This is a genomic window from Bradyrhizobium sp. LM2.9, assembly GCF_054056555.1.
This window is the reverse complement of the sequence record NZ_JBSRYJ010000002.1, coordinates 1,435,225-1,661,494: the sequence shown is the minus strand read 5'-3', so window position 1 is coordinate 1,661,494 and position 226,270 is coordinate 1,435,225. Positions and strand designations below refer to the sequence as shown.

Here is a 226,270-nt window from a genome sequence, read left to right as displayed (position 1 = left end):
CAACGATCAGATCAACGCGGCGCGCGAGGTGACCAAGAGCAACACCTCGACGGCAGACACCTTCCGCACACCCGAACTCGGCTTTCTCGGCTATATGCAGGGCAACAAGCCGTACTTCTATCGTCAATCGACGCGCCGGCACACGGCGGACTCCGAATTTGACGTTTCTAACCTCGATGTCCTGCCGCAAGTCGACATTGTCTACGGCTACGCCAACATGAACCGGCTCGCGATCGACGCTTTTGTCGCTGCCGGGGCGAAGGGGATCGTGCATGCTGGCGTCGGTGATGGCAGCCTTGCCCGGCCCGCGGTCGAGCCAGCTCTCGATGACGCCCACAAGAAGGGGGTCGCGATCGTTCGCAGCAGCCGTGTCGGGAACGGCATCGTCGCGCGCAATGGGGAAGCCAAGGACGACGAACACGACTTCATCGTCTCGGATACGCTTAATCCTCAGAAGGCGCGTATTTTGCTGATGCTGGCGCTGACCAAGACGACCGACAGCAAGGAGATCCAGCGGATGTTCTACACTTATTAGATCATCCGCTGTCGCCCTACTCCCGCTTGAAGCGATAATCGAACGCTCCACCGAGCGGCTTGATCAGCCCCACCGTCGGCGTCGGGAAATGCACCGGCAGGATCAGCGTGTCGGTATCGGCAACGGAGGCGAAAAACTTCCGCCGTGACACCGCTGATTGCCTGGCATCCCAATCCGGCTTCGCCGACCAGTCCGGCTCGCGGCACTGAATCTGGTGATGCATGAGATCGCCGGCGACCACCGCCCGCTGGCCCTTTGAGAAAATGTTCACGCAGCAATGACAGGGCGAATGCCCCGGCGTCGGCGTCAGCGTGACGGTGTCGTCTAACGCGTAATCATCATCGACCAATAGCGCCTGCCCGGCTTCGACGATCGGCAGGCAATTGTCGCGAAACACGGTGCCGGGCGGATTGCTGCCCTTGGCATGCTCCGCCTCCCATGCCGCATACTCACCCTTGTGGAAGACGTATTTCGCATTCGGAAACGTCGGCACCCAGCGCCCGTCGCGCAAGCTCGTATTCCAGCCGGTGTGGTCGATGTGAAGATGCGTGCAGAAGACGTAGTCGATCTGCTCGAAGCCGATGCCAAGCGCGAACAATTCGTTGCGCCAGCGCTCCTTGCCGGGAAAATCGAACGGCGGCGGATGACCCTTGTCCTCGCCGGTGCAGGTGTCGACCAGGATGGTGTAGCGTGGCGTGCGCACCACAAAGGTCTGATAGGTGATCACCATCATGCCGCGCGCGGCGTCGAACACCTCAGGCTCCATCGTCGGCAGATGGCGCTTGAACACGCCCTCGTCATAGGCCGGGAAAAAATCCTGCGGCCGCCGCCACGGCCCTTCCCGTTCGATCACCGCATCGATGGTGATGTCGCCGATCCGGAGTTGCTTCATGGTTGTTTCGCTCCCCTTTTTGGAAGGAGCGTAGCGGGCGGCAGCAACGCGTCAAGGCGCGTAGCGGAATGCTAGCTCCGCAGCCCCGGCGCTTCCTGCCCCGTGCGCGCGACGTATTCGGTGTAGCCGCCGCCAAACTGGTGGATGCCCTCCGGTGTCAGCTCCAGCACGCGGTTCGACAGAACGCTGAGAAAATGCCGGTCATGCGAGACGAACAGCATGGTGCCCTCGAAATCCGACAGCGCCGTGATCAGCATTTCCTTGGTGGCGAGATCGAGATGGTTGGTCGGCTCGTCCAGCACCAGAAAATTCGGCGGATCGAACAGCATCTTGGCCATCACCAGACGTGCCTTCTCGCCGCCTGACAACACGCGGCAGCGCTTCTCGACGTCGTCGCCGGAGAAGCCGAAACAGCCGGCGAGCGCGCGCAATGATCCCTGCCCCGCGGTCGGAAACTGTTCCTCCAGCGACTGGAACACGGTGTGCTCGCCGTCGAGCAGGTCCATGGCGTGCTGGGCAAAATAGCCCATCTTGACGCTGCCGCCCACCGCCACGGTGCCCTTATCGGGCTCGCTCGCGCCGGCGATCAACTTGAGCAGCGTCGACTTGCCGGCGCCGTTGACGCCCATCACGCACCAGCGCTCGCGGCGGCGGATCATGAAATCGAGGCCGTCATAGATGCGCTTGCTGCCATAGCCCTTGTAGACGTTCTTCAACGCCACGACGTCCTCGCCCGAGCGCGGCGCGGGCAGAAAATCGAACGCCACGGTCTGGCGGCGGCGCGGCGGCTCGACCCGCTCGATCTTGTCGAGCTTCTTCACCCGGCTCTGCACCTGAGCGGCATGAGACGCGCGCGCCTTGAAGCGCTCGATGAACTTGATCTCCTTGGCGAGCATCGCCTGCTGGCGTTCGAACTGCGCCTGCTGCTGCTTCTCGTTCAGCGCCCGCTGCTGCTCGTAGAACTCGTAATCGCCGGCGTAGGTCGTCAGCGAGCCGCTATCGATCTCGACCACTTTCGAAATCACGCGGTTGATGAACTCGCGGTCATGCGAGGTCATCAACAGCGTGCCTTCGTAATCGTGCAGGAATTTTTCCAGCCAGATCAGGCTTTCGAGATCGAGATGATTGCTCGGCTCGTCGAGCAGCATGACATCGGGACGCATCAAGAGAATGCGGGCGAGCGCCACGCGCATCTTCCAGCCGCCGGAGAGCTTGCCGACGTCGCCGTCCATCATCTCCTGGCTGAAGCCGAGGCCGGACAGCGCCTCGCGCGCGCGGCCGTCGAGCGCGTAGCCGTCGAGCTCCTCGAACGCGTGCTGCACCTCGCCGTAACGCGCGATGATCTCGTCCATCTGGTCGGCTTTGTCGGGATCGGCCATCGCCGTCTCGAGCTCGCGCAGCTCGGCGGCCACCGCACTCACCGGTCCTGCCCCGTCCATGACCTCGGCCACGGCGCTGCGACCGGCCATCTCGCCGACGTCCTGGTTGAAATAGCCGATGGTGATGCCGCGATCGGTCGAGACCTGCCCCTCGTCGGGCAGTTCCTCGCCGGCGATCATCCGGAATAGCGTGGTCTTGCCGGCGCCGTTCGGGCCGACAAGGCCGATCTTCTCGCCCTTATTGAGGGCGGCAGAAGCTTCGATGAACAGGATCTGGTGGCCGGCTTGCTTGCTGACGTTGTCGAGGCGGATCATGGGGTCTTTTTGGGGGATTGTTGCGTTGCAGCGTCATAGGCCATGCCGGCCGCCAGGGGAAGCCCGGCCGGGCCCGGATTCCGCCTTCGCCGGCCCCCAAACTCGCGCAATTCGACAAAGAATCAGGGGTTGGGCTTAGGGCTTGTAGACCTCCACGGTCTGCATCATGCCCATCTCCTCATGGTTCATCATGTGGCAGTGGAGCATATAGACACCGGTGAAATCGATGAAGCGCGAGCGGAACACGACCTCGCCGCCCTTGCGCTCCACGATCACGGAATCCCGCCATTCCGGCACGGCCAGCGCCTTGCCGTTGACCGACACCACCTGGAACGGATTGGTATGGATGTGAAAGACGTGGTCGTCATGCTCATGCGTGTTGACGATGGTCCACTCCTCGACCGCGCCCAACTTGACCCGCTGATCGATGCGGCCGGGATCGAACTTTTTGCCGTCGACGAAGAACTCGAACTCCTGCCAATGGCCGGCCGCATCGGCCTCAGGCGCGGTTGCCGACAAAGTCACCTTGCGACGGTTGGTAATCTCGGAATCCTTGATCGTGGCGAGCGGCGCCGGCGGCAGGGCGCGCGGCAGCTTCATGTCCATCGGCGCGCCAGCCACGACGACCCGCGCCAGCGGCCCGACCGGCGAAGGATGCCCCTGGTCGTAGGGCGCGGCGTTGAAGGCGTAGGTGCCGGGGCCGCCTGCCTTCACCAGAATGTCCGCGCGCTGGCCGGGCGCGATCAGGACCTGCTTGAGCGACTGCATGGCGCCGAGCTGGATGCCGTCATAGGCGATCGCATGCAGATCGTGCTTTTCCAGGTCGAGCAGCATGTCGTCCTGATAGGCGGCGTTGAGGATGCGCCAGCGCTGCACCTCACCCGGACGCATCTCGATCGCCGGCCGCCGTTGTCCGTTGATCGCCAGAAAGCGCGTCGCGGTCTCCGGAAACAGCGTCTCGAAATTTTCGACCATGCCCTTGGCGTCGTAGACCACCTGGGTCAGCACCAGCAGCCGCTCGCGCGCGGCCGTGATCTCCGGCACACCGGCGAAATCGCCCTCGATGACGACGGCGCCCACCATGCCGCTGGACATCTGGATATCGGCGCTGCCGTGGTGATGCGGGTGATACCAATAGGTGCCGCTGGTGTGGTCGGCCGGCAGCGAGATCTCGATGTTGTAGCTGTGACCCGGCGCCATCGAGCGCATGACATTGTCCGCAATCCCGCTCGGACTCGCATGCGCGCCGTGGAAATGGAAATTGGTGTTGTTGAACTGGTGCGGATGGCTGATGTCCGCGGGCAACCCATCGCGGTTCGGCGGCAGGTCGTTGATCATCTTGATCCGCAGCGTCTCGCCGGGCTTCATCCGCAAGGTCGGACCGGGACTGCCGCCGTCGTACGACCTGACATAGAGCTTGACGCCGCCGATCTGGCGATAGGCGTAGCCGACGCGCAATGTGGTGCTGAGCACGCCATTGGCGGATCTGCGCACCTCGGGCTCGACCAGCGGCTGGTCCATGGCCGGAGCCGGCGTTTCCGGCACCATGCCCATGGTCGGCGACATGTCTGCGGCGTGCGAGGCGCCCGCATGGTCGTGCATGGCATGCTGGGCCTTCGCTGCCCCCGCGACCAGGGACAAGGCGCCTGCCTTGAGACCGTAATCGAGCAATTGGCGCCGCGAGAAGTTCGTCGTTTCCGCCCTGACGCGCGAGACGTCGTTCGAATCGTGCTGCATTTGCGCTTCGCCCCCGTTGCCAATCCGTCTTCAGTTTGATTCGATCCTAAAGCAAGCGCGAAACGACAATTCCATCCGGCAAGCATACCGCATTCACCGGTTGTAAACCCCCAGACCCTTTCTATCGTCGTATGACGAATCATGACGGATTCGAGCTAGCATTGACGCGTACTCTCCGGGCGTCGATGCCGCCAGCATCATGATATTCTCGAAACCTTGTACAAGGATCTGATCATGGGGCCTTCGCGACGCGAGTTCGTGAAGTGGTTATCGGCGGGAGGCATTTCGGTCAGCCTGTCGCATCTTGCCTCGGCGGCAGGAGCTCCCTTCGCAGCCCAGGAGACGCTGCCTGGACGCGGCAAGTTCAATCCCGCGACAACGGGCGCCGGCCGTGTCGACGGGGTCGCCAAGGTCACCGGCGCAAAGCTTTACGCCTCCGACTTCCGCGCCAATGATCTGCCGGGCTGGCCGCAGGCCACCTCGCACGCGATCCTGGTCCGCGCCAATGACGCCACGCATGTCTATACCGGCATGGACCTCGGCCGCCTCGGCGGCGCGCTCAAGCCGTCGGTGGTCGTGACGGCCGCCGATCTCGACTGGATCGGGACGCAGGTGCCGGAATTCTATGCGGGCGACCTGTTCTGTCCGATCGGCAAGACGCCGCTCTATCTCGGCCAGCCGGTCGCGCTTTTGATCTTCGAAAAGTTCGACGCCTTCGACCAGGCGCGTCTCGCCCTGCGCGACGGCACTTTTGTTCAATTCGGCGAGGAGACCGGGCCTGTCGTCGTCCCGGATTACGGGGCCTTCCGCTTCACCCGCGTGGCAGGTCCCTCGCCTGACAAACCGGATGTCTATTCGCCGCTCCAGGCCGGCTGGGTCTCGCCGAAGAAAGTGCAGAGCGCGGCGCTGCCGGTGTGGTCGCCGCTCGCCAAGGAAATGCCGGCGGATTACGCCAAGGCGGCGAAATATGGCGAGCAGATCCGTGCCGAGCTTGCAGCGGATGACGCCTCCATGCTGGTGCTCGACCGCGAGTTCGAGACGCAATCGGTCGACCCGATGTTCCTCGAGCCCGAATGCGGGCTCGCCTGGTACAACGGCAAGGGCGGCGACCTCGAACTGCTGCTTGGCGTCCAGTCGCCCTACGAGGCGGCGGAGTCGATCGCGCATCTGTTGGGCAAGGCCCACGCGCCCTACAAGCCGGCGCACATCAACGCGCAGTTCGCCCATGTCGGCGGCGGTTTTGGTGGCCGCGATCACACACCTTTCATTCTCTATGTTGCGCTCGCGGCGGTCTGCTTTCCCGGCAAGCCGGTGCGGCTGGCGCATGACCGCTACCAACAGTTTCAGGCCGGCATCAAGCGCCACGCGATCAAGATGCGCTCGCGCATCGGCATTGATCGCGCGACCGGCAAGATCAAGGCGTTTGCCGCCGACCACGTGCTCGACGGCGGCGGGCTCGCCCATTTCTCGGCCAGCGTCGCCGTCGTCGCGGCCACTGGCGCAATCGGCATCTACGACATTCCGAAGGTCGACGTCAGGACCGTCGCCGTGCACTCGCGCGGCGTGAGCGCGGGCTCGATGCGCGGCTACGGCATACTGCAAGCCATGACGGCGCTGGAGGTCCTGATCGACGAGGCGGCGGTCCGAGCTCAAGCGCGATCCGATCGAATTCCGGCGGCGCAATGCGCTGCCCCAGAACGGCCGGACCATGACGGGCAATCCCTACATCGTCTCGGTTCGCACGCCCGAAATCCTCGACAAGCTCGAGAAGCACCCGATCTGGCAGCAGCGGGCACAGTTCAAACAGACATCGTCGGATCGGCTGGTCGGCACCGGCGTCGCCTGCGTGACGAAAGACTATGGCTCCGGCGCGGACGGCTCGCTCGGGCGCGTGGAGCTTGCCCCCGACGGCAGGATCGTCATCTATTGCGATCATGTCGAGATGGGCAACGGCATCGGGACGGCGCTGGCCAACCGGGTCGCCAGCCATCTCGGCGCCATCGCCGACGAGGTCTCGGTCGCCCGCGTCGACAGCTATGACGTGCTCGGGCTGGTCACATCAGGCGATCCCTCCACCATCGACCAGAAGACCCAGGATGCCGCGGAGAAAAATCCGCGCTGGGTGCCCGCGATCAGCTCGCCGACAAGCTCCTCGATTGGCGCGCATGTCGGCACGCATTCCGCCGCGGAAGCCGCCCGCGTCATCTTCCGCTTCGGCCTGTGGCCCGCGGCGCTTGAGCTGTGGCGCATCGCAAGGACTGATCCGCGGGCGCGGCAATGGGCCGCCGCAAGCTGGCAGAACGGCCAGCTCACGATGCCGGGCCTCGGGCCGCTGGCCCTCCCTGCGCTCGCCGCAACTGCGCATGCGCGCGGCTTCGTCACCGGTGCGGTTGCGCACAGTTTCTCCCGCTGGGCGTGGTCGCGGGCACGCTTTCCGCTGTCCGGCGAGCAATACCGCGCCGACATCGACGCGCTCGCGATCCGCCGCGCCAATGGCAAGTTCGAGCGGATCAACCGCGTCAGCGTCAAGTTTCCGCCGACCGACAACAACCGGATCGGCACCGCCTACACCTCGATGTGCGGCACGGTCGTCCGCGTCGAGATCGAGCGCGCAACCGGCGCGCTTCGCATCGCCAAGGCCTATAGCGTGTTCGAATGCGGCACCGCGCTGGTGCCCGAGGTGGTGATGGGTCAGGCCCAGGGCGGCTTCGCCATGGGCGTCGGCTACGCGCTGCTCGAAACCCTGCCCCCGTTCGAGGGCGGTCCCGGCAACGGCGAATGGAATCTCGGGCGCTATCTGGTCGCACGCGGATCCGACCTGCCGCTCCGCGATCTCGAGATCGAGATGCTGAAGCCGCAGACAACAGACGAAGCACCGAAGGGCATAGCGGAGGTCGTGATGATCCCGATCGTGCCGGCGCTGATCAACGCCATCCATGACGCCACCGGCCACCGCTTCCGCGCGCTGCCGGTCACAGCAAACCTCTTGAAGGGAGTGCTCGCGTGACCACCCTCAGCCTCACCATCAACGGCCGGAAGCACGGCCCGATGGACGTCCGCGACGACCTCTCGATGAACGATTTTTTGCGCGAGATGCTCGGGATGACCGGGACAAAGTTCGGCTGCGGGGCTGCGCAGTGCCTGAGCTGCGCCATCATCGTCGACGCGCCCGACGGCACCAGCACCACCAGCCCCACCTGCGTCGCGCCAGCCGTGTCCTTTGACGGCAAATCGATCCGCACGGTCGAGGGCCACGCCCAAGGCGGCCAGCTCTCGGTGCTGCAACAGGCCTTCATCGATCATTTCGCTTTTCAATGCGGTTATTGCACCGCCGGCTTCCTCAATGAGGGCCAGGTCTTGCTGGAGCGCCTGTCGCGGACACCGGTCGCGCGCGAGGCGCTGGAGCAGACCATCGCAGACGCGCTCGACGGCCATCTCTGCCGTTGCACCGGCTACATCAAATATCACGCGGCGGTGCGCGACGTGATCCTTGCCGATTCAAACCGCTACCTCGTGGCCGCCAAGTGACACGCGCCATGATCTCCGACGCGCGGTTCAAGCTGATTGCCATGGTCGCGGCACTCGCCGGCAGTCTCAGTGCGGGCTACGCCGCCTCGGAAAGCGCGGGCCATGCGCTGGCCGCGCCGGAAAGCTTCGCCGGCATCACTGAGACCGAGAAGCGATCGGCTGCGATCTTCACCGAGCTCGGCAACGTGCTGACGCATCCGCGCTGCACCAATTGCCATCCGGCCGGCGACAGGCCGCACCAGGGCGACAATGCCCGCCTGCATCAGCCGCCGGTCACACGCGGCGCCGACGGCCTTGGGCTCGACGCGATGCGCTGCAACACCTGCCACCAGAAGGCCAATTTCGAGCCCGGCCGCATGCCCGGCCATCCCGACTGGCATCTTGCTCCGCGGGAAATGGCCTGGGAGGGCAAGACCATCGGCGAGATCTGCGAGCAGATCAGCGATCCCGCGCGCAATGGCGGGCGCAAGGTGGAAGACCTGATCGACCATATCGGCAAGGACACCCTCGTCGGCTGGGCCTGGAAGCCCGGCTTCGGCCGCTCGCCCGTGCCGGGCACGCAGGAGCAGGCAGGCGCGCTGGTGGAGGCCTGGGTGAAGACCGGAGCGGCGTGTCCCGCGCCGTGACGCGAAGACGAGCACTCATCAACTCAATGTCGGCTTCCGAGCGTGAAGCGGCCTACTTCGCAGCCTAAGGCCTAAAACTTGGATCAATATTGGTCGTCCCGGCTCGCGACTTATCGATCAATTGGGCAACTTGTTCTCGGCTCTCTAGCCGCAACTTCGTACCTGGGAAATCGTTGAACAGCTTAGAGTGACCCGCAAACGACGAAGGTATCTGCCGAGTCCAGTAGGCCCCCGCCCACTTCATCAGTTCGGCGGCGTCATGATTTGTTGCTCCTCGCCGCAGACCGCGAGCCAGCAGACCGGCGCGGCAAAGGCTCCAGGGAAAATCCAACCAAATGAGAGCGGTTGCTTTGGGAAGGGCGACTTCCGCAAGCCATCCGAATGCACCTTCGATGATCCAGCGCGGCTGACCTGAAATATCGAGAACCATCTTTCGCGCGACGGCTTCATTTCGCTTTGAGCCAAAGCCATCGTCTTCCCAGTGCAACAGATCAAGATCAATCGCCGGGATATCGGCGAGAATCGCAATGGCTTCGGCCAACGTGCTTTTGCCTGAGCCGCTGTTTCCAATAATTACCGTACGTTCGATCAGAGGTTCAGGCATTCAACTTGCAGATGGTAGTTCAGCCTCATTGCCGGATAATATTTCGGTCGCTCATTGTCGACATGACCTAGGGTCTGTTGGGATTCAGGATTCTCATCGGGGCTTGGTTGTGATTCAAGCTTGGGATGGACCGATTCGTTTTGACTGACGCCCAATGGGCGAAGATGGAGCCGCATTGTCTTGGCAAGCCGGGAGATCCGGGCCGCAGCGGCAAGGACAACCGACTGTTTGTCGAGGCCGTTCTGTGGATCGCCCGAACCGGCAGTCCCTGGCGGGATCTGCCGGCGATGTTCGGCCACTGGAATAGCACATTCACGCGCTTTCGCGACTGGGTGAAGGCGGATGTCTGGAAGCGGCTGTTCGAGGCCATCTCCGACGATCCCGACATGGAATACGCCATGGTCGACGCCACCATCGTCAAGGTCCACCGCCACGGTCAGGGCGCAAAAGGGGGACGCAAAGCCAGGCGATCGGCCGCTCGAAAGGCGGCATGACCACCAAAATTCTGGCGCTCACCGATGCGCTCGGCAATCTCGTGCGCTTCGTGCTCCTGCCGGGACAGCGTTTCGATACGGTGGGCGTGCCGCCGCTCATCGAGGGATTGGCCTTCAACGCGCTGATCGCTGATAAGGCCTTCGATAGCAACGCCATCATCGCCGAACTCGAAGCGCGTGGCGCCAAAGTCGTCATCTCCCAGCATCCGCGCCGTGCACAGCCTCTCGCCATCGACAAGGAGATGTACAAATGGCGGCATCTCATCGAGAACTTCTTCGGCAAGCTCAAGGAATTCAAGCGCATCGCAATGCGCGCCGACAAGACCGACCAGAGCTTCACTTCAATGATCTATCTGGCCGCGGCCGCGATAAACTCCAGATGAATCCCAACAGACCCTAGTGAAGCCGCAAGGGCGCGCGATGTCCGTTGCGGGTCACAAGCGCCTCTGGGCTCCACGCCGCGCGACTTCGCTCGACTCCCCACTCCAGACCTGCCGCTGCACTGCGCCAACCGACGCGATGGGCCAATAGCAGAAGTGGTCACCGGGATGATTCCATTGAATCTTATCCTGCTCGCTGCAGCGGCGGTCGCTCCCACTTGCCTTCCACCGCTGCTTCTTTCGGCCAATAGAGGCGCATGATCATGGAGAACGGCCCCTTGGGGGCAGGCAGCCAGTTGGCTTCCTTTTCCTTACCCGGGGTTTCGTTCTGGATAATCAGCGTCAGCCCGCCATCGGCATCGCGCTTGAGCTGCGGCAGCATCGGTGAATTGATCAGATAGCGGTCGATTGGGTTGGCCACCAGCAGACTCTGCGGCTCATCATACATGGTCAGCGACCAGAACGCATTGACGGGCGGCAACTGGCCCGGCGCAAAGCGCATGGTGTTAACGGCTGGTGCCGTCCAGCTTCTGCTTCGTCGCATCCACGTAATAAGCGGGATACATCGCCTCCTGCTTCGAATTGCCGTAGATGCCGAGCACGGCGGCACCCATCCGGTAGAGGTAGTTGTTCTTCAGATACTGCCGCGTGCCGAAGACGTCGCCGGAGGCCAGCTTTCTCTCTTCAAAATCTTTCTTCAGGCCGGCGAAGGCAACCCAGGCATCGGCCATCCCCTGCTCGATGGCCGTCTTCATCTCGGGCGAGAGCTTGCTCGCGTCGAAGGTCTTGCCCGCGCCGACGCCGATCCTGGCGAAGCGCGCCATCAGCGCTTTCTCGGATGGGACCGTTGGGCAGAATTGCAGGACGAAGTTCAGGATGTTGAAGAACTGGAGTGAGGTCTCCTCCTCTGCAGGTGTCAGCGGTTTGATGAAATCAACGGCCGGGGCGGCGATGGGTGCAGGCTGGCCCAGAAACGCAGATAGCGGCTGTACCTTGTAGCCGGCCTGGACCTTCTTCACATTGTCGATGTCCTCAGGCTTGAAGAGCTGCGTGCGATAGGTGGGGATCGCCAATTCCGTCTCGCAACGAAACACCTTTTTGATGCCCTTCGGCGTTGCGCCTTTCCAGCCGGGCCCAGCGAGCAGGAAGCTGCCGCCTCCGTTGCCGGTCGCGCGTGTGCCGATGTAGTCAAAGTTGAAGGTGTAGTAATCGATCAGCTGGACGCTGAAATAGCGCTCCTTTTCGATCGCCGGCACCGTGAGCACGAGAGGTTCGGAGCGCAGGTCCGCGCCGATGAATGAGTAAGGCGTATCCGAGTTGGGTGTCTGAATCGCCTTGTCCGCGGGTGTAAAGACACGCGCGCTGTTCCATATCTGGTTAAAGGGCCCCTTGTATTCCGGGTTCGTCTTATCCATCCAATATGCATGCTGGATGCGGTAATTGTCCACGATCGGGAAGCCGTAGATATAAGCCTCCTTCGCAATGGCGCGGGCTTCTGCCGGACTGATGCCGGCCTGGGCGCGGGCTGCCGAGGAATGGAGTGCAGGGAGGACAGCAATCCCGCCGACAAAGCCTCTGCGTGTGATGCCCTTCATGTCTAAACCTCTCCGCTTCGTTCGAGTCGAACTGCCATGTCAGGTACGAATCTATGAGACCTTCTTGATGTTGGGCGGTTGCCATGCGCCTGTGCCCGGCGGCAGGATCGAGGGTGCTTCGGTCTTCGGCCAATAGAGCCGCATGACGAGGTAGATGTCCCCGTTCGGTGCAGGCAACCAATTGGATTCTTTGTCGGCGCCCGGTGATTTGTTCTGAATGTAGAGCGTCAACGAGCCGTCGGCGTTCATCTTCATGCCCGGCAGCATCGGCGAATTGATCAGGTAGCGGTTGATCGGGTTTTCGATCAGCAACTGCGTCTTGCCGTCGTACATGGTGACAGACCAAAAGGCGTCCACCGGCGGGAATTGTCCGGCAGGAAAAGTGAGGGTGTATCGGTGCTTCGAGCCGTCGAGGACCTCGCCATCAGCAAGCGTCTTCGTCATTGGATAAACGGCCTCGACCGCGTCGTTGCCATAGATGCCGCCCTTGGCTGCGGCAGCACGCTTCAGCCAATCGCCATTGTAGAACTGCCGGTCCCCGAATAATGATCCGATTTTCCATCCATTGACGTCTTTCTGTCCGCTGGCCAGATACTTTTCAACCTTCTCTTCGCCGTCTTTCATCCCCAGCCCGATTTCAAGCTTGTGCGTGATCGGAAGATTCTTGAATTCGAAGGTCTTGCCTGCACCGACGCCAATGCGCGCAAGCTTGGCGCGAATTTCCTTTTCCTCTGGTCCGGCTGGCGCGAACTGCAAGGCGAAGTCGAGATACTCGAAGAAGTTCTTCTTCACTAACTCCGCATTGGCCTTGGGAAAGTCGATCGCGGGCGCAGCGGGCGGTGCCGGCTGGTTGAGATAGGCCGACAAGGGTTGCGCCTTGTAGCCGGCCTGGACCTTCTCAACGTTCGGCATGTCTGCAGCATTGAAAAGTTGCGTGCGGTAGGCAACGGCCGAAAACTGCGTTGAGGACTGGAAGACCTTTTTGATGCCGGGCGGCGTGGCGCCCTGCCAATCGGGACCGACAACCATATAGTCACCGGCCTCGCTGCCGGTTGCGCGGCTACCGACATATCCGTAATTGAACGTATTGCCGTCGCACAGCATCACCGAATAATAGCGGCTCTTCTCGACAGCCGGCACTGAGAGAACGATCGGTTCGGCACGCAGATCGGTCCACAAGATCGAATATGGCGTGTCGCTATTGGGGGTTATGACGGCCGTGTCTTTGTAGGTGAAGACCCTCGCCTCGTTATTGATCTGATTGAACGGCGCCTTGAATTGTCCCGAATTCCTGTCCACCGCATACTCGTCCATCACCGCGTAGTTCATGACGATGGGCAGCCCGTAGATGAAACCTTCCTCGGCGATGGCCTTTGCCTCACGGATATCCGGCCATTGCGCCTGTGCAACTTTGGGCGACAATGCACATATCGATCCCAATAAAGCAGCGGCCAGCGCTCTCGCTCGAATAGTCATGTGAATCTCCCATACCGACACGCACGCAAAAATAGTGCAGCGATGATTATTCTCGGAATAGCTTTGGCGGTCTATGCGAAAACGGCAACTTGCCGCAAGGCATTGTGGTTGCTGGATTAAAACGTGAACTGAAAAGCACTTTCCCAATACTGCCCCGCAAATTCGTTCTGAAAAGGCCGCTTTGAGTCAATCGCGTCGGTTCGCCCCTGGGGCGATGACTTCCGGTCTGACTGGGCAAGCGGACAGGGTCAGATCGGACCGGCACGTCTCGAACGGGCCCACTTGCCGAGCTCGCCGTGAGTGGCACGTCAGGCCGCTTTATCCTCTCAAGCGGGACCATCCCAGATCTTTGGATAACCGTCCTAGGCCCGCCGCATCAGCTTGAGCGAGGCCGCCAGCCGTAGGCTGCGCTTGCCGGCGAGCGCGATGCCTTCGAGCTCGCCGCTGTTGGCCGTGCAGGTGCCGGAGAAGCCGATCCCGACCTCGTAGCCGCCGAACACGGGGTTTTCGCCTTTCGCCGGCGTATGCTCCTGGTTGAGCATCTCGCCCTTCCAGCGGCCGTCCGCCGAGGAATAGGAGCCGAGATAGTAGAAGAACGCATCTCCGCCCAGGATGCGTCCGTCGATCAGCAGCATCACGCCGGAGAGTCCGGCATCGACACCGTCGAGCGCGCGCAGGCCGATGCCGTAGAGCCCGTTGGCGATGCCACCCACTCCGATCGTGCCGCGTGGCGGCAGCGCTCCATCGTCGAGCCGCGTCAGATTGGCCCAGAAATGCCCCCCCGGCATGGTGTCCGCGCTGCCCGCTAGACGAATCTGGTCGCCGATTAATCGCCCGCGTGCGCCGATCGAGGCGACATCCGCGCCCATCAGCGGCTTGTGGTGAGGATCGTCATTATGCCGTTCGGTGATCACTTCGGCTACGATCTCGCCGTTGTCGCACTCCTGATACGTTCCAAGGTGCGCGAACGCCGAATTGCCGCCCAGCATCTTGCCGTCATGCAAGCACATGATGCTGCGGCCGAACGCATCGTGGATGCCGTATTCAACCTTGTAAAGTCCGTCCAGCAACGCAATTGACCTGTAAAATAAAATGGAATAGCGGGCTAACTAGCACCGCCGCCGCACCAAGGCCATCCGGCTTTTCCGCGCAGGGCCATTCGCGGAGCCACGCTTGCCATGATGCCATCATGCCCCTGTTTTGCCCGACGGAGCAAGTTGCTTTCGCTAAATCCGCAATGAGCGATTTCACCCAAAAGGGTGATTTCAGCAGCCAAGTGATTTCAACGACTTGGCTACTGTGCATGGGGTTGTTTTTCGACTTTTTTGTTGCGGCCGGCGCTGGACGGCCCTCCTCATGCGTCAGTGACGCTTGAAATACTGCACCTCGCGCTCGTGCTTTTCGGCCGCAGCTCTGCGTCTGAATGTGCCGAGGTTGCGGCGCTTGCCGGTCTTGGGATTCACCTTGCGTGAATAGAGGCGGTATTCGCCGGATGCCAGTTTGCGGATCATAGTTGCACTCCGTTCTGTCTCGCCATCAACAGTGTACGGACGAGCCAGGTTCCGTCACGCTTGCCTGCCAACGGCCGAAAGACCGCTTCCCTCCGGCGACGCTCAGAAGCACAGCGTGGTCACGAGCTTGCCCTGCTTGTCCTTGATCGCATAGGGACAGCGCAGCCGCTCCAGCGCCTGCTTGGCATCCTCGTCGCCGAGCGCTGCGGCGCGCTCGTAATAGGATTTCGCGGCGTCCTTGTCCTTTGGCCCGCCGCGGCCTTCCTGCGCGAAGGCGCCCATCCGCTCCAGCGCGCCGGGATGGTTTTGCGCCGCCGCCTTCTCGAACAGCGCGCGCGCCGCGGCGTCGTCCTTCGCGCCGCCTGTACCTTCGGAAAGCATCACACCGAGCTGGTACTGCGCCTCCGCATTGGTCTCAGCGGCCTTGCCGAGCAATGCGCGCGCCTGTGCGGGATCGGCCGGCGCGGCACCGCCGGTGCCGCCGAGCGCGGCGAGATTGCTGACGCCGCGGGGATTGCCGGCCTGCGCCGCCTTCTCGAACAATTTGCGCGCCTGCGCTTCATCCCTGGCGACACCGGAGCCGGTGCCGTAGGCCACACCGAGCTCGACCATTGCCGCACTCGATCCCTTGTCGGCAGCCTTGCGCCAGGCAGCCATCGCTTCGGCCGTCTGCCGGTTGGCCGCATAGGCGCGGCCGAGCGCGAACATCGCGCGCCGCGATGACGACGCAGCCTGCTTGCAGAACTTGATCGCGGTGGCGACGTCGGCGGCTGCAATCTCGGTCACGCCCCTGACATCTGCCGGCTTGTCGGGATCGCTGGGCTCGGCGGCGACCCGGTCGCACAGGACGAGATCGGCCGATTGCGCATGCGCCGACAACGGCACCGCAAGCGTGAGGAGGATGACAACGAGGAAGGTCCGCATGGACACTACGTTGGGTCCCCGCCCCGGCAAGTTCAAGGCTCGAGTCCCGATTGGCGCAGCACGGGGACGACCTCGGGCGACGCCAGGTAGCGCAGCAGCCGGTCCGCTGCGTCGGCTTGCTTTGCGCTGGCCATGCGGCCGGCGGAGAACACGGCCGGCGTTTGCAGGTCGTGCGGGATCGGGCCGATCACCTCGATGCCTTCGACCTGCTTCAGCTCGCTGATCTGCTGCACGGCGAGGTCTGCTTCGCCGCTCGCGAGCCGCTCCGCGGTAAAGCCTTGCTCGACGATAGCAGCCTTGGCGCTGATCTCTGCCGCGATCCCCATCCGCACGATCAACTGCGCGAAATAAACCCCGCTCGCACCCAGCCGCGAATAGGCGACGGACCGCGCCGCGAGCAGCGTCTTGCGCAATGTGGCTTCGCTGGAGATGGTGAGATGTACTTGCCCTGCCCGCACCGCGATGCCGACAAAGGAGCGCGCCAGGTCGGCCGCGCTTTCGGCGACCACGCGGCCCTCGCCGATCATCTCGTCGAGCCCCTCACGGGTGAGGATCACGAGGTCGGCGGCCTCGCCGTCGCGCAGCCGCTTCAGCAAGGCCAGGGTCGGCGCGAAGTCGGCATCCACATGGATGCCTGTCGCGTCTTCGAAGGCGGAGGACAGGCTGCGCATCGCGCCCATCAGGCCGAGCGTCGAGAGCATGCGAATGTTTTCCATGAGCGATTCCTGTAGCGATCAGGCGCGGTGCATCAGCTTGAGGGCGGCGGTCAGGCGCAGGCTGCGCTTGCCGGCGAGCGCCGTCGCCTCCAGCACCGCCTGCTCGGCGTCATAGGTGCCGGAGAAGCCGATGCCGACCTCGTGGCCGCCGAAGATCGGATCGTCCTTGGCCGGCGTGTGCTCCTGATTGAGGATCTGGCCCTTCCAGCGCCCGTTGGCGGCGGTGTAGCTGCCGAGGTAGTAGAACGAGGCATCGCCCCCGAGGATGCGGCCCTTGTTGAGCAGCATCACGCCAGTGAGACCGCCGTCGACGCCGTCGAGTAGGCGCAGATGCACGGAGTAGAGCCCGTCGGCGATGCCGGCTTCGCCGACGCCGCCGGCAATCGGCACCTCGTCTTCGGTGATCGGCGTCATCAACGACTGGAAGGGCACGCCAGGCAGCTCTTTCAGCTCGCCCTTGAAACGATAGAGATCGCCGTCGGCCCAGCCCTTGGCCAGCAAGGTCGCATCGTCGGTACCCGCCATGGCGCGGTAGCTCGGATCGGGGTTGTGGCGAACGGTGCTGATCACGACCTCGACGCCGCCTTCGGTCTTGGCGTAGGTGCCGATATGGGCGAACGCCGAATTGCCGCCCAGCATCTTGCCGTTGCTGGCATGCATTACACTTCGGCCGACCCCGTCGCCGAGCTGAAATCTCACCTTGTAGAAGCCTTCAAACACCAGCCGTCCCCGGCCCTGCGCGCATCCAGACGCACTCTATCCCGCTTTCGGCGGCGATGGACAAATTTCGCGCGATCGAGGTCCGAGGGGCCTCCGCAACGACTGTCATCAGGATGCAAAAATCCGCCGGAGTCTTTCGACTTCCGGCGGATCAAAGTCCAACCCGGGCCAGTCCCCCAGCCCGGGCCGGGAGGATCTTAGGCCGCGGCCTTCTTGTCGGCCGGCACGGACGCGATCGTCTTCAGGATCTGCGAAGCGATCTGGTATGGGTCGCCTTGCGAGTTCGGACGGCGGTCTTCCAGATAGCCCTTGTAGCCGTTGTTGGCGAAGGAGTGCGGAACGCGGATCGAGGCACCGCGATCGGCAATGCCGTAGCTGAACTTGTTCCACGGCGCGGTCTCGTGCTTGCCGGTCAGACGCTTGTCGTTGTCCGGGCCGTAGACGGCGATATGGTCCATGATGTTCTTGTCGAAGGCCGCCATCAGCGCCTCGAAGTACTCCTTGCCGCCGACCGTACGCATATACTCGGTGGAGAAGTTGGCGTGCATGCCGGAGCCGTTCCAGTCGGTGTCGCCGAGCGGCTTGCAGTGGAATTCGATGTCGATGCCGTAGCTCTCGGTGAGACGCAGCAACAGGTAGCGAGCCATCCACATTTCGTCAGCGGCCTTCTTGGAGCCCTTGCCGAAGATCTGGAATTCCCACTGGCCCTTCGCAACTTCCGCGTTGATGCCTTCGTGATTGATGCCTGCCGCGAGGCAGAGGTTGAGATGCTCTTCGACGATCTTGCGCGCGACGCCGCCGACGTTCGCGTAGCCGACGCCGGTGTAGTACGGACCCTGCGGCGCGGGATAGCCCGAGGCCGGGAAGCCGAGCGGACGGCCGTCCTTGTAGAAGAAGTATTCCTGCTCGAAGCCAAACCAGGCGCCGGAATCGTCGAGAATGGTCGCGCGCTTGTTGGTGGAGTGCGGGGTCTTGCCATCGGGCATCATGACTTCGCACATCACGAGCGCGCCGTTCTCACGCGCGGCGTCGGGATACACGGCGACCGGCTTCAGCACGCAATCGGAGCTGTGGCCCTCGGCCTGCTGGGTGGAGGAGCCATCGAAGCCCCAGAGCGGAAGCTGCTCGAGCGTGGGGAACGACGAAAATTCCTTGATCTGAGTTTTGCCGCGCAAGTTCGGAGTCGGCGAATATCCGTCGAGCCAGATGTACTCGAGCTTGTACTTGGTCATTGAGCCTCTCTGTAGATGATGCGAAAGGTGGGGGCCGTAGGCCCCCGCACGATTGTTTACCCGGCCACCATCGGCCGACCCTTCACAAGCATTTAACGTGCCAAAAGGCCGCAGTGCGGGAGGTTTTCCACCGCTACCGGCCTGCCCTCGCTCGAGGCAGATCGACCACCGCGGCGTGCGTCATAGCGGCGCACCTTTGCGTGAAGCTGCACCGCAAAAATCCCGCTGAAAACGCCTGATTCTGGAGCAGGCGAACGCGTGCCGGAGGTTGCCGATGAAACGCGCATCAGCGTCCAGCAATTTTCGCAAAGGCGCTGGCCCCGGCCCGCAACCTTTGGAATGGCCAACGCGTTGGTCACGGCCATGGTGCCTTGGGGGATGCAGAAGGCTTCTTGCCTACAAAATGGGCTGCAACTGATTTCCTTTTCAGCACTTTGCATTTCAGGATGCGCGGCCGATATGGGGAATCCAGTAACCACAATCGAACGAGTCGGGCGCACCATGGAGGCGATCGCCTGGGCCGGAGGAGAAATCGAAATGATGAACAATGGTCTGAGTCACGGATCTGCAACGATCTACCAATTCCCTGTCGGGGGCCGCGCGGCGCTCGCAGGACGCCGCTACGGTGAAACCGGCCTTGCCGATCACGTCTCTCTCCCCGTGAACGAGACGATCTGCAGCGGCAACTGGTATCATCAGGACGCGATCGACGAAGCCAAGCCGAAATGGGATCGCTAATGCCTGTGGTCGGTTTGTTATCGCCGCGCTCTCTTGGGCGACCGGCGGCAGTTTGAAAAAGGGTCGAAACAACGATGTTTTGGCCCTTTTTGATTCCTGCGGGATTGCCGCCGTTCAGATCCCCGCACAAGCCGTGACCGGCCGCTTCAGATGCCTGACGGTGGTGCTCCCGGTCTTGCCGATCACAAGCGTGATCTCCGCCCCCGAATAGCGCGCGCCGGAAACCGTCAGCCGCTTGGCGAGCGTGACCGGCTCGCCGTCGATCTGGAGGAAGGCGCGCTTGTCCTCGTCATAAAACCCAACGATGAACTGCGTACCATCGGCGCAGCGATAGCTCCGGAACGTCTGCGCATCGGCCTGCCGTGCACCGATAATTCCGCCCGCCAGCATGGCGACCGCCAAAAGAATGGCCTTGTGCCGGCCCATGATCGCCCCCTGTAATAGATCTCAAGGACGCCCGTCGCGCGTCCATGGAACCATAACCCAAGCTGATCTCATGCAAGACTCCTCTTTACAAGACTCCTCTTTACAAGTTGCTCCCGCTCGCCACCTCGCCCTGCAAGGCGCCAGCAATTTTCGCGACCTCGGCGGCTATCCGACCGCAGATGGCCGTACCACGCGCTGGCGGCACATCTTCCGTTCCAACCATCTCGGCCAGCTCACCGTCGCGGATATCGAGATCGTCCGTGCGCTCGGCGTGCGCAGCGCGTTCGACTTTCGCGGTGTCGAGGAGCGGACGGCGGGCGTCTGTGTGGTGAACGAGATCGCCGTGCATTCACTGCCGATCGAGCCGACGGTCGTGGCCGCATTGCGCGCCGAACTCGCCCGGGGCTCGCTGACCGCACCGGTCGCGCTCGAACTCATGCGCGAATCCTATCGCAACTATGTCCGCCACAACACGGCCAGTTTCCGCAACCTGTTCGGTTATCTGCTGGAGGACCGCGCCCCGCTCGTCATTCACTGCACCGCCGGCAAGGATCGCACCGGCTTTGCCAGCGCGCTCATCCTGCATGCGCTCGGCGTCGCCGACGAGGTCATTGCCGAGGACTACCTGCTGACCAACCAGCACTACAAGCGCGATGCGACGGCCGCTACCGATCTGCCCGAGGACGTCCGCAATGCCATCGGTAACGTCGATGCCTCGTATCTTGCCGCGGCTTTCGAAGCCGTCGGCAAGGAATATGGCGATCTCGAAACCTACTTGCGCGACGGCCTCAAGCTCGGCACACCGGAGCAGACCGCGCTGAAGGCGCGTTATCTGCAATCGTAAGCGGCCGTAAATCTCAATCGGCCGCGCCGGGAGAACGACGATGCAAGGCCAGGTTCTGATCGTGACCGGAGCACGCGGCGCACTTGGAAAAGTCGTCGCCGAGGCCGCGCAGTCGCGCGGCGCGCGAGTCGCCGGCATCGACCATGCGCCATCGCAAATCTCCGCGACGCCTGAGCGCATTGAGATCGGCGGCGTCGATCTGTCCGACGCGGCGCAGGCGAAGACGGCGGTCGATGCGGCCGCGAAGCACTTCGGCAAGCTCGATGGGTTGATCAACATCGCCGGCGGATTCGCCTTCGAGACCATCGGCGACGGCGATATCAAGACATGGCAGCACATGCATGCGCTCAACGTGCTGACGGCGCTCAACGCCTCGCACGCGGCGCTGCGGCATCTGGCCGCCTCCAATGCCGGTCGCATCGTCAATGTCGGCGCCATGGGCGCGCTTCAGGCCGGCTCGGGCATGGGCCCCTATGCGGCGTCGAAAGCCGGCGTCCATCGCCTCACCGAGGCGCTTGCGAGCGAGTGGAAAGGCAAGGTCACGGTGAACGCAGTGCTCCCTTCGATCATCGATACCAAGGCCAACCGCACCGACATGCCGAAAGCGGACTTCGCCAAATGGGTGACGCCCCAGGAGCTCGCGGAGGTCATCCTGTTCCTCGCCAGCGACGCCGCAAGCGGCGTTACCGGCGCGCTGATCCCGGTGGGCGGGCGGGTTTAGTCGCATACCGGCTTGATTGTCTCTGCCCCTGCTCTGATTCAATCGGGACCAGGAAAGCTCTACACTGCCCGCAACTGATTCTCCGATCGGACGTGCCGTGGAAACCACGCTCTATCTGCCTGTCAAACGCTTCCTCGAAGAGCTGGGCTTCACGGTCAAGGGCGAGATCGTCGGCTGCGATCTCGTGGGCCTCAGCGCCGGCGATCCGCCTGTCGTAGTGATCGGCGAGCTCAAGCTCGCCTTCAATCTCGAGCTGATTCTTCAGGCGGTCGACCGCGCACCCGCCGGCGACGAGGTCTGGATCGCCGCAAAGATGTCAGCGCGCGGCAAGGGACGCGAGACTGACGCGCGCTATCGCAATCTCTGCCGCCGTCTCGGCTTCGGTATGCTCGGGGTGACCGACCGCGGCCAGGTCGAGGTGCTGGTGAAGCCGCCGACGGCAGCTCCGCGCCGCGAGCCGAAGGTCCGTTCGCACCTGGTCGCAGAGCATCAGCGCCGCCAGGGCGATCCTGTGCTGGGCGGCAGCACCCGCGCGCCGATCATGACGGCCTATCGGCAGCAGGCTCTCGCCTGCGCCTCGGAGCTTGCGGGCGGCCCGCGGCGCGTGGTCGAATTGCGCCAACGCTGTCCCGATGCCGGCAAGATCATGCTTAACAATGTGTATGGCTGGTTCGAACGCACGGAGCGGGGAATCTACGGGCTGACCGAGGCCGGACGCGCGGCGCTGAAGCGCTGGCCGCAACAGCGGGCTGAGGTTGTTGAGGGTGTCGCGTCACCGCCCTGACACCCAACCGGTGCATAGCTGAGCTGCCACATGAAATTCATATTGCAATGCAACATGGACGGCACTAGGTATCCCGGCATCGAAACGAGGCCGTTATGAACACAGACTGGAATACCAAATATGGCACGCGGCGCGTGCGCCACGATCCGCCGACCCTGGACGAGGCGATCTTCGCCGCCGTCGGCATCACCGACGATCAGGAGCAGCAGGCCGAGATCGCCGCAGCCCTGATGGGCATGCCGCTCGATGTCGTCCAGGCCGAGGTCAAGAAGCAGGTTCGCACCAACAGCCGCATCACCTCGACCCGCGTGATCGCCGGGCGAACAGGGCGCCCAGCGCTCGGTGGTGGTCGAACGCCGCGTCGTGCGCCGCTTCGGCAACGACAAGCGCACCGGCACCTGAGCGCTCAGTTCTCTGTTTCCAATACGAAAGCGGACCAGTTTTGCCGGTCCGCTTTTTTGATTCCAGTCGGCTGTTTCAGGTCAGGCGGCGCGATTGCCATAGATGCTGGAGATGATCTTCCAGCAGGTCGAGTTGAAGCTGAGCAGAGCGCGGCCGGCCGTGAATGGCGAGGCGGCGAGATCGGCGAGTTCGTCCTCAGGTGCCCTGGCGAGATCGATCGTCCCGGTCGATTCGCCATGACGGAATTGCAGATGCGCCCCGAACTTCCTGGCGAGCGCCCGCATCGCGTGATTCTCGGCGCCCGTGGTGATGCGCAGGCGCTTGTAGCCTTTCCAGCGCGCTTCCGCGATCAGGCGGCTGAACAGCACGGTGCCGACATTCTGGCGCCGCGCTGAGGCCTCCACGCTGAAGGCGACCTCGGGCAGTGAATCGTCCTCAGGCGGATGCAGCTCGGCTGCACCGCGGACCACGCCGTCGACGATGTAAGCGACGATCACAGTGCCGTCCTCGGCACAGCGGGCGGCGTAACGCTCGATAAAACTGTCGTCGAGAAAACCGTTGAAACGGTCGTGCCGGCTTCCGGCATCGAGCCTCAGCAGGTGATCGCGCAAAAGCGGCAATTCTTCCTGTTGGCTCAAGGTCCGCACATAGCCCTGAACGGACTTCGTGCGGTTGGTTTCTTCAAGTGCGAAATCTGCTTCGAGTGACAAGTCTAAACTCCTCTTGGTGTCCCTCGAGGAGGCGTTCGAATCCCTAGACCTCCAATATTGTGCATCGCAACAAGCCTTTCAAGATGGGAACCTGCCCAAGTTTCGGGCATCGCAGACGACCAATTCGTTAACAAAATCAACCGCCGTATTCATACGAGGACCAGCTGGGTCTGGGTCACCACCGCGACCAGCTTGCCGTCCTCGGTCTCCAGCCGGATGGTCCAGACCTGGGTCCGCCGGCCCCGGTGGATCGGGGTAGCGGTTGCGACGATCGTGGTTCCCTCCTTGGCTCCGCCGATGAAATTGGTCTTGCTCTCGAGTGTAGTCGTGCCCTTGGCGTCCTCCGGCAGGTTGATCACGGTCGCCGCAGCGCCAACGGAATCGGCCAGCGCCATCACTGCGCCGCCGTGGATGGTGTGGTGGAGGGTGCAGAGATCCGGCCTGACCATCATCCGCGCCACCACGCGATCTTTCCCGGCCTCGACGAACTCGACGCCCTTAAGCTCGGCGAACGGCATCTTCATCGCTTTAAGTTTCTCGAGCGGCGTCATCGGATCTCCTCCCAATTCATTGTTGCCTCAGCGTGAATTGCTTCGCGCGGCAAAGCAATGACGTCCGAGGTAATAGCCGCCGTGACATTGGACGAAGCGTTTGCGCTTATGGTGCCGCCATGCGCCACTTCACGGCAGCCCCTTCTCAAGTCACCGCATTCACGACCTGATACTCCGGCCGCCGCCACACCTCGCCCGCGATCACCTCCTCGATGATCTCGGCTGCCTTCATGACCTCGGCCTCGCCGATATACAGCGGCGTGATGCCGAACCTCATGATGTCAGGCGCGCGGAAATCGCCGATGACGCCGCGGGCGATGAGGGCCTGCATCGCGGCATGGCCGCCCTCGAAGGCGAACGAGACTTGCGAGCCGCGGCGCTCATGGGCGCGCGGGGTAACGAGCGTCAGCTGCGGGCAGCGGCGCTCGACTTCGCTGATGAGGAGATCGCCGAGCGCCAGCGAGCGGGCCCGGACCTCCGCGATATCGACCCTGTCCCAGATATCGAGCGAGGTCTCCAGCGCCGCCATCGCCAGCACTGGAGGTGTCCCGACGCGCATGCGCTCGACGCCGCCCGCAGCTGCATAGGCCAATTCGAACGCGAACGGCTTTGCGTGGCCCATCCACCCCGACAAAGCGGCGCGCACGCTGTCGGCGTGGCGCGGCGCGACGTAGAGGAAGGCCGGCGCGCCGGGGCCGGCGTTGATGTATTTGTAGGTGCACCCGGCGGCGAAATCGGCGCCGGTGCCAGCAAGGTCAACCGGCAGTGCGCCGGCCGAATGCGCGAGGTCCCAGACCGAGACAATGCCGAGCGCATGCGCTCTTGCAGTCAGCTTCGCCATGTCGTGGCGTCGTCCGGTGCGGTAATCGACCTCGGTGATGTAGAGCACCGCGATCTCCTCCGACAACGAAGCCACGATCTCCTCTGGCGCCACCAGGCGCAATTGATGGCCACGGCCGAGCGTCGCGATCAGGCCTTCGGCCATGTAGAGGTCGGTCGGGAAATTGCCGGCGTCTGACAGGACGACCTTGCGCGACGCGTTCATGTCGAGCGCGGCCGCGAGCGCTTGATAGAGTTTCAGCGACAGAGTATCGCCCACCATCACTGAGCCGGCTTCCGCACCGATCAGTCGTGCGATGCGATCGCCGACATGGCGCGGCTGGGCATACCAGCCCGCGCTGTTCCAGGCGCGGATCAACTGGTCACCCCACTCGGCGGTGATGACGCGGCTGACGCGCTCGGCCACGCCAAGCGGCAACGCGCCGAGCGAATTGCCGTCGAGATAGATTACACCATCGGGCAAATGGAACAGCGCTTTGGTGTCGTCGTAGACGCGAAGCTTGGTCATGAAAATCTCTACAGGATCGTGCGCACGCGCCAGAGTTCAGGGAACAGCTCCACCTCCAGCATGCGCTTGAGATAGCTGACGCCGCCGGTGCCGCCGGTGCCGCGCTTGAAGCCGATGACGCGCTCGACCGTCGTCACATGGTTGAAACGCCAGCGCCGGAAATAATCCTCGAAATCGACCAGCTTTTCGGCGACCTCGTAGAGCATCCAATGCGTTTCCGGCGCCTCGTAGACGATACGCCAGGCCTGCAGAACGCTTTCATTGAAGCTATGGGTCTCGCGAACATCGCGCGCCAGCACGGCCGCAGGCATTTTAAGCCCGTTGCGGTCGGCGAGCCGCAGCACCTCGTCATAGAGGCTTGGCGTCGCCAGCTCGGCTTCGAGCAGCTGCGTGGTTTCCACATCGTGCGCGTGCGGCTTGAGCATGGCGTGGTTGCGGTTGCCGAGCAGGAATTCGATCAGCCGGTATTGCCGCGACTGGAAGCCTGAGGACTGGCCAAGCTGCGAGCGGAAGCGCGTGTACTCGCTGGGCGTCATGGTGCGCAGCACGTCCCAGGCATTGTTGAGCTGTTCAAAGATGCGCGACATCCGTGCCAGCATCTTCATCGCGGGAGCGACCTCGTCCTTTCCGATCGCGCGGCGTGCGGCGCTGAGCTCGTGGATTGCGAGCCGCATCCAGAGTTCGGTGGTCTGATGCTGGATGATGAACAGCATCTCGTCATGCGCTTCCGAGAGCGGATGCTGCGCGCCGAGAATCGCATCCAGCGCCAGATAATTGCCGTAAGACATGCGCCGGGCAAAATCGGTTTCGGCGCCGTCGCTTGCGGGATCGTAGTCGCTGGACGTCATGACAGGCCCTTTCGATCGATCTTCCAGGCCTCGTCAGTCGAGGCCGATCAGGCGTGCGGTGATTGGCGATGACGGGTCCTTGAGGGCGTCGATCACGGTGAAATGGTTCAGCCCGGGATCGACAACGAGACGCGTCGACACGTCGAATCCAGTCCAGACATTGGCCATCAGATCGGACTGGCGAATGAATTCGGGGCGCTCGTTGCCGCCGACCCAGGCGGTCACGGGCGAATGCCCGCGCGGCAGATGCAGCGCCGCGCTTTCCAGCGTCGCCTCCTCCATCGTCATGCCAAGCGTTTCGTTCATCCTGGTCTTGAGCAGCGGACGCAGATCATGCAGCCCGCTGATCGAGAGCGTGCCGACGATGCGGTTGAAGACGGCGGGCTCAAGCCGGCTATCATTGCACAGCATGCGCGTGACGAGATGCCCGCCGGCGGAGTGGCCGGCGAGCCGGATCGGGCCTGCGACGAGCGAAGCCGCCTTGGAGATGGCGGCGGTGATCTCGGCGGTGATGTCTGAGATGCGCGCGGATGGCGCGAGCGTGTAGCTCGGCAATGCCACCGTCCAGCCGTGATGGCGCGCGCCTTCGGCGAGATCAGTCCATGTCGATTTGTCGAAGCGCATCCAGTAGCCGCCGTGGACGAACACGACGAGGCCCTTGCTGTCGCCGTCGGGCAGGATCAGGTCGAGGCGTTGGCGCTCAGCCGGACCATAGGCGATGTCAGCGTGAAAATCTTTCAGCCCGGCGCGATAAGCCGCCGCCCGCTCCGTCCATTGCGCCGGCATCTTGTCCGAGCCCGGGATATGGGCCGAATTGGCATAAGCATCATCCCAATCGCGCATTGCTGCTTCCTCGGCGAACTCAAGGCCTTGTCGACCTGGCACCAGTCTGCCACCGGCGCGGGCGGCATCCTAGTCTTTAGTTTAAGCTTAAAGTATCTTGGAAAGCCGGTGGATCGTGGCAGCCCCCGTCAATGCGAGCGCAGCGAAGCAACCCAGTCTGCCTCCGCGGTGTCTGGATTGCTTGTCGCAAGGGCTCCTCGCAATGACGGCGGAAAGAGAGCCTACCCCTTCTCCACCCCGCACCAATCTGCGATGAACAGTGCCATTGCCTTGGTCGTCTTCTTCAGCGAGTCCAGATCGACGAATTCATTGAAGCCGTGCATCTCGCCGCCGCTCGCGCCGAAGCAGAGGCTTGGGATACCGTGATTGAGGCCATAGAAGCGGGTGTCGGTGAGCGCGGTGAAGACGAGGTCTTCGACCTCGCCGCCATAGACGGTGTTGAAGGCCTTGCCGAACGCCGCCTCGGGCGCGGCGGCGTCAGTCAGTTCATACCCCTCCGACAAGAATCCCGACCATTCGATCTCCGGCGGATTGTTGGCGAGAAAGCGGTGGTTGCGCGCGGCAGCAGCAACGCAGGCCATGATCTCCTTCTGGTGATCGGCGATCGACCAGCCCGGCAACACTGCAATGCGGCAATCGACGTCGCACCAGGCCGGCACGCTGGAAGCCCAGTCGCCGCCCTTGATGATGCCGGGGTTGAAGTTGATCGGATGGTTCAGCGTCTTGAAGTGCCGATCGGCTTTCGCACGCTCGTTCCACTCGACCTCGAGCTTTTGCAGCGACTGGATCAAATGATAGGCAGCCATGATTGCGTTCGCGCCGGAGCCGGCGAAGGCAACGTGGGTCGGATGGCCCTTCACGCGCAGACGAAACCAGATCACGCCGACCTGCGAGCGCACCATCTTGCCGCCGGTCGGCTCAGGGATGAAGCAGGCGTCCGCACGATAGCCGCGCTGAAGCGTCGAGAGCGCACCGACGCCGGTGCTCTCCTCCTCGATCACGGACTGGAAATGAATCCGCGCCGTCGGCTTGAGGCCCGCGACCTTGATCGCATCGAGCGCCGAGAGCGCTGCGATGGTGCCCGACTTCATGTCGCAGGCACCGCGGCCGAACATCTTGCCGTCCTTGATGACGGGCGAGAACGGCGGGGTGTCCCACAGTTCCAGCGGCCCCGCGGGCACGACGTCGCAGTGGCCCTGCAGGATCAGCGATTTGCCGCCATTCGTTTGCGGACGATAGGTCCCGACCACCGAGCGCGCCTTCGAGAAGTCATGCTCGATGGGCCCGAAGCCGCGCATATCCTTGAGGTCGTCGACATTGATGTGCCAGTCGTCGACCTCGTAGCCGCGCTCGCGCAGGAGGTCGCCGATCATGTCCTGGCACGGTCCCTCCGCCCCGCGGGTCGAGGGGATCGAGACGAAATCGCTTGTGGTCGCAAGCTGGGCTTCGAGGCCGGCGTCGACGGCGTCAAGAATCCTCTGCTGCGTTTCGGCATTCATCGGGCAACTCCAATTGGGCATTCAGATCATCGATGGAGCGCAAGCTAGCCGATTTCAGCCGTTCGGGTACTCTGCAAAATAGGCATCCCGCAATGCATCTTCGAGCAGCCGGCCCTCGGAATAGCCATTCAGTGTCGCCGGCCGGCTCACGCCGTCGAGCAGCCGCGGGCAAGGTTCCGGCGCGCCGAGCACGGTGCGCACCGGAATGCGTTCGGCATAGATCGGCAATTCGTAGTCCTCGTCATCGTCGGCAACACCCTTGGCACGGACCTTCGCGGAGGCTTCCTCGATCTCCATCGCGATGAAGGAGGTCGCCTTGATCTCCTGCGTGTTGCTCACCCGCAGGCTCGCGGTTCGATCCGGGAAGAAGCGGTCGACCATGGCGATCACCGCGCGCTCTTTCTCCTCTGGATCGGTGACGAGATAGGCGGTGCCGAACGCCATCACGGCGCGGTAGTCGGCCGAGTGATTGAACCCGCAGCGCGCCAGCACCAGGCTGTCGAGATGGGCGACCGTCAGGCACACGCGTTCGCCCTTGGTCTGGTTGCGCAGCATGCGGCTGGCGCTCGATCCGTGCCAGTACAGCTTGGTCCGTTCGCGCCAGAAGAAAGTGGGCGTGCAATAGGGTTGGCCGTCGATCGCGTAAGAGACATGGCAGAGCATCGAGGAATCCAGGATGCGATGAACGGTATCGTGATCGTAGAAGCCGCGGTCGTGACGGCGCTTCACCTGGTTGCGCGCGGACGTCGGATAGGAATTTTGGCTCTCGGTCTGGCTCACGGCCGCTCCTGTCGGACTGGAAACAATTCCAGAGCAGTTGTAGCCACAGATTTGGTCTGCGATAGTGCCAATTCTATGCAAAAAATTCCGACCAATTCTTTCCCTTCGCCGGCCAAGGCCGAGCTGCCGCTCGACCTCACCGGTCCGCACATCACGGCCGCCGCCTCGTCGGCGCACCGGCTGTATCAGGCACTGTGCGAGATGATCGTCGGCGGCCTGGTGAAACCCGGCGAGCCGCTGCCGCCGTCGCGCACGCTGGCCAAACAGACCGGCTTTCGGCGCAACGCCGTCGTCACCGCCTATGAGCGCCTGATCGCCGACGGCTTTGCCGACGCCACCGTCGGCTCCGGCACGTTCGTCGCCGCGCGTATCCCCGCGCGCGCGGCCGAGCCGAAGCGGCCGAAGATCATCGTCGAAACGCCGGGGCAAGGCGCGTTTTCGCTCGGCTGCACCCATATCGACGCGCGAGCCGTGCAGCGTTTCCGCGCCTTCATCGGCCGGCGCATGCGCGCCTTTGGCGCGGAGCATCTGCATTATGGCGATCCTCGTGGAAGCCGCGAGTTGCGTGCCGCCATCGCCGATCATCTTTTGTCGGCGCGTGGCCTGCGCTGCGATCCTGATCAGATCATGCTGACGTCAGGCACGCTGCATGCGCTGCGTATCGTGCTGAGCGCGATCCTGAAGCCGAACGACCAGGTTTGGTGCGAAGACCCCGGCTACCCGGCTGCGCGGAAAACCATCGCGCATTGCGGCTATCGCGCCGTGCCCGTTCCCGTCGACGCGCACGGCATGCGTGTCGCCAGGGGCCGCAATGCGGCGCGGTCCGCGCGCGCAGCCTATGTGACGCCGTCGCACCAGTTTCCGCTGGGCGTGCAGATGTCGATGCCGCGGCGGCTCGAGCTGCTGGACTGGGCGAAGCAGGCTGGCGCCTTCGTGCTGGAGGACGATTACGACAGTGAGTTCCGTTATGACGGCGCGCCGCTGATGTCGCTTGCCGGCATCGATCACCTCCAGCGCGTGATCTACATGGGCACGTTCGCCAAGACGCTGTTTCCGGGCCTGCGCATCGGCTATTGCGCCCTGCCCGAGCGCCTGATCGCGGACGTCACCGCCGCGCGGGCCGCGCTCGACCGGTTTCCCGGCACGCTGATGGAGGGCGCGGTGGCCGACATGCTCAACTCCGGCGCGTTTGCCGCGAACCTGAAGCGGGTGCGCAAGCTGTACCGCGAGGCGCGTGACGCGCTGGCCGAGACCCTGGAAGCCGCATCCGACGGCGTGCTGTCGGTGCCGGTCCCGTCACAGGGCCTGCATCTCGTCGCCCGGTTCGATCCCTCGGTGGACCTGCCCGTTGCGGCAGAAGCCAAGCAGGCCGCCGGCGCCGAAGGCTGGCTATTGGCCGACACCTATTCACGGGCACGTCCCCTGCCCGGTTTCGTGCTGGGATTTTCGGGCCACGCGATTCCGAAGCTGGTGGCATCCGCCGAGCGGCTCGCGCGGGAATCGCGCGCGGCCTTGCGTGCGAGGAGCAAGCCCGCCCGGCGGGCATGACGAACGTTCACTATGAGAATCGGCTGCCGCTCCCTACATTGCGGCATTGATGCCGGGACCTCACGCCATGCTGCTGCGCCGTGCGACTTGCCTCTCGCTCCTGATCTCCAGCGCACTCGCCGCGACGGCGCACGCAGGCACGATCGGACGCGAGCAGGACATCGTCGATCTCAAGCTCGGCCAGCGCGTTCAGGTGGATGACGGAACCTGCCCCGCCGGACAGATCAAGGAAGTGCGCGGCGCCAGGATGACTGAGAAGGGCGTGGCGCGGACCAGCGTCTGCGTGCCGCGACACGGTCCAAGATCGAGATGACGGCTACGACTTGGCCGGATCGAACATGCATTGCAGGGTCGGCTTGGCGATTTTGGTGAAGGTCGGCCCGATCTCGCCTTGCTTGGACGTCGGCACCCAATCGGTCTCGATCGTCGGCACGCCGGTCTCGCTGATGCCGCGCAGCAGCGCCTCGCGCAAATCCCGATCCTCGACGACCGCGGCGGCATGGTCGTGCAGGCAGCCGCAGACTTCCGCCGGATGTTCCCAGCGCCCGAGCATGCGCGGCGCACACTGACGCATGAATTCGGTGCGGGGATCCGGCAGCCTCGCGGGCGAACGCACCTGGGCCTGGGCGGCACTGATCGTCAGAACAGATATGAACGCCGCAGCGCCGAAACGAACAAGCATGATGGCCTTTATCGGCTGTTTTTTTGTTGTTGGCGATCAGAAGCGCGCGGCGACCACGATCGGCTGCGGCGCAGTGGTCGTGATTGGCGAGCCGCTGTACCGGAAGGTGCCGACACCCGGGAGATTGCCGTCCGGCGAGCCTGCGAACGAGGAGCCGGCGAGCACGAAACCGAAAGCAAGGATGAGGCTGAGCGTGCGCATGGACTTGTCTCCGAATTCGGTGGCCGGCGGTGAGCCGTCGTCGTTGTGAGGTTGATAACCATGGGCGGTTTCGCGTGTGATGCGCCAAAGGCCGAAAATGGTTTCATCTCCGTGAGAATTGTTTCGTCCCGCTCGGGGCGACGACACATTCGACGGAAAATCTCAATCTTTTCAAATGGGTCGTGCCGCTGCCCAATGTCGTTGGCAGGTTCCGTGCGAGCTCGGACGTACGCCGGACGATAGACGCCGTCATGGTCCCGCCTCACACGCTTCACATGCATTTTACATTTTTCTGCTGAAGAGAAGCCGAACGAAGGCTGGGCCCTGTTGAACCGGGGGCGCTTCGGCTGCGACCCAAGCCATCGAAACCTGGAGTCCGGATCACCGGGCGCGTTCATTTGAGGAATGGCCATCATGATGGCGCAAGATCGCGCAACGCCGCGCGATGCGGACCTACGGACAGACCGCGGAGATCAACGACCCGTTCGCAGCGGCGCCACCTCGTCCGGCGAAATGGTGCTGCAATCGAGCCGTGGCTTTGAGGCCGTGCCACAGATGTTCGTGCGGCTGACCGGCTCGCATCTTGCAAAACCCCGCGCCAGCCGCGCAGGCGTCACTGAGTGAACGCAAACGTCACTGAGTGAACGCAAGCGCGTCACTGAGTGAAGAACTCGCCGCACTTCTGGACGTTTGTGTCCGCCGGCCCCCATGGCATGATCGGCACGGTCGAGGTCGAGTTCTTCGGCGAACCCTCGATCAGCCTGTCCGAATAAACCATGTAGACCAGCACGTTGCGCTTGGCGTCGCAGCCGCGAACGATCTGCATCTTCTTGAAGAAGAGCGAGCGGCGCTGGCGGAACATGTCGTCGCCCTGCTCCATCTTGTTCTTGAACTTGATCGGGCCGACCTGACGGCAGGCGAGCGAGATGTCCGAAACCTCCTCGGCAAGGCCCAACCAGCCCTTGAAGCCGCCCTTCTCCGGTATCGTGAAATGACAGGCCACGCCCTCGACCTCAGGATCGTCCAAGCCGTAGGTCGCGAGCTTGTCGTTCGGGCTCATCCATTTGAACACGGTCGAGCGGCGGAAGATCAGATCGGGCTCGTCCGCGGCGGAGGCGGACGTAGCCGACCAGGTGAGCGCCAGGAGGAATAAAGCGAGGCCTTTCAAGCGGATGCCGGAAAGACCGGGGAAACGAGATGACATGAAGCTCTCCGGTAACAAGTCCCTGCAATGTAGGCATATGGCGGCCGATCAGGAAGACGGCCCGCAATCCGACACGCCCGCCGTTTACCGCTCCGTGAGGCTTTCTTGTTACGGTTTGGACAAAAGTAGCTGATGGCAGAACTGCCGTGCTGGTGAACGCGTATCCCCTCTGAGAGACTAACATCTGATTTGGATTGTGGATTGGAAGATGAATAGCGTGAAAGGGTCCGATTTTTCTGCCAAACCGACGCGGCTTTGGCAGGTCGCCATTTTGACGGCGGCGGGTGCGATCGGTACGGCAAGCCAGGCAGACGCAGCGTTTTATTACTGGACGGATTATTCCGACGGGTTCTACGGGCGCCAGGAGCGCCATTCCGAAGTCCCGCGCCAGAAGCCACAGAAGCGCGGCGCGGCCGGCAAGAAAGGCGTCGTTGCCGAGAAAGAAGCCGGCACGAAACCGCAAGGTCCTCTCGTCATCGTCGTCTCGATCGACCGGCAGAGGGTCACGGTCTACGACACCAACGGCGTGTTCGCGGAATCTCCGGTGTCGACGGGCATGAAGGGCCATTCGACGCCGATGGGTGTGTTCAGTGTCATCCAGAAGCATAAATTCCACCACTCCAACATCTATAGCGGCGCGCCGATGCCGTACATGCAGCGGGTCACGTGGTCCGGCATCGCCATGCATGCCGGCGTGCTGCCGGGCTATCCGGCCTCCCATGGCTGCATCCGCATGCCGATGGCGTTCGCGGTGAAGATGTGGAACTGGACCAGGATGGGCGCGCGCGTGATCGTTTCGCCCCGCCAGATATCGCCGCAGAACTTCTCACATCCGCTGCTCGCCTCCGTGCGCGTGCCGCCGCAACCCGCGGCCAGCCTGGAGCCGCAGACCAATGCCGGCGACAAGGCCGACAAGGACGCGGCCAATACCTGGGCCGCCGAAGCCAAGCCGGCTGAAACGAAGACCGCCAGCGCCGACGGCGCGCTCGAGCTGCGCTCGTCGGTAGGCCACACCGTAATGTCGGACGTGACCACCGGCACTGCGCCGACCCGCGGCGAAGCCGCGGCATCGACCCAGACCGAGCCGACGGCAAAGCCTGAGACCAAGACCGCTGAGGCATCTGACGCGGCCAAGCCACAGGAACCCGCAAGCACCGAAGCGAAGCCTGTCGAAGCCGCGGAGGCGCTCAAAGAAACGACCAAAGAAACGACCAAGGCTTCGGCGGCTGCGGGAGACAAGATAGAGGCTGCCAAGTCTGACGCCGCAAAGTCTGACACCGCAAAGTCCGAGCCCGCGAAGACGTCCGATGCACCAGCCACCGCGCCGGCACAGGCCGCCATGCCTGACGTCAAGAAGGACGAAGCCCGCGCCGCCGATCCGGCGCCGGCCGCAAAGCCGGAAGCGCCCAAGCGCGCCGGCCAGATCGCTGTCTTCATCAGCCGCAAGGATTCCAAGCTCTACGTGCGGCAGAACTTTGCGCCGCTATTCGAGGTGCCCGTCACGATCGCAGCGAGCGATCGGCCGCTCGGCACGCATGTCTTCACCGCCGAAGTCGACAAAGCCGATGCCAATGCGCTGCATTGGTCGGTGGTGTCCTTGCCAGTGTCCGTCCGCTCTGCCGCGCGCGAAGATGACGGCCGCGCGACACGCCGCCAGAGTGGTGCCGCCGTCATCCCCGTCGCCATCAAGCCGGTGGTGACACCGGACAGCCCGGCCGAGGCGCTCGACCGCGTCTCGATCCCTGCCGACACCATGGTCAAGATCAACGAGATGCTGACATCGGGCGGATCGATCATCATCTCCGATCAGGGCATCAACCAGGGCGAGACCGGCGAAGGCACCGACTTCATCGTGCGACTCTACTGAGCAGTTCGCCGCGTCAGATCGCGTCAGATAACGTGGTGTTGAGCAGGCTGATCGCCGCGGCGGAGTAAGGTGAGTCCCGGATCAGGTCGGGGGACGCCGCCATGCTGAACCGCAGGACCATGCTCGCCGCGCTTCTGACGACGGCCGCATCCGCAACTCGCGCATTGGCCAACGGCGGCATGAGCCGTATACCGGCCTACGCCTTTTCCTTCCCTGCATTGTCAGGCGACGACATCCGCCTTGCGGCTTTCACCGGCAAGCCGCTGCTGGTGGTCAACACCGCCTCGCTCTGCGGTTACACGCCGCAATATGCCGGCCTGCAAGAAATCTGGAGCGAGTTTCGCGAACGCGGGCTCACCGTGATCGGCGTTCCCTCCAACGATTTTGGCGGACAGGAGCCCGGCGGCATCAGCGAGATCTCGGAGACCGCGCACCACCAATATGGCGTTACCTTCCCGATTGCGGCCAAGGCCGTCGTGGTCGGTGCGAAGGCGCATCCGTTCTACAAATGGGCGGCAGAGGCGCGGCCAAAGGAGGTCCCGAAATGGAACTTCCACAAATATCTGATCGGCCGTGACGGCTACATCGCCGACGTCTTTGCATCCACGGTCGAGCCGGCCGACACGCGGATCAAGACGGCAATCGCCAAGACGCTGGCCGACAGCTGACGGGCCGCAGCCCAATCCGGTTGGGCACAATTGTGGTGAGGCGCCAAACAGCCGTTGCAATGGCGAGGGCCCACCATCTAGGCTAGGATTGTTTGGGGCAGGATGGTTTTGCCGGAAGCGAAAAGCCACGGCAGAACAACGGGATCAATCTCGAGGACAACACCATGCGTGTGGCAGCAGGACTGATTTTGGCAAGCGCGATGTCAGTTGCGTTGACAGGCGCGGCTTGGTCGCAGACCCCCGCGGCAAAACCTGCAGCCGCTACCCAGGCGGCACCCGCCGCAGTGCCCGCTCCAGCACCTGCTGCTCCCGCGGCTGCAGCCGCCGCACCGGCGCAACCGGCCTTCCCACCGCCGCCGAAGCAAGCGCCGCAGCCTGCCCGTGCCGCCTGCAACACGCCCGGCGCACTCGGCGTCGCCCGCACCGTCGAGATCGACACCACGGGTGGCCCCGGCTTTGGCTTCGAGCATTTCAAGGAGCTCGACTTCCTGCGCGACAAGGAGGTGGTGCTGACCTTCGACGACGGTCCATGGCCGAAGAACACACCCGCGGTGCTGAAGGCGCTCGCCGACGAATGCACCACCGGCATCTTCTTCTCGATCGGCAAGCACGCGACCTATGAGCCGGAGATCCTGAAGCAGGTCTACGCGGCCGGCCACACCGTGGGCACCCACACCTGGTCGCACGCCAACCTCAACAACAAGAAGCTCAGCGAGCAGCAGCGCAAGGAAGAGATCGAGAAGGGTCTTTCCGCGGTGAAATGGGCGCTCGGCGGCATCTCGCCCTCGCCGTTCTTCCGCTTCCCGGCGCTCCAGCACCCGCCGGAGATGGTCACCTATCTCGGCAACCGCAACGTCGCGATCTTCTCCTGCGACATCGACTCCTTCGACTTCAAGGCCTCGAAGCCCGAGAAGGTGATCGAGACCGTGATGAAGAAGCTCGACAGCAAGGGCAAGGGCATCATCTTGATGCACGACTTCCAGAAGCATACGGCGGAGGCCCTGCCCGAGTTGCTCAAGCGCCTGAAGGCGGGCGGCTACAAGGTGGTGGCGATGCGCGCCAAGTTCCCCGCCTCGTCGCTGCCCGAATACGATCAGGAGCTGCTCAAGGACGTCAAGCTGCCGACAGTCAGCACCCGGCCGGTCAACAGCGTCGTCACGACAGTTTCCGAATAGCCGGCAATTGTCTTTCCGCTTCGAAGGCTACGTCATCGTCTCCGCGGACGGCATGCTCGCCGATCCGGCGCACGTCATGCCAGACAGCCTGAAGTTCGAAGGCGACAAGCTGTTCTTCGAACAGGCGCTCGATCGCGCCGCGCTGGTCGTGCACGGCCGGCACTCCCACGAGCAGCAGCCGAATTCACCCAAGCGCAAGCGCCTGATCCTGACCCGCAAGATCAAGGCTCTGACCGTCGATCCCGAGATGCCGAACGCGACATTGTGGAATCCGGATCATGCGCGCTTCGAGGAGGCCTGCGCCTTCGCCGATGTCGCCTCCGGCACCATCGCGATCATCGGCGGCCCCGTCGTGTTCGACATGTTCATGGACCGCTACGACACGTTCTGGCTGTCGGAAGCCCCCCATCTGCGGCTGCCCGGCGGCGAAGGCTGTTTTGTGGATGTACCGGCGCGGACGCCGCACGAGGTGCTTGCGTCACACGGGATGAAGCCGGGCACGCCGTATCTGCTCGATGCGGCGCATGACGTAACCGTCACGCCGTGGCGTAGGACGTAGGTGGTTTAGCCTCACACGTCCCCGTAGGCCGCCTCGGCCGGACGCGTGGCGCGGCCGTAGCCCATGATCATGAACAGCGCGCCGATGATGGAGAGGTTCTTGAGCGCGTCAACCAGCATCTTGGCGTTCTCGGGCGCCGCCTGGTTCCAGAAGTCGTAGAACAGGAAGGTCGCGACCGCGACATAGATGATCATCAGCATCGCGAAGAAGCGCGCACCGAAATTCAGCGCGATCATCACCCCCCCGATGATCTCGAGCACGCCGACCGCGATCGCCAGCAGTTGCGGCGTGGACATGGCCGTCGCCGTCTCGATCTGCTTGGCGTAAGGCGCGATCATCTCGGGCACCACGACCTTGGCGGTGATGAAATCAACCGTCGCCTGCATGGCAAACAGTCTTGCCGCGCCCGTGTAGATGAACAGCACGGCGAACAGGATTCGCCCGAAAGTCACGAACGCTGGCATGATCGGCCTCTTGGCTCAGGCTTTCTGAAATCGCAACCTTGACGAAAGCACCGAGCGATTATGAAGAGTCATTCGCCGGTTTACAAACGGGGAAATCGCTAACTGCAAGTAATTCAAAAATAGCCCCGCGCACGAACTTCCCCTCATCCGGCGCTTCGCGCCACCTTCTCCCACAACAAGGGGAGAAGGGATTGCACCTCCGGCGGCGCTTCAGTTCGCCTCAGGTAAACAACGTCGGCTGCTGCCGGGCCGCGCGCTCCTGCGCTTCGACCACGGCCACCGCGGTCATGTTGAGGATGCCACGTGCCGTCACCGACGGGGTGAGGATGTGGGCCGGGCGCGCCGGGCCGATCAGGATCGGGCCGACGGGGAGCGCGTCCGCCAGCGACTTGATCATCTGATAGGCGACGTTGGCGGTGTCGAGGCTCGGCATCATCATGATGTTGGCCTCACCCTCGAGCTTGGAGTGCGGCAGCACCATTTTTCGCGCCGCGGCTGAGAGGGCGGTGTCGCCCTGCATCTCGCCGTCGGCCTCGATCTCCGGGTGCTTCTCCTTCAGGAGCTGGGTTGCCCGGCGCATCTTGCGCGAGGAGTCCGTGTCGTAGCTGCCGAAATCCGAATGCGACACAAAGGCGATCTTCGGCTTGATGTTGAAGCGCTGGACGTGAACCGCCGCGAGCGAAGCGATCTCGGCGAGCTCCTCGGCGCTCGGATTGGGCCGCACCTGGGTGTCGGCGATGAAGAAGGCGCCCTTGCTCGTGATCAGCAGCGCCAGCGCCGCATAGTCGCTGATCCCCGGGCAGAACCCGACGATCTCGCGGACATGGCGCAGATGGCTCATGTAGCGGCCCTCGACGCCGCAGAGCATGGCGTCGGCCTCTCCGCGCACGACCGCGAGCGCGGCGATGACGGTGTTGTTGGTGCGCACCACCGTGCGCGCCGCATCCGGCGTGACGCCGCAGCGGCCGGCGACCTCGACATAGGACTGCACGTAGGAGCGGTAGCGCGGATCGTCCTCGGGATTGATGAGGTCGAAGTCCTTGCCGGCCTTGATCGAGAGGCCGAAGCGCTTGATGCGCGCCTCGACCACCGACGGACGTCCGACCAGGATCGGCGTCGCCAGTTTCTCTTCCAGCACCACTTGCGTGGCGCGCAGCACGCGCTCGTCCTCGCCTTCGGCGTAAATCACGCGCACCGGCTGGGTCTTGGCCTTGGCGAACATCGGCTTCATGACGAGGCCGGAGCGGAAGGCGAAGCGCTCGAGCAGCGCGGTGTATTCGTCGAAATTCGTGATGGGCCGGGTCGCAACGCCCGATTCTATCGCCGCTTTCGCTACCGCCGGCGCGATGCGCAGGATCAATCGGGGATCAAACGGGCTCGGGATCAGCGAGCCCGGTCCGAAACCCTGCGTTTCGCCGGTGTCAAAGCCTTGCGCGACCGCATCGGACGGCGCCTCGCGCGCGAGCTGTGCGATCGCCTCCACGGCGGCGTGCTTCATCTCCTCGTTGATCGCGGTGGCGCCGACGTCGAGCGCGCCGCGGAAGATGAAGGGAAAGCACAGGACGTTGTTGACCTGGTTCGGATAGTCCGAGCGCCCGGTGCAGATCATGGCGTCAGGGCGCGCCTTGCGCGCCTCTTCCGGCATGATCTCCGGCGTCGGGTTCGCGAGCGCCATGATCAGGGGCTTGTCGCCCATCGCCTTGGCCATCTCGGGCTTGAGCACGCCCGGTGCCGACAGGCCGATGAAGATGTCGGCGCCGCCGATCACGTCGGCCAGCGTGCGCTTGTCGGTCTTCTGCGCATAGACCGCCTTCCAGCGGTCCATCGTGGTGTTGCGGCCCTCGTGCACGAGGCCGTCGATGTCGCAGACCCAGATGTTCTTGCGCTGCGCGCCCATCGACACCAGCAGGTTCAGCGTCGCGATCGCGGCGGCCCCTGCCCCCGACGCCACGATCTTGACGTCGGACAGCTTCTTGCCGTTCAGCCTGAGACCATTGGTGATGGCGGCGGCAACGATGATCGCGGTGCCGTGCTGGTCGTCATGGAAGACCGGGATCTTCATGCGCTCCTTGAGCTGCGCCTCGATCTCGAAGCACTCCGGTCCGCGGATGTCCTCGAGATTGATGCCGCCGAAGGTCGGCTCGAGCGCGGCCACGGTCTCGACCACGCGATCGATAGTGTCGGCGGCGATCTCGATGTCGAACACGTCGATGCCGGCGAATTTCTTGAACAGGACCGCCTTGCCCTCCATCACCGGCTTCGAGGCCAGCGGGCCGATATTGCCGAGACCAAGCACGGCGGTGCCGTTCGAGACCACGGCGACCAGATTGGAGCGGATCGTCAGCGTCGCCGCTTCCGCCGGGTTCTTGGCGATCTCCATGCAGGCGGCGGCGACGCCTGGAGAATAGGCAAGCGCGAGGTCGCGCTGGTTGGCGAGCGGCTTGCTCGCCTGGATCTCGAGCTTTCCGCTGGGCGCGGCAGACGGTGATAGGCCAGCGCCGCCTGGTGGAGATCATCGGAATAAGACGACATGCGGTGTCTCGCCTCGCGTTACCGGCCTCAAACTACGTTGTCCTGACCGGCCCGCCTTCGGGTGGTATTTCCGGGTCATGGAAACGGGATGAAGCACGGCGGGCGCCCCGGTGGCAACATCCGATTGCGGCCCCATCAACAGGGCGCGCGGTCAAATATCTAGATGATCGGCTCGATCCCGAGCAAGGTACATGCGGTCGCCAAGATGGTCATCCCCACCGATCCATCCGACCCGAAGCAGATTACATTGATGCTCAGCGGGATCGACAAGCTCGCGATCGACCTCGATCTCGGCGCGGCGTGGACAGAACAGTCCAACAGCTTCGTTCTGACGGCCGCGACCCTCGACATCCGGATCGCAAAAGTGCAATTGCGTATCGCGCTCAGCAACGTACCACGCGAAGTGTTTTCGACCGATCCCGCCCAACTGATGGGTCAAGCGGCCCGGATTGAGGCTGTCGCGCTCGAGTTCTCAGTGCGCGACAATGGTTTCGTCGATTCCGCGGTGACGCAGAATGCACGGGGGCGAAATGTCAGCCGCGACGCCGCACGCCAGACACTCGTCGACAGCGTCAAAGCCTACCGAGCAGATATCGCCGCCGCCAATCCGGAGGCAGGCACGGCAGTGGATGCGGTCGCAAGCTTCATCGAAACGCCGGGCCAGACGCTCGTCGTCAAAGTCACGCCGCGCGCGAAGGTGCCGCTGATGCAATTGATGCAGCTCTTCAATGCCGACCCGGAGGGCACGCTGGCGCAGTTCAATATCGAGGCGTCGACGGGGCTGTAGGGAAACGAGGCGCAGCTCTCTCGGCGTCATTGCGGAGACAGCCTCACTTCTGCGGCAGGCTCACCTTCACATGCAGATCGCGGAGCTGCTTGGTGCTGGCGTCCGACGGCGCGCCCATCAGCAAATCCATGGCCTGCTGGTTCATCGGGAACAGCGAGATCTCGCGCAGATTGTTGGTGCCGCACAAGAGCATCACGATGCGGTCAACGCCCGCGGCCATGCCGCCATGCGGCGGCGCGCCGTACTGGAAAGCGCGGTACATGCCGCCGAAGCGATCGACCACTTCCTGCTCGCCATAGCCGGCGATCTCGAACGCCTTCACCATGGCTTCCGGCACGTGGTTGCGGATGCCGCCCGAGGCAATCTCGTACCCGTTGCAGGTGATGTCGTACTGGAACGCCTTGATGGTCAGCGGATCCTGCGACTTCAACGTTTCCAAGCCGCCCTGCGGCATCGAGAACGGGTTGTGCGAGAAGTCGACCTTCTTGTCCTCCTCGTTGTACTCGTACATCGGGAAGTCGACGATCCAGGCCAGTTCGAACCGCTCCTTGTCGGTGAGGTTCAATTCCTCGCCGACCTTGTTGCGGGCCAGCCCTGAAAACTTCCAGAACTTGTCGGGATCGCCGGCGACGAAGAAGGCGGCATCGCCCTCCTTGGTGCCGATCTGCGCGCGGATCGCAGCAGTGCGCTCGGGCCCGATGTTGTTCGCGAGCGGACCGGCACCCTCGCCGCCCTCGCGCCACATGATGTAGCCGAGGCCCGGCTGGCCTTCGCCCTGCGCCCATGAATTCATGCGGTCGCAGAAGGCACGGCTGCCGCCGCCCGGCGCGGGCATCGCCCAGACCTGATTCTTGGGGTCTTCGAGCATGCGCGCAAACACCTTGAAACCCGAGCCGCGAAAATGCTCGGAGACGTCCTGCATCTCGATGGGGTTGCGCAGGTCCGGCTTGTCGCTGCCGTACTTTCGCAGCGACTCGGCGAACGGAATCCGACGCCAGTTCTTGCTCACCGGCTTGCCCTTGGCGAACTCCTCGAACACGCCGGTGATGACAGGCTCCATCACCGCGAAGACGTCTTCCTGCGTGACAAAGCTCATCTCGACGTCGAGCTGGTAGAACTCGCCGGGCAGACGGTCGGCACGCGGGTCCTCGTCGCGGAAACAGGGCGCGATCTGGAAGTAGCGGTCGAAGCCCGACATCATCAAGAGCTGCTTGTACTGCTGCGGCGCCTGCGGCAGCGCGTAGAATTTTCCCGGATGGATGCGCGAGGGCACCAGGAAGTCGCGCGCGCCTTCCGGCGAGGACGCGGTCAGGATCGGGGTGTTGAACTCGAAGAAGCCTTGCCCCTCCATGCGCCGGCGCATCGACTTGATGATCTCGACGCGCGTCATGATGTTCTGATGCAGCTTCTCGCGGCGCAAATCGAGGAAGCGGTACTTCAGGCGGATGTCTTCGGGATATTCCTGCTCGCCGAACACCGGCAGCGGCAGGTCGCCGGCCGGGCCCAGAACTTCGATCTCGCTGACATAGATCTCGATCTTGCCGGTCGGCAGATCGTCATTGTCGGTGCCTTCGGGGCGACGACGGGCCTTGCCGTCCATCCGTACCACGAATTCCGAGCGCAGCTTTTCAGCCTGCGAGAACGCCGGCGAGTCCGGGTCGACCACGCATTGGGTCAGGCCGTAATGGTCGCGCAGGTCGATGAACAGCACGCCGCCATGGTCGCGAACGCGATGGACCCAGCCTGAAAGGCGGACCGTCTCGCCGATGTTATTCTCGCGGAGCGCGCCGCATGTATGTGACCGGTAGCGATGCATGGTCGTCCCAAAATCAATGTCGGAGGATCGAATCGGACCTGCCGAAAACGGCCGGTCCAAAGTTGCGGCAGGGTTTACCCGACGAGGCCCAAGGCGGCAACCAAGGGAACGCCCTGTTTTCGGCTGGAAGTGCCCATTTCTGGCCAATCTGGGCTCAAGCCTTTGCCATCAGGCGTTCCACGCCTATCTTGAGGCCATGACGGTTCATTTCCCCTTCCAGAACTCCTATTCGACGCTGCCGGACAGCTTCTTCGCCCGGGTCGCACCGACGCCGGTGGCAGCGCCCCGGCTGATCAAGCTGAACCGGCCGCTGGCGCTCCAGCTCGGACTCGACCCTGATGTCTTGGAGACGCCGGAGGGCGCCGAGATCCTGGCCGGCAAGACGGTTCCCGCAGGCGCCGATCCCATCGCCATGGCCTATGCCGGCCACCAGTTCGGGCAATTCGTCCCACAGCTCGGCGACGGCCGGGCGGTCCTGCTCGGCGAGGTCATCGACAAAGACGGCATCCGCCGCGACATCCAGCTCAAGGGCTCGGGCCCCACCCCGTTTTCCCGCCGCGGCGATGGCCGCGCCGCGCTCGGGCCGGTGCTGCGCGAATACATCGTCAGCGAGGCGATGTTCGCGCTGGGCATTCCGACCACCCGCTCGCTCGCCGCCGTCGTCACCGGCGAGCACGTCATTCGCGAGACCGCGCTGCCCGGCGCGGTGCTGACCCGCGTGGCCTCGAGCCACATCCGCGTCGGCACCTTCCAGTTCTTTGCCGTCCGCCGCGATACCGACGCGATCCGCCAGCTCGCCGACCACGTCCTCGCCAGGCACTATCCGGAGCTGCTTGGCGTCGATAGGCCCTACCACGCGCTGCTCGCCGGTGTCGTCGCGCGCCAGGCCGACCTCGTCGCGCGCTGGCTGCTGGTCGGCTTCATCCACGGCGTGATGAACACCGACAACAGCTCCGTCTCCGGCGAGACCATCGATTACGGTCCGTGCGCCTTCATGGACGCCTATAATCCCGCGCAGGTGTTTTCCTCGATCGACGAGATGGGCCGCTATGCCTATGCCAACCAGCCGCGCATCGCGTTGTGGAATCTGACCCGACTGGCCGAATGCCTGTTGCCGCTGTTTGGTGAAGAGCAGGAAAAGGCGATCGAGCAGGCGCAGGAGATCCTTGGCGCATTTCCGGACACCTTCAGCAAAGCCTATCAGGCAGGCCTGCGCCGGAAGATCGGGCTATTCACCGAGCGCGACGGCGACGAGGCGCTGATCCAGGACCTGCTGGATGCGATGGCGAAGAACCAGGCTGATTTCACCCTCACCTTCCGCAAGCTGGGCGACGCCGCAGGCAGTCTCGTTGCGGATGCCGCGCGCGCACAGTTCACGGACCCCACAGCCTTCGACGAGTGGGCCAGGCGCTGGCACGAGCGCACGGCTCTGGAGCCGCAGTCTGCAACCGAGCGGCAAGCCGCCATGCACGCCGTCAACCCGATGTTCATTCCCCGCAACCACCGCGTCGAAGCCGTGATCCAGGCGGCGGTGAATGATGACTACGCGCCGTTCGAGGAATTGGTGAAGGTGCTGGCCAAGCCCTACGAGGACCAGCCCGAGTACGCGGCCTACGCCGATCCGCCGCTGCCGGACCAACGGGTGTTGCAGACGTTCTGCGGGACGTGAGGACGTTCAATTCGTAGGGTGGATCAGATTAGCCGAAGGCGTAACCTATGATGCGGGGGCGTGTCCGGCCGTGGCTGTTTCCAAACAGACCGGCCTCTACGCGAGATCATGCCTTCAGGCAGGCTGAGGCTCGACGATCTCGAGCCGATCGCCGATGCCGCCGCGGTCGTGACGTGATCGTGGGCCTCAAATCCCGTTAACCCCGCGTCCACCATCCGGCCCGGCCCGCCGCCGGTAACCACGAGAATTAACAGACCCTCAATTCGCCCCGGACAAGTTTAGCAATGTTTCCGAGGGGTTTTGCCATGGATCTGTTGGTTTTCGAGTTCCTGGGACTGGCGCTGGTCGCCATGTGCGTGGTCGTGGTGGCACTGCCTTGCGCCCGAAAACCCTCGCGGCGGGTCCGCTACGAATAGGATTATCGTCGGAAAATGCGATTCCGGCCCAAATGCAAGGCTCGAATTCGCTTAGAGCCCCTTGACATCACAGCGCTTTCGGCAGAACGGCTGATGGACTTGTCATGGGCCGTTCATGGATTTGATTACCACCACCGCTGACCTTGCGGCTGCCTGCAGCCGGCTGGCCAAGCACCCCGTCATAACAGTCGATACCGAGTTCCTGCGCGAGACCACCTATTACCCGCTGCTGTGCGTGGTGCAGATGGCCAGCGCCGAGGAAGCGATCGTCATCGACACCCTGGCCGAGGGCATCGACCTCAAGCCGTTCTTCGAGCTGATGGCCAACGAGGGCGTGCTGAAGGTGTTCCACGCCGCCCGCCAGGACATCGAGATCATCTGGCACCAGGCCAACATCATTCCGCACCCGGTGTTCGACACCCAGGTCGCGGCCATGGTGCTCGGCTACGGCGACAGCATCGCCTACGACGCGCTGGTCGAGAAGGTCGCCGGCCACCGGCCCGACAAGACCCACCGCTTTACCGACTGGTCGCGCCGGCCGCTGACCAAGGAGCAGATGCATTACGCCGTGTCCGACGTCACGCATCTGCGTGACGTGTTCGCCGCGCTCGATGCCGATCTGAAGAAGCGCCGCCGCAGCGAGTGGGTCTCCATCGAGATGGAGGTCCTGACCTCGCCGAAGACCTACGACTTCCACCCCGAACGCGCCTGGGAACGGCTCAAGACGCGGGTGCGCAAGCCCAAGGACCTTGCGGTCCTGATGGAGGTCGCCGCCTGGCGCGAGCAGGAGGCGCAGAGCCGCGACGTGCCGCGCGGCCGCGTGCTGCGCGACGAGGCCGTCAGCGACATCGCGACCCACGCGCCGAACACGATCGAAAAGCTCGCAAACTTGCGCTCCGTGCCGAAGGGTTTCGAGAAATCAAAATGGGGCGCGGACATCGTCGCCGCGGTCGAGCGCGGGCTGGCGCGGGATCCCGCCACGCTGCCGAAGCTGGAGAAGCCGCGCAACAATAACAATGGCGCCGCGATCGTGGAGCTATTGAAGGTGCTGCTGCGGATGACCGCGGAGCGCCATGCGGTCGCCAGCAAGGTGATTGCGACCGTCGACGATCTCGAGGAGATCGCGGCCAGCGACGAGGCCGACGTGCCGGCGCTACGCGGCTGGCGCCGCGAACTGTTCGGCGAAGCCGCACTGAAACTGAAGCGCGGCGAGCTGGCGCTGGCGGTCGAGAAAGGCCGCGTGATCGGGGGTTCAGCGGGCGGAATAGGCAAGTCGCTAACTGCGAACGCGAAAACAGTATTGCACCGTCATCCTGAGGTGCGAGGCGCGCGGTGCGAAGCATCGCACGGGGAGCCTCGAAGGATGCACGGCCCCGCTGCCGCAGTCGGGCCGTCGCCCTTCGAGGCTCGCCAAAGGGGCGAGCACCTCCAGCGACAACGGCTTCGCCGTTGCGCGGGGGTGACGGTGTCAGACCGAACGCCGTGCGAAGCGAGAGCCTACGCCGGCGTCAGTTTCGCCACTTCCGGCTTCATGTCATCCAGCACGCCTGAGATCGCCGCGATCAGCTCGTCGATCTGGGCCTTGGTGACGATCAGCGGCGGGCAGATGGCGATGGCGTCCAGCATGTTACGCGAAATGACGCCGCGCTCTTGCAGCATGCGGCTGGCCATGCCGCCAACGGCGCCGGGCGTCGCCGCTGCGGTCTTGCGCCCCTTATCCAGTACCAATTCGATCGCAGCGATCATGCCGACGCCGCGGACCTCGCCGACCAGCGGATGGCTGGCGAGTTCACGCAGCTTGGCTTGCATGTAGCCGCCGAGCTCGGCGGCATGGGCGACCAGGCCGCGCTCCTCGATGATCTTCAGATTCTCCAGCGCAATCGCCGAGCCGACCGGATGACCGCCCGCGGTAAAGCCGTGGCCGAGCACGCCGATCTTGTTGCTCTCGTCCGCGATCGGCTCGAACATGCGCTCGTTCAGCAGAATCGCCGACAGCGGGAAATAGCTCGAGGTGATCTGCTTGGAGACCACGATCGCGTCAGGCTTGATGCCATAGGTCTCGCAGCCGAACATCTTGCCGGTGCGGCCAAAACCGCAGATCACCTCGTCGGCGACCAGCAGGATGTCGTACTTGTTCAAAACCTTCTGGATCTTGTCCCAATAGGTCGCCGGCGGCACGATGACGCCGCCCGCCCCCATCACCGGCTCGCCGAAGAAGGCCGCGATCGTGTCCGGGCCTTCCTTCTGGATCAGCGCATCGAGCTCCTCGGCCCGCCGTGTCGCGAAGGCTTCCTCGCTCTCGCCGGGCGCGCCGTCCTTGTAGAAATGCGGCGAGCCCGTGTGCAGGATGTTTGGCAGCGGCAGGTCGAATGAGCGGTGGTTGTTCGGCAGCCCGGTCAGGCTGGCGGACGCGATGGTGACGCCGTGATAGGCGCGCATCCGGCTTATCACCTTCTTGCGCTGTGGCTGGCCAAGCGCGTTGGAGCGGTAGGCGATCAGCTTCAGGACAGTGTCGTTCGCCTCCGAGCCGGAATTGGTGAAGAACACCTTGCTCATGGGCACCGGCGCTAGCGCCACCAGCTTCTCGGCGAGATCGATCGAGGGCCCGTGCGATTTGGCGGAGAACGTATGGTAGAACGGCAGCGCCAGCATCTGCTTGTGCGCGGCCTCGACCAGCCGCCTCTCGTTGAAGCCGAGCCCGACGCTCCACAGGCCTGCCATCGCCTCGAAATAGCGCTTGCCCGACGCGTCGAACACGTAAGGACCCTCGCCGCGTTCGATCACAAGGGGACCGGCCTGCTGATGGGCGCGCGCGTTGGTGTAGGAATGAAGCTGGTAGGCCACATCCCGGGCCTCTTGCGAATTGGGCAGCATGGACATTTGCGAGAATCCTTGAAAGCGTCACGTCGCCGGCGCGGCCAGGGTCATCACCCGATGATCCAGTTACTTGGCTATTGCGGCAACGCAAAACTTGCAACGCCAATTCGTCGGCGGCAAGCGCTCAGCAGCGTTGCACAAAGCCGCACATCGGGCAGCTGCACGGGGCAGCTCTCACGCCGCGCCGTCGTCATTCCGATCGCCATCGGCGGCAGTGGCTTCCCGCACTTCCATCAGCGCCATCGAGAGCAGATACACCGTCGTGGACAGACCAAGACGGCGCGCCGCCTCGGCGGCATGCGACAGGTCGCTTGCCAGCTCCTTGAGCTGATCTCCCCGTGACAATGTCCCACTCCATCCGCCGATCGCGGCCGCCTACACCGCAACGGCGCCGCTGGCTCTGATCAGTTCGGCGCTGGACTGGATTGTAGCAAAATTTCCGATCACATTCACTACCGCATGCTTGTAGGTGGCGGCGTCGCCAGTTCCCGGCTGCCGGCAGGCCACCGCATCGGCGGCCACCTGGTAGCGATGGCTGCGGTGAAACCCGTCGACAGCGGTGGCCAGGATGGTTTCGTCCAGGGAAAAGCCTGCGAGCACGCAACGCACATTGCGGATATTGGACATGTAGTCCACGAACCGCGACGAACTGTAGGCCGACGGCAGCGGGTGCTCGAACGTCATTTCTCCCGGCCGCGGCTTCGCGTCCACGATCCAATCGGTCAGCCTGGATGCCGGATTGAACCAGGCTGCCTGAGCGATGCGCTTCAAATGCATCACCGGCCAGAGATTGCCGCGCCACACCGTCAGCAGTTCCAGGCAGCGCGCCGTCGCAACCTCGCCGTCGAGGATAACGTGGCGACGTCCAGGGGTCAGATATTCGACCTGGAGATCCGCGGAGACCAGGATTGGCGGATCGTCGGTGATGGAAGCCAGCATGATCTTGCGCGCAGCTGCACTGGTTCAACGGCCAGCGAGCGCGACGTCCCGCAGCGGCGACGTCACGGCTCGTCCAGCCGAGGCGTCGAGCACGCCCGGCCGGTCCCAATCGCCCTCGGGACGGATGATCACATAGGGATCGCTGTCCAGCGTAATCGCGTCCGGACCCGGTTCGATCTCCAGCAGCATCTCCGTGTAGGAGAAGTCGGAGAAGGTGACCTTGCGATTGTGGCCGAGCGGCTTGGCGCCGAAATGGGCCCAGAAATCGACCAGGCGGTCCTGCGCCTGGCCGTAGATCTTGCGAAAGCCCTTGCGCTTCACATAGTCGACGCTCGCCTGCACCAGTTTGAACGAGACGCGCGAGCGCCGATATTGATGCCGCACCGCAAGCCGTTCCACCTTGGCGAAATCGCCGAAGAACCGCACCCGCAGACAGCCGGCAGGCTCGTTGCCGACATAGCCGATGAAATGCGCGGCGACCATGTCGTTGCCGTCGAACTCCTCATCGAACGGGCAATCCTGCTCGGCGAGATAGACGGCTGAGCGGATCGAGGTGACCAGCATGAGATCGCTGAGATCGCGTGCGAGGCGAATGGTGATGGCGCGGGAGTCGGGCTTCGCGAGAGGAATCCTAGTACCGTGCATCTGCAAAACTCCTTGCTTGGATGACCGCGCCGGGCATGCGCATGGGTTGTCGATGCCAGGGGCGCTCGTAGCACCAGAGGTCGGGTTGGAAGCTCGGAACAGGCTCGAAGCCGGTCGCCTTCATGATGTCGCGTCCGGCCACGGTTGACGGCTGCGCATAGCAATCCGCGTTACGAAACCTTAGCTGTCTTAGATGAGCCGCGGCCTTGCCGAGACCGGCGACGCCGCGCCCTGTCGCCGCGATCGCCCAGATGTAGATGGCAGAAACGTCCTCCTTCGCAGAAGCGAGATGGCGCGTTTCCGGCGCGGTGAGACAGATCTCGTCGAGCAGCAGCGCATCGTGGCCGCGTTCGTTCAGAAACAGGAAGGCCATGCCGCCGACGAGGTTGCCCTTCCGGCTGAAAGTCAGGATGCTCTCGGGATCGAAGGTGAAGTATCTTGCAAGCTCAGCCGTCCCGATCCGAACGCCCGGCACCAGCCGGTGCGCCATCTGCGAAAGCGCGGCAATTTCGGAAAATTGGGCGCAACGGACCTCGACATCCGGACTGAGCGGCAGCGCGTCGAAATCATGCCTTGCGGCAAACGAGCCCCTTTCCATACCCATGTCACCCCTTTATCGTCCGCGGCTTTCGTGCCCCGCTATCGCGAAGAGCTTAGCGGCTGGGGATCAGGAGTATGCAGCAGTTATTGCACCGGGGTGCTGCTATGATGCAGCACCGTGAAGAAGCCCTGGATGCGTCCTGGGACGATTTGAAATTATTTTTAGCTTGCGCAAAATATAAAAGCTTCCGCAACGCCGCTGAGGAGCTCGGGCTCACCTCCACCACCCTGATGCGCAGGATCGACCGGCTCGAAGAGAGCATCGACTGCAAGCTGTTCCTGCGCGACCAGAGCGGGCTCACGCTCAGCGACGAAGGCAGCGCCATGATCGCCGACGTGGCACTGATGGAGCGTCATGCTTTCAACGTCCTCCGGCGTGCCTCGCGATCGTCGAACGACATGTCAGGCACCGTGCGCGTCGCGGTGACGGAAGGCCCCGGCAATTTCTGGATCCTGCCGCGACTGATCGACTTCCAGAAGACCTATCGCAAGATCACCGTCGACCTGCGCTGCGCGATGGAGCAGGCCGACGTCGCGCGGCTCGAATCCGATATCGCGATCCAGCTCGAGCCGCCGACCAATCCGGATCTGATCATCGCCAAGCTCGGCCGTCTGCACATCTATCCGTTCGTCTCCAAGGAGTACGAAAACCTCTACGGCGTCCCGGCGGGCCTGGCCGAGCTGAAGAACCACCGCATCATCAAGCAGAACGCGCCGCAGGTCGATGACGGCGCCTACGCCCGCGTGCTCGGACTGAAGTCGCTCGAGGGCATCGTCGGGATCAAGACCAACTCGTCGGTCGGCGTGCTCTATGCAGTGGAGCGCGGCGCCGGCATCGGGTTCCTGCCGACGGTCTCGATCGCGCTCGGCGCCCCGCTCGTTGCCGTCGATCTCGGCGTCAGCCACCACGCCGATCTCTGGCTCACCTATCACAAGGAGTTCCGCACCTCCGAGCGCCACAAGATCGTGGTCGACTGGCTGAAGAAAATCTTCGATCCCAAGATGCATCCCTGTTTCCGCGACGAGTTCATCCACCCGAACGCGCTGGTGCCGATGATGACGGCCGCGCGCGAAGGCTTTGGATTGACGGGATATATCGCGGCAACGCCGACCTGAAGCTTGGGCATGACCTTTTCAAACAACCGCTCCGCACTTTTCCGGATCATGCTCTGGGCGGATGCAGGCAGGCTGCTTCGCCTCACCACCGATATTCGAAGCCGAGCGTGCCCTGGTGCGACGTCAGCTCGTTGCGGAACTTGCCGTCGTAATTGATGTAGAGCCGCGCAGTGTTGGTCAGGCTGAGCGAGGCCGAGGCGCCGGCATCCATGCCGTAGCGGCTCTCGCCGATGCCGGGCACGACAATGCTCTGGGTCCCGAGGCTCACCTGCACCGATCCCAGGTTCTGATAAAAATTGTCGACGAACTTGCCGTAGGCGGACAGGTCCAGGATCTTCTGCTCGAAGATGAAGTAGCGCCCGATCTCGGCCCCGATCATGACGCGCGCGCGTGAGAGCGCCGTCGAGCCGACATTGAGGGGATCGAGGCCGCCGGCCTCCTGGAACGCGGCGCTGGTGGCGCGGACATATTCCAGCGCCCCCTTGGGCACGATGCGCATCTGGTCCTGAGTCCAGTAGTAGCTGATCTCGGTCAGCGCGCCGTCGATTGCGGCGCCATAACCCGCGGTCGCAAAACCCAGGCCGGTATCCCGGCCGGAACGGACCTTGCCGAAACCGTGCACCACCGCGAAAGCCCAGGTCCATGGGCCCTTGTCGACGGAGCCGTTGAAGCCGAGCTGCGTCAGGTCCAGTGTCGCGGACTGAAGCGCGAGCGGCACGTCGATGTCGGTGTGGCTCTGGTCGACGGAGAAGCCGATATTGACACCCGGCGCGAGCCGCGCGCCAAAGCCCGCGACACCGCCAACCGTCTTGCGCTTGTCGCCGACGAAATCGCCCTGTGCATCGGTCCGGACCGAGATGCCGTAGCCCTCGAACCAGGCGCGGTAGCGCGGATCCTCCGTGGCCGTCGACGCGCCGCCGCCGCCCTGATTGGTCCGAAACGCCCGGTTGACGCCGCCAGATGCCTGGTTGCCGAGCCGCTCCAGGAAATTCGAGCCGAGATCGAGCGCGCTGTTGCCGGCCGACTGGTCGTAATTGGTCGAGGTCGGCATAGGAACCGGAGTCGGTGACGGCAATGGGGTTGGGGTCGGCGTGGGCGTCGGACTTTGCGCCAAGCCGGGCGTCGCGGCCAACATCATCACGACGAACGTACAGGCCATGGCGATCGCCGTCGCAATCCGGCGGAAGCGATCCAGTCCGATCGTCTGCCGTGTCCTGGAGAGCTGCGAGGTGCAGCACATGACGACCTTCCCGAAGCGAGTGGCGGAGCGCTGGAATGCAACACAAGCTGCGGCGCGTGCGGCGATTTGTTCCGAACTGTCACGGAGGGTCAACGGGTTGGCACGCTATGGCCGAGGCTATTGCCCGGGATTGTGGTTCCACGGCCACAGGTCGCAAATTGCAATCCTGTTCGCCCGGCCCTGGCCTGAAATTCGCGCACGGCTTGCTAACGCGCGATTTTCATGTTGCAATATCGGACACAATCGGAATTGGCGCTCGGCTGTGCGTTTCGCGACATTGAGATTCAAGACTCGAACAGACTTCCGGAAGCCCGTTTGTGGCGTGGCACGCGAAAAAAGCGGCCGCGTCTTTTTTGTATCTAGCGGAGGAGACTGAGGATGCCGCAAAAGGGCACCGTCAAATGGTTCAACCCGACCAAGGGCTATGGGTTCATCAAGCCGAACGGCAGCGACAAGGACGTGTTCGTCCATATCTCCGCCGTCGAGCGTGCGGGACTTTCCACCCTCAACGAAAACCAAGCGGTTGAATACGACCTCGTGGAGAACCGCGGCAAAGCATCCGCGGAGAACCTCAAGGTTTCCTGATTTCTCTCGATTTTGCGCGAGAGATCATGACGTTGCCCCCGGCTCCGCCGGGGGTTTTTATTTATGACGACGAAACGCGACAGCGCTTCAATTCGCCACCGGCGCAATCAAAAAATTCTCCGACGGCCCGCCGCCCGCCGTCTTGCAGACGTCGCCCTCGATCCGGATCTTGCCGGCCGCGAGCAGCCGCAGCGCCTCAGGATAGATGCGGTGCTCGATCTCAAGGATGCGCTCCGACAGCGTGGCCCCGGTATCGTGGTCGCTCACAGGCACCGCGCCCTGCATCACGATGGGACCGGCGTCGGTCTCGGGGATCACGAAGTGCACCGTCGCACCAGACAGCTTGACGCCGGCGCGCAAGGCCTGGCCGTGCGGGTCGAGACCGGGGAACGACGGCAGCAGCGAGGGATGGATGTTCAGCATCCGCCCGTACCAGGCCTTGGTGAATTCGGCCGTGAACAGGCGCATGAAGCCGCCGAGACAGATCAGCTCGATGCCGTGCTGATCGAGCGCTGCCTGCAGCACCTTCTCGAAGCCGGCGCGGTCCTTGCCGAACGGCTTGCTTTCGATCACCAGCGTCTTCACGCCGCGCGCTTTGGCTGTTTCCAGCCCCAGCGCATCGGCCTTGTTCGAGATGACCAGGGAAATCTCCGCCGGAAAATCCGGTGCAGCCGCGCCCTTGATCAGCGCGGCCATGTTGGAGCCGCGCCCCGATATCAGGATGGCAACGCGGCGCTTCATCACAGCGCCAGGTCGAGGTGGCCGTTATAGACGACGCGGTGCTCGCCTTCGGCCGGGATCACGGTGCCGAGCTGTGCCACGGTCTCACCAGCCTCAGTGAAGACCTGCATGACCTCGTTCACCTTGTCCGGCTCGACGATCGCGATCATGCCGATCCCGCAATTGAAGGTCCGCAGCATTTCGAGCTCGGCGATGCCGGCTTGAGCTGCCAGCCATCTGAACACCGGCAGCACCGGAAGGCGCGCCAGGTCGATACCGACGCCGAGATGGTTCGGCAGCACGCGCGGAATGTTGTCCGTGAAGCCGCCGCCGGTGATATGGGCAAGCCCCTTCACCGCACCGGTCTCGCGGATCGCGCGCAGGCAGGATTTGACGTAGAGCCGCGTCGGCGTCAGCAACGCGCCGCCGAGCGTCATGACGGGCGAGAACGGCGCCTGCGCCTCGAAGCCGAGGCCGGATTGTTCCACAATTTTGCGCACCAGCGAGAAACCGTTGGAGTGCACGCCCGACGAGGCGAGCCCGATCACGGCATCGCCGGCGGCGATGTCCTTGCGCGGCAACAGCGTGCCACGCTCCGCGGCGCCGACGGCAAAGCCGCCGAGATCGTAATCGCCGTCCTTGTAGAGGCCGGGCATCTCGGCCGTCTCGCCGCCGATCAGGGCGCAACCGGATTCGCGGCAGCCTTCGGCGACACCGGCGACGATCGAGGCGGTCGCCTCCGGATCGAGCTTGCCGCAGGCAAAATAATCCAGGAAGAACAGCGGCTCGGCGCCCTGCACCACAAGGTCGTTGACGCTCATGGCGACAAGGTCGATGCCGATCCCGCCATGCAGGCCGGTCTCGATCGCGATCTTGACCTTGGTGCCGACCCCGTCGGTCGCGGCCACCAGGATGGGGTCCTTGAAGCCGGCCGCCTTGAGGTCGAACAGGCCGCCGAATCCGCCGATTTCGGCGTCGGCGCCGGGCCGAGCGGTGGCGCGCACCATCGGCTTGATCAGGTCGACCAGGCGGTTGCCCGCGTCGATATCGACGCCTGAATCGGCGTAAGTGAGGCCGTTTTTGCGGTCGGTCATGCCCGATTTCCAGTGGGTTTGCGGCTGGTTACGTCGAATTCCGGGGACGCGCAATGGCTCGCATGGCGCGCCTTCGTATACTATGTAGAGATATCAACCGGTTCAGCCTCTAAGGGCCGGATTCGAGGTCAGACCGGGTGCCGGGAAGCGCTTTCGTGAGTATTCCGAATATCATTACCCTGGGCCGCATCATGCTGGTCCCGATCATCGTCTGGGCCATCGTGTCGAGCCAAATGGAGGTGGCGTTCGCCGTCTTCCTGATCGCGGGTATCAGCGACGCGGTCGACGGCTTCCTTGCCAAGCGCTTCAACATGACGAGCGAGCTCGGCGCCTTGCTCGACCCGCTCGCCGACAAGGCGCTGCTGGTCTCGATCTACATGGCCCTGGGCATCTGGGGTGCGATTCCGCGCTGGATCGTCATCCTGGTGGTCTCGCGCGACATCATGATCGTCGCCGCCGTGATCGTTTCGTGGCTGTTCGACCGCCCTGTCGAGATGAAGCCCTCGAGGGTATCCAAGCTCAACACTGTGGCCCAGGTGGCATTCGCGGCGCTGGTGCTGGCCGCCCTCGCCTTCGGCTTCAAGCCCGGTCCTTATGATATAATCCTGATGGGCCTCGTCACGGTCTTCACGCTCTCCTCGGTGTCGCTCTATCTCGTCGAGTGGTTGCGGCACATGAGTACGATCGAAGCCAAGTAGTACTTATCAAGTAGCACTATCGAGGCCAAATGAGTTGGGATGCGGCCCCGCAAAAGGCCAACTCCGCTCGATTAAGTCGCATCTCCTCAAACGAAGCCGGCACGCCGGCACGGAGCAAAGCAAGCGTGCCAGGCCGCGTTCATCCCCGACAATTGGCGTTTTCGCTTCCGCATGCGGAGAGCCTGAGCCGGGACAATTTCCTCGAAGGCCCCGCCAACGCCGCCGGTGTTGCCCTCATCGACGCCTGGCCGGAATGGCCGAACCGGATCATGTGGCTGGCCGGCCCGGAAGGGAGCGGCAAGAGCCATCTCGCCGCGATCTGGTCCGAGGCTTCGGGCGCCCGTTCGACCACCGCCAATGCGCTGACCGCCGAAGCCGTCCCGGGTGCGCTCGTCACCGGCGCGCTGGTGGTCGAGGATCCCAAGGTCAGGGAATTTGACGAGCGCGCCTTGTTCCATCTGATGAACCTGGCCCGCGAGGACGACGCCTACGTCCTCTTCACCGGGCGCCAGATGCCGGCATCGCTCAAGATCGAGCTGCCCGACCTGCGCTCGCGGCTGCGCGCCGTGCCTGTCATCGCGCTGCTGCCGCCTGACGACCAGCTCTTCCGCGGCCTGATCGTCAAATTCTGCGCCGACCGCCAGCTCGCCGTGGACGAGAGCGTGGTCAGCTACCTCGCTACCCGCCTGGAGCGGTCCTCGGCCGCCGCCCGGCAGGCCGTGGAGCTGCTGGACAGCGAGGCCCTGCGCCTCGGCCGTCCCGTCACCCGGGCCCTGGCCGCCGAGCTCTTGCGGGATGTCTGACCAAGGCGGCTTGACGCGGCCCGGCAGCGGAACATCAATGTCATCGAAACGTCATCGCTCTAACACATGCTCCCGACGGTTTTGCGCATAAGCCGCAAATTTGGGCGAACTGGATGGATCGATTTCTAATGGACTCTGCGCAAGCTGTTGAAATTAAAGAAAAAGATCCGGAAGCCGAGGGCCATCCGGCGATCGCATCCAGCCCCGAGCGGTTCATCAATCGCGAGCTCTCCTGGCTGCACTTCAACCGCCGCGTCCTGGAGGAATCGGTCAATGCCAGCCACCCCATGCTGGAGCGGGTGCGATTCCTGTCGATTTCAGCGAATAATCTCGACGAGTTCTTCATGGTCCGCGTCGCCGGCATCAAGGCCCAGGTGCGCGAGGGCATTGCCGAACGCAGCCCCGACGGCCTGACGCCGTCCGAGCAGCTCGCGCTTATCAACCGGACCGTCTCGCAACTGGCCTCCGACCAGCAGGCGATCTGGCGCGACCTGCGCGGCACGTTGGCCAACGAGGGCATCGTTCTGGTCGAGGGCAAGGAGGTCACCAAGGCGGAGCGAACCTGGGTCGAGGACTACTTCCTCAGCAATGTGTTTCCGCTGCTGACACCGCTCGCGATCGACCCGGCCCACCCCTTCCCGTTCATTCCGAGCCTCGGCTTCACCATCGCGCTCCAGCTCACGCGCGCCGCCGACGGCAAGCAGATGAACGCGCTGATCCGCATGCCCGGCAAGATCGACCGCTTCATCCGCCTACCGGCTGACGGCAAGGTCGTCCGGCTGATCTCGCTGGAGCAGGCCACCGCGCTGTTCATCAACCGCCTGTTCCCCGGCTACAATCTTCAAGGCCAGGGCGCTTTCCGCATCATCCGCGACTCCGAGCTCGAGATCGAGGAAGAGGCCGAGGATCTCGTCCGCCTATTCGAGACCGCGCTGAAGCGCCGCCGCCGCGGGTCGGTGATCCGGCTCGAGATCGACGCCAAGATGCCGGAGCAGCTGCGCAGCTTCGTGCAGCATGCGCTATCGGCCGCCGACGACGAGGTGTTGCTGGTCGACGGCGTACTGGCCATGAACGAGCTCTCGCAGCTCACCCGCCTCGACCGGCCCGATCTCGAATTCACCCCTTACGTCCCGCGCCATCCCGAGCGCGTGCGCGAGCACGGCGGCGACATCTTCGCGGCGATCCGGCAGAAGGACCTCGTCGTCCATCATCCCTACGAATCCTTCGACGTGGTGGTGCAGTTTCTCCAGCAGGCGACGCGCGACCCCGACGTCGTCGCCATCAAGCAGACGCTCTACCGCACCTCCAGCAACTCGCCGATCGTGCGCGCGCTTGTGGAAGCCGCCGAAGCCGGCAAATCCGTCACCGCGCTGATCGAGCTGAAGGCGCGCTTCGACGAAGAGGCCAACATCCGCTGGGCGCGCGATCTCGAACGCGCCGGCGTCCAGGTCGTCTATGGCTTCCTCGAACTGAAGACGCACGCGAAGCTGTCGATGGTGGTGCGCCGCGAGGGCGGCAGCCTGACAACCTACGTCCACACCGGCACCGGCAATTACCACCCGGTGACCGCGCGCATCTACACCGACCTCTCCTACTTCACCTCGGAGCCGACCATCGGCCGCGACGCTGCGCGCGTGTTCAACTTCATCACCGGCTATGCGGCGCCGAGCGATCTGGAAAAGATGGCGGTGTCGCCGCTGACCTTGCGCAAACGCATCATCGAGCACATCCAGGGCGAGACCGCGCACACGCGGCACGGCCGGCCCGGTGCGGTCTGGATGAAGATGAACGCGCTGGTCGACCCCGACATCATCGACGCACTCTACGAGGCCTCACAGGCGGGCGTGCAGGTCGAGCTCGTGGTGCGCGGCATCTGTTGCCTGCGGCCCGGCATCCCCGGCCTGTCGGAGAACATCCGCGTCAAGTCGATCATCGGACGCTTCCTGGAACACGGCCGAATCTACTGCTTCGGCATGGGCCAGGGCCTGCCGAGCGCGAAAGCGGCTGTGTATATCTCCTCGGCCGACATGATGCCGCGCAACCTCGACCGCCGCGTCGAGGTGCTGTGTCCGCTGCAAAATCCCACGGTGCATCAGCAGGTTCTCGAACAGATCATGGTCGCGAATCTCAAGGACAACGAGCAGAGCTGGCAGTTGTTGCCGGACGGGTCCTCAACGCGTATGAAGACCGCGAAGGGCGAGGAGCCTTTCAACGCTCACAACTACTTCATGACAAATCCGAGTCTGTCTGGCCGTGGTAAGTCGCTCAAGGAATCCTCGCCGCGCCGCCTCACGCGCCGTAATGAACGTCATCAATCCTGATCCCGGATCTCTGACGTGAAGCGGCCGCGCAAGCGCGGCTCGAGCGTCGCGGTCATCGATATCGGCTCCAACTCGGTCCGCCTCGTCGTGTACGAGGGACTGGCGCGGAGCCTCATTCCGATCTTCAACGAGAAGACGCTGTGCGGCCTCGGGCGCGAGGTGCAGAGCACGGGCCTGCTCGCACCCGACGCCGTCGAAAAGGCGCTGACCTCGCTCAAGCGATTCCGTGCGCTGTGCCGGGTGATGCAGGTCGGACGGGTGTTTGCGATTGCGACCGCCGCCTGCCGCGATGCCTCCAACGGCCCCGACTTCATCGCCAAAGCCGAGCGCATCTGCGCCGTGAAGATCGAGATCCTGTCGGGCCCGCGCGAGGCGCGGTTGTCGGCGCTGGGCGTGATCTCCGGCATCCATCACCCCGACGGCATCGTCGGCGATCTCGGCGGCGGTTCGCTCGAACTGATCGACGTGCGCAAGAACAGCGTGCGCAGCGGCGTGACGCTGCCGCTCGGCGGCCTCGCGCTGCAGGATCTCGCGCATAAATCTCTCAAACGCGCCGACCGCATCGTCCGCGAGGCGCTCGACGGGGTGCCGCAACTCAAGGCAGGTAGCGGCCGGAGCTTCTACGCGGTCGGCGGCACCTGGCGCGCGCTCGCGCGCATCCACATCATCCAGAGCGGCTATCCGCTCCAGGTGATGCACGGCTATTCGATTTCGGCTGCCGAGGCGCTCGACTTCTCGCGTCGTCTGCGTCGTCTTGCGGCTGTCGACATGCTCGCCGACATCGAGATCGTCGCGGATGCGCGTCGCCCTCTCCTGACCTATGCAGCGCTGGTGCTCGAGCACATCATCCGCGTGGCGAAGCCGAAGACGATCGTGTTCTCGACCTTCGGCGTGCGCGAGGGCCTGCTGCACGAGAAGCTGTCGGAAACCGAGCGCAACAAGGACGGGCTGATTTGCGCGGCGGAGGAGCTGAACCAGCTGCTGTCGCGTTCGGCGAAGCACGCCCGCGAGCTGATTGCCTGGACCGACCGCCTCGCACGCGTGGTGAAGCTGCACGAGACCGAGGAGGACCGCCGCCTGCGCCACGCCGCGTGCCTGCTGTCCGACATCGGCTGGCGCGTGCATCCCGATCATCGCGGCGAGCAGACGCTGAGCCTGGTCGTCAACGGCAATTTCGGCGCCATCACCCACACCGAACGCGCGTTCGTCGGCCTGTCCGTGTTCTATCGCTACGCCGGCCTGAGTGAAGAGAACCAGCCGCCCGTCGCCATGCAGGAGTTGCTGACGGCGGCGCAGCTTGAACGCGCCCGCCTGCTGGGCGCGGCCTTCCGCGTCGCGCATCTGATCTCGGCGGCGCGTCCGGGCGTCTTGCCCGCGACGCATTTCCGCAGCGTGGGCCGCAAGCTGTTGCTGGTGTTCGAGCATCGCCTTGGCGATCTCGTCGCGGACCGCGTCGGCAGCCGCTTCCGCGCGCTCGCTCGGCTGATCAACCGCGCCGGCTCGATCGTCCGGCGCTAGAGAATTACTCAGCCGAAGCCTTTTACTCAGCCGATGCCTTGGCTACTCCGCCGAAGCCTTGGCGTGGCGCTCGGAGGACTCCAGCGCGGCCGCGCTGAGGCTGCGTCGGCGCCAGATGGTGCCGACGACCAGCACGACGACGACGCCGAGGATCGCGCAAAAATATTCGCCGCCCCCGCCACCATGGGCGAACTGCGGCGGGATGCGCAACGCGCCGAGCATGTTGTCCAGCGAGGCGCCGAACGGACCGTCGAACAGCGTGTGCAGCCGCGGCGCAATGGCGGGATCGGTGGCAATCACTTCGCCTGCGATCCAGCCGAGCAGCGCCGCGCCGGCCCACACCAGAACCGGCAGCTTTGTAAGCAGCGCCATGATCAGCGCCGCACCGGCGACGATCAGCGGCACGCTGATGGCAAGACCGAGCACCAGCAAGGGCACGCTGCCATTGGCGGCGGCGGCCACCGCAATGACGTTGTCCAGACTCATGACGATGTCGGCGACGACGACGATCTGCACGGCCTGCCACAGATGCGACGCCGACTCGACGCCGTCCTCGTCCTCTTGTTCCGGCACCAGCAGTTTGGCCGCAATCACGATCAGCGCGAGACCGCCGACGAGCTTGAGGTACGGCAGCTCCATCAGGCTCGCGACGATGCCCGTGAAGATGATCCGCAGCAGCACCGCTGCGCCGGCACCGAAGATCATGCCCCAGAGCCGATGCCGCGGCTTGAGGCCGCGGCAGGCGAGCGCGATCACCAGCGCATTGTCGCCGGACAAAAGGATGTTGATCCAGATGATCTTGCCGACCGCAACCCAGAAGGTCGGTTCGGCCATCTCGTTGCGAAACTGGGTGAAGAATGCCCCGATCGTAGCGGGATCGAAGATCTGCCAGAGCCAGTTCACACTACGTCCTTTCGCCGTGTCTCTTTAACTTATCGGCTGAGCGATCAGCCGACGATCTCGTTGCCCGAGAAGAACTGCGCGATTTCGATCGCGGCGGTCTCCGGCGCATCCGAACCGTGCGCAGAATTTTCGCCGATCGACTTTGCGTAGAGCTTGCGGATGGTGCCGTCGGCCGCCTTGGACGGATCGGTCGCACCCATCGCATCGCGGTACCTGGCGACGGCGCCCTCGCCTTCCAGCACCTGGACCACCACCGGGCCCGAGGTCATGAATTCCACGAGCTCACCGAAGAACGGCCGCGCCTTGTGGACCGCATAGAACGTCTCGGCCTGTTCCTTGGTCATGCGGATGCGCTTCTGCGCGACGATGCGCAGGCCCGCCTTCTCGATCACGGCGTTAACCGCACCGGTCAGGTTACGCGCGGTGGCGTCGGGCTTGATGATCGAGAAAGTGCGTTCGATGGCCATAATCTTGTCCTTGGGGAAGAATGCGGTGGTTCGGAGTTGCCGGGCTTATATCGGCGCCTTCGCCGGACGGCAAGCGACCGCCCGAATGTCTCACAGGCGCTTCGCCGCAGGAGCGAACGGCCGATTCCAGCATGGCTTACAACAATTTCACCCAGATGAACCCAATCTGAAGCCCCCGTCAGGATTCGGTTCAGCTTCGCCGGCGTAACGTCAGGTCTATCGAAACCGAAACCTGATGATCAGGCAGACCGTTTCGGCGGCCTTTCCATCGACGCGATAGCCCCGCGCCGGCAGTTTTGAGGAGATCACCATGTTGAGGAAACTTTCGCTTGCCGCTGTTGCCGCGGTCGCGCTGGGTGCCGCGCTGGCGCCGACCTCCGCGTCCGCTCACTGGCATGGCGGCTGGGGCAATGGCGGCGGCGGTGGCTGGCATCACGGCTGGGGTGGACCGCGCTTCTATGCCGGCGGCCCCGTCTCCTACGGTTATGGCGGCGGCTGCTATGTGCGGCGGCTGGTCCCGACTCCCTGGGGCCCCCGCTGGCGCCTGACCAATCGCTGCTACTGAGCCCGACAGCACCTTCCCAAAAGGGTACCTAAGCCCCCAGGTACCTTTCAAGCGAAGCCCCGGCGTTCCCCTGCGCCGGGGCTTTGTATTCGGGTTGGGGCATTGCGCCGCTTCATACAATTTTTGCTAGAATGACGGGCAATCTCCGCGAGTGGCGAAACCATTTGGGGGCCAAGGACTTGATACCGTGTCGCTTCTTTGAAAACACGGAACCCTGCGATGGCCGGCCTTTCTGCCAATGACGGCGAACAAATCGATCGGCGCACCAGCCGCTCGATCTCCGATGCCGTGGGCGAACGGCTCCGGCAGAGCCTGCGCCCCGAAGCCAGGCTCCCGACGCACCTCGAGCAGCTCCTCAACGAGCTGAAGCAGCGCGAGCGCGATTCGCACTGACTTCAACCTCACGGAAAAACGGGTTGCGTTTGATCCCGGCTGCGGTGACAAGGCCGCATGCTTGCTATCACCGACCTCTCCATCCGCCTCGCCGGACGCCTTCTGATTGACCAGAGTTCCGTGCAGATCACGCCCGGATCCCGCGTCGGCATGGTCGGTCGCAACGGCACCGGCAAATCGACCCTGTTCAAGGTGATCCGCGGCGAGCTCGCGGCCGAGCACGGCACGGTCACATTGCCGCCCCGCTGGCGCGTCGGCAGCCTCGCGCAGGAAGCCCCGAACGGCCCCGAAAGCCTGATCTCCGTGGTGCTCAAGGCCGACCTCGAACGCGACGCTTTGCTTACCGAGGCCGAGAGCGCGACCGACCCGCACCGGATCGCCGAGATTCAGACCCGGCTGGTGGACATCGACGCGCATTCCGCCCCGTCGCGCGCGGCCGCGATCCTCTCCGGCCTGGGCTTCTCGGCCACCGACCAGCTCCGCCCCTGCGCCGAATTCTCCGGCGGCTGGCGCATGCGCGTTGCGCTCGCCGCAACGCTGTTCGCCGCTCCCGACCTGTTGCTGCTCGACGAGCCCACCAACTATCTCGACCTCGAAGGCACGCTGTGGCTGGAGGATCACCTCGCGCATTATCCGCGCACAGTGATCGTGATCAGCCATGACCGCGATCTCCTCGAAAGCTCGGTCGACCAGATCCTGCATCTGGAGCGCAGCAAGCTCACGCTTTACAAAGGCACCTACTCCTCCTTCGAGGAGCAGCGCGCCATGCGCGAGATGCTCGATGCCAAACAGGTCAAGCGCCAGGAAGCCGAACGCGCGCGCCTGCAAGCCTTCGTCGATCGCTTCAAGGCCAAGGCCTCGAAAGCCCGGCAGGCCCAATCACGCGTCAAAATGCTGGAGCGGCTGAAGCCGATCACGGCGCTGGTCACCCAGGATGTGCGCGAGATCAGCTTTCCGGCGCCCGAGAAAATCCTGTCGCCGCCGATCATCGCCGTCGACAACGCCGCGGTCGGCTACGATCCGGCAACGCCGGTGCTGGGCCGCGTCACCTTGCGGATCGACAATGACGACCGCATTGCGCTGCTCGGCTCCAACGGCAACGGCAAGTCGACACTGGTCAAACTGCTCGCCGGCCGCCTCGCGCCATTCTCGGGCAAGGTGACGCGCGCGGACAAGCTGTCGATCGCCTATTTCGCGCAGCACCAGCTCGACGAATTGAACGAGGACGGCTCCGCCTATGACCACATCCGCAAGCTGATGGGCGGCGAAGCGCCCGAGGCCAAGGTGCGCGCCCGCGCCGGCGCGATCGGTTTTTCCGGCAAGGCGGCCGACACCAAGGTTGGAAAACTGTCGGGCGGCGAGAAGGCGCGGCTTCTGCTGGGACTCGCGACCTTCTTCGGCCCCAACATGATCATCCTGGATGAGCCGACCAACCATCTCGACATCGACAGCCGCGCCGCGCTCGCCGAAGCCATCAACGAATTCCCCGGCGCCGTTATCATGGTCTCGCACGATCGCTATCTGATCGAGGCCTGCGCCGACCGGCTCTGGATCGTCGCCGACCGCACCGTGACCAATTACGACGGCGACCTCGACGAATATCGCCGCCTGGTGCTGTCCGCGCGCAACGGCGAGCCCGCCCCGCGCGAGCGCAGCGCGGCAAGCGAGAAGCCGCAGCGTCCGAGGTCGGACAACCGCGGCCCGCTGAAGAAGCGCATCGCGGAAGCCGAGTCCGAGATCGCCCGCGTCAGCGAGATCATCACCAAGATCGACACGGCGCTCGCGCTCCCCGACATCTTCACCCGCGATCCCAAGCAGGCCGCGCAACTATCAAAGGCACGCGCCAACGCCGCCGACGCGCTGGCGCGCGCCGAGGAGCAGTGGCTGGAGGCGAGCACGCAGTTTGACGAGGCGGCGGGGTAACGTCTTCGCCTACCCGCGCTTGCAGGAAATGGCTCAGTCGGCAAACTGGCCGGTTGCCGTGATCATGGGCGCCCAGCGGTCGTCGGCAGCGGGGTCGGAACTACCGCTCCCGCATGATGTCGTGCCGGTAGCGCTGCAGCGGCGACAACAAATAGCTCAGGATGGTGCGCGAGCCGGTTCTGATCTCCACCGTCACCGCCATGCCCGGCGCCAGGCTGACGAGGCGGTCGTCCACCTGCATCTGCGTGCGATCCAGCGAGATGCGTGCGCTGTAGCTCAGCTCCTGCCCGTTGGGCTCACTGCTGTCGCGCGGCGTCCCGAGCGGGCGGTCGCTTCCGCGCTCCAGCGGACGGTCGTGAATGATGGCATCATGCGAGACGCTCAGCACCCGGCCTTCCAACAAGCCGTAGCGGGTGAAGTTGAAGGTGTCGATCTTGACGGCAGCGCCCTGCCCGGCCTCGACAAAGCCGATATCGCGGTTGGAGATCATCGCCTCGATCTCGAGCCGCGTATCTGATGGCACGATCACCAGCAGCGATTGCGCGGGCGTGACCACGCCGCCGACGGTGTGGATCGCAAGCTGCTGCACGACGCCGTCGACCGGCGACGTCAGTTGCTGAAGCCTCGTCCTCTGCTGCGCCTTGATCAGATCGCGCGCGACGCCGTTGGCTTTCTGCTCGCTCTTGGCGAGTTCGTCGGACAGGTTCTTCCTGTACTCGGCCACGGCCTGGTTATGGGTTTCCCGGATCGCGGCAACGGCGGACTCGGCCTCCTTCAAGCGGCTGCTTTGGACGCGGAGCTCCTCCTGCTGCTCGATCTGGAGCTGAAGGGTCTCGTAGTAGGTCAGCTTCGAGCCGATCTCCTTCTCCATCAGCGTCTTGCGGATCTCGACACGTTGCTGCGTAACGGGGAGCAGCGAGTCGAGCTTATGAATCGTGGCCGCGATCGTCTGATGCTCGGCGTCCTTCTGCGCCTCCTGGCGCGCAAGCGCCGCGAGCTTGGCCCTGTTCTCGCTGACCTGATTGGCGAGAAGCTGCCGCTGCGTCGCGATCAGCATCGGATCGGCGTCCGCGGGCGGGGTCAGATCGGCAGAAGCCTCCTCGCCAGCTGTCAGCGCGGCGCGAAGGCGCGCGATATTGAGCCGTTCAGCCATGAGATCGTCATGAAGACGATCGCGCTCCGCGGCGTTGACGGTCGGATCAAGCTCGATCAGCAAATCGCCTGATTTGACCGCCTGCCCATCCTGCACGTGGATGGCCCGTACCACGCCGGTCTCGAACGGTTGCACCACCTTGCTTCGCCCGCTCGAAACGACCTTCCCGGTTGCGGAAGCGACAATGTCGATCGTGCCCCATGCCGACCATGCGAGCACCGCACAGACAAGCAGCATCAGGGCCATGCCGATGGCGCGGCCGGTTGGCGACGGCGGTGTTTCGGTGATCTCCAACGCCGCCGGCAGGAAGGCGATTTCCTCGGCGCGTCGCTCTTTCGCTTTCCGGAAAGGAACCACCGTCTGCTGCGGCCGAGCAACCGGCACCGCGCTAGCCGACCTCATAGATCCCTCCCTGAAGACGATGCAGCGCCGCGTAACGGCCGCCGGTCTTGATCAAGCCGTCATGCGTGCCGTCCTCGACCAGCCGGCCTCGCTCCAGCGTGAAGATGCGGTCGGCGCCGCGGACGGTGGACAGGCGGTGGGCGATGATCAGGACCGTGCGGCCGCTGGCGATCTCCTTCATGTTGTCGTGGATGATCCGCTCGCTCTCATAGTCGAGCGCGCTGGTCGCCTCGTCGAAGATCAGGATACGCGGATTGGTCACCAGCGCGCGGGCGATCGCGATGCGCTGGCGCTGTCCGCCGGAGAGCGTCGAGCCGCGCTCGCCGACCACCGTGTCGTAGCCCTCAGGAAGCTCTAGAATGAAGTCATGCGCGCCCGCAAGCTTTGCAGCGTCCATGATGCGCGTCATCGGCAGGGTCGGATCGGCCAGCGCGATATTGTCGCGCACCGAGCGGTTGAACAGCATGTTGTCCTGGAGCACCACGCCGATCTGCCGACGCAGCCAGGCCGGGTCGGTCATCACCAGATCCATGCCGTCGATCAGCACGCGGCCGCCTTGCGGCACATAGAGCCGCTGCACCAGTTTTGCAAACGTGCTCTTGCCCGAGCCCGATGATCCCACGATGCCGACGGTTTGGCCTGCCGGAATATCGAACGAGACGTCGTGCAAGATTTCCGGCCCGTCGAGCCTGTACCGAAAGCCCACGTGCTCGAACCTGATATTGCCCCGGAGCGGCGGCAGCCCCGCGCGTGCCGCGGAGTGAGCCGGCTCCGCCGCGCTGTTGAGAATATCGCCGAGCCGCGCGATCGACAGCCGCGCCTGATGAAAATCCTGCCAGACCTGGGCCAGCCGCAGCACCGGGGCCGAAACTCTCCCTGCGAAAATGTTGAAGGCCACGAGCTCACCGACCGTCAATGCGTCCCCGATCACGAGTCGCGCGCCGACATAGAGGATGGCGGCAGTGACGATCTTGCTGACGAATTGCACCAGCTGGCTCGCCGTGTTGCCGAGGCTGGTGACACCAAAACTCGCGGAGACATAGCCGGCGAGTTGCTCTTCCCAGCGGCGCTGCATCTGCGGTTCGACCGCCATTGCCTTCAGCGTTTCGATGCCGCTGACGCTCTCGACCAGGAACGCCTGGTTCTCGGCGCCGCGGCGGAATTTCTCGTCCAGCCTGCGGCGGAACAGCGGCGTCGCCACCGCCGAAATCGCGATGTAGAACGGGAACGATGCCAGCACGATGCAGCTCATCAACGGCGAATAGGCGAACATCACCGCCAGGAACACCGAGGTGAAGAACAGGTCGATGAGAAGCGTCAGCGAGGAGCTGGTGATGAAATTGCGGATGTTCTCGAGCTCGCGGACACGGGCCACGGAATCGCCGACGCGCCGGGCCTGAAACCAGGCCATCGGCAGCGCCAGCAGATGGTGGAACAGGCGCGCGCCGAGCTCGACGTCGATGCGGTTGGTCGTATGCGAGAACAGATAGTTGCGCAGGATTCCGAGCACGGTGTCGAACAGGGAGACGACCACGAGGCCAATGACGAGAACGTCGAGCGTGGACAGCGAACGGTGAACCAGTACCTTGTCGATCACGACCTGGAAGAACAGCGGTGAGACCAATGCAAAGAGCTGGAGGAAGAACGAGGCAGCCACCACCTCGCCGAGCAGTCGCCGGTATTTGCCGATCGCGCCGATGAACCAGGTGATGTCGAAGTGGCGCCCGAGGTCGGATAGCCCGGCGCGCCGCGCCATCAGGATCAACCCGCCGTCCCAGTTCGCGCACAGCTCGTCGCGCTCCATCAATACAGGCCGCTGCACCCCCGGCGACTGCACCAGCACCTTGTCGGGGGAAGCTTTGGCGATGACCATGAAGCTACCGTCACGCAGCATCGCAATCGCAGGCAGCGGGCTGTCCGGCAAACGGCTCCACTGCGTTCGATAGGTTCGTGCTTTCAGTCCGAGAGACCTGGCGCAGCGGACGATGTCCGCTGCGCCGAAGACTGCCGCTCCGGTCCGGTGCCTGAGCTGGTCGCGATCGGCCGCAACGCCCTTCAAATGCAGAAGCGTCAGCAGAGCTTCGAGCCCCGTATCGGCCACGCCAGCGTTCGTCGTCATGAGCGTTCTCCAGGCCGCAGCGGCTAACGTCAGGCGTGCTGCGGCGGAGCGAGCGTCTGGTTTTGGCCAGCGTGCGGATCGGGCAACGGCATCTCGCCGTGGCCGTCACCTGCCGGGACGAAGCTGGCCGCCATGGCCTGGTTGAGCAGCATCGCGGCCGCCATCGCCGCCCCCCGCCCTGAATGACGACGTTGTTTCCGCTGCCGCCATCGAGAACGTCGAAGCCCCCGCCACCGATCAGCACGTCGTCACCCGCGCCGCCCGTAAGCGTGTCGTTGCCTGGGCTGCCGATCAGGATGTCGTCGCCATTGCCGCCGTTGGCAACGAGCTGGATGCCGCCGTGCAAACCGGATGCCGTGATGACGTCGTCCCCATCGAGGCCGTTGATGACGATCCTGTCGCCGGCGCCGGCATCGGTGATGTTGATGTCCTGGCCAAGCCCCGAGACCGTGATGATGCCGTCGTGCTCGGTCACCGTGATGACATCGTTGCCGCCGGTCGCGTTGATGGTCACCGTATCGGCGGCGCCGTCATTGGCGCCGAGGTCGAGATTGACCTCGTTCACGCCGGTCCCGGAGAGGTCATTGACGGTGATGTTGTCGGCACCGCCGAGGGCTTTGAAGTCGACATGTTCGACGCCGTTCAGGTCCATCGCGATGGCGGCAACGTCGCGCGTGAACAGCACCCGGCCACCGTTGGCCGAGATGTTGATGTTCTCGTTGATGTTGGCGCCGTTGAACGCCAGCGTGTCGGTGCCGTTGCCGCCTTCGACGGTGTCGCTGCCGTCGCCGGGATTCCAGACGAAGGTGTCGTCACCCGCGCCAAGACTGGGCACGTCGTTGCCGCGTCCGCCATTGACGATATCATTGCCGGCGCTGCCGGTGATGGTGTCGTTGCCATCGCCGCCGTTGATGTTGAGGCTGAACAGCTGTCCCGCCCTGATCGCGGAAGCATTGATGACGTCGTTGCCGCCTCCGCCGTTGACACTGAACACGTCACCGGAATCCGCGTGCGCGATCGTCACCTGCGCCGCGAGGCCGTTGACCACGATCGATCCGCCGCTGGTGGCCACCGTGATATGATCATCACCGGCGCTGCCGTTCACGGTCACGCGGTCCGCCGCACCGTCGCCACCCTGGCTGCCGGGGCCGGCACTGAGGTCGACGGCAACCTGGGCGATTCCTGTCCCGGTCAGATCGTTGACGGTGATGTTGTCGGCGCCGCCGGCCGCCGCGATCTGCACGCGCTCGATACCGTCGAGATCCATGACGATGGCGGCGACGTCGCGGGTGAGCAGCGCATGGCCGCCGTTTGCCGAGATCGACATGTTCTCGGCGACATTCGAGCCGTTGAACACCAGCGTGTCCGTTCCCGCGTCACCGAAGACGGTGTCGCTGCCGTCGCCGGGATTCCACGTGAAGATGTCGTCGCCCGCGCCGAGGAGAGCCACGTCGTTGCCGCGGCCGCCGGTGACGTTGTCGTTGCCATCGCCCCCGATCAGGGTGTCGGCCCCCTGACTGCCGGTGATGGTGTCGTTGCCCGCGCCGCCGTCGATGGTCAGCCCGATCGCCGCCGCGAGCAGGGATGCATCAATGACATCGTTGCCGCCGAGCGCCTGGATCACCAGCCGGTCGTTGGCAGCCTCTGCATTTGCGATCGTCACGACCTCCGGCATCCCCGTGACGGTTACCGTTGTGCCCGTGGCTGTGACTTCGATGTGCTGATTGCCGCCGGTGCCGCTGACGGTCACCGTATCAGCCGCACCGTCGCCTTGCGTCCCTCCGGGCGTAGCTCCGAGATCGACTAGGACCTGCTTGACGCCGGTGCCGGTGAGATCGCCGACAAGGATGTTGTCAGCGCCGCCGCGCGCATCGAATTCGATCTGCTCGATGCTGTTGAGGTCCATCGTGATGTTGGCAACGTCGCGGGTGAAGCGCACCCGGCCGCCATTGGCCGATATGTTGATGGTCTCGTTGATATTGGCACCGTTGAACAACAACTTGTCGTTGCCCGATCCGCCCTCGACCGTGTCGCTGCCGTCGCCGGGATTCCAGATGAAGGTATCGTCGCCCGATCCAAGCTCGGCAACGTCGTTGCCGCGTCCGCCATTGACGATGTCGTCGCCGCTACCGCCGATCAGGAGATCGTTGCCGTCGCCGCCGGTAATCCTGTCGTTGCCGGCGCCGCCATCGAGCGTCAGCGAAATCAGGCTGCCGAGCCCGTTGCCCGCGGTGATGACATCGTCGCCGCCGCCGGCGTGCAGGACGAGATTCTCCGTCGTGCCGATGTCGAGCGAAAATGGCGCCGCGCCCGTCCCGTCGAACCGCACCCGCGTGCCGTTCGCCGTGATCGTGAACGTCTCGTCGCCGTTGCTTCCGTTGACCTTAGCCGTATCATTGCCCTCACCGCCCTCGAACAGGTTGGTGCCGCCACCTGGATTCCAGATCATGAGATCGTCGCCGGTCTCGCCAAACAACTGGTTGTCGCCGCTGCCGCCGTCCAGCGTGTCGTTACCCGCGCCGCCGAACAGCAGATCGTTGCCGCCGCCGCCGTTGATCACATCGTTGCCGCCCTGACCAAACAGAAGGTCGGCCCCCGAGCCGCCCGTGATCCTGTCATTGCCGTCACCGCCGAAAATGTGCACCGCGGGCATCGGGCCATGGCATTCGTTGACGGTGATCGTGTCGTCGCCGCCTTGACCGAAGATGTCGATCTCGCTGGTGTTGGCGACGGTGGGGGCGCCACCGATTGGCGTCACAGACCCGTTATTGATGAGAATGCGGCCTGCGTTATTGCGGCTGATCACGACGCCGTTATTGGCGCTATCGCCGAAAATGGTGAGTTGGCCCGTAACCGGGGAAAAAACAGAGGTAGTAGACATTCAAAATGATCCTTCGGTCGATCTAGCCCCACCCCTCCACGTAACAGCCGCGAACATGACATTCTTGAACCGTTGCTTGAGACGCGCGTGATTATTCTGGAGATTTCGTCCAGATTTGCTTCGGGGCAGTTTTCGACAGCGGATGCGAAGGCTCTCTCATCACGAATGGCCTGATCACGGATCACGCGTAACGACCCCGTGATTTTCAAACGCGCGCGGAAGAACCGCGGCTCGAGACAAGCGCGCAGTTTGACTTGGGTGGATGTCGGTTGCGGCAAGGGCGCGTTCACTGAGCTCCTTGTTGCGAAGTCCGCCCCTTCGTCCGTTTGCGCGATCGATCCGTCCGACGGACAGATTGCGACTGCACGCCGGAAATTATCAGCAAAGCAGGTCGAGTTTTCGATTGGCGATGCGATGGCACTTCCCTACGACGTCAACCGCTTCGACGTCGCGGTGATGGCGCTGGTGCTGTTCTTCGTCCCGGACGCGCACAAAGGTGCCTCGGAAATGGTCCGCATGGTCGCATCCTACACCTGGGATATCTTGCGGAGTGGCTCGCCCACGCAGCCCTTATGGGAGGAGATGGACGCTCTCGGCAAACCTGCACAGCGCCCACCGAGTGCGGATGTATCACGATACGAGGCGCTCAAGGCGCTTTGGGCGAAGCTCGGCATCCGCGATGTCGAAACTCGCGAACTGGTCGTCGAGCGAACGTTTGCGAATTTTCGATGACTACTGGCTGTCGATGGTCGTCAGCAGCCCGGCCGGCGTATTGGGAAGGCTGTCGGAGACAGGGAGCGCGGAACTCAAACGCCGGCTACAGGCAAGATTGCCGGCGAGCGCGAACGGAGAGATCACCGTTCACGCCTCGGCCACCGCAATCAAGGGATGCAAAGCCGCTTGACGATGCGGACGAGCATGGGCGGCTGATCGCATCGACAGCCGCAACCAGCTTCGGGGCAGAAGGCCGACCCGTGTTACGCCGCCGATTTCTTCTTCGGCTTCGGCTTGGCAGCCTTCGGCACAACCGGTGCCTCCGGCGTGCCCTCGATCGAGGACAGGCGGCCGGCCGTGAAGGTGTAGATGCCCGCGCGCGGACCGGTCGTCCACGTCACGACCGCGACGCGCCTGCCGGCGGCATCAGCGGAGAGGTTGACGTTCGAGGGCGCGCCGATGCCTCGCACCACGTCGCATTCGGTGTGGCCGAGCGCAACGGTGCCCCCCATGGGCGCCGGCGCCGTCGTGGACGCATTGGCATCAGCCGGCCCGGGCTGCGGCGCCATGCCGGCACAGCCTCCGTCTGCACTGACCAGATCCTCGGCCCCAACCGCCCTGTTGGGGGTCAGCGGCGGCGACTCAATCGAGATGTTCCGGATGAACATGCGGCTGGGCGTGTTGAACCACTGGGCGTCCCTGGAGAACACATCGGTCCCAGAGCAGCCCGCGACCAGCGGGGCTACGGCAGCCAACGCAACTATGAGCGAGCCGGGAAGCTTTTGATGTCGCACGATAAACTAAATTCCCCGTGTGAAGGATCGACCCTAAGCGTTTGTCCCAACATCACTTTGCGGCACGAAGGTGACCAAAGCCATCATCGTCCGAAAAGTGCAAATTATCATTAATTGCGCGCGACCGCTAATTTCGCTTCTGCCACCGGCCCCGTTCGTCGGCCTGCCAATAGGTGACATCAAATCCCCGCGCCTTGCAATCCGTCCAGGCGCTGCGGGCAAATGCAAGCGCGTCCGGATCGTCGCCGTTGAACAGCAGCACCATGCGCTCATAGCCCTGGGCGTCCTGCGGCAGCGCGGCGTTGTCGACGAGGAAGCGGACATTGGCGCCGTTCGGATTGTCCTCCTCGACCGCCAGCACGATCGGCTGATCGGCGGCGTCGCTCACCCGCCATGTCGCGTGCGGCAAGAAGGAATCGTCGCGGTAGGTCCACAAGTGCGCGTCGAGCGCATCCGCGCGCTCCGGCGAATTCGACTGCACCACGACGCGCCAGCCGCGCTCAAGCGATTTCTCGAGAAGCGGCGGCAACACGTTCTCCACCGTCATGTTTTGCAGATGATAGAACAGCACTTCAGTCATCTTGGGTCATTTCCGCTCGTAATGGTCGGCGACCAGACGGTCGAGCAGACGGACGCCATAGCCGCTTCCCCAGCTCTGGTTGATGTCGGTTTTCGGCGCGCCCATGGCGGTGCCGGCGATGTCGAGATGCGCCCAGGGCGTGCCGTCGACAAAACGCTGGAGGAACTGCGCCGCGGTGATCGAGCCGCCGTGGCGGCCGCCGGTGTTCTTCATGTCGGCGAACTGGGAATCAATCAGCTTGTCGTATTCGGGGCCGAGCGGCAGGCGCCAGACCTTTTCGCCGCTCTCGATGCCGGCCGCCAGCAGCCGCTCGGCAAGCTCGTCATTGTTGGAGAACATGCCGGCATGGTCGGTGCCGAGCGCGACCACGATCGCACCGGTCAGCGTCGCCAGATCCACCATGAATTTCGGCTTGGTTTTCTTGGCGACGTACCAGAGCACATCGGCAAGCACCAGGCGGCCTTCCGCGTCGGTGTTGATGATCTCGATGGTCTGGCCCGACATCGAGGTGACGATGTCGCCCGGGCGTTGGGCGTTGCCATCGGGCATGTTCTCGACGAGGCCGATGGCGCCGACGACGTTGACCTTGGCCTTGCGTGCCGCGAGCGCATGCATCAGGCCGACGACGCAGGCCGCGCCTCCCATATCGCCCTTCATGTCCTCCATGCTGCCGGCCGGCTTGATCGAAATGCCGCCGGTGTCGAAAGCAGACGCCCTTGCCGACGAAGGCAACCGGTGCCTCACCCTTCTTGCCGCCGTCCCAGCGCATGATCACGGTCCGGCTCGGCCGCGACGAGCCCTGGCCGACGCCGAGCAGCGCGCCCATGCCGAGCTTGTCCATCGCCTTGACGTCGAGCACCTCGATCTTGACGCCGAGCTTGCGGAGCAAGCCTGCGCGGCGCGCGAACTCCTCGGGAAAAAGCACGTTCGGCGGCTCGTTGACGAGGTCGCGCGCAATGATCACGCCGTCCACGATCGCACCGGCCGATGCAAACGCCTTCTTCGCGGCGGCGGCATCGCCAACGGCAAGCGAGATGTCGGCGCTGGAGCCGTCCTCCTCGCCTTCCTTCTTCTTGGTCTTGTAGCGGTCGAACTTATAGCTGCGCAGCCGCAGGCCCGAGGCGATCGCAACCGCCTGCTCGCTCGTCATGGCGCCATTGGGCAGTTCCGCCATGATGGTCATGGCCGCGGCTCCGGCGGGAAGCTTGCTCGCCGCCACGCCGCCGAATTTGAGGAAGTCGTTCGCCTTCAGGCCGGCCGCCTTGCCGGCACCGATCACGATCAGGCGGGTGGCCTTCACCCCCTCCGGCGCCAGGATGTCCAGCGCGGCGCCGCTTTTGCCTTTGAAGGCGGCGGCGGAGGCGGCCCGCTTCACGAGTTCGATGGCCCCGCCGAGCGCCTTGACGGTCGCCGGGCCGAGCTTCAGACCGTCGTCGCAGAACACGACCACAATGCCACGGACGGCGGTAGACAACGGGACAATGCCGACCTTGATGGCATCGGACATAGGTAACTCCTCCAAAACATGGGGCTTTTTGCCGATCGGCGGTCCCGGCCACGGGCCGGAGCTGAACGGCGATTCACTGAGTCTGCCGTACTATGGGCTAGGGGCCCGGCAGATGCCAAGCACCCCCGTGGCCGCGAGGCCACAACGAGGGAAATGTTAACCATATGTTGAGGGTGCCACGGGGCGGCCATTTTGTTGAACGGATCAAAGGGATGGTAGTGAGAGAGTAAGCTGCTGGAAGAGACGGTTGGCCGACCTTGGGGATCCCCTCGCGGGGATGGGTTGGACAGCCGAAATTACGGCCGACGTTGGGGACTTGGTGGGATTCGTGCGGTAGCGCATGGGGTCAATCGACAGGTATATCTTCCGCACGACGCTCGCGTCGTTTGCGCTGGTCCTGGTCAGCCTGACGGGCGTGATCTGGATTACGCAGGCGTTGCGCGGCATCGACCTGATGACGAGCCAGGGTCAGACCATCCTGACCTTCCTCGGCATCACCAGCCTCGTCGTGCCCGCGCTGGTCCTGATCATCTCGCCGATCGCGCTGATGATCGCGATCTCGCATACGCTGAACAAGCTCGCGACCGATTCCGAGATCATCGTGATGAATGCCGCCGGCTTCTCGCCGTTCCGGCTGTTCTATCCGTTCTTCTACGCCACCTGCGTGGTGGCGCTGCTGGTCGCCTTCATCGCGGCCTATCTCGCCCCCGACGGCATGCGGCGGATCAAGCAGTGGGACGCCGAGATCACTGCCGACGTGCTCACAAACATCCTCCAGCCTGGCCGCTTCGCCCAGCTCGACAAGAACCTGACGATCCGGATTCGCGAACGTCAGCCCGGCGGCATCCTCGCCGGCATCTTCATCGACGACCGCCGCGATCCGAACGAGCGCGTCTCGATCGTCGCCGAGCACGGCGAAGTCGTGAAGAACGACACCGGATCGTTCCTGGTGCTGGAGACCGGCAATCTCCAGCGCTTCGAGGCTGGCAAGCGCGATCCCGCGCTGGTGGCGTTCGGCCGCTACGGCTTCGACATGTCGAAGTTCTCGGGCCAGGGCCGCGACGTCGCCCTCGGCATCCGCGAGCGTTATCTCTGGGAGCTGCTCTCGCCGTCAGAAGACGACCCCGTCTACAAGCAGATTCCCGGCCAGTTCCGCTCGGCCTTGCATGACAGCCTGTTGGCGCCGATCTATCCGTTCGCCTTTGCCGTGCTGACCTTTGCGTTCCTGGGGGCGCCACGCACCACCCGCCAGAGCCGCAATTTCTCGATCGGCTCCTCGATCCTCGCCGTGTTCGGCCTGCGCATGGCCGGCTTCGCCTGCTCGGTGGTGGCCGTGAAATCGCCGGGCGCGGTGCTGGTCCAATATGCGATGGTCTTTGGTGCCATCGGCATCGGGCTGGCGATCATCATCGGCGGCCTCGTGGTCGAACCGCCGCCGCGCCTCATGGAGGCCATCAACAGGTCGAACGCGCGCATCGCGCGGCTGTTCGGACGGCCGGCTACCGCATGAGCATGCTCACCAACACACTCGGGCGCTATTTCGCCGGCCGTTTCGTGGTCGCAGCGCTCGGCGTGTTCGCCAGCATTTTCCTGCTGCTGGTGCTGGTCGACTACATCGAGATGGTGCGCAAGACCTCGGGCCTTGCATCCGCCTCCGCGGTCATGGTGGCCGAGACCTCGCTGTTCCGCGTGCCGCAACTGTTGGAGAAGCTGACGCCGTTCTGCATGCTGATCGGCGCCATGACCTGCTATCTCGCCCTCTCCCGCCGGCTCGAGCTCGTGGTCGCGCGCGCCGCCGGCGTCTCCGCATGGCAATTCATCTCGCCGGCGCTCGGCAGTGCGCTGCTGATCGGAGTGATCGCCACCGTCGCCTACAATCCGATGTCGGCCAATCTGCGCGAACTCTCCAAGCGCATGGAAGCCGAGCTGTTCGGCTCTGCGCCCGGCGGCGGCATTCAGGACGCCTCCGGTTTCTGGCTCAATCAGGTCACCAATGACGGCCAGACCATCATCAACGCGGCGCGCAGCGAGCAGCAGGGAGTCCGGCTCACGGGGCTCACGCTGTTCCGGTTCGACACGGAGCAGCACTTCAAGGAACGCGTCGAGGCGCGCGAGGCCACACTCGAGAGCGGCCGTTGGCTGTTCAAGGGTGTCCGCCGCTTCTCGCTGGATTCGCCGCCGATCGACCAGGCCAGCCTGGAGATTCCGACGACGCTGACCGAGGCACAGGTCCGCAACAGTTTTTCCACACCCGAGACTGTGTCCTTTTGGCAACTACCGAGCTACATCCGTTCCTCCGAAAGCTCGGGCTTCGCGACAGCCGGATACCGACTCCAGTATCAGAAGCTTCTGGCGCAGCCGTTTTTGCTTGCAGCAATGGTGATGCTAGCGGCCTCCGTGTCGTTGCGCTTCTTCCGGATGGGCGGCGTACAGAAGATGGTTTTGAGTGGCGTGGGCGCAGGCTTTCTGCTCTACGTTTTGTCGAAAGTGACTGAAGATTTGAGCAAGGCTGAGTTGATGCATCCGATCGCTGCGGCGTGGTTGCCCGTGGTGGTGGGCGGCCTCACCGGCTTTTTGGCCTTGCTGTATCAGGAGGACGGATAGTGACGGCCGTCCACCAAGGACCCGTGTCTCGTTGGACGCGGCGCACATTGGTGCGCGCGAACGGGTTCGGCTTGTCCATTCGCAGGTTCCTGCTTGCTTTCGCCGCCGTGGCATCGCTCGGTGGCCTGGTCGACGTTGCCGTCGTGGCGCCGGCCTCCGCCCAGGGCTTCACCTACAATCCGCTGCCGCCGCGTCCGAAGCCGCCGAAGGTCGCCAACGACAACCAGATGCTGGTTCAGGCGACCGAGGTCGACTACGACTACAACAATTCGCGCGTCTCCGCGGTCGGTAACGTCCAGCTGTTCTATAACGGCACCAGCGTCGAGGCCGACAAGGTCATCTACGACCAGAAGACCAAGCGGCTCCATGCCGAAGGCAACATCCGCATGACGGATGCCGACGGCAAGATCACCTATGCCGAGATCCTGGATCTCTCCGACGATTACCGTGACGGTTTCGTCGATTCGTTGCGCGTGGACACGGCCGACCAGACCCGCATGGCGGCGAGCCGCTCCGATCGCTCCAGCGGCAACTACACGGTGTTCGAGAACGGCGTCTACACCGCCTGCGCGCCGTGCAAGGACGATCCGAAGAAGCCGCCGCTGTGGCAGGTCAAGGGTGCGCGCATCATCCACGACCAGCAGGAGAAGATGCTGTATTTCGAGACGGCGCAGCTCGAATTCTTCGGCGTGCCGATCGCCTATATGCCCTATTTCTCGACGCCCGACCCGACCGTGAAGCGCAAGTCCGGCTTCCTGATGCCGGGCTTCACGTCGAACACGCCGTTCGGCTACGGCGTCGAGGTTCCGTTCTACTGGGCGATCGCGCCCGACATGGACGCGACCTTCAACCCGCGCATCACGTCCAAGCAGGGCGTGCTATTCCAGGCCGAGTTCCGCCAGCGCCTGATGGACGGCGCCTATCAGATCCGCGTCTACGGCATCGACCAGCTCGATCCGAGCGCGCTCGCCGGCCAGCCCGGCGACAAGCAGTTCCGCGGCGCCGTCGACACCAAGGGTCAGTTCGCGCTGAACGACAAGTGGGTCTGGGGCTGGGACGGCGTCCTCATGTCCGACTATTACTTCTTCTCGGACTACCGGTTGTCGCAATATCGCGATCCGTTGGGCTCGTTCCTTTATCTGCCGACGGATGCGCTCTCGCAGCTTTATCTGACCGGTGTCGGCAATCGCAGCTTCTTCGACGCGCGCACGATGTACTGGCTGAGTTACTCGGGCAACCAGAGCCAGGTGCCGGTCGTCTACCCCGTGATCGATTACTCGAACGTGCTGAACTATCCGGTGTTCGGCGGCGAGTTCAGCTACAAGACAAATTTCGTGAACCTGTCGCGTGACACCGCGGTGTTCGATCCGATCACGACGCTCGCCAACACCAACAGCCTGTGCACGACGACGTCGGCCGATCCGCTCGCGCGCACGCCGTCGCAGTGTCTGCTACGCGGCTTCCCGGGCACCTACACCCGCCTGACGGCCGAAGCGCAGTGGCGCAAGTCCTACACCGATCCGTTCGGTGAAATCTGGACTCCGTTCGCCATTCTCCGCGCCGACGCGATCAACTCCTCGGTCTCGAACCAGCCGGGCGTGTCGAACTATCTTCCCGTCGGCGACACCCAGGCATTCCGCCTGATGCCGACTGTCGGTCTCGAATACCGCTACCCGTTCATCAACATTCAGCCTTGGGGCTCGACCACCATCGAACCGATCGCGCAGGTCATCATCCGGCCGAACGAGACCTATGCCGGCAAGCTCCCCAACGAGGACGCCCAGAGCATGGTGTTCGACGCCTCGAACCTGTTTAGCGTCGACAAGTTCTCCGGCTATGACCGCGTCGAGGGCGGCGGCCGCGCCAATGTCGGCGTGCAGTCCACCACGCAGTTCGACAAGGGCGGCGCCGTCAAGGTGCTGTTCGGCCAGTCCTACCAGCTGTTCGGCATGAACTCCTTCGCAGTCCAGGACTCCATCAATACCGGCGTGGATTCCGGCCTGCAAAGGCCGCGCTCCGACTATGTGGCGAGCGCCGCCTACTCGCCCAACAGCACCTATACGTTCAGCGTCCGCTCCCGCATGGACGAGCAGACCTGGAACGTCCAGCGCTTCGAGGCGGAAGGCCGCGCCAACTTCAATCGCTGGTCGATCAGCATGCTGTACGGCAATTACGCGGCGCAGCCGGAACTCGGCTATCTGACCCGCCGCGAGGGCATCCTGACGTCGGGCTCGATCAAGGTCGCGGCCAATTGGGTGGTCACGGGCTCGGCGCGCTGGGACCTGGAGGCCAACAAGATCAACCAGTATGTGCTCGGTGCCGGCTATGTCGACGATTGTTTTGTGCTCGGCTTGAACTACGTAACTGCGTATAGCTATTCCGCGGGCTCGACGCCGCCCGTGCTGAACCACGCGATCATGTTCCAGATCGGCCTGCGCACGCTGGCGAATACATCGACGGCCAGCAGTTCCGGCGGCGGCCTCCAGTGAACGGTTTGAAGTGACGGCCGCGTGTTCCCGATCGCAGGATCACCGCGGCTGACATGCGAGCGACAAATATGACGATGCCATTGCCTGTCTTCCGCCTCCTCCTGGTCCTCGCCGCCCTGCTTTTGGCCGGCACGCCCTCGCGCGCGCAGAACATCGTCGTGATGGTCAACGGCGATCCGATCACCGACTTCGACATCGAGCAGCGCTCCAAGCTCGACCAGCTGACGACGCAGAAGATGCCGGCCCGTCAGGACGTCATCAACGAGCTGATCGACGACCGGGTGAAGCTGAAGGAAGGCAAGAAATACGGCGTCGATCCCGGCGTCTCCGACATCAACCAGTCCTACGAGGGCATGGCGCAGCGCATGCGCATCTCGCCGGACCAGCTCACCAAATCGCTCGAAATCAAGGGCGTCCGCCCCGAAACCCTGAAGACCCGCATGAAGGCCGAGATGGTCTGGACAAGCCTCGTGCGCGGCCGCTTCAAGGAGAAGCTGATGGTCGGCGAGAAGGACGTCGCGCAGGCCGTGCAGGCCCAGACCGGCGACAAGCTTCAGATCGAGGGCACCGAATACAAGATGCAGCCGATCGTGCTGATCGTGCCGCGCGGCTCGTCGCCGGCGTTCCTGGAGACGCGGCACAAGGAAGCCGAGCAATATCGCTCGCGCGTCGGAAGCTGCGAAGAAGCCAATTCCTTGTTCCGTTCCACGCCGAACGCCACCATCCGCGACACCGTCACCAAGACCACGGCGGAGCTGCCCGAGGCGCTGCGCAAGGTGCTCGACGACACGCCGATCGGCCACCTGACCGCGCCCGAGGCGACCAAGGCGGGCATCGAGATGGTGGTGCTGTGCTCGCGCAAGCCGACCATGATCGACACGCCGAAGAAGCGCGAGGTCCGCGAGAAGATGTATCAGGAGAAGTACGAGAAGACCCAGAAGACCTATCTCGATGACCTCCGCAGGGCCGCAATGATCGAATATCGCAACCGCTGATGGCCAGGCAGCCAGCCAAGCCCCTCGCCCTGACGCTGGGAGAGCCTGCCGGCATCGGCCCCGACATCGCCATCGCAGCCTGGCTCAAGCGCCGCGAACTGGACCTGCCCGCCTTCTATCTGCTCGGCGACGAGGCGCTGATCGCCCGCCGCGCCGAGGCGCTCGGCGCCGACGTCAGGATCGCCTCGGTGAGCGCCAGCGGGGCCTTATCCGTCTTCGCCGAGGCCCTGCCCGTGGTTGCGACCGGCGAGCCCGCGAGCGCTGAGCCCGGCAAGCCCGACGCATCGAGCGCCCCGGCCGCGCTCGCCTCGATCCGCCAGGCGGTCACTGACGTCCGCGAGGGTCGCGCCGGCGCCGTCGTCACCAACCCGATCGCCAAGAGCGTGCTCTACCGCGCCGGCTTCCGCCATCCCGGCCACACCGAATTCCTCGCCGAACTCGCCGCGGAAGACGGCCGCGTGCCGCAGCCGGTGATGATGCTGTGGTCGCCGCGGCTCGCCGTGGTGCCCGTGACCATCCACGTCTCCTTGCGCGATGCGCTGGCCCAGCTCACCAGCGAGCTGATCGTCTCGACCGTGCGCATCGTCGCAACCGAACTGAAATCCCGCTTCGGTATCTCGAATCCGCGCATCGCGATCTCCGGCCTCAATCCGCATGCGGGCGAGGACGGTTCGCTCGGCCACGAGGAGCAGACCGTGATCGCGCCGGCGCTCAAGGCGTTGCGCAGCGAGGGCATCGAGGCGAAGGGACCGCTTCCTGCCGACACCATGTTTCACGAAGCCGCGCGAAACAGCTATGACTGCGCCGTCTGCATGTACCACGACCAGGCGCTGATCCCGATCAAGACGGTGGCATTCGACGACGCGGTCAACGTCACGCTCGGCCTGCCCTTCATCCGCACCTCGCCCGACCACGGCACCGCCTTCGACATCGCCGGCACCGGCAAAGCCAATCCGGCAAGCCTGATCGCGGCGTTGAGGCTTGCGAGTCGGATGGCGGCTGCGAAAATCCGATGAGCGCGATCGACGACCTCCCGCCGCTTCGCGAGGTCATTCGCCAGCACGATTTGTCGGCACGCAAATCGCTCGGCCAGAATTTCCTCCTCGACCTCAATCTCACCGCGCGCATCGCCCGTGCGGCGGCTCCGCTCGAGGACTCCACCATCGTCGAGATCGGTCCCGGCCCGGGCGGACTGACGCGCGCGCTGCTCGCGCTCGGCGCCAGACGCGTCATCGCCATCGAGCATGACGAGCGTGCGATTCCTGCCTTGCAGGATATTTCCGCGCGCTATCCCGGCCGTCTGGAGATCGTGCATGGCGACGCCACAACCTTCGACCCGCGCCCGCTGCTATCAGGCGAACGAGCAAAGATCGTCGCCAACCTGCCCTACAACATCGCGACCCACCTTCTGATCGGCTGGCTCACCACCGAGCCCTGGCCGCCCTGGTACGACATGATGGTCTTGATGTTCCAGCGCGAGGTCGGCGAACGCATCGTGGCGCGCGAGGACGAAGAGGCTTTTGGCCGGCTCGGCGTGCTCGCCAACTGGCGCTGCGAGACCAAGATCCTGTTCGACATCGCGCCGTCCGCCTTCGTGCCGCCGCCGAAGGTTCACGTCTTCGGTCGTGCGGCTGACACCGCGCGAACAGCCTCTCGCCTGCGACCGCAAGCTGCTCGAACAGGTCGCGGCCGCCGCCTTCGGCCAGCGCCGCAAGATGCTGCGCCAGAGCCTGAAGTCGCTCGGCGCCGATCCCGCGCGGCTCGCCGCAGCGGCCGGCGTCGATGCGACGCGGCGCGCGGAGACCATTCCGATTTCCGGCTTTGTTGCCATGGCGCGTGAATTGGCGGATATACGAAACGAAAACTAAGATAGAAATTCCGGAGGAAGAAATATGGCGTTGATGCGTCGGCAGTCCCTGGTCAAGTTCGATGCGCCGCTGTGCGAGACCATCGTTGACACGCCAAAGCCGACAGGGCGCGAGGTGCTGGTGCGCATCGAGCGCTGCGGCCTCTGCCACTCCGATCTGCACATCCAGGACGGTTATGCCGATCTCGGCGGCGGCAAGAAGCTCGATACCACGCGCGGCATGACGCTGCCCTTCACGCTCGGCCACGAGATCGCCGGCGTGGTCGACGAAGTTGGTCCGGAGGTAGCGACCGGCCTCCTAGGTCACAAGAAAGCGGTGTTTCCGTGGATCGGCTGCGGCCAGTGCCGCGACTGCGCCAATGGCGACGAGAACCTCTGCGCCAAGCAACGCTTTCTCGGCGTCTCCATCGACGGTGGCTTCGCCACCCACGTGCTGGTGCCCGACGCGAAATATCTGCTCGACTATGACCCCCTGCCCGTCAACCAGGCTGCGACCCTGATGTGCTCCGGCGTCACCGCCTACGGTGCGCTCAAGCGCCTGGTCGACCGTCCGCGCCAGCGCAACCTCCTGCTGATCGGCCTCGGCGGTGTCGGCATGATGGGCCTTTCCTTTGCGGAGGCCATGTTCAAGCAGCCGATCTCGGTCGCGGACCTCAGCAGCGCCGCGCGCGAGACCGCGCTGAAGAACGGCGCGGCGGTGGCTTACGATCCGGCCGAGCCCGACGTGGTCAAGCGCATCCTCAAGGAGACCGAGGGCGGCTTCGACGAGATCGTCGATTTCGCCGGCAACGAGAAGTCGATGGCCTTCGCGGTCGCCGTCGCCGCGCGCGGCGGCAAGATCGTGGTCTCCGGCCTGATGGGCGGCCAGTTCACGCTGCCGATGGTGCAGTGGGTCTACAAGCGCATGACCATCGAGGGCTTCATGGTCGGCACGCTCACCGAGGCCCGGGAGCTGATGGCGCTCGCCCGCGCCGGCAAGATCAAGCCGACGCCGATGCGCGAGGAGCCGATGGGCGACGTCCAGACATGGATCGACGAATTGCGCGCCGGCAAGGTCGTCGGCCGCATCGTGCTGAAGAATTAGCGACGCAAGGATCGAGCGGTCGTGGCGGCGGGATCGATCTCCCGCCGCCCGCTTTGATGATCGCGATTGACGCAAGGTGTGGTTCCGAATTGGGGAACCCACCGCCCGCGGATATGGTCCTCGCCAGCTCCTTCCTGGAATTCTGGCAAGACAATTCTCGCAAGACAATTCTCGCAAAACCATGCAGACCATTCGCCGCCTCCTCGCTGGCGAATCCGGCGCCACCGCGATCGAGTACGGCCTGATCGCCGCCAGCATCGCGCTCGCGATCATCGCCGTCGTCAACAACCTCGGCTCGACGCTGAACAAGAAGTTCAGCGCGATCAGCACCTCGCTGAAGTAAGGCGGACACCCGCGTTCGTTCGCGGCACCTCGCCTTGAGCGCGGAACGTCGGCGGCCGCCTTGCGTTGGCAGCGCATGTCCATTCGTTGCACCGTCGAAAGCGCATTCTTCATCGCCTGGAGCTTCCTGGAGCAGAGCGGAGAGCTCGGCCCTCCGGACGAGTCCGCGAACGTCCTTCTCGACGCCATCGAAGCCCAGCTCAGGACCGGCGAACGCCGCCAGTTGATGCTCGCCAACAAGGCGATCGATGCCTATCGCGCGCATTCAGCCAAAGTGCGGTCCGCGCACGACTGCGAAGCCCGCTTCGGGTGACGAACCTCGCCGCCGCCCTCGGGGTTGTCGGCTCCGGCGGCGTACAGGTATAGGCCGGCGGTCCGTCGGGCGGAGCGCGCGGGGTGCGTCGCTCCGCAACGAGGACGCTACGCCGATCCGCGTGCCTGCTGTGTGCACTCCTGCACAGAGTTCTTGAAGTTGAATGCCTCCGGTTCGGCCGCGCCACGCGGCCCCGCCGACTTCCGGATTCCGCAAGCCAGAGGCCAAATTTTCAACGCCCGAAAAACGCCTTGTGTGCACTTTGGAACCGTCGGCCCCGTCACGGAAACGTAGGGTTCTGGCTGGTGCCGATTCCCGGCCAGAGCAAGTCATGTGACCGGTCGGCCCCAGAACGATCTTCTCCTGCGGCTCAGTTATCCGGATTTCGAGCTGCTCGCGCCTCACCTCCAGCCGGTCGAACTCGAGGCAAGCCACATCCTGCATCACGCCGGCGACGAGATGACGGCCGTTCATTTTCCTTGCGGCTCCACTCTGGTGTCGTTCGCGGTGCCGGTCGAGGACGATCGCGAGGTCGAAAGCCTGCTGGTGGGGCACGAGGGCGCGGTGGGCATTGCCGCCGGCCGCAGCGCCTCGCTCGCCTATTCGCGCATCGTCGTGAAACTGGGCGGCACCCTGATGCGGCTGCCGCTGCGCGCGCTCGAGCAGACCCAGCAGAGGTCGGCCACGCTCCATCAGGTGTTCTCGCGCTATGCCGACTGCCAGTTCGCGCAGCTGCTCCAGACCGCGGCCTGCAACGCCGCCCATTCGATCGAGCAGCGTGCCGCCAAGTGGATCATCTCGGCACAGGAGCACATCGGCGGCCCCGAGATCCCCTTCACCCACGAGCAGCTCGCCGGCATGCTCGGCGTGTCCCGCAGCTATGCCAGCCGCGTCATCCAGATGTTCAAGGCGAGGCGGATCCTCGCGACCCGCCGTGGCGCCATCCTGATCCTCGACGCGCCGGCGCTCGAAGCCAGAGCCTGCCGTTGCAACGATTGGGTGAAGAAGCATTTCGACGAAGTGCTGGGCGGGCGCCATCTGCCGACGGCTGACACTTTGCGGCCTCACGCTGGCGGCGGCGACTGACGCTTGAGGTGCAGATAGATCGGACTGAAGTCTCCGAGCCGCTGCAATTCGCGCCATTTCAGGACGATCAGCTCGCTGTCGCGCAAGTCCATGGTCCCACTCCGCCTGAGGTCGGCGAGCGTCCGGTTCACCGTCACGATCGCCATGCCCAACGTCTCGCCGAGCTGCGCCAAGCTGATCGGCAGACGGCAGCGATTGCCGCGGACGAGCTGCGCGGCGCGGGCGCGGTAGAACAGAAGGACCAGAACGTCTCCAGCCTTCACGCTCAGGATTCGCCCCTTGATTCCGCCGCACTCGATCCTGGCCGTGCCGCGCGCAGGAGCGGAACGACGCGATGTAACAGAAGCAGAAGAACAATCGGTCAATTCCGTCGATTGGGCGAGGCGTTTCGCTTACCTGCGAGCCGCTTCGCTACCTCTCGAGCGCACTCGACGAGCAGCCGCTGAGCAGGGTTTGGCGTTCTGCCCTTAAGCGCAACGATCCCTACCGGCCACATCTGAATAGGCATTTCGACGGGTAAGACCTTCATCGACAACCGCTTCGCGCTGAAGTGCAACATCGATGCCGGAAGGAAACTCAGGAATCGTTCCGACGAAAGCAACGCCGACTGCATAAGGATCGAATACACGGTTACGCTGGCACGTGGCACCTCCAGTCCGGAGGCGTGAAATGCGTGGGCAATCCAGCCGCCCGGAAAACTTTCGCGCGGCGGCAGGCACCAACGCTCGTTGACCAGCTCGTCGAGGCGGATCTTGCGCCGCCGCACCCATGGACTGTGCAAGCCTGCAACAACGACACCGCTTTCGTGCAACAGCACCTCAACATCGGTATCGGCAGCCGGCGTCGAGCTCGGCAGGCGCCCTATCATGAGGTCGATGTCGTGATTGCGCAGATGGCGATCCTGAAGCTCAGGCGGTTCGCCCTCGATGATGTGAAGCGCGAGCCTCGGGTATTGCCGGGACAGCCGGTCAATAATGGCGGGCAGTAATCCAGCCATCACGGGCTCGGTGCTGCCAATGCGCAATTCACCCATCGCGGGATCAGCTAGCGATTGCAGTTCGTCCACGCCGCTCCGCAAATCGTTGCACAACGCAATGCTACGCTTGAGTAAGGCCTTGCCATAAAGCGTGGGCTCAACACCGAACCGGCTGCGCTCTAGGAGCGGAAGGCCGATCGTTTGCTCCAGGCTCGCGATCATCTTGGATATGACAGGCTGTGAAATGGCAAGGTGCTCGGCCGCTTTCGCCATGCTCCCGTATTCCACGACGGCGATAAACACGTTCAGCTGCCGCAGCTTGATCCGATGGCTAATCTGGGATGCATGGAGCATGCGATCCTTTCCAAAATGGAATAGAAGTATCGGAAAATAGAACTTTTCATATATAGGTCTGCAGGACAAGCTCCAATCCGCGGTTACCTCCACCGCCAAGGTTTGGAGCAGCCATGTCGAACATTTATGTAGCCCGTCGCACCTTCCTGCTCGGAAGTCTCGCGGGATTGTTGCTGCCCGGGAAGGTCGTCGCGCAACCTTATCCGTCCAATCTCATACGGATTGTCGTCCCTACCGGTGCGGGCACACCGCCCGACATTATCAGCCGCATGGTCGCCGACGAGCTCGCGGCCAATGAAGGCTGGCGGCTTGTGGTGGAAGATCGCCCGGGTGGGTTGCAGACCATTGCCATGAACGACGTGAGCGGCCGTCCGGCGGACGGCTATGCACTGCTGACCATGAGCCTTCCGATGACAGTCACTCCGTCTCTGCTTCCGAAGGCGGATGTACGGCCGGATGTGGATTTCGATCCGGTGATCAAGATATCGAAATCCTACACTGTGCTCGTTACAACGCCTTCCTTGCCGGTCGGCTCGCTGTCCGATCTGGTGGCGCTGCTCAAGAGCAAGCCGGGGAAGCTCAATTTCTGTTCCGCCGGCTTCGGCACTCCGTCGCATCTCATCGGCGAAATGTTTGCATTGCAGGCAGGCGTGCACGCCACTCACGTGCCCTACCAGCAGTTCTCCCAAGCAATCACCGATCTGATGAGCGGCAACGTCCAATACATGTTTGTCACCACGCTTCCAGTTATTGACCTCATTGCGACCGGCAAGTTGCGAGCGCTTGCCGTCACAGCCCCCACGAGGATCGCTGCCCTGGGCGACGTTCCCACTGTGGTCGAGGCAGGCCTTCCCGACATGGTGACAGCCGATTGGATCGGCTTTGCAGCCAAGCGTGGTACGGCTGCAGAAATAACGTCGCAGCTCAACAAGGCAATTAACAAGGTCCTTGTCGAACCGAAGATCCACGCCGCGCTCGACAAAATAGGAGCCGTAGCCGTGGGTGGCACCGCTGCAGAATTTGGTGAGGGAATCCGGACTGACATCGCCCACTGGGCCAAGGTCGTGAAGGATGCGGATATCAAGCTACCTTGATGAGCCAGACCACATCCAAAACCCAAACAAGTGGCCGCGATGCAGCAGCATTGGCGATCACGCCGCCGCAAATTGTCGGCCCGTTCTATCCGGTCTCACAGAGCCCCGATCTGGCAACCGATCTGGCGCGTCCAAGCGGCAGCACCGCTGAGGCACTGGGCCAACTCATCCATGTCAGCGGACGTGTGCTCACGCGTTCGGGAGCGCCGGTGCCGCATGTACGCATCGACATCTGGCAAGCCAACGCAGCGGGGAAATATCGTCATCCAAGTGACATCAACCCGGCGCCGCTCGATCCCAATTTCAAAGGCTTCGCGCGTCTCACAACGGATGCGGCCGGGCACTACAGCTTTCGTACGGTCAAACCGGGTCGCTATCCGACGGCAGAAGGCGACGTCAGGCCACCGCACATTCACCTCGCCGTCGAGGGGCGGTTCGATTGCCTGGTAACCCAGCTGTATTTCGCTGGCGAAGGAGAAAACGTGACCGACCGCTGGCTCAATGCGGCTCCGCATCCGGAAAGGTTGATCGTTACTCTGCAAGATTCGCCATCATGCCTTGAGAGGCATGCGTTGGTCGCGCATTTTGACATTGTTCTTGCCAGCGGATGACAAGCGGTTTCAGGTGGCTCCAAGCCCGATTTGGGTCATTCGCGACCGGGCTGACGCGTCGGGCAAAACACCCCGTCAAGCCCGCCGCGTAAAAAGATTTCACTTTTCCGAATTTCGGATTTGTGGCATACAGCACTGATCCTGGCCCTGCCAAAGGGGCGCTCGCGATCGTCACGACATGCGGGCCGGGTGGCGGTGGACGCGGCAGCGACGGCGCGGGCGGCGTGATGACAGGGCGGGCAACCGTGAGTCCTCACGCGACGCGGTACGACACGGCGCTGGAGAGCGGGCTTGTCGATTGTCAGGGGTGAGCACACGCAAGCCCTTGACGATCAGGCGGGACCGTCCGCGGACGGAGAAGTCGTGTGGTCCTGACGCCCGGGGTCTGTGCGTCAAGTCCAGCGGTGATGTCGCTGCCCGACCGGGCGTGCGCATCAGTCATCCGCAGGGCGACGGGGGCAATAGTGCATCGCTCCCCGGGGAGAGCACGAAGGACACCGTTAAAACCATCCGCGCAGGGAAGGCCGGGCGATCGGCCACCCCATCGGTCCACCCCGTGTGCACTCTTGTCGCGCACGGACCAACGGGTGCCGCCGGCGCCCGGCCTTCCCTGCGCCCTTTGGCCTCCATTGGGCGATGAACAAAAGCAAGACTCGGGCAAAACCTGCCGCGGGAACCCGCAACCATGCTCCCTTCCCGGCTCTCGCCCCTCGGTGCCTGCAGCGGCTTCGGACCCTTCCGCCGCTCGGACGGCTGCGGCGGAACCGAGACCTTGAGCAAGCAGTCGCAGCGAAAAAGTCTGATTCCGCGGCGGAACGAATGCCGCGCAGGCCCGATTCAAGCCACATCCTCTCCGGATTCGCGGCTCATTGCCACCCAAGTCTTTGACGACAAAGGGAAGGTAACGAGTTGCGTCAGGCGTAATCGGGAGACCAGGATGGGCAACCGCACCGCAAAGTTCATATCCGCCCTCGCGGGCAGCATCATTGCCGGCGCGCCTTTGGCCGCCGTATCGCAGAATGCACCGACGGCACCGAGCACGGCAAATGCCGCGAGCGACTGCCTTGCCTCGCCAAAGGGCGCCGCGCCGCAGGGCCAGCATTGGCACTATCGCCTCGAGCGCGGGACCAAGCGGCAGTGCTGGTATCTGCGCGCCGAAGGCGGCAAGGCCACACAAACCGCACGGGTTGCGGCCGATACGCCGACAGCAGATTCAGCCGCGCCGCAGCAACACCCGGTGCAGGATGCGCGCGCCGAATATCTGACGCCGCAGAGCATTGCCGCGCCGAAGACGCCGGCGGCGCCGATGCAACAAGCTGCGAGCCCCTCCGCTGACACCAACGCGCAGCAGCCCGCCGTCGACGCGCGCTGGCCCGATGCCTCCGCGGCGTCCGTCACGCCCGCAGTGCAGCCATCGCCCGCCCCTGTCGCGGCTGCCGCGCAGCCGAGCGCGAAGCCGGCGAAATCCCCTGCTCCGATGGCTCTGGCTGCGGCCGACAGCTCCGCCGACAAGCCGACCGGCTCACTCCAGATGCTGCTGCTCGCGATCGGCGGCGCGCTGGCACTTGCCGGCATCCTCGCCAGCATCATCTATCGGTTCGCCGGCGGACGCGGACGCGTCCAGGCCGCCGACCATCGCCGCGTCAACTGGGACAATTTTGAGCCGCACGATCACGACGACGGCCGCGCGCCCTGGCTCAAGGCAGCGCCGGCCGGCGCGCCGCGCGCGCAGCAGCCGCGCCCGGTCGATTTCGATGCCGTGCGTCCGCAGGCCGCGCCGCTCAAGACGGTACAGCTCGCCGCGATCGATCGCGAGATCGATGTGATCCACGCACGAGCACCGCAGGCCCGCGACGAGGCCGCAGCGTTCGACGACGCCGACATGTTCAACGGAGAATTCGAGATCGAGGCCGCAACGCCGCGGCTCGCGGCCAACGACGTCACTGACGATGAGCCGGCCGTTCGCGATAATGGTGTGCAAATCGAGGACGCTGTCGACGTCGACGTGATCACGGCGATGCTGGAACGGCTGGCGCAGGAAGGGCCGCGGCTGAGGCAGCCAGCTATTTCTCGAGCTGATTACGTAGACCCCGCACGAAGCCTTCAAGTCCGACCTGGCGTTCGCGCTTAAGCTGCTCGGCGCGAAGGATCGAACGCACAGCCTCGAATGCGAGGCCAATGTTGTCGTTGACAACGATATAGTCGTAAGCGTCGAAGTGGCTCATTTCGTCGCCCGCTTTTTTCATGCGGCCGCGGATGACCTCATCTGAATCCTGCGCACGCGTATGCAGGCGCTGCTCAAGTGCAGCAACCGACGGCGGAAGGATAAAAACGCTAACGACATCCTTTCCTGAACGATCGCGGAGTTGCTGGGTCCCTTGCCTAATCGATGTCAAACAACACATCGTTCCCAGACGCTAGCGCAGCATCGACCGGACCTCGCGGTGTGCCATAACGATTCCCGAAGACGTGAGCCGATTCCAGTAGCTCACCAGCCTGCACCATCGTTTCGAAGCGTTTTTGATCGACGAAGAAATAGTCCTTCCCATCGACCTCGCCCGGCCGCATCGGCCGCGTTGTCGCGGACACCGACATCTGGAGACCTGGAGTCTCCGCAATCAGCATGCGCGACAGCGTCGTCTTGCCCGCGCCCGACGGCGAGGACAGCACGAACATCAATCCACGCCGCTCGACACCGTCAGTTCCGTGACCGCCAATCGTCATCGATCACTCCAGATTCTGGACCTGCTCGCGAAACTGCTCGACCACGTTCTTCATGGCGAGCCCCGTATTGGTCAGTTCGATGTCGTTCGACTTCGAACAGCAGGTGTTGACCTCGCGGTGAAACTCCTGCGCCAGGAAGTCGAGCTTGCGCCCCACCGGGCCGCCCTTGCCGATCAGCTCGCGCGCCTGCGCGATGTGCGAGGCGATGCGGTCGAGCTCCTCGCGGATGTCGGCCCTGGTCGCGATCAGGATCGCCTCCTGCATCAGGCGGTCGGAATCGAAACGGTCTGAAGTGTCGAGCAGCGTCGCGATCTGCTCGGCGAGCCTGGCCTTGATCGCCTCGGGCTTGCGGCCGGGCGCGGCCTCGGCTTTTTTCGCAAGCTGCTCGACCTCGTCCACCCGCTGGATCAGGATCTGTCCCAGCGAAGTCCCCTCGCGCTTGCGCATCTCGACGAGTTCGGCGAGCGCCTTGTCGAAGGCGTCGGCGGCCGCGGCGCGCGCGGCCTTGTCCTCCTCCTCGTCGCCCTCGGGCTCGGCGACCTCAATGACACCCTTGATGGACAAAAGCCCGTCGACGCTTGGTGCGACTGCATCGACCTTGCCGGCGATCACGGCGGCGGCCTTCAGGACGGCGTTCAGCACGTCGTCGTTGACGCGGACCGTGGTGGCGGCATTGGCGCGCTTGACGGTCAGATTGGCGTAGACGGTGCCGCGCGAGAGCAGCTCGGCGGCGCGTTTCTTCGCATGGGCCTCCAGCTCGTCGAACCCTTGCGGCAGCCGCACGCGCAGGTCAAAGCCCTTGGCGTTGACCGACTTCAATTCCCATTCGAACGTATACGGCCCGCTCGCGCCGTGGCTTCGGGCAAAGCCGGTCATGGACGACAACGCCATCAGGTCAATTTCTCCAGAAGCACGGGATTCGCGGGGCCATCAAGCCACGCGAATCTTAAGACTATTTTGCAGGAAAGTGGAATGCGCAAAGTCCCGTGGGCAGGTCTGCGCGCAGGTCTAGCGCTGGACCACCGGGGGCGAGGGCTGCACCGCGCCTTGCCGGGCCGGCGCCGGACCGGCGGGGCGAACCGCCGGCGGCTTTTTCTGCTGGTTGGGGCGCGCCGGCGTGGTCGCCGTCGGCGTATCGGCGGCGCCGGGCGCGGCGGCGGGCCGGCGGCTGCGCATCCTCGGCCGGCTCGACCGTGTCGTTCTGGATCTGCTTTTCCATCGCGCGCAGCTTGGCGACGTTTTTCTGGTGCGCGTCGTAGGTCTCGGTGAAGGAATGCCCGCCGGTGCCGTCGGCGACGAAATAGAGGTCGCGGGTGCGCGCCGGGTTGGCGGCGGCCTCGAGCGAGGCTCGGCCGGGATTGGAGATCGGCCCCGGCGGCAGGCCTTCGATCACATAGGTGTTGTAGGGCGAAGGCTGCGTGATCTCGCTGCGCTTGATCGGACGGCCGAGCGTGCCCTTGCCGCCGACGAGGCCATAGATGATCGTGGGATCGGACTGCAGCTTGATCCGCTGCTTCAGGCGGTTGACGAACACCGCGGCGACGCGGCTGCGCTCGTCGGGCTTGCCGGTTTCCTTTTCGACGATCGAGGCCAGCGTCACCAGTTGCTCCGGACTCTTGACCGGAATGTCCTGATTGCGGCGCTCCCATATCTCGGTCAGCACGCGCTTGTGCGCCTGCTGCATGCGCTGGACCACCTGATCACGTGGCGTCCCGCGCGGGAATTTGTAGGTCTCGGGCAACAGCGTGCCTTCGCGCGGCAGCTCACGCACGCTGCCGGTGAAGATGTCGTTGTCGGACAGCCGCGCCACGATCTGCTCGGAGGTCAGGCCCTCCGGTACCGTCACGGCATGCTGCACCACCTTGCCTTCGACGATGGTGGCGACGACGTCGCGCAAGGATGCGTTTTTCTGGAACGAATACTCACCGGGCTTGAGATCCGAACTCGCCTTCAGCGCAGCGACACTGGCGATGAATACCCACGGATTGACGTCGGTCACGCCTTCCCGGTTCAACGTCTCGGCGATGTCGCGCTTGCCGGCGCGCTGCGGGATGTTGACGATCTTGTCGTCCTTCAGCGGTCCCGGCGCCTCGAGCACTTGCCGGCCGTAATAGTACACGCCGCCCGCACCGATCATCGCGATCAGCAGCAGGGTGATGATGGCGTTGCCGATGATCACGAAGGGATTGCGCGCGCGGTCCGATCGCTTCGGCGGCGGCGGGACCTGCTCGGGCTCGAGCGCTGCCCGCGGACTCCGGGGCGAAATGGGCGGCCTTTCACTCATCGAAGCAACCTGAATCCTGCCGGTTCAATTGCGGCCTGACAATCGCTTGTCCGGCCAAGTACACGCGCCCACTTGTATGACTATCGCCGAATACGGCAAATCGGTGGATTCGTCGAAAACACAAACTATTGGACCGGACGCCGGAAGATTACCGACGCGTTGGTACCGCCAAAACCGAAAGAATTCGACAACGCGACGTTGACCTCGCGCTTCTTCGACTTATGCGGCACGAGATCGATCGCAGTCTCGACCGACGGATTGTCCAGATTGATGGTCGGCGGCACGACATTATCGCGAATCGCGAGAATGGCGAAGATCGCCTCGATCGCGCCGGCTGCACCGAGGAGATGGCCGGTCGACGATTTGGTCGAGGACATCGCGACCTTGGAGGCGGCGTTGCCGAGCAGGCGCTCCACCGCACCGAGCTCGATCTCGTCGCCGAGCGGTGTCGAGGTGCCGTGCGCGTTGATGTAATCGAGATCGGACGCCGTGAGGCCGGCGCGCTTGAGCGCTGCCGCCATGCTGCGAAAGGCGCCATCGCCATCGGGCGACGGCGAGGTGATATGATAGGCGTCGCCGGAGAGACCGTAGCCGACCACCTCGGCATAGATCTTCGCGCCGCGGCGCCGGGCGTGCTCGAGCTCTTCCAGGACCAGGACGCCGGCGCCCTCGCCCATCACAAAGCCGTCGCGGTCCTTGTCATAGGGACGCGAGGCCTTCTCGGGTGTCTCGTTGAAGCCGGTGGAGAGCGCGCGCGCGGCGTTGAAGCCGGCAATGCCGATGCGGCCAATCGGCGATTCGGCACCGCCGGCGACCATGACGTCGGCATCGCCGAGCGCAATCAGGCGGGCGGCATCGCCGACCGCATGTGCACCAGTCGAGCAGGCCGTGACCACCGAGTGGTTCGGCCCCTTCAGCCCGTGCTTGATAGAGACATAGCCGGAGGCGAGATTGATCAGGCGGCCCGGAATGAAGAATGGCGACACCCGGCGCGGCCCGCGCTCATTCAGGAGGACCGCGGTGTCCGCGATGCCGTTGAGGCCGCCGATGCCGGAACCGATCATTGTGCCGGTCGCGCATTTGTCCTCTTCGGTCGCGGGATGCCAATTGGCATCGTCGAGCGCCTGGCCGGCCGCGGCCATGCCGAAGATGATGAAGTCGTCGACCTTGCGCTGGTCCTTCGGCTCCATCCAGATATCGGGATCGAAAGTGTCGTTCGTCCCGTCGCCGCGCACGACGGTGCAGGCGTATTTGGTCTGAAGATCGGAGACATCGAAGCTCTCGATCCTGCGTGCGCCGCTTTCGCCGTTGAGGATGCGCTTCCAGGTCGGCTCGACACCGCAGCCGAGTGGCGAAACCATGCCAAGACCCGTGACGACAACCCGCCTCATATCCGAAAACTCCGCATCGAAACATTCACGGCCAATAACAAGAAACCGGCTGACCGCTGTTGGGCGGCCCGTCCGGTTTCAATGTTTTCCCCGCGAAAATGAAGAGCCTTAGCTCTTCGCGTTCTTCTCGAGAAACTTCGTGGCGTCGCCGACGGTGAGAATCGTCTCCGCGGCGTCGTCCGGAATCTCGCAGCCGAATTCTTCTTCGAATGCCATCACCAGCTCGACGGTGTCCAGACTGTCGGCGCCGAGGTCGTCGATGAAGCTCGCAGCGTCGACAACCTTCTCGGGTTCAACACCAAGGTGTTCGACCACGATCTTCTTAACCCGCTCGCCAATCTCACTCATTGCATAACCTCGTGTTGTTCCCTGTAGACCCGACCCCCCGGGACGATACGAGCCGTCGTGGTCGTTGACTGCCTTCGCTTACAAACTTTGATTTGGCCCCATCCTAACCGATGCAGGCCCGGCGAATGACGGCCAAGGCTCCGCATCGCCAATATACAGGGTTTCAAAAACCTGCAATGGCGTTCTTTGCCCATCCGTTGAAGGTCCGGTTATCATACTTCAATTGCCTTGACTACAAGCCTCATTTCGCTCCGGAAACGGCCGTTTGCCGTATCCGGAGCCGCCCAAGGGGGGCGGAGCGGCATGAGGCGTCAGATCATGGCCATGCCGCCGTTGACGTGGATGGTTTGGCCGGTGACGTAGGCCGCTTCGTTCGAACTCAGGTAGACGGCAGCCGCCGCGATGTCCTCTGGCGTCCCCAGGCGATTGGCCGGAACCTTGGTCAGAATCGTTTCGCGCTGCTTGTCGTTGAGCGCATCGGTCATCGGCGTCTTGATGAAGCCGGGCGCAATGCAGTTCGCAGTGACGCCGCGTTTGGCGTATTCGGCACCCAACGTCTTGATCATGCCGATCAGGCCCGCCTTCGACGCGGTATAATTGCCCTGCCCCGGATTGCCGGTGACGCCGACCACCGAGGTGATGGCGATGATGCGGCCGAAGCGCTTGCGCATCATCAATTTGGTGGCGGCGCGGGCAAGCCGGAAGGTCGAGGTCAAATTAATGTTGATGACCTCCTCCCAGTCCTCGTCACGGAGCTGCACGAAGAGATTGTCGCGGGTGATGCCGGCATTGGCGACGAGGATGTCGACCTGTCCCATTGCCGCTTCCGCAGCGGGCACCAGCGCCTCGACCTCGTCGGCCTTGGAGAGATTGCAGGGCAGCACATGGGTGCGCTCGCCGAGCTTGCCGGCAAGCTCATCCAGCACTTCCTTGCGCGTCCCTGATATCGCGACGGTGGCGCCCTGCGCGTGCAGCGCCTGTGCGATCGCACCGCCGATGCCGCCGGTTGCGCCGGTGACGAGCGCCTTTTTGCCAGTCAGATCGAACATCGATAACTCCTCCAAAGCACGATCCGGAAAAGTGCGCAGCGGTTTTCCGAAAAGATCGAGCGTAAACTAAAGAACGCAAGCGCGACGAGGAATCATCGCGCTTCAGGCCTGCTTCGAAGCGGCCAATGCATCCCTGGCGGCAGCAATGTCGTTGGGCCCGCTGACCGCAACGCCGACCGCACCGTCAGCAATACGCTTGACGAGGCCGGTCAGCACCTTGCCGGCGCCGATCTCGAAGAAACGGTTGACGCCTTGCCCTGCCATATAGGCAACCGACTCGCGCCAGCGCACGGTGCCGGTGACCTGCTCGACCAGGCGGCGTCGGATCTCGTCAGGGTCGGTAATCGCGCTCGCCAGCACGTTCGACACCAGCGGCGCCGCCGGCGCCTTGATCGTGACCGTGGCCAGCGCCGCCGCCATCGCCTCCGCAGCCGGCTGCATCAGTGTGCAATGGAACGGCGCGGACACCGGCAGCAACATCGCGCGCTTGGCGCCCTTGGTTTTGGCGATCTCGACGGCGCGATCGACCGCGGCCTTGTCGCCGGAGACGACCACTTGTCCGCCGCCATTGTCGTTGGCGGCCTGGCAGACCTGCCCCTGCGCCGCCTCCTTGGCGACCTCCAGGGCGGCCTCGTAGTCGAGGCCAAGCAGAGCGGCCATCGCGCCGGCGCCAACCGGCACGGCTTTTTGCATTGCGAGACCGCGGGTGCGAAGCAGCCGCGCGGTGTCGGAAATCGTCAGGCTGCCGGCCGCAGCGAGCGCAGAATATTCACCGAGGGAATGGCCGGCGACGAAGGCAGCATCCCGCTCCACGGAAAACCCGGCTTCGACCTCCAGCACGCGCAGAGTGGCGATGGACACAGCCATCAGGGCCGGCTGGGCGTTTTGGGTGAGCTGGAGGGTTTCGGCCGGACCATCCCAGATGATTGCCGTCAGCTTCTCTCCCAGCGCGGCATCGACCTCGTCGAACACGGCGCGTGCCACCGGAAAGGCGTCAGCCAGAGCCTTGCCCATACCGACCGCCTGGGAACCCTGCCCCGGAAATGTGAATGCTGCCGTCATCGGCGCTCCCCTGGATCGCTCGAGCAGTTGTCTTCGAGAACCGGCAGCCGACTACGTCCGGCCCGAGCCTTGGTTCCCGATCATGCCCCAAAGGGGGCCGTAGACACTGTCCGAGGCCGGAATGTCAAGCCAGGGGGAGCATCGGCCGGCATTCAACCGGAGATGCGGGTCTCTAGAATCCGCCGGCGGTCTGGTTGGCGTCGACCTCCGACCCCGCCTGCGCGCGACGCGCGCTGTTCACCAGTTGACCCGGCCGGTCGTCGCGGTTCGGCTTCGCGGTCGCAAGCCGCAGTACCGCGGCGTAACTCGGTTGCACCTCCATGCGGCCCGCGTGCCGGCTTTCGCTCAGCAGGCGATGAACCTTCGGCAGATTGTAGCAGGGCACGTAGAACAAGAGATGATGTTCGAGATGATAGTTCACGTAGTACGGCGCGATGAACAGGCGCTCGAGAAAATTGGCGTAGGTGGTGCGGGTGTTGCGCAAGGGATCGCTGCTGTCAGGCACGACCGCGTGCTCGGCGATATTGCGGATGCGGGTGATGACCATCATCCAGCTTACGAGCGGCACCAGCCATAGCAGCGGATAGGCCCACCACACGCCGGCCACGGTGAGCGCTGCGAACATCGCGCCATTGACGAGGCATTGCGGGCCGAGCTTCTCCCAAAAATGCGCTGCGCGCTGCGGCAACGGCCAGTCCTTCGGCCCGAGCGCGTTGAGCAGTTGCGCCTTGCGCTGTTGGAAGCCGGTCTGCCCGGTGATGTCGCGAATGAACTTGCGGCGATAGCTCAGCTTCGTGATCGGAAACGGCGCCGACAGCACGAGGTCAGGATCATCCTCCTGCTGGGTACGCGCATGATGCTGAAGGTGATAGCGCCGGTAGCTGCGCGTCTCTGCGAACAGAGGATAGGCGCAGAACCACTGGCTCAGGGTTAGATTGGCTTTCTCGTCGGCGGACAGGCAGCCATGTGCGCCGTCATGCATGAGGATCGCGAGCCCGAGTTGGCGCGAGCCGATGATGGCGACGGCGAAGATATAGGTGATCGGATTGGGCCACCACGCGACCAAGGCGATTGCGGCTATGATGAGCGCCCAGGCGTGCGCGATCAGCGCGACGCCTTTCCAGGTCACGCGCTGGCGCACGTCGGCGAGTTGATCGTCGGTCAGGAAATCGCGGGCACGCATGCGAAGCGCGGTCATGGCCTAACCCTCCTCATTCGAATTGCTTGATGCGTCCCGCTCGTCGACGAGACGAAGGCGCGCCGTGTCGCCCGTGGATTTCGCCTGCTCGCCGAGCACGCGCAGCATCTCGGCGCACAGAGCCTCGGGCGAACGGCCCATGGCGTAGCCTTCGAGAATGACGCCGATGGCGACGGCCCAGAATCGCCGCGAGCTTTCGTCGGGCGCGCGCAGGGAGCGCCAGCCGTGCCGCTCAACCTGGCTTGCATAGGCCCGCGCGCCTTCGCTGTGCAGGCGCTCGATGGTGCGCTCCACCAGCGGTGCGAGATCCTGGCGCCGCCGCGTCAGCGTCAGCGCCTCGGCGAAGAAGGCCACCGAATCGTTTGCCGTCACGGTCTCGGCCAGCGCATGGGTGTAGTCCCGTGGCGTGCGCGCCTGCAGCGCCGCCCGCTCGGTCGCCCGCGCCAGATACAGCAGCTCGCGGCAGGCGCATTCGACGAACAGCGCCTCTTTCGTGCGGAAATAGTAAGTGATCTGGCTCGGGAACGCGTTCGCGGCGGCTGCGATGTCGGTGATTGCCGTGCCCGATAGCCCCCGCTCCCGAAACAGCGGGCTCGCGGCATCCAGCAGCAGCGAGCGCATTCTGCGGCCGGCCGAGCGCGTAGCGCGGGCGGCGTGCTTGGGGTCGCCAGCCGCCTCAAACGGCTCCTGGGACAAGTTTTCTGCCATTGGGGTCCGCTCCGTTGATTTATTTGTATGACATACAAACAAATAAATCAAGCCGGCATGTTACTCTGCGGTGGGTCAGGCCGCCCGCATCGGGACCATCCGCGCCGAAAATGCCGCCCTCAACCTTGCCAAGTCAGCCAAAATCCGTATAAGGCGCGCATCCGCAGACCCCGGCCGGGAGCTGAACGGACGGTCTCAGCAAATCATTCGTGATCTTGGTGTGGCAGGGCCAGTCGGCCCGTCGTCCCGTGTTTCCGCCTTCTGAGCTTAATCCCAGAGTCCTTTCCGAAGGCCTCTTAAGGGCTTGACGCCGGGCGATGCGCCAACATGAGGAAAGGACTTCCATGGCTCTCTATGAGCATGTTTTTCTCGCGCGCCAAGACGCGAGCACGCAGCAGGTCGAAGAACTGACTGCGCAGATGACCGGCATTGTCGAGGGTCTCGGCGGCAAGGTTGTCAAGACCGAGAATTGGGGCGTGCGCTCCCTCACCTACCGCATGAACAAGAATCGCAAGGCGCACTTCGTGCTGCTCAACATCGACGCGCCGTCCGCGGCGATCGCCGAGATCGAGCGCCAGGAGCGCATCAGCGAAGACGTGATCCGCTATCTCAGCGTCCGCGTCGAGGAGCTCGAGGAAGGTCCGTCCGCGATGATGCGCAAGGCCGACCGTGACCGCGAGCGTGACGACCGTGGCGGCGGCTTCCGTGGCGATCGCGAAGGCGGTGGCTTCCGTGGCGACCGCGAGGGTGGTTTCCGTGGCGGCGATCGTGAAGGTGGCGGCTTCCGCGGTGACCGCGGTCCGCGCCGTCCGCGCGACGACGCTGAAACCACGACTACTGCCACCACCACCACCACGACGGATGGGGAGTAAGAACAATGGCTGAAGCTGGTGCACGCCGCCCGTTTTTCCGTCGTCGCAAGAGCTGCCCGTTCACGGGCGCGAATGCTCCGAAGATCGACTACAAGGACTCCAAGCTGCTGATGCGTTACGTCTCCGAGCGCGGCAAGATCGTGCCGAGCCGCATCACCGCGGTGTCCGCGAAGAAGCAGCGTGAGCTCGCCCGCGCCATCAAGCGCGCGCGGTTCCTGGGCCTGCTGCCCTACGTCATTCGCTAAGACGAATTCGGCCGGCGGTGACATCGCCGCCGGCCGTATTACCTAGTTTCTCATAAGGCTTCCGGGTCGTCCGGTCGCCGATGGTTGGGGCGAGATGCCTCTAACCGCTCGAAGGGAGCGGGACAGCTGATGATGGCCTTTGGACTGATAGCCCTGATCGCCGGCGCTGCGTCGGCCGTAATGTTCGCCTCGATCGTCTCGGGCGCGCTGATCTCGCTCGTCCTGTTCTATCTCGCACCGCTGCCGCTGATGGTCGCCTCGATCGGCTGGGGACCGCTTTGCGCGACCCTCGGCGGCATCGCCGCCGCGCTTGGTCTCGGCGCCCTGTTCGGCCTGCCCTACGGCATCGCCTTCGCCGTCACCGTCGCACTGCCGGCCTGGTGGCTCGGCCACCTCGTCCTGCTCAGCCGGCAGCGGGAACCCGTCGCCCCGGGAGCCGCCGCCGAGCCGTCGGCCGAACCTGCGCTCGAGTGGTATCCGGTCGGCCGCATCCTGCTATGGATCGCGGGCTTCGCCACGCTGACCACGATCGCCGCCCTGCTCACCCTCGGCACCGACGCCGAAACCATCATCGGCACGCTGCGTCGTGGCCTGATGCGCCTCCTCCGCGCCGCCGACCCGCAGACCTCCGGCGAGACCGACCAATTTGTCGACGCGCTGGTGCGGATCGCGCCGGCCGGCGCCACCATCGTCGCGATGATGACGCTGACCCTCAATCTCTGGCTCAGCACCAAGGTGACGGCGACGTCGGGCCGGCTGCGGCGCCCCTGGCCGGACCTGATGACGGCGGAGCTGCCGCCGATGACGCTCGTGGCGCTCTGCATCGCGCTTGCCTTCTGCTTCACCGGCGGACTGCTTGCGATCGTGGCGCAGATCGCCACGGCGGCGCTAATGATGGGATATGCGCTGACCGGCTTTGCGGTGCTGCATACGCTGACGCTGGCGCTGAAGAGCCGCACTTTCTGGCTCGGCTCGACCTACGCCGTCGTCGTCGTGTTCGGATGGCCCGTCATCGCGATGGTGATCCTCGGCCTTGCGGATGCCGTGTTCGGCCTCCGCGAACGCTTCCTGCGTACGCGCCAGCCACCGCCGCTGCCGGTCCCTTAAGTTCAAGTCCGAAAATCCAACCCACTCAACACTTCGAAGGAGAACGAATATGGAAGTCATTTTGCTGGAACGCGTCAACAAGCTCGGTCACATGGGCGAAGTCGTGAAGGTTCGCGACGGCTATGGCCGCAATTTCCTGCTCAAGCGCGGCAAGGCGCTGCGCGCCACCGCCGACAACCGCGCCAAGTACGACGGCATGAAGGCCGACCTCGAGGCTCGCAACCTTGAGTCCAAGGGCGAGGCGTCCAAGGTCGCCGAGAAGATCCAGGGCAAGAACATCATCGTGATCCGTCAGGCTTCGGAAGCCGGCCAACTGTTCGGCTCGGTCAACGTGCGCGACATCGTCGTGGCGTTCGAAGCCGACGGCGTTTCGCTGTCCCGCCCGCAGGTTCAGCTCGACGCGCCGATCAAGACCATCGGCAAGCACACCATCACAGTTGCCGTCCACCCCGAGGTCGAGGTCGAGATCAGTGTCACCGTGGCGCGCAGCCAGGACGAGGCCGAGCGCCTCAATCGCGGCGAGGACATCTCGACCCGCAACGAAGACCGGGATGCTGCCGCCGAAGCGATTGCCGCCGCCGGCGAGTTCTTCGATCCGGAAGCCCAGCAGGACGACGCCGAGCCGGCGCCGGCTGCGGAAGAGACCGAAAAGTAAGCCTCGCGTTCGCGCAGGCTTTCGAAGCCCGGCCGCCTCAGGCGGCCGGGTTTTTCGTTTTCGCGACGACGTCCTCGCTCAGCATCGCTATCGAGGCGAGCGCCGTTGCCGTATGCTTCTCGACGCCATCGCTGACGCAGAACACGTCAGCTGCGACCACGCAGACCTGACGCCCCGGCTTGATCACCCTTGCCCGGCAGATCAGCTTCAGGTGCCGCGCGACGATTCAGACAGTTCGGCCCCGACCAGATTCATAAAACTCTGCCGACCGACATTGGCGTGGATGCGCTCGGCGATCGGTCCGAATTCCGGATCTGCTTCCACTCGCATGGGGCCTTTACTTATTGTTTATTGATGCGATCGAGTGGCCGCAACGCTCGAACCGCGCAGGCGATCACGTATCGGTCTCGGTGCGCGGATCGGCGCGGTCGCGTCCCGACAGGAAGGCGCGGCAAAAAATCTGCGCCGGACCGATGAGCTGGCTGACGAACATCACCGGGGTCTGCGAAGACCGCGGATGCGTGCGGCCTTCGCAAGTCGATCGGAAAAAATGGGGCGCTTATCTCGAAATCGGCGGCGTCGGCGCACCGGACGATTCGGCTGGCGCCGCGGGTGGGGCGGCAGCGGTCGCGGGCGGCGGCGCCTCCTGCGACTTCGCTGGCGGTTCGGAGCTCGCGGCAGGCTTGGGAGCAGCCTCTTCCGCCGGCTTGGGCGCAGCTGGCTCGGCGGGCTTCGCGGCGGGCCGGTGCAGCGGGTGTCACCTGCGGCACCGGATCGGGCCGCAGCGCCGGAGTATCGCTTCCGCGCGGCTCAACCTTGGCGCTCTCGGGCTTGGCCTCGGCGGGCTTCTCGGCCGGCTTGCTGCTTTCAGATTTGGACTCGCCGGAATCATCCTTCGCAGTCTCGGGCTTGGATTCGACCTTCGGCTCATTCTTCTTGTCGTCTGCCGCCGGCGACGCGCCATCGACCTTCGGCGCCTCCTCGATCCCGGGCTTGCCGCGACGCTTACCTTTGCGCCCTTCGGGGGCGGCCTGGCCCTCGGGCTTCACGCCTTCCTTGGCGCCCTCCTCGGCCGGCCGCGCCGCGCGCTTCTGACGTGCGCCCTCGGCCGCGGGAGCGGCACCCTCGCCTTCCGGCCTGGCGGACTCGTGGGAACGTTGGCGGCGGCCCTGATGTTCAGGGGACTGCGCGGGATTGGTATTTGCTTCCTTGTCCTTGGCGCCGTCCTTCTTGTCCTTGCCGTCCTTTGCCTGATAGCGGGTGTCGGTGGCGCCGTTGGAGACGAGGTAGGAAGCAAGCACGCCGGCCATGTCGGAGCTGGTCGTGTAATGCTGACGCAGGAAGCCCGGCAGCGAACCCGGCGCCACGGACTTCAACAGGCCGCGCGGGCTCTTGTGACATGCAGTGCAGGTCTGCGTGAACAGCTGGGATGGGGCCTTACCGGCCTCGAGGTTCGTCGCCTGCGCGAGAGCGGCATCGGTCGCGCCGAAGCCGATCAAAAGCAATAGCGTCGCGAGGCTGAGCGCTCGGCTCGACATTCCCATCATCTCCATTGAATTCCGAGAGGTGCAGCCGGCATGGGGCGCGGCGGCGGGTCACCTTTTATCCGATTGAGCCGCGAATGGAAGCAGGCTCCACGCGCAAGAATGTGATTAAGCGCTTTTTGAATATCGGCCGTGAACACAGCGCAATAGCCGGGACGGGACACTTCCCCTAGATTTAGATGCAAACGCATAGGAACCGCTGCGGTGGCCGCGCGTAGGGTGAATGCCGGCTTAGTCGCATCTCTTCGGGTTCGCTCGAGAGGATGGGTATCGATGGACCGTTTGTTGCGTCAATTCCTGTCTCAATTCATCCGCCGCGGGTCGATGACGGTGACCGCGGCAAAGGGTTCGAAGTTCACGGTCGGCGATGGCTCAGGCGAACCGGTTGCAGTCCGCTTCGTCACCGCGGACGCAGAGCGGAAGATCCTCGTCAATCCCGAGCTCGGGCTTGGCGAGGCCTATATGGACGGCGAGTTCGTCGTCGAGCACGGCGCCATAGCTGATGCCCTCGCGATCCTGCTCGATCAACCCGACCTATTGCCGCACTGGGCAAAACCCTGGTGGCACCTTCGCTACCTGGCGCGGCACCTGAGGCAGTTCAATCCGCGCCCGCGCTCCCGCAGCAACGTCGCACACCACTACGATCTCGATGCGAGGCTCTATTCGCTCTTCCTCGACGCCGACAAGCAATATAGCTGCGCCTATTTCGAGACGCCGACGACCACCCTCGACGATGCGCAGCTCGCCAAGAAACGACACATCGCCGCAAAGCTGCTCGTCAAGGGCGGCCAGCGCGTGCTCGACATCGGCTCGGGCTGGGGCGGACTTGGGCTCTATCTCGCCGGGATCGCAGGTGTTGACGTCACCGGCATAACGTTGTCGACCGAGCAGTTGCAGATCGCCAATGCGCGCGCAGCCGAAAAGGGTCTGACCGGATCGGCCAAATTCCTGCTTCAGGACTATCGCGACGTCGCCGGCCCGTTCGACCGCATCGTCTCAGTCGGCATGTTGGAGCATGTCGGCGCCCGCTTCTACGACACCTACTTCCGGCGCTGCGCCGAGCTGTTGGACAAAGACGGCGTCATGCTGCTGCACTCGATCGGCCGTTCGCAGGGCCCGGACTCCACCAATCCCTGGATCGCCAAATACATCTTTCCCGGCGGCTACATCCCCGCTCTCTCGGAGGTGCTGCCGGCGATCGAGCGGGCGGGCCTGCTGGTCTGCGACATCGAGATTCTGCGGCTGCATTACGCCGAAACCTTGAAAGCATGGCGCGAGCGCTTCATGGCGCGGCGCGAAGAAGCCGTACAGCTGTACGACGAGCGCTTCGCGCTGATGTGGGAATTTTATCTGGCAGCCAGCGAGATGACGTTCCGCAAGCAGGATATGATGAACTTCCAGATTCAACTCACCCGGCGCCAGGGCATAGTGCCGATGACACGCAACTACATCGCGCGTGAAGAAGCCCGGCTGCTGGCCGTCGAAGCCGGCGCCAAGCCGAGGCTGAAGATGGCTGGTGAATAAGTCCTAGTGGTGCAGGGTCGAAATCGGAGCGGACCGGAAAGAGGCAGTCAAGGCCAACTGTATCCGCAGTGCCTTCAGGATTTCGGGGGCGACCGGTTCCCGACGCACTTCAGGCCGCTCAGCGTGCTCCATGGCCGCGATCAGCCCCGACAGCCAAAGCCGGCTGCCTGCTTCGCTTCGCCAATTCCGGAGCTGCCGTCCTGGCCGCATCGCTTGCCTCGTTCCTGGTGGCGGATCGCGGGAGACAACCCCCCGCCCGCTCGCCTGTTCCGGCCGTACCCCCGAAAGAATCCGGGGAGATGTGATCTGCTTCACATAAGTCCCGCCGGCCCTGGCCTAGACCGTCGCCATGAGCAAAGAGACCCAAACCTCATTCGACGTGCAGGACGACCTCCGCACCGATTACGCCCTGATCGCTACCGGCGTCGGGGCGGCCCTGGTTGCACTGGTCTACCTTCTGCTGGTCTGAACCGAGCCGAAAGCTCCCAGCGTGCGTCATTTCGCGCGCGTCTCGATAGGTCTGCCCGCCAACCCATTAGGTTCACTTCATCCGGAGTTTTCCGTGGCGCGGTCGCTTCCTGCGCCGCGACCTGATTCAGCGAAAATCCGTCAAGCGCGGCGCGCACTGCGGCGGCCAATCATCCACCATTTTAATGATCGGTTGATAGCGGCGAGCTTTTGCTTCCGCTTTGCGCTGAGGCGGCGCTTTATCCCGGCCCCGCATCCGCCCCAGAAAATTGCTATCGCTCGACCATGGCCCTGACTGATTCGAACGTTCTCAAGCTCGCGCCGGAATCCGGAACTCCCGCCTATCGGAGCGCGCCGCATAATATCGAAGCGGAACAGAGCCTTCTGGGCGCGATCCTGGTCAACAACGACGCATTTTACCGCGTCTCCGACTTCCTGGAGCCGAAGCATTACTTCGAGCCGCTGCACCAGACCATCTTCGAGACCGCCTCGAGCCTGATCCGGATGGGCAAGATCGCGACGCCCGTCACGCTGAAGACCTTCCTGCCCGCCGACACCGATGTCGGCGGCATGACCATCGGGCAATATCTGGCGCGGCTCGCCGCCGAAGCGACCACCATCATCAATGCGCAGGATTATGGGCGCACCATCTACGACCTGGCATTGCGCCGCGATCTGATCGGCATCGGCGAGGACATGGTCAATGTCGCCTATGACGCCCCGGTCGACTTCGCGCCGCGGGCGCAGATCGAGGACGCCGAACGCCGCCTCTACGAGCTCGCCGAGTCCGGCCGCTACGACGGCGGCTTCCAGAAATTCTCGCAGGCGCTAACGCTCGCGGTCGATCTCGCCGCGAAAGCGTTCCAGCGCGACGGAAAGCTGTCCGGCATCTCGACGGGCCTGCGCGACCTCGACACCAAGATGGGCGGCTTGCAGCACTCCGACCTCATCATCGTCGCCGGCCGCCCCGGCATGGGCAAGACGTCGCTTGCAACCAACATCGCCTATAATGTCGCCCGGGCCTATGTTCCGGAACTGCAGGCCGACGGCACCACGAAGGCCGCCCATGGCGGCGTCATCGGCTTCTTCTCCTGCGAAATGTCGGCCGACCAGCTCGCCACGCGTATCGTCGCCGAGCGCACCGGCATTCCCTCCTCCCACATCCGCCGCGGCGGCATCTCGGAAGCCGATTTTGAGAATATCCGCGAGGTTTCGATCGAGCTGCAATCGCTGCCCTTCTATGTCGACGAGACCGGCGGCCTCTCGATCTCGCAGCTGATGGCGCGCGCCCGCCGGCTGAAACGGCAGAAGGGCCTCGACCTCATCGTCATCGACTACATCCAGCTCTTGTCAGGCTCGGGCAAGCGCAGCGAAAACCGCGTGCAGGAAATCACCGAGATCACGACAAGTCTGAAGGCCCTGGCCAAGGAACTGAGCGTGCCCGTGATCGCGCTCTCGCAGCTCTCGCGCCAGGTGGAGTCGCGCGACGACAAGCGGCCGCAGCTCTCAGATCTGCGCGAATCCGGCTCGATCGAGCAGGACGCCGACGTCGTTCTGTTTGTCTACCGCGAGGAATATTACCTCGGAAACAAGGAGCCGCGCCCGGGCACACCCGAGCACGAAAAATGGCGCCTGGACATGGATCTTGCGCATGGCAAGGCCGAAGTCATCATCGGCAAGCAGCGCCACGGCCCGACCGGCACCGTCGATCTGGCCTTTGAAGCTTCGATCACACGATTTGGCGACCTTGCGCCGGACAGTCAGGTGCCGGACCGCGGTGGCGGCGACTACTAGGCTCCTCGTTCGGTTCCTTGTTGGTTCCTTGGGTTGAACCGCAGCGGTCTCTTGCGTAAAACGGCGTCATGACAATGGCGTCCGACCCGAAAATGATCCCGCAATCCGGCCTTCTCTCCGCGGAGGCCAATCAAACTGCCACGCTCGCTGCCTTCGGCGGCGTGCTCACCGTCGACCTTGACGCCATCATCGCCAACTGGCGCAAGCTCGAGAAGACCGCGGTGCCAGCCGAATGCTCGGCGGTGATCAAGGCCGACGCCTATGGCTGCGGTGCCGAGCAGGTTGCGCGTGCCCTGAACAAGGCCGGTTGCAAGACCTTCTTCGTCGCCACCATCGAGGAAGCGCGCAAGGTGCGAGCAGCCGTGCCGGAGCCTACGATCTACGTGCTCGGCGGCTATTTCCAGAACACCGGCGAGCACTACGCCCAAATCAACTGCCGCCCCGTGATCGGCGATCTCAACGAGCTTGCCGAATGGGACGTGTTCTGCCGCCGAACCGGCTGGACCGGTGGCGCGGCTGTTCACATCGACACCGGCATGAACCGGCTTGGCCTGACGCTTGCGGAAGCGCACGCCATCATCCCGCGCATCAATGCCGGCGACCACGGCATCACGCTGGTGATGAGTCATCTGGTCTCGGCCGAGCAGCTCAACAACCCAGCGAACGCCAAGCAACTCGCGGCCTTCCGCGGTATCGCCAGCGAATTCTCTGGCGTGCCCGCCGCGCTCGCCAATTCCTCCGGCGTCTTCCTCGGCGCACCTTTCCAGTTCGACATGGTGCGGCCGGGCGCCGCGCTCTACGGCGTCAACCCGACGCCGGAGGCCGACAATCCGATGCAGCCGGTGGTCGACCTCAAGGCCCGCATCGTGCAGATCCGCAGCGTCGAGCGCGGCGAAAGCGTCGGCTATGGCGGCACCTGGACCGCACGGCGGCCGACGAAACTGGCGATCATCGCAGTCGGTTATGCCGACGGCTATTTCCGCGCCGCAAGCTCCAATGACGGCACCCGCGGCGCCGAGGTCATCGTCGCCGGCAAGCGCTGCCCCGTCGCGGGCCGCGTCTCGATGGACCTGATCGCGATCGACATCACGGACTTGCCGCCGAACGGGGCGCGGCGCGGCCACATGGTGACGCTGCTTGGCGAGGGCATCACCGTCGACGAGCTCGCCCATCATTTCGGCACGATCGGCTATGAGGTGCTGACCAGCCTCGGCCACCGCTACGCGCGAATCTACAAGGGCGGCAATGTGGTGGAGCCGCTGGCAAAGCCGGCTCCCGCGACCATGGCAGAGCAACTGCCCTCCCCGCCGCCGGTCGAGCAGCCCGCGAACCCGCCGCCGCTGCCGAGCTGAGCAGCTCGCTGCTTACTTCTTTTTCCTGCTGTCCAGCGCCGTCCTGCAGGTTGCACTGAGCTGATCGCGCTTGCCGTTGAGGCAGGCGACGATGCCCCCGCCCGGTGCGAGGCCGGCGCAGAATTTATCGTAGTCCGCCTTGCACGCGCCGCGCGGATCGGAGGATTGTGCCGAAGTCGCTCCGGAGAATGCGACGAGCAATGCGATGGCGGCAAAGTTCAACTTGGACATTTCATCTCCGGTGTCGGAACGTAAGAAGCGGTCAGCTCTACATGAAGATTGCGACATTCAACATCAACAACATCAATCGCCGCCTGCCCAATCTGTTGGCATGGATGCGAACGGCGAAACCTGATGTCGTTGCGCTTCAAGAATTGAAGGCAAGTGATGGCGAATTTCCGGCGGCCGCCATCGAAAAGGCCGGTTACGGCGCAGTGTGGTGTGGACAAAAGACCTGGAATGGCGTCGCCATCCTCGCTCGCAATGCCGAGCCCATTCTCATCCGCGATCGCTTGCCGGGAAAGCCTGCCGATCTCGAAGCCCGCTACATCGAGGCCGCCGTAAGCGGTGTCATCGTCACCAGCATCTACCTGCCGAACGGCAATCCGCAGCCGGGACCGAAATTCGAGTACAAGCTCGACTGGTTCGCGCGGCTCAAGCGCCACGCCAAAACTTTCATCAAGCAGGACCTGCCCGTGGTGCTCGCCGGCGACTACAACGTCGCGCCTGATGAGATCGACATCTATCCGACGCGCTCGTGGGACAAGGATGCCTTGATCCAGCCGAAGAGCCGTGCAGACTTTGCGTCGCTGGCGGCACAAGGCTGGTGCGACGCGATCCGTGAACTGCACCCGGAGCAGCGCATCTACACCTTCTGGGACTACAAGCGAAACCGCTGGCCGCGCGATGCGGGCCTGCGGCTCGATCATCTCCTGCTCAGCCCCGCCCTCGTCTCACGCTTGACAAAAGCCGGCGTGGACAAGAAGGTTCGCGGCGAGGATGGCGCCAGCGATCACGCGCCGGCGTGGGTCGTGCTGAAATAAATGAACGAACTCGTAAGGCGGCAAAGCGAAGCGTGCCCACCACTCCCGCTTGGGTTGGTGAGGAATGGTGGACAGACCGTGCGGCAGATATGCCTGAGAGCGCATGCTCACCACAAATTCTTGCCGTCGATCATGTTCACCGGCACGGCCTCCAGATCGAACTCGTCGAACAGGCGCGCGTTGACGCCGACCTTGGGATTGTCGAAATCGGGTTTGCCGGTCGACCAGTCCGGCGACTCCGAATAGGTGCCGCAGCCGCAGCTTGCACAGAAATGATGTCTGACCGTCCGGCTGCCCCAGAGATAGGTAGCGACGTTCTCCGCCGGCGACAGCAGCCGAAACTGCGCCGGCGTATAATAGGCCCACAACGCGCCGCGCTTGGCACAGAGCGAACAGGTGCAGCGGGTCACGCTCGAGGGCGCCTCCGTCACCTCGAACACCGTCTCACCGCAATGACAGCTTGCCTCGATCCGCATGACCCGCTCTCCGTTTTGTCAGGAGATGGTCGTAGCCGGACCCTGCTGCCAACATGCTGTCAGCAGCGCGGCCCCGTCACGGAGCCTCGCTCGCGGACAACCGCTTGGCATTCGCGGCCACATGCTCGCGATAGCGCTGGACGATCACTGCCGGCGTCGCCCCGGCAAGCAGGCTAGCTGCCGTCTCGAAGGCAGCTGCGATCTTCTCGCTCACCATCAGCACGGCCTCCCGCCCGGCGGCCTCGTTGCCCTGGCTGAGTTTTTCGTAGCGCAAGCGCATCACATCACTCGCCTCGACCGCAAGCATCGCGCCCGCGTACCAGGGGAAACCGTCATCGGAGCCGCTCAACACCGCATGGCGATCGAGCACGGAGAAGGAATGATGGTCGGGCATCGCGGACCTCAAATTCTCTAAGTGAACGCTCCGATCAATACGCTTCAAATTCTAAGGATCGGGCCGGCGAACGGCTCGGATTGGCGGTGCCTGCGACACCGGGAGGTTAACCAAGGCGCTTGACGCACCATTCTGGTCATCCTAACTGGTCTTACCAAGATCAGACCAAAAGAGACAGGGATGGAACTCAAGCGCGCGGCCGAAGGCGAAAAGGGCTTTGAGAAGGTGTTCGCCTTCTTGCGCGAACGGCTGCTTGCGGGCTCGCTTAAGCCCGGCGATCGCCTGATCTCCGAGCGTGAGCTCGCGAGCCTTCTCGGCGTCAGCCGGCCAATCGTGCGCGAGGCGCTACGCGCCCTCACCGTGCTCGGCATCGTCGAGATCCGCGACCGCGTCGGCACCGTGGTGACGCGGCCGGACGTCTCCGTGCTGAACGACTTCTTCACCTTCGCGCTCGCCCAGCAAGCGGACATGCTCGACGACGTCATGCAGGCGCGCGTCGCGATCGAGTGCCAGGCGATCCGGCTTGCCTGCGAGCGCGCAAACATTGCCGATTACGAGCGGCTCCAGCGCGCGCTTGCGAAAATCGAGGAAACGATCGACGAGGCGGATGGCGGCGGTAAAGCCGACTTCGATTTCCACCGCACGATCGTGATGGCTTCACGCTCGGAAACCCTGACCGTCCTCCATGGCTCGATGGCCGGTCTGTTGACGCATTCGCATCGCAGTCGCCGCGAGCTGGTGCAGGCCTTCCCGTCCATGAAGACCTATCTGATCGACGACCACCGCCGCATCTTTGAAGCGGTGATCGCGCGCGATCCGGAGCGCGCGGACGCAACGCTGCGCAAGCATTTTGCCATTGGAGACGAATTCCGCAGACGCGCCGTCGTCGGCGACTTGGACAAGACCAGCGCCTCGCGCTGACCGCAGACAGACGAAACAAGAAACGGACTGATAACATGGGACGGAACGACAAGGGCAGCGTCGGCTTCATCGGCATCGGCACGATGGGCCTGGAGATGGTGCGCAACCTCTTGAAGGCCGGGCACGCGGTGCGCGCCTTCGACCTCAATGAGGCTGCTGTCGCCGACATCGTCAAGGAAGGCGCGGTTCGCGCCAAAAGTCCGGCCGAGGCCGCGCAAGCCGCCGATGTCGTCATCACCATGCTGCCCGACACGCCCCATGTCGAGGCGACCATTTACGGCGAGCATGGGCTGTTGAAGTCGCCACCATCAGGCAAGCTCATCGTCGACATGAGCACGATCTCACCGGTCGCCGTCCGCCGCATCCATGCAGACCTGCAAAAGGCCGGCGTCAGCTTCATCGATGCGCCGGTCTCGGGCGGCCCGCTCGGCGCCAGGAACGCCGCGCTCTCGATCATGGCCGGCGGCGACGCCGAAGCATTTGCCAAAGCCGAGCCGTTCTTCCGCGCGATGGGCACGACCATCACGCATGTCGGGGCGGCCGGCGCCGGCCAGACCGTAAAACTCTGCAATCAGCTCATCTGCGGCATCAACATCCAGGCGATCTGCGAGGCGCTGGCGCTCGGTCGCGCTTCTGGCCTCGATCTCGATCTGCTGCGCCGCGTGCTGCTCGGTGGCTCCGCCGCATCCTGGATGCTCGACAAGCTCGGCCCCGCGATGATCGCGGGCGACGTCTCCGCCGGCTTTCGGATCGATCTGCAGCTCAAGGACCTCCGCCTGGTGCAGGAGCAGGCGCAGGCGCTGAGCGTGCCGCTGCCCGGCACCGCGCTCGTCACCAGCCAATATGTCGATGCGCGCGCCCACGGCGAAGGCAACAACGGCAACCAGGCGCTGTTCCGCGTCTACGACCGCATGACCAACCAGACCACCGGCTGACCCTGATACGATGAGCCTCCAACTCGACTTTCCCGCAGTGCTGGAGCGTTGGCCGAGTTTCCTCGCCGGCGCCGTCCTCACGCTGGAGCTGGCGGCCTTTTCGACGGTCTGCGGCGCCGTCCTTGGCACGCTCGCGGCGGTCGGGCGCGGCGCGCACAGTGCCCTGATCGCAGCCGCCTGCAAGATCTATGTCGAGGCCATCCGCAATACGCCGCTGCTGGTGCAGATCTTCCTGGTCTATTTTGGCCTCGCCAGCCTCGGGCTGAAATTCTCCGCCTTCACCGTGGCGGTGGCCGCGCTGACGATCAATGTCGGCGCCTACACCGCCGAGATCATGCGCGCCGGTTTCGAGGCGATCCCGCGCGGACAGATCGAGGCGGCCGAGGGGCTGGCGCTGTCGCGCCTCCAGATCTACTGGCACATCATCCTGCTGCCCGCGATCGAGAAGGTCTATCCCGCGCTGACCAGCCAGTTCGTGCTGTTGATGCTGGCCTCCTCGGTCTGCTCGCAGATCTCGGCGGAAGAACTCACCGCAGTCGCCAACTACATCCAGTCGGACACTTACCGCGCGTTCGAGACCTACATCATCGTCGCGGTCCTCTACATCATCCTGTCGCTGGTGATGCGCGCGGGCTTCTGGGGCCTCGGCCTCGTACTGTTTCCGCGCCGTCGCCGGCTCGGCACACCGTTGTGAGATGACCATGGGTGGACATCTCAACATCAACCATCTGATATTCCTCGGTCAGGGCGCGTTGTGGACCATTGGTCTATCGGTGATCGCGCTGATCGGCGGCGGCATCGTCGGCTTCGTGATCGCGCTGGCGCGAATCTCGCCGCTCAAATCTGTGCGGATCGCCAGTGCCGTTTATGTCCAGCTCATTCAGGGCACACCGCTGCTTGTCATCCTGTTCCTCGGCTATTTCGGCCTTGCCGCCATCGGCCTCAAGGTCTCGCCGCTCGCGGCCGCCGGCGCCTCGCTCACGCTCTATGTCGCCGCTTATCTCGGCGAGATCTGGCGCGGCTGCATCCAGTCCGTGCCGAAGCCGCAATGGGAGGCTGCCGAGGGCCTCGCGCTGAGCCGCACCCAGCGCATGATGAAGGTGATCCTGCCGCAGGCGATCCGCATCGCCACGCCGCCCACCGTCGGCTTCATGGTGCAGATCGTCAAGAACACCTCGCTCGCCTCCGTCGTCGGATTCGTCGAGCTGATGCGCTCGGGCCAGATCGTCAACAACTCCCTGTTCGAGCCGTTTGCCATCTACGCCATCATCGCCGTCACCTACTTCGCCATGTGCTATCCCCTCTCCCTGTTCAGCCAGAGGCTGGAACGGCGGATGGGGCGTGGCAGGTCCAACCTCGCGCCAGCCTGACATGCAACAAAAACCCACCTCCTCCGAACCGGTCGTGTCGCTTCGCGACGTGCAGAAGAGCTTTGGCCCGCTCCGGGTCCTCGATGGCGTCTCCTTTTCCGTCGAGCGCGGCGAGGTGCTGGCGCTGATTGGCCGTTCCGGCTCCGGCAAGAGCACGGCGCTTCGCTGCATCGACCGCTTCGAGAAGGTCGACGGCGGCGAGATCGTGGTGTGCGGTCACCGGGTCGACCGTCCGGACGTCGATCTGCGCGCGCTACGCCAGGACGTCGGCATCGTCTTCCAGAGCTACAATCTGTTTCCCCATCTCACGATCGAGCAGAATATCACGCTCGCCCCCTGCGCCGTGAAGAGCCTTGCCACAAGCGAGGCCAAAGACCTGGCGCGAAAAGTGCTTGCGCAGGTCGGGCTAGAGGAGAAGCTGCACGCCTACCCCGAGCAGCTTTCGGGCGGCCAGCAGCAGCGCGCGGCGATCGCCCGCTCGCTCGCAATGCAGCCGAAAGTCATGCTGTTCGACGAAGTCACCTCCGCGCTCGATCCCGAGCTCACCGGCGAAGTGCTGAAGGTGATCGAACAGTTGGCGGCGGACGGCATGACCATGGTGATGGTCACCCACGAGATGGGTTTTGCCAAGGGCATCGCCGACCGGATCGTCTTCATGCATCGCGGCAAGGTTCATGAGACCGGACCCGCCTCGATCCTGACGTCGCCAACGACGCCGGAGCTGACGCAATTCGTCGGTACAGGAAACTTGAAATCATAACAGGGAGAGGAGAACCAAGGATGACAAAGAGGACATTTCTGGGCGCAGCCGTTTCGGCGTGTTGTCTCATGTTGATCGCAGCCGGCCCGGCGTCGGCGGCCGATTTGCTCGACGAGATCATGCAGGCGAAGAAGATCCGCATCTCGACGGACGTCGCCATTCCGCCCTCGGGCATGATGGATGCCAGCATGAAGCCGACCGGCTCCGACGTCGAAGTGGCGCAGCTGCTTGCCAAGGACTGGGGATTCGAGCTCGAATTCATCCAGACCACCGGCGCAACGCGCATCCCCAACGTCCTGACCGGCAAGGCCGACATCATCATTTCGACGCTCTCGGTGACGCCCGAGCGCGCCAAGGTGATCGACTTCACCAAGCGCTACGCGACGCTGCAATCCGACGTCGGCTGCCTCAAGTCGCTCAACGTCAAGGACTGGCCCGACCTGAAGGACAAGACGATCGGCGTCTCGCGCGGCACCACGCAGGACACCACCTTGTCGAACATGAAGGACAAGGAACTGAAGATCGCCCGCTATGACGACGACGCCACGGAAGTGACGGCGGCGGTCTCCGGCCAGGTCGATTGCGTCGGCACCTCCGCGACGATCATCAACCAGATCGGGGTGAAGAATCCGGCCCGCATCTTCGAGTCCAAGATTCCGCTTGCTACCTTCGACCTCGCTATTGGCCTGAAGAAGGGCGAGCAGCGCCTGATGGACAAGCTCAACGCGTGGATCACCGAGAACGTCAAGAACGGCAAGCTCAACGCGATCTACAAGAAATTCCACGGCGTCGATCTGCCGCCCGACATGCGTAGCTGAAACTACGGAAAATCGTGGCAGCCGCTTGCGGCTGTCACGACCCATGCAAAATCAAGAAGGACATCACATGCGTCTCGTCATCGGATCAGACCACGCCGGCTGGCCGCTCAAGCAGACCGTTATCGACCACATCCGCAGCCTCGGCCACGACGTTCTCGACGTCGGCTCCCATGACGACAAGCCGGTGGACTTTCCCGACATCGCGCGCGCAGTCGCCCAGAAGGTGACGTCGGGCGAAGCCACACGCGGCATTATGGTGTGCGGCACCGGCGTCGGTGCCTCGATCGCGGCCAACAAGATGAAGGGCATCCGCGCCGCGGTCTGCCACGACGTCCATTCCGACCCATCAGAGCGTCGAGCATGACGACGTCAACGTCATGTGCATCGGCGCGCAGATCGTCGGCGCCTGGCTCGCCGTGGATCTCGTCTCGTCGTACCTCTCCGCCGAATTCTCCACCGACGAGGATTTCCGCCGCCGCGTGGAAAAGCTGCGCGTCATGGACGAGCAAGGCTGACGGACCTCACCGCCATGATCCTGGTGTTCGGATCGCTCAATATCGATCTGGTCGCGGCGGTCCCGGTCATTCCCGGGCCGGGCCGAACGGTGCTCGCGCCGTCCTACCAGACGCATTTCGGCGGCAAGGGCGCCAATCAGGCCGTGGCCGCCGCGCGGATCGCAGGACCGGGACAGGTCCGGATGGCCGGCCGCATCGGACGGGACGGATTCGGCGATCGCGCGATCGAGAACCTCCGGGCAAACAATGTTGATGCCGATCTCGTCGTCAGATCGGATGAGCCGACCGGCTGCGCCTTCATCACGGTCGACCATGCCGGCGAGAATGCGATCACGGTGGCCAGCGGCGCCAACATGACCGCGAGCGCCGGTGACCTCCCTGCGGAGCTATTCGGTCCCGACACGGTGCTGGTGCTTCAGATGGAGGTGCCTTTTGCGCAGGCGCTCGAGGCCGCACGCAGGACGAGAGCGGAATTCGGCACCGTCATTTGGAACCTGGCGCCGGTCCCGGAGCAGATGACGCGCGATATGGTTGCAGCGCTTCTCGCCGTGACCGACTATCTCCTCGTCAATGAGCATGAGGCGATGGACGCCGCCGCGGCCATAGGCTTCGCTTCATCCGATTACGAATCGGCAGCCGCCGACCTCGCCGGGACCGGCGACCTCACGTGCATCGTCACGGCCGGTGCGCAAGGCGCGCTGGCCGTCACGGCCGATGACACCCGCCTGCGCGCCCCTGCCCCGCGCATCACGCCGGTGGACACGACCGGCGCCGGCGACACTTTTGTCGGCGCATTCGCGGCCATGTTGAGCGAGAAGGCACCATTGCAAACCGCCCTCCAGGTCGGATGCGACGCGGCAGCCCAAAAGTGCCTCACGCGCGGCGCGCAGGCCGGCATGCCGATGCGGGCCGCGATTCCCTCTCTCGCCTGACATCGTTCCGCGGCTACACTGCTCCGATTCCCGGAGCAGTTCCCTTGGCCTTCCTCTTCGTCCTCACCGTCGGTCTCGTCGCCGGCACCATCTCGGGCATCGTCGGCACGGGGTCGTCGATCATGCTGATGCCGGTGCTGGTCTATGCCTATGGGCCGAAGGAAGCGGTGCCGATCATGGCAGTCGCCGCGGTGATGGCGAATTTTTCGCGGATTTTGGCCTGGTGGCGCGAAGTGGACTGGCGCGCCTGCGCGGCCTATTCGGTCACGGGCGTTCCGGCCGCGGTGCTCGGCGCGCGGACGCTGCTGGCGCTGCCCCCGCACACCGTCGATCTTGCCATCGGCCTCTTTCTGATCGCGATGGTGCCGGTGCGGCACTGGCTGGCGCGGCACGATCTCAAGGCCGATCTCTGGCATCTCGCCATCGGCGGGGCCCTCATCGGCTATCTTACCGGCATCGTCGTCTCCACCGGCCCGCTCAGCGTCCCGCTGTTTTTGTTCTACGGCTTGTCCAGGGGCGCCTTCCTTGCCACCGAGGCGGCTTCTTCGCTCGGCCTCTATTTCGCAAAGTCCGTGACCTTCGAACGTTTCGGCGCGCTCACCGGCGATGTGTTCGTCAAAGGCCTGGTCGCAGGATCTTCGTTGATGGCCGGCGCCTTCATCGCCAAGCGCTTCGTGCTGCATCTGAAGCCCGAAATGTTCCGCGTGGTGATGGACGCGATCATGATCGCGGCCGGCCTTTCCATGCTGTGGAATGCGGCGCAGCCGTAGCCGCGCTGCGCTCAGGCGGCAAATTCGGGCGCGATCGACGGGCTATCCTTGAGGGCGCGGCTCTCTTGGGCCGGTTGTTCCTCGAGCCATAGCAACACGGCCGCGAGCGGCTGCGGCCGACGATAGAGAAAGCCCTGCCCGAGCGTCACGCCCATCTCGCGCATGGCCTTGGCCTGCTCGGCGCGCTCGATCGGCACGCGCCGCACCGATCTGGGCATTGGCCATCCGCGCGCCCGCCGTCCGAAGATCCGTCGTGATGTCGCCGAGCCAGGTCTTGAGCTTTTAGCGCGGCGGTGCGGCGACACAGAGCTAACAAAGCGTGTATCAGGCGCGCTGAATTGCGATATTCGGGATTCGGCCGGTCTGCTCTCTCGACCCGTCATTCCGTGCTATCAGCAAACCTGCAACCCTTGGACTCGCTGTCCCCATGGCCAAGAACACGCTTTCCTTCGTCTGTCAGAACTGCGGCGCGGCCTATAACCGCTGGCAGGGCAAGTGCGAGTCCTGCGGCGAATGGAATACGCTCGCCGAGGAGGACGCGACCGGCAGCGTACCGGTGTCGATCCGCTCCAAGCGCAAGGGCCGGACGTTCGCGCTCGAAAGCCTGTCCGGAAAAACCCAGGATGCCCCGCGTCTGTCCTCAGGCATGACGGAGCTCGACCGCGTCACCGGCGGCGGTTTCGTCCGCGGCTCGGTGCTTCTGGTAGGCGGCGATCCCGGCATCGGCAAGTCGACGCTGCTGACACAAGCAACCAGCCTGATGGCACGCGCCGGGCATCGCATCGTCTACATCTCGGGCGAAGAGGCGGTCGCGCAGGTGCGGCTGCGCGCGGAGCGGCTCGGGCTATCGGACGCGCCGGTGCAGCTCGCCGCCGAGACATCGGTCGAGGACATCGTCTCGACGCTGTCGGAAGGTGCGGTGCCGCGGCTCATCGTGATCGATTCGATCCAGACCATGTGGACCGACACGGTGGAATCCGCGCCCGGCACGGTCACCCAGGTGCGCGCCTCGGCGCAGGCGCTGATCCGGTTCGCCAAGAAGACCGGCGCGGCTATCATTCTGGTCGGCCATGTCACCAAGGATGGCCAGATTGCCGGCCCCCGCGTGGTCGAGCACATGGTCGATGCCGTGCTGTCGTTCGAGGGCGAAGGCTCGCAGCAATTCCGCATCCTGCGCGCCGTGAAGAACCGTTTCGGGCCGACCGACGAGATCGGCGTGTTCGAGATGACCGGGCTCGGCCTGCGCGAGGTCACCAACCCCTCGGAGCTGTTCCTGTCCGAGCGCGATCTCGGCACGCCCGGCACCGCAGTCTTCGCGGGCATCGAGGGCACCAGGCCCGTCCTGGTCGAATTGCAGGCGCTGGTGGCCCCGACGTCGCTCGGCACCCCGCGCCGGGCCGTGGTCGGCTGGGATCCGAGCCGGCTGTCGATGGTGCTGGCGGTGCTGGAGGCCCATTGCGGGGTCAAGCTGTCCGGCCACGACGTCTATCTGAACGTTGCGGGCGGGCTGCGCATCCACGAGCCGGCGGCCGATCTCGCCGCCGCGGCCGCGCTCGTGTCCTCTCTGGTTAATGCGCAATTACCCACCGATGCGGTCTATTTCGGCGAGATCTCGCTGTCCGGCGTGGTCCGCCCGGTGGCGCAGACCCCGGCCCGGCTGAAGGAAGCGGCAAAACTCGGCTTTCAGCGCGCCGTGCTGCCCGAATCGGCCCGGGGCGAAGCCAGCGGCGATGCCGGACTATCGCTGAACGCGATCAACAGCCTGACGACATTGGTCGCCGAAATCGCCGCCCGCGGCTCCCGCCGGGGCGACTCGAGCGCGCCGGCAGAGAAAAATGCCACACCGGCAAGATTCCGCCGTGGAGAGGGTTAGGCGGAGGTGACGTTCCCCGTCCCCGCCGCTATACAGCCGTCACAAAAGCAGCATGGGATTGCGTGGTTGCGGCCTTGCCGGAAACGTCGTCTGGCCCTCACTTAGGGCGGCGGCAAACACCGATTCGCTGAGCACCTTTGAAGTACGAGCGGACCAGACCAGCCGATGCCAGTAACCATCCTCGACCTGATCCTGCTCGGTGTGATGCTGATCTCGGGCCTGCTCGCGATGGTTCGCGGTTTCATGCGCGAAATCCTGTCGATCGCGGCGTGGGGCACGGCGGCGATCGTCACCCTTTATTCATTCTCGAAGCTGCTGCCGACCGCCAAGACCTATTTCAACAACGATACCGTCGCGAGCGTGGTCGTGGTCGCCGGCGTGTTCGTTGGCACTCTGGTCGTGGTCTCCGTGATCACGGTCCGGATCTCCGACATGATCCTCGATTCGCGCATCGGCGCGCTGGACCGCACCCTCGGCTTCCTGTTCGGGCTGGCTCGCGGGCTTTTGATCGTCGTGGTCGCCTTCCTGTTCTTCACCTGGCTGGTGCCGGACAAGCAGCGCCCGGACTGGGTCACGGGGGCCAAGTCCCGCGTTGTGCTCCAGGGAACCGGCGATTGGCTGATGGCCCTCTTGCCTGACGACCCCGAGAACACCATCTTGAAGAGATTCAAGAAAAACAAACCAGATGATGAGCAGACTGATTCCGAGCAGCAGCCTTCGGGCAATGGCGACGGATACAGCAAACCGGCTCGTGACGGCCTTAAAAAGCTGATCGAGAAACCCGCGGCGCGTTGATTAAGCCCTAAAGAGAGGCTCGGACGAGATGCGAAATCCTGACCAGGACGCCCTACTTGATCTCGGCCCGGCCGCGCTAGAGCTTCAGGACGATCTGGAAGGGGATACGCTGCGCGAGGAATGCGGCGTCTTCGGCATCTATGGCCACCCCGATGCCGCCGCCATCACGGCGCTCGGCCTCCATGCCCTTCAGCACCGCGGTCAGGAAGCCGCCGGCATCGTCTCCTATGACGGCAGCCGCTTTCATTCCGAACGCCGCCTCGGCCTCGTCGGCGACACTTTTTCCCGCCGCGAGGTGATCGACCGCCTGCCCGGCAACATGGCGGTCGGCCATGTCCGCTATTCCACCACCGGCGCGACCATCCTGCGCAACGTGCAGCCCCTGTTCGCTGAATTGAATGCCGGCGGCCTTGCGGTCGCCCACAACGGTAACCTCACCAACGGCCTGACACTGCGCCGCGAGCTGGTGAAGAGCGGCGCAATGATGCAGTCGACCACCGACACCGAAGTGATCCTGCATCTGGTCGCGCGCTCCAGGCGCAGCCGCTTCATCGAGCGCTATGTCGACGCGTTGCGCGAGATCGAGGGCGCCTATGCGCTGGTCTCGCTGACCAACAAGAAGCTGGTCGGCGCGCGCGATCCGCGCGGCATCCGTCCGCTGGTGCTCGGCGACCTCGACGGCTGCCCGATCCTGACCTCGGAGACCTGCGCACTCGACATCATCGGCGCGCGCTTCGTCCGCGACATCGAGCCCGGTGAGGTCATCGTGTTCGACGAGAACGGGAAGGACATTCACAAGCCGTTCCCGCCGATCGCGCCGCGTCCCTGCATCTTCGAATACATCTACTTCTCCCGTCCCGATTCCATCGTTCACGGCCGCTCGGTCTACGAGGTGCGCAAAGCTTTCGGCGCGCAACTCGCGCGTGAGAGCCACGTCCCGGTCGACGTCGTCGTGCCGGTGCCGGATTCCGGCGTGCCCGCCGCGGTCGGCTACAGCCAGCATTCCGGCGTGCCGTTCGAGCTCGGTATCATCCGCAACCATTATGTCGGCCGCACCTTCATCCAGCCGACGCAGGCGATCCGCGAATCCGGCGTGCGCATGAAGCATTCGGCCAACCGCGCCGCGATCGAAGGCAAGCGCATCATCCTGATCGACGACTCGCTGGTGCGCGGCACCACCTCGAAGAAGATCGTGCGCATGATGCGCGACGCGGGCGCCAAGGAAGTGCATTTCCGCCTCGCCTCGCCGCCGATCCTCTATCCCGACTATTACGGCATTGACCTGCCGGACCGCGGCGGCCTGCTGGCCGCGACGCATTCGCTGGAGGAGATGCGCGAGATCATGGGCGCGGACTCGCTCGCCTTCCTGTCGATCGACGGCATGTACCGCGCGATGGGCGAGCCCGGCCGCGACCCCGCCAATCCAAAATTCTCAGATCACTGCTTCACCGGGGCGTATCCGACCCACCTCACCGATCAGACCCAGACCGAGCAGCAACCACGACAATTGTCGCTGCTGGCGGAGGCGAGCTAGGCTGGTCGTCCTGGCGAAAGCCAGGACCCATTACCACAGGCCTCTCTGGTTCGAAGAAGGTGTGACAATCATCTTCCCTAGCCATAAACGTCACGGCGTATGGGTCCTGGCTTTCGTCAGGACGACGCTGGATAGAACCTTTCAATGACAAATCCCCTCGCCAACCGCATCGCTCTCGTCACCGGCGCCTCGCGCGGCATCGGCTTCGCCACGGCCAAGGCGCTCGCGAGGGCCGGCGCGCATATCGTGGCTGTGGCGCGCACGCAGGGCGGGCTGGAAGAGCTCGACGACGAGATCCGCAATGACGGCGGCAGCGCAACGCTGGTGCCGCTCAACCTCACCGATTCCGACGGCATCGCGCGGCTCGGCGCCGGCCTGCACGAACGCTACGGCAAGCTCGACATCCTCGTCGGCAATGCCGGAGCGTGCTCGGCCCGTCCTCGCCGGTCGGTCATATCGAGCTGAAGGCTTTCAACGACGTGATGGCCGTCAACGTCTCCGCGAACTTCCAGCTGATCCGCTGCATGGAGCCGCTGCTCAAGCAATCCGACGCGGGCCGCGCGGTGTTCATCACCTCGGGCGCGGCCAACAAGGCCACCGCCTATGTCAGCCCCTACGCCGCCTCCAAGGCCGCGCTGGAAACGCTGGCGCGCGCCTGGGCGCAGGAGACCGCAAATACGAAGCTGCGCATCAATCTGTTCAATCCCGGCCCGGTCCGCACCCGCATGCGTGCCACGCTGATGCCGGGCGAAGACCCGGCAACGCTGGAAACGTCCGAGCAGGTCGCCGAATTCATCGTGCCGATGTGCGCGCCGGACTGGACCGAGACCGGCAAGTTCTACGATTACAAATCCCGCAGCCTGATGAGCTTCCGCTCGCCGGCCTGATTGACTTGACGGCCTCCCCGCGATTGACTGCCCGCACTCAAGCGGCAGCAAGCCGCAAGCCGATAAAGGGAGGTCGCCATGGCGCCACGGCATGATCGCGCAGGTGTTACGCGTGCGCTCGCAAATGTCTCTCACGCCTTTTCCATCCTGATCGCGGCCATCGCATTCGCGCTTCCGGGCACCGCGACCGCCGGCGAAGTCCCGACCTTCGCGGTCGATTCCTCCTGGCCAAAGCCGCTGCCGAACAACTGGATCCTCGGCCAGGTCGGCGGCATCACCGTCGACTGGCAGGGCCACATCTGGGTCATCCATCGCCCGCGCTCGCTCACCGATGACGAGAAAGGCGCGAGCCTCAACCCGCCACGTTCCAAATGCTGCGTTTCAGCACCGCCGGTGCTCGAATTCGACACCGACGGCAACCTACTACGATCATGGGGCGGTGCCGGTGAAGGCTATGAATGGGTCGGCCGCGAGCATGGCATCGAGGTCGACGAGCGCGGCTTCGTCTGGGTCGGCGGCAATGCCGACAATGACAACGCGATCCTGAAGTTCACGCTCGACGGCAAGTTCGTCGCCCAGATCGGCAAGATCGCGCCGAGCCTCGGCAGCAACGACACGACGCAGCTCGGCAAGCCCGCCGAGACCGCGATCGACAAGGAGGCGAACGAGATCTACGTCGCCGACGGCTATGGCAACCGACGCGTCATCGTGTTCGACGCAACCACCCTCGCCTACAAGCGGCACTGGGGCGCCTACGGCAACAAGCCCGATGACACCAAGCAGGCGGCGTATGATCCCAAGGCGCCAGTGTCCCAGCAGTTCGGCAACCCCGTCCATTGCGTGAAGCTCGCCAATGACGGGCTCGTCTACGTCTGCGACCGCATCAACAACCGCATCCAGGTCTTCAAGAAGGACGGCACCTTCGTAAAGGAGTTCTTCTTCGAAAAGAACACGCTCGGCAACGGCGCCGTGTGGGACATCGCGATCTGGCCCGATCCGAAGCAGACCTGGCTGCTCAGCGCCGACGGCGAAAACAACGAGATCAGGGTCATCAGGCGCGAGGACGGCAGCGTGGTCGGCAGCTTTGGGCACAACGGCCGCAATGCCGGACAATTCCACTGGGTGCATGCCATGGCAGTCGACGCCAAGGGTAACGTCTATACCGCCGAGGTCGACACCGGAAAGCGCATCCAGAAATTCAAGCTGACGTCGGACGCGCTGAAATAGCGTCTCGACGCATTTTGCCCAAAAGTTAACCGACGGATGACGCTACGACGCAGCGCCATCCGGCTTTAGGCGCATTGCCGCCGGCCGTGGGACACGGTAGAGCCATCAGCCGGAAAAGGCTCCCATTCAAGAGGGCTGTCCGCATGTTCGACAATGGAGGAAACCTTTTATGACGATGACGTTAACGCGCCGGTCTGCGGCGCTTCTGGCCTGTGCCGCCTTCGGTTTTGCAACGTCCGCATACGCGCAGGACAAGACAGTAAAGATCGGCGTGTTGAACGACATGTCGAGCCTCTATGCCGACATCGGCGGCCCGAACTCTGTGGTCGCGATCAAGATGGCGGTCGAGGATTCCGGGCTGCTCAAGAAGGGCTGGAAGATCGACGTGCTGAGCGGCGATCACCAGAACAAGCCCGACGTCGGCGTCAATATCGCCCGGCAGTGGATCGACAACGAGAAGGTCGATGCGATCGCCGATACACCGAACTCCGGCGTGGCGCTGGCGGTCAGCAACCTCGTCAAGGAAAAGAACGCAGTGCTGCTGAATTCCGGCGCCGCTTCAGCCGACCTGACCGGCAAGGCCTGCACGCCGAACACGATCTCCTATACTTACGACACCTACATGCTCGCCAACGGCACCGGCAAGGCGCTGACCAAGGCAGGCGGCGACACCTGGTTCTTTCTTACCGCCGATTATGCTTTTGGTCACGCGCTGGAACGCGACACCACGGCCGTGGTGACCGCGAATGGCGGCAAGGTGCTCGGCAGCGTCAAGCATCCGATCAACAGCTCGGACTTCTCGTCATTCCTGCTGCAGGCGCAATCGTCCAAAGCCAAGGTGGTGGGCCTCGCCAACGCCGGCGGCGACACCACGAACGCGATCAAGCAAGCGGCCGAATTCGGCATCGTCGCCGGCGGTCAGAAGCTCGCGGCACTGCTGCTGTTCATCAACGACGTGCATTCGCTGGGACTCAAGACTGCGCAGGGCCTCACCTTCACCGAGTCCTTTTACTGGGACATGAACGACCAGACCCGTGCCTGGTCGAAGCGCTTCGCCGCACTGTCCAGCAAGAACGCGATGCCGTCGATGACTCAGGCCGGCAACTACGCGATGGTGCTGCACTATCTCAAGGCAATGGACGCGCTCGGCGGCAATCCGCATGACGGCGCCAAGGTTGTCGCCAAGATGAAGGAGCTTCCGACCGACGACCCGCTGTTCGGCAAGGGCCCGCTGCGCGCCGACGGCCGCCGCCTCATCCCCGCCTATCTGTTCGAGGTGAAGAAGCCCGAGGAGTCGAAGGGGCCGTGGGACTATTACAAGCAGATCGCCACGATCTCGGCGGAAGACGCGGCCAAGCCGCTCAAGGACAGCGAGTGCCCGCTGGTGAAGAAGTAACCGCGTAGCGGTCACGCAAATTCTCAACGACGTCATGCCCGGGCAAAAGCGCGAAGCGCGTCTTCGCGCTGGATGTCCCGGGCATTTACGTTATTGGCTCCGGAAAAGCTGCCGTAGGGTGGGCAAAGCGGAGCGTGCCCACCGTTTCTTTCGAGACCGAGGAAGGATGGTGGGAACGGCACAAGAGCGCTTTTGCCCACCCTACGAGACCGTCTTCGTCGCTGCCAGCGCCCGCACCGCGATCGCCACGCACACCACCATCAGCACCGCCGCGAGCAGGAACGGCGCGCCGGGCAGTTGCCACGGCGCGCTGGCGCCGATGAAATATGAAAACGTCAGCGTAAACAGGAACGGGCCGACGAGCTGCGACACGCTTTGCACGCTCGCGGTCGCACCCTGCAACTGTCCCTGCTGATGGGGCGCGACGAGCCGCGTCATCAGCGACTGCATGGCGGCACCCGAGATTCCCCACAGCGACATCACGGGAATACCGAGCCAGAACAGCGGCCCGGTCGGCGCCGCGCCGAAGATCACGAAGCCGACCGCGCCACAGCACAGGCCCATCAACAACGCGTTCCGCTCGCCGAGCACGCGCACGATTGGGCCGATCGCGAGCCCCTGCACCACCATGGCGCAGATGCCGACCATCGCCAGCGTCAGTCCCACGGTTTTCGAATCCCAGCCGTAGCGATAGGTGGCATAGAGCACGAAGGTCGAGGGCAGCACGACATGCGCGACCTGCGCGATGAAGTTGACGACGGACAACGCAGCGAGCACCGCGTTGGAACGCAGCAGGCGCAGCGCGCCGACCGGATTGGCGCTGGTCCAGTGGAACGGCGAGCGCTTCTCCGGCGCCAGCGATTCCGGCAGCACGAACAGCCCATAGAGTGCATTGGCAAGGCTCAGGGCTGCCGAGGCCCAGAACGGCAGGCGCGGATCGATGTCGCCGAGCAGACCGCCCAGCGCCGGGCCCAGCACGAAACCGGCGCCGAAGGCAGCGCCAATCCTGCCGAAGACCGCCGCGCGCCGCTCCGGCGGCGTGATGTCGGCAATATAGGCAAAGGCGGTCGAGATACTGGCCGAGGTGATGCCGGAAATGACGCGACCGACGAACAGCCAGACCAGCGACGGCGCCAGCGCCATCAGCACATAGTCGGCCGCGAGCCCGAAATTCGACAGCAGCACCACCGGCCGCCGCCCGAATCGATCCGACAGCGCGCCGAGCACCGGCGAGAACACGAACTGCATCAGCGCCCAGGCAGTGCCGAACAGGCCGAAGATGCGGGCCGCGTGCGCCGTGTCGTTGTCGACGAAGCTCTCGATCAGCTTTGGCAGGATCGGCATGATCACGCCGAGCGCGAGCATGTCGAGCAGGATGGTGACGAAGATGAAGGCGACCGCACCGCGCCGGACCTGGCGCAGCGCTCTGCGCCATCGCCTCGCCGGCATCGTCGCTCACGACAGCCGCTTGCGCTTGTGGGCGAAGGGATTGGCCTTCTCGCGCAAGGTGATGCGCACCGGCGTGCCCGGCAATTCGAAGGCCTCACGCATCGAATTGGTGAGGTAGCGCATATACGACTGAGGCACCGCGTCCGCGCGCGAGCAGAACAGCACGAAGCTCGGCGGGCGGGCCTTGGTCTGCGTGATGTAATTCAGCTTCAGCCTGCGGCCGGATACGGCGGGCGGCGGATTCGCCTGGACTGCCTCTTCGAACCAGCGGTTCAGCGATGATGTCGACACGCGTTTGTTCCAGAGCGCGTAGGCGTCCTGGATCGCTTGCATCAGGCGGTCAATGCCCTCGCCCATCAGACCGGAGACGGCGACGATCGGCACGCCCCTGACCTGCGGCAGCAAATGGTCGGCATCCCGGCGCAGGCCGGAGATCGCGCCGCCGCCCTTGCTCTCCATCAGGTCCCATTTGTTGACGGCGAGCACGACAGCGCGGCCCTCGCGCTCGATCAGGTCGGCGATGCGAAGATCCTGCTCCTCGAAGCGGTTCTGCGCATCCATCATCATCACGACGACTTCGGCAAAGCGCACCGCGCGCAGTGCGTCGGCGACGGAGAGCTTTTCGAGCTTCTCCTCGATCCGCGAGCGCCGGCGCAGACCCGCGGTGTCGAACACGCGAAAATCGCGGCCCTTCCAGTTGATCTCGACCGCGATGGAATCGCGCGTAGTGCCGGCCTCCGCGCTCGTCAGCAGGCGCTCCTCGCCGAGCAGATGATTGATCATCGTCGACTTGCCGGCGTTGGGCCGGCCGACGATGGCGACCCGGATCGGACGCGTGGCGGCCTCTTCCTCGGTCAGCGGCTCGTCGTCTTCGAGTTCATCGTCCTCCACCGGCTCCGGCATCAGCGGGCGCAGAGCATCGTAGAGCTCACCCATGCCCTCGCCGTGCTCGGCCGAGACCTGGATCGGATCGCCGAGGCCGAGCGCGAAGGACTCCATCGCGCCGACGTCGCCATGCTTGCCCTCGCTCTTGTTGGCGACGAGCAGCACCGGCTTGTTGGCCTTGCGGGCGAAATCGGCGAAGGCGCGATCGTTGGGCGTGAGGCCGATACGGGCATCGATCACGAAGAACAGCGCGTCGGCCTGTGCGATCGCTGCCTCCGTCTGCTCCTGCATGCGCGCGGTCAGCGAGCCCTTGGCGCCCTCGTCGAGCCCTGCGGTATCGATGATGGTGAACTCGAGGTCGCCGAGCCTCGCTTCACCCTCGCGGCGGTCGCGGGTGACGCCCGGCAGGTCATCGACGAGCGCGAGCTTCTGCCCGACTAGGCGGTTGAACAGCGTCGACTTGCCGACATTGGGTCGGCCGATAATGGCAATTGTATAGGACATCGGTCATTCGTGCGCTGCCGGAGCTGCGCCTGTCAATGAAATGAAGCAATTAGCGCGAGAAGCTGCCGCTCGGCATCGGCGCCGGGAAGGCGCCCTGCGATTGCTGCTGGGTGGTCTGGGTCGGTTGCGCCTGCTGGACGGGTTGATCGGGCGGCGGCGCGGTGGTGCGCTTGCGCACGATCTTCTGCCTGGGCGGCGGAGCGGCCGCGGGCGCCGCCTCCGGCTGGGCCTCGCCATCGACTTCGCCGGCGGGCGCCTCAGCCGGCGCGACTGCTGCGGCGGCCGGCTGCCTGGTCTTTTTCGCCTTGGCTCCCTTCGCCGGCTTGGCCGGCTCGGGCTGAGGCTCCACAGGCAAGGCCGCAACGGCAGGCGCGTTCGGATCGGGCTGTTGCTGGGCGCCCTTGTACATGTCTTTCGGCACGCCCTGCTCGAGGCCCGGCACGCCTTCCGGGAACACCGGCTTGCGGTCGCCCGGCAGCTTCTTCTTGGTATCGAGGAAGTCGAGCATGTCGCTCGGATCGAAGCTGGAGCAACCGCCCAGGACGCCCGTGAAGGCGATCAGGACGGCGGCTGCGATCAAGCGTGGCGTGCGGCGCATATCGGTATCTCGTGTCAGCTCTCGGGCCGTCAGCTTTTGGCGACGGGCGGCAGCAGGGCCTGGAGGGCCTCGGCGCGTGAGCGCAGGCCGGGCGGCGTTTCGCCGTCCTCGGCGATCGCATCGAGCCATTTGCGGGCCGCAGTCATGTCGTTGTTGCGCCAGGCCGACAGCGCCAGCATCTCGCGGGCACTGTGACGGAAGGTCGATTTGGGCGCGGCGGAGGCTTCCAGCCGCTGCTGCATGTCGGCATAGCCGGCGCTGTCGAGCAGGAGGCCGGCCGCGCGGAGCTTCGCCAGATCCTGCCACTCACCGCGCACGCTGCGGTCGGCGGCAATGTCGTCATACAGCTTGGCGGCCGCCTTGGGATCGCGGGCCGCCGTCTCGGCTGCCGCACGCAGCCGCGCCAATGTGCGATAGCCCGACGGAGCCTTGGCGGCGAGCTCGGTGAAGGCCGCTTCGGCCTCCGCGTGCTTGTCCTGCTCGGACAGCTCAGCGGCCTTCTCGAAGGCGGCACCGGCCTCGGCGGCCTTCTGGGCCTCCAGATATTGGTAACCGCGCCAGCCACCTACAGCGGCAACGATCAGCACCATCAGGGCGATGAAGAAGATCGAATACTTATCCCACAGCTTCTTGAGCTGTTCGCGACGTACTTCCTCGTCGACTTCGTCAAATAATTCAGACACTTATGATAATCCCATGCCCGTCCGGGTGCGCGCGCCAAAGCGTTCGCGTCAGGAATCCCGGTCCCCACGTGGCGGCGAGGTAGCCTAACGATATGGCGGTGGCAAGGCAAAGCGAGCCCGATCAAGGCGTTAACCACCCGGGACAACCCGAGAGAAACCCACCTGCCCGGCCTCAGGTTCCCACGAGTTCCCGCAACTGCCGCTTCAGCACCTTGCCGTTGGCATTGCGCGGCAACGGCTCGGCGGTGATCACCATGGTTTCGGGAACCTTGTAGTCGGACAGCCGTTCCGCGCACCAGGCGCGCAAGGCCTCGCTGTCCACCAGCGCGCGCGTCACCACCACCGCGTGAACGCGTTCGCCCAGCACCGGGCATGTCTTGGCAACGATCGCGCTTTCGACCACGGCGGGATGGCTGGCCAGCACGGATTCGACCTCGGCCGAATAGATCTTGAGGCCGCCACGGTTGATCATGTCCTTCTGCCGGTCGAACACCCGGACAAATCCCTCGTTGTCGACCGAGCCGAGATCGCCGGAATGCCAGAACCCGCTGGTAAAACTTTCGGCCGTGGCCTTCGGATTGTTCCAATAGCCCTTGATGACGGAGGCACTCTGGATCCAGAGCTCGCCGATTTCGCCATGCGGCAGCTCATGCCCGTCCGCCCCCATTGCCAGGATACGCGCACCCGGACACGGCAGGCCGACGCTGTCGATATGGCTTCCCGTCAACTCGCCAGGCATGATCGTGGACGGCGATGTCGTCTCGGTCGCGCCGTAGCAGTTCGTCAGTTCGAGCCCGGGAATTATCGCCTTGAGCTTCTCGATGGTGGCAACCGGCATCGGTGCGCCGCCAAAACCACCGATGCGCCAGCTTGAGAGATCATAGCTGTCGAAATCGGGCTGGAGCAGGCAGAGATTGTACATCGCCGGCACCATCACCGTGTAGGTGACGCGCTCGCGCGCGGCGAGCTTGAGGTATTCGGCGGCTTTGAATTCCGGCATGATGATCAGCGCGCCGCCGCAGCAGATCATCGTCGTGATGTTGGCGACGACGCCGGTGACGTGGCCGAGCGGCACCGCCGCGATTGAACGGTCCGCCTGCGTCAATTGCAGGCAGGACACAAAGATCATCGAGGAATGGACGATGTTGCAATGGGCCAGCATCGCGCCCTTCGGCTTGCCCGTCGTGCCCGAGGTGTAGAGGATCATCGCGGTGTCCTCCTCGCTGGTCTCGACCGGCGCCGGGGCCGGCGCGTTGTCGGCGAGCGCCGCGAAATGCGACAGAGCCGGATCGTTGTCGACCGCGATGCGGTGGATCACATCAGGCACATCCCGCGCATCCGGCAGCCGCTCCGCAAGTGCCGCCTCGTGGATCAGGATCTTGGCGCCGCAGTCGGCGAGCACATAGGCGATTTCCGGCTTCTGCTGCCGCGTGCCGAGCAGCACCGTGACCAGCCCCTCATGAGCGGCAGCGAACAGCAACAGCGGAAATTCGACGCGGTTGCCGAGCAGGATCGCGACACGATCGCCACGCTGCAGTCCGAGCTTGCGAAAGCCGGCCGCGATCCGCGCGGCCTGCTCCGCGGCCTGCCCCCAGCTCAGCCGGACATTGCCTGAGATCAGCGCTTCACCGTCGCCATTGCGGGCGCAGGCGTCCGCAATCATCGCCCACAGGCTCGACGGCCGATCGCAAAATGCCGGCACTACCCGATCGCCGAAGCGCGCCTCGAACCGCATCGGCGGGATCTGAGATTGCGACCAGTCCATCGGAATGCCCTTGGCTTGTTGCTCTTGTTACCTTCCGCGCATGGGCATGCCGGTCCTGTCTTGTGCTGATCGGCTAGCTGCCGATCACGGGAACACCGATCACGACCGGATGGAACGCAAAAGCCAGCGCCAGATAAGCGACGATTCCGACCGCGACCGCGATCAGATCATTGGTGACGCCGCCCACTGGAATCGGCGGGCCGCCACCATCGGTGCGACGCTTCAGCGTAATGCGATCGTACACCGCCCAGCCTAGGAAGGAGCCGAACAGGATGATGGAGCCGAGATCGCCATTGGCCAACAGATGCGCCGCCGCCCACAGCTTGATGCCGGCCAGCATCGGATGCTTCAGCGTCGCATAGATGCGGCCGCGCAGATATGACGCAACCACAAGGATGACCGCGGGCAACATCAGCGCGAGCGTGATGTGCTTCAGTGCCTTCGGCGGATACCAGACGTCGATCCAACCGGTCGCACGGTAGTGGGCGAAGCCCCAGATGATCAGCGCGAGCCCCGCGAGCGAGACAAGCGAGTAAAGGATCTTGTAGGTCCCCTCGCCCAGTCTCGCTATCGCCTGCGCGCGCGCCTCGCGTTTCGTCGTGAAAACATGGGCCGCGAAAAACAGCGCAAGCCCCAGGATCATGACCAGCAGACCCACGAGATTCTCCCCAACCAGTGCCCCAGCCCATGGCGTATCATCGATTGGCGGCAGGTCGCAACTGATGCGCTACTTGCCGATCTCGCGATTGTCGACATACCGGATCGCGATCGGCCGCCCGGCGAGGGCACCGCCAAGACCGCCCGTGAATTTCAGCGGCAGGCAAGCGTTCAACGATGAATTGATCGCATTGAGGTAGGTGGTTCTAGTCTCGGCGGGGACGCCCGAGGTCGCAAAGGTCAGGCGCGGCGGACCGATCAGGCCACCCGCCTTGTTGAAGCTGAAACGCACCGCCATCTGCATGCCCGCGCGCGCATTGTCCGATGGCGGCGACCAGCAGGTGCGCAGCTCGGCGAAGAGATCGCCGATCGTCTGTCGAGATCGTGATCGGGCTTTTGGTATTTGGCGCGATCGGCCTCCGCCGGTACGCTTTGGATCGTGAGTTGGAGGTTCTGTCCGTAGGGATAATCGATCTCGGGAATACAGGGACCAGGCTCGAGCGGGCTGCAATAGGACGGCGTGCAGGGCCTGCCGTCGAGCACGCTGCATGGCTCGTGCGAAAACGGTATGGGGTTGATCTGCCGGGGCCGCGCGTCCGCGGCGATCGTCGAGATCGCCAGCAGGAGGAAAACAAGGATGCCGCGCCACATCATGCGAGCTCACAGTGCCACATGGAGAAAGGTGGCATCGTCAGTGCACACGTCAAGTCCCCGCGCATTCACGTGCTCGCGCGCGACCCGTTTGCGCGCACGCTAGCCCTTCTTCTTGACGTCCTTGACGTTGGTGAACTCAATGCCTTCGGCCCGTTCCCGGGTGTAGCCGAGGTAGAACTCGTTCCTCGCCAGATACACGGGATCGCCATCGACATCGTCGGCGATGCTGGATGTGTTGGCGGCGATGAAGGTGTCGAGCTTCTTGCGGTCGTCCGAGGAGACCCAGCGCGCAAGCTGGAACTCGCTCACCTCGAACTCGACCGGCAGCGAATATTCCGCATCCAGCCGCGCCTTCAGCACGTCGAGCTGGAGCGCACCGACGACGCCAACCAGCGCGGGTGCGCCGTCGCGCGGGCGGAACACCTGCACCACGCCCTCTTCCGACATCTGCTGAAGCGCTTCCTTCAGCTTCTTCGCCTTCATCGCATCGGTGAGACGCACCCGGCGGACGATTTCCGGCGCAAAGCTCGGCACGCCGACGAAGTTAAAATCCTCACCGTCGGTCAACGTGTCGCCGATGCGCAGCGTGCCATGATTGGGAATGCCGACGACGTCGCCGGCATAAGCCTCGTCCGCAACCGAACGGTCCTGCGCGAAGAAGAATTGCGGGCTGGACAGCGGCATGCTCTTGCCGGTGCGCACGAGCTTCGCCTTCATGCCGCGGCTGAGCTTGCCGGAGCACAGACGCGCAAAGGCGATGCGGTCGCGGTGATTCGGATCCATGTTGGCCTGGATCTTGAACACGAAGGCGCTCATGCGCGGATCGGTGGCTTCGACCCTGCGCTGGTCGCTCTCCTGCGCGCGCGGCTCGGGCGCGAACATGCCGAGGCCTTGCAGCAGGTCGCCGACGCCGAAATTGCGCAGCGCACTGCCGAAATAGACCGGCGTCAGATGGCCCTCGCGAAACGCTTCGAGCTCGAACGGTTTTGACGCCGCGGTGACGAGATCGAGCTCGTCCTTGACCGCTGACACATCGAGATTGGCATTGAGCTTGGCGAGCTCGGCAATCTCGATCTGCTGCGCCGCGCCGGTCTTGGCGCCGCCGCCTTCGAGCAGGCGCACGCCGCCATTGACGACGTCGTAGGTACCGAGGAACTCGCGACCGCGGCCGACCGGCCAGGTCATCGGCGTGGTGTCGAGCGCCAGCGTCTTCTCGATCTCGTCGAGGAGCTCGAAGACATCGCGGCTCTCGCGGTCCATCTTATTGATGAAGGTGATGATCGGGATGTCCCGAAGACGACACACCTCGAACAGCTTTCGGGTGCGCGCCTCGATGCCCTTGGCCGCGTCGATCACCATGACGGCGGAATCGACAGCCGTGAGCGTGCGATAGGTGTCTTCCGAAAAGTCCTCGTGGCCCGGCGTGTCCAGCAGATTGAACACGAGGCCCTCGAACTCGAAGGTCATGACCGAGGTCACGACCGAGATGCCGCGCTCGCGCTCGATCTTCATCCAGTCCGAACGCGTGTTGCGCCGCTCGCCCTTGGCCTTGACCTGGCCGGCCAGATTGATGGCGCCGCCGAACAGCAGCAGCTTTTCGGTCAGCGTGGTCTTGCCGGCGTCCGGATGCGAAATGATCGCAAAGGTCCGCCGCCGCGACACTTCAGCGGCAAGCGGGGAACGGGCCGGCGATTCGGCTGTGGTGGCGATGTCGGACATTGCGGCAGCGTTTGGCAGGGAAAATGAGCCTTATCAAGCCTCATTTGGTGATTGCAGTGCCTTCCGGCCAGCCCCATATCGGGCTTGGATCAGGGCTTGGGAAGGACGGCCTTCCCGCCCATCAGCACGCCAGTCGCGGGGACGACCCTGCCTCGAAGGGAGGGTCGCCATGGCCTGGAGCATCCTGTTCGTCGCCGGTCTCCTGGAGATCGCCTGGGCGATCGGCCTCAAATACACCGAGGGATTTACGAAGCTCGTCCCGTCTGTCCTCACGCTCGGGGCCATGGCCGGCAGCATTATCCTGCTTGGGCTTGCCCTCAAATCGCTGCCGATTGGAACCGCTTATGCAGTCTGGACCGGCATCGGCGCGGTCGGCACCGCGACGCTCGGCATCATCCTGTTCGGCGAGCCGGCCACCGCGTTCCGCCTCGCCAGCATCGGGCTGATCGTCGCCGGGATTGTCGGGCTGAAGCTCGTTACCTGATGAAGATCTGTACTGCCCACCAGGTCAGCGCGGCGACGATGGCGGAGGCCGGCATCGTGATGACCCAGGCATAGACGATCGAGCTGGCGACATTCCAGCGCACCGCCGAGAGGCGGCGGGCGGCGCCGACGCCGACGATCGCGCCGGTGATGGTGTGGGTGGTCGAGACGGGAACACCGAGAAAGGTCGCCATGAACAGGGTCGCGGCACCGCCGGTCTCGGCGCAAAAGCCCTGCATCGGGGTCAGTTTTGTAATCCGCAATCCCATCGTGCGGACAATGCGCCAACCACCCATCAGCGTGCCCATTGCCATGGCCGCCTGGCAGGAGAGCACCACCCAGAAGGGCACGAAGAATTCGCCGCCAAGTTGGCCCTGCGAATAGAGCAGCACGGCGATGATGCCCATGGTCTTCTGCGCGTCATTGCCACCATGGCCGAGCGAATAGAGCGAAGCAGAGGCGAACTGCAGAATGCGGAAGGCGCGATCGACGGCAAAGGGGGTGGAGCGCACCGAGGCCCAGGAGACGATTGCAACCAGTACCATCGCGAGCAGGAAGCCGACGAGCGGAGACAGCACGATCGCGATCACCGTCTTGGACAATCCGCTCCAGACCGCCGCCGAAAGGCCGGCTTTGGCCACGCCGGCACCAAATAGACCGCCGATCAATGCGTGGGACGAAGACGATGGGATGCCGAGCGCCCATGTCACGAGGTTCCAGACGATGGCGCCGACCAGCGCCGCGAAGATCACCTGGGCATCCACGATCGCGGGATCGATGATGCCGGTGCCGATGGTCTGGGCGACGTGCAGCCCGAACACCATGAAGGCGACGAAATTGAAGAACGCGGCCCAGAACACCGCGAATTGCGGCCGCAGCACGCGGGTCGAGACGATGGTCGCGATCGAATTGGCGGCGTCATGCAGGCCGTTCAGGAAGTCGAACAACAGCGCGACGGCGATCAGTCCGACCAGGACGGGAAGACCCAACGCAACATCCACCGCGCGGCCCCTGCCCTAAACTTGCTCGATGACGATGCTGTTGATCTCGTTCGCGACGTCGTCGAAGCGGTCGGCGACTTTCTCGAGATGGTCGTAGATCTCCGCGCCGACGATGAAATCCATCGCGTTGCCGTCGCGATGCTTGAGGAATAGTTCCTTCAGCCCGATATCCTGGAGATCGTCGACGCGCCCCTCGAGCTTGGTCAATTCTTCCGTGATCGCAGTCAGCATGGCCACGTTCTGACCGATCGCCTGCATCAGCGGCAACGCGCGACCGACCAGATTGGCGCATTCCACCAAGAGCACGCCGATCTCGCGCATCGGCGGCTCGAAGATGCGAACCTCGAACAGCATCACGGCCTTGGCGGTCTGCTGCATCTGGTCGATGGCGTCGTCCATCGAGGTGATCAGGTTCTTGATGTCGCCGCGGTCGAACGGGGTGATGAAGGTGCGGCGCACCGCCGTCAGCACCTCGCGGGTGATGTTGTCGGCATCGTTCTCGAACTGGTTGACGCGCTGGCAATAGACCGGCGTCTCCGCGCCCCCGTTGAGCATGCCCTGGAGCGCGATCGAGCCCTGAATCACGGTCTGGGCGTGGCGGTCGAACAGGTCGAAGAACCGTTCTTCCTTGGGCAGGAAAGCGCGAAACAATCGCATCATGGGGGAGAGACTACCGGTTGGATAATGGCCTAGCCCAAGCGGGCCGTCATGAAACTGTCATAGACCATTTTCGATCCACGCGCGTGCCACCTCACGCCCGTGGAGTCGGATCATCCACCGCTTTCGCGCGCCAACGATTTTTCTGCTACATCAATGGCTTACAGCGAACGCCGGAGGTAATGCGCGATTTCGCCGATGACGCCACGGCGGAAGGTGAGCACACAGATCACGAAGATCGAGCCCTGGATCACCGTCACCCACTGGCCGAAGCTCGCCAGATATTGCTGCATGGCGATGATCGCGAAGGCACCGACCACGGGCCCGAAGATGGTCCCGAGCCCGCCGACCAGCGTCATCAGCACCACCTCGCCGGACATCGACCAGTGCACGTCGGTGAGCGAAGCGTTCTGCGCCACGAACACCTTCAGCGATCCCGCAAAGCCGGCGAGCGTGCCCGACAGGACGAAAGCCAGGAACTTGTACTGATCGGTCCGGTAACCGAGCGAGATCGCGCGCGGCTCGTTCTCACGGATCGCCTTCAGGACTTCGCCGAAAGGCGAATTGATGATGCGGTAGATCAGCAGGAAGCCGGCGAGGAAGCCGACCAGCACCACGTAGTAGAGCACGGTCGGCTTGGTCAGATCGAACACGCCGAACATGCGGCCCTGCGGGATGCCCTGGATGCCGTCCTCACCATGGGTGAACGGCGCCTGGAGGTAGATGAAGTACAGCAGCTGCGACAGCGCCAGCGTGATCATCGAGAAATAGATGCCCTGGCGGCGGATCGAGATGAAGCCGGTGATGAGCGAGAGCCCGAACGCCGCGGCAATGCCGACGAGGATGCCGAGTTCCGGCGGCAACGCCCACACTTTCAGCGCGTGCGCGCTGCAATAGCCGGCGGTGCCCATGAACATCGCGTGGCCGAACGAGAGCAGGCCGCCATAGCCGATCAGGAGATTGAATGCACAGGCCAGCAGCGCGAAGCACAGCGCCTGCATCACGAAGAACGGATAGATGCCGCTGAATGGCACCGCAGCCAGCAGCAGCGCCATCACCACGAACACGATCATCTCGTCGCGGATCGCGCGCGGGGGCGCCGGCAGTGTGTCGTCCGTCAAGGCTGTCATATCAGGCCGCCCTTCCCGTCAATCCCGTTGGCTTCACCAAGAGCACCAGCACCATCAGCACGAACACGACGGTGTTGGAGGCCTCGGGGTAGAAATACTTGGTCATGCCCTCGATCACACCGAGCGCGAAGCCGGTGATGATGGAGCCCATGATCGATCCCATGCCGCCGATCACGACCACCGCGAACACGACGATGATGAGGTCGGCTCCCATCAGCGGCCGCACCTGGTTGATCGGCGCCGACAGCACGCCGGCGAGCGCGGCAAGGCCGACACCGAGGCCGTAGGTCAGCGTGATCATGCGCGGCACGTTGACGCCGAAGGCGCGCACCAGCGTCGGGTTTTCGGTGGCTGCACGCAAATAAGCGCCGAGCCGTGTCTTCTCGATCAGGAACCAGGTCGCGATGCAGACCACCAGCGAGAAGATGACGACCCAGCCGCGATAGACGGGCAGGAACATGAATCCGAGATTCATGCCGCCCTTGAGCTGGTCCGGAATGGCGTAAGGCAGGCCGGAGGAGCCGAAGTAGTTCTGGAACACGCCCTGCACAATCAGCGCAATGCCGAAGGTCAGAAGCAGACCGTAGAGATGATCCAGCCCGGTCAGCCATTGCAGCATGGTCCGCTCCAGGATCATGCCGAAGATGCCGACGATGATCGGCGCAAGCAGCAACGCCCACCAGTAGTTGATGCCGCCGAGGTTCAGCAGGAAATAGGCAGCGAACGCGCCCATCATGTAGACCGCACCATGGGCGAAATTGATGATGTTGAGCATGCCGAAGATCACGGCAAGCCCGAGACTGAGCAGCGCGTAGAACGAGCCGTTGATCAGTCCCACCAGTAGCTGAGCGTAAAGAGCCTGCATCGATCCCGCACCCGGTCCCTTCGGCGTTCCCTGAAAGTCGCCCGCAGGCCTGATGGCCTGCGGGCGGTTATCTTACTTCTTCAAGAGCGCGCACTTGCTCTCGGACAGCGGCGTGAAGGCCTGGTCGCCCGGCACCGTGCCGACCAGCTTGTAGAAGTCCCATGGTCCCTTGGACTCGGAGGGCTTCTTCACCTCGAACAGATAGGCATTGTGGATGGTGCGCCCGTTGGGCTGGATCTCGCCCTTGCCGAACAGATCGTCTTCCGTCGGCATCGACTTCATCTTCTCGACGACCTTGGCGCCGTCATGCGGGTTGCCGCCGAGCGCTTCCAGTGCCTTGAAATAGTGACGCACGCCCGCATAGACGCCAGCCTGCACCATGGTCGGCGGCGCGTTGCTCTTCATCTTCTCGGCGAAGCGCTTGGAGAACGCCCGGGTCTGGTCGTTCATGTCCCAGTAGAAGGTCTCGGTGAAGTTGAGGCCCTGCGCGGTCTCGAGCCCGATCGCCTTGACGTCGGTGAGGAACAGCAGCAGCGCCGCGAGCTTCTGACCGCCCTTGACGATGCCGAACTCGGCCGCCTGCTTGATCGTGTTGGTGGTGTCGCCGCCGGCATTGGCAAGGCCGATGATCTTGGCCTTGGAGGCCTGCGCCTGGAGCAGGAAGGACGAGAAGTCCGGCGTGTTCAGCGGATGCTTGACGCTGCCGACCACCTTGCCGCCATTGGCGGTGATGACCGCAGTGGTGTCGCGCTCCAGCGCCGCGCCGAAGGCGTAGTCCGCGGTCAGGAAGAACCAGGTGTCGCCACCGGCCTTCACCAGCGCCTGGCCGGTGGTATGCGCCAGCATGTAAGTGTCGTAGGTCCAGTGCACGGTATTGGGCGAGCACTGCGCGTTGGTGAGGTCGGAGGTCGCCGCACCCGAGTTGATGTAGACGCCGTTCTTCTCCTTGACGACGTTGTTGACGGCCAGCGCCACGCCGGAATTCGGCACGTCGACGATGATGTCGACCTTGTCGACGTCGAACCATTGCCGCGCGATCGCGGTGCCGATGTCGGGCTTGTTCTGGTGATCGCCCGAGATGAGGTCGATCTTCCAGCCCTTCGCAGCCAGGCCGGAATCTTCAATGGCCATCTGCGCGGCGAGCGTCGAGCCCGGTCCGCCGAGGTCGGCGTAGAGCCCGGACTGATCGGACAGCGCGCCGATCTTGACGGTCTTGTCCTGCGCGGACGCGACGCCCGTTACGGCGAAGGTGAGCGCGGTGGTCAGCAGCAATGACGCAATCGACATGGTCTTCATGCAACTTTCCTTTTGAATTTTCTCGTTCGCAGTTCTTTTGTTGAGCATGATCTTTCGGAAAACCGCTACACACTTTTCCGGATCATGCTTTAAACGCCGAGATAGGTGTGGAGCTTGTCCATGTTGGCGGCAAGCTCCGCATTGGAAAATCCGTCAATGATCTTGCCGTGCTCGACCACGTAATAGCGGTCGGCGACGGTGGATGCGAAGCGGAAGTTCTGCTCGACCAGGAGGATCGTAAAACCCTCCTTCTTGAGCCGCGCAATGGTGTGGCCGATCTGCTGGATGATGACGGGCGCGAGACCCTCGGTCGGCTCGTCCAGCATCAGGAAGTTCGCGCCGGTGCGCAGAATGCGCGCGATCGCGAGCATCTGCTGCTCGCCGCCGGAGAGTTTGGTTCCCTGGCTGTTGAGCCGTTCCTTCAGGTTCGGAAACAGATCGAAGATCTGCTCGAGCGGCAATCCCCCTGGGCGCACCACCGGCGGCAGCATCAGGTTCTCCCGCACGTCGAGGCTGGAGAATATCCCCCGCTCTTCTGGACAGAACGCGATGCCCATGCGCGCGATCTTGTCCGAGGTCGTGCGGATGATGTCCTGGTTGTTGAACTTCACCGAGCCGGTACGCTTGCCGATGATGCCCATGATCGACTTCAGCGTGGTGGTCTTGCCGGCGCCGTTGCGCCCGAGCAGCGTGACGACCTCGCCTGCATTCACGTCGAAATTGATCCCGTGCAGGATGTGGGACTCGCCGTACCAGGCTTCCAGGTTGCGGACCTGAAGGATGTTGCCGCCGCTTGCGGTCTTTGCGGGAGCTTGCGCGGTTGCAGTCTCAACCATGACCGGCTCCCAGATAGGCTTCCTTGACGCGTTCGTCCTTGGTGAGTTCGCTGTAATGGCCTTGCGCGAGCACCTGCCCGCGCGTCAGCACGGTGATGATGTCGGAGAGGTTGGCCACGACGCTCAGATTATGCTCGACCATCAGGATGGTATACTTCGCGGAGATGCGCTTGATCAGCGCGGCGATCTTGTCGATGTCCTCGTGGCCCATGCCGGCCATCGGCTCGTCCAGCAGCATCATCTCGGGGTCGAGTGCAAGCGTGGTTGCGATCTCCAGTGCGCGCTTGCGCCCGTAGGGCATCTCGACCGCGGGCGTATTGGCGAACTCGCTGAGGCCGACATCGTTCAACAATTCGCGCGCGCGATCGTTGAATTGGTTGAGCACGGACTTGGAGCGCCAGAAATCGAAGGAGCTGCCGTGCTGGCGCTGAAGCGCGACGCGGACATTTTCCAGCGCGGTGAGATGCGGAAATACCGCCGAGATCTGGAACGAACGAACCAGCCCCAGGCGAGCCACGTCGGCGGGCGCCATCGTGGTGATGTCCTGCCCCTTGTACAGGATTTTTCCGGCAGACGGCTTGAGGAACTTGGTCAAAAGATTGAAGCACGTCGTCTTGCCGGCGCCGTTGGGGCCGATCAACGCGTGAATGCTCCCACGGCGAACCTTGAGCGCAACGTCGCGGACGGCGAAGAAGCCCGCGAACTCCTTGGTCAAGCCTTCCGTTTCGAGAATGAACTCATCGGCCAAACAGTTTTCCCCCTGCCCGCGCAACACGCGTGGCTATCCTTGTTGCTTCGGTTTCCGGAGGCCTTTTTCCGGAGGCCTTGGAGCCTCTCCGGAACGCCGCCTCCGGGCGCGGAATATGCCGGAGGTGACGGGGGTTAGGCAAGGCGGAAAGCTGAGCAGGTCAGGCCTCCGGCCGGGAGACTTATGCTCCCTTAGTCGGACGTGTTTTGATGTCGCCTGCCCAGCCTCCCGGTCGCAAGGCGCCGGTCATCAAGCCGTCGTTAACGGTCTTTCGGTCCATGCGCCAGCCTTCATAGAAAATTTTCCCGCAACCAGGATCATGCGCGGGTTTTATACGTCGGGAATATTATCGTGGATTTTGCAAGCGCCGCTCCTTCTGTGGTGAAGTCGATCAGGCAGCGTGATCTCCTGAACACGTGGCTGCGGCTTTATGCGCGCGAGCAGATGGCCCCGGCGATCTGGGAGTACCAGCCCGAGCGGCTCGAAGAAGAGCTCTCCGATCTCATCTATTATACGGTCGACATTTCGGCGCCGAAGCCGCGCCTGACCATCCAGAGCGAAGGTACGCGCATCTCGCGCGCCTATGGACACACGGGCAAGGGCGTTCTGCTCGACGACTATATCGGGCCGCGACTCGTGCCCTTTGTGATGCCGGTCTATTATGAATGCGTGGCGCGCGGCCTGCCCGTCTACAGCGTTGCCGACGTCGACGACATTTACGGGCGGATCGTCGCCTATGAGCGCTTGCTGCTGCCGTTCCAGGTCGACGGCAATATCTGTCACATCATCGCATCGCTCAAGACCTTCTGCGAGGATGGCGGCTTCGAGATCAAGAACCTGATGCGCGGAAATGACGCGCTGCCGCGCCCGAGATCGCGCGCGGTGATCGACCGCGACCTGTTCCATCGCGCTCCCGGCCGCATCGCGCCCGCCGAACTGGTCGAGTTCGCGGACCAGTCGGGCTCCGGTGCCACCACCGCGATCATCGAGCTGAACTAGCCGTCAGCGCGATTTGGCGCCGAAATCCTTGGCGTAGATCTCCGGCTTGAAGCCGACCAGCACCTTGCCGCCAATTTCCAGCACCGGCCGCTTGATCATCGATGGTTGCGCTAGCATCAACGCCAGCGCCTTCTTCTCGCTCAAGCCTTCCTTGTCGGCATCGGGAAGCTTCCTGAAGGTCGTCCCGGCGCGATTGAGCAGCGTCTCCCAGCCGACCTTGTCGCTCCACTGCTTGAGCTTGTCATTCTCCACCCCCTCCGTCTTGTAGTCGTGAAACGTGTAAGTCACGCCATGGGTGTCGAGCCAGGCGCGCGCCTTCTTCATGGTGTCGCAGTTCTTGATGCCGTAGATGATGTTGGGCAAGACGTTCCTCGCGCATGCGTCGTATCGTGATCCCCAAGCGTTGTACGCAACTCCGGTTCGCGCGACAATATTGCGAACGACGCCAGCTCTCCGAACGGACACTCCATGCACGTCACCCACGATCCAGCCGCGACCGCGTCGCCGACCATCGACTTCAACAGCTTCCTCGCGGTCGATATTCGCGTCGGCACCATCGTCGATGCAAAGCCGTTCCCGGAGGCGCGCAAGCCGGCCTGGCGTCTGTGGATCGACTTCGGTCCCGCGATTGGCGTGCGCAAGAGCTCGGCGCAGATCACCGAAAACCATCCGCTTGAGACGCTGATCGGCCAACAGGTCGCGGCCGTCGTCAATTTCCCGCCGCGCCAGATCGGCCCTGTTGTCTCGGAGGTACTGACGCTCGGTTTCCCCGATGCCGAGGGCAAGGTCGTGCTGGTGCAGCCGAGCAAGCCCGTACCGAACGGCGGACGGCTGTTCTAGCCTCCAGGCCGCTTCGGAATATTCAGCCCGCTCTGGACGGCCGGACGCGCGAGGCCGCGTTCGAGCCAGGCGCCCACCGACTTGAACTGGCTGAATTCGACGAGATCGCCGGCGCCGTAGAACCCGACGAGGTTGCGCACCCAGCCGAGCATGGAGATGTCGGCGATGGTGTAGTCGTCATCCATGAACCATTGCCGGCCGGTAAGATGCGTCTCCATCACGCCGAGCAGGCGCTTGGCCTCGCCCACGTAGCGCTCGAGCGGCCGCTTGTCCTCGAAATCCTTGCCGGCGAATTTGTGGAAAAAGCCGACCTGGCCGAACATCGGCCCGATGCCGCCCATCTGGAAATGCAGCCACGCGAGCGTCTGGTAACGGCGCGCCGCATCCTGCGGCAGCAGCTTGCCGGTCTTCTCCGCGAGGTACTGCAGGATCGCCCCGGACTCGAACAGCGGCAGCGGCCTACCGCCGGGACCGTTCGGATCGAGGATCGCCGGGATCTTGCCGTTCGGATTAAGCGAGAGGAATTCCGCCGTCTTCTGATCGTCTTTGCCGAAATCGACGAGGTGGACTTCGTAAGGAAGCCCGATCTCTTCCAGCATGATCGAGACCTTGACGCCGTTCGGCGTCGGCAGCGAATAAAGCTGGAGCAACTCCGGGTGCTTGGCTGGCCAGCGCTTGGTGATGGGAAAGGCGGACAGATCGGACATCGGGACCCCGGCTTCGTTCATGAGACGCCGCCTAATCTAGGCGAGCGGACGAACGACGCAAGGTCGAGTGCTCAGATCGATTTCCCGCACCGGGATCAGGTCACAATGGCCGTAGCAAATGGCTGGTGGCGTAAGTCATATCGCGCTGTACGCGCTGCTCGATGAAGCGCTGCCCGGTAACGAGCAGCGCTCCGGTGAAAACAAGCGCGAGCATCGCGGTCGCGAACTGACTGGTATCATTCATCGCACGAGCTTCTCTCACACCGGTTCGCACAGGGAACGCGGGCGGACCATCGACAGTTCCTGCAGGCTTCAAATAAATTGCCGCTTTTTCCCGGTTCATGAGCCGGCTGCCCACCTCAATAGTTGATCTCCATCCGCAGCCCGTGCGGGTCCTCCTCCCCGCCGACACGTTGCGTGCTGTCGCGTGCCGCGACGGTGCAAGCACAGGCGTCGATAAGATCGTCGCGGCCGATGCCGGTGCCGTGACGTTGGGTCAACCATTTCGGCAGGCGCGTGAAGCCGCGTTGCGCGAGGAGCGCGATGCGCTGCTCACGGCCTTCCGCGGATGTCTTCTTCGCAAGCCGGACACACCCTGCGAGATTCCAGAAGATCAATTCCGGATGCGCTTCGCCGATTGTCGCCTGCCGCGCCGGCGTCATGATCTCGTCGACGTCCCTGATCTTGTCTCTGATATTCCAGAGCTGTGCCGATACGCCCCTGCCCTTGCCTTCGCGCTCCCAATAGTGGCGATTGGCTGCCGCCATGTCGGCGAATGTCCAGAGGTCTCGGCGCGCGCCGAGAAACACGGCGGGACCGACCAGCTCGCGTGCGCGCAAATCGCAGATGCGATAGCCGCTCGGCTTCAATCCGATCGGCATATCGATCATCGCACGCGCGTGCGGCATCGCGAGCAAGCGCGTCAGGCCGGGTGAATAATCGAAGCCATGATCGCCGCTCGCGTCGATCCAGGCAGCGACCCAGCCGAAGCGAAATCCGTCGAGGCCGAGATAGTTGTTCACGCGTACGATCCAGCCGCCGACCCGCGCTCGTTCATCCCGTGCCCTCGCTCCGATGTCGCTCGAACAGGCGCTGCGCCAACAGTGCATGGCCGAGCGTGCCGCCGGCGCGAACAGCCGCCGCAATCAATGCGGCCTCCGCGACTTCCTCGCGCGTTGCACCGGCCTTCGCCGCCTGCGCCGTGTGCACGTCGAGGCAATAGGCGCATTGCGTGGTGAGTGCGACCGCGAGGGAGATCAGCTCGCGATATTTTGGCGGGATCAATCCGTCCTTGCGCTCGACCGCGTGGTTGAACGCAAGGAACGCGCTGGCCTCGACCGGCGCGAGCGCCACGAAGTCCGGGATCGATTTCAGATCGTCAGGGCTTTGATAACAGGTCATGGCTCACCTCGTCAGATATTCGCGCATCAGGGCGCGGGCGCGATGCAGGCGTGCCTTCACGGTTTGCCTTGTCGTATCGAGTGCGACGGCGATTTCGTCGATGGTCATTTCCTTGACGTCGCGCATCAGCGCGACATCGCGGTAGTGCGGCGGCAGCGCCTCGAAGGCTGCCGCGACGTCGAGCCGCAAATCGGCTTCTGGGCGCGACAGCAGCAGCGCCTCCGCCTCTCCGTCGTCAATCGCCGGCGCGAGCCCCGCCTTGCGGGCGAGCCGCAGGCATTCGCGGCGGACCACGCTGAACAGCCAGGCCGAAAACGCGAGCCACGAACGGATCGTGCCGACATGGCGAAACAGGATCCACAGCGCCTCCTGCGTCGCATCCTCGGCATCCGCCGAGTTGCGGCAGGTGGCGCGGGCATAGCGACGGATGTTCGGCTGCGCCGTCTCAAGCAGAGACGCGATCGCCTGGGGATCGCCGAGGCGCGCGGCCTCGAACAGGTTTGGCGAGATCACGGCGGCTCTCACGACACCCCTCCCCTTCCGATGCCGGCCATCGCGCACATCGGACAATAGCCGACCAGGCCGGTCAGCGCGAAGCCGGCGCCGCCGAGCGCAACCAGCCACGCCGCAGCGCCGCTGAAATACGCGAATGCGGCGACCGCCACCGCGACGCCTAAGGCAATCCGCACCGCCTGATGAAGGCCGCCGATGTTCTTCCTGCAAAATGCCATCACATCCTCCGAGATGAGCCGAAGCAAAATGCCCCGACCATCAAGAGAGGGCGCGACGACCCAAAAGGATTCGCGGCACCGTGCAATTTTTTTCGCGCTCAGCGTCCGACGGACTGATAGGCCAGACGCTTGAATTCGAAGAAGAATGGATTCCAGAAACCCATGTAGCGCTGCGTCATCAGTACGCCGGCGGTATTGGCCTGCGGGCAGATCCACCAATGGGTGCCGGCAAGGCCGCCCCACTGGAATTCGCCGGTGGAATTCGGGGGATCGAACGGCGTCGGCGCGAAAGTGACGGCGCCACCGAGGCCAAAGCCCTTGCCGGGGATCGGGCCGAGATTGGCGAAGCGGATGGTCTGGCCGGCGGGCAACTGGTTCGTCATCATCTGCCGCAGCGTCTCCGGCTTCAGCAGCGCATCCGGGCCGGGTAGCAGCGCCCGTACCAAAGCGAGCATGTCGGGCAAGGTCGAGACCAGCCCGCCGCCGCCCGACATCCGCGGGAACTGCCGTCGATAGGCCTGCGGATAAGGCAGATTGTCGGCCCGGGTGAGGCCGGGCTTCATCGGGTCCAGCACGTCGGCACCATTGTACAGCGCGACCAGCCTGCCCTGCTGCCCGTCCGGCACGTGGAAGCCGGTGTCGGTCATGCCGAGCGGCTCGAAGATGCACGCCTTGAAGACGGCGTCGAGCGGCTTGCCGGAGACGACCTCCACGACACGCCCGAGCACGTCGGTCGCAACCGAATATTCCCAGGACGAGCCGGGATGATAGGACAGCGGCAGATCGGCGAGCTGGTCGATCATGCCGGTCAGCGGCGTGAGCGGATTGAGGATGATCGCCTCGTTATAGCCTTTGAACAGCACCGAGCCGGGATCGAAGATGCCGTAGCTGAGGCCGGCCGTATGGGTGAGAAGTTGGCGGACCGTGATCGGGCTCTTGGCTGGCTCGACGTCGGCAAGGCTCGAAGCGCCCGGCTTCAGCACCTTGCGATTGCCGAGTTGCGGCAAGAATTTCTCGACGACATCATCAAGCCCGATGCGGCCTTCCTCGACCAGCAGCATGACCGCGCAGGTGACGAAGATCTTGGTATTGGAAAACGCCCGAAAAATGTGATCGGGCCGCAGCGCGGTACTCGCCTCGCGATCGGCGAAACCGACGCATTGCTGATCGACGACCTCGCGCCCGCGCAGCACCGCCCAGGATGCGCCAGGAATGATCTCCTGATCGACGTAACGCTGCATTGCCGTCCGTGTGGCGGAAAAATCAGGTGTTCTGGCGTCCATGTGCTCCCCCCAATGATGGTTGGGATCGATATAGCGTGAATTCGCCGGATATGAAGCCCGTCCGAACGGCGCAGCTCAGTCCTGTTTCATGAACGCAGTGACGTGCAGGCGGCGCCGAATCCGCATCCCCTGCCGCAGGTACAGCGCGATGGCTGATGAGTTGCTCGAAAACACGTGCAGGAACGGAATTTCGCCGCGTGCCTCGATCTGGCGCGCGACCGCCGCGAGCAGTGCCTGCGCGTAGCCTCGCCCCCGATGATCAGGGTGGACGCAGACGGCCGTCATCTCGACGAAATTGCCCGGCTTCATGCGCTCGCCGGCCATCGCGACCAATTCGCCGCCGGTGCGGATGCCGAGGAACGTGCCGAGCTCGTGCGTGCGTCGCGCGAAGGGACCGGGCTTGGTCAACTCGGTCAGCGCCATCATGGCGGGAACGTCGGCCGCACCCAACCTGACGATCTCGGCGTCGCGAAGCGGGCTGTCGGCGGGCGAGCCGATCATCTGCTCGCAGGGTCCGGCGAGCACGACCTTGAAGCCGGCGGGAACGTCGACCGTATCCGGCGTAAACAGCGCGGCGACCTGCGAGCCGGACAGAAGATCGCCGAGCGCGGCAAAGCTCGCCTCGGACATGTCGACCATGTCGGCAAACGGCGTCATGTCCACGGGGTAGCGCAGCGCGCGCGGGTCCCCTTCGGCCAGATGTTTGTGGCTGGTCGTGAGCGCGCTCCAGATCGGGCGATCCAGCAGCGTCACGTCACCGTCGGACACTGTCTCAATCCTTCTCGAAGCTGACGATGACGGCGGCATTGGCGATGAGGATGGGGTCGTTGCCCTGTTCCGGGGCCGAGGGAATCTCCAGCCCACCCTTGACCGCGTTGACGGTCACCGTGCCGTAAGGCAGCTCCTTGGCGACGGCTTCCTTGTCCACGCTTTCCGGATTAGGCACCGCGATCGTGACGTCGACGAACATGTCGTTCGCGGTCTTGTTGATCATCCGGAAGAAACCGAGGCTCGAATGCCTGATGGCATCCGACACTGCGCGCTTGGCCGCTTTGGTGGCGTCCTTGCCGTGGACGTCCACGCCCATGCCCATCTCGGTGATACAGCGAACGCGAGTCATGCTCATTCCTGTCGGTGCTGGAATTTCGGTGCTGGAATTCAGAGGGGCTGAGCTTCCGCGATCCGCGCCTCCGGCACAAGCGCCTTTTCGCGCAGGAAATATGCGTTGCGGTCCTCCTCCTGCGCATTCACGACCGCGCGAATTCGCAGCAGATCCTTGCGCGCCACCAGACCCACCACACGATGGTTGGCGCGGTCGACCACCGGCAAGCGGCCGATATCCGAGGCGACCATGAGATCGGCGACCCGCCCCAGGACGTCGTCGGGATGTGCCACCACTGCCGACGTATCCGACACGACATCGTCGAGCGTTGCGGCCTGGTGATCGCCCTCGGTGCGCCAGCGCAGCACGTCGGCACGGGTGACCATGCCGGCGAGCCGCCCGTCGGCGGCGACCACCGGATAGGATTTGTGACGGCGCTGATCGGAGGTGAAGAAAGCGACCGCCGCGTCGACAGGCATGTCGACCGGCAGCGTGTCGACATTCGTCACCATGACATCGGCGGCGCGCAGCAGCTCGAATGGATCGATCGCGTATTCGCGCGTGATGTGCTGACCGCGGCGCGCAATCTTCTCGGTCAGGATCGAGCGCTTCAGCAGCAGCACGGTAACCGCATGCGCCGCGCCGGTTGCCGCCAGCAACGGCAGCAGCATGTCGATGTTACCGGTCAGCTCGATCGCGAACATCACGCCTGTCAGCGGCGAGCGCATCGTGCCGCCCATCATCGCGGCCATCCCGACCAGCGCCCAGAACGACGTTCCGCCGGGCAGCACCAGTCCCTCGATCCAGCCGGCCGTGCCGCCGAGGATGAGCAGCGGCGCCAGTACGCCGCCTGACGTACCCGAGCTCAGCGCGATCACCCAGATCGCGGACTTCACCAGCAGCAGCCGGATCGCCTCGTCGCGCGCCATGTGACCCGACAACAGATCGGCGATCACGTCGTAACCGACGCCGAGCGCGCGCGGATCAATGAGTCCGCCGAGGCCAACGGCGAGGCCGCCGAGCATCGGCCACCACATCCAGTGCACCGGTAGATGGTCGAACAGGTCTTCGATCGCGTAGAGCAGCCGCGTCATCAGGCCGGATTGCAGGCCGGCCACGATCCCGACGCCGACCGCAGCTGCCAGTCCCCACCAGGGCAGATCCGGCCGCTCCGCGAACGGAAACAATGGCCCTGTCCCGAACAGCAACGGGCGCCACGCCGCCGAGATCACCGCCCCCGTCACGACAGGCAGGAAGCTGCGCGGCTTCCATTCGAACAGGAGCAGTTCGACTGCGAGCAGGACCGCCGCGATCGGCGTGCCGAAGATCGCCGTCATGCCGGCAGCGGCACCGGCGACCAGCAGCGTCTTGCGCTCGGCTGCGGTGAGATGGAAGCACTGCGCGAAGATCGAGCCGATCGCACCGCCGGTCATGATGATCGGCCCCTCGGCGCCGAACGGACCGCCGCTTCCTATCGACACCGCCGAGGACAGCGGTTTCAGGATCGCGACCTTCGGCTGCATCCGGCTGCCGCCGATCAGGATCGCCTCGATCGCTTCGGGGATGCCGTGGCCGCGGATCTTCTCCGAGCCGAACCGCGCCATCAGCCCGATCACGAGGCCACCGAGCGCCGGCGCCAGCACCATCCAGATTCCCGGATGGGCGTTCGCGAGCGAGACATTCTCGGTGCTGATATGACCGAACCAGACCAGATTGGTCACCAGCGCAATCAGCTTCAGCAGCACCCACGCTGCTCCGGCGCCGAGGCTGCCGACCAGCACCGCCATGCCGATCAGGACCAGCACGCGGCGGTCGGCGGTGAAATCTCCGGGCTTGCCGCGAGGACGCGGGAGGCCGCCGGTAATGTCCACGGTCTGGCGCATGAATTGCTCTTGAAGGATCGATTTGGGAGGGATTCTTGTGCCCGCCAATATATCGTAACACGATATATATCAAGGAATGGCTGCCATGATCCTCCGAGACCATTCGATGGCCTCGGCGCTACTTCTCCCGCGCCCGGAGTTCGTCGACCAGAACCCGCACATTCTCCGAATAATCGATCGGGATCACGACCAGATGCACGCCGCCTTCCTTGAAGGCGGCATCCAGCGTCGGAGCAAAACTGTCGATGCTCTCGATTCTATGTCCCTTCGCCCCATAGGCCTGCGCGTACAGGACGAAATCGGGATTGCCAAAGGTCATGCCGAAATCGGCAAAATGGTCGACGGCCTGTTTCCAGCGGATCATGCCATAGGCGTTGTCCTCGAGCACCAGCACGACCAGGTTGAGCTTGAGGCGGACGGCGGTCTCCATCTCCTGGCTGTTCATCATGAAGCCGCCGTCGCCGGCGACCGCGAGCACGCGGCGGTCAGGATAGAGCATCGCGGCCATCATCGCCGACGGCAGGCCGGCGCCCATCGTCGCCAGCGCGTTGTCGAGCAGCAGCGTGTTGGCGACGCGGGTGCGATAGTTGCGCGCGAACCAGATCTTGTACATGCCGTTGTCGAGCGCGACGATACCGTTCTCCGGAATGACCTGCCGGATGTCGTGCACGATGCGTTGCGGCGTCGGCGGCCAGCGCGCTTCAGTGGCGCGATCGGCGATCCGGCCGAGAATCGTTTCGCGCAGCGGCAGCAGCGCGGCGGCTTGCGGCAGCTTGCCTTCGAGCCGGTCGGCGAGCAGTTCCAGGCTCGGGCCGACGTCGCCGACGACTTCCGCATCCGGAAAATACACCTGCTCGACGCTGGCCGGCGTGTAGCTGACGTGAATCACCTTCGGGCCCGAGGGCCCCATGATGAAGGGCGGCTTCTCGATCGGGTCGTGGCCGATCGCGACGATCAGATCGGCGGCGTCGATCGCGTCATGAACGTAGTCGCGTTCGGACAGCGCGGCAGTGCCCATGTAGAGATTGGTACCGCCCGGCACCGTGCCCTTCCCCATTTGCGTGGTGAAGAACGGAATGCCGGTCCGCCGCACGAAGGTCGCGATGCCGTGCGTCGCGCGCGGCCGGCTGGTCGCAGCGCCCATCATCACCAGCGGGTGCTTCGCAGCCAAAATCATCTCGGCAGCGCGATCGAGCGCGGCGCGATGGGCGACCGGGATCTCGATCGGATGAACCGGGATCATCGGGACATCAGGCACTTCATCGCCCGCGATGTCCTCGGGCAATTCAAGGTGCACCGGCCCCGGCCGCTCCTCCATCGCCACGCGAAACGCATCGCGCACCACAGTCGGGATGCTGGAGGCGCTGATGATCTGCCGCGACAGCTTCGTCAACGGCTTCATGGAGGCAACCACGTCGACGATCTGGAAACGCGCCTGCCGGCTGCTCATGATCGGCTTCTGGCCTGTGATCAAGATCATCGGCATCGCACCAAGATGCGCATACGCCGCGCCCGTCGACAGATTGAGCGCGCCCGGACCGAGCGTCGAAAGACAAACACCGGGCTTTCCGGTCAGCCGCCCGTACGTCGCGGCCATGAAGGCCGCGGCCTGTTCATGGCGGGTCAGGATCAGCTCGATCCTGGAGGTACGGAGCGATTCGACCACATCGAGATTTTCTTCGCCGGGCACGCCGAAGATGCGGTCGACGCCTTCGTTCTCCAGCGCGGCGACAAACAGGTCCGATCCTTTTGCTTTACGCTCCTGCCCACTCATGTCGCCTCCCGGTCACAATGTCGGCTCCCGTGTTCCACGGCAGCGGAGGCATGGTAACGGTCCGCAGCGCAGGCACAACTCACAAAGAGGCGCGCAGCTGCATCATCCCTGTCATCGCGAGCACAGCGAAGCAATCCAGACTGTCGCCGCGGAGAGATCCTGGATGGCTTCGCTGCGCTCGCAATGACGGAGTGTGGCGACAACGCTCCTCCCTCTCGTGTCCCGGACGCGGTGCGGCACGCAGTGACGCTTCGCAGAGCCAAGGAAGCTACGCCCATCGCTGTTGCACAGGCCCCGCCTCCAGCGCACCGCGAAGAGGCGCTGCGCTGCGTCTGGGGCACGACCATCGTTGAAGGACTGGCATGGGCTCGCATCCTCGCGGCATGTTCGCCCGAGCTTTGCTTTGCTTCATCGCCTTGCCCTCTTATGAAAGAGGGCGCAGGGAAGACCGGGTGCCGGCTGGCACCCACGGTCCACTGTGCGAAAGTTGCGCTACGAAAAGCTGCACAGCGGCATACAGGTGAAGCCAAACAACCGGCCTTCCCTGCGCAGCGGTTTTACGGCTTATGCCGTGCTCTCCCCGGGGAGCGATGCACTATTGCCCCCGTCGCCTCACAGATGCGCGGACCCGGTCGGGCCGCCACATCACCGCAAGACTTGACGCACAGACCCCGGGCGTCAGGACGACACGGTTTTGCCGTACGCGAGAGCGCACCGGTCGTGTGCGCGACGCCTTCGCTCACGGTTGCCCGCCCTGCGAAGACCGTTCGCGCCGGTGTGCCCAGCGTCCGCCGCCGCCCGGCCCGCGTTCGTGACGATCGCGATACGCCCCTCTTCCTTGGGCCGGAGTGAGGCGACACATACGTCGTTTCCGAATTTCGGTAAAGTGGAATATTTTTAATGGCCGGCATCGACCAACGGATGGCGTGTTTTGCCGACGGGCAACACAAAGTCTTGTAGCCCGGCGCCCTCACCTCGCCATCAGGCTAATCTCCGTGACGAGGCGGCGTTGCAAGCCGCGTGCGCCGTGCTATCGCTTGGGCGATGACTCCCAAAACCTTCGAAACCCGCTGCCTGCACCTGCCCGCCGTCACCAAGGTGGTACAGTGGGAAGGCACCTCCGTGTTCAAGGTCGGCGGCAAGATGTTCGCACTCGGCGGCGGCTTTGCCGCGCGCTCCGGCGGCTACATGTTCAAGGTCTCGAACATGGCCTATGCCATGCTGATCGAGCACGGCCTCGCGCGGCCGGCGCCGTATCTGGCGCGCGCCAAATGGGTGCAGCTCGTCGGCAACAGCGCACTGTCAGACGCCGAGCTCACAACCTATCTGGCGCAGGCGCACATGCTGATCGTGGCGAAACTTACGCGGAAGTCCCGCAAGGCGCTGGGCCTGGACTGAAGCGCAGGGCGATGGCGCGACGCGCTTCAGGACCTCTCCTCTGCGGGCTTGGTATTGCGCAGCAGATTGTCGCGCAGCGTGCTGACCGTCTTCTGAACCACCGGGAATTCGTCGCCGAGACCGGTCGCCTCGATCACGGAGTCGCCGAGATCCTGCTCGATCAGCTTGCGCCCCGCCGGCGTCAGGTTCAGCAGCACCTGCCGTTCGTCGGCGGGATCGCGGTGGCGGCGAACGTAACCCATCTGCTCGAGCTTCTTCAGGATCGGCGTGAGCGTGTTGGATTCCAGGAACAGCTTTTCGCCGAGCACGCCGACGGTCTGCTCGTCTCCCTCCGACAGCGCCACCATGGCGATGTACTGGGTGTAGGTCAGGCCGACCTTGTCCAGCAGCGGCTTGTAGGCGCGACCGAAGGCCAGATTGGCCGAATAGACCGCAAAGCACAGGAAATTGGATAGTTTTCGGCGCTTGCTGGTGACTTTGGGGTGACGGGCCATTGGGACCTCCGCATTTCGTGATCTCGTTACCAATATAAATCGCATCCGATTAAATCGGAAGAGCTTGACTGCACCAACCAGCAGGTTTATTTCAACTCGCACACGATTAGATTGGATACGCTATAAAATCATTTGAAAGAATGCGATAATGACCTCCGCCACCAAGATCCTCTTCACCGGCAAGACCCACGTCACGTCCGGCGCCGACGGCGCTGCGCGCTCCAGCGACGGTTCCCTCAACATCAAACTGGCCCAGCCGCACCCCGCCGCCGAAAACCTGTTCGCCGCCGCCTGGTCAGCCTGCTATCTGGGCGCGCTCGGGCTCGCCGCGGCCCAGCACAAAGTCAAGCTGCCGAGCGAGCCGTCGGTCGACACCGCGATCGACCTCAACAACGCGGGTGGCGCGTTCTTCCTACGCGCCCGTCTCGACGTCAGCGTCTCCGGCGTCGATCGCGCGGTCGCGCAAGAGTTGATCGAGGCTGCGCATGGCATCTGCCCCTACTCCAAGGCGGTGCACGGCAACATCGAGGTGACCACCACCCTCGTCTGAAACGCCACGACGCGGACCGGCCGAGCATCGGTCGGGCCCGCGGTTGCAGCCAATCCCTTGAACATCAGGAGCCCACCATGGGTCATCGTCTTTTGCCGGCCGTGCGTGTCCTCGCCAGCGCAGTTGTGCTCGCCGCAAATCTTCTCACGCTGGCGGCCGCGGCGCAGCCGACCGGCGTCACGCGCACCGACCTCCAGCGCCACGATCTCAGCGCGCCCGGACGTGAGGCCGTGCAGGTGCGCGTCGACCTCGCCCCTGGCGTGGCATTCGGCCGGCACACCCATCCGGGCGAAGAGATCATCTACGTGCTCGCGGGCGCGATCGAATACGAGGTCGAGGGCAAGCCGCCGGTGACGCTAAAGGCCGGCGACGTGCTGTTCATCCCGGCCGGAACGGTCCATGCAGCCAAGAACGTCGGCCAGGACGCCGCGAGCGAGCTTGCGACCTATATCGTCGCCAAGGACAAGCCGCTGCTGACGCTGGTGAAGTGAGCGCGGCCTGCACTGATTGACGTCGACGATATATCTGACTAAAGTCAGAGATCATGCTCGACCCTGTTTCCCGCGTCCGCCGCTTCAACCGTGCCGTGACCTCCGCCGTCGGCGCACTCGATACGTCATTCCTGGGACGCGGGCGGCCACTGGGGGCGGCGCGCGTGCTCAACGCGATCGGGCACGGGCGGTCGGACGTGGCCGAGATTCGCGACTATCTCGGCCTCGATTCCGGCCTGATGAGCCGCCTGCTCCGCAGCCTCGAGGACGAAGGGCTGGTCGAGACCCTTGCGCATGAAGATGATGCGCGCCGCCGCGTGGCAACGTTGACACGTGCGGGCCGGCGCGAGTTCGCGGCCTATGAGGCGCTGTCGAATACGCAGGCCGAGAGCTTCCTCGCCCAACACTCGCAACGCGAGGCGCTGCTGGCGGCGATGGATTTGATTGCTTCCACATTGATGCGCGAGCGCGTCACGCTGGACGAGATCGATCCGCGCGGCGAAGAGTCCCGTTATTGCCTCGGCGAATACTATGCCGAGCTCGGCCGCCGCTTCAAGCAGGGTTTTGACGTCTCGCTGTCGCGCGATCCTGACGCCAAGGATATGCGTCGCCCGCGCGGCAGCTTCATCGTCGCGATGTCGGACACGCTGCCGATCGGCTGTGTGGGCTTGAAGGGCACGGATCACGGCTATGCCGAGATCAAGCGTCTGTGGGTCGCGCCCGCGGCACGCGGATTGCGGCTCGGCCGGCGCCTGATGGACACGGCTGAGGATGCCGCGCGCGGGCTCGGCATCAGGCTGCTGCGGCTCGACACCAACAGCGCGCTGGCGCGAGGCCGGCCAGCTCTACCGCCGAAGCGGCTGGAGCGAGATCCCGCGCTTCAATGACGACCCCTATCCGGACCTGTTCTTCGAAAAACGTCTGTGAGCGCCGGCGCCGATCGCCCTGTTGCCGCGTTATGGCCGGAGCCGCAGGAGCAACGCCATGACCAGGTCCGACCTCGCCGACATCTACCGCGACTACATCGCCTGCCTGAACCGGCGGGATTGGCCCGCCCTCGGACAGTTCGTCCACAATAACGTCGCCCACAATGCGCGACCGTTCGGACTATCCGGCTATCGTGCCATGCTGGAGCAGGATTTTCGCGCAATTCCGGATCTGCATTTCGACATCGATCTGCTGGTCTGCGATCCGCCGCAAATCGCCGCCCGGCTGAAGTTCGATTGCACGCCGGCTGGAACGTTTCTGGGGCTGGATGTGAACGGCAGGCGCCTGTCCTTTTGCGAAAACGTGTTCTATCAATTTCGTGACGGAAAAATACGGCAAGTGTGGTCCATCATCGACAAGCGCGCGATCGAGGCGCAGCTCTAGCGCTGCGCCTCGATGAACCTGCTTACGCCGCCGCCGGCGCCACCTCCGCTTGAGGCTTCGCGAACGGCCTGAAATTCATCGCCATCAGGAAGGCGCCGAGGCCCATCGCCCAGGAGGCGATGTAGAGCCAGGCGTAGCTCGAGAACGCATCGTAGATCAGGCCGCCCGCGAGCGGGCCCGTGGCCATGCCGAGGCTGCCGGCCATCGCGGTGCCGCCGATCACCGTACCCATCATCTTGAGCGGAAAGTTCTCGCGGATCAGCACCGCGTAGAGCGGCATGGTGCCGGCATAGATGAAGCCGAAGACGGCCCCGACCGCGTAGAACGTCGCAAGCTGATGCGCGAAGACATAGGCGAGTGCACCGAACGCCTGCAACAGCAGACCCGAGACCAGCACGCGCTTGGCACCGAAACGGTCGCCCATCAGGCCGAAGGCGATGCGCCCGCCCATGCCGGCAAAGCCCTCGATGCTGTAGATCGTCACCGCCGCAATCAGCGGAATGCCGCAGCTCACGGCATAGGAGACGGTGTGGATGATCGGGCCGGAATGCGTGGCGCAGCAGAAGAAGTTGGTCGCGAGCAGGATTAAAAATTGCGGCGAGCGCAGCGCCTCCGTCAGCGACATTTCCCCTTGCGGCGCACCCTCGCCCGCAGGCGCGGCCACGGCGTGCGCGAGCGCCGGCGGGGGACGCACCAGGAACGAGACCGGGATCATGATGGCGCCAACCACCAGCGCCACGATCTGCATCGAGGTGCGCCAGTCATGGCCGGAGACGAGCCAGGCCGCGAGCGGCGCCATCGTCATCGGCGCCATGCCCATGCCGGCCGACACCAGCGACACCGCGAGGCTGCGATGGGTGTCGAACCAGCCGGTCACGGTCGCCATCATCGGCGCGAAGATCGCTGCACAGGAGGCCCCGACCAGAAGGCCAAAGACGAACTGAAACGCCAGCAGCGAGGTGGCGTGGCTCGCCGCGAACAGGCTGACGGACAGCACCGCCGAGCCCGTTAGCACCACCGGCCGCGGCCCGAACCTGTCGCTCAGCGTGCCCCAGGCCATGCTGGTACAGGCCATCGCCAGAAAGCCGATCGTCATCGCGCTGGAAATGCCGGTCACCGACCAGCCGGTGTCCTTTGCAATCGGCTGCAAAAACACCGGCAGCGAAAACATGCCGCCGATCGCGACGCAGCCGAGCAAGCCGCCCGCGGCGACGACCACCCAGCGATATGAGGAAGAGTTCATTTTGGTCTCCCGTCAGGTCTGTCTGGGTGGAAGACGAATGGGAACTGCTCGCGCCGACAGCCGGCACCACGGCATCGAGCAATTTTTTCGGGACCGGCCGCGCTCACGCTCCGCTTAGTTCGCCAGTCTCTGCTTCCCGATCCAATCATTGATCAGCTTGGCGACGTCGTCGGAGTTGCGGTCCATCATCATCATGTGGGTGTTGCCCTTGATCCCCATCCTGGGCAGTTCGAACGTATCGACCTTTCCGCCCGCAGCCGCGACCGCTTGCCCCCATTTGGTCGGATTGACCACGAGCTTGGACCACACCGGGACCTTGTCGAGGAAATCACCCCACACGATCAGATGCGGTACGCCCTTGAGTTTCGCAGCATCGGCCTTGGCCGGATCGGGTGCCCCGGACGGCTCGACGGTGATCAGCGCCTTCACCTTGTCCGGCGCATTGAGGGCGGCGGTGAAGCCGAAATTGCCGCCCTGGCTGTGCACCAGGATGATGCACGGGCACACCTTCTGCACCAATGCATCGTAGGCTTTTTGCGTGGCCGCGTCATTGGTGGCCCAGCGCGGAATGCCCTGCTTGGCGAACTGGTCGAACGCCTCGATCGGGAATTGCTCGCCCTCGAATGCCTCGCGCTTGCCGCCGACCTCGTAGCTCGGCCCGATCCGGAACAACTCCCATGCTTCCTTCTTGGGCCGGAAGAACGGCTCGCTCTTGAATATCTCCGGATAGCGCGCCCAGGAGGCGCGGCCGCGCTCCACCGCATCCGAGACGTAGACGTCATAGCCCGCATTCAGGAAGAACTGCTGCCAGCCCGGCTTGCCGTCGGGCTTGGTCTCCCATGTCACCCCCGAAAGGCCGCCGCCGTGCCAGAGCAGCAGCGGCAATTTCGACTTCGGCGCTGCCTGTTTGACGAACTGAACGTACATCTGCTCGACCTCGAACTCGCCGTTCGGATCGACCTTGATCGGCGGCGCGCCTGGAGAGAACACGATCTCCTTGGAAGCAAGACCGCTCAGCGTTTCGGTGTGGCCGCCGACGTGAAAGCTGCCGACTTCCTTGACCAGATAGTCGGCCGCGGCCGGCGTTGCCGCTGCGATGGTCGCCGCCAGCGCGATTGCGATTGTGCGCATGAAGTTTTCCTCCGACTCTTGTTGTTGGCGGCATTGTCGCCAACAAGAATGTCGAAAACAACCCCATGCACAGTAGACGGCCCCTGCGGGATCAATGGCTTACGATGTGCCTCAACTGCAAGACCGCGATTTGACTCGTCGGGCAAAACACCGGCATCATGTCATGATCCCGCCAACGCCGTCGCAATCATCCCTGCTGTGTCCTCTTGACGCTGCGGCGCCACTCGCTGACGGTCAGCCATACCGCCGAGACTAGAAAATAGAGCGCGCCGACCGCAGCATAGCCCGCGACATTCGCGATCGATGGAGACATCGGCGTCGTGGCCTGAAAGATGAAGAAGCCGCCTGCGAGCGCCGACTGGGCCCCGCTGAGCACCATGGCCCATTGCGCGCCAAAACTCCTCCAGCGGCGGATGGCCGTCCCGAGCTGGAGCAGTCCTGACAGGATCGCCCAGGCCCCGAACACTCCGAGCACCCGGTTCATGCTCATCTGCAAGGCAACAAGCACCGCGACGGTGGTCGCCAGGCTGACCACGACGTTCAGAGCCTGCGTGCGGTTTTGAGCGAGCCCGCCGCTGCGCAACGCGTCGACCAAGTTGGCCGCGGCGTCCCATGCCGGGTAGAGCACGAGCAAGGCTCCCGCGATCACCGGAGATGACGGCCCGACGGCAAACGAAGCTCCGACCCAGGCGACCGAGAACGCCGCCCGGATGAAGTAGTAGAACTTCAGCCATCGCTCGCGATCGGCACGAACGATATCCAATTGATGATACGCCATTCCACTCTCCTTTACCTACTAGTTGGTAGTCTTTCGCTAGCAAGGCGCCTCGCCCGGCTTGGCTGCCGGGTGTCGTGGTCGTCTCGCCGATGTCTCTCAATGTCTGGTGGACAGCCGATCCAGCAGCGGGGTGGTGATCACACCGAACATTTTTGGATCGCCATAGGCGCGCGCCGACAGCATCGCGCCGTGAATGGTCGCCATGAAGCCTTCAGCCTCGACCTTGGCTGTGCCGGAGAGTTTGAACCGCCCCTTCCGCTTGCCGCGCTCCATCACCGATGTCAGCCACGAAGCCAGCGAACGGAAGTGCGCACGGACTTCGAGCGCGACTTCCTCCGGCAAGATCGGAAGCTCGCTGGCAAGCAGCGCGCACACGCAGAACGGCGCCGTCGCATCATTGATGCACGCTTCCCAATACGCGGCATAGTTTTTGAGCTGATCGCGCGGATCAGGGACATTGCGCTCGAGCGCCGACAGTCCCGCCTCGGCTTCGGCGCGGTAGCGCGACACGAGGGTGCGGACCAGATCGACCTTGCTGGCGAAATGGTGGTGGATGCTCGGCTTGCGGATGCCGATAACATCGGCCACGTCGGCGTAGCTGAAGCCGTTATAGCCGCCCGCGATGATCAAGGTGCGCGCGCAGGCGAGGATGTCGTCGGCAGTCGAGGAAACATTGGTCATGGCCGATTAGCTACCTTCCAGTTGGTAGGGCGTCAAGAACGGGATGCTTCAACCATCCGTGAGTGGTAGGAGCCTGCATGACCATTCGCCCGATCGTCCGCTATCCCGACCGCCGCCTCGCGATGCCGGCTCGCCCCGTCACTGCATTCGACGCCGCCTTGCGCGAGCTTGCAGCGGATCTGCTCGAGACGATGCGCGCTGCGCCCGGCATCGGCATCACGGCGCCGCATATCGGCGTGCCCTTGCGCGTCGTCGTGCTCGAGCTCGACGCTCCGGACGGCCCGCGCACCTACGTCAACCCGGAGATCGAATGGGCCTCGGCCGAGATGATCCTGCATCGCGAAGGCAGCGTCTCGATGCCCGGGGTCAACGACGACGTCCAGCGCCACGCCCGCGTGCGGATCAGCTATCAGGATATCGACGGCAACATGCAGACCGAGGAGTCCGAAACCTTGCGCGCTGTTTGCCATCAGCACGAGATCGACCAGCTCGACGGTATGTTCTGGATTCAGCGGCTGTCGCGGCTGAAAAGGGAGCGGCTGGTGAAACGGTATGAGAAGATGTCGCGGGGCTGAAGGTGACTGTTCGCTCCTCTCGCCATTTTTGTTCGTAATTTATCAAGCCCTCTTCCCGCTCCGTTTGGTCATGGGAGCGTTACGACGCTCGCGTTTGCCGCGCGCGATCTCGGTCGCCAGCGCGTCCAGCTTCGGCTCCCAAAAATTTCTGAATTGATCGATCCATGCATCCACCGCCCGCAGGCCCGCGACATCGACCGAATAGAGTCGTCTCTGCGCCTCCGCCCGAACCGTTGCAAAGCCGCTCTCGCGCAGCACCTTGAGGTGCTGCGACACAGCCGCCTGCGTGATCCCGAACTCGGCCCCGATCACTTCGACGACCTCGCCGGACGCCATTTCCCGAGGCGCGAGCAGCTCGAGGATGCGACGGCGCACGGGATCAGCGAGGACCTCGAAGATTTGCATCAGCTTCCTGTGCCCGGATGGGCGATGTCAGGCGGCATCTCACCGCGATAAAAAGCGATGGTGCGGTCAGAGCGCTGCTTCGCCGAAGCCGCATCGACCCCGCTTGCGACGTGCGCCGCGCGCCAATACTCGCCGCTACCCGTCATGAATTCCTTGCCCGCAGGAGAGCCCATCCATGCCTCGGCCGTCTCATGATCGACCGATGCCCCGGTCACAAGATATCTCTCAAGTCCCGCAATGGCGAGATCCCAACCGATCCCCACTGCCCCTGGACCGAACTGGTTCCAATGGTCCTCAATGATCGCGGTATGCTCAAGCGTCAAGCGCGCCTGACTTCGTTCTGCTGTCAGCTTGACATCGATCCAGCTCATCGCGCCGCCGAATTCCCAAGTCGCAGCAAAATGGGTCGGCGGCGTGCATGCCGTGATGGTACCGCCTGCATTCCCCTTGAGCTGGTACTTTCCACCGAGCCGGAGATCTCCCTCGACCGGCAAGAACCACCGCGGAATGCGCTGCTGGCTGGTCACTGCGTCCCAGAGATCGTCGACGCTCGTCTCGTAAAGCCGCGTCAATGTCACTGCACTGGCGGCTTTCCCGTCCTTCTCGAAATTCTTTACCGACCGCGTCACAAGCCCCAATACCCTGGCGACGTCGATTTCCATGGCGCTCCTCCTTGTCGTTTCATGCAAGAATGAATACCGGTCGAAGCTAATATAAGTCAATTCTTATATTCAGGAGAGATACTGCTCAGATATTTCGCCGGCGGCTTCCCGAGCGCCTTCTTGAACATCGTGATGAAGGCCGCGACCGACTCGTAGCCGAGGTCGGCCGAAACCTGCTGCACGCTGGCGCCGGAGGTGAGTTCTCGCAAGGCGACGATCAGGTGCAATTGCTGACGCCAGCGCCCGAAGCTCAGCCCCGTTTCCTTGACGACGAGACGCGCGAGGCTGCTCTCGCTCAGCGCAACGCGATGGGCCCATTCGGCCAGGGTCCTGCGGTCGGAAGGGTCTTTTGCCAGCGCTGCAGCAATCTTCTTCAAACGCGGCTCGGGCGAGAGCGGCAGATGGAGCTGCTGAACCGGCATGTGAGGGAGTTCGCGCAGAAGGACGCTCGCCAGGAGGGCCACCCTCGCCTCGTCATCCGCGATCTGATCGGACAGCTCGACGATCACTTCACGCAGCAGCGGGGAGATCGAGAGCGTGCAGCACCGATCCGGCAAGTCCACGACGTCGGGCTCGATATAAACGAAGAACAGCCGGGCATTTTCTGTCGCGAGGTTGCTGTGCTGCATGCCCCCGGGCACCCAAACTGCGCAATGCGGCGGCACCATCCACAGGCCATTGGGAACGCGACAGGTGACGCCGCCGCCCAGCGCGAAAATAAGTTGTCCTTTGCGGTGCCTGTGATCGGGCACCTCCGCCTTGGTCCCGATCACGTCAACGCGCACGGCGATGACAGGTGCGGAGCGATCGTCCACATCGAGATTCGTCCACGGAAAGTGAAGGGACTGCCGCATGCTTGCCTGTTTTTAGCAATTGATTGGCGGAATACCTAAATCGAGCAGATAAGAAAGTCGATAGGCTGTCGCCTGAACCTGCCTGGCTGCGGCCAGGTGCGCACACGCGAGCAAGAGATACGACCATGCATGCCTTCACGACCGCTACAGCAGCCGAACGTGTGGTCAGCACACAAGCCGGCTCCGTGCGTGGCGGCCCGCGCGATGCCAGCGGCGTGCTGGCGTTCAAAGGCATTCCCTACGCAGCACCGCCGGTCGGACCTTTGCGTTGGTGCGCACCGCAGCCGCCCTCACCATGGGACGGCGTGCGCGATGCGTTGGCGTTCGGCGCGGGGTGTCTATCGGCGCTCGAAAACGACCAGCGGCCGGGACCGCGCGACGAGGATTGCCTCTATCTCAATGTCTGGACCGCGGCGAAGCACGCGGACGAGAAGCGGCCCGTGATGGTGTGGATTCACGGCGGCGGCTTTCAGTTCGGCTCCTCGGCCAATCCCGCGACCGACGGCGGCGCGTTGGCCGCCAAGGGTGTCGTCGTGGTCAGCTTCAATTATCGCCTCGGCATCTTCGGCTTCTACGCCCATCCCGATCTCGACACGGAGGCACCCTCAGGCAATTACGGCCTGCAGGACCAGTTGATGGCGCTGCGCTGGGTCAAGGCCAACATCGCCGGCTTTGGCGGTGACCCCGATAACGTCACCCTGTTCGGCGAATCCGCCGGCGCCATGGCCGTCGGCATTTTGATGGCCTCGCCGCTCGCGCATGGACTGTTTCACAAGGCCATTGGACAGAGCGGCGCGTTCTGGGATGGCAAGCACGGCCCACTCCAGGGCTTTGAAGAAGCTCGCGCGCGTGGTCTCGCTTTCGCCCGGCAACAGGGCAACGGGTCCATCGCGGCCTTGCGCAGCATGCCGGCCGACCGGTTGAATGCAGCCGCGCCGTGGAGTTTCAGGACCAGCCCCGTCGTGACCGCGTTCTCGCCGAGTATCGATCATCACGTCGTGCCTGATGTGCCCGCGCGGCGATTCCTGCGCGGCGAACAGATGCACATCCCCTTGCTGGCGGGCTGGAATGCCGCCGAGGAAGTCCCTTTCGCCCCGCAGTCCCTCCCCGATCAATCGGCGAAAGCCTTTGTCGCCGCGGCTGCGGAGATGTTCGGCAAGGAACGCATCGCCGATTTCCTGAAGGTCTATCCCGCCGCGACCGACGTGGAGGCCAAAGCGTCCGCGGCGGCGCTTAACGGCGACACTGTGGTCGGCGAGCAATGCTGGCAGTGGCTGCGGCTGCATCGGCGCGGGGGACGTGCGCCCGTTTACGGTTATCACTTCAGCTACACCTCGCGTTACACGCCGATCGCCTCGCATGTCACGGACATTCCGTTCGTGTTCGGCAGCCTGACGCCGCAACAGGTGATCGGCAGCACGACGCCACCGGCCGAAGAAGACCGCGCCCTGGCGCAGACGATGATGAGCTATTGGGTGAATTTCGCCGCACACGGAGATCCCAACGGATCCGGCCTGCCGCCCTGGCCCGCCTATGACGAGAACGATGTCGTGCAGATCCTGGGCACAAAGATCGAAGCCCACCGCAATCCGCAAGCCGCTCGCTTCCGCTTCCTCGACAGTTTCAGGCAGGACGGCATATTGCCGATGCGCTGGCGGGAGGTGCCGTAAGCGGCCTCAACCGCCGGCCATCATCTCCTTCGCCAGCGCCATGTAGGCCGGCAGCGTCACGGGATCGTTGGCGGCGTTGCCCGCGACCGGATGCGAGGCGTAACGCGCGATCACCATCTCGGCCCTGGGATCGACGTAGATGCCCTGGCCGTGAACGCCGCGCGCCATGTAGGCGCCGTGGGCATTGTGCGTGACCCACCATTGATTACGATAGGACGCACCTGGCAGCGTGGTGTAGCCGGCCGGCTTGAATTTTTCGGGATCGCCGCCGCGCGCGATGTCCTCGACGACAGATGATGGCACGATCTGGCGGCCGTTGAAGCGGCCGTGATTGCGCATGGTCTCGCCGAAGCGGGCGAGATCGCGCAAGCAGGTCGACAGGCCGCCGCCGCCGCTTTCGGTGCCGATGCGATCGACGTGATAATGCGCGTCCTCCTCGGCGCCCATCGGCGTCCATATCCGCTCGGAGAGATGATCGGACAACGTCATGCCGCTGGCGCGCCTGATGATCCAGGCCAGCACGTCGGAATTGACGGTCTTGTAGGCAAAGGCCTTGCCGTGCTCGCCCTGCTTCTTCTGCGCGACGAGGAAATCGAAAATATTGGTCGCTCCGTCATAGTCCGGCGGAATCGGCGCCATGCCGTTCGCCCTCCGCAGCCCCCACACCGCGGAATTCCTGTCGGTGTAAACTTCGGTGTATGCGAGCCCCGTGGTCATATCCATGGCCTCCCGCACGCGCGCATTGCCGAATGCGCTGGCCCTCAGCTCCGGCACATACTCCGTAACAGGCGCCTGCGGATCGATTTTGCCCTCGGCGACCAGAATGCCGGCGAGCGTGCCGGTGAACGATTTCGTCACCGACATCGCGATATGCGGCTTGTGCGGCTTCAACGCGCCAAAGTAGCGCTCGTAGATCAGCTTGCCCCGATGCATCACGGCGATGCCGTCGGCATAGGTCTCCTCCAGCATTTTTGCGAACGTCATGGGACGTCCATCCATCGTGATCGAGGCGACCGCGCCGATGTCATGGTCTTCGCGCGGAAGCACCGACGCGGGCCCCGCCCCGCGCCAGACGTTCACGGTCGGCACCAGCTGGCGGATGTTGCTCCACGCCCAGCGCAGCTCGGGGAAGCTGCGGAACGAGCCGTTCTGGAAGCTGACGGTGCGGTCCGGTGCCGGCGGGAAGCCTTTCATCCAGCCGAGGGTTTCGGGGTCGGTTTCGGTGGCGGTTGCGGGTGCGGGTGACTGGCTGGGGTCGGCGGCGGTGGACATGAAGGCAGGCTCCAGAGGGGACGCCGCGGTCGTAGCACGGGGGCGCGCAACAGAGACCCGGCGTTTGTGCAAGGCGACCTGCACGATGAGGCGGCGCTATTTCAGCGGCAGAAAAAGCTCCGCGACCGTCTCATGCTCCGGCACCTCCGGGAAGAAGCTCAGCCGCTGGCAATAGATCGGGAAGTCGCGCGCTTCCTCGCCGCTGGCCGGGAGCCACTCGCGATAAAGAAAGAGCGCGGCCGGTTCCAGATTGTCGGTGTAGCCGACGACGCGCAGCACGGCGCAGCGTCCGCCGGGAATCTCGCCGGCTTTGATCTCTTCGCCGTTCGCTTCGATGGGCAGGCCGGTCCCGACACAAAGGTCCACGCGATATTCGGCGGGCGGCACAGGACGCCGCTCGGAATGCCAGACGTTGAAGGTCGGACTTGTCCTGGGGTGAAGGCCGGCGGCCCTGCGCCACGCGATGAACCGCTGGATGGTGGCGGGAAGCGTTGCCGGGTCGCCCCGATGCTCCATGATCGCCACTGGTGTCGGGGACACATCGCGTATCGTTACGTCGTCAGTGGTAAAAATTGTCTGCATGAGCTTGCTCCTGGCGTTGTCGAGAGGCACGAAGGCCGCAAGCCACGGCTCCCGGTCGGGAGACTTCCGGAACGATGACGGCGATTGCCCGAACCGTTGCCGAAAGGCGCGGGCGAAGGCGTCGGGTGCATCGTAACCTGCATCCATCGCGATCTCAGTGACATCAAGGGCGTCCATGTAGGCCAGCTGATGCGAAGCGCGCTTCATACGGGCCAGATGGATATAGCGATGCACTGACAACCCGAAAGTCGCCGTGAACTGCCGGTGGAAATGAAATTTTGAGAAGGCCGCAACATCGCTCACCGTTTCCAGGTCCAGATCATCGTCGAGATGCCGGTCAATATGATCCAGCACCCGCCGCATCCGGGCCTGATAGTTTTGCAGCGCCGCCTTCATCATCCCTCCTCCGTGGCGGCTCAATCTAGACGCTGACGGCCATGATTTGCCCGACCGATCTTGCGGTTGGGCACGGATTCCGTCAGGAGGGCGGCAACTCGACAATGTGATCGAGCACAGGCACGCCGAGCGGCCGGAAGTGCCTGACACGACCGCACCTATTGCTTGAAACAATGCTCGCGATGCCAATTAAGAAAATGGGGGTGAGGCCGATCGGATATCCGATGCGGCGCAAGGGCGCGACCGGTCTTGTTGATGATCGACCGCACTCCGTCGGGATCATTTGTTTGGCGCGAGATCAATATCTCCAAATCGTCTGCCAAACTGATCAGACCGCGATCGAACATCCAATGCGCGGTACCTGAAAGAGCGATGCCATTGCTGATGATGTCCGGACCACTCACCTCAACCGGTCGTATGTGAGCCGCGGCGACTTCTGCGCGCCCCATCCCGTTGATGAGCTTTAGCCCAGTAATCGCGCAACGCTCATCATAGGCCCGCAACACGATCCGACGAAAAACTCGATCGCGTAAGACTCTCGACACTGTGAGGCTAACGCGGTCTCTCTGCTGGTCGAACCTAAACGGCGCCTGCCTCTCCTCAACCTGAAGCAGTCGAACGTCCTCATCCACCCGGGGCAACAAGGGCGCGCCCTCCGCCAAACCGAGTTCGCATATTCTATTGAAATCGTCCGGAGAGATTGGGCGGACTGCCGACTGCGCACGTCCTGAAATTCGGCCCTGCTCATTCAGGACGCCGCGCTCTGCGGGACCAGTCGGCCCGTTGAAAGGGACTGGATTGGCAAAATCGAGATAACTTCCGGGCTCGATCAGAGCGAGATACATCCCCGAGGCACCAGGGTCGGGAATCACCTGCTGAACCCGAGCAATCGCAAAGTAGCCGCGCGTCTCCGAGACCTTGCTTGGTTCGTAATAGATGATCCAATCGCCGATGCAGGCTTCAACACGGCGGAGATATTGACTGGGAAACTGATATTGTTCAGCCGGGCTGTCATCGTAGATCGAGTCCGATCGATGGATGAATACCCCAAATCCCATGATTTATGCGACGACGCCTCTCGAGGAAGTAACTGCCTAATCCAGTGATGCCGAACCTGGAGAGGAAACTCCCTACTCCCACTCGATTATTTTGAGCGATTATAATGCTTTGATTTAACAGACAAAAGTCTTTCCCTGTACGACGAAGAACCGACTGCCCGATCCGTCAGAAATTTGCACTCTTGAATTCAAAGGAGAATTTCGGCGATTTGGAATCTGCTCGGTTTTCAGCGACTATCGCCGACGATCGGTCGATTTTTTGAAAGCCCGACGAATGTAAGCAGAAACGCCTCGCTGAAAAAAGACCGTCACCGTCCATGCGACCGGGGATTTTTGGTCCAATCGCGCCGATATGGCGCGTCGAATCGGCGAGCGCCATGAAGGGTCAGTCCAAACCCACATCCGTAGTGTTTCCCTTGTAGGAAACCCATATGGCGGCACTGGCGTTCACACAATGGCCGACCTGTGCAGCGCCTACGCGCGCCCATCGTGTGGGCCAGTCTCTGATGGAACCGTAAGTCCCGCTTCTGCAAGAGGAGCTCATATGGCTCATATGCAAGAGTTCGAGCGTATCAAAGTCTTGTTCGTTGCCGGGTTTGGGCCAATCGTCCGCGATAGAGTCGCGGGCGGAAAATTATACGGCGAGACCCTCAATATCTCATTCAAGAAGGAGCAGGGTGGTTACCTGCATACTGAGGCTCTGAAAGGAGTTCGGACTTTCGCCTTGTGGCCGCTCGATCAGGCGGCACAGTCCTGCTTTGGCAAAGATTCCTGGCCAGACAATACACCTGTTCCCCAAGCATGGCTCGAATTTGATGTCGAAGACGTTGAAGGCGCAACTGCGGAACTGGAATCGCGAGGCTATCGACTGCTCATCAAGAACAAGAAGGAGCCATGGGGTCAGACTGTCACACGGTTCCTTTCGCCGGAAGGAATTCTGGTTGGACTAACAATCACTCCATCGATGCGGGACTCATGAGTGCCTCGGTGAATGTTTGGTGTCCCGTTCATTTCGACACTATCGAAGACGATCTGTTAAACTGAATTCCTAGTCCTATCCGCTACTATCCAAACGCCGCCTTTTCTACGCCCCCCTACTCCCACTCAATCGTCCCAGGCGGCTTGCTGGTCACGTCGTACACCACCCTATTCACGCCCTTCACCTCGTTGATGATGCGCGTGGCGGTCTCGCCGAGGAACTTCATATCGAACTGGTAGAAGTCCGCGGTCATGCCGTCGGTTGAGGTGACGGCGCGCAGGCCCACGACGAAGTCGTAGGTACGGCCGTCGCCCATGACGCCTACCGTCTTCACGGGCAGCAGCACGGCGAAAGCCTGCCAGATGTCGTCGTAGAGGCCTGCTTTCCGGATCTGGTCGATGTAGACGGCGTCGGCCTGGCGCAGGATGTCGAGTTTTTCGCGCGTGATATCGCCGGGGCAGCGGATGGCGAGGCCGGGGCCCGGGAACGGATGGCGGCCGACGAAGATTTCGGGCAGGCCGAGCTCGCGCCCGAGCTTGCGCACCTCGTCCTTGAACAGCTCGCGCAAGGGCTCGACGAGCTTCATGTTCATGCGCGCAGGGAGACCGCCGACATTGTGGTGCGACTTGATCGTCACCGAGGGGCCGCCGGTGAAGGAGACGCTCTCGATCACATCGGGGTAGAGCGTGCCTTGGGCGAGGAAGTCGGCGCCGCCGATCTTCTTGGCTTCCTGCTCGAACACCTCGATGAAGAGGCGGCCGATGGTCTTGCGCTTGGTCTCGGGGTCGGTGACGCCTTCAAGCTCGCCCAAAAACTGTTTCGAGGCATCCACGTGCACGAGTGGGATGTTGTAGTGGTGGCGGAACAGGTCAACCACGGTCTTGGCTTCATCGAGGCGGAGCATGCCGTGATCGACGAACACGCAGGTGAGCTGGTCGCCGATGGCTTCGTGGATCAGCACGGCCGCGACCGCGGAATCGACGCCACCGGAGAGGCCGCAGATCACCTTGCCCTTGCCCACCTGCGCACGGACCTTCGAGATCTCCTCCTCGCGGAAGGCGCGCATCGTCCAGTCGCCGGAGAGGCCCGCGATCTTGCGCACGAAATTGCGGATCAGTTTTGCGCCGTCGGGCGTGTGCACCACTTCGGGGTGGAACATCAGGCCGTAATATTTGCGCGTCTCGTCCTGGATGATCGCGAAGGGCGCGTTCGGCGAGGTGCCGGCGACGGAGAAGCCCGGCGGCATCTTCGTGATGCGGTCGCCATGGCTCATCCAGACCTGGTTCTTGCCGCCTGACGACCAGACGTCCTCGAACAGCTTGCTCGCGGCTTTGACCTCGACATCGGCGCGGCCGAATTCGCGGTGATGGCCGCCCTCGACGGTGCCGCCGAGCTGGGCTGCCATGGTCATCTGGCCGTAGCAGATGCCGAGCACGGGCACGCCGGAATCGAAGATTGCTTGGGGCGCGCGGGGCGAGCCGGCCTCATGCACCGACTCAGGCCCGCCGGAGAGAATCACCGCCTTCGGCTTCATCTCCTTGAAAACTTGTTCGGCCTTGTTGAACGGGACGATCTCGCAATAGACGCCGTCCTCGCGCACGCGACGCGCAATCAGCTGCGTCACCTGGCTGCCGAAGTCGACGATGAGAATCTTGTCGTGCGCCAAGGCCACTGAGAGCGTCGACGCGGAGCGGTCGTTCTGTGCTGCTGTCATGGCAAGCAGATACGCGACGGAGGCTTTTCCCGCAACCGCGCGGGCCGCGCGCCCACATTCTTCTTTGGGTATGGACAAATGGATATAGGTAAGTATTATTGACCTAATACGCCCGTCACTCACCAGGGGCCGATCAGGGAGGACGCCATGCCACCGCATCATCAGCCGTCGAATCTCGCCGCGCTCGGCCGCACCTGGGTCGAGGCCTGGAATACTGGCGATCTCGAACGCGTGCTCACGCTCTACGACGACGAGGCCGTGATGACCTCGGACCGCATCCCTGCGATGGGGTTCGAGCCGGATGGCACCGTGCGCGGCAAGGACGCTTTGCGCGCCTATTGGGGAAAGGCGCTCGGGCTGTTGCCCAACCTGCATTTCTCGTTGATCGAATTGTTCGTCAGCCCTGACAGCGTGGTGGTGTTCTACGAGAACGAGCGGGGAAAGCGGATCTGCGAGTATTTGCGGGTGAACGCGGCGGGGCTGATCGTGCAGGGCTCGGCCAATCATTTGGCGCCCTAGGCCTATCCTCGTCATTGCAATGACGGAGACTGTGGCGAACGCCTACGCTAACAACACCGCCGCCGGCACCACGACCAGGACCCCCACCATGAAACTCCCGACGTCCCCCTTCACGGTCACCGACTGGAGCAAGGTCACCTCCACCACGCATCCCGGCGAAACCGGGCAGGCCCAGTGGCGCACGCTCAACATCGGCGATCTCCGGGTGCGGATGGTCGAGTATTCACCGGGTTATCTCGCCGACCATTGGTGCGATCGCGGCCACGTGCTCTACGTGCTGCAGGGCGAGCTCGACAGCGAGCTGCGCGACGGCCGCACGTTCAAGCTCACGGCGGGGATGAGCTACCAGGTCTCGGATTTCGGCGACGCCGCGCATCGGTCCTCCACAGCGACCGGGGCAACACTTTTCATCGTCGATTGAGGCCTCCCGGGTGGTTAATTTGCACCGCAAAATAGCAAATTGGCGCGACATCCCGAACCACGGGTGGTGCCTTGAAGTGGCCCCAAAATCTCGCTATATTGTGATCATCGATACTTGGCCGAACGACTGGGCCGCTTCGCTTCGTTGCTGACGGGCGCGCACGCTTCAGATGAATTCTCCAACATCGACTGATGAGGACTATGGACGCAATGTCGCGTTCCGGTCTGCGTGTTAACTTCTCAAGCAAAGGAAATTCCCCATGGCTATGGGCACCGTGAAGTGGTTCAACAATCAAAAGGGTTTTGGTTTCATCCAGCCGGATGACGGCGACAAGGACGTGTTCGTGCACATCAGCGCCGTCGAGCGCGCCGGCCTCTCGACCCTCAACGAGGGCCAGAAGGTCTCGTTCGACATCGTCGCCGATCGTCGCAGCGGCAAGTCCTCCGCTGACAATCTCCGCGTCGGCTAATCGCCAGCGCAACAGCGCTCTGACCACGGACGTACCGGTTAGAAGCGTTGAGACAACAGACCCCGCGGCCGGTAACGGTTCGCGGGGTCTTTGTTTTGAGTGGTTCTAGCCAGACTTCTTCAGCACCGAGACGAAGAACCCGTCCGTGCCCGTCCGCCGCGGCGTCATCAGCCATCCCTCCGGCGATTGCAGCGCGGCCTGCGCAAACTCCTCCGCCTTGTCCCAGAGCACGCTCGCGGTCTGCTCGGGCGGCACCACCGCGAACTCTGGATGGCGGCCGGTGAACGCCCTCACCTGCTCGCCGTTTTCCTCTGGGAGCACCGAGCAGGTGATGTAGGCGATGCGGCCCCCGGCCTTGACCAGCGGAACCGCGCGCTCGAGCACCGCGGTCTGGTCCCTCAGGCGAATCTCCAGCGCGCCCGGGCGCATGCGCCATTTGGCATCGGGGTTGCGGCGCCAGGTTCCGGTTCCCGTGCACGGCGCGTCGATCACGACAAGGTCGGCGGTGGCGCTGATGTCGGCCAGCGGATCGGCCTCGCCCTTGGGCGTGCGCACATCGGCATTGTGGACGCCAGCGCGCGACAGGCGTTCGTGAATGGGAACAAGCTGCCGCTTGTCGCTGTCGGTTGCGATCAGCCGGCCTTTGCCCTGCATCATCGCGGCGAGCGCCAGCGTCTTGCCGCCGGCGCCGGCGCAGAGATCGATCACCTGCTCGCCGGGTTTTGCCGCAGTCAAAGCGGCCGCAAGCTGCGATCCCTCATCCTGCACTTCAATTGTGCCCTTGATGAAATCCTCTTCCGCCTGGACGCCCGGGTTGCGTGCATCGGCCGAAAGCGCGATGCGCAGGCCGGTTGCGGACCAATGCGTCGGTTTCGCATGAAGATGAGCAAGCGCCCCCAGCACCTTGTCGCGATTGGATTTTAGCGTGTTGACGCGCAGGTCGAGCGGCGCCCGGCTCGCCATCGCGGCGGCCTCCGCCACGCGGTCCTCGCCGAATGCCTTCGCAAAGTACGGATCCAGCCATTCCGGATAGTCGCCGGCGATCGCGGCCGGGGGCGTCCTTCAGCGAGCGCGCGGCGAGCGCGGCCTGCTCGGCGTCGGTCAGCGGCGCGGGGGCAAAGCGGCTGCCGTCGAACAATGCGGCCATGGTGGCCGCGTCCATGTTGCGCTCGAGCCGGAGCATGCCGATCAGCCGCCCCCGCGCGGTGTCGGCATCCATCAGGAACGCACTCGAGGCATAGCGGCGCAGCACGTCCCAGACGAGGCCGGCGATCGCGGCGCGGTCACCGGAGCCGGCGAAGCGGTGCGCGGTGCCCCACTCCTTCAGTGCCTTGGCCGCGGGAACGCGGTCCTTCTCGATGGTGTCGATCAGTTCGATGGCTGCGGACAGCCGGGCAGCGGGAGTCATTTCAAATCTTTCAGTGAATCCTGCAGATCAGGATTGGCGATTAGCGCCTAGATCAGCAACAGCATTTTCAGCGCGAAGTAGATCCACATCGCCAGCAGCACGAGCACGCCGGCGAGCCAGATCGTGGAGCGCGGGCCGAGCTGGTTCGAGGAGACGAATACGCCGGCATGGACGAACCGCGTCGCCACGAACACCCAGGACATCAGCACGATGAAGAGATCGGCATGGCGCAAGGGAAGCGCCAACGCGATCAGGACATAGAGCAGCACCGGCAGCTCGAACTGGTTGCGGTAGCAATTGGCCAACTGTGTGGCGCCCTGCGGCCAGTTGGGCTCGCCCAGGGCAATGTCGCGGCTCTTGGTCTCGCCGGAGACGAGCGCGCGCCGGCGCCCCAGCGCCATGGCGATCAGGAGCGCGAAGGTGAGACCGACCTGCACGAAGACCGGCAGCAAAACCATTTGAATGGACATCGGAATTTTCCCGGGATCTTCCCATCCGGCGGAAGGCACAGCTAGCGTCCATTAGCCGTCACCGCTGTTCCTGACAATCAACGAGTTGAACCGGCGTTCCCGATGAGGCGACCAACTGTCGATAGGCCTCAATTCACTGGTGATGAACTCAGGGCTCGCCTTCGAGCCGAGCAGTTCGAGATGTTTGCGCATATCGACCTGCGCCGGATCGCCAGCGGTCACGTGCACCAGCGGCGCGACTTCACCTGGCGCCACACCCACCACGTCTGGGCGCCTCAGCCGGCTTCAGGGATCAACGACGCGCGCCAGGACCGGATCGCGATCAAGAAGGTCGGGCTCGTGGAGTACCGCTTCCAGCCCGACAGCTTTGAGGTCCGCCACGTCAGGGCGGCCGGCCAGGTCGATGTCGACATCGAGGAGCTGTTCGTCCAGATGGGCGGCAAGCACTAGCTCGCCGGCCGGTGTTCAAGCGACGCTTTTGAGATCCTGCTGGATCGCGGCAAGCAAGGATTGCAGCGCCTCGCTGTTCACCGGCTTGGCCCCGGTATCGGCAGGCTGAACATTGGCAGGCCGCGCGGCTTTGACCGGACGCTTGGGGAATGGCGGCAAAGGCGTGGGCATCACGGGTTGCGTTAACGCGCGCTCGTCGTCGGCGTGAACGAATTTGCCATGGATGACGTCGTCTCGACGGCCCATGAGGAACATGGTCGCCCAATAGCCGGCGGCCAAAAGGATTACGCAGAAAACAACAATCTCTAACATCATCGCACCTGAAATATGCGCAATGATTCAATGCCTTCGCCGGCCCGTCAATGAACCGACGGTCACACTTGCGGCTTTTGCGGGCAGGTGTGGCCGATCGGTCACTTTTATTAACCCGCTCCGGCCCTCGGGGGGCCGGAGCGGCGGATCAAGCCTTGTCCGGCCCGACCCGCACCAGCTGCTTGCCGAAATTGGCGCCCTTCAGGAGCCCCATGAAGGCTCCGGGCGCGCTTTCCAGGCCCTCGGTGACGAACTCCCTGTACTTGACCTTGCCGTCCCGGACCCAGCCGGACATATCGCGCAGGAAGTCACCATGGCGGAAGGCGAAGTCGGAGACGATGAAGCCACGGAACGTCAGCCGCTTGGTCAGGGTCGCGCGCATCATGCTGGCCGCCCATTTCGGCGGCTTGGCCTCGGTGTCGTTGTAGTGCGCGATCAAGCCGCAGACCGGCACGCGCGCGAACGGGTTGAGCAGCGGGAACACCGCCTCGAACACGGCGCCGCCGACATTCTCGAAATAGACGTCGATGCCCTTCGGACAGGCGTCTTTCAGCTTCGCCGCCAGATCAGGATCGCGGTGATCGAGGCAGGCATCGAAGCCGAGCTCCTTCACCACGTAGTCGCATTTGTCCTTGCCGCCGGCGATGCCGACTGCGCGGGCCCCCTTGACCTTCGCGATCTGGCCTACCGCCGAGCCGACGGCACCGGAGGCGCCGGCGACGACGACGGTCTCGCCTTCCTGCGGCTTGCCGATATCGAGCAGGCCCGTATAGGCGGTCATGCCGGGCATGCCGAGTACGCCGATCGCCGTCGAGATCGGCGCGAGCTTCGGGTCGATCTTGTTCAGCCCCCTGCCGTCGGAGATCGCATGCGTCTGCCAGCCCGCGCGCGAGAGCACGATGTCGCCCTTGGCGAAGTTCGGATTGTTGGACGCCGCGACCTCGCAAACCGTACCGGCTTCCATCACACCGCCGACCGGCACCGGCGTCGCGTAAGACGGACCGTCGCTCATGCGCCCGCGCATATAGGGATCGAGCGACAGCCAGATCGTGCGCAGCAGGACTTCGCCCGCGCCTGGCGTCGGGACTGCGAATTCCTCAAGGCGGAAATCGGATGACTTCGGCTCGCCCACGGGACGCGCGGCGAGAACGATGCGTTTTGCTTGGGTCATGATGGCTTCCTCCAGAGTGTTCTTCGTCGCGAGCGAAGCGGAGGGAGGCAGCTGCGTCAATACAAAAGCATTGGAGTAACCGGCGCTGATGCGAGCGCGCCTCTCGTGTCCCGGACGCGCTGCAGCGCCCTTGCGCTGCTGCGCAGAGCCGGGACCCAGAACGCCCCATGCGATCAGGTGGAAAGATGGGCCCCGGCTCTGCAGCGCACCGCTAAAGAAGCGCTGCGCTGCGTCCGGGGCACGACACCGACGCCTACTCCCGCCCGGATCGTTCGGCGCCTCCCGCGTAGGTCCCGCTTCGCCAACCGGACATGCGAATACGAAGCGCGCTCCTCGATCCTGCAATCGAGGAAGTTGTTATGCTTCCGGCGAATTTTAAGTGCCGGATTAAGGTCGCAATCAGCTATCCGCACTAGGGTCTGTTGGGATTCATCTGGAGTTTATCGCGGCCGCGGCCAGATAGATCATTGAAGTGAAGCTCTGGTCGGTCTTGTCGGCGCGCATTGCGATGCGCTTGAATTCCTTGAGCTTGCCGAAGAAGTTCTCGATGAGATGCCGCCATTTGTACATCTCCTTGTCGATGGCGAGAGGCTGTGCACGGCGCGGATGCTGGGAGATGACGACTTTGGCGCCACGCGCTTCGAGCTCGGCGATGATGGCGTTGCTATCGAAGGCCTTATCAGCGATCAGCGCGTTGAAGGCCAATCCCTCGATGAGCGGCGGCACGCCCACCGTATCGAAACGCTGTCCCGGCAGGAGCACGAAGCGCACGAGATTGCCGAGCGCATCGGTGAGCGCCAGAATTTTGGTGGTCATGCCGCCTTTCGAGCGGCCGATCGCCTGGCTTTGCGTCCCCCTTTTGCGCCCTGACCGTGGCGGTGGACCTTGACGATGGTGGCGTCGACCATGGCGTATTCCATGTCGGGATCGTCGGAGATGGCCTCGAACAGCCGCTTCCAGACATCCGCCTTCACCCAGTCGCGAAAGCGCGTGAATGTGCTATTCCAGTGGCCGAACATCGCCGGCAGATCCCGCCAGGGACTGCCGGTTCGGGCGATCCACAGAACGGCCTCGACAAACAGTCGGTTGTCCTTGCCGCTGCGGCCCGGATCTCCCGGCTTGCCAAGACAATGCGGCTCCATCTTCGCCCATTGGGCGTCAGTCAAAACGAATCGGTCCATCCCAAGCTTGAATCACAACCAAGCCCCGATGAGAATCCTGAATCCCAACAGACCCTAGTCTAGGCTGTATCGAGGAGACAGCCTCGACACTGCCCGGCGTGCCGTCCTCACGAACACGATGAATAAGACCACAGCAAGCGGCTTCGAAACGGCAAGCAAAATGACAGTTGGACAGGGAATGGCGCTGTGGAGGCAGCAAGTCGGGCGAATGGGTCTCATAGCCCCAAAGAGCACGGCATGGAAAATAACGGCCGCCATCGCTGCCTTGCCGATCCTCATCTTTGTGATCGGCCCTACGCTCACAGCGTGGCTCGCAGACGCGTCCCCTGACTTTCGTGAATCGGCAGGTGCTCTTGCAGTTTTAGTGCTGATCCTCTTGCCAACATGGATCGCACTCTTTCTCAATCATCGCCATGCTCTGTTTATATTCTTGTCAAATCTCCTTTGTGTCTTGATCGCCGTCCTCTGCTGGGCCGGCATATCCGTTCTCAGTTGGGTCGGCCTCGGCGGCGAAGCGTGGTGGTCATTTCTGGGGTGGCAAGTCGCGCTCATCTGGTCGTTTATCAACAGCAAAAGACCGGACGCCCCGGAGTTAGGCGAGTCCGGTCCGTCGATCTCATCACTGAACGATCAACACGTGACCTTGCGTCAGGCGTAACTAACCGCCGCCCGGATAGTTCGGCGCTTCACGCGTGATGGTCACGTCGTGGACGTGGCTTTCGCGCAGGCCCGCACCGGTGATGCGGACGAAGTTCGCCTTCTCATGCAGCTCCTTCATGTCCTTTGCACCGACATAACCCATCGCGGCGCGCAAGCCCCCGGCGAGCTGGTGCATGACGTTGCCGACCGGGCCCTTGTAGGGCACCTGGCCCTCGATGCCTTCTGGCACGAGCTTCAGCGTGTCCTTGATGTCCTGCTGGAAGTAGCGGTCGGCCGAGCCGCGCGCCATCGCGCCGACCGAGCCCATGCCGCGATAGGCCTTGTAGGAGCGGCCCTGCCACAGGAACACCTCGCCGGGCGTCTCGTCGGTGCCGGCGAGCAGCGAGCCGACCATCGCGATGTCGGCGCCGGCGGCGAGCGCTTTGGCAAGATCGCCGGAGAACTTGATGCCGCCGTCGGCGATGACGGGGATGTCGGCCTTCTTGGCAGCTTCGACCGCATCCATGATCGCGGTGAGCTGCGGCACGCCGACGCCGGCGACGATGCGCGTGGTGCAGATCGAGCCCGGGCCGATGCCGACCTTGATGCAGTCCGCGCCCGCATCGATCAGCGCCTGTGCGCCCTCGGAGGTCGCGACGTTGCCGGCAACGACCTGCACCGAGTTGGACAGACGCTTGATGCGGTTGACCGCATGCAGCACGTGACGGGAATGGCCGTGCGCGGTGTCGACGACGACGAGATCGACGCCGGCATCGATCAGCCGCTCGGTGCGCTCGAAGCCGCTATCACCGACCGTGGTGGCGGCGGCGACGCGCAGACGCCCCTGCGCGTCCTTGCAGGCCAGCGGATGGGCGACCGCCTTCTCCATGTCCTTCACGGTGACCAGGCCGACGCAGCGATACTGCTCGTCGACCACCACCAGCTTCTCGATGCGATGCTGGTGCAGCATCCGCCGCGCCTCGTCCTGGCTGACATTCTCGCGCACCGTGACGAGACCTTCATGCGTCATCAGCTCGGAGATTTTTTGCTGGCGGTCGGTGGCAAAGCGGACGTCGCGGTTGGTGAGGATGCCGACCAGCTTGCCCGGCGTGGACTTGCCCGCACCGGTGACGACGGGAATGCCCGAGATGCCGTGATCGCTCATCAGCTTGAGCGCGTCGTCCAGCGTGGCGTCGGGGCTGATGGTGAGCGGGTTCACCACCATGCCCGACTCGTAGCGCTTGACCTGCCGCACCTGGGCCGCCTGCCCTTCGGGATCGAAATTGCGGTGGATGACGCCGATGCCGCCGGCCTGCGCCATGGCGATCGCCATGCGGGCTTCGGTGACCGTGTCCATGGCGGAGGCCATGATCGGGATGTTGAGCGGGATGGCGCGGGTGACGCGGGAGCGGATGTCGACCTCGCCCGGCATGACGTCCGACAGGCCTGGCCTCAGCAGCACGTCGTCGAACGTGAGGGCTTCGCGAATGCCTTGAAGTTGCACCGTGGCCATTTGCCAACTCCTTCCTGCGGCCCTGCCGCAAATAGCTATGGATGAGCGCCGCCCTCGGCGTACCTTGCGGCATCGCCGGAGAATCGGAGCCCATCGGTGGGGTTGACGCGGGTCGATAGCACGGGAGGGTAACGAATCAAAGCAAATCGGACCGCCGGCCAGCCATGCACAGGCCTTTTTAGGCAAGTTCAGCGCGGATAGCTCCGCGGCCCGTGCCGCCGGATGGCGTCCACGACGGCCCCGTGCCGGTAAATCATCGCGATCTCCGGCGCAGGGGCGCGCCCATCTGGGGTCACGCAGGATTTAGGTGCTATGCGTTGATCCGCAATGGTGGCGGGTCGGCGGCGGTGATAAGCCGCAACTTCGCCCTTCCTTCCGATTTCCATTACCAATTCGTCATGGTCGACAAGCAACGCGTCATTCCACTGATCGTGGCCACTGCTCTCTTCATGGAGAACATGGATTCGACGGTCATCGCCACATCGCTGCCGGCGATCGCGGCCGACATCGGCACCAGCCCGTTGACGCTCAAGCTCGCGATCACCTCCTATCTGCTGTCGCTTGCGGTGTTCATCCCGGCGAGCGGCTGGACCGCCGACCGGTTTGGCGCGCGCATGGTGTTTGCGATCGCGGTCGGCGTGTTCATGATCGGCTCGGTCGGCTGCGCGCTCTCGACATCGGTCAACGATTTCGTGTTCGCGCGCATCCTGCAAGGCATGGGCGGAGCGATGATGACCCCGGTCGGACGCCTCGTGCTGCTGCGCTCCGTCGACAAGAGCGCGCTGGTCAATGCAATGGCCTGGGTGACGGTCCCTGCCCTGATCGGCCCCGTGATCGGGCCGCCGCTCGGCGGCTTCATCACCACCTATGCGTCGTGGCACTGGATCTTCCTGATCAACATCCCGATCGGGCTGCTCGGCATCTTCATGGCCTTGCGCTTCATCGATCCCATCAAGAGCGAGGAACGCGAGCCGTTCGACCTCTACGGCATGGTGCTGGCGGGCCTCGGCCTTGCCGGCATTGCGTTCGGGCTCTCGGTTGCCGGTCTCAATCTGTTGCCGTGGAGCACGATTGCCGCCCTGGTCGTCGGCGGATCGATCTCGATGACGCTCTACGTCATTCACGCGCGGCGGACGGGATCGCCGGTGCTCGACTTCTCGCTGCTGAGGCTTCCGACGCTGCGCGCGGCCATTCTCGGCGGGTTCATATTCCGGCTCGGCATCGGCGCGCTGCCGTTCCTGTTGCCGCTGCTGATGCAGATCGGCTTCGGCCTGTCGCCGTTCAAGTCCGGTCTCGTCACGTTTGGCTCTTCGCTCGGCGCCATGGGCATGAAGGCGCTGGCCGCACGCATCATCCGCGCCTTCGGCTTCCGCAATCTGATGACGGTGAACGCACTCGTCAGCGCGGTTTTCCTCGCCGCCTGTGCGCTGTTCACGGTGACGACGCCGCTGCTCATCATCATGATCATCCTGGTGATCGGCGGCTTCTTCCGCTCGCTGGAATTCACCGCGATCAACACGGTGGCCTATGCCGACGTCGAGACCGCGCAGATGAGCCGCGCCACCACGCTCGTCAGCGTCAACCAGCAGCTCGCGGTCTCGGCCGGCGTCGCCGTGGGTGCCGCCTCGGTGGAGACCACGATGTGGCTCAGCCATGTCAGCGAGCTCAACGCCACCGTGTTTGCGCCAGCCTTCGTCGTGATCGCCCTGACCTCGGCTGCGTCGAGCTGGTTCTTCTGGCAGATGCCCGATGATGCCGGCCACGAAGTCTCCGGCCGCAAGGCGGTCGAGATCGCGAGCCGCAAGGGTGCGGGCAAGGGCGCGGCGAGTGCCGCCATCAAGGCAGCGACGGAGGATACCCAGGACGCGCGGGATCAGCGGCTGGGGTAGTCTCTGTTCTCGTCGTTGCGAGCAATGACGGAGTTTGTTGCTATTCCGTCGCCCCGCCCCGAAATCCCGTCGCGAGCACGTAGCGCTCCGAGGAATCCGCACGGCTTGCGGCAGGCTTGACGTGACGCACCGTCGCAAAATCGCGCTTGAGCTGAGCGAGCAGCTCGGCGTCGGCGCCGCTCTGGAACGCCTTTGCCAAAAAAGTTCCGCCGGGCTTTAGCACGTCGCAGGCAAAGGCGGCGGCGGTCTCGATCAGGCCGACGATGCGGAGCTGGTCGGTCTTGCGGTGGCCGGTGGTGTTGGCGGCCATGTCGGACATCACGACATCGGCGCCGCCGTCGAGCATGGCCTTGAGCTTGTCCGGCGCGTCATTGTCCATGAAATCGAGCTGAGCGAACTCGACGCCGGCAATCTCGGGGATGTCCAACAGGTCGATCGCGATCACCTTGCCCTTGCCGTCGACCGAGCCGACGCGCTTGGCGGCGATCTGGCTCCAGCCGCCCGGCGCAGCGCCGAGATCGACCACCGCCATGCCGTGCTTGAGCAGCCGATATTTGTCGTCGATCTCCAGCAGCTTGAACGCGGCGCGCGAGCGATAGCCCAGCGCCTTCGCCTTGATGACATAGGGGTCGTTGAGCTGCCGCTCCAGCCAGAGCTTCGACGACAATTTGCGCTTGCCGTGGGTCTTGACCTGGACGTGCAAGCGGCCGGTGGTGTCCTTGGCCATCTCACCAGCTCCTGAGTGCGCCGTCTTCGCGCATCATCTCGACCAGCATGCCCTCGCGCAGGCCCCGGTCGGCGACGCGCAGGCGCGGCAGCGGAAAGGCGCGGCGGATCGCATCGAGGATGGCGCAGCCGGCCAGCACGAGATCGGCGCGCTCGACGCTGATGCAGCTGTTGCCGGCGCGTTCCTCGTAGCTCATGCCGAGCAGCATGTTGATGGTCGCGGTGACGTCGGTATCATTCATCCAGACGCTGTCGATCCGGCGCCGATCGTAGCGCGCGAGCTTGAGATGGATGCCGGCAAGCGTCGTCACCGTGCCCGACGTGCCGAGCAGATGCATGTCGGCAAGATCGCCGCCATGCTGTTCGGCGAACGGCGTGATGTGACGGGCGACCTCGCGCTCCATCGCAGCGTAGATCTCCGGCGTCACGTCGCGCCCGCCGAATTGCTCGGCCAGTGTGACCACACCGAACGGAATCGACATCCAGGCTTTTATGCGTGGCTCCGGATTCTCCCAGTCGCGCTCGATCCGCACCAGCTCGGTCGAGCCGCCGCCGATGTCGAACAGGATCGCGCCGCGCCCCCTGGGATCGACCAGCGGCGAGCAGCCGAGCACGGCGAGCGCCGCCTCGGTCTCGCGGTCGATCACCTCGAGCTCGATGCCGGTCTCGGCCGCGACGCGGCTGCGAAAATCCTCCGCATTCGAAGCCGCACGGCAGGCCTCGGTGGCGATCAGCCGCAATCGCTTGGCTTTGCGCAGATTGATCTTGTCGCGACAGATGCCGAGCGCCACGACGGCGCGCTCGATCGCAGCCTCGCTGATGCAGCCGGTTGCCGAGACACCCTCGCCGAGCCGGATGATGCGCGAGAACGAATCGACCACGCGAAAGCCGTCATGGGTCGGACAGGCTATCAGGAGCCTGCAATTGTTGGTGCCGAGGTCCAGCGCCGCATAGACGCCGGTTCCCGGCGCTTGCGCGCCGACGGCCGGTTCCGTGGCAAACGCCACCGCCGCCATCGACCCCAGCTCACCGTGCGGCGCGAGGCCGTCGCGGAGCCGCGTGTGGTCATTCATACAAATTGTCTTTCCGCGGCCGGGTGGGCCGAGCTGGAATTGCTTTTTCGCCTGAAACCTTAGCAGTGCGTCAGTCCTGCGCAACAACGCATCACATGGGACCATGCCCATTCGTGCGTTGTCGTGAACGGGCCGGTGGGTTATCTCAGCAGGATCCGGTCCCCCGCTGGCGCGAAAATGCGCAAATGCCGGCTTTTCAGGTCATTTCCATGCAAGAACACACGAAATCATCCACGCTCGAAAACGCTATTGCACTGCAAAAATACGGCGTCGGGCAGCCGGTCCGCCGCAAGGAGGACGACACGCTGGTGCGCGGCAAGGGCCGCTATACCGACGATTTCAACCTGCCCGGCCAGGCCCATGCCGTCGTCGTCCGCTCCACCCATGCCCATGGTGTCATCCGCGGCATCAACACCGACGCCGCCAAGGCGCTGCCGGGCGTGCTCGGGGTCTGGACCGGCACGGACCTCGATGCGGCCGGCTACGGCCCCTTCACCTGCGGCCTGCCGCTGAAGAACCGCGACGGCTCCCCCCTGCGCCAGACCAACCGCCAGCCGCTGGCGACCGACAAGGTGCGCTTCGTCGGCGATCCCGTCGCCTTCGTCGTGGCTGAGACGCTGGCACAGGCACGCGACGCCGCTGAAGCGGTTGAGCTCGATATCGAGCCGCTGCCGGCGGTGACGGACCCCGAGGAAGCCGCCCAGCCCGGCGCGCCGCTTCTCTATGACCACATCCCGAACAACGTCGCGCTCGACTACCACTACGGCGACACTGACAAGGTGAACGCGGCCTTCGCAAGTGCCGCGCACGTCACCAAGGTCGACATCGAGAACACCCGCGTCGCCGTGGTCTCGATGGAGCCCCGCGTTGGCCTTGCCTCCTACGACAAGAAGACCGAGCGCTACACCATCCAGATGCCGACGCAGGGCGTCGCCGGCAACCGCGCCAACCTCGCCAAGAACCTGAAAGTGCCGAACGAGAAGGTGCGCATCCTCACCGCCAATGTCGGCGGCTCCTTCGGCATGAAGAACGTCAACTACCCCGAATACATGTGCATCCTGTACGCGGCCAAGGAGCTCGGCCGCCCGGTGAAGTGGCTGGACGAACGCTCCACCAGCTTCTTGTCCGACAGCCACGGCCGCGCGCAGAAGATTCATGCCGAGCTGGCGCTTGACGCCGAGGGGCATTTCCTCGCGGCAAAGCTCGAAGGCTACGGCAATCTCGGTGCCTACATCACCGGCGTTGCGCCCAGTCCGCTCTCGCTCAACACCAGCAAGAACTTTTCCAGCGTCTATCGCACACCGCTGATGGCCGTCGACATCAAGACGGTGCTGACCAACACCACGCTGATGGGCGCCTATCGCGGCGCCGGCCGGCCCGAGGCCAACTACTACATGGAGCGGCTGATCGACCGCGCCGCCGACGAGATGGGCATCAACCGCCTGACGATGCGCAAGCGCAACTTCATCAAGCAGAACCAGATGCCGTTCGCCGCCTCCTCCGGCGTCACTTATGACAGCGGCGACTTCCAGGCTGTCTTCAACAAGGCGCTCGAAATCTCCGACCACGAGAATTTTGCCAAGCGCAAGAAGGAGAGCAAGAAGGCCGGCAAGCTGCGCGGTATCGCCGTCGGCTCCTATCTGGAGGTTACGGCACCTCCCGGCGTCGAGCTCGGCAAGATCGTGTTCGATCCCGACGGCTCCGTGCAGCTCATCACCGGCACGCTCGATTACGGCCAGGGCCACGCATCCGCATTCGCGCAGGTGCTGTGTGCGCAGCTTGGCGTGCCCTTCGACAGCGTCAAGCTGGTGCAGGGCGACAGCGACATCGTCCACACCGGCAACGGCACCGGCGGTTCGCGCTCGATCACCGCGAGCGGCATGGCGATCGTAGGTGCCGCCAAGCTCGTGATCGAAAAGGGCAAGCGTGCCGCTGCGCACATGCTGGAAGCGTCCGAAGCCGACATCGAATTCGCCGACGGCAGTTTCACGATCGCCGGCACCGACCGCAGCATCGACATCATGGAGCTCGCCAAGCGCCTGCATGACGGCAAGACGCCGGAGGGCGTGCCTGACAGCCTCGACGTCGACCACACCAGCGAACCGGTGCCCTCGGCCTTCCCGAACGGCTGCCACGTCGCCGAGGTCGAGATCGACCCTGACACCGGCGTCGTGCAGGTCGTCCAGTACAGCGCCGTCAACGATTTCGGCACGGTGATCAACCCACTGCTGGTCGCGGGCCAGCTCCATGGCGGCGTCGTCCAGGGAATTGGGCAGGCGCTGATGGAGCACGTCCGCTACGACGAGAGCGGTCAGCCGATCACGGGCTCGCTGATGGATTACGCCCTGCCGCGCGCCGAGGACGTTCCGTTCATGACGGTCGGCGACCACCCCGTGCCGGCCACGACCAATCCGCTCGGCAGCAAGGGCTGCGGCGAAGCCGGCTGCGCCGGCAGCCTGTCGACGGTGGTGAACGCAGTGATCGACGCCCTCTCCGACTACGGCATCAAGCATATCGACATGCCGCTGACCCCGGAGCGGGTGTGGCGCGCGATCCAGGATGCGAAGGCGGCGTAAGGCTGCGTAATCTCCGCGTCCACAACTGTCATCGCCCGCAAAAGCGGGCGATCCAGTATTCCAGAGGCGGCGCGGCTAGAATCGAGAAGCCGCGGCGTACTGGATGCCCCGCCTTCGCGGGGCATGACAGCGCGTGTTGTTACGCCGCCGCCTGCTCGCGCGGCTGGTAGATCGCGGTGTGCTGGCAATGCGCCAGCGGCGTCGTGCCGTTGGCGAGCACCAGCGCGTCGAGCTCGACGAAGCGGTGGCCTTTCTTCTCGTAGTTCGCGGTGACTTTTGCCCGCGCGGTGATCTCGTCGCCGACGCGTGCGGCTGACAGCAGCTGCATGCGGCTGCCGACATGGATCCACGGGCCCAGAATGGTGTTGTCCACCAGCACGCGGTTCATGACGCGCTGGATCAGGCCGGGATGGCCGAGCCCCTCGCGCGTGAAGATCGGATCGGGCTCCCTGATGTCGGCGAGGTAGTCGGCTGCATCCTGCCCGGCCCAGCGCCGGGGCGTCGTGCCCAGCCAATTTCCGGTTTCGAAGGTCGCTGCGCTGACTGGCTTACGCTCGGCCACCACAGGCACCGCGATATACTCGCTCAACGACACCGCAGTCGCGGCGGCCGCCGGCAGCGTTGCCGTCCCGGTGGCGCAGAGCTCGGTGCGGCTGAACACCTCGATCGTGAGCAAGCCATTGTGCTCGGTCGCATCGACATCGGCGGTCTCGCCGTCATAGACCGGCTTGATGAAGCGCGCCTCGACCAGCCCGCGCGACAGGAAATCGCGGCCCCAGCGCGCCACCGGCACGTGCATCATGTAGGCGACGACATCGACGCCCGGAACCAGCCCGCCGGAAAAGCCGAAGCGGCGCGCCACATTGTCGTCATGCATCTTGTTTTCGGATTGTTTTGCAGTGTTGTAGGCCACGACGCGATGGGTTTCGAGCCGGTTCGGCATGGGGTCACCTTCCCTCAATTCTTGCTCTGAATTCTTGTTGTTGCGGACCGATCGTAGGCCTTGAGGAACCGGGGTCAATCCCCTCGCCTTTGCGGCCCGGATGGGGTACCACGCGCGGGCTGCGGAACCGCTTCGCAAGCCCCATCTACGGATAATGACGAACCCTCAAAACACCACCCGCATCTACGTCGACGCCGACGCCTGCCCCGTCAAGGACGAAATCTATCGCGTCGCCGGCAGGCACGGCTTGCCCGTGAGCGTGGTCGCGGGCAATTTCATCCGTGTGCCACAGGACCCGCTGATCGAGCGGGTGGCCGCGGGCGCCGGTATGGATGCCGCCGACGACTGGATCGCCGAGCGCGCGGGGCCCGGCGATATCGTTATTACCTCGGATATTCCGCTCGCGAGCCGCTGCGTGAAGGCCGGCGCCGATGTGATTGCATCCAACGGCAAGCCATTCACGGAAGAATCGATCGGGATGACGCTCGCGGTCCGCAACCTGATGACGGATTTGCGCTCGGCGGGCGAAGTCACGGGCGGCCCGAAATCGTTTGCACCACGCGACCGCTCGACGTTTCTGTCGACGCTCGACCAGACCATCCGCCGCATTCAGCGCCGCCGCGCCGACCAGGCCGCAACAGGACAGGACTGAGACACCGCATGGCGCCACCGCTGATTCAACTGCGCGATATCAAGCTGACCTTTGGCGGCACGCCGCTCCTGGCGAACGTCGAACTGTCGGTTTCGACCGGCGAGCGCGTCTGCCTGATCGGCCGCAACGGTTCGGGCAAATCGACACTGCTCAAGATCGCTGCCGGCCTGGTCGAACCGGATGGCGGCAGCCGTTTCGTGCAGCCCGGCGCCACCATCCGCTACCTGCCGCAGGAGCCCGATTTTGCCGGTTTCTCCACCACGCTGGCCTATGTCGAGGCCGGCCTCCATGCCGGCGACGATCACTATCAGGCGCGCTATCTGGTCGAACAGCTCGGCCTCAGCGGCGAAGAAGACCCGGCGCATGTGTCGGGCGGCGAAGCGCGCCGCGCCGCGCTGGCGCGCGTGCTGGCGCCCTCACCCGATATCCTGCTGCTGGACGAGCCGACCAACCATCTGGATCTCACGACCATCGAATGGCTGGAGGGCGAACTGGAGAGCCGCCGCTGCGCGCTGGTGATCATCAGCCACGATCGGCGCTTCCTGAGCAATCTCTCGCGCAGCACCGCCTGGCTCGACCGCGGCCAGATCCGGCAGATCGACCGCGGCTTCAGCGCCTTTGAGGCCTGGCGCGACGAGGTGCTCGCGGAGGAAGAGCGCGACCAGCACAAGCTCGACCGCAAGATCGTCAACGAGGAGCACTGGTTGCGCTACGGCGTCTCGGGCCGCCGCAAGCGCAACGTCAAGCGGCTTGGAAACCTGCACGCGCTACGCGACCAGCGCCGCACCCATCGCGGAGCGACGGGCAACGCCAACCTCGCGGCTGCCGAAGCCGACAAGTCCGGCAAGCTCGTCATCGAGGCCAAGAATATCAGCCGGTCCTATGGCGAGCGAAAGATCGTCGACGGCTTCTCGATCCGCGTCCAGCGCGGCGACCGCATCGGCATCGTCGGCCCGAACGGCGCCGGCAAGACGACGCTGATCGAGATGCTGACCGGCGGCAGCGCACCGGACAGCGGCAGCTTACGGCTCGGCGCCAACATCGAGATGGCGACGCTCGACCAGCACCGCGAAAGTCTCGATCCCAAATCGACGCTGGCCGAGGCGCTGACCGGCGGCCGCGGCGACCACGTCATGGTCGGCGGCAAGCCGAAGCATGTCGTCAGCTACATGAAGGACTTCCTGTTCGCCCAGGAACAGATGCGCACGCCGCTGGAGGTGCTGTCCGGCGGCGAGCGCGGCCGGCTGATGCTGGCACGCGCGCTGGCGAAGCCCTCCAATCTCCTGGTGCTGGACGAGCCGACCAACGACCTCGATCTCGAGACCCTCGACGTCCTCGAGGAAATGCTCGGCGACTACGAGGGCACCGTAATTCTGATCAGCCATGATCGCGATTTTCTCGACCGCGTGGTGACGTCCGTGATCGTGCCCGAGGGCGATGGGCGCTGGCTCGAATATGCCGGCGGTTACACCGACATGCTGGCCCAGCGTGGCGTCGACTTGAAGCGCGCGACGGCGAAAGCCGCCGAAGAGAAGAGAGAGACGCGGTCAACAGCACCTTCCGGCGTCACGAAACGACGGTTGACGTTCAACGAGCAACACGCGCTGGAGACGCTGCCCAAGACCATCGCCAAACTGCAGGCCGAAATCGCCAAGCAGCAGCGGTTCCTTGACGACCCCGATCTGTTCCGCAAAGATCGCAAGCGCTTCGATCAGGCCTCCGACGCTCTGACGAAAGCGCAAGGGGAACTGGCCGAGGCCGAGGACAAATGGCTGGAGCTCGAAGTGCGGCGCGAAGAGATCGAGAAAGCTTGACCCATGACAACGACACTCGCTGCAAAAATTGCCCGCGAATACGGCACGCCCTGCGCCGTCATCGACATGGACAAGGTCGAACGCAACATCGCGCGCATCCAGAAGGCCTGCGATGACGCGGGTGTCGCCAACCGTCCCCACATCAAGACGCACAAGAATCCGACCATCGCGAAGATGCAGATCGCGGCCGGCGCGAAAGGCATCACCTGCCAGAAGCTTGGTGAAGCCGAGATCATGGCCAATGCCGGCATCGATAATATCCTGATCAGCTACAACCTGCTCGGCGACGAGAAGATGGCGCGGTTAGGGGCGTTGCAGGCCAAGGCCAACATGACGGTCGCCGCCGACAATTCGACCGTCGTCGCCGGTCTGCCCAAGGCCGCCGCTGCGTCGGGCCGACCGCTGTCGGTCGTGGTCGAATGCGACACGGGGCGCAAGCGCGCCGGTGTTGAAACGCCGGCCGAGGCGATTGCGCTCGCGCGCGAGATCGCCGCGTCCAAGGGGCTCGAGTTCGCCGGCTTCATGCTGTATCCGACCGAGACCGGCTGGGCGGACGCGCAAAAGTTCTACGACGAGGCTCTGGCCGGCGTGCGCGCGCACGGGCTGGATGCAAAAATCGTCTCGACCGGTGGCACGCCAAACCTGAAGAATCTCGGCAAGCTCAAGGGCGGCACCGAGCACCGCTTCGGCACCTATATCTACAACGACCGCATGCAGGTCGCCGCCGGCTCCGCCACCTGGGACGACTGCGCGCTTCACATCTATTCGACGGTGGTCAGCCGCGCCGCGCCCGAGCGCGGTATTCTCGATGCCGGCTCCAAGACGCTGACCACGGATACCGGCGGCCTCGACGGCCACGGCCTGATCCTGGAGCACCCTGAAGCCAAGATCGCGCGCTTCGCCGAGGAGCACGGCTTCCTCGACCTCTCCCGCAGCAACACGCGTCCGAATGTCGGCGACATCGTACGTGTGGTGCCGAACCACGTCTGCGTCGTCGTCAACATGATGGACGAGGTGGTGATGGTGCGCGGCGAAGAAATCATCGGCACGCTTCCAGTCGCGGCACGGGGGAAGCTGCGGTAGGGGCTTCGACGATTCCACAGCCGTCGTTGCGAGGAGCTCTTGCGACGAAGCAATCCAGACTACCTCCGTGGAGGATTCTGGATTGCTCACATGGGGATTTGGTGTGTCAAGGCGGATGTTCAGCTTTTTGTTTGATTGCTGCCAGCTTTTCGTCCCGACCGCTGGGTCTTTCGGATGGCGCGCGCAGATCGTGTCAAGGTCGGCCCGGAGGGCCGCCGCGAAGCGGCTTGACCTTGACGCGAGCGAGCACGCCATCAGGCTTTGGTGGTCGGGCGGATGCGGGGCGGATAGCTCCTTCTCGTCAGGCGATCTCAGGTTCGAGCCGGTTTTCGCAATCTGGTTTCGCGTGCCAGATCAAACTCACATCCGGTCGTCGCGCGCTCGCGACTGCACCAACATTCCGCTTGCGGCGGGGCAGGCTCGAGGACGGGACCATTCTTCGTTGCGGCATTTGAAGCCATGCAATCCATCGGTTCGTCCACCCGGATCGGCCGAGGCTGATCGTTCCTCGGCTGATTGGTTTGAAGACTGTGAGAGGGGTTGCCTCAGGCGGCGGACTTCATCACGGCTCCCTCAATCACGACGCCGGCGGTCACGTACTTCCACAAGGCCACGAGCAGCTTGCGCGCCAGCGCCACGATCGTGCGCTTGCGGCCGCGCGGGCTGTTGGCGTTGAACCATCGGGTCAGCGCCGATTGCGGCTGGTGGCGGATCCATAACCAGGCGAGCTGGATCATCGTGGTTCTCAGGCGCGGATTGCCGGCTTTCGACACGCCTTGCTCGCGCGCGATCCCGCCGCTGCGCCAGGGCGTGGCCGCAAGACCGGCATAGGACGCAACCTGGCGGCGGTTGGCGAACTGTCGCCAGAAGGCCTCCGTCCAGAGAACGGCAGCGAAGTTCGGACCCATGCTCTTCAGGTCGAGCAGCATCGCGACCGGGTTCGATCCCTCCGTCCCTCCGGCCGGCCTGCTCGCGGCCAGCAACGCATCCTGCTCGCGCTCCACCGCCGCGATCTGCTCGAGCAGCAGTTCGAGCCGGTCGAGTTCGCGGCCGATCTGGACCTTCAAATGCGCCGGCAGCACCCGTCCGTCCCCCGTGCGCAGGACATCGAGCGCTGCCCGGCGGTTGCGCCGCATCGGCACGTAGTCGAATATGCCTTGTGCGAACAGAAGACCCTTGATCCGGTTCACATGCACGATCCGCTCGGCGATCAATGTCCGCCGCTCGCGGCAAAGCCTGCGACGGTCCTCCTCTTCCGGGGAGGGAGCAGCGACCATCGCACAGACCCGCGGCTCGCCGCGCTTGTAGGCCAGAAGCGACCGCAACAACGTCTCACCATCCAGCCGGTCCGTCTTGGCGCGCCGGCGCCGGCGCGGGGTCGCGATCGAGGCCGGATCGACCACGTGGCTCTCAATGTCTTCCTGTTGCAGAGCGCGGTGAAGCCAGAACCCGTCCAGCCCCGCCTCCTGGATGCTCACGATCCGATAGCTTTCCCCCGTTCGCGCCAGGGCCTTCTGCTTCAGCTCGGAAAACAGCTTCAAAAGTTCCGGAAGATCGCCGGCCTTCACGCTGTGTTTGGACATCTTCTCGCTATGGCCCGGCGACAGCGAGGTCACCAGCCATGTCGAACGGCTCAGTTCCAAAGACACAAAAATTGCGCCAAACTGCGTGCGGATAGCGGTCGGTCCGTCGGAAGGATGATCGAGCAACATCGTCGTCTCCAGGTTGGGTGGTATTGCAACCTCAGTCTGGCCTCAGACTTGGTCGCTATCCACTCCCCATGGAATCTTCGCTACGCTCGCAATGACGGTGTTTAGCGGTCGAGCCACATGAGCATACCCCGCCCCGCCGCAGCCCCCGTCGCGAACGAGGCCTGAAGCAAATAGCCACCCGTCGGCGCCTCCCAGTCCAGCATCTCACCGGCTGCGAACACGCCCGGCAGCTTGCGGATCATGAAGTCCGCGTCGAGCTCGTCGAACGAAATCCCGCCGGCGCTGGAGATCGCGCGCGCGATCGGCGCCACGCCTGCGAGCTTGATCGGCACGGCGTTAATCAGCTCCGCCAATCGTTCAGCCGACATTGCCGACAACGATTGACCCGCACCGATGGCCGCTTCCTGCAACAGCCCGACAGCGACCGGAGACAGCTGCGCAGCCTTGCGCAAGAAGTTGGAGAATGATTGCTTGCCGCGCGAGGCGGACAGACGCTTGACGAGTTCGCCATGATGTACGTCCGGCCGCAAAGCGACGTGCAGGACCGCTTCGCCGTTCGCCGCAATCGCCTCGCGCAGTTCGGCCGACAATCCATAGATCGCCCCGCCCTCGATCCCGCCGCTTGTGATGACGGCTTCGCCGCGCGCGCGGTGCGGGCCGAAGGACAGCACAGCCCCCTTGAGCGGATGGCCTTCGAAGCGCGTGCGGAAGATTTCGGACCAGGCGACGATGAAGCCGGAGTTCGCAGGCCGCAGCGGCGAGATTGAAATGTCTTTGTCGGCCAGGATCGTAGTCCAGCCGCCATCGGAGCCCAGTCGCGGCCAGCTTGCGCCGCCGAGTGCCAGCACCGTGGCGTCTGCGGCGATGGCGGCGCCGCCGCCGGGTTTTTCAAGGACTAGCCGTCCCTCCCCGTCCCAGCCCATCCAGCGATGGCGAAAGGCAAAGCGCACGCCGGCGGCATCGAGCCGTCGCAGCCAGGCCCGCAGCAAGGGCGAGGCCTTGAACGCTTTCGGAAACACACGCCCGCTGGAGCCGACAAACGTCGGCTCACCCAGCGCCTCGCTCCAGGTACGCAAGGCGTCAGGTGGAAACGCTGCGATCGCCGCGTGCAGCTTCGGCGCCGCCTCGCGATAGCGCGCCATGAACTGCGGCAACGGCTCGCTGTGGGTGAGATTGAGCCCGCCGCGGCCCGCCATCAACAATTTGCGGCCCGCGGACGGCATCGCGTCGTAGACGGTGACGCGAGCACCGCCTTGCGCCAGCACTTCGGCCGCCATCAGCCCGGCAGGGCCGGCGCCGATGACGGCGACGCCTGTCAGAGTTTTACCCCGGCGCGCGCCGCGGCCTGCGCCACGTATTTCTGCGTCTGCTCGAACGCGCCCTGCAGCGCCTTCGCCTTCGACATGTCGCTGATCTCGGCGAAATGCGCCGCGACCCCGTCCGGGGTCCACTCGGACTCCGGCAGGTTGACGCCTTCACTCTCGACGATCTTGATCACCGCAAACGAACCGGCGCCGGCGCCCATGATGGTGCGGGTCGGCGCATCCTCACTGAGCATGTACTCGACCGCGGGCGTGATCGCGTTCGGCTTCATCAATTGCAGCGCCTGCGGCGGCAGCAGCTCTTCCGTCATGCGGGTTGCCGCCGTCGGCGAGATGATGTTGACGCGGATGTCTGACTTGCGGCCCTCTTCCGCCAGCACGTTCATCAGGCCGATCATGCCCGACTTGGCCGCACCGTAATTGGCCTGCCCGAAATTGCCGTAGAGGCCGGAGGACGACGTGGTCAGCACGATGCGGCCGTAGCTGCGGTCGCGCATGCCGGCCCAGGCTGCCTTGCAGCAATAGAAGGTGCCGACGAGGTGCACGTCGAGCACCTTCTGGAAATCGGCCGCTTCCATCTTGCCGAACGACTTGTCGCGCAAAATGCCGGCATTGGCGCACAAAAGGTCCACGCTGCCCCACTCCCTGGTGGCGCGCTCGACCATGGCGGTGACCTGCTCGAAATTCGAAACGTCGGCGCCGTCGGCCATCGCGGTGCCGCCGGCCTTGCGGATTTCCTCGACCACGGCTTCCGCGGGCGAGAGCGAACCGCCGCTGCCATCGCGCGCGCCGCCGAAATCGTTGACTACGACTTTCGCACCGCGGCTCGCCAGCCCCAGCGCATGCGCCCGTCCGAGACCATTGCCCGCGCCGGTAACGATGGCGACGCGTCCGTCGAACCTAATTGCCATGAGTTAAGTCCTGTTCTTCCCTTCCCTTCTCCCCTTGTGGGAGAGGGGAAGCCCCGACATTGGGTCGCTTTTGAGCAGCGATGGCTGGCCGGGTCAAGCCCGACCCGACCTACGCGAAATAGATCAACCCAAGCCACTCCGCGACCAGCGCGGGCTTGTCTTCGCCTTCGATCTCTACCGTGACGTTGGTGCGCGACTGCAATTCGTTCGCCTTGCGCAGCTTGGCTTCCGCCAGCACGAAGCGGCCGCGGACCCGCTTGCCCGAGCGCACCGGCGAGATGAAGCGCAGCTTGTCGAAACCGTAATTGACACCCATCGTGGTGCCCGCGATGACGGGCATCACCTCATAGGACATGATCGACAGCAGCGACATCGTGAGGAAGCCGTGCGCGATGGTGGTGCCGAACGCCGTTTCCCTCTTCGCACGCTCCGGATCGACATGGATGAACTGGTGATCCTCGATCACGTCGGCATAGGTGTCGATGCGGGGCTGGTCGACCAGGTGCCACGACGACACGCCGATCTCCTTGCCGACCATGGCCTGATAGGCGTCCAAGGAAATCGGCGGCTTCTTCCAGACTTCGTTCACTTAGGTCTCACTCCGTGTTTTCGGCAGCTCCGGAAAATCCTCCTCGCGGAATTCCCGGCCGCGCAGGGGATCATTGCGGTCGTCGTCGCGCTCGAGACGTCGGAGCTGCACGCGGCGGATCTTGCCTGAGATCGTCTTCGGCAGCTCCGTGACGATTTCGAGGCGGCGGATGCGCTTGAACGGCGCAAGGCGCGTATGCAGATGTTGGAAGATCGAGAGCGCCGTCGCTGGCGATCGCTCCGCGCCCGCGGTCAGCAGCACGAAGGCCTTGGGAACCGCGAGCCGGATCGGATCCGGGCTCGGCACCACGGCGGCTTCCGCCACCAGCTCATGCTCGAGCAACACGCTCTCCAGCTCGAACGGGCTGATGCGATAATCGGAGGATTTGAACACGTCGTCGGAGCGGCCGACGAACGTGAGATAGCCATCCTCGTCTTCGAACACGACGTCACCGCTGCGATAGAGTTCGCCTTCGGCGCCGGACAGCCCGCCGTCGTCGCCCTGATATCCTTGCATCAGGCCGGCGGGACGCTCACGGCCCAGCAGCAGCGCCACCTCGCCTTCCCTGGCAGGATAGCCGTCGGCGTCGCTGACCTGCACGCGGTAGCCCGGCAAGGGCCGGCCCATCGATCCGACCTTGATCTTTTGCCCCGGCGAGTTGCCGGCGAGCGCGGTCGTTTCAGTCTGGCCATAGCCGTCGCGGATGGTGAGGCCCCAGGCGGCCTGCACCTGGTCGATCACTTCAGGATTGAGCGGCTCGCCTGCGCCGCAGACCTCACGCAACGCCACCTTGAAAGCTGCGAGGTTCTCCTGGATGAACAGCCGCCACACCGTCGGCGGCGCGCACAGCGTGGTGACGCCGCAGCGGCCGATGGTGGCAAGCAGTCCCTTGGCGTCGAAGCGCGGCTGGTTGACCACGAACACGGTCGCGCCCGCATTCCACGGCGCGAACAAACAGCTCCAGGCGTGCTTGGCCCAGCCGGGCGAGGAGATGTTGAGATGGACGTCGCCGGGCTTCAACCCGATCCAATACATGGTCGAGAGATGGCCGACGGGATAGCTGCGCTGGCTGTGCCGCACCAGTTTTGGCTTTGCCGTGGTGCCCGAGGTGAAATAGAAGCAGCATCGCGTCATCGGCGTTGGTCGGGCTGTCAGGCGTGAATTGCTCCGAAGCTTTTGCCGCTCCGTCATAGGCAAGCCAGCCGTCGGAGGCCGCACCGACCACAATGCGGACGATGTTCTCCGCACCAAGGCTGGTGAATTTTGCGACCTGATCCTCGGCGGCGACCACCGCCTTCGCCTTGCCGCGATCGAGCCGGTCGCGGAGTTCGTCGGCCGTGAGCAGCGTGGTGGCGGGGATCACGACGATGCCTAGCTTCATTGCAGCCAGCATCGTCTCCCACAGCGGAACCACATTGCCGAGCAGCAGCAGGAGATGATCGCCGCGCTTCAGGCCCTGCGCGCGGAGGAAGTTCGCCACCTGGTTGGAGCGGAGCGAGAGTGCCGCGAAGGACAATTTGGTCTGCCGGTCCTGTGCGGCATCGACGATCCAGAGCGCAGGACGATCCTTGCTGTCAATATTCGCCGCCAGCTCGGCGTCGAACCAGTCGAGCGCCCAGTTGAAAGGAACCGGATCGGGCCAGCGGAAGTCCTTGACCGCTGTCTCATAGTCCGTGCGGTTATGAAGCAGAAACGCGCGCGCTTCCTGAAATGTCGTCATCAAGCTTTCCCGGCCAGACCCCTAACGTGCTTGATAATTCCGGAAAAATCCACCCCGCCCTGGCCCGCTGCGTCGAAGGACTGATAGATCTCCTGCGCATGCTTGCCGAGCGGCGTCGCCGCACCCGCGGCCTTGGCGGCATCCTGCGCCAGCGTCAGATCCTTTACCATCAGCGCCGAGGCAAAACCCGGCTTATAGTCGTTGTTGGCCGGTGAGGTCGGCACCGGTCCCGGCACCGGGCAATAGGTCGTGAGCGACCAGCACTGGCCCGACGAGGTCGAGGCGACGTCGAACAGCGCCTGATGCGAGAGGCCGAGCTTCTCAGCCAACGCAAAGGCTTCGCTCACCGCGATCATGGAAATCCCGAGGATCATGTTGTTGCAGATCTTTGCCGCCTGGCCAGCGCCGGCGCCGCCGCAATGCACGATCTTCTTGCCCATCTTCTCCAGCACCGGCTTGGCCGCCGCAAACGCGCGCTCCTCGCCGCCGCACATGAAAGTGAGCGTCGCGCCCTTGGCGCCACCGGTGCCGCCGGAAACCGGCGCATCGACCGCGAGCACGCCGTTCTTGGCGGCCAGCGCATGCGCCTGCCGTGCGCTCTCGACGTCAATGGTGGAACTGTCGATGATCAGCGCGCCCTTGGTCATCGCAGGAACGACCTCGCCCCACACGCCGAGAACGTGCTTGCCGGCGGGCAGCATCGTGACGACGACATCAGCGCCCTTCACTGCGCCCGCCGCGCTGTCGGCTATGCCGGCGCCATCGGCCTTGGCCTGGTTGCGCGAGCCCTCGGCGAGATCGAAGGCCACCACCTTGTGGCCGGCTTTGACCAGATTGGCCGCCATCGGGCCGCCCATGTTGCCGAGACCGATGAATGCAATCGTGGCCATCTCGATGTCCTCCGCTGATGCGTTTCGTTGATTAGTTGAACTTCAATTCGTCGGCGCCAATCTCGGTGAGATACGGCGCAAGCAGGTCCGGCGTGACATCCTCGATACGCGGCGGCGACCAGGTCGGATTGCGGTCCTTGTCGATCACGGCGGCGCGTACGCCCTCGCGAAAATCGTCGCTGCGGAAGACTTCCAGCGCCGCGCGATATTCGCGCACCAGGCACTCCTCCAGGCTCGACGCCGTGCGCGCGAGCCGCAAAAGCTTCAATGTTACCACCATGCCGCGCGGCGATTTTTCGTAGAGCGTCTTCAATGTCGCATGGGCGAACTCCGAGCCGTCGCGCTTGAGCGCAGCGACGATGTCCTCCATGCGGTCGAAGCCGAACAATGCGTCGATCGTCGCCTGCCTGGCCGCCACCGGCCCCGCGGCCTCGCCGGTGGCAAAACCGTTGATCAACTTGCTCACATCAGCCGCGGTCACGCCCTGGCGAACCTTGGTCAGCGCCTCGCGCAGCCCCGGCCATTTGGCAACCGGCACCACGGCATCGGCGAATTTCGCATGGATGGCGTCGGGGCCGTTCATGGTCTGGCCGGTGAGACCAAAATAGGTGCCGATCTCGCCCGGCGAGCGTGACAACAGATAGGTGCCGCCGACATCGGGGAAGAAACCGAGCCCGACCTCGGGCATCGCGAGCCTGGTGCGCTCGGTGACAATTCGATGGCTCGCATGGGCCGAGAGGCCGACGCCGCCGCCCATCACGATGCCGTCCATGAAGGCGACATAGGGTTTTGGGAATTTCTTGATCCGGGCGTTGAGGATGTACTCCTCCCGCCACAGAATCTTGCCGAGATCGCCGTCGACCTTCGAGCTCTCCCAGAGCGCGCGGATGTCGCCGCCGGCACACAGGCCGCGCTCGCCGGCACCTTCCAGCACGATCACGGCAACAGCAGGATCGGCCTCAAAACGGTCGAGCGCCTTGTCGATGCCGCGAAACATCTCCAGCGTCACGGCGTTGATCGCCTTCGGACGGTTAAGCCTGATAATGCCGGCCGAGCCCTCGACCCGTGCGACCAGATCGTGCTCTTCCACACCACTCATCGCCCGCCCTCGATCAGTTTGCGCGCCACGATGAGCCGCATGATTTCATTGGTGCCTTCGAGGATCTGGTGCACCCGCAAATCGCGCACGATCTTCTCGATCCCGTATTCGCTGAGGTAACCGTAGCCGCCATGGAGCTGGAGCGCCTGGTTGGCGACCTCGAAGCCGGCGTCGGTCCCAAAACGCTTGGCCATGGCACACAGCATGGTGGCGTCCGGGTCCTTGCGGTCCAGCGCCGCCGCTGCGCGCCACAAGAATGTGCGCGCGGCCTCGAGCTCGATTGCCATGTCGGCGAGGCGGAATTGCAGCGCCTGGAATTCGTCTAGGCGCTTGCCGAAGGCTTTGCGCTCTTTCATGTAGGAACGCGCCTTGTCGAACGCGGTCTGCGCACCACCGAGCGAGCATGCCGTGATGTTGAGACGTCCGCCGTCGAGACCGGCCATCGCAATCTTGAAGCCGACGCCCTCTTCGCTTAAGCGATTGGCGACCGGCACGCGGGCGTTCTCGAAAATCACGGCGCGGGTCGGCTGCGCGTTCCAGCCCATCTTGCGCTCGTTGGCGCCGAACGAGACGCCCGGCGTCTTGCCGTCGATGACCAGGGTCGAGATGCCGCCGGGACCATCGCCACCGGTGCGCACCATCGCGACCAGGAGATCAGTACCACCGGCGCCGGAAATGAACTGCTTCTGGCCGTTCAGCACATAGTGATCGCCGTCGCGCACGGCGCGGGTGCGAAGCGCCGCCGCGTCCGAGCCAGCGCCGGGCTCGGTCAGGCAGTAGCTCGCAATCAGCTCCATGGTGCAGAGCTTTGGCAACCATGTGTGGCGCTGGGTGTCGCTGCCGTAGGCATCGATCATCCAGGACGCCATATTGTGGATCGAGATGAAAGCCGAGGTGGTCGGACAGCCCGTCGCCAGCGCCTCAAAAATCAGCGCCGCGTCGAACCGCGTCATGGCGGAGCCGCCGACATCCTCGCGGATGTAGATGCCGCCCATCCCGAGCGTGGCGGCCTCGCGCATGATCTCGACGGGAAAATGTTTCTCCTCGTCCCAGCGTAGCGCGTGCGGCGCGATCTTCGAAGCCGCAAACGCCAACGCCATGTCGCGAACCGCAATCTGATCCTCGTTCAGAGCGAACTGCATGATGGGCTGCTCACTGTTCTCGTCATTGCGAGGAGCGAAGCGACGAAGCAATCCAGTGTGTCCGAGGAGAAAGTCTGGATTGCTTCGCTACGCTCGCAATGACGGGCTGGGCTACAGCCTTACTTCATCAGCGGAATCGAGAACTCCGCGCCTTCCTTGACGCCGGACGGCCAGCGCGAGGTCACCGTCTTGGTCTTGGTGTAGAAGCGGACCGAGTCCGGGCCGTGCTGGTTGAGATCGCCGAAGCCGGACTTCTTCCAGCCGCCGAAGGTGTAGTAGGCGATCGGCACCGGGATCGGCACGTTGATGCCGACCATGCCGACATTGACCTTGGCCGCGAAGTCGCGTGCGGCATCGCCGTCGCGGGTGAAGATCGCAACACCGTTTCCGTAGTCATGCTCGGACGGCAGCGCCAGCGCTTCCTTGTAGTCGTGCGCGCGCACGACCGAGAGCACGGGACCAAAGATCTCTTCCTTGTAGATCCGCATGTCCTTGGTGACGTTGTCGAACAGCGAACCGCCGAGATAGAAGCCGTTCTCGTAGCCCTGCATCTTGAAGCCGCGGCCGTCGACGGCGAGGGTCGCGCCTTCCTTGATGCCGATATCGATATAGCCCTTGACCTTCTCGACCGCCTCGCGCGTCACCAGCGGACCGTAATCGGCCGACGGATCGATCGAGGTGCCGATCTTGAGCGACTCGACGCGCGGGATCAGCTTTTCCATCAGGCGGTCGGCGGCGGACTTGCCGACGGGCACGGCCACCGAGACGGCCATGCAGCGTTCGCCGGCCGAACCGTAGCCGGCGCCGATCAGCGCGTCGACGGCCTGGTCCATGTCGGCATCGGGCATGATGATGGCGTGGTTCTTGGCGCCGCCAAAACACTGGCAGCGCTTGCCGGTCTGCGCGGCACGCTCGTAGATGTATTGCGCGATCGGCGTGGAGCCGACGAAGCCGACAGCCTTGATGTCGGGATCGTCCAGGATGGCGTCGACCGCTTCCTTGTCGCCGTTGACGACGTTGAGGATGCCGGCCGGCAGGCCCGCCTCGATCATCAGCGCGGCCAGCATCATCGGCACGCCGGGATCGCGCTCCGAAGGCTTCAGGATGAAGGCGTTGCCGCAGGCGATCGCGGGGGCGAACTTCCACATCGGGATCATCGCCGGGAAATTGAACGGCGTGATGCCGGCGACGACGCCGAGCGCCTGGCGCATGGAGTAGATGTCGATGCCGGGTCCGGCGCCTTCGGTGTATTCGCCCTTCATCAGATGCGGGATACCGCAGGCGAATTCGGCGACTTCGAGGCCGCGCTGGATGTCGCCCTTGGCGTCGGGCACGGTCTTGCCGTGCTCACGCGCCAGCATCTCGGCAAGCTTGTCGTAGTCGCGCTGCACCAGCTCGACGAATTTCATCATCACGCGGGCACGGCGCTGCGGGTTGGTCGCGGCCCATTCCGGCTGCGCGGCGCGGGCGTTCTCGACGGCAGCGCGGACCTCGGCCTTGGACGCCAGCGCTACCTTGCCCTGGACGTCACCGGTCATCGGCTCGAAAACGTCGGCGGTGCGGCCCGATGTGCCCTTGACCTCCCTGCCGCCGATGAAATGTCCGATTGAACGCATGGAATGATCTCCCTGGAAGTCGAGCACGATCGCTTTGACAAATCCTATCAACCTGCATTTTATAGGATTCAAGTCTGAGATAATGCACCATAGATGTGCGAAAATGCTGGATCAAGGCGCTATCGACTGGGACGACTTCCGCTTTGTGCTGGCCATCGTGCGGGGCGGCTCGGTTTCGGCTGCGGCAAAACAGCTCGGCGTCGACCATGCCACCGTCATCCGCCGCGTCGACCGGCTGGAGAAGCACCTCTCAGCAAAGCTGTTTGACCGGCGCAAGACCGGCTACCTCCTGACGGAGGCCGGGCAGCGCGTCGCCGACAGCGCGGAGGCGATGGAATCGACCATCGTCGCCAACCAGGAGCAGGTCGGCGGCTCCGTGGCTCGGCTGACCGGCACGGTGCGGATCGGCGCGCCCGACGGTTTTGGGACTGCGTTCCTGGCGCCGCGGCTCGCACCCTTCGCCGACCGCTATCCCGACCTCGATCTGCAACTGGTCGCGACCGCGCGGCTGTTCAGCCTCTCCAAGCGCGAGGCCGATATTGCCATCAGCCTGACCATGCCGAAGGAAGGCCGCATCGTCGGCCGCAAACTGCTCGACTACCGCCTCGGGCTCTATGCCGCGCCCGCCTATCTCGACCGCTTCCCGAAAATCACCTCGCGCGAGGTCCTGCCGCAGCACCGCTTCGTTGGCTATATCGAGGAGCTGCTGTTCACGCCCGAGCTCGATTATCTGCCGCAGGTGTCGCCGAAGATCTCCGCACGCTTGCGCAGCGCCAATCTGATCGCGCAGCTCAATGCCACGCTCGCGGGCTTCGGTATCGCTGTCCTGCCGCACTTCATGGCGGCCGACTATCCGCAGCTGCTTGCGGTACTGACGGAAGAGGTCTCGATCACCCGCACCTTCTGGATGCTGATGCACGCCGACAGCAAGGACCTCGCGCGGATCAGGGCTGTGGCGGATTACATCAGCGAGATCGTCGAGCGCGAGCGTGCGCTGTTTGCGGGGCGGTGAATTCGGGGTGTTGAGAGCCCAACTGCCAGATCCTCATGGTGAGGAGGCGCGCAGCGCCGTCTCGAACCATAGAGGCCGGTATCTCACCCGCGACCATCCTTCGAGACGACCGCTTCGCGGTCTCCTCAGGATGAGGCCTGGAGCCTCTGGCTGTCGCTAATTCTGCTTCGCCTTCTTCGCCGCCGCAGTCTTCGGCTCACGGCGCGCGCCATCCAGCGCGCTCTCCCTGCCCGTCTTCAGCACCTCGTCCGACAGTTCGCTCGAGCCGGCGATGCGCGCCAGCAGCATGGTGCCGGCCATGGTTGTCAGCGTCGCGATTGCCTGCTTGCGCGCGGCCTTGCGCGGGAGGTTCGGGATGAAATCGGTCATCATCTCGATCATCTCGTCGAGCTTGCCGGCAAAGGCCTTTCGCGTTTTCGGGCTCTCGCGGGCGATCTCGGCGCCGAGCGCGGGAATCGAACAACCATGGCCGGGATTGTCGCGATGGAGCGCTGAGAGATAGGCTTCCGCGATCAGCGCCAGCCGCTTCTCCGGCGCGACCTCGTCGGTGATCTTGCGCCAATGGTCCATCCCACGATCCATGGCGTAGCCAAACGCCTCGATCACCAGCGCCTCGCGGGAATCGAAATGCGCGTAGAAGCCGCCATGGGTCAGGCCCGCTTCCTTCATGAGGTCGGCGACGCCAATGCCGTGGGCGCCCTTTTCGCGCAGCCGCACGGAAGCCTTCTTCACGATACGGTCGTGTGTTTCCTGCTTGTGTTCCCGGGAATAGCGCATGCTGGTCTCATTGAATGTCGAAGATCATCTCATAACACAGAAATGGACCAAGCGGCGCATTAATTCATGTTAAGATATTGCCGATCATCGAAAAGGTTGCAGTTGCATGGACCGCGAGCGCCCCCTTGCCGTCGCGCACAAAACCTTCGGCGTAGCTGCTCTGCCGTCCCAGCTTGATCACTTTACCTTCGGCCGAGATCAGCCCGGAACGAACCGAGAGCGGACGCAGGAAGGTCATTTTCAGATCGAGAGTGACCGAGTTCTGCCCGGCCTCCAACCGGGTCGAGATCGCACAGCCCATGGCAGTATCGATCAGCGCCGCGGCGGTCGCCCCGTGCAGCAGCCCGATGGTATTTTCGAGATCCTCGCGCGGCTCCAGTTCCATCACGATCCGGCCCGGTTCGACCACGGCCATCGTGAACCCGATCAGTTTTGCAAAAGGCGGCGGCGGCAGGCGCCCGTCGCGGATGCCCATCATCGCATCCATGCCCGATAGCCCCATGGCCGCCTTTGCGACCGGCGCGGGCACTTGCCAGTCCACGACACGCTCGCGCCGTTGCGCGGGTGAAAACAGGTCGAGTTGATCGTTGTCGGACATGGACACTCCATTGCATGATGTGAATCATGCTATCTCGCGGACTTCGCGCTGGCAACTCCGCCCCCCACCGCTTGACAACCAATGCGTTTCGGCTCGGAAGTGATCCCGAACGGCGTACCTTTGCGCAACGTCCACGAAATCAGAGATCCCATCATGGAAATGCTCAACCACCACTGCGGCGTGACGCGCGATGCGCGCGGCGTCGTTCATGTCGCGATCTGCAACGCCGGCTCGCTCAACATCCTCGGCTCCCCCGTGACCGACGCGGTCCGCGAAGGTTTGCAGAAGCTCGCGACTGATCGCAGCATCCGCGTCATGGTGCTGCGCGGCCAGAGCGAGAAGAGCATGATCGGCGGCGCCGACATCAAGGAGATGGTGAAGCTCGACCAGACATCGGCCGAAGCCTTCATCAGCCGCCTGCGCGACCTCTGCGAGGCCGTGCGCGCCTTCCCCGCCCCCGTGATCGCACGCATGCCGGGCTGGTGCCTCGGCGGCGGGCTCGAAGTGGCCGCGGCCTGCGACTTCCGCATTGCCGCGCATGATGCGCATTTCGGCATGCCGGAGGTGCGCGTCGGTATCCCCTCGGTGATCCATGCCGCGCTGCTGCCGCGCCTGATCGGCTGGGCCCGCGCGCGCTGGCTGGTGATGACCGCCGAAAACATCGACGCGCCGACGGCGCTGGCCTGGGGTCTGGTCAACAAGGTCGCGCCGGAGGGCGAACTCGACGCGGCCGTCGAGCACCTCGTGCAGGCGCTGCTCGAATGCGGCCCCGAGGCGCTGCGATCGCAGAAGGCACTGCTTCGGCAATGGGAGGAACTGCCGCTGACGGAGTCGGTGAATTTGAGCGTGAAAGTGTTCGGCCAATCGTTCCTGACCGACGAGCCGACGCGGCTGATGCAGGCGTTCGTCAACCGGAAGCGGTAGGCCTGCCCCACGGCCTCCTTCCTTCGAACGAGCAAATCTCATCCGAGCCACGACAATTTCTCATGCCGGATGCGGTTGCATTTTTTGCGCCGCATCATATGATGGTCATAATCTTACCCATCATCGCAGGGAGCCCCGCCATGGCCGAAACCGCTGATCCTGTCGTCATTGTCTCCGCCGTCCGTAGCCCGCTCGGCCGTTTCATGGGTGAGCTGTCGCCGCTGCCCGCACACAAGCTCGGCTCGCATGTGATCGCCGCGGCGTTGGAGCGTGCGAAGCTCACGCCGGAAAAGGTCGACGAGGTCTTCATGGGCTGCGTGCTGCCGGCCGGCCAGGGCCAGGCCCCGGCGCGCCAGGCTGCGCGTGCAGCCGGCCTGCCCGACGCCACCGGCGCGACAACCGTCAACAAGGTCTGCGGCTCCGGCATGAAGGCGACCATGTTGGCGCACGACATCATTCGCGCCGGTTCGGCCGAGATCGTCGTCTCCGGCGGCATGGAGAGCATGAGCAACGCGCCGTATCTGCTGGCGAAGGCACGCGGCGGCTATCGCGCCGGCCATGACCGCATCATCGACCACATGATGATGGACGGCCTCGAAGACGCCTACGAGACCGGCCGCTCGATGGGCGATTTCGGCGAGGCGACTGCGGAAGCCTATCAGTTTACCCGCAAGGACCAGGACGCCTATGCGATGGAGACGCTGAGTCGCGCGCGCAAGGCGGTCGAGGGTGGTGCGTTCAAGGCCGAGATCGCGCCGATCACGCTGAGCGAGAAGGCAGGCCTCCGCATCGTCGCCAATGACGAGCATCCGCTGAAGGTCGATCCCGCAAAGATCCCCGGGCTGAAGCCGGCATTCCGCGCCAACGGCACCATCACGCCGGCGGCCTCCTCCGCCAACGCCGACGGCGCCGCCGCGCTGGTGCTGACGAAGCGGTCGCTCGCCGATCGCAACGGCCTGCCCGCATTGGCAGAGATCAAGGGCCATGCCACCCATAGCCAGGAGCCGCAATGGTTCACCACGGCGCCGATCCCGGCGATCCGCAAGCTCCTGGACAAGGTCGGCTGGAGTGCCGGCGATGTCGATCTGTTCGAGATCAACGAAGCCTTCGCCGTGGTGGCGATGGCGGCGCAGCGCGATCTCGGCATTCCCCGCGACAAGCTCAACATCAACGGCGGCGCCTGTGCGCTCGGCCATCCCATCGGCGCCACCGGCGCACGGCTGATCGTGACGCTGCTGCATGCGCTCGAAGCAAAAAACCTCAAGCGCGGTGTGGCGGCGCTCTGCATCGGCGGCGGCGAAGCCACTGCGATCGCGGTGGAGCGCCTGACGCATTGACGCAAAAGTCCGGAAATGAGGGAACTCTGTCATTTCCGACAGACGCGCCTCGTGCCATTCTGCAAACTCGCGCAGGTGTTTCAAATCCTGCCCACCAAGATTGAGGCCCAATGATCTCGAACTGGCTCGCGGCAACACTCGGCCGCCGCAATATTCACTACGGCTGGGTGATGGTCGGCGTGACCTTCCTCACCGCGCTGATCAGCGCCGGCACGGTCGGTGCGCCCGGCGTGTTCATCATTCCGCTTCAGAAGGAGTTCGGCTGGAGCACCGCGGAGATCTCGTCCGCGCTGTCGATCCGCTTCATCCTGTTCGGACTGATGGCGCCGTTCGCTGCCGCGCTCCTGAACCGCTACGGCCTGCGCAACGTCACGCTACTGGCTCAGCTCATCGTCGTCTCCGGGCTGATCCTTTCGCTCGGCATGACAGAGGTCTGGCAGCTCGTCGTACTGTGGGGCGTCGTGATCGGCCTCGGCACCGGCATGACCGCGCTGGTGCTGGGCGCCACCATTGCGACACGCTGGTTCGCGGCGCGGCGCGGCCTCGTCGTCGGCATTTTGACCGCGAGCGTCGCCACCGGCCAGCTCGTCTTCCTGCCGCTGCTTGCAAGCCTGACCGAACGATACGGCTGGCGGCTTGCACTCGGCTTTGTCTGCATCGCGCTCTGCGTTTCCGCTCTGGGAGTTCTCCTTGTGATGCGGGACCGCCCGAGCGACGTCGGCCTGCGCCCCTTCGGCGACGAAGGCACCGAGCCCCTGCCCGCCCCACCGGTCAGCCATGGCTCGATCACGGCTGTGGCACTCGGCACGCTGCGCGACGCCTCGAAGTCGCGCGCATTCTGGGTCCTGTTTGCGACGTTCTTCGTCTGCGGCGCATCCACCAACGGCCTCGTGCAGGTGCACCTGATCCCGATGTGCCTCGATTTCGGCATTCCGCAGGTGCAGGCCGCCGGTCTGCTGGCTGCGATGGGCATCTTCGACTTTTTCGGCACCATCATGTCGGGGCTGGCTGTCGGACCGCTACGACAACCGCTACCTCTTGTTCTGGTACTACGGCCTGCGCGGGCTCTCACTGATCTTCCTCCCCTTCAGCGATTTCTCGTTCTATGGGCTCTCGATCTTCGCGATGTTCTACGGGCTCGACTGGATCGCAACCGTGCCGCCCACGGTGCGCCTCACCGCGCAGAAATTCGGACCCGAGCGCGCCAATCTGGTGTTCGGCTGGATCTTTGCCGGCCACCAGCTCGGCGCGGGCACCGCCGCCTTCGGCGCCGGGTTTTCGCGGACGGTGTATCAGAGCTATCTTCCCGCCTTCTTCATCGCCGGCGCACTCTGCGTGTTCGCCTCCTTGATCGTGCTGACGCTCTCGAGACAACCGAAGCCAAAGCCGCAAGCCGCGATGGCCTAGTACCTGATCGTGGTGGTGACGCCGAAGACCGCAGCCTCGACGTCGAGATTGCGCGCGCCGCCGCAGTGATATGGACCCCGGCTCTGCAGCGCACCGTCAAAGCGACGCTGCGCTGCGTCCGGGGCGCGAGACTGCGCATAAATTTCTTCCATTCAGAACGCATGGCTTCTCAGAACGCACGGCTTCTCAGAACGCATGGCTTCGCATTCTCGCGGCTCATTTCGCCCGAGCTTTGCTCTATTCTTCGCACCCTCTCGCAAAAAAGGGCGCAGGGAAGGCCGGGCGCCGGCTGGCACCCGCAGTCCCGTGTGCGAACAAGACGCGCACGGGGTGGACCACAGGTGACGCCGAGCAATCGGCCTTCCCTGCGCGAATGGTTTTACGGCTTATGACGCGCTCTCCCCGGGGAGCGATGCACTATTGCCCCCGTCGCCTCGCGGATGGCTGATGTGCTGGCCCGGTTGGGCAGCAGCATCACCACAAGACTTGACGCACAGACCCCGGGCGTCAGGACCACACGATTTTGCCGTCCGCGCACCTCCCCGCCCCTGTCCCCGATGCCTGGCGTGCGCTCGCCATCGAGACCGAACGGGGACGCTGTCAGCGCCGTGTCGTACCGCGTGTGCAGTTGCTCACGGGAAAACCCGCCCTGCAGCTTGCCCAGCGCGCCGACGCAGTCGCGGCCACCGCCTCCCGGCCCGCGTCTCGTGACGATCGCGAAACGCCCTTGTAGCGGGCCGGGATGAGCGCAAACTACGTCTTATCCGAACTTCTGTAAATACGAATAATATTCCAGCGCGGGCTTGACAAGGTGTTTTGCCCGACGGCTCCACGGCTCGTTGCGTGCTCCCTGCCCTTGGCCGGCTGGTCTCTCAAGCGACCGAACCGCCGCGCGGGTTGACGATCGTATACCCACGCAATGAACGCGCATGCATTCGAGTCGCGTGTCCGCCCGAGTTGGCGTCGTAGGCCAACCAGGTGTCCCCTCCCAGGTGCTGTTCGAGGACGAACACATGTCCGCGTCGGGCTGCGACCATTCCCGGTGCGGGTGATGTCCGCGGAAAGCGCAGCCAGTTCGCCGCAAGATTCAACTCCGGCACGATACGGCCGAACACGCGCAGAGCCGCGCCGCAGCCGCAGAAGGAGGAAGGGCAACCTGCCGGACGACTGCCGACAATGCGAGCCTCAGCGATGCTCGCCGTCGCGGCGCCGCCTGCGTCGGTCACTGTCAGTTGCGTCGCGCGATAGGCTTGTAATGAGGACCTGGAAGTTAGCGAGGACCTGGGAATCCGGTCACGGCGCGTTTGCGAATACGAAAGGTCGCAGGGCATCGTGACATTGCATTCGGGTGCTTGATGAATGCGATAGGGCCGTGCTTCGGAAGCGACGGAGCTAAAGACAACAAATAGACACGCAGAAAGAACCGGCTTGAACATTGCAGGGCTCCAAATTGGAAGACCTCTGCCCCGACAACGAGAAACCAACAACAGTTTGGCTGAAATGGGCTCAAAGAGCGGCTGAAAGTGGCTGCCCTTGCAGGCCGCTCCGTGCAATAATCATAGCCCACACGTAGCGACGGGCATGATTGGCTCGCAGAACGCGAATGCTTATCGTTGCAACTGAGACGCGGCTGCGTGTGCATTCGCTGCTGACGCCGGACTGCAAGCCGATCATGAGGCCCAATCACGACGCCCCAGAGCGCTTGCTTTCCGCGTCAATTCGAAAGTCCGACTTGGCTGCGCCGAGCGCTGCGGCGAGCTCGTCAATGTGGTAGGGTTTCGGCAAAATCTGGACGCCGGCCGTTTCGGCGTCGCGAACCGCGGCTTCGGCGTATCCGCTCGTCAGCAGAACCGGGATGTCGCTTCGCCGTCTCTTGATCTCGCGCGCGAGTTCGACACCGTTCATGCCGCCCGGCATCATGATATCGGAAAACACCAGATCGACGGAGCGGCCGTCCGCCAGGGCACCGAGCGCCGCCGCAGCACTCGCCGCGCGCGTGACCTCGTAGCCGAGTTGCGCCAGCATCTCGCTCACCAGCGCGGCGACCTCGTCATCGTCTTCGACGAGGAGGATCCGGCCATGGTTGGCCTTCTTCGGCCGCGCCCTGTTCAGATCGATGAAATGGCGTTCACCAGAAGGGATGTTCCTGGATCGCGGCAGATAGAGCTCGATGCTGGTGCCCTCGCCGACCGTCGATTTGATTCGAACCGTCCCTCGTGACTGCGTCGCAAATCCGTGGACCTGGGCAAGCCCCAGGCCCGAGCCTTTCCCGACATCCTTGGTCGTGAAGAACGGCTCGAAGACCCGCGCCAGGATCTCCGGGCTCATTCCAACACCTCTATCGACCACGGACAGACGAACGTAATCGCCCGCGATCTCGTCCTCGGTCAGGCCGGCCAGGTTCTCGCTACGGACAACGATCGTGCCACCGCTCGGCATCGCATCGCGGGCGTTGACCGCCAGGTTGAGAATGACCAGTTCGAGCTCTCCCGGATCGACTTCCACCGGCCAAAGACCATCCGCAAAATCGAACTCGACGTGAACGTCGCCTCTCAGGCTCCGATCGAGCAATTCGCGCATGCCGCCGATCTGCGATGCGATGTCGACAGCCACGGGCCGGAGCTTCTGCCGCCGCGAAAAAGTCAGAAGCTGCCTGGTCAAGCCGGCACCGCGCTGCGCCGCCTGGACCATTCCTTCCATGAGACGACGCCGACGATCAGGATCTGTCTGCCGGTCGAGCAAATCGAGGCCGCCGGAGATCACCATCAGCAAATTGTTGAAGTCGTGAGCTACGCCGCCGGTCAATTGTCCGATGGCCTCGATCTTCTGGGCCTGACGAAGGGTCTCCTCGACGCGGGCGCGCTCTTCCATTTCGGCCCGCAGATGCTTGTTGGCCTCCTCGAGCGCACGGGTGCGCTCGACCACGAGCTTCTCGAGCTCCTGGGCCGTCCGCTCGCGCGCCTGCAGCAAGGTTCGAATTTCATATTGCCGCCGGCGGGCCCGCATTGCGGATTGAACCGCGCTCGTCAGCGTGATCGGCTGAACCGGGCGTTCAAGCAGCGAAACGTTGCGGAGTGTCTCGACGATACTGCGGCGCCAGGCAACCACCGCCGGCTGCTCCCGATGGCTGGTGAGAATGACAAAGGGCAGGTCAGACCAGGGCGGCTGCCTCTCGATCCAATGTGCCAGCGGCTGGGTATCCTTCCCGAACAACCCCTCCTCGGCCAGAAGGACCGCGCCCACGCCCGCCGACATCTCGCTGACCAGTTCAGGGAGACCTCGACAATTGATCGCTACGAGATTCGAATTACGTAAAAGCTCGACCGATGCCGGTCCATCGCGGCCGATCGGGGCAAACACGAGAACGCAATGATCGCGGGCAGCGCTCATTCCGCCGGCCCTTCTGGTATCTCCGTGCCCGTATAACGTGGATTTCCGGAGAAGATGCCGCTGAACTCGCTCAGCGGAGGACCCAGCGTGATGCCGGCACGGCCAAGGCGAAACTCGCGGATGGTATTTTCATGATTGCCGCTGCGTTTCTTCACGACCGAGAGGGCACGCCGCACCGTTCCGCCGACCTCGAAATAGCGCAGCATGAGCACGGCATCGCTCAAATAGCTGATATCGAGAGCCGTTTCCATCGGGCCGACCAGCCCATGTTGGGCGAGGATCAGGACGGTCAGCACGCCTTTTTGCGCGAGGTAGCTCAGGAGCTCATGCATCTGGAGGATGAGAAATCGCTCATCCGGCATCGCGTTGAGGTAGCCGTTCAGACTGTCGATGACGACAATTCTGGCGTTATCCTTTTCGACGCTCTTGCGCACATTGGCGGCGAATTCCCCGGGGGACAGCTCGGCGGGATCGATCTGTTGAAATCGGATGAGTCCCGATTGCAGGTAGCTTTCGAGGGGCATCCCAAGCGTTCGAGACCGGGCTTCCACGGTGCCGCGACCTTCATCGAAGGCAAAGAACACCGCATGCTCACCGCGTTCTGCCGACGCGATCGCATAGGTCAGCGCGAGAGACGACTTGCCGACACCGGCGGCGCCCAGAAGAAGCGCACTGGTGCCGCGCTCGAGCCCTCCTCCCAGAAGGAGATCGAGCTGCGCGTTGCCGCTGGGCGTGAACTCGCCGACAAACGAGGCGTGATGCTCCGCCGCCACCAGACGGGGGAATATCCGCACACCTCCCGCTTCGATCGTGAAATCGTGGAAGCCGCCGCGAAACCGAATGCCGCGCATCTTGATCACGCGAAGCCGCCGGCGCTCTGCTCCATAATCGATGGCGAGCTGTTCGAGCATGACGACGCCGTGCGCGATCGAATGGAGTTGCAAATCGTCCTGGGAGGACGAGAGGTCGTCGAGGAGAATGACCGTGCAATTGCGGTTGGTGAAAAAGTGCTTCAGGGCCAGAACCTGGCGCCGGTACCGCAGCGGGTTCTGCGCAAGAAGGCGCAGCTCGGACAGGCTGTCCAGCACCACGCGCGCGGGATTGATCCGTTCGACTGCCTTGAATATCAGGCCGGTCGTTTCGCTCAACTCCATTTCGGCGGGATGGAAGACGGTGAGCTCCCGGTCCGGATCGAGCGTCGTCTCCGGCGGGACAAGTTCGAAGATGTCGACACCTTGCAGCGACCAGCCGTGCCGCTGCGCCACCAGCGTCAGCTCACGCTTGGTTTCCGACAAGGAGATATAGAGCACGCGTTCACCGCAGCGGGCGCCCTCAAGGAGGAATTGAAGCGCCATGGTGGTCTTGCCCGAGCCGGGCCGACCCTCGTAGAGATACATGCGATTGGGATCGAGCCCGCCATAGAGGATGTCGTCGAGGCCCTGACTGCCGGTCGAGATCCTCGGCAAATCTTCGGACTCGCTGGTTTGGGCCCCGCTCGAAGAATCGGTCATAGAACCCCCTGAAGGTCTATCGCCAAAAACAGACGCGCCCTGGCCTCGATTCGGCCGCGCAGCCTAGCGCCCCGGTTCCAAGCCGAAAGGCGAGATTTGGCAAAGAACGCCCGAGGCCGGTTCCCGGTTCCGCATCAGGACGCATCCCCCAGACCGTCCCCTGCGGAACAGTTCCGGGTATTCTCCTGCATAAATTTCAGCTTCTACCGCCTGATTCGCGGCGGACGGCGCAAAAAGCGAACCGACTCACTGCATCATCGCAGCCGCGATCTTCTCCGCCGACATCAGGACCGGAAAGTTGGTGTTGGCGCAGGGCACCACCGGGAAGATCGAGGCGTCGACGACGCGCAGTCCCTGCACGCCCTTGACGCGGCCCTCTGGATCGACCACCGCCATCGGATCTTCCGCCCGGCCCATGCGGCACGAGCAGGAGGCGTGCCACACGCCGATGGTCGCCTTGCGCACGAAGGCTTCCAGCGCCTCGTCGTCGTTGATCACGTCGTCGAAGGTAAAACCCTCGACCACGAAATTGTCGATCATGTAGTGGCGCAGCGCTGCCGGCCCGTCCATCAGGGCCGCGGCGATTTTTGTCAGTATCCGGTTCCTGGTGTTGACCACGCCGATCTTGCGCACGCGGTCGGTATAGGAGGCCGGGAACGGCTTGTCCGTCACGGCCCTGACGACGTCGCTCATCTGCACGGCCGCCATCTTGCGGAAACCGCTCATCAGGCGATCGAGATCGCGGCGGTCGGATAGCAAGTTGAACTCGACGATCGGCTCGGCTGCCGGGTCGCGCGAGGCGAGCTTGACCTGTCCGGTCTCGGAATAGGTCTTGTTGACGAACGTCAGCAGCGATCCGATCTGCTCGCCGACCGCGTGCCAGGCCGATTTGCTGAGCAGGACGACGAACATGTCGCCTTTCGGCACGCCTTCGAGCCCGGATGAATAACGCAGGCCAAGCTGCATGTGGCGCCTGGTGTGCTCGTTCATGCGCGCGCCGCGGCGGACAAAGGACGACAGCGAGATCGAGGGATGATCCATCAGGCGCTGGCCGACACCTTGCAGCCCCATCAGGACTGGAATGCCCATATCCTTGAGGTGACCGACCGGGCCGATGCCGGCGCGCAACAGATGCGCCGGCGAATGGATGGCGCCGCTGGAGAGAACGATTTCACGGCCGCGGAATTCCTGCTCCCGTCCGTCGACAGTCGCCTTCACACCGACGCACCGCGTGCCTTCGAACAGCAGCTCTCTGACTTGCGTGTTGGTGGAGATCGTCAAGTTGGCGCGCTTGCGCGTATCACGATCGAGATAGCCCATCGCGGCCGAGACGCGTTGCTCGGCCTGGTTGGAGTGCGTCACCGGGAAAAACCCGTCGACGAACTCGCCGTTCTGGTCGGCCAAGTATTGGTGGCTGGCCTGCTGGAAGGCGTCGGCGAACGCCTGCGAATGTCGCGTCCAGTGCTCCCGCGGGATCCGGCGAACCGGGATCCGACCGTCCTTGCCGTGGTACGGGCCGTCGAAATCGAGATCACGCTCGACCTTCTTGAAGAAGGGCAGCACGTCATTCCAGCTCCAACCCGCGGCGCCGCGCGCCTCCCATTCGTCGTAATCGGTCGGCGCGCCGCGGTTGGCCATCTGGCCGTTGATCGAGGAGCCGCCGCCGAGCACGCGTGCCTGCTCGTATTTGCGTTAAGGGCGGACGTCCCTCGTTCGGATTATTGTGGCTGACGATCTGGGTCGTGACCTTGAGCTCGGTCCAGTGGAAGCGCGGATCGAAATAGGCCGTACCCGGATAGCTGTCCCTGATCTCGGCCGGCTCGTCGCCGGGCGGTGTGTCCTGTCCGGCCTCGCAGAGCAGGACCTTGTTGGCACTCTTTGCGGAGAGCCGGTGGGCCAGCACGGACCCCGCCGAGCCGCCGCCCACGATAATGAAGTCGTACACGATTGGCGCTTCCTCTTGTTCTTGTCCGGGGAGCGTAGCGCGTCCTTGTTTTGAGGTCACGCCATCGCTGCTGCGGCAAAGCGCGAGCAGCCCCCGACGGCTCTGCTTACGGCCTGATCGTCATGCTCTCCGGCGGCCCGGCCTTGCGCAGCGGCTCCGCCAGTCGCGCGAACTCGCACAGCAGCGACCGCGTCTTCCTGGGATCGATGATCTCCTCGACCCAGAATTTTTCGGCGGAGCGGAACGGCGAGCGCAGCTTGTTGAGGCGCTCCTGGATCTCCTTCAGCTTCGCCGCGGAATCTTCGGCCGCATCGATATCGGCGCGATAGGCGGCTTCGATGCCGCCTTCGAGCGGGAGCGAGCCCCAATAGGCCGACGGCCAGGCGTAGCGGATCGAGAAGCGGTCTGCGGGCTGATGCACGACACCGGCGACGCCGAAGGCGTTGCGCAGGATCACCGTGCACCAGGGCACGGTGGTCTGGTTGACCGCGGCCATGGCGCGGACGCCGTGGCGGATGGTGGCGGCCTTCTCGGCATCGAGGCCGATCATGAAGCCGGGGCAATCCATCAGATAGACGATCGGCAGATGGAAAGTTTCCGCGAAGTCGACCCAGCGCACCACCTTCTGGCAGGCATCCGCGGTCCAGGAGCCGCCGTAGTGAAAACTGTCGCTGGCAAGCACCATCACCGCCCTGCCCTCGAGCCGGGCGAGACCGACGATGATCGGCTTGCCGAAATTCTTTGCGACCTCGAAGAACGAGCCCTTGTCGACGACCTGCTCGACGATCGGCCGCATCTTGTAGACCTGCTTGCGGTTGCGCGGCACCGCGTTCATCAGCGCCTCTTCGCTGCGCTCCGGATTGTCAGTGCAGGGCAAGGTCGGCGGCAACTCATGGACCGACGACGGCAGATAGGAGAGGAAGCGCCGCACGCAGGCGAATGCTTCCTCCTCGGTGTCGACGGCATGATCGACTGCGCCGGCGCGGGTCTGGATATCAGCGCCACCAAGTTCCTCCTTCGACAGGTCCTGCCCCAGCGCCTTCACCACGGGCGGGCCGGCGACGAACATCGCGGACTTCCGGGTCATGATGGAATAGTGGCTGGCGGCAAGCCGCGCGGCGCCGAGCCCTGCGACCGAGCCGAGGCCGAGCGCGACCACAGGCACGCGCGACAGATTCTCCGTCGTGAAGCGATACCAGCGCGTACCGCCGATGCCACCCGGCAGATTGGCCGCGCCCTTGGTCTCAATGGTCTTGACCGAGCCGCCGCCGCCGGAGCCCTCGATGATGCGGACGATGGGCAGTCGGAAATCGTGCGCCATCTCCTCCGCCATCAGCGGCTTTGCGGAGATCGACGCATCGGCAGAGCCGCCGCGCACGGTAAAATCGTCGCCGGCGACCACCACGGTACGGCCCTCGACGCGCGCACGGCCGAACACGCAGTTCGCCGGCGTCAATTTCTGCAACTCGCCGCTGGAATCGTATTCGCCGATGCCGGAGACGGCACCGATCTCGTGAAAGCTGCCCTTGTCGGTCAGTCTGTCGATACGCTCCCGAACAGTCAGTCGGCCCTGGTCATGCTGACGCTTGACCTTGTCAACGCCGCCCATCTCCCGCGCGAAGGCTTCGCGCCGGGCGAGCTCGTCGAGTTCCGGCTTCCAGTTCATTCACGCCCTCCGAATTAATCGGCTTGTTATTGTTGTGCACGGCCATTGCGACCGGTTTGCGCGAGATGCGATTGTTGAAGACGTCGCCTTCCGCGCCGTCCATCAGGCTGCCGAGCGAGCGGCCGAGCGCGACCATCAACGGAGCGACCTCGGCATGCAGACGCTGCTCGTTATACATCGACGACAGAAGACCGATCGTGATCACCACAAAAGTCTGGTACTGCGGCGACCAGATCGGCACCGCGAGCCCGTTGATGTGCGGGCTCCACAGGCCGCAGGCCACGACATAGCCGTGATCGCGTAGCGACTGTCGATTGGCTTCGATGCGGGGCCGCAGGATTCTCGCAGCCTCGGGGGCTTCCCGTTCCATATCCGTGATGAAGGCATCGCCGACCTCCGGCGCCAGCGCCGCGGTGTAGGCCGCGCCCGCAGCGGTCGACGCCATCGAGATGCGGCTGCCGGTGCCCTCGTGCAGGCCGAGCGCCGAAGCCGAGCGCGCGAACTGGAGATAGACCAGATGAAAGCGATCGGGCACGACGAAGCCGACCGTGCCAGGCAGTTGCTCGGCGACTTCCTGGAGCCGCTGGCGGATCATGCTGCGCAGCTGCGCGCCCTTCATCATCGAGGCGCTCATCGCCACCGCGCTCGGCCCGATGCGATATTTTTGATCGCGCGGCAGATAGACCAGCTGTCCCATCCGCGTCAGCGTGTGCGTGAGCCGCGACACCGTCGAGCGCGGCAGGCCGCAGCGATTTGAAATCTCGAGATTGCCGAGCCTGATCTCGTGGCCCTCGAAGCATCGCAGCACGTCGAACGCGCGCGACACCACCTGGATGACATCACTCTCACCGGCATCGCCGGCGAGCGCACCCTGTCTACTCAACCGCTCTGAACGTCGTCCCATGATCCCTACCGCTTGTTTCGCTCTGCGGAATTAAATTCCACTTGCGGATGACGCTACCTCAGGCATTTTGCGACGACAACAAAAAGGCGATGGCATGCCAAATATAAAAATCGTCACTGAGGTCGCGGGACGCATCTGCGCAATGCCCGTGCAAGTTGGAGGAACCGTTGCGGATGGCGACGAAATTGTGGTGGTCGAAGCGATGAAGATGGAGATACCTGTGCCGTCGCCCGCGAGCGGCACGATCACATCGCTTCTGGTGAAGCTCAACGACGTCGTTGCCGAGGGACAGGCGATCGCGATCGTCGCGAACTGACCGCATTATCCGCAGCTTCCGCGACAATCTGTCAGCCTCATTGCTGCGTTCGCGGTACGGCGTTGCCATCGCTTCATCGCGATGACATGATCTGTTTCAAACAAACTCTGTTTCAAACAAAGAAAGAAAATCGTCGCGGCAAACGCGAGGATCATTGGAGGGAAACATGCTTCGTGGGCTGATCGTGCTCGCGCCTGCCTTGGTGGTGGGCGTTTCTTTTGTGTCTACACGCTATGCAGCCGCCGAAGACATCAAGCTGCCGGCAACATTGACGTTCACGGCCTATGACACCGGCACCGCCGGCTTCAACATCGCGGTCGGCGTCGGCAAGATGATGAAGGACAAATACTCAACCGATGTGCGCGTGCTCCCCGCAGGCAACGACGTCGCGCGTCTCGCGCCGCTGCGCGCCAAACGCGCGGTCTCGTCCGCGATGGGATCGGGCTCCTACTTCGCGCAGGAAGGCGTGTTCGAGTTTGGAACCAGGGAATGGGGCCCGCAGCCGCTTCAGATCATGCTCTCGTCCGTCGACTGCAACTGCGGTACGCTTGGCGTCGCCGCCGATGCCGGCGTGAAGGATCTGAAGGACCTCAAAGGCAAGCGCGTCGGCTTCGTCGTCGGCTCGCCGGCGCTGAACCAGAATTCGCTCGCGGTGCTCGCCTTCGCCGGATTGACTCAGAAGGACGTTAGGATCGTCGAGTTCGCAAGCTACGGCGCGATGTGGAAGGGCCTGATCAACAACGACACGGATGCGGCCTTCGGCACCACCATCACCGGCCCCGCCAAGGAAGCCGAGACCTCGCCGCGCGGCCTGATCTGGCCGCCGCTGCCCGCCAACGACAAGGAAGGCTGGGCGCGGATGCAGAAGGTCGGCTCGTTCTTCTTCCCGCAGACCGCGACCTGCGGCGCCGGCATCTCGCCGGACAAGCCGATCGAGCTCGGCAACTACCCCTACCCGATCTTCGTCGCCTACGCCTCGCAAGCCCCCGACCAGGTCTATGCGATGACGAAGGCGATGATCGTGAACTACGATTCCTTCAAGGACTCCGCACCCGGCGCCGGCGGGCTCGCGGCCGATCGCCAGACCAAGAACTGGGTGGTGCCGGTACACCCCGGCGCGGTGAAGGCGCTGAAGGAAGCCGGGCAATGGAGTGACGCGCAGGACACGCACAACAACAGACTGATCAAGCGCCAGGAGGTGCTTGGCGCCGCGTGGGCCGACTACGGCAAATCCAACCCGCCTGCGGATGACAAGGCGTTCCTCGACGGCTGGATGAAGGCGCGCGCCGCTGCTCTTGCGAAAGCCGACATGCCGAACGGGTTCGACGAATAATCGTCAACGGTTAATTGCCCACGCGCGGGGTCGATCATGTCGTCTGCTTCAGTCTCCACCGCCCCGCAGGACGAGGCCAAGCGGGTCGTGTTCGACGATCCGCATGGCGCCGCCGGCAACATGCAGGAAGCGGAGGTCACGCGCGTTCGCGCGCTCCGCGGCGCCTGGCGCTGGACGCTGGTGGCCGCGACCGCCGCGACCATCCTGCTCTGCATCAACCAGCAATTCTCGCTGCGCTTCTTCGTCGGCTACACCCAGCTCAACACGGAGTACTTCTATCTCCTGATCGCGCTGATGCTGCCGTTCACGTTCCTGATCTTCCCGGGGACCGAGCGCGCGCCGCTCGACCGCATTCCCTGGTATGACCTTCTCTGCTTCGTCGTGACCTTTGCCGCCGCGCTGCTGCTGATGTCGAACGTGCGCAAGGCCGCGGAGGCCGGCTGGGAATTCGGCGGCGCGCCGAACAGCGTCATCGCCGCCGGCCTCGTGATGTGGGTGATGCTGATGGAGGCGCTGCGCCGCACCGGCGGCTGGAGCCTGCTCCTGAGCGTGCTCCCCTTCACGGTCTATCCGCTGTTCGCAGAGTCCGGCTGGCTCGGGCCGTTCCGCGGCACGCAATCGACGCTGGAGCAGGCGACCGCCTATCACGTGCTGTCGGGCGAGAGCCTGCTCGGCATTCCCATCCAGGCGTTTGCCGACACCGTGATCGGCTTCCTGGTGTTCGGCACCGCGCTGATGATGACCGGCGCCGGAAAGTTCTTCATCAATCTCGCCTTCGCGCTGTGCGGCACGTTCCGCGGCGGCGCGGCGAAGGTCTGCATCTTTGCCAGCGGCCTGCTCGGCATGATGTCGGGCTCGATCATCTCCAACGTGCTCACTGCCGGCACCATGACCATCCCGGTGATGAAGAAGAGCGGTTTTCGCGCCTCCTACGCCGGAGCGATCGAGGCCTGTGCCTCGACCGGCGCGGTGCTGGCGCCGCCGGTGATGGGCGCGACCGCCTTCGTAATCGCACAGTTCCTCAATGTTGGCTATGCCGACGTCGCGATCGCCGCGATCATCCCGGCCGTACTCTATTATGTCGGCCTGTTCATGCAGGTCGATTCCTATGCCGCACGACACGGGCTGAAAGGCATCCCGCGCGCAGAGCTGCCGCGGATCATGGATACGATCCGGGACGGCTGGTACTACGTCTTCGTGATCGCGCTCCTGATCGTGATGCTCTTGTACTTCAAGCGCGAAAGCCACGCGCCGTTCTACGCGACCGCGCTGCTGCTGGTCCTCAACCAGCTGTTCTCGAAGGACACACGTTGGACTGTCGCGACCATCGGCAAATTCCTCGAGGTCAATGGCCGCACCTTCGTCGAGCTCGTCGGCATCCTTGCCGGCTGCGGCCTGCTGATCGGCGCCTTCTCGATGACCGGCGTGGTGTCGAGCCTCGCCAACGACCTGCTGCGCATCGCCGGCGACAATCCGTTCTTGCTGCTCGGCATGTGCGCCCTCACCAGCCTGATCCTCGGCCTCGGTCTGACCACGACGGCTTGCTACATCTTCCTCGCCATCCTGGTCGCGCCCGCGCTGGAGAAGCTCGGGCTGAACAAGATGGCCGTGCACATGTTCATCTTCTACTGGGGCATGCTGTCGTCTATCACCCCGCCGGTCGCGATTGCTTCATTCGCAGCCGCAGGCATTGCCGGCTCGCCTGCGATGAAGACGGGCTGGGAATCGATGTGGGTCGGGAGCATCATCTATTTCATTCCGTTTTTCTTCGTGCTCAATCCGGCGCTGGTGCTGCAGGGGGAAAGCCCCTATCTCGCCGGCCTCGGCCTGATGGCGCTTGCGGCCTTCGGCACGCTGTTCATCTGCGGCGGCATCCAGGGCTACCAGCCCTTCGTCGGCGATCTCCGCGGCGCCGGTGCGCTGGAATGGCCGATCCGCGTGCTGCTGGTGATCGGCGGGTTCGTGGTGGCCACCCCCGGCGGCGGCATCATGCCGCTGTCGCAGATGCAGGTGACGCTGCTCGGCCTCGCCATCCTCGTGCCCACGGTTTTGCTCGCCCTTGTTCTGGTCCGGCGCCAGACCATGGTGCCGGACGGGTTGCGCGTGCCCTGATTGCGTTGCACAAAGAGAGGCGATGAAACCGCTTTCGCCGCTCGCCACCGCCTGGACCCGCTCAAAGCCGCCTTTGCTGCGGTTTCTGGACAATTGCCTCAACGAATTCTCGGGGGAGACCTCGGGCGCGGTCGCCGACTACATTCCCGAACTGAGCAAGGCCGATCCTGCCCATTTCGGCATCAGCCTCGCGACCCTGGACGGCCATGTCTACGAGGTCGGCGACTCCAGGGTGCCCTTCACCATCCAATCAATGTCAAAGCCGTTCGTGTTCGCGCTGGCGCTGGACCTGCTCGGCGCGAACAGGGTCGAGAGCGCGATCGGCGTCGAGCCCTCTGGCGATCCGTTCAACTCGATCCGGCTCAATTCCGAAAACCATCCGTTCAACCCGATGGTCAATGCCGGCGCGATCGCCTGCACCGGGCTGATCTACGACAGCAAGGGCGCAGACGCCTTCGAGCAGATTCGCCTCGCGCTTAGTCGTTTTGCCGGGCGCGACCTCGCCCTCGACGAGGCCGTCTACGCTTCCGAAAGCCAGACCGGCGACCGCAACCGCGCCATCGGCTATCTCCTCAAGACCAATGCGGTGATCTCGGACAACGTCGCTGCCGTGCTCGACGTCTATTTCCGGCAATGCGCGGTGCTGGTCACCGCGCGCGACATCGCGGTGATGGCGGCAACGCTCGCCAACCGCGGCGTCAATCCGGTCACGGGCGAGCAGGTGCTGACGCCTTACGCGATCTCGCGCACGCTGTCGGTGATGACGTCGTCGGGCATGTACGACTATGCAGGCGAATGGATCTACCGGATCGGCATTCCCGCCAAGAGCGGTGTCGGCGGCGGGATTCTGGCCGCCCTTCCCGCCCGCCTCGGGCTCGGCAGCTATTCGCCAAAGCTCGACAAGCACGGCAACAGCGTGCGCGGCATCAAGGTCTGCGAGGCGCTGTCCTCGCACTACGACCTTCACATGCTCAACCGCAGCGACGATGCGCGCAACGCCGTCATCGCCGACTACGACATCGGCAAGAGCCCGTCGCGGCGCGTGCGCCGTCCGCAGGAGCGCGATATTCTCGCGGCGCACGAGCAGGAGGTGCGGATCATCGAGCTGGTCGGCACGCTGTCGCTGTCGGCGGTCGACTATGTCTCGCGCCGGCTTGCTGGCCGGCCGCGGCCGCAATTCGTGATCTTCGATCTGCACCGCGTCACCTCCACCACGCGCGCGGGTGCGCGGCTGGTCGCCGAAGCGTTCGAGGAGCTCGCGGCGCTGAATGTGACCGTCGTGCTGTCAGGCGTCAGGCGCGCCTCCAAGGAATGGGACAGCCTGCGGGAATGGACCGCCGAGCTGAAGAACGTCCGCGATTTCTACCTGCTCGACACCGCGATCGAATGGGCCGAAGACCAGATCGTCTATCGCCATGGCGGCTCGATCGATTTCCACGAGACCACCGAGCTTGCCGAGCAGCCGCTGCTAGCAGGCTTGAGCGAGGAAGAGCTGACCGACCTCGCCTCGATCTGCACGATCCGGACCTATGCATCCGGCGCGAAGATCATCACGACAGGCGCTGCAGCTGATTCCCTGTTCTTCCTGCGCAGCGGCGCGGTGCATGTCACCCTGCCCGACGGCGTGCGGCTGGCAACGCTGACGGCCGGCATGGCGTTCGGTGAGATGGCGCTGATTGAGACCACCCGCTCCGCGGACGTGTTCGCGGACATGGCAGCGACGGCGCACGAGGTGCAGCTGAAGGACTTCGAGCGCTTCCGCAAGCAGCATCCTCACGCCAGCGAACGCATCATGCGCAATCTGGCGCAGCTTCTGGCCGAGCGTCTGATTGTCGCCAACGCCAAGGTGGATATCCTGACCTCGACCTGAGCGCGATGGTTGCGGCTCAGCGGCTCGCCGCCTCGCTCAGCCGCCGATTGATCTTGGCCGCACTCGCCTTGAGCAATTCGGATGGCTTCTGGCCGGTCGCCGCACACAGGCAGGCCCAGTAATAGATGACGTCGCCGAGCTCATCGACGAGACCTGCCTGATCGAGCCAGTCGTCGCGCAGCAATTTCTTGATGTGCTCGGCAACCTCGCCGGATTCGCCGGCGAGGCCGAGACCGAGATAGGACAGCCGCTCGTTGGACGGATGCTCATCGACTTTCGCAATGCTCGCGGCCCAGGCCGTGTATTCATCGATCGTCATCGCCAGACCTCGCCGCAGTTTTTGGATCAGCCCACCACTTCCGTCACAGGCTGAAAATCGATCTCGAACGTCTCAAGGAATTTCGAGGTCATGATGTAGAAGCCGACCGAGAGCTGCAATTCAACCAGCGCGGCCGGCGTCAACTTCGATGAGATCGCCTTGAAGGTCGCGTCCGTCGGCTTGTTCAGCTTGACGATCTCGTCGGTGAAGGCGAGCGCGGCGCGCTGTGTCTCGTCGAAGCAGTTAGCTGACTGCCAGTTCTCGAGCGCCTTGTTCTGCTCGTCGGTGACGCCGACATTCTTGCCGATGCGCTTGTGCGCGACGATCTCATACGGCGCCTCGCACAGAATTCCAGTGCGGGTAATCGCGAGCTCGCGCACGATGGGGTCAAGTTCGCCCTTGTGGCGGATGGCGCCGCCCAGGCGGCAGTACTGCTCGAAATAGCTCGGCGAATGCGACATCATCCGGAAGATGTTGGCATTGCGGTTCTTGTCGAGGATTTCGCGGGTGCGGTCGGATGCCTTCGACGGGTCGCTATAGTTGATGCGGGCCATGATTTTCCTGATGTTTTTGTCGAAGGCTTTCTCGGAGCCTTTGATGCTCATTGTCGTTGCCGGCGAAAGTTCCCTGAAACTCTATTCGCGGAGAGACGCAGGAGCAACAACATCGAGTCAAAATGCCGCCGCATTGCTGATCGACCTTGGCACAGTCGATATTCGCTGCGTGGGGACTAGATCGCAGCGGATACTCGAAGTGGGGTGTTCCGAGTAAAATAACTGGCCGTCCTTGCGCTCACCGCGCATCGATGAGTCACGCCCAAGTCTAGGGAGAAAAGGCATGAAGGAAGCCACCAAGGGGGCGGCCTCGGAGGCGCTCGCGCATATGCTGGCCGTGATGGCTATGCTCGTCATCGCCAGCATCTTGTTCTACGGGCGCTAGGTAGAGTTTTTGCGTTTTCGTCATTCCGGGGTGGCTCTCGCACAGGCCAGGCCCAGAACTCCCGTTCCAGGCTCGGTCCCTTGGACCGCCCCCGAATGACGAATCCCACTATTTTCCCTTCGTGAAGAACGGCATCAGCTTTCCGGCAAACGGCTTAAAGCTCGCGACGACCTCGTCGCCGATGGCGAGATCATTCTCACCATGCGCCATCATGCGAAACCCTTCGGCGCAATCGACCAGCAGAATATTGTAGGGCACGTGCGCGCGCGTCTCAGGCGTGGCGGCACGGCAGACCAGCGATGTCGCGTACACCCTGCCCTTGCCGCTGGCGCGCGCCTCGCGCGGATCGGACATGCCGCAGGCCGCGCAGAAAGCGCGACGGAAATACTGCACATGGGCGCAGGCGGTGCAGGTCTGATAAGTGACCGCCTCTTCGCCCCTGGTCCAGTCCGCTAGACGCTCGCTCATCGCACCCGCTCCAAAAACATGCTGACGTGGGACGACAGCACGCCGCCGTCGCCGTGCAGCAGCGCGATCGAGGCGTCGCGCACTTGCCGATTCCCCGCCCGCCCCGTCATCTGCAGATGCGTTTCGACCAGATGCGCCATGGCGCCGCCAACGCCGCAATGGCCGTAGCTGAGCAAGCCACCGTGGGTGTTCAGCGGCATCGCGCCGTCGCGGCCGAAATGCCCTGATCGTACGCGGGCGGCTGCCTCGCCGCGCGCGGCAAGACCGAGGTCTTCCAGCAGCATGGCGAGCGTGATGGTAAAGCTGTCGTAGACTGGCGGCGTAGCGCACGTCGGAGATCGCAAGGCCCGTGGCCTCCTTGGCGCGGGCGACGGAGATCTCGGCGCCGAGCTCACTGAGGGCGGGCGCAGCGGTGACATGCTGATGGGTATGCGCCTGGGCACAGCCGCGAATGCGTACGCCGGCCTCTCCCGTCCGCTCGCGGCTGATGACGAAGGCGGCGCCGCCGTCGGAGACCGGGCAGCAGTCGAGCAGTTTCAGCGGCATCGCCACGGGCTTCGAGGCCATGACGTCAGCGACCGTGATGGGATCGTGGAATTGCGCCCCGGGATGGGTGCAGGCGTGTGCGCGCATCAGCACCGCGAATTCGGCGAGGTCTTCTTCCGTCACGCCGTATTCGTGCATATAGCGGGTAGCGACGAGGCCGTAATAGGCGGGAATGGTCGGCCCCAGCGGCACCTCGTAGTCGGGATGGCCGACCTGCGCCAGCGCCTGGATCGAGGCATCGCGGCTCTGCCCGGTGAGTCGGTTCTCGCCGCCGACGACGAGCACGTTGCGGGCGACGCCTGCTTCGACGAGATGATGGGCGAGCATGGTCATCGCGAGGCCGGTCGCACCGCCGACCTGGACGGCGTGGGCGTAAGCCGGACGGATGCCAAAATGCTCGGCGAAGACGGTCGCCAGCATGATGTGCGGCGAGACGGTGGAGTAGCCGCAGAGGATGCCGTCGATGTCGGCGCGCTCGACCCCGGCATCGTCGAGTGCGGCCTGCGCGGCTTTGCTCATCAGGTCGAGCGAGGATGAACCTTCGTGCTTGCCGAAAGATGTGAGGCCGACGCCCGTGATGAAGCTCATGGCAGCACCTGTGCATCGTCATTCCGAGGCGGCGAACGGGTGACACCGTCGCGGACCAGCGCGTCGATCTCGTCCGCGGAATAGCCGATCTCGCGCAAAATCTCCGCGCCGTGCTCGTTGAGCCGCGGCGCCAGCCGCGCTGGCTCGGCCTCGGTCTCCGACCAATTGGCCGTCACCTTCATGCTGCGGATCGGCCCTTCGGTCGGATGGTTTACGACCGGGAAGAAGTTCGTGGCGTCCAGATGCTCATCGTGCAGCATCGATGCGAGGTCGTGCATCGGCATCACAGGCACGTCGGCCTTGGTGAGCAGGTCGATCCATTCCGCAGTGCTGCGCGTCTCGAAGATGCGCGCGAGCTCGGCATAGACGACGTCGATGTTGGCGGCACGGCCGGCAAAGCTCGCAAATTTCGGATCGGCGCGCAGATCGTCGCGGCCCGTCGCCTTGAAGAAGTTCTCCCACTGCTTGTCGTTGTAGACAATGACGCTGAGATAGCCGTCCGATGTCTTGTAGGGCCGGCGGTCGCGCGAGAGGTGGCGGGCGTAGCCGCCCTTGTCGAGCGGAGGCTCAAAGGTGAGCCCGCCCATGTGGTCGCCCATGACGAAGCCGGCCATGGTCTCGAACATCGGGATGTCGACGCGCTGGCCGCGTCCGGTGCGGTCGCGGTGCACGAGGCTGGCGCAGATCGCGCCGACGGCGGTGAGGCCGACAATGCGATCGACCAGCGCGTTCGGCACATAGCGCGGCACGCCGTCACCGGTCTGCGCCACCAGCGCCGGCAGCGCGGTCGCGCCCTGGATCAGATCGTCATAGGCGGGCTTTGCGGCATACGGCCCGTCCTGGCCGAAACCGAACACGCCGGCATAGACCAGACGCGGATTGATCTTGGACACAACGTCATAGCCGAGCTGGAGCCGTGCCATCGCCTGCGGACGGACGTTGTAGACGAGCACATCGGCGTCCTTCAGCAGCCGCAGCACGGCCTCGCGGCCGGCGGGCTTCTTCAAATCGAGACAGATCGAGCGCTTGCTGCGGTTGGTGTTGAGGAACACCGGGCCCATGCCGGCATGACGCATCGGGCCGATCAGGCGGGTGACGTCCCCGTCGAGCGATTCCACCTTGATGATGTCAGCACCGTAGTCGCCGAGCATCTGGGTCGCATAGGGCCCCATCAGCACGGTGGTCATGTCGACGACCTTGATGCCCTTCAGCGGCCCCATTGGTTCGCTCCCGATTGCGCGGGGCTCTAGAAAGCGGCCCCGCGATTTCGGTCCAGCTAAAGGCAGCAGCGCCGCGCGCGCAAGGGCGGCCGGCGTATGGCCGCATGCGCTGCGCGTCCGCTATTTCTTCTGGCGGGATTCACGGATCTTGACGAGACGGTCGAGTTCGTCGTTCTGCTGATTGATGCGGTCGGCGATCCGCGACTCGTTCTGCTCGCCCGAGGCCGCCGCGGCCTGCTCGATGAGCTGCCTTATATTGTCCTCGAGGATCGCGATGCGGTCGTTGAGTGCATCCATCGACAGCGAGTCTTCGTAGTCATTGCTCATGATGCATTTCCCGCGAATCAATCAGAGCCATACGGTGGGCAAAGCGAAGCGTGCCCACCATGATCTAGCGCAAACAAGTTGGCGGGCACCGCGCTTGCGCGCCTTTGCCCACCCTACAAGGTCGGAGCTTACTTCAGCGGCTCCAGCACGGACACGTAGTTGGCGACGGCCGCGCCGCCCATGTTGAAGATACCGCCGAGTTTTGGGTTGTTGAGCTGCATGCCCTCGGGCGCCTGGCCTGCGAGCTGCATCGCGGTCATCACGTGCATGGAGACACCGGTGGCGCCGATCGGATGGCCCTTGGCCTTCAGCCCGCCGGACGGATTGACCGGCAGCTTGCCGTCCTTGAGCGTCCAGCCTTCCTTGATGGCGCGGGCGCCCTGCCCCCTCGGCGTCAAGCCCATCGCT

The 226,270-nt window shown here is 64.0% G+C and carries 205 protein-coding genes and 26 pseudogenes (2 of these 231 running past the window's edge); 96 read left to right on the top strand and 135 right to left on the bottom strand.

Features of this window, described 5'->3' with window-relative positions:
• On the top strand, positions 1-535 hold the 3' portion of the coding sequence (locus tag ACVWW3_RS09260; protein ID WP_354125691.1) for a type II asparaginase. The gene continues 518 nt to the left of window position 1, outside the view; the window shows 535 of its 1,053 coding nt (coding positions 519-1,053); the start codon falls outside the window, past its left edge; it ends in the stop codon at positions 533-535.
• Between the two features lie 16 nt (positions 536-551).
• Here the strand turns inward: ACVWW3_RS09260 and ACVWW3_RS09255 are convergent, their stop codons facing one another.
• From ACVWW3_RS09255 to ACVWW3_RS09245, 3 genes are all read right to left on the bottom strand, one after another.
• Complete coding sequence (locus tag ACVWW3_RS09255) at positions 552-1,427, bottom strand: MBL fold metallo-hydrolase (RefSeq protein WP_456650249.1); 876 nt, start codon at positions 1,425-1,427, stop codon at positions 552-554.
• A gap of 71 nt (positions 1,428-1,498) precedes the next feature.
• Positions 1,499-3,121: an ABC-F family ATP-binding cassette domain-containing protein gene (locus ACVWW3_RS09250; RefSeq protein ID WP_247440463.1), complete on the bottom strand. Its 1,623-nt coding sequence runs from the start codon at positions 3,119-3,121 to the stop codon at positions 1,499-1,501.
• A gap of 135 nt (positions 3,122-3,256) precedes the next feature.
• Positions 3,257-4,858 (bottom strand): multicopper oxidase family protein, encoded by a 1,602-nt coding sequence (locus tag ACVWW3_RS09245; protein ID WP_456650250.1) that lies wholly within the window; start codon positions 4,856-4,858, stop codon positions 3,257-3,259.
• Between the two features lie 234 nt (positions 4,859-5,092).
• Here ACVWW3_RS09245 and ACVWW3_RS09240 point away from each other — a divergent pair.
• The 3 genes and pseudogenes from ACVWW3_RS09240 to ACVWW3_RS09230 all read left to right on the top strand — a co-directional run bounded on the left by ACVWW3_RS09240 (position 5,093) and on the right by ACVWW3_RS09230 (position 9,012).
• Positions 5,093-7,865: pseudogene (locus ACVWW3_RS09240) on the top strand (xanthine dehydrogenase family protein molybdopterin-binding subunit).
• The gene (locus ACVWW3_RS09235) at positions 7,862-8,386 is read left to right on the top strand and encodes a (2Fe-2S)-binding protein (RefSeq protein ID WP_456650252.1); all 525 of its coding nucleotides are present in this window, start codon (positions 7,862-7,864) and stop codon (positions 8,384-8,386) included. Before ACVWW3_RS09240 ends, ACVWW3_RS09235 begins: the two are co-directional and overlap by 4 nt.
• A gap of 8 nt (positions 8,387-8,394) precedes the next feature.
• Positions 8,395-9,012, top strand: coding sequence for an Isoquinoline 1-oxidoreductase subunit (locus ACVWW3_RS09230; protein ID WP_456650253.1), 618 nt, complete (start codon positions 8,395-8,397; stop codon positions 9,010-9,012).
• 64 nt (positions 9,013-9,076) lie between these two features.
• On the opposite strand, the gene ACVWW3_RS09225 is transcribed toward ACVWW3_RS09230, so the two are convergent.
• Positions 9,077-9,616, bottom strand: a complete 540-nt coding sequence (locus tag ACVWW3_RS09225) for an AAA family ATPase (RefSeq protein ID WP_456650254.1) — start codon at positions 9,614-9,616, stop codon at positions 9,077-9,079.
• 125 nt (positions 9,617-9,741) lie between these two features.
• Here ACVWW3_RS09225 and ACVWW3_RS09220 point away from each other — a divergent pair.
• A pseudogene (locus tag ACVWW3_RS09220) lies at positions 9,742-10,493 on the top strand (IS5 family transposase).
• Positions 10,494-10,674: 181 nt separating this feature from the next.
• On the opposite strand, the pseudogene ACVWW3_RS09215 reads toward ACVWW3_RS09220, so the two are convergent.
• From ACVWW3_RS09215 to ACVWW3_RS09180, 8 genes and pseudogenes are all read right to left on the bottom strand, one after another.
• A pseudogene (locus ACVWW3_RS09215) lies at positions 10,675-12,085 on the bottom strand (DUF1254 domain-containing protein).
• 51 nt (positions 12,086-12,136) lie between these two features.
• Positions 12,137-13,561, bottom strand: coding sequence for a DUF1254 domain-containing protein (locus ACVWW3_RS09210; RefSeq protein ID WP_456650256.1), 1,425 nt, complete (start codon positions 13,559-13,561; stop codon positions 12,137-12,139).
• Between the two features lie 362 nt (positions 13,562-13,923).
• Positions 13,924-14,631 (bottom strand): GrlR family regulatory protein, encoded by a 708-nt coding sequence (locus tag ACVWW3_RS09205; protein WP_456650257.1) that lies wholly within the window; start codon positions 14,629-14,631, stop codon positions 13,924-13,926.
• Positions 14,632-14,922: 291 nt separating this feature from the next.
• Positions 14,923-15,072: a hypothetical protein gene (locus ACVWW3_RS09200; protein ID WP_456650258.1), complete on the bottom strand. Its 150-nt coding sequence runs from the start codon at positions 15,070-15,072 to the stop codon at positions 14,923-14,925.
• Between the two features lie 102 nt (positions 15,073-15,174).
• Positions 15,175-15,996: a tetratricopeptide repeat protein gene (locus tag ACVWW3_RS09195; RefSeq protein ID WP_456652038.1), complete on the bottom strand. Its 822-nt coding sequence runs from the start codon at positions 15,994-15,996 to the stop codon at positions 15,175-15,177.
• A 32-nt stretch (positions 15,997-16,028) separates the two neighbouring features.
• The gene (locus tag ACVWW3_RS09190) at positions 16,029-16,712 is read right to left on the bottom strand and encodes a substrate-binding domain-containing protein (RefSeq protein WP_456650259.1); all 684 of its coding nucleotides are present in this window, start codon (positions 16,710-16,712) and stop codon (positions 16,029-16,031) included.
• Positions 16,713-16,730: 18 nt separating this feature from the next.
• The gene (locus ACVWW3_RS09185; protein WP_456650260.1) at positions 16,731-17,432 is read right to left on the bottom strand and encodes a GrlR family regulatory protein; all 702 of its coding nucleotides are present in this window, start codon (positions 17,430-17,432) and stop codon (positions 16,731-16,733) included.
• Between the two features lie 197 nt (positions 17,433-17,629).
• The gene (locus ACVWW3_RS09180; RefSeq protein ID WP_247443494.1) at positions 17,630-18,664 is read right to left on the bottom strand and encodes a glutamine synthetase beta-grasp domain-containing protein; all 1,035 of its coding nucleotides are present in this window, start codon (positions 18,662-18,664) and stop codon (positions 17,630-17,632) included.
• A 537-nt stretch (positions 18,665-19,201) separates the two neighbouring features.
• Here ACVWW3_RS09180 and ACVWW3_RS09175 point away from each other — a divergent pair.
• Positions 19,202-19,402, top strand: a complete 201-nt coding sequence (locus tag ACVWW3_RS09175) for a DUF2735 domain-containing protein (protein ID WP_456652039.1) — start codon at positions 19,202-19,204, stop codon at positions 19,400-19,402.
• Positions 19,403-19,516: 114 nt separating this feature from the next.
• Here the strand turns inward: ACVWW3_RS09175 and ACVWW3_RS09170 are convergent, their stop codons facing one another.
• A complete protein-coding gene (locus ACVWW3_RS09170) occupies positions 19,517-19,828 on the bottom strand; it encodes an MliC family protein (RefSeq protein ID WP_456650261.1) in 312 nt (103 codons plus the stop codon).
• 70 nt (positions 19,829-19,898) lie between these two features.
• Between ACVWW3_RS09170 and ACVWW3_RS09165 the strand changes: the two genes are divergently transcribed.
• The 4 genes and pseudogenes from ACVWW3_RS09165 to ACVWW3_RS09150 all read left to right on the top strand — a co-directional run bounded on the left by ACVWW3_RS09165 (position 19,899) and on the right by ACVWW3_RS09150 (position 22,579).
• Positions 19,899-20,672 carry a tyrosine-protein phosphatase gene (locus tag ACVWW3_RS09165; protein ID WP_456650262.1) on the top strand — a complete coding sequence of 258 codons (774 nt, stop codon included), beginning with the start codon at positions 19,899-19,901 and terminating at the stop codon, positions 20,670-20,672.
• Between the two features lie 40 nt (positions 20,673-20,712).
• Complete coding sequence (locus ACVWW3_RS09160) at positions 20,713-21,393, top strand: SDR family oxidoreductase (protein WP_456650263.1); 681 nt, start codon at positions 20,713-20,715, stop codon at positions 21,391-21,393.
• Positions 21,394-21,490: 97 nt separating this feature from the next.
• A complete protein-coding gene (locus ACVWW3_RS09155) occupies positions 21,491-22,177 on the top strand; it encodes a DUF2161 domain-containing phosphodiesterase (RefSeq protein ID WP_456650264.1) in 687 nt (228 codons plus the stop codon).
• 95 nt (positions 22,178-22,272) lie between these two features.
• Positions 22,273-22,579 (top strand): annotated as a pseudogene (locus tag ACVWW3_RS09150) (hypothetical protein).
• An 80-nt stretch (positions 22,580-22,659) separates the two neighbouring features.
• Here the strand turns inward: ACVWW3_RS09150 and ACVWW3_RS09145 are convergent.
• The 7 genes from ACVWW3_RS09145 to ACVWW3_RS09115 all read right to left on the bottom strand — a co-directional run bounded on the left by ACVWW3_RS09145 (position 22,660) and on the right by ACVWW3_RS09115 (position 29,158).
• Entirely contained in the window at positions 22,660-23,289 is a 630-nt protein-coding gene (locus tag ACVWW3_RS09145) for an N-acetyltransferase family protein (protein WP_456650265.1), read from the bottom strand.
• A 149-nt stretch (positions 23,290-23,438) separates the two neighbouring features.
• A complete protein-coding gene (locus ACVWW3_RS09140; RefSeq protein WP_456650266.1) occupies positions 23,439-23,840 on the bottom strand; it encodes a PaaI family thioesterase in 402 nt (133 codons plus the stop codon).
• 145 nt (positions 23,841-23,985) lie between these two features.
• Positions 23,986-25,188, bottom strand: coding sequence for a kynureninase (gene kynU, locus ACVWW3_RS09135; protein ID WP_456650267.1), 1,203 nt, complete (start codon positions 25,186-25,188; stop codon positions 23,986-23,988).
• 8 nt (positions 25,189-25,196) lie between these two features.
• On the bottom strand, positions 25,197-26,036 hold the full coding sequence (gene kynA, locus ACVWW3_RS09130; protein ID WP_456650268.1) for a tryptophan 2,3-dioxygenase: 840 nt from the start codon (positions 26,034-26,036) through the stop codon (positions 25,197-25,199).
• A gap of 33 nt (positions 26,037-26,069) precedes the next feature.
• On the bottom strand, positions 26,070-26,879 hold the full coding sequence (locus ACVWW3_RS09125; RefSeq protein WP_247443486.1) for an alpha/beta hydrolase: 810 nt from the start codon (positions 26,877-26,879) through the stop codon (positions 26,070-26,072).
• Positions 26,880-27,100: 221 nt separating this feature from the next.
• On the bottom strand, positions 27,101-28,378 hold the full coding sequence (locus ACVWW3_RS09120; RefSeq protein WP_456650269.1) for an ArgE/DapE family deacylase: 1,278 nt from the start codon (positions 28,376-28,378) through the stop codon (positions 27,101-27,103).
• 54 nt (positions 28,379-28,432) lie between these two features.
• Positions 28,433-29,158, bottom strand: a complete 726-nt coding sequence (locus tag ACVWW3_RS09115) for a pyridoxamine 5'-phosphate oxidase family protein (RefSeq protein WP_456650270.1) — start codon at positions 29,156-29,158, stop codon at positions 28,433-28,435.
• Between the two features lie 75 nt (positions 29,159-29,233).
• On the opposite strand from ACVWW3_RS09115, the gene pdxR reads away from it, so the two are divergent.
• Positions 29,234-30,706 (top strand): MocR-like pyridoxine biosynthesis transcription factor PdxR, encoded by a 1,473-nt coding sequence (gene pdxR, locus ACVWW3_RS09110; RefSeq protein WP_456650271.1) that lies wholly within the window; start codon positions 29,234-29,236, stop codon positions 30,704-30,706.
• A 67-nt stretch (positions 30,707-30,773) separates the two neighbouring features.
• Positions 30,774-31,019, top strand: coding sequence for a DUF6719 family protein (locus ACVWW3_RS09105; RefSeq protein ID WP_456650272.1), 246 nt, complete (start codon positions 30,774-30,776; stop codon positions 31,017-31,019).
• Between the two features lie 3 nt (positions 31,020-31,022).
• Here the strand turns inward: ACVWW3_RS09105 and ACVWW3_RS09100 are convergent, their stop codons facing one another.
• Together ACVWW3_RS09100 and ACVWW3_RS09095 are read right to left on the bottom strand one after the other, a co-directional pair.
• Entirely contained in the window at positions 31,023-31,388 is a 366-nt protein-coding gene (locus ACVWW3_RS09100; RefSeq protein ID WP_456650273.1) for a hypothetical protein, read from the bottom strand.
• A gap of 36 nt (positions 31,389-31,424) precedes the next feature.
• The gene (locus ACVWW3_RS09095; RefSeq protein ID WP_247346471.1) at positions 31,425-31,589 is read right to left on the bottom strand and encodes a hypothetical protein; all 165 of its coding nucleotides are present in this window, start codon (positions 31,587-31,589) and stop codon (positions 31,425-31,427) included.
• 414 nt (positions 31,590-32,003) lie between these two features.
• On the opposite strand from ACVWW3_RS09095, the gene ACVWW3_RS09090 reads away from it, so the two are divergent.
• Positions 32,004-32,213 (top strand): hypothetical protein, encoded by a 210-nt coding sequence (locus ACVWW3_RS09090; RefSeq protein WP_456650274.1) that lies wholly within the window; start codon positions 32,004-32,006, stop codon positions 32,211-32,213.
• Between the two features lie 31 nt (positions 32,214-32,244).
• On the opposite strand, the gene ACVWW3_RS09085 is transcribed toward ACVWW3_RS09090, so the two are convergent.
• Positions 32,245-32,793 carry a CreA family protein gene (locus tag ACVWW3_RS09085; RefSeq protein ID WP_456650275.1) on the bottom strand — a complete coding sequence of 183 codons (549 nt, stop codon included), beginning with the start codon at positions 32,791-32,793 and terminating at the stop codon, positions 32,245-32,247.
• Between the two features lie 208 nt (positions 32,794-33,001).
• Here ACVWW3_RS09085 and ACVWW3_RS09080 point away from each other — a divergent pair, with 208 nt between their 5' ends.
• The 4 genes from ACVWW3_RS09080 to ACVWW3_RS09065 all read left to right on the top strand — a co-directional run bounded on the left by ACVWW3_RS09080 (position 33,002) and on the right by ACVWW3_RS09065 (position 37,062).
• Positions 33,002-34,660, top strand: a complete 1,659-nt coding sequence (locus ACVWW3_RS09080) for a L,D-transpeptidase family protein (RefSeq protein WP_456650276.1) — start codon at positions 33,002-33,004, stop codon at positions 34,658-34,660.
• A 101-nt stretch (positions 34,661-34,761) separates the two neighbouring features.
• Positions 34,762-35,328, top strand: a complete 567-nt coding sequence (locus ACVWW3_RS09075; RefSeq protein ID WP_247443468.1) for a glutathione peroxidase — start codon at positions 34,762-34,764, stop codon at positions 35,326-35,328.
• A 164-nt stretch (positions 35,329-35,492) separates the two neighbouring features.
• Positions 35,493-36,503, top strand: coding sequence for a polysaccharide deacetylase family protein (locus ACVWW3_RS09070; RefSeq protein WP_247346437.1), 1,011 nt, complete (start codon positions 35,493-35,495; stop codon positions 36,501-36,503).
• A 7-nt stretch (positions 36,504-36,510) separates the two neighbouring features.
• Complete coding sequence (locus tag ACVWW3_RS09065; protein ID WP_247443467.1) at positions 36,511-37,062, top strand: dihydrofolate reductase; 552 nt, start codon at positions 36,511-36,513, stop codon at positions 37,060-37,062.
• Positions 37,063-37,073: 11 nt separating this feature from the next.
• On the opposite strand, the gene ACVWW3_RS09060 is transcribed toward ACVWW3_RS09065, so the two are convergent.
• Both ACVWW3_RS09060 and ACVWW3_RS09055 read right to left on the bottom strand, forming a co-directional pair.
• Positions 37,074-37,526, bottom strand: coding sequence for a DoxX family protein (locus ACVWW3_RS09060; RefSeq protein WP_247346422.1), 453 nt, complete (start codon positions 37,524-37,526; stop codon positions 37,074-37,076).
• Between the two features lie 220 nt (positions 37,527-37,746).
• Positions 37,747-40,058, bottom strand: a pseudogene (locus ACVWW3_RS09055) (NADP-dependent malic enzyme).
• A gap of 163 nt (positions 40,059-40,221) precedes the next feature.
• On the opposite strand from ACVWW3_RS09055, the gene ACVWW3_RS09050 reads away from it, so the two are divergent.
• A complete protein-coding gene (locus tag ACVWW3_RS09050) occupies positions 40,222-40,845 on the top strand; it encodes a hypothetical protein (RefSeq protein ID WP_456650277.1) in 624 nt (207 codons plus the stop codon).
• Between the two features lie 43 nt (positions 40,846-40,888).
• On the opposite strand, the gene aspS is transcribed toward ACVWW3_RS09050, so the two are convergent.
• Complete coding sequence (gene aspS, locus ACVWW3_RS09045) at positions 40,889-42,661, bottom strand: aspartate--tRNA ligase (protein WP_247443463.1); 1,773 nt, start codon at positions 42,659-42,661, stop codon at positions 40,889-40,891.
• Positions 42,662-42,857: 196 nt separating this feature from the next.
• Here aspS and ACVWW3_RS09040 point away from each other — a divergent pair, with 196 nt between their 5' ends.
• From ACVWW3_RS09040 to rnd, 3 genes and pseudogenes are all read left to right on the top strand, one after another.
• On the top strand, positions 42,858-44,330 hold the full coding sequence (locus ACVWW3_RS09040; protein WP_456650278.1) for a protein adenylyltransferase SelO: 1,473 nt from the start codon (positions 42,858-42,860) through the stop codon (positions 44,328-44,330).
• A gap of 56 nt (positions 44,331-44,386) precedes the next feature.
• Positions 44,387-44,495, top strand: a pseudogene (locus tag ACVWW3_RS09035) (LysR family transcriptional regulator); the annotation flags it as partial.
• Positions 44,496-44,861: 366 nt separating this feature from the next.
• A pseudogene (gene rnd / locus ACVWW3_RS09030) lies at positions 44,862-46,014 on the top strand (ribonuclease D).
• A gap of 229 nt (positions 46,015-46,243) precedes the next feature.
• Here the strand turns inward: rnd and ACVWW3_RS09025 are convergent.
• From ACVWW3_RS09025 to ACVWW3_RS09005, 5 genes are all read right to left on the bottom strand, one after another.
• Positions 46,244-47,626, bottom strand: a complete 1,383-nt coding sequence (locus tag ACVWW3_RS09025) for an aspartate aminotransferase family protein (RefSeq protein WP_456650279.1) — start codon at positions 47,624-47,626, stop codon at positions 46,244-46,246.
• A gap of 171 nt (positions 47,627-47,797) precedes the next feature.
• Positions 47,798-47,968 (bottom strand): hypothetical protein, encoded by a 171-nt coding sequence (locus ACVWW3_RS09020; RefSeq protein WP_456650280.1) that lies wholly within the window; start codon positions 47,966-47,968, stop codon positions 47,798-47,800.
• A 30-nt stretch (positions 47,969-47,998) separates the two neighbouring features.
• Complete coding sequence (locus ACVWW3_RS09015) at positions 47,999-48,562, bottom strand: isochorismatase family protein (protein WP_456650281.1); 564 nt, start codon at positions 48,560-48,562, stop codon at positions 47,999-48,001.
• A gap of 24 nt (positions 48,563-48,586) precedes the next feature.
• Entirely contained in the window at positions 48,587-49,207 is a 621-nt protein-coding gene (locus ACVWW3_RS09010; RefSeq protein WP_247443457.1) for a GNAT family N-acetyltransferase, read from the bottom strand.
• Positions 49,194-49,811 (bottom strand): hypothetical protein, encoded by a 618-nt coding sequence (locus ACVWW3_RS09005; RefSeq protein ID WP_456650282.1) that lies wholly within the window; start codon positions 49,809-49,811, stop codon positions 49,194-49,196. The genes ACVWW3_RS09010 and ACVWW3_RS09005 overlap by 14 nt, the downstream gene beginning before the upstream one ends.
• A gap of 71 nt (positions 49,812-49,882) precedes the next feature.
• Between ACVWW3_RS09005 and ACVWW3_RS09000 the strand changes: the two genes are divergently transcribed.
• Positions 49,883-50,923 carry a LysR family transcriptional regulator gene (locus ACVWW3_RS09000; RefSeq protein WP_456650283.1) on the top strand — a complete coding sequence of 347 codons (1,041 nt, stop codon included), beginning with the start codon at positions 49,883-49,885 and terminating at the stop codon, positions 50,921-50,923.
• Between the two features lie 82 nt (positions 50,924-51,005).
• On the opposite strand, the gene ACVWW3_RS08995 is transcribed toward ACVWW3_RS09000, so the two are convergent.
• Complete coding sequence (locus ACVWW3_RS08995; RefSeq protein WP_456650284.1) at positions 51,006-52,163, bottom strand: autotransporter outer membrane beta-barrel domain-containing protein; 1,158 nt, start codon at positions 52,161-52,163, stop codon at positions 51,006-51,008.
• Between the two features lie 378 nt (positions 52,164-52,541).
• Between ACVWW3_RS08995 and ACVWW3_RS08990 the strand changes: the two genes are divergently transcribed.
• Positions 52,542-52,748, top strand: a complete 207-nt coding sequence (locus ACVWW3_RS08990) for a cold-shock protein (RefSeq protein WP_148752975.1) — start codon at positions 52,542-52,544, stop codon at positions 52,746-52,748.
• 87 nt (positions 52,749-52,835) lie between these two features.
• Here ACVWW3_RS08990 and purN read toward each other — a convergent pair whose 3' ends face one another.
• Together purN and purM are read right to left on the bottom strand one after the other, a co-directional pair.
• Entirely contained in the window at positions 52,836-53,489 is a 654-nt protein-coding gene (gene purN / locus ACVWW3_RS08985) for a phosphoribosylglycinamide formyltransferase (RefSeq protein ID WP_456650285.1), read from the bottom strand.
• Positions 53,489-54,562, bottom strand: coding sequence for a phosphoribosylformylglycinamidine cyclo-ligase (purM, locus tag ACVWW3_RS08980; protein ID WP_456650286.1), 1,074 nt, complete (start codon positions 54,560-54,562; stop codon positions 53,489-53,491). Before purM ends, purN begins: the two co-directional genes overlap by 1 nt.
• A gap of 155 nt (positions 54,563-54,717) precedes the next feature.
• On the opposite strand from purM, the gene ACVWW3_RS08975 reads away from it, so the two are divergent.
• The 4 genes from ACVWW3_RS08975 to ppx all read left to right on the top strand — a co-directional run bounded on the left by ACVWW3_RS08975 (position 54,718) and on the right by ppx (position 59,902).
• Complete coding sequence (locus ACVWW3_RS08975; RefSeq protein ID WP_456650287.1) at positions 54,718-55,260, top strand: CDP-alcohol phosphatidyltransferase family protein; 543 nt, start codon at positions 54,718-54,720, stop codon at positions 55,258-55,260.
• A 125-nt stretch (positions 55,261-55,385) separates the two neighbouring features.
• Complete coding sequence (locus ACVWW3_RS08970) at positions 55,386-56,063, top strand: chromosomal replication initiator DnaA (protein ID WP_456650288.1); 678 nt, start codon at positions 55,386-55,388, stop codon at positions 56,061-56,063.
• 128 nt (positions 56,064-56,191) lie between these two features.
• Entirely contained in the window at positions 56,192-58,384 is a 2,193-nt protein-coding gene (locus tag ACVWW3_RS08965; RefSeq protein ID WP_456652040.1) for an RNA degradosome polyphosphate kinase, read from the top strand.
• A 15-nt stretch (positions 58,385-58,399) separates the two neighbouring features.
• Entirely contained in the window at positions 58,400-59,902 is a 1,503-nt protein-coding gene (gene ppx, locus ACVWW3_RS08960; RefSeq protein ID WP_456650289.1) for an exopolyphosphatase, read from the top strand.
• Positions 59,903-59,944: 42 nt separating this feature from the next.
• Here the strand turns inward: ppx and ACVWW3_RS08955 are convergent, their stop codons facing one another.
• On the bottom strand, positions 59,945-60,805 hold the full coding sequence (locus tag ACVWW3_RS08955) for a TerC family protein (protein ID WP_456650290.1): 861 nt from the start codon (positions 60,803-60,805) through the stop codon (positions 59,945-59,947).
• 44 nt (positions 60,806-60,849) lie between these two features.
• Positions 60,850-61,272, bottom strand: a complete 423-nt coding sequence (gene ndk, locus ACVWW3_RS08950; RefSeq protein WP_456650291.1) for a nucleoside-diphosphate kinase — start codon at positions 61,270-61,272, stop codon at positions 60,850-60,852.
• A 310-nt stretch (positions 61,273-61,582) separates the two neighbouring features.
• Here ndk and ACVWW3_RS08945 point away from each other — a divergent pair, with 310 nt between their 5' ends.
• The 3 genes from ACVWW3_RS08945 (at position 61,583) to ACVWW3_RS08935 (ending at position 64,153) form a co-directional block, all read left to right on the top strand.
• On the top strand, positions 61,583-61,837 hold the full coding sequence (locus ACVWW3_RS08945) for a sulfur globule protein precursor (protein WP_456650292.1): 255 nt from the start codon (positions 61,583-61,585) through the stop codon (positions 61,835-61,837).
• 219 nt (positions 61,838-62,056) lie between these two features.
• Positions 62,057-62,230 (top strand): hypothetical protein, encoded by a 174-nt coding sequence (locus ACVWW3_RS08940; protein WP_354046965.1) that lies wholly within the window; start codon positions 62,057-62,059, stop codon positions 62,228-62,230.
• 57 nt (positions 62,231-62,287) lie between these two features.
• Positions 62,288-64,153 (top strand): ABC-F family ATP-binding cassette domain-containing protein, encoded by a 1,866-nt coding sequence (locus ACVWW3_RS08935; protein ID WP_456671938.1) that lies wholly within the window; start codon positions 62,288-62,290, stop codon positions 64,151-64,153.
• Positions 64,154-64,253: 100 nt separating this feature from the next.
• Here the strand turns inward: ACVWW3_RS08935 and ACVWW3_RS08930 are convergent, their stop codons facing one another.
• The 3 genes and pseudogenes from ACVWW3_RS08930 to ACVWW3_RS08920 form a co-directional block, all read right to left on the bottom strand.
• Positions 64,254-65,708: an HlyD family type I secretion periplasmic adaptor subunit gene (locus ACVWW3_RS08930; RefSeq protein ID WP_456650293.1), complete on the bottom strand. Its 1,455-nt coding sequence runs from the start codon at positions 65,706-65,708 to the stop codon at positions 64,254-64,256.
• Positions 65,695-67,827: a type I secretion system permease/ATPase gene (locus ACVWW3_RS08925; protein WP_456650294.1), complete on the bottom strand. Its 2,133-nt coding sequence runs from the start codon at positions 67,825-67,827 to the stop codon at positions 65,695-65,697. Before ACVWW3_RS08925 ends, ACVWW3_RS08930 begins: the two co-directional genes overlap by 14 nt.
• Positions 67,828-67,856: 29 nt before the next feature.
• A pseudogene (locus ACVWW3_RS08920) lies at positions 67,857-70,708 on the bottom strand (beta strand repeat-containing protein).
• Between the two features lie 198 nt (positions 70,709-70,906).
• Here ACVWW3_RS08920 and ACVWW3_RS08915 point away from each other — a divergent pair.
• A complete protein-coding gene (locus ACVWW3_RS08915) occupies positions 70,907-71,440 on the top strand; it encodes a class I SAM-dependent methyltransferase (protein ID WP_456671937.1) in 534 nt (177 codons plus the stop codon).
• Between the two features lie 245 nt (positions 71,441-71,685).
• Here the strand turns inward: ACVWW3_RS08915 and ACVWW3_RS08910 are convergent, their stop codons facing one another.
• From ACVWW3_RS08910 to ACVWW3_RS08900, 3 genes and pseudogenes are all read right to left on the bottom strand, one after another.
• A complete protein-coding gene (locus ACVWW3_RS08910; protein ID WP_456652042.1) occupies positions 71,686-72,177 on the bottom strand; it encodes a hypothetical protein in 492 nt (163 codons plus the stop codon).
• 166 nt (positions 72,178-72,343) lie between these two features.
• Positions 72,344-72,796 (bottom strand): DNA polymerase III subunit chi, encoded by a 453-nt coding sequence (locus ACVWW3_RS08905; RefSeq protein WP_354046958.1) that lies wholly within the window; start codon positions 72,794-72,796, stop codon positions 72,344-72,346.
• Positions 72,797-72,802: 6 nt separating this feature from the next.
• Positions 72,803-74,303: pseudogene (locus ACVWW3_RS08900) on the bottom strand (leucyl aminopeptidase).
• A gap of 340 nt (positions 74,304-74,643) precedes the next feature.
• Here ACVWW3_RS08900 and lptF point away from each other — a divergent pair.
• From lptF to ACVWW3_RS08850, 10 genes and pseudogenes are all read left to right on the top strand, one after another.
• A complete protein-coding gene (gene lptF / locus ACVWW3_RS08895; RefSeq protein ID WP_247346345.1) occupies positions 74,644-75,813 on the top strand; it encodes an LPS export ABC transporter permease LptF in 1,170 nt (389 codons plus the stop codon).
• On the top strand, positions 75,810-76,907 hold the full coding sequence (lptG, locus tag ACVWW3_RS08890; RefSeq protein ID WP_247443439.1) for an LPS export ABC transporter permease LptG: 1,098 nt from the start codon (positions 75,810-75,812) through the stop codon (positions 76,905-76,907). Before lptF ends, lptG begins: the two co-directional genes overlap by 4 nt.
• Positions 76,907-79,396, top strand: a complete 2,490-nt coding sequence (locus tag ACVWW3_RS08885; RefSeq protein WP_456671936.1) for an LPS-assembly protein LptD — start codon at positions 76,907-76,909, stop codon at positions 79,394-79,396. Before lptG ends, ACVWW3_RS08885 begins: the two co-directional genes overlap by 1 nt.
• Before the next feature lie 68 nt (positions 79,397-79,464).
• Positions 79,465-80,391, top strand: coding sequence for a peptidylprolyl isomerase family protein (locus ACVWW3_RS08880; RefSeq protein ID WP_247443437.1), 927 nt, complete (start codon positions 79,465-79,467; stop codon positions 80,389-80,391).
• Positions 80,391-81,407, top strand: a complete 1,017-nt coding sequence (gene pdxA / locus ACVWW3_RS08875) for a 4-hydroxythreonine-4-phosphate dehydrogenase PdxA (protein WP_456650297.1) — start codon at positions 80,391-80,393, stop codon at positions 81,405-81,407. The genes ACVWW3_RS08880 and pdxA overlap by 1 nt, the downstream gene beginning before the upstream one ends.
• A pseudogene (rsmA, locus tag ACVWW3_RS08870) lies at positions 81,404-82,259 on the top strand (16S rRNA (adenine(1518)-N(6)/adenine(1519)-N(6))-dimethyltransferase RsmA). The gene pdxA and the pseudogene rsmA overlap by 4 nt, the downstream one beginning before the upstream one ends.
• 24 nt (positions 82,260-82,283) lie before the next feature.
• Positions 82,284-83,342: an alcohol dehydrogenase gene (locus ACVWW3_RS08865; protein WP_456650299.1), complete on the top strand. Its 1,059-nt coding sequence runs from the start codon at positions 82,284-82,286 to the stop codon at positions 83,340-83,342.
• A 181-nt stretch (positions 83,343-83,523) separates the two neighbouring features.
• Entirely contained in the window at positions 83,524-83,685 is a 162-nt protein-coding gene (locus tag ACVWW3_RS08860; protein ID WP_456650300.1) for a Flp family type IVb pilin, read from the top strand.
• Between the two features lie 75 nt (positions 83,686-83,760).
• The gene (locus ACVWW3_RS08855) at positions 83,761-83,997 is read left to right on the top strand and encodes a hypothetical protein (RefSeq protein WP_456650301.1); all 237 of its coding nucleotides are present in this window, start codon (positions 83,761-83,763) and stop codon (positions 83,995-83,997) included.
• Positions 83,998-84,330: 333 nt separating this feature from the next.
• The gene (locus tag ACVWW3_RS08850) at positions 84,331-85,083 is read left to right on the top strand and encodes a Crp/Fnr family transcriptional regulator (protein WP_456650302.1); all 753 of its coding nucleotides are present in this window, start codon (positions 84,331-84,333) and stop codon (positions 85,081-85,083) included.
• Here ACVWW3_RS08850 and ACVWW3_RS08845 read toward each other — a convergent pair.
• Together ACVWW3_RS08845 and ACVWW3_RS08840 are read right to left on the bottom strand one after the other, a co-directional pair.
• Positions 85,062-85,346, bottom strand: coding sequence for a helix-turn-helix domain-containing protein (locus ACVWW3_RS08845; protein ID WP_456650303.1), 285 nt, complete (start codon positions 85,344-85,346; stop codon positions 85,062-85,064). The two genes, ACVWW3_RS08850 and ACVWW3_RS08845, sit on opposite strands and share 22 nt — an antisense overlap.
• 98 nt (positions 85,347-85,444) lie before the next feature.
• Positions 85,445-86,413, bottom strand: a complete 969-nt coding sequence (locus ACVWW3_RS08840; RefSeq protein WP_456650304.1) for a LysR family transcriptional regulator — start codon at positions 86,411-86,413, stop codon at positions 85,445-85,447.
• A gap of 113 nt (positions 86,414-86,526) precedes the next feature.
• On the opposite strand from ACVWW3_RS08840, the gene ACVWW3_RS08835 reads away from it, so the two are divergent.
• From ACVWW3_RS08835 to ACVWW3_RS08825, 3 genes are all read left to right on the top strand, one after another.
• Positions 86,527-87,507 carry a Bug family tripartite tricarboxylate transporter substrate binding protein gene (locus tag ACVWW3_RS08835; RefSeq protein WP_456671935.1) on the top strand — a complete coding sequence of 327 codons (981 nt, stop codon included), beginning with the start codon at positions 86,527-86,529 and terminating at the stop codon, positions 87,505-87,507.
• Positions 87,507-88,118, top strand: coding sequence for a dioxygenase family protein (locus tag ACVWW3_RS08830; protein WP_456650306.1), 612 nt, complete (start codon positions 87,507-87,509; stop codon positions 88,116-88,118). The genes ACVWW3_RS08835 and ACVWW3_RS08830 overlap by 1 nt, the downstream gene beginning before the upstream one ends.
• 937 nt (positions 88,119-89,055) lie before the next feature.
• The gene (locus ACVWW3_RS08825; RefSeq protein WP_456650307.1) at positions 89,056-90,249 is read left to right on the top strand and encodes a hypothetical protein; all 1,194 of its coding nucleotides are present in this window, start codon (positions 89,056-89,058) and stop codon (positions 90,247-90,249) included.
• On the opposite strand, the pseudogene gmk reads toward ACVWW3_RS08825, so the two are convergent.
• The 9 genes and pseudogenes from gmk to ACVWW3_RS08780 all read right to left on the bottom strand — a co-directional run bounded on the left by gmk (position 90,182) and on the right by ACVWW3_RS08780 (position 98,882).
• Positions 90,182-90,842, bottom strand: a pseudogene (gene gmk, locus ACVWW3_RS08820) (guanylate kinase). The gene ACVWW3_RS08825 and the pseudogene gmk sit on opposite strands and share 68 nt — an antisense overlap.
• A gap of 3 nt (positions 90,843-90,845) precedes the next feature.
• Positions 90,846-91,733: a YicC/YloC family endoribonuclease gene (locus ACVWW3_RS08815; RefSeq protein WP_456650308.1), complete on the bottom strand. Its 888-nt coding sequence runs from the start codon at positions 91,731-91,733 to the stop codon at positions 90,846-90,848.
• A 117-nt stretch (positions 91,734-91,850) separates the two neighbouring features.
• A pseudogene (gene mltG / locus ACVWW3_RS08810) lies at positions 91,851-93,126 on the bottom strand (endolytic transglycosylase MltG).
• A gap of 125 nt (positions 93,127-93,251) precedes the next feature.
• Positions 93,252-94,517 (bottom strand): beta-ketoacyl-ACP synthase II, encoded by a 1,266-nt coding sequence (gene fabF, locus ACVWW3_RS08805; protein WP_456650310.1) that lies wholly within the window; start codon positions 94,515-94,517, stop codon positions 93,252-93,254.
• Between the two features lie 108 nt (positions 94,518-94,625).
• On the bottom strand, positions 94,626-94,865 hold the full coding sequence (locus tag ACVWW3_RS08800) for an acyl carrier protein (RefSeq protein WP_006020277.1): 240 nt from the start codon (positions 94,863-94,865) through the stop codon (positions 94,626-94,628).
• A gap of 311 nt (positions 94,866-95,176) precedes the next feature.
• On the bottom strand, positions 95,177-95,914 hold the full coding sequence (gene fabG / locus ACVWW3_RS08795) for a 3-oxoacyl-[acyl-carrier-protein] reductase (protein ID WP_007592006.1): 738 nt from the start codon (positions 95,912-95,914) through the stop codon (positions 95,177-95,179).
• A gap of 102 nt (positions 95,915-96,016) precedes the next feature.
• The gene (gene fabD, locus ACVWW3_RS08790; protein WP_456650311.1) at positions 96,017-96,976 is read right to left on the bottom strand and encodes an ACP S-malonyltransferase; all 960 of its coding nucleotides are present in this window, start codon (positions 96,974-96,976) and stop codon (positions 96,017-96,019) included.
• Positions 96,977-97,148: 172 nt separating this feature from the next.
• Entirely contained in the window at positions 97,149-98,174 is a 1,026-nt protein-coding gene (locus tag ACVWW3_RS08785) for a fatty acid desaturase family protein (protein WP_456650312.1), read from the bottom strand.
• A gap of 3 nt (positions 98,175-98,177) precedes the next feature.
• Entirely contained in the window at positions 98,178-98,882 is a 705-nt protein-coding gene (locus ACVWW3_RS08780) for a TetR/AcrR family transcriptional regulator C-terminal domain-containing protein (RefSeq protein ID WP_456650313.1), read from the bottom strand.
• Between the two features lie 344 nt (positions 98,883-99,226).
• Between ACVWW3_RS08780 and rpsF the strand changes: the two genes are divergently transcribed.
• The 4 genes from rpsF (at position 99,227) to rplI (ending at position 101,761) form a co-directional block, all read left to right on the top strand.
• On the top strand, positions 99,227-99,754 hold the full coding sequence (gene rpsF / locus ACVWW3_RS08775) for a 30S ribosomal protein S6 (protein WP_456650314.1): 528 nt from the start codon (positions 99,227-99,229) through the stop codon (positions 99,752-99,754).
• A gap of 5 nt (positions 99,755-99,759) precedes the next feature.
• The gene (rpsR, locus tag ACVWW3_RS08770) at positions 99,760-99,999 is read left to right on the top strand and encodes a 30S ribosomal protein S18 (protein ID WP_007592020.1); all 240 of its coding nucleotides are present in this window, start codon (positions 99,760-99,762) and stop codon (positions 99,997-99,999) included.
• A gap of 129 nt (positions 100,000-100,128) precedes the next feature.
• Positions 100,129-101,106, top strand: coding sequence for a DUF2232 domain-containing protein (locus ACVWW3_RS08765; protein WP_354046928.1), 978 nt, complete (start codon positions 100,129-100,131; stop codon positions 101,104-101,106).
• 49 nt (positions 101,107-101,155) lie between these two features.
• The gene (gene rplI, locus ACVWW3_RS08760; protein ID WP_456650315.1) at positions 101,156-101,761 is read left to right on the top strand and encodes a 50S ribosomal protein L9; all 606 of its coding nucleotides are present in this window, start codon (positions 101,156-101,158) and stop codon (positions 101,759-101,761) included.
• 37 nt (positions 101,762-101,798) lie between these two features.
• Here rplI and ACVWW3_RS08755 read toward each other — a convergent pair.
• From ACVWW3_RS08755 to ACVWW3_RS08745, 3 pseudogenes are all read right to left on the bottom strand, one after another.
• A pseudogene (locus ACVWW3_RS08755) lies at positions 101,799-102,091 on the bottom strand (hypothetical protein).
• An 11-nt stretch (positions 102,092-102,102) separates the two neighbouring features.
• Positions 102,103-102,263 (bottom strand): annotated as a pseudogene (locus ACVWW3_RS08750) (TetR/AcrR family transcriptional regulator); the annotation flags it as partial.
• Between the two features lie 57 nt (positions 102,264-102,320).
• Positions 102,321-103,299: pseudogene (locus ACVWW3_RS08745) on the bottom strand (hypothetical protein).
• A 279-nt stretch (positions 103,300-103,578) separates the two neighbouring features.
• On the opposite strand from ACVWW3_RS08745, the gene ACVWW3_RS08740 reads away from it, so the two are divergent.
• From ACVWW3_RS08740 to alr, 3 genes are all read left to right on the top strand, one after another.
• Positions 103,579-104,829: a class I SAM-dependent methyltransferase gene (locus tag ACVWW3_RS08740; RefSeq protein ID WP_456650317.1), complete on the top strand. Its 1,251-nt coding sequence runs from the start codon at positions 103,579-103,581 to the stop codon at positions 104,827-104,829.
• Between the two features lie 753 nt (positions 104,830-105,582).
• Positions 105,583-107,091: a replicative DNA helicase gene (locus ACVWW3_RS08735; RefSeq protein WP_456650318.1), complete on the top strand. Its 1,509-nt coding sequence runs from the start codon at positions 105,583-105,585 to the stop codon at positions 107,089-107,091.
• A 74-nt stretch (positions 107,092-107,165) separates the two neighbouring features.
• Positions 107,166-108,443, top strand: coding sequence for an alanine racemase (gene alr / locus ACVWW3_RS08730; protein ID WP_456652043.1), 1,278 nt, complete (start codon positions 107,166-107,168; stop codon positions 108,441-108,443).
• Between the two features lie 12 nt (positions 108,444-108,455).
• Here the strand turns inward: alr and ACVWW3_RS08725 are convergent, their stop codons facing one another.
• The gene (locus ACVWW3_RS08725) at positions 108,456-108,674 is read right to left on the bottom strand and encodes a cysteine rich repeat-containing protein (RefSeq protein WP_247446976.1); all 219 of its coding nucleotides are present in this window, start codon (positions 108,672-108,674) and stop codon (positions 108,456-108,458) included.
• 41 nt (positions 108,675-108,715) lie between these two features.
• On the opposite strand from ACVWW3_RS08725, the gene ACVWW3_RS08720 reads away from it, so the two are divergent.
• Positions 108,716-109,486 carry an exodeoxyribonuclease III gene (locus ACVWW3_RS08720; protein WP_456650319.1) on the top strand — a complete coding sequence of 257 codons (771 nt, stop codon included), beginning with the start codon at positions 108,716-108,718 and terminating at the stop codon, positions 109,484-109,486.
• A 107-nt stretch (positions 109,487-109,593) separates the two neighbouring features.
• Here ACVWW3_RS08720 and ACVWW3_RS08715 read toward each other — a convergent pair whose 3' ends face one another.
• Together ACVWW3_RS08715 and ACVWW3_RS08710 are read right to left on the bottom strand one after the other, a co-directional pair.
• The gene (locus tag ACVWW3_RS08715) at positions 109,594-109,962 is read right to left on the bottom strand and encodes a GFA family protein (RefSeq protein ID WP_456650320.1); all 369 of its coding nucleotides are present in this window, start codon (positions 109,960-109,962) and stop codon (positions 109,594-109,596) included.
• A 76-nt stretch (positions 109,963-110,038) separates the two neighbouring features.
• On the bottom strand, positions 110,039-110,356 hold the full coding sequence (locus tag ACVWW3_RS08710; RefSeq protein ID WP_354103644.1) for a hypothetical protein: 318 nt from the start codon (positions 110,354-110,356) through the stop codon (positions 110,039-110,041).
• A 180-nt stretch (positions 110,357-110,536) separates the two neighbouring features.
• Here ACVWW3_RS08710 and ACVWW3_RS08705 point away from each other — a divergent pair, with 180 nt between their 5' ends.
• The 9 genes and pseudogenes from ACVWW3_RS08705 (at position 110,537) to ACVWW3_RS08665 (ending at position 117,377) form a co-directional block, all read left to right on the top strand.
• Positions 110,537-111,277 carry a FadR/GntR family transcriptional regulator gene (locus ACVWW3_RS08705; RefSeq protein ID WP_247346266.1) on the top strand — a complete coding sequence of 247 codons (741 nt, stop codon included), beginning with the start codon at positions 110,537-110,539 and terminating at the stop codon, positions 111,275-111,277.
• Positions 111,223-112,212 (top strand): NAD(P)-dependent oxidoreductase, encoded by a 990-nt coding sequence (locus ACVWW3_RS08700; protein ID WP_247346780.1) that lies wholly within the window; start codon positions 111,223-111,225, stop codon positions 112,210-112,212. The genes ACVWW3_RS08705 and ACVWW3_RS08700 overlap by 55 nt, the downstream gene beginning before the upstream one ends.
• A gap of 10 nt (positions 112,213-112,222) precedes the next feature.
• Positions 112,223-112,906 (top strand): amino acid ABC transporter permease, encoded by a 684-nt coding sequence (locus tag ACVWW3_RS08695; RefSeq protein ID WP_247346263.1) that lies wholly within the window; start codon positions 112,223-112,225, stop codon positions 112,904-112,906.
• Positions 112,907-112,913: 7 nt separating this feature from the next.
• Positions 112,914-113,582 (top strand): amino acid ABC transporter permease, encoded by a 669-nt coding sequence (locus tag ACVWW3_RS08690; protein WP_247446971.1) that lies wholly within the window; start codon positions 112,914-112,916, stop codon positions 113,580-113,582.
• A gap of 1 nt (position 113,583) precedes the next feature.
• Positions 113,584-114,342 carry an amino acid ABC transporter ATP-binding protein gene (locus ACVWW3_RS08685; protein WP_456650321.1) on the top strand — a complete coding sequence of 253 codons (759 nt, stop codon included), beginning with the start codon at positions 113,584-113,586 and terminating at the stop codon, positions 114,340-114,342.
• A 20-nt stretch (positions 114,343-114,362) separates the two neighbouring features.
• On the top strand, positions 114,363-115,160 hold the full coding sequence (locus tag ACVWW3_RS08680) for a transporter substrate-binding domain-containing protein (RefSeq protein ID WP_247346253.1): 798 nt from the start codon (positions 114,363-114,365) through the stop codon (positions 115,158-115,160).
• 67 nt (positions 115,161-115,227) lie between these two features.
• Positions 115,228-115,675: pseudogene (gene rpiB / locus ACVWW3_RS08675) on the top strand (ribose 5-phosphate isomerase B).
• Positions 115,676-115,689: 14 nt separating this feature from the next.
• Positions 115,690-116,607, top strand: a complete 918-nt coding sequence (locus ACVWW3_RS08670; RefSeq protein ID WP_456671934.1) for a ribokinase — start codon at positions 115,690-115,692, stop codon at positions 116,605-116,607.
• Positions 116,608-116,651: 44 nt separating this feature from the next.
• Entirely contained in the window at positions 116,652-117,377 is a 726-nt protein-coding gene (locus tag ACVWW3_RS08665) for a sulfite exporter TauE/SafE family protein (RefSeq protein WP_456652044.1), read from the top strand.
• An 11-nt stretch (positions 117,378-117,388) separates the two neighbouring features.
• On the opposite strand, the gene ACVWW3_RS08660 is transcribed toward ACVWW3_RS08665, so the two are convergent.
• On the bottom strand, positions 117,389-117,595 hold the full coding sequence (locus tag ACVWW3_RS08660) for a hypothetical protein (RefSeq protein WP_456650322.1): 207 nt from the start codon (positions 117,593-117,595) through the stop codon (positions 117,389-117,391).
• A 209-nt stretch (positions 117,596-117,804) separates the two neighbouring features.
• Here ACVWW3_RS08660 and radA point away from each other — a divergent pair, with 209 nt between their 5' ends.
• From radA to ACVWW3_RS08630, 6 genes and pseudogenes are all read left to right on the top strand, one after another.
• Positions 117,805-119,250, top strand: coding sequence for a DNA repair protein RadA (radA, locus tag ACVWW3_RS08655; protein ID WP_354046902.1), 1,446 nt, complete (start codon positions 117,805-117,807; stop codon positions 119,248-119,250).
• Positions 119,251-119,415: 165 nt separating this feature from the next.
• Positions 119,416-120,045: a CvpA family protein gene (locus tag ACVWW3_RS08650; RefSeq protein ID WP_247346236.1), complete on the top strand. Its 630-nt coding sequence runs from the start codon at positions 119,416-119,418 to the stop codon at positions 120,043-120,045.
• Between the two features lie 28 nt (positions 120,046-120,073).
• Positions 120,074-121,579, top strand: a complete 1,506-nt coding sequence (gene purF, locus ACVWW3_RS08645; protein ID WP_247346233.1) for an amidophosphoribosyltransferase — start codon at positions 120,074-120,076, stop codon at positions 121,577-121,579.
• Positions 121,580-121,723: 144 nt separating this feature from the next.
• A pseudogene (locus ACVWW3_RS08640) lies at positions 121,724-122,466 on the top strand (SDR family NAD(P)-dependent oxidoreductase).
• 78 nt (positions 122,467-122,544) lie between these two features.
• Complete coding sequence (locus tag ACVWW3_RS08635) at positions 122,545-123,693, top strand: hypothetical protein (protein WP_456650324.1); 1,149 nt, start codon at positions 122,545-122,547, stop codon at positions 123,691-123,693.
• A gap of 169 nt (positions 123,694-123,862) precedes the next feature.
• Entirely contained in the window at positions 123,863-125,089 is a 1,227-nt protein-coding gene (locus ACVWW3_RS08630) for an ABC transporter substrate-binding protein (RefSeq protein ID WP_247446965.1), read from the top strand.
• Positions 125,090-125,290: 201 nt separating this feature from the next.
• On the opposite strand, the pseudogene ACVWW3_RS08625 reads toward ACVWW3_RS08630, so the two are convergent.
• The 8 genes and pseudogenes from ACVWW3_RS08625 to ACVWW3_RS08590 form a co-directional block, all read right to left on the bottom strand.
• Positions 125,291-126,548: pseudogene (locus ACVWW3_RS08625) on the bottom strand (TCR/Tet family MFS transporter).
• Positions 126,545-127,927, bottom strand: a complete 1,383-nt coding sequence (gene der / locus ACVWW3_RS08620; protein WP_247446963.1) for a ribosome biogenesis GTPase Der — start codon at positions 127,925-127,927, stop codon at positions 126,545-126,547. The pseudogene ACVWW3_RS08625 and the gene der overlap by 4 nt, the downstream one beginning before the upstream one ends.
• A 49-nt stretch (positions 127,928-127,976) precedes the next feature.
• Positions 127,977-128,525, bottom strand: coding sequence for a hypothetical protein (locus ACVWW3_RS08615; protein ID WP_247446962.1), 549 nt, complete (start codon positions 128,523-128,525; stop codon positions 127,977-127,979).
• Positions 128,526-128,554: 29 nt separating this feature from the next.
• Entirely contained in the window at positions 128,555-129,208 is a 654-nt protein-coding gene (locus ACVWW3_RS08610) for a tetratricopeptide repeat protein (RefSeq protein WP_247446961.1), read from the bottom strand.
• 172 nt (positions 129,209-129,380) lie between these two features.
• Positions 129,381-130,973: a class I adenylate-forming enzyme family protein gene (locus ACVWW3_RS08605; protein ID WP_456650325.1), complete on the bottom strand. Its 1,593-nt coding sequence runs from the start codon at positions 130,971-130,973 to the stop codon at positions 129,381-129,383.
• Positions 130,974-131,046: 73 nt separating this feature from the next.
• Positions 131,047-131,631: an NnrU family protein gene (locus tag ACVWW3_RS08600; protein ID WP_247446959.1), complete on the bottom strand. Its 585-nt coding sequence runs from the start codon at positions 131,629-131,631 to the stop codon at positions 131,047-131,049.
• A gap of 69 nt (positions 131,632-131,700) precedes the next feature.
• A pseudogene (locus ACVWW3_RS08595) lies at positions 131,701-132,281 on the bottom strand (hypothetical protein).
• A gap of 102 nt (positions 132,282-132,383) precedes the next feature.
• Positions 132,384-134,003 (bottom strand): peptide chain release factor 3, encoded by a 1,620-nt coding sequence (locus ACVWW3_RS08590; protein ID WP_354103655.1) that lies wholly within the window; start codon positions 134,001-134,003, stop codon positions 132,384-132,386.
• Positions 134,004-134,172: 169 nt separating this feature from the next.
• Here ACVWW3_RS08590 and sugE point away from each other — a divergent pair, with 169 nt between their 5' ends.
• Positions 134,173-134,487 (top strand): quaternary ammonium compound efflux SMR transporter SugE, encoded by a 315-nt coding sequence (gene sugE / locus ACVWW3_RS08585; protein ID WP_247346198.1) that lies wholly within the window; start codon positions 134,173-134,175, stop codon positions 134,485-134,487.
• Here the strand turns inward: sugE and ACVWW3_RS08580 are convergent.
• From ACVWW3_RS08580 to ACVWW3_RS08550, 7 genes are all read right to left on the bottom strand, one after another.
• Positions 134,480-135,487 carry an inorganic phosphate transporter gene (locus ACVWW3_RS08580; RefSeq protein WP_247346195.1) on the bottom strand — a complete coding sequence of 336 codons (1,008 nt, stop codon included), beginning with the start codon at positions 135,485-135,487 and terminating at the stop codon, positions 134,480-134,482. The two genes, sugE and ACVWW3_RS08580, sit on opposite strands and share 8 nt — an antisense overlap.
• A 15-nt stretch (positions 135,488-135,502) precedes the next feature.
• Positions 135,503-136,147 (bottom strand): DUF47 domain-containing protein, encoded by a 645-nt coding sequence (locus ACVWW3_RS08575; protein WP_354103656.1) that lies wholly within the window; start codon positions 136,145-136,147, stop codon positions 135,503-135,505.
• A gap of 158 nt (positions 136,148-136,305) precedes the next feature.
• Positions 136,306-137,274 carry a branched-chain amino acid ABC transporter permease gene (locus ACVWW3_RS08570; RefSeq protein WP_247446872.1) on the bottom strand — a complete coding sequence of 323 codons (969 nt, stop codon included), beginning with the start codon at positions 137,272-137,274 and terminating at the stop codon, positions 136,306-136,308.
• A 1-nt stretch (position 137,275) separates the two neighbouring features.
• Positions 137,276-138,139 carry a branched-chain amino acid ABC transporter permease gene (locus tag ACVWW3_RS08565; protein WP_247346185.1) on the bottom strand — a complete coding sequence of 288 codons (864 nt, stop codon included), beginning with the start codon at positions 138,137-138,139 and terminating at the stop codon, positions 137,276-137,278.
• 72 nt (positions 138,140-138,211) lie between these two features.
• The gene (locus ACVWW3_RS08560) at positions 138,212-139,435 is read right to left on the bottom strand and encodes an ABC transporter substrate-binding protein (RefSeq protein ID WP_456650326.1); all 1,224 of its coding nucleotides are present in this window, start codon (positions 139,433-139,435) and stop codon (positions 138,212-138,214) included.
• Positions 139,436-139,524: 89 nt separating this feature from the next.
• Positions 139,525-140,271: an ABC transporter ATP-binding protein gene (locus ACVWW3_RS08555; RefSeq protein WP_247346178.1), complete on the bottom strand. Its 747-nt coding sequence runs from the start codon at positions 140,269-140,271 to the stop codon at positions 139,525-139,527.
• Complete coding sequence (locus ACVWW3_RS08550; RefSeq protein ID WP_247346176.1) at positions 140,264-141,019, bottom strand: ABC transporter ATP-binding protein; 756 nt, start codon at positions 141,017-141,019, stop codon at positions 140,264-140,266. Before ACVWW3_RS08550 ends, ACVWW3_RS08555 begins: the two co-directional genes overlap by 8 nt.
• A 351-nt stretch (positions 141,020-141,370) precedes the next feature.
• Here ACVWW3_RS08550 and ACVWW3_RS08545 point away from each other — a divergent pair, with 351 nt between their 5' ends.
• Positions 141,371-142,018 carry a hypothetical protein gene (locus ACVWW3_RS08545; protein WP_456650327.1) on the top strand — a complete coding sequence of 216 codons (648 nt, stop codon included), beginning with the start codon at positions 141,371-141,373 and terminating at the stop codon, positions 142,016-142,018.
• Positions 142,019-142,021: 3 nt separating this feature from the next.
• Here ACVWW3_RS08545 and ACVWW3_RS08540 read toward each other — a convergent pair whose 3' ends face one another.
• Entirely contained in the window at positions 142,022-142,381 is a 360-nt protein-coding gene (locus ACVWW3_RS08540) for an ArsC family reductase (RefSeq protein WP_456650328.1), read from the bottom strand.
• Positions 142,382-142,486: 105 nt separating this feature from the next.
• Between ACVWW3_RS08540 and ACVWW3_RS08535 the strand changes: the two genes are divergently transcribed.
• Positions 142,487-142,858 (top strand): tRNA-binding protein, encoded by a 372-nt coding sequence (locus ACVWW3_RS08535; RefSeq protein ID WP_456650329.1) that lies wholly within the window; start codon positions 142,487-142,489, stop codon positions 142,856-142,858.
• Here the strand turns inward: ACVWW3_RS08535 and ACVWW3_RS08530 are convergent.
• The 11 genes from ACVWW3_RS08530 to ACVWW3_RS08480 all read right to left on the bottom strand — a co-directional run bounded on the left by ACVWW3_RS08530 (position 142,855) and on the right by ACVWW3_RS08480 (position 151,739).
• Positions 142,855-143,565 carry a glutathione S-transferase family protein gene (locus tag ACVWW3_RS08530; RefSeq protein WP_456652046.1) on the bottom strand — a complete coding sequence of 237 codons (711 nt, stop codon included), beginning with the start codon at positions 143,563-143,565 and terminating at the stop codon, positions 142,855-142,857. The genes ACVWW3_RS08535 and ACVWW3_RS08530 overlap by 4 nt on opposite strands.
• 100 nt (positions 143,566-143,665) lie before the next feature.
• Positions 143,666-143,908 carry a hypothetical protein gene (locus tag ACVWW3_RS08525; protein ID WP_456650330.1) on the bottom strand — a complete coding sequence of 81 codons (243 nt, stop codon included), beginning with the start codon at positions 143,906-143,908 and terminating at the stop codon, positions 143,666-143,668.
• A 16-nt stretch (positions 143,909-143,924) separates the two neighbouring features.
• Positions 143,925-144,587: a DUF429 domain-containing protein gene (locus tag ACVWW3_RS08520; protein WP_456650331.1), complete on the bottom strand. Its 663-nt coding sequence runs from the start codon at positions 144,585-144,587 to the stop codon at positions 143,925-143,927.
• A 31-nt stretch (positions 144,588-144,618) separates the two neighbouring features.
• Positions 144,619-144,966 carry a carboxymuconolactone decarboxylase family protein gene (locus ACVWW3_RS08515; RefSeq protein WP_354103661.1) on the bottom strand — a complete coding sequence of 116 codons (348 nt, stop codon included), beginning with the start codon at positions 144,964-144,966 and terminating at the stop codon, positions 144,619-144,621.
• Between the two features lie 3 nt (positions 144,967-144,969).
• A complete protein-coding gene (locus ACVWW3_RS08510) occupies positions 144,970-145,491 on the bottom strand; it encodes an RNA polymerase sigma factor (protein ID WP_456650332.1) in 522 nt (173 codons plus the stop codon).
• The gene (locus ACVWW3_RS08505; RefSeq protein WP_456650333.1) at positions 145,488-145,697 is read right to left on the bottom strand and encodes a YgaP family membrane protein; all 210 of its coding nucleotides are present in this window, start codon (positions 145,695-145,697) and stop codon (positions 145,488-145,490) included. The genes ACVWW3_RS08510 and ACVWW3_RS08505 overlap by 4 nt, the downstream gene beginning before the upstream one ends.
• Before the next feature lie 98 nt (positions 145,698-145,795).
• A complete protein-coding gene (locus ACVWW3_RS08500; RefSeq protein ID WP_456650334.1) occupies positions 145,796-146,980 on the bottom strand; it encodes a serine hydrolase domain-containing protein in 1,185 nt (394 codons plus the stop codon).
• A gap of 75 nt (positions 146,981-147,055) precedes the next feature.
• Complete coding sequence (locus ACVWW3_RS08495) at positions 147,056-147,748, bottom strand: GNAT family N-acetyltransferase (protein WP_456650335.1); 693 nt, start codon at positions 147,746-147,748, stop codon at positions 147,056-147,058.
• Between the two features lie 4 nt (positions 147,749-147,752).
• Positions 147,753-148,100, bottom strand: coding sequence for a Lin0512 family protein (locus ACVWW3_RS08490; RefSeq protein WP_247346143.1), 348 nt, complete (start codon positions 148,098-148,100; stop codon positions 147,753-147,755).
• Positions 148,101-148,138: 38 nt separating this feature from the next.
• On the bottom strand, positions 148,139-149,965 hold the full coding sequence (locus tag ACVWW3_RS08485; protein ID WP_456662753.1) for a chloride channel protein: 1,827 nt from the start codon (positions 149,963-149,965) through the stop codon (positions 148,139-148,141).
• A 118-nt stretch (positions 149,966-150,083) separates the two neighbouring features.
• Entirely contained in the window at positions 150,084-151,739 is a 1,656-nt protein-coding gene (locus ACVWW3_RS08480) for an acetolactate synthase large subunit (protein WP_247346137.1), read from the bottom strand.
• Positions 151,740-152,783: 1,044 nt separating this feature from the next.
• Between ACVWW3_RS08480 and ACVWW3_RS08475 the strand changes: the two genes are divergently transcribed.
• A complete protein-coding gene (locus ACVWW3_RS08475) occupies positions 152,784-153,137 on the top strand; it encodes an MmcQ/YjbR family DNA-binding protein (RefSeq protein ID WP_354046851.1) in 354 nt (117 codons plus the stop codon).
• A 26-nt stretch (positions 153,138-153,163) separates the two neighbouring features.
• Here ACVWW3_RS08475 and ACVWW3_RS08470 read toward each other — a convergent pair whose 3' ends face one another.
• Positions 153,164-153,631, bottom strand: coding sequence for a MarR family winged helix-turn-helix transcriptional regulator (locus tag ACVWW3_RS08470; RefSeq protein ID WP_456650336.1), 468 nt, complete (start codon positions 153,629-153,631; stop codon positions 153,164-153,166).
• A 148-nt stretch (positions 153,632-153,779) separates the two neighbouring features.
• Between ACVWW3_RS08470 and ACVWW3_RS08465 the strand changes: the two genes are divergently transcribed.
• From ACVWW3_RS08465 to ACVWW3_RS08450, 4 genes and pseudogenes are all read left to right on the top strand, one after another.
• Complete coding sequence (locus ACVWW3_RS08465; protein WP_456650337.1) at positions 153,780-154,181, top strand: Ohr family peroxiredoxin; 402 nt, start codon at positions 153,780-153,782, stop codon at positions 154,179-154,181.
• A 77-nt stretch (positions 154,182-154,258) separates the two neighbouring features.
• Positions 154,259-154,672, top strand: coding sequence for a cupin domain-containing protein (locus ACVWW3_RS08460; RefSeq protein ID WP_456650338.1), 414 nt, complete (start codon positions 154,259-154,261; stop codon positions 154,670-154,672).
• Positions 154,673-154,725: 53 nt separating this feature from the next.
• A pseudogene (locus ACVWW3_RS08455) lies at positions 154,726-155,599 on the top strand (bifunctional helix-turn-helix transcriptional regulator/GNAT family N-acetyltransferase).
• A gap of 57 nt (positions 155,600-155,656) precedes the next feature.
• On the top strand, positions 155,657-156,043 hold the full coding sequence (locus tag ACVWW3_RS08450; RefSeq protein WP_456650340.1) for an ester cyclase: 387 nt from the start codon (positions 155,657-155,659) through the stop codon (positions 156,041-156,043).
• 22 nt (positions 156,044-156,065) lie between these two features.
• On the opposite strand, the gene ACVWW3_RS08445 is transcribed toward ACVWW3_RS08450, so the two are convergent.
• The 4 genes from ACVWW3_RS08445 to ACVWW3_RS08430 all read right to left on the bottom strand — a co-directional run bounded on the left by ACVWW3_RS08445 (position 156,066) and on the right by ACVWW3_RS08430 (position 159,876).
• A complete protein-coding gene (locus tag ACVWW3_RS08445; RefSeq protein ID WP_247446856.1) occupies positions 156,066-157,286 on the bottom strand; it encodes an MFS transporter in 1,221 nt (406 codons plus the stop codon).
• 114 nt (positions 157,287-157,400) lie between these two features.
• Entirely contained in the window at positions 157,401-158,417 is a 1,017-nt protein-coding gene (locus tag ACVWW3_RS08440) for an alpha/beta hydrolase family protein (protein ID WP_247446854.1), read from the bottom strand.
• A 187-nt stretch (positions 158,418-158,604) separates the two neighbouring features.
• Positions 158,605-159,195: a DUF308 domain-containing protein gene (locus tag ACVWW3_RS08435; RefSeq protein WP_247446853.1), complete on the bottom strand. Its 591-nt coding sequence runs from the start codon at positions 159,193-159,195 to the stop codon at positions 158,605-158,607.
• A 96-nt stretch (positions 159,196-159,291) separates the two neighbouring features.
• Positions 159,292-159,876, bottom strand: a complete 585-nt coding sequence (locus ACVWW3_RS08430) for a TetR/AcrR family transcriptional regulator (RefSeq protein ID WP_247446852.1) — start codon at positions 159,874-159,876, stop codon at positions 159,292-159,294.
• Between the two features lie 77 nt (positions 159,877-159,953).
• On the opposite strand from ACVWW3_RS08430, the gene ACVWW3_RS08425 reads away from it, so the two are divergent.
• A complete protein-coding gene (locus tag ACVWW3_RS08425; protein WP_247446851.1) occupies positions 159,954-160,451 on the top strand; it encodes a peptide deformylase in 498 nt (165 codons plus the stop codon).
• 42 nt (positions 160,452-160,493) lie between these two features.
• Here ACVWW3_RS08425 and ACVWW3_RS08420 read toward each other — a convergent pair whose 3' ends face one another.
• The 3 genes from ACVWW3_RS08420 to ACVWW3_RS08410 are packed head-to-tail and all read right to left on the bottom strand — an operon-like array spanning position 160,494 to position 162,372.
• Positions 160,494-160,856, bottom strand: a complete 363-nt coding sequence (locus ACVWW3_RS08420) for an ArsR/SmtB family transcription factor (protein WP_247346113.1) — start codon at positions 160,854-160,856, stop codon at positions 160,494-160,496.
• On the bottom strand, positions 160,856-161,518 hold the full coding sequence (locus ACVWW3_RS08415) for an SRPBCC family protein (protein WP_247446850.1): 663 nt from the start codon (positions 161,516-161,518) through the stop codon (positions 160,856-160,858). The genes ACVWW3_RS08420 and ACVWW3_RS08415 overlap by 1 nt, the downstream gene beginning before the upstream one ends.
• 56 nt (positions 161,519-161,574) lie before the next feature.
• Entirely contained in the window at positions 161,575-162,372 is a 798-nt protein-coding gene (locus tag ACVWW3_RS08410; RefSeq protein ID WP_456650341.1) for an AraC family transcriptional regulator, read from the bottom strand.
• A gap of 125 nt (positions 162,373-162,497) precedes the next feature.
• Between ACVWW3_RS08410 and ACVWW3_RS08405 the strand changes: the two genes are divergently transcribed.
• Positions 162,498-164,042: a carboxylesterase/lipase family protein gene (locus ACVWW3_RS08405; protein WP_456650342.1), complete on the top strand. Its 1,545-nt coding sequence runs from the start codon at positions 162,498-162,500 to the stop codon at positions 164,040-164,042.
• A 6-nt stretch (positions 164,043-164,048) separates the two neighbouring features.
• On the opposite strand, the gene ACVWW3_RS08400 is transcribed toward ACVWW3_RS08405, so the two are convergent.
• From ACVWW3_RS08400 to ACVWW3_RS08385, 4 genes are all read right to left on the bottom strand, one after another.
• Positions 164,049-165,314 carry a serine hydrolase domain-containing protein gene (locus tag ACVWW3_RS08400; protein WP_456650343.1) on the bottom strand — a complete coding sequence of 422 codons (1,266 nt, stop codon included), beginning with the start codon at positions 165,312-165,314 and terminating at the stop codon, positions 164,049-164,051.
• A 96-nt stretch (positions 165,315-165,410) separates the two neighbouring features.
• Positions 165,411-166,292 (bottom strand): AraC family transcriptional regulator, encoded by an 882-nt coding sequence (locus ACVWW3_RS08395; protein ID WP_456652047.1) that lies wholly within the window; start codon positions 166,290-166,292, stop codon positions 165,411-165,413.
• A gap of 158 nt (positions 166,293-166,450) precedes the next feature.
• Positions 166,451-167,350 carry an HNH endonuclease gene (locus ACVWW3_RS08390; protein ID WP_456650344.1) on the bottom strand — a complete coding sequence of 300 codons (900 nt, stop codon included), beginning with the start codon at positions 167,348-167,350 and terminating at the stop codon, positions 166,451-166,453.
• Positions 167,351-167,516: 166 nt separating this feature from the next.
• Positions 167,517-167,729 (bottom strand): hypothetical protein, encoded by a 213-nt coding sequence (locus ACVWW3_RS08385; protein ID WP_456650345.1) that lies wholly within the window; start codon positions 167,727-167,729, stop codon positions 167,517-167,519.
• Between the two features lie 165 nt (positions 167,730-167,894).
• Here ACVWW3_RS08385 and ACVWW3_RS08380 point away from each other — a divergent pair, with 165 nt between their 5' ends.
• Positions 167,895-168,329, top strand: a complete 435-nt coding sequence (locus tag ACVWW3_RS08380) for a VOC family protein (protein WP_456650346.1) — start codon at positions 167,895-167,897, stop codon at positions 168,327-168,329.
• 115 nt (positions 168,330-168,444) lie between these two features.
• Here the strand turns inward: ACVWW3_RS08380 and guaA are convergent, their stop codons facing one another.
• Positions 168,445-170,043, bottom strand: a complete 1,599-nt coding sequence (guaA, locus tag ACVWW3_RS08375) for a glutamine-hydrolyzing GMP synthase (RefSeq protein ID WP_456650347.1) — start codon at positions 170,041-170,043, stop codon at positions 168,445-168,447.
• Positions 170,044-170,190: 147 nt separating this feature from the next.
• Here guaA and ACVWW3_RS08370 point away from each other — a divergent pair, with 147 nt between their 5' ends.
• The 3 genes from ACVWW3_RS08370 (at position 170,191) to ACVWW3_RS08360 (ending at position 171,452) form a co-directional block, all read left to right on the top strand.
• Entirely contained in the window at positions 170,191-170,562 is a 372-nt protein-coding gene (locus ACVWW3_RS08370) for a nuclear transport factor 2 family protein (RefSeq protein ID WP_354046832.1), read from the top strand.
• Between the two features lie 88 nt (positions 170,563-170,650).
• Positions 170,651-170,983: a DHCW motif cupin fold protein gene (locus ACVWW3_RS08365; protein ID WP_354103677.1), complete on the top strand. Its 333-nt coding sequence runs from the start codon at positions 170,651-170,653 to the stop codon at positions 170,981-170,983.
• Between the two features lie 259 nt (positions 170,984-171,242).
• Positions 171,243-171,452 (top strand): cold-shock protein, encoded by a 210-nt coding sequence (locus ACVWW3_RS08360; RefSeq protein WP_007592195.1) that lies wholly within the window; start codon positions 171,243-171,245, stop codon positions 171,450-171,452.
• A gap of 105 nt (positions 171,453-171,557) precedes the next feature.
• Here the strand turns inward: ACVWW3_RS08360 and ACVWW3_RS08355 are convergent.
• Both ACVWW3_RS08355 and ACVWW3_RS08350 read right to left on the bottom strand, forming a co-directional pair.
• Positions 171,558-172,860 (bottom strand): annotated as a pseudogene (locus ACVWW3_RS08355) (RsmB/NOP family class I SAM-dependent RNA methyltransferase).
• Positions 172,861-172,907: 47 nt separating this feature from the next.
• Positions 172,908-173,330, bottom strand: a complete 423-nt coding sequence (locus tag ACVWW3_RS08350) for an MAPEG family protein (RefSeq protein ID WP_456650349.1) — start codon at positions 173,328-173,330, stop codon at positions 172,908-172,910.
• Positions 173,331-173,510: 180 nt separating this feature from the next.
• Here ACVWW3_RS08350 and ACVWW3_RS08345 point away from each other — a divergent pair, with 180 nt between their 5' ends.
• Entirely contained in the window at positions 173,511-173,780 is a 270-nt protein-coding gene (locus ACVWW3_RS08345; protein ID WP_456650350.1) for a hypothetical protein, read from the top strand.
• 15 nt (positions 173,781-173,795) lie between these two features.
• Here ACVWW3_RS08345 and ACVWW3_RS08340 read toward each other — a convergent pair whose 3' ends face one another.
• The 3 genes from ACVWW3_RS08340 to ACVWW3_RS08330 all read right to left on the bottom strand — a co-directional run bounded on the left by ACVWW3_RS08340 (position 173,796) and on the right by ACVWW3_RS08330 (position 176,444).
• Positions 173,796-174,092 (bottom strand): hypothetical protein, encoded by a 297-nt coding sequence (locus ACVWW3_RS08340; protein WP_456650351.1) that lies wholly within the window; start codon positions 174,090-174,092, stop codon positions 173,796-173,798.
• A gap of 148 nt (positions 174,093-174,240) precedes the next feature.
• The gene (locus ACVWW3_RS08335; RefSeq protein ID WP_456650352.1) at positions 174,241-175,263 is read right to left on the bottom strand and encodes an NADP-dependent oxidoreductase; all 1,023 of its coding nucleotides are present in this window, start codon (positions 175,261-175,263) and stop codon (positions 174,241-174,243) included.
• 429 nt (positions 175,264-175,692) lie between these two features.
• A protein-coding gene (locus ACVWW3_RS08330) for an IS5 family transposase (RefSeq protein ID WP_247772603.1) occupies positions 175,693-176,444 on the bottom strand; the annotation gives its coding sequence in 2 pieces (ribosomal slippage) (positions 175,693-176,114 and positions 176,114-176,444; 753 coding nt in all).
• Positions 176,445-176,562: 118 nt separating this feature from the next.
• Here ACVWW3_RS08330 and ACVWW3_RS08325 point away from each other — a divergent pair.
• Complete coding sequence (locus ACVWW3_RS08325) at positions 176,563-177,102, top strand: hypothetical protein (protein WP_247346025.1); 540 nt, start codon at positions 176,563-176,565, stop codon at positions 177,100-177,102.
• Here the strand turns inward: ACVWW3_RS08325 and guaB are convergent, their stop codons facing one another.
• Complete coding sequence (guaB, locus tag ACVWW3_RS08320) at positions 177,103-178,596, bottom strand: IMP dehydrogenase (RefSeq protein ID WP_456650353.1); 1,494 nt, start codon at positions 178,594-178,596, stop codon at positions 177,103-177,105.
• A 398-nt stretch (positions 178,597-178,994) separates the two neighbouring features.
• On the opposite strand from guaB, the gene ACVWW3_RS08315 reads away from it, so the two are divergent.
• The gene (locus ACVWW3_RS08315; protein ID WP_456650354.1) at positions 178,995-180,485 is read left to right on the top strand and encodes a DHA2 family efflux MFS transporter permease subunit; all 1,491 of its coding nucleotides are present in this window, start codon (positions 178,995-178,997) and stop codon (positions 180,483-180,485) included.
• Positions 180,486-180,525: 40 nt separating this feature from the next.
• On the opposite strand, the gene ACVWW3_RS08310 is transcribed toward ACVWW3_RS08315, so the two are convergent.
• Entirely contained in the window at positions 180,526-181,212 is a 687-nt protein-coding gene (locus ACVWW3_RS08310; RefSeq protein ID WP_247346005.1) for an RlmE family RNA methyltransferase, read from the bottom strand.
• 1 nt (position 181,213) lies between these two features.
• Positions 181,214-182,284, bottom strand: a complete 1,071-nt coding sequence (locus tag ACVWW3_RS08305) for a Ppx/GppA phosphatase family protein (protein WP_247446836.1) — start codon at positions 182,282-182,284, stop codon at positions 181,214-181,216.
• Positions 182,285-182,493: 209 nt separating this feature from the next.
• Between ACVWW3_RS08305 and ACVWW3_RS08300 the strand changes: the two genes are divergently transcribed.
• Positions 182,494-184,860: a xanthine dehydrogenase family protein molybdopterin-binding subunit gene (locus tag ACVWW3_RS08300; protein ID WP_456650355.1), complete on the top strand. Its 2,367-nt coding sequence runs from the start codon at positions 182,494-182,496 to the stop codon at positions 184,858-184,860.
• A 139-nt stretch (positions 184,861-184,999) separates the two neighbouring features.
• On the opposite strand, the gene ACVWW3_RS08295 is transcribed toward ACVWW3_RS08300, so the two are convergent.
• Entirely contained in the window at positions 185,000-185,803 is an 804-nt protein-coding gene (locus tag ACVWW3_RS08295; protein ID WP_456650356.1) for a hypothetical protein, read from the bottom strand.
• 154 nt (positions 185,804-185,957) lie between these two features.
• Here ACVWW3_RS08295 and ACVWW3_RS08290 point away from each other — a divergent pair, with 154 nt between their 5' ends.
• Genes ACVWW3_RS08290 through ACVWW3_RS08280 form a run of 3 tightly spaced genes read left to right on the top strand, consistent with a single transcriptional unit; the run spans position 185,958 to position 189,352 of the window.
• Complete coding sequence (locus ACVWW3_RS08290; RefSeq protein ID WP_456652048.1) at positions 185,958-186,455, top strand: YaiI/YqxD family protein; 498 nt, start codon at positions 185,958-185,960, stop codon at positions 186,453-186,455.
• Positions 186,456-186,463: 8 nt separating this feature from the next.
• A complete protein-coding gene (locus tag ACVWW3_RS08285; protein ID WP_456650357.1) occupies positions 186,464-188,269 on the top strand; it encodes an ABC-F family ATP-binding cassette domain-containing protein in 1,806 nt (601 codons plus the stop codon).
• Between the two features lie 3 nt (positions 188,270-188,272).
• The gene (locus ACVWW3_RS08280; RefSeq protein ID WP_456650358.1) at positions 188,273-189,352 is read left to right on the top strand and encodes an alanine racemase; all 1,080 of its coding nucleotides are present in this window, start codon (positions 188,273-188,275) and stop codon (positions 189,350-189,352) included.
• A gap of 545 nt (positions 189,353-189,897) precedes the next feature.
• Here the strand turns inward: ACVWW3_RS08280 and ACVWW3_RS08275 are convergent.
• The 10 genes and pseudogenes from ACVWW3_RS08275 to ACVWW3_RS08230 all read right to left on the bottom strand — a co-directional run bounded on the left by ACVWW3_RS08275 (position 189,898) and on the right by ACVWW3_RS08230 (position 200,353).
• Positions 189,898-191,064: an IS110 family RNA-guided transposase gene (locus ACVWW3_RS08275; protein ID WP_247341006.1), complete on the bottom strand. Its 1,167-nt coding sequence runs from the start codon at positions 191,062-191,064 to the stop codon at positions 189,898-189,900.
• 101 nt (positions 191,065-191,165) lie between these two features.
• A complete protein-coding gene (locus ACVWW3_RS08270) occupies positions 191,166-192,383 on the bottom strand; it encodes a TIGR03862 family flavoprotein (RefSeq protein WP_456652049.1) in 1,218 nt (405 codons plus the stop codon).
• A complete protein-coding gene (locus ACVWW3_RS08265; RefSeq protein ID WP_456650359.1) occupies positions 192,380-193,297 on the bottom strand; it encodes an SDR family NAD(P)-dependent oxidoreductase in 918 nt (305 codons plus the stop codon). The genes ACVWW3_RS08270 and ACVWW3_RS08265 overlap by 4 nt, the downstream gene beginning before the upstream one ends.
• 109 nt (positions 193,298-193,406) lie before the next feature.
• Complete coding sequence (locus ACVWW3_RS08260; protein ID WP_456650360.1) at positions 193,407-193,886, bottom strand: MaoC family dehydratase; 480 nt, start codon at positions 193,884-193,886, stop codon at positions 193,407-193,409.
• Positions 193,887-195,077: an AMP-binding protein gene (locus ACVWW3_RS08255; RefSeq protein WP_456671933.1), complete on the bottom strand. Its 1,191-nt coding sequence runs from the start codon at positions 195,075-195,077 to the stop codon at positions 193,887-193,889.
• Positions 195,078-195,159: 82 nt separating this feature from the next.
• Positions 195,160-195,606, bottom strand: a pseudogene (locus ACVWW3_RS08250) (AMP-binding protein); the annotation flags it as partial.
• A pseudogene (mmsB, locus tag ACVWW3_RS08245) lies at positions 195,606-196,514 on the bottom strand (3-hydroxyisobutyrate dehydrogenase); the annotation flags it as partial. The pseudogenes ACVWW3_RS08250 and mmsB, both read right to left, overlap by 1 nt.
• A 13-nt stretch (positions 196,515-196,527) precedes the next feature.
• On the bottom strand, positions 196,528-197,595 hold the full coding sequence (locus tag ACVWW3_RS08240; protein WP_456650362.1) for an enoyl-CoA hydratase/isomerase family protein: 1,068 nt from the start codon (positions 197,593-197,595) through the stop codon (positions 196,528-196,530).
• On the bottom strand, positions 197,592-198,737 hold the full coding sequence (locus tag ACVWW3_RS08235) for an isobutyryl-CoA dehydrogenase (protein WP_456650363.1): 1,146 nt from the start codon (positions 198,735-198,737) through the stop codon (positions 197,592-197,594). The genes ACVWW3_RS08240 and ACVWW3_RS08235 overlap by 4 nt, the downstream gene beginning before the upstream one ends.
• A gap of 119 nt (positions 198,738-198,856) precedes the next feature.
• Entirely contained in the window at positions 198,857-200,353 is a 1,497-nt protein-coding gene (locus ACVWW3_RS08230; protein ID WP_247345963.1) for a CoA-acylating methylmalonate-semialdehyde dehydrogenase, read from the bottom strand.
• Between the two features lie 103 nt (positions 200,354-200,456).
• Here ACVWW3_RS08230 and ACVWW3_RS08225 point away from each other — a divergent pair, with 103 nt between their 5' ends.
• The gene (locus ACVWW3_RS08225) at positions 200,457-201,365 is read left to right on the top strand and encodes a LysR family transcriptional regulator (protein WP_354046790.1); all 909 of its coding nucleotides are present in this window, start codon (positions 200,457-200,459) and stop codon (positions 201,363-201,365) included.
• Between the two features lie 156 nt (positions 201,366-201,521).
• Here the strand turns inward: ACVWW3_RS08225 and ACVWW3_RS08220 are convergent, their stop codons facing one another.
• Both ACVWW3_RS08220 and ACVWW3_RS08215 read right to left on the bottom strand, forming a co-directional pair.
• Positions 201,522-202,142, bottom strand: coding sequence for a TetR/AcrR family transcriptional regulator (locus ACVWW3_RS08220; RefSeq protein ID WP_247345957.1), 621 nt, complete (start codon positions 202,140-202,142; stop codon positions 201,522-201,524).
• Between the two features lie 64 nt (positions 202,143-202,206).
• Positions 202,207-202,740, bottom strand: a complete 534-nt coding sequence (locus ACVWW3_RS08215; RefSeq protein ID WP_456650364.1) for a PaaI family thioesterase — start codon at positions 202,738-202,740, stop codon at positions 202,207-202,209.
• 153 nt (positions 202,741-202,893) lie between these two features.
• Between ACVWW3_RS08215 and ACVWW3_RS08210 the strand changes: the two genes are divergently transcribed.
• The 3 genes and pseudogenes from ACVWW3_RS08210 (at position 202,894) to ACVWW3_RS08200 (ending at position 206,408) form a co-directional block, all read left to right on the top strand.
• Positions 202,894-203,664, top strand: coding sequence for an enoyl-CoA hydratase (locus ACVWW3_RS08210; protein ID WP_456652050.1), 771 nt, complete (start codon positions 202,894-202,896; stop codon positions 203,662-203,664).
• 140 nt (positions 203,665-203,804) lie between these two features.
• Positions 203,805-205,001 carry an acetyl-CoA C-acyltransferase gene (locus tag ACVWW3_RS08205; RefSeq protein ID WP_456650365.1) on the top strand — a complete coding sequence of 399 codons (1,197 nt, stop codon included), beginning with the start codon at positions 203,805-203,807 and terminating at the stop codon, positions 204,999-205,001.
• A 110-nt stretch (positions 205,002-205,111) separates the two neighbouring features.
• Positions 205,112-206,408: pseudogene (locus ACVWW3_RS08200) on the top strand (MFS transporter).
• Here the strand turns inward: ACVWW3_RS08200 and ACVWW3_RS08195 are convergent.
• The 7 genes and pseudogenes from ACVWW3_RS08195 to ACVWW3_RS08165 form a co-directional block, all read right to left on the bottom strand.
• Entirely contained in the window at positions 206,405-206,560 is a 156-nt protein-coding gene (locus ACVWW3_RS08195) for a hypothetical protein (RefSeq protein WP_354103695.1), read from the bottom strand. The pseudogene ACVWW3_RS08200 and the gene ACVWW3_RS08195 sit on opposite strands and share 4 nt — an antisense overlap.
• A gap of 720 nt (positions 206,561-207,280) precedes the next feature.
• Positions 207,281-207,844 carry a hypothetical protein gene (locus ACVWW3_RS08190; protein WP_456650366.1) on the bottom strand — a complete coding sequence of 188 codons (564 nt, stop codon included), beginning with the start codon at positions 207,842-207,844 and terminating at the stop codon, positions 207,281-207,283.
• 247 nt (positions 207,845-208,091) lie between these two features.
• Positions 208,092-209,798: a response regulator gene (locus tag ACVWW3_RS08185; protein ID WP_456650367.1), complete on the bottom strand. Its 1,707-nt coding sequence runs from the start codon at positions 209,796-209,798 to the stop codon at positions 208,092-208,094.
• The gene (locus ACVWW3_RS08180; protein ID WP_456671932.1) at positions 209,795-211,309 is read right to left on the bottom strand and encodes an ATPase domain-containing protein; all 1,515 of its coding nucleotides are present in this window, start codon (positions 211,307-211,309) and stop codon (positions 209,795-209,797) included. Before ACVWW3_RS08180 ends, ACVWW3_RS08185 begins: the two co-directional genes overlap by 4 nt.
• 246 nt (positions 211,310-211,555) lie before the next feature.
• A pseudogene (locus ACVWW3_RS08175) lies at positions 211,556-213,254 on the bottom strand (GMC family oxidoreductase).
• A 106-nt stretch (positions 213,255-213,360) separates the two neighbouring features.
• Positions 213,361-214,920 carry an acyl-CoA carboxylase subunit beta gene (locus ACVWW3_RS08170; RefSeq protein ID WP_456650369.1) on the bottom strand — a complete coding sequence of 520 codons (1,560 nt, stop codon included), beginning with the start codon at positions 214,918-214,920 and terminating at the stop codon, positions 213,361-213,363.
• On the bottom strand, positions 214,850-215,824 hold the full coding sequence (locus ACVWW3_RS08165; protein ID WP_456650370.1) for an IclR family transcriptional regulator: 975 nt from the start codon (positions 215,822-215,824) through the stop codon (positions 214,850-214,852). Before ACVWW3_RS08165 ends, ACVWW3_RS08170 begins: the two co-directional genes overlap by 71 nt.
• Before the next feature lie 94 nt (positions 215,825-215,918).
• On the opposite strand from ACVWW3_RS08165, the gene ACVWW3_RS08160 reads away from it, so the two are divergent.
• The 4 genes from ACVWW3_RS08160 (at position 215,919) to glsA (ending at position 221,455) form a co-directional block, all read left to right on the top strand.
• Positions 215,919-216,140, top strand: coding sequence for an acetyl-CoA carboxylase biotin carboxyl carrier protein subunit (locus ACVWW3_RS08160; protein ID WP_354046776.1), 222 nt, complete (start codon positions 215,919-215,921; stop codon positions 216,138-216,140).
• A 166-nt stretch (positions 216,141-216,306) separates the two neighbouring features.
• Positions 216,307-217,473 carry a TAXI family TRAP transporter solute-binding subunit gene (locus ACVWW3_RS08155; RefSeq protein WP_456650371.1) on the top strand — a complete coding sequence of 389 codons (1,167 nt, stop codon included), beginning with the start codon at positions 216,307-216,309 and terminating at the stop codon, positions 217,471-217,473.
• 36 nt (positions 217,474-217,509) lie between these two features.
• Positions 217,510-219,585 carry a TRAP transporter permease gene (locus ACVWW3_RS08150; RefSeq protein WP_456650372.1) on the top strand — a complete coding sequence of 692 codons (2,076 nt, stop codon included), beginning with the start codon at positions 217,510-217,512 and terminating at the stop codon, positions 219,583-219,585.
• A gap of 22 nt (positions 219,586-219,607) precedes the next feature.
• Positions 219,608-221,455 carry a glutaminase A gene (glsA, locus tag ACVWW3_RS08145; protein WP_456650373.1) on the top strand — a complete coding sequence of 616 codons (1,848 nt, stop codon included), beginning with the start codon at positions 219,608-219,610 and terminating at the stop codon, positions 221,453-221,455.
• 16 nt (positions 221,456-221,471) lie between these two features.
• Here glsA and ACVWW3_RS08140 read toward each other — a convergent pair whose 3' ends face one another.
• The 7 genes and pseudogenes from ACVWW3_RS08140 to ACVWW3_RS08110 all read right to left on the bottom strand — a co-directional run.
• Positions 221,472-221,774, bottom strand: a complete 303-nt coding sequence (locus ACVWW3_RS08140; protein ID WP_247345910.1) for a nucleoside triphosphate pyrophosphohydrolase family protein — start codon at positions 221,772-221,774, stop codon at positions 221,472-221,474.
• Between the two features lie 26 nt (positions 221,775-221,800).
• On the bottom strand, positions 221,801-222,328 hold the full coding sequence (locus ACVWW3_RS08135; RefSeq protein ID WP_456652051.1) for a carboxymuconolactone decarboxylase family protein: 528 nt from the start codon (positions 222,326-222,328) through the stop codon (positions 221,801-221,803).
• 493 nt (positions 222,329-222,821) lie between these two features.
• Positions 222,822-223,181 (bottom strand): Zn-ribbon domain-containing OB-fold protein, encoded by a 360-nt coding sequence (locus ACVWW3_RS08130; RefSeq protein WP_247446810.1) that lies wholly within the window; start codon positions 223,179-223,181, stop codon positions 222,822-222,824.
• A pseudogene (locus ACVWW3_RS08125) lies at positions 223,178-224,315 on the bottom strand (thiolase family protein). The gene ACVWW3_RS08130 and the pseudogene ACVWW3_RS08125 overlap by 4 nt, the downstream one beginning before the upstream one ends.
• Entirely contained in the window at positions 224,312-225,535 is a 1,224-nt protein-coding gene (locus ACVWW3_RS08120) for a CaiB/BaiF CoA transferase family protein (protein ID WP_456650375.1), read from the bottom strand. Before ACVWW3_RS08120 ends, ACVWW3_RS08125 begins: the two are co-directional and overlap by 4 nt.
• A gap of 120 nt (positions 225,536-225,655) precedes the next feature.
• Positions 225,656-225,862 carry a hypothetical protein gene (locus ACVWW3_RS08115; protein ID WP_211374667.1) on the bottom strand — a complete coding sequence of 69 codons (207 nt, stop codon included), beginning with the start codon at positions 225,860-225,862 and terminating at the stop codon, positions 225,656-225,658.
• Positions 225,863-225,990: 128 nt separating this feature from the next.
• Positions 225,991-226,270, bottom strand: partial view of an acetyl-CoA acetyltransferase gene (locus tag ACVWW3_RS08110; protein WP_354103709.1) — the 3' end only. 890 nt of this gene lie beyond the right edge of the window; only the last 280 of its 1,170 coding nucleotides appear in the window; its start codon lies off the right edge, out of view; its stop codon occupies positions 225,991-225,993.

Coding starts and splice junctions, on each gene's coding strand:
- ACVWW3_RS08395 (WP_456652047.1), bottom strand. CDS start 166,292: ATGAAGGCGGCGCTGCAAAACTATCAGGCCCGGATGCGGCGGGTGCTG.
- ACVWW3_RS09095 (WP_247346471.1), bottom strand. CDS start 31,589: ATGCGCACGCTCAGCCTCATCCTTGCTTTCGGTTTCGTGCTCGCCGGC.
- ACVWW3_RS09105 (WP_456650272.1), top strand. CDS start 30,774: ATGCTGCTGCGCCGTGCGACTTGCCTCTCGCTCCTGATCTCCAGCGCA.
- ACVWW3_RS08485 (WP_456662753.1), bottom strand. CDS start 149,965: ATGCGCCAGACCGTGGACATTACCGGCGGCCTCCCGCGTCCTCGCGGC.
- pdxR (WP_456650271.1), top strand. CDS start 29,234: ATGCAAAAAATTCCGACCAATTCTTTCCCTTCGCCGGCCAAGGCCGAG.
- ACVWW3_RS08705 (WP_247346266.1), top strand. CDS start 110,537: ATGGAACTCAAGCGCGCGGCCGAAGGCGAAAAGGGCTTTGAGAAGGTG.
- ACVWW3_RS08460 (WP_456650338.1), top strand. CDS start 154,259: ATGGGTCATCGTCTTTTGCCGGCCGTGCGTGTCCTCGCCAGCGCAGTT.
- ACVWW3_RS08195 (WP_354103695.1), bottom strand. CDS start 206,560: ATGGAAGAAATTTATGCGCAGTCTCGCGCCCCGGACGCAGCGCAGCGT.
- ACVWW3_RS09250 (WP_247440463.1), bottom strand. CDS start 3,121: ATGATCCGCCTCGACAACGTCAGCAAGCAAGCCGGCCACCAGATCCTG.
- ACVWW3_RS08300 (WP_456650355.1), top strand. CDS start 182,494: ATGCAAGAACACACGAAATCATCCACGCTCGAAAACGCTATTGCACTG.
- ACVWW3_RS09090 (WP_456650274.1), top strand. CDS start 32,004: ATGATGGCGCAAGATCGCGCAACGCCGCGCGATGCGGACCTACGGACA.
- ACVWW3_RS08295 (WP_456650356.1), bottom strand. CDS start 185,803: ATGCCGAACCGGCTCGAAACCCATCGCGTCGTGGCCTACAACACTGCA.
- lptG (WP_247443439.1), top strand. CDS start 75,810: ATGAGCATGCTCACCAACACACTCGGGCGCTATTTCGCCGGCCGTTTC.
- ACVWW3_RS08415 (WP_247446850.1), bottom strand. CDS start 161,518: ATGGAAATCGACGTCGCCAGGGTATTGGGGCTTGTGACGCGGTCGGTA.
- ACVWW3_RS08405 (WP_456650342.1), top strand. CDS start 162,498: ATGCATGCCTTCACGACCGCTACAGCAGCCGAACGTGTGGTCAGCACA.
- ACVWW3_RS08930 (WP_456650293.1), bottom strand. CDS start 65,708: ATGAGGTCGGCTAGCGCGGTGCCGGTTGCTCGGCCGCAGCAGACGGTG.
- ACVWW3_RS09025 (WP_456650279.1), bottom strand. CDS start 47,626: ATGTCCATGCTGCCCAATTCGCAAGAGGCCCGGGATGTGGCCTACCAG.
- purN (WP_456650285.1), bottom strand. CDS start 53,489: ATGAAGCGCCGCGTTGCCATCCTGATATCGGGGCGCGGCTCCAACATG.
- ACVWW3_RS08530 (WP_456652046.1), bottom strand. CDS start 143,565: ATGTCCGATCTGTCCGCCTTTCCCATCACCAAGCGCTGGCCAGCCAAG.
- ACVWW3_RS08780 (WP_456650313.1), bottom strand. CDS start 98,882: ATGGCAGAAAACTTGTCCCAGGAGCCGTTTGAGGCGGCTGGCGACCCC.
- ACVWW3_RS08865 (WP_456650299.1), top strand. CDS start 82,284: ATGGCGTTGATGCGTCGGCAGTCCCTGGTCAAGTTCGATGCGCCGCTG.
- ACVWW3_RS08940 (WP_354046965.1), top strand. CDS start 62,057: ATGGCCGGCCTTTCTGCCAATGACGGCGAACAAATCGATCGGCGCACC.
- ACVWW3_RS08235 (WP_456650363.1), bottom strand. CDS start 198,737: ATGCAGTTCGCTCTGAACGAGGATCAGATTGCGGTTCGCGACATGGCG.
- ACVWW3_RS08240 (WP_456650362.1), bottom strand. CDS start 197,595: ATGAGTGGTGTGGAAGAGCACGATCTGGTCGCACGGGTCGAGGGCTCG.
- ACVWW3_RS08215 (WP_456650364.1), bottom strand. CDS start 202,740: ATGTCCGACAACGATCAACTCGACCTGTTTTCACCCGCGCAACGGCGC.
- ACVWW3_RS08280 (WP_456650358.1), top strand. CDS start 188,273: ATGACAACGACACTCGCTGCAAAAATTGCCCGCGAATACGGCACGCCC.
- ACVWW3_RS08390 (WP_456650344.1), bottom strand. CDS start 167,350: ATGGGATTTGGGGTATTCATCCATCGATCGGACTCGATCTACGATGAC.
- ACVWW3_RS08670 (WP_456671934.1), top strand. CDS start 115,690: ATGATCCTGGTGTTCGGATCGCTCAATATCGATCTGGTCGCGGCGGTC.
- ACVWW3_RS08785 (WP_456650312.1), bottom strand. CDS start 98,174: ATGACCGCGCTTCGCATGCGTGCCCGCGATTTCCTGACCGACGATCAA.
- ACVWW3_RS08135 (WP_456652051.1), bottom strand. CDS start 222,328: ATGGCCCGCATCAACTATAGCGACCCGTCGAAGGCATCCGACCGCACC.
- ACVWW3_RS09190 (WP_456650259.1), bottom strand. CDS start 16,712: ATGGAAAACATTCGCATGCTCTCGACGCTCGGCCTGATGGGCGCGATG.
- ACVWW3_RS08170 (WP_456650369.1), bottom strand. CDS start 214,920: ATGAACTGGAAGCCGGAACTCGACGAGCTCGCCCGGCGCGAAGCCTTC.
- ACVWW3_RS09230 (WP_456650253.1), top strand. CDS start 8,395: ATGATCTCCGACGCGCGGTTCAAGCTGATTGCCATGGTCGCGGCACTC.
- ACVWW3_RS08490 (WP_247346143.1), bottom strand. CDS start 148,100: ATGACTCGCGTTCGCTGTATCACCGAGATGGGCATGGGCGTGGACGTC.
- ACVWW3_RS08575 (WP_354103656.1), bottom strand. CDS start 136,147: ATGATGCGATTGTTTCGCGCTTTCCTGCCCAAGGAAGAACGGTTCTTC.
- aspS (WP_247443463.1), bottom strand. CDS start 42,661: ATGCATCGCTACCGGTCACATACATGCGGCGCGCTCCGCGAGAATAAC.
- ACVWW3_RS09010 (WP_247443457.1), bottom strand. CDS start 49,207: ATGCACGGTACTAGGATTCCTCTCGCGAAGCCCGACTCCCGCGCCATC.
- ACVWW3_RS08560 (WP_456650326.1), bottom strand. CDS start 139,435: ATGAAGACCATGTCGATTGCGTCATTGCTGCTGACCACCGCGCTCACC.
- ACVWW3_RS08935 (WP_456671938.1), top strand. CDS start 62,288: ATGCTTGCTATCACCGACCTCTCCATCCGCCTCGCCGGACGCCTTCTG.
- pdxA (WP_456650297.1), top strand. CDS start 80,391: ATGGCCAGGCAGCCAGCCAAGCCCCTCGCCCTGACGCTGGGAGAGCCT.
- ACVWW3_RS09180 (WP_247443494.1), bottom strand. CDS start 18,664: ATGACCAAGTACAAGCTCGAGTACATCTGGCTCGACGGATATTCGCCG.
- ACVWW3_RS08880 (WP_247443437.1), top strand. CDS start 79,465: ATGACGATGCCATTGCCTGTCTTCCGCCTCCTCCTGGTCCTCGCCGCC.
- ACVWW3_RS09000 (WP_456650283.1), top strand. CDS start 49,883: ATGCAGCAGTTATTGCACCGGGGTGCTGCTATGATGCAGCACCGTGAA.
- ACVWW3_RS08635 (WP_456650324.1), top strand. CDS start 122,545: ATGGCGCCACGGCATGATCGCGCAGGTGTTACGCGTGCGCTCGCAAAT.
- ACVWW3_RS08365 (WP_354103677.1), top strand. CDS start 170,651: ATGAAACTCCCGACGTCCCCCTTCACGGTCACCGACTGGAGCAAGGTC.
- ACVWW3_RS08210 (WP_456652050.1), top strand. CDS start 202,894: ATGGAAATGCTCAACCACCACTGCGGCGTGACGCGCGATGCGCGCGGC.
- ACVWW3_RS08265 (WP_456650359.1), bottom strand. CDS start 193,297: ATGGCAATTAGGTTCGACGGACGCGTCGCCATCGTTACCGGCGCGGGC.
- kynU (WP_456650267.1), bottom strand. CDS start 25,188: ATGACCAAGCTTCGCGTCTACGACGACACCAAAGCGCTGTTCCATTTG.
- ACVWW3_RS08525 (WP_456650330.1), bottom strand. CDS start 143,908: ATGAACCGGGAAAAAGCGGCAATTTATTTGAAGCCTGCAGGAACTGTC.
- fabD (WP_456650311.1), bottom strand. CDS start 96,976: ATGACGGCAGCATTCACATTTCCGGGGCAGGGTTCCCAGGCGGTCGGT.
- ACVWW3_RS08650 (WP_247346236.1), top strand. CDS start 119,416: ATGCCAGTAACCATCCTCGACCTGATCCTGCTCGGTGTGATGCTGATC.
- ACVWW3_RS09140 (WP_456650266.1), bottom strand. CDS start 23,840: ATGACGCCGCTCGAGAAACTTAAAGCGATGAAGATGCCGTTCGCCGAG.
- ACVWW3_RS09100 (WP_456650273.1), bottom strand. CDS start 31,388: ATGCTTGTTCGTTTCGGCGCTGCGGCGTTCATATCTGTTCTGACGATC.
- fabG (WP_007592006.1), bottom strand. CDS start 95,914: ATGTTCGATCTGACTGGCAAAAAGGCGCTCGTCACCGGCGCAACCGGC.
- ACVWW3_RS08180 (WP_456671932.1), bottom strand. CDS start 211,309: ATGACCGATTCTTCGAGCGGGGCCCAAACCAGCGAGTCCGAAGATTTG.
- ACVWW3_RS08925 (WP_456650294.1), bottom strand. CDS start 67,827: ATGACGACGAACGCTGGCGTGGCCGATACGGGGCTCGAAGCTCTGCTG.
- ACVWW3_RS08230 (WP_247345963.1), bottom strand. CDS start 200,353: ATGCGTTCAATCGGACATTTCATCGGCGGCAGGGAGGTCAAGGGCACA.
- ACVWW3_RS08470 (WP_456650336.1), bottom strand. CDS start 153,631: ATGGCCCGTCACCCCAAAGTCACCAGCAAGCGCCGAAAACTATCCAAT.
- sugE (WP_247346198.1), top strand. CDS start 134,173: ATGGCCTGGAGCATCCTGTTCGTCGCCGGTCTCCTGGAGATCGCCTGG.
- ACVWW3_RS09080 (WP_456650276.1), top strand. CDS start 33,002: ATGAATAGCGTGAAAGGGTCCGATTTTTCTGCCAAACCGACGCGGCTT.
- ACVWW3_RS08945 (WP_456650292.1), top strand. CDS start 61,583: ATGTTGAGGAAACTTTCGCTTGCCGCTGTTGCCGCGGTCGCGCTGGGT.
- ACVWW3_RS08340 (WP_456650351.1), bottom strand. CDS start 174,092: ATGTTAGAGATTGTTGTTTTCTGCGTAATCCTTTTGGCCGCCGGCTAT.
- ACVWW3_RS08350 (WP_456650349.1), bottom strand. CDS start 173,330: ATGTCCATTCAAATGGTTTTGCTGCCGGTCTTCGTGCAGGTCGGTCTC.
- ACVWW3_RS08425 (WP_247446851.1), top strand. CDS start 159,954: ATGACCATTCGCCCGATCGTCCGCTATCCCGACCGCCGCCTCGCGATG.
- der (WP_247446963.1), bottom strand. CDS start 127,927: ATGTCCTATACAATTGCCATTATCGGCCGACCCAATGTCGGCAAGTCG.
- ACVWW3_RS08275 (WP_247341006.1), bottom strand. CDS start 191,064: ATGTTGCTCGATCATCCTTCCGACGGACCGACCGCTATCCGCACGCAG.
- ACVWW3_RS08290 (WP_456652048.1), top strand. CDS start 185,958: ATGACGAACCCTCAAAACACCACCCGCATCTACGTCGACGCCGACGCC.
- ACVWW3_RS08360 (WP_007592195.1), top strand. CDS start 171,243: ATGGCTATGGGCACCGTGAAGTGGTTCAACAATCAAAAGGGTTTTGGT.
- ACVWW3_RS08725 (WP_247446976.1), bottom strand. CDS start 108,674: ATGTCCAAGTTGAACTTTGCCGCCATCGCATTGCTCGTCGCATTCTCC.
- ACVWW3_RS08205 (WP_456650365.1), top strand. CDS start 203,805: ATGGCCGAAACCGCTGATCCTGTCGTCATTGTCTCCGCCGTCCGTAGC.
- ACVWW3_RS08150 (WP_456650372.1), top strand. CDS start 217,510: ATGTCGTCTGCTTCAGTCTCCACCGCCCCGCAGGACGAGGCCAAGCGG.
- ACVWW3_RS08305 (WP_247446836.1), bottom strand. CDS start 182,284: ATGAATGACCACACGCGGCTCCGCGACGGCCTCGCGCCGCACGGTGAG.
- ACVWW3_RS08720 (WP_456650319.1), top strand. CDS start 108,716: ATGAAGATTGCGACATTCAACATCAACAACATCAATCGCCGCCTGCCC.
- ACVWW3_RS08835 (WP_456671935.1), top strand. CDS start 86,527: ATGTCGAACATTTATGTAGCCCGTCGCACCTTCCTGCTCGGAAGTCTC.
- ACVWW3_RS08680 (WP_247346253.1), top strand. CDS start 114,363: ATGACAAAGAGGACATTTCTGGGCGCAGCCGTTTCGGCGTGTTGTCTC.
- ACVWW3_RS08385 (WP_456650345.1), bottom strand. CDS start 167,729: ATGGCGCTCGCCGATTCGACGCGCCATATCGGCGCGATTGGACCAAAA.
- ACVWW3_RS09085 (WP_456650275.1), bottom strand. CDS start 32,793: ATGTCATCTCGTTTCCCCGGTCTTTCCGGCATCCGCTTGAAAGGCCTC.
- ACVWW3_RS08590 (WP_354103655.1), bottom strand. CDS start 134,003: ATGTCCGACATCGCCACCACAGCCGAATCGCCGGCCCGTTCCCCGCTT.
- kynA (WP_456650268.1), bottom strand. CDS start 26,036: ATGACGTCCAGCGACTACGATCCCGCAAGCGACGGCGCCGAAACCGAT.
- ACVWW3_RS08450 (WP_456650340.1), top strand. CDS start 155,657: ATGACCAGGTCCGACCTCGCCGACATCTACCGCGACTACATCGCCTGC.
- ACVWW3_RS08660 (WP_456650322.1), bottom strand. CDS start 117,595: ATGCCCAGATCGGTGCGGCGCGTGCCGATCGAGCGCGCCGAGCAGGCC.
- ACVWW3_RS09075 (WP_247443468.1), top strand. CDS start 34,762: ATGCTGAACCGCAGGACCATGCTCGCCGCGCTTCTGACGACGGCCGCA.
- ACVWW3_RS09125 (WP_247443486.1), bottom strand. CDS start 26,879: ATGCGCGATTGGGATGATGCTTATGCCAATTCGGCCCATATCCCGGGC.
- ndk (WP_456650291.1), bottom strand. CDS start 61,272: ATGGCCATCGAACGCACTTTCTCGATCATCAAGCCCGACGCCACCGCG.
- ACVWW3_RS08995 (WP_456650284.1), bottom strand. CDS start 52,163: ATGTGCTGCACCTCGCAGCTCTCCAGGACACGGCAGACGATCGGACTG.
- ACVWW3_RS08710 (WP_354103644.1), bottom strand. CDS start 110,356: ATGCCCGACCATCATTCCTTCTCCGTGCTCGATCGCCATGCGGTGTTG.
- rpsF (WP_456650314.1), top strand. CDS start 99,227: ATGGCTCTCTATGAGCATGTTTTTCTCGCGCGCCAAGACGCGAGCACG.
- ACVWW3_RS08690 (WP_247446971.1), top strand. CDS start 112,914: ATGGGTGGACATCTCAACATCAACCATCTGATATTCCTCGGTCAGGGC.
- ACVWW3_RS08830 (WP_456650306.1), top strand. CDS start 87,507: ATGAGCCAGACCACATCCAAAACCCAAACAAGTGGCCGCGATGCAGCA.
- ACVWW3_RS08630 (WP_247446965.1), top strand. CDS start 123,863: ATGACGATGACGTTAACGCGCCGGTCTGCGGCGCTTCTGGCCTGTGCC.
- ACVWW3_RS08435 (WP_247446853.1), bottom strand. CDS start 159,195: ATGGCGTATCATCAATTGGATATCGTTCGTGCCGATCGCGAGCGATGG.
- ACVWW3_RS08445 (WP_247446856.1), bottom strand. CDS start 157,286: ATGAACTCTTCCTCATATCGCTGGGTGGTCGTCGCCGCGGGCGGCTTG.
- ACVWW3_RS09070 (WP_247346437.1), top strand. CDS start 35,493: ATGCGTGTGGCAGCAGGACTGATTTTGGCAAGCGCGATGTCAGTTGCG.
- ACVWW3_RS08685 (WP_456650321.1), top strand. CDS start 113,584: ATGCAACAAAAACCCACCTCCTCCGAACCGGTCGTGTCGCTTCGCGAC.
- ACVWW3_RS08410 (WP_456650341.1), bottom strand. CDS start 162,372: ATGCGGCAGTCCCTTCACTTTCCGTGGACGAATCTCGATGTGGACGAT.
- ACVWW3_RS08505 (WP_456650333.1), bottom strand. CDS start 145,697: ATGGCATTTTGCAGGAAGAACATCGGCGGCCTTCATCAGGCGGTGCGG.
- ACVWW3_RS08500 (WP_456650334.1), bottom strand. CDS start 146,980: ATGGACGCCAGAACACCTGATTTTTCCGCCACACGGACGGCAATGCAG.
- ACVWW3_RS09050 (WP_456650277.1), top strand. CDS start 40,222: ATGATCGGCTCGATCCCGAGCAAGGTACATGCGGTCGCCAAGATGGTC.
- ACVWW3_RS08555 (WP_247346178.1), bottom strand. CDS start 140,271: ATGGTTGAGACTGCAACCGCGCAAGCTCCCGCAAAGACCGCAAGCGGC.
- ACVWW3_RS08565 (WP_247346185.1), bottom strand. CDS start 138,139: ATGCAGGCTCTTTACGCTCAGCTACTGGTGGGACTGATCAACGGCTCG.
- ACVWW3_RS08315 (WP_456650354.1), top strand. CDS start 178,995: ATGGTCGACAAGCAACGCGTCATTCCACTGATCGTGGCCACTGCTCTC.
- ACVWW3_RS08225 (WP_354046790.1), top strand. CDS start 200,457: ATGCTGGATCAAGGCGCTATCGACTGGGACGACTTCCGCTTTGTGCTG.
- ACVWW3_RS09015 (WP_456650281.1), bottom strand. CDS start 48,562: ATGCTGGCTTCCATCACCGACGATCCGCCAATCCTGGTCTCCGCGGAT.
- ACVWW3_RS09060 (WP_247346422.1), bottom strand. CDS start 37,526: ATGCCAGCGTTCGTGACTTTCGGGCGAATCCTGTTCGCCGTGCTGTTC.
- ACVWW3_RS09245 (WP_456650250.1), bottom strand. CDS start 4,858: ATGCAGCACGATTCGAACGACGTCTCGCGCGTCAGGGCGGAAACGACG.
- ACVWW3_RS08190 (WP_456650366.1), bottom strand. CDS start 207,844: ATGTTCAAGCCGGTTCTTTCTGCGTGTCTATTTGTTGTCTTTAGCTCC.
- ACVWW3_RS08840 (WP_456650304.1), bottom strand. CDS start 86,413: ATGCTCCATGCATCCCAGATTAGCCATCGGATCAAGCTGCGGCAGCTG.
- ACVWW3_RS09210 (WP_456650256.1), bottom strand. CDS start 13,561: ATGACTATTCGAGCGAGAGCGCTGGCCGCTGCTTTATTGGGATCGATA.
- ACVWW3_RS08220 (WP_247345957.1), bottom strand. CDS start 202,142: ATGCGCTATTCCCGGGAACACAAGCAGGAAACACACGACCGTATCGTG.
- ACVWW3_RS08285 (WP_456650357.1), top strand. CDS start 186,464: ATGGCGCCACCGCTGATTCAACTGCGCGATATCAAGCTGACCTTTGGC.
- ACVWW3_RS08815 (WP_456650308.1), bottom strand. CDS start 91,733: ATGGCGTTGTCGTCCATGACCGGCTTTGCCCGAAGCCACGGCGCGAGC.
- ACVWW3_RS08465 (WP_456650337.1), top strand. CDS start 153,780: ATGACCTCCGCCACCAAGATCCTCTTCACCGGCAAGACCCACGTCACG.
- fabF (WP_456650310.1), bottom strand. CDS start 94,517: ATGAGGCGGGTTGTCGTCACGGGTCTTGGCATGGTTTCGCCACTCGGC.
- ACVWW3_RS08440 (WP_247446854.1), bottom strand. CDS start 158,417: ATGCGCACAATCGCAATCGCGCTGGCGGCGACCATCGCAGCGGCAACG.
- ACVWW3_RS08255 (WP_456671933.1), bottom strand. CDS start 195,077: ATGACGGAGCGGCAAAAGCTTCGGAGCAATTCACGCCTGACAGCCCGA.
- ACVWW3_RS08155 (WP_456650371.1), top strand. CDS start 216,307: ATGCTTCGTGGGCTGATCGTGCTCGCGCCTGCCTTGGTGGTGGGCGTT.
- ACVWW3_RS09200 (WP_456650258.1), bottom strand. CDS start 15,072: ATGATCCGCAAACTGGCATCCGGCGAATACCGCCTCTATTCACGCAAG.
- ACVWW3_RS08605 (WP_456650325.1), bottom strand. CDS start 130,973: ATGGACTGGTCGCAATCTCAGATCCCGCCGATGCGGTTCGAGGCGCGC.
- radA (WP_354046902.1), top strand. CDS start 117,805: ATGGCCAAGAACACGCTTTCCTTCGTCTGTCAGAACTGCGGCGCGGCC.
- ACVWW3_RS09255 (WP_456650249.1), bottom strand. CDS start 1,427: ATGAAGCAACTCCGGATCGGCGACATCACCATCGATGCGGTGATCGAA.
- guaB (WP_456650353.1), bottom strand. CDS start 178,596: ATGGCCACGGTGCAACTTCAAGGCATTCGCGAAGCCCTCACGTTCGAC.
- ACVWW3_RS08860 (WP_456650300.1), top strand. CDS start 83,524: ATGCAGACCATTCGCCGCCTCCTCGCTGGCGAATCCGGCGCCACCGCG.
- rplI (WP_456650315.1), top strand. CDS start 101,156: ATGGAAGTCATTTTGCTGGAACGCGTCAACAAGCTCGGTCACATGGGC.
- purM (WP_456650286.1), bottom strand. CDS start 54,562: ATGACCGACCGCAAAAACGGCCTCACTTACGCCGATTCAGGCGTCGAT.
- ACVWW3_RS08140 (WP_247345910.1), bottom strand. CDS start 221,774: ATGACGATCGATGAATACACGGCCTGGGCCGCGAGCATTGCGAAAGTC.
- ACVWW3_RS08965 (WP_456652040.1), top strand. CDS start 56,192: ATGGACTCTGCGCAAGCTGTTGAAATTAAAGAAAAAGATCCGGAAGCC.
- ACVWW3_RS09160 (WP_456650263.1), top strand. CDS start 20,713: ATGCAAGGCCAGGTTCTGATCGTGACCGGAGCACGCGGCGCACTTGGA.
- guaA (WP_456650347.1), bottom strand. CDS start 170,043: ATGACAGCAGCACAGAACGACCGCTCCGCGTCGACGCTCTCAGTGGCC.
- glsA (WP_456650373.1), top strand. CDS start 219,608: ATGAAACCGCTTTCGCCGCTCGCCACCGCCTGGACCCGCTCAAAGCCG.
- ACVWW3_RS08855 (WP_456650301.1), top strand. CDS start 83,761: ATGTCCATTCGTTGCACCGTCGAAAGCGCATTCTTCATCGCCTGGAGC.
- ACVWW3_RS08370 (WP_354046832.1), top strand. CDS start 170,191: ATGCCACCGCATCATCAGCCGTCGAATCTCGCCGCGCTCGGCCGCACC.
- ACVWW3_RS09120 (WP_456650269.1), bottom strand. CDS start 28,378: ATGAATGCCGAAACGCAGCAGAGGATTCTTGACGCCGTCGACGCCGGC.
- ACVWW3_RS08130 (WP_247446810.1), bottom strand. CDS start 223,181: ATGAGCGAGCGTCTAGCGGACTGGACCAGGGGCGAAGAGGCGGTCACT.
- ACVWW3_RS08535 (WP_456650329.1), top strand. CDS start 142,487: ATGCACGTCACCCACGATCCAGCCGCGACCGCGTCGCCGACCATCGAC.
- ACVWW3_RS08615 (WP_247446962.1), bottom strand. CDS start 128,525: ATGCGCCGCACGCCACGCTTGATCGCAGCCGCCGTCCTGATCGCCTTC.
- ACVWW3_RS08765 (WP_354046928.1), top strand. CDS start 100,129: ATGATGGCCTTTGGACTGATAGCCCTGATCGCCGGCGCTGCGTCGGCC.
- ACVWW3_RS09225 (WP_456650254.1), bottom strand. CDS start 9,616: ATGCCTGAACCTCTGATCGAACGTACGGTAATTATTGGAAACAGCGGC.
- ACVWW3_RS08905 (WP_354046958.1), bottom strand. CDS start 72,796: ATGACTGAAGTGCTGTTCTATCATCTGCAAAACATGACGGTGGAGAAC.
- ACVWW3_RS09195 (WP_456652038.1), bottom strand. CDS start 15,996: ATGCGGACCTTCCTCGTTGTCATCCTCCTCACGCTTGCGGTGCCGTTG.
- ACVWW3_RS08430 (WP_247446852.1), bottom strand. CDS start 159,876: ATGACCAATGTTTCCTCGACTGCCGACGACATCCTCGCCTGCGCGCGC.
- ACVWW3_RS08380 (WP_456650346.1), top strand. CDS start 167,895: ATGGCTCATATGCAAGAGTTCGAGCGTATCAAAGTCTTGTTCGTTGCC.
- ACVWW3_RS08695 (WP_247346263.1), top strand. CDS start 112,223: ATGAGCCTCCAACTCGACTTTCCCGCAGTGCTGGAGCGTTGGCCGAGT.
- ACVWW3_RS08825 (WP_456650307.1), top strand. CDS start 89,056: ATGGGCAACCGCACCGCAAAGTTCATATCCGCCCTCGCGGGCAGCATC.
- lptF (WP_247346345.1), top strand. CDS start 74,644: ATGGGGTCAATCGACAGGTATATCTTCCGCACGACGCTCGCGTCGTTT.
- ACVWW3_RS09170 (WP_456650261.1), bottom strand. CDS start 19,828: ATGGGCCGGCACAAGGCCATTCTTTTGGCGGTCGCCATGCTGGCGGGC.
- ACVWW3_RS08475 (WP_354046851.1), top strand. CDS start 152,784: ATGACTCCCAAAACCTTCGAAACCCGCTGCCTGCACCTGCCCGCCGTC.
- ACVWW3_RS09175 (WP_456652039.1), top strand. CDS start 19,202: ATGATGAACAATGGTCTGAGTCACGGATCTGCAACGATCTACCAATTC.
- rpsR (WP_007592020.1), top strand. CDS start 99,760: ATGGCTGAAGCTGGTGCACGCCGCCCGTTTTTCCGTCGTCGCAAGAGC.
- ACVWW3_RS09005 (WP_456650282.1), bottom strand. CDS start 49,811: ATGGGTATGGAAAGGGGCTCGTTTGCCGCAAGGCATGATTTCGACGCG.
- purF (WP_247346233.1), top strand. CDS start 120,074: ATGCGAAATCCTGACCAGGACGCCCTACTTGATCTCGGCCCGGCCGCG.
- ACVWW3_RS08400 (WP_456650343.1), bottom strand. CDS start 165,314: ATGTCCACCGCCGCCGACCCCAGCCAGTCACCCGCACCCGCAACCGCC.
- ACVWW3_RS08420 (WP_247346113.1), bottom strand. CDS start 160,856: ATGCAAATCTTCGAGGTCCTCGCTGATCCCGTGCGCCGTCGCATCCTC.
- alr (WP_456652043.1), top strand. CDS start 107,166: ATGGCGTCCGACCCGAAAATGATCCCGCAATCCGGCCTTCTCTCCGCG.
- ACVWW3_RS08120 (WP_456650375.1), bottom strand. CDS start 225,535: ATGGGGCCGCTGAAGGGCATCAAGGTCGTCGACATGACCACCGTGCTG.
- ACVWW3_RS08345 (WP_456650350.1), top strand. CDS start 173,511: ATGTTTGCGCATATCGACCTGCGCCGGATCGCCAGCGGTCACGTGCAC.
- ACVWW3_RS08480 (WP_247346137.1), bottom strand. CDS start 151,739: ATGAGTGGGCAGGAGCGTAAAGCAAAAGGATCGGACCTGTTTGTCGCC.
- ACVWW3_RS08165 (WP_456650370.1), bottom strand. CDS start 215,824: ATGGGACGACGTTCAGAGCGGTTGAGTAGACAGGGTGCGCTCGCCGGC.
- ACVWW3_RS08740 (WP_456650317.1), top strand. CDS start 103,579: ATGGACCGTTTGTTGCGTCAATTCCTGTCTCAATTCATCCGCCGCGGG.
- ACVWW3_RS08115 (WP_211374667.1), bottom strand. CDS start 225,862: ATGAGCAATGACTACGAAGACTCGCTGTCGATGGATGCACTCAACGAC.
- ACVWW3_RS08570 (WP_247446872.1), bottom strand. CDS start 137,274: ATGACAGCCTTGACGGACGACACACTGCCGGCGCCCCCGCGCGCGATC.
- ACVWW3_RS08185 (WP_456650367.1), bottom strand. CDS start 209,798: ATGAGCGCTGCCCGCGATCATTGCGTTCTCGTGTTTGCCCCGATCGGC.
- ACVWW3_RS09165 (WP_456650262.1), top strand. CDS start 19,899: ATGCAAGACTCCTCTTTACAAGACTCCTCTTTACAAGTTGCTCCCGCT.
- ACVWW3_RS08990 (WP_148752975.1), top strand. CDS start 52,542: ATGCCGCAAAAGGGCACCGTCAAATGGTTCAACCCGACCAAGGGCTAT.
- ACVWW3_RS08310 (WP_247346005.1), bottom strand. CDS start 181,212: ATGGCCAAGGACACCACCGGCCGCTTGCACGTCCAGGTCAAGACCCAC.
- ACVWW3_RS08800 (WP_006020277.1), bottom strand. CDS start 94,865: ATGAGTGAGATTGGCGAGCGGGTTAAGAAGATCGTGGTCGAACACCTT.
- ACVWW3_RS08515 (WP_354103661.1), bottom strand. CDS start 144,966: ATGACCTGTTATCAAAGCCCTGACGATCTGAAATCGATCCCGGACTTC.
- ACVWW3_RS08325 (WP_247346025.1), top strand. CDS start 176,563: ATGAATAAGACCACAGCAAGCGGCTTCGAAACGGCAAGCAAAATGACA.
- ACVWW3_RS09040 (WP_456650278.1), top strand. CDS start 42,858: ATGACGGTTCATTTCCCCTTCCAGAACTCCTATTCGACGCTGCCGGAC.
- ACVWW3_RS08715 (WP_456650320.1), bottom strand. CDS start 109,962: ATGCGGATCGAGGCAAGCTGTCATTGCGGTGAGACGGTGTTCGAGGTG.
- ACVWW3_RS08735 (WP_456650318.1), top strand. CDS start 105,583: ATGGCCCTGACTGATTCGAACGTTCTCAAGCTCGCGCCGGAATCCGGA.
- ACVWW3_RS08160 (WP_354046776.1), top strand. CDS start 215,919: ATGCCAAATATAAAAATCGTCACTGAGGTCGCGGGACGCATCTGCGCA.
- ACVWW3_RS08335 (WP_456650352.1), bottom strand. CDS start 175,263: ATGACCCAAGCAAAACGCATCGTTCTCGCCGCGCGTCCCGTGGGCGAG.